The following is a 230,686-nucleotide window of genomic DNA, read 5'->3' as shown; positions in this document are numbered from 1 at the left end:
ATCTCAATGGGCAGCCGTTCCGTCTGTCTAGTCTGCGCGACTAGAGGCTTGGCTTTGGCTGTACTCAGCCCCCCCAGGCTATTAGCGCGAGTATGCAGGTTGTTCGCAAATCCTTCCTACACGCAAGCTGGAGCGAGATGGCTTTGGCGAGCGAGCTAAGCGGTGATGATGCGCTTGCGCGTATTTATTAGCGAGGGCGCCATGTACCATACAGCCTTCTGTACAGGCATTGACTGCAGGCGTAAGTGATTGTCATAACAAGATATTTCCAAGAGGACGCCGCTCGATACGCGATGGTGCTTATCGAAAGTTACACCGGCGCGTACAGTGGTCGATGGTGATGGCGCAGGAGAACTATGCAGTCACGAAAAGTGCATTGCGAGCAAGGGTTCGATCACGTTCTGCTTCATGCCCCAGCGACGGTAGGTGCGGACGAAAGAGCCTGAGTCTTGATCTTGAAGAAAGTGTAATGAGAATGCTAAGGAACGATATGCAATCGAATCGCGTGTGGATCGCAGTGTTTTTGGTTACGACTTTTCTCGTTTCTCCGCCGGTCAAGGCCCAGAAGAGTGCAACGCCAAACGGCCCCGCCTGGCAGCGAGCCAATGACCTTGTGAAGAAATTGACGCTCGACGAGAAACTTCAGTTCATTCTTTCGAAGTATCCGTCCAATGCCGATCCAGGCGGTGGGGGCGGCTACATCGAGGGCGTAAGCAGGCTACATATTCCCGATGTCAATATCGCGGATTCGGCTACGGGTTCAGGCAGCGCCACTCAGTCCAGTTCGACCTTTCCCGCGACGATTGCGCTAGCTGCCAGTTGGGACAGACAGTTGTCGTATGACTACGGAAAAGAGATTGCAATTCAACTGCGCGCTCAGGGATTCGCAATGGGGCTTGGTGGAGGTACCAATCTCGCAAGAGAGTCACGAGGAGGCAGATCATTCGAATACTTAGGAGAAGATCCGCTCCTGGCGGGGGAATTGCTGGCGCAACGCACCAAGGGGACGCAGGGCCAGAATGTGATGGCTTCGATCAAGCACTTTGCGGGGAACGAACAGGAAACCAATCGCATGGGTGGAAACAGCCTGATCGACGAGCGCACCCTGCGAGAGCTCTATCTATTGCCCTTTGAGATCGCAGTTGAAGAGGGCCAGCCAGCAAGTGTGATGTGCAGCTATAACCGGTTGAACGGGGAGTATGCGTGCGAGAATTCGGTGCTTCTGACCGACATCCTGAAGACGCAGTGGCACTTTTTGGGACAGATACAGTCGGATTGGGGTGCGACTCACACTACGGCAAAAGCGATCAATGCCGGCCTCGATGAGGAAGAAGGAAGCGACGCAGGCCCCTCTTATTTCGCGCGCGTCCCAGTTCTATTTGCCTTGGCCAACCATGACGTCACTCAAGATCGGATCGACGATATGGTGCGTCGCAAACTCTACGCGATGATTGCCTCCGGAGTTATGGACGACCCACCTCGAGGCGGCGAAAAAATCGATTTCGATGCGGCGCGGAAGCTCGCGCAGTCCGCAGAGGAACAATCGATCGTGTTGCTCAAGAACGACCGCCAGCAGCTTCCTCTGCCACCATCAAGGCTGAAGCGTATTGCAGTCATAGGTTCTCACGCAGACGTAGCTGTGATGTCGGGAGGTGGATCTGGGGACACGATGCATCCGGTGACGGGTTCGTTCCAAGGGTGCGAAGGCCTGGAATTCGTCGACCACAATGGTTGCGGGTGGTGGCGAAATCCATGGTTGAAGATTCCCGTTCCCCTTACAAAGGCGATTCAAGAATTGTCGCCGCAGAGCGAAGTCAAGTTTTCTGGAGTCCGAGACGAGCAAGCCCCGTTTCGAGCCTATAGTCCGGGCGAAATCGCCGACGCGGTCGCACTGGCGCGCGAGTCGGATGTTGCAATTGTCGTAGTTGCACAGCCCGCAGGAGAAGATTTCGGAGACTTGAAGACTCTCAGCTTGCAGAATCCATCGAACCAAAACGAACTCGTAGATGCAGTCGCAACCGCGAATCCGCATACGATCGTGGTGATCGAGAGTGGTAATCCGATTCTGATGCCCTGGAAGGATAAGGTCGCGGCGATCATCGAGGCATGGTATCCCGGCGAAGCGGGAGGCAAAGCACTCGCCAATGTCTTGTTTGGCAAGGTGGATCCCTCCGGCAAGCTACCGTTTACGTTTCCTCTGCGGAACGAAGATACGCCAACCTGGGGCGACACGGGCGTCCTTTCCAAGGACCCTGTCTACTCCGAAAAACTGAATATGGGCTATCGATGGTACGACGCCAAGAAAATTGCACCGCTCTTTGAGTTTGGCTATGGATTGTCCTATACCCACTTCACATATTCGGACCTCTCTGTAAAGCGCGATACAGATCGCACTCTTCATGTGTCGTTCTCGGTCAAGAACGATGGGACCGTTGCAGGTGCCGAAGTCCCGCAGGTTTATCTGGGAATTGATTACGCGGGGGAACCTCCTCTGCGATTGGGCGACTGGAGCAAGATCCAATTAAATCCAGGCGAGGCCCAAAAGGTGAACATCGTAATTTCACCCAGGACGCAGAGTATCTGGGACACGTCGGCAAACGATTGGCGCGTTATTCCCGATGCCGTTGTCTACGTTGGCGCCTCATCTCGAGACATACGCCTGAAGGAGCGGTGATCTGCGTCGGAGGGAGTGCAATAATTTTTGTGAGCATCCGAAACGTCATTTCTTAGGAGCACCCGAAAGGCGAAGCTTCGCACGGATCGGTTCATCAAAGAACTTCACCGCAAGCCACGCGAAGAAAAGTACGAACGGAGCAAGTAGCAGGGCAACTTCTCGTTGGGCCGCCCGAGCTGGATGCGTCGTTTCTACCCAATTGGCGTAGATATACATGAATGGGTAGTGTGTCATGTAAAGCGGATAAGACAGCCTGCCACTGGCCTTGCAGAGGCCGATTAACCCTACGCCTGCGTCCGAATGCGCGCCCGCCATGATGATTGCGGGAAACACCAGGAGGACGCACAGTGCGTCGTACAAGCCATTGCACGAAAAGGAACCAACAGTCGGAAGAATAGGCATCATGAAAGCCGCCAGGAGAACAAGGGTGAGAGGCAAAAATCCCAGCCTGATCCGTGGTAAGCGGTCGTGCACTCGATACAGCCAGAGCCCAGTCACAAATGGATAGATCAGTCTGACCGGGGCCATCCAGAAGTTGCTGTAGCCCCACCCTGCATCGAGCGAGCCTCTCTGAATTGCCTGCCACAAGAGAACTGCGCCACCAAGTACCGCAATGATCGCGAGTGTGTTGGTGCGGAGGCGGCGAAGCACCAACGCGTATCCAATGTTTGCGAGGTACTCCTGCGTCAAAGACCACGATGGACTATTCAGAGTGTGAGTTTCGCCAATCCTGTTCTGGACAGTTGGCGACGGCACCAGGAGCACCGATGCCAGGTAAGCCAACAGCAACGTGACAAGGGGAGTCTGTTGCAGATGTTTCCCGTAGGGATCGAGCAGATAGCTTGCCAATCCCATTGTGGCTCCCAGAATGACAAGTGGATGAAGGCGTATAAGTCTCAATTTGAAGAACTGAAGCGTGGTCATCCGCGACCATCGATCGTCGTACGCGTATCCAATGACAAATCCAGAGAGACCAAAGAAGAAATCGACCGCCAGATAAGCATGGTGCAAGAGGTTCTTTGCGTTGTTGAATCCAAGCGGAATACCGATGATGTGAAATGCGACGACAAGAAATGCGGCGCTTCCCCGCAAGCCATCCAGAACCTCGAAATGTACTTTGCCGCTATTAGTGCGATCAGGTCGGACTATGTGATTCGTCCTATCTACCGTTGATACATTGCTCATCCAAAATTTCTCCTGACACCCGGCGCCCGTCGATGTGGGTCGGCCGCTGCCTCGTGCAGCATCGCTGCTGGGGCCGCTGTTCCGGTTCTGCACCGAGCCTGAGTCTTACTGAGTGGTTGTGAATTCCGCGTGGAGGCTTGCCGTTGAATCATCTCCGGCCCACACGTCAAACTCGGTTGGCTCCACGACCCAGCCTTTCGACTGGGGATTCCAATAATGGAGTTGATCCGTTCCCAAAGGAAATTTGAGGGTTTTGGTTTCCCCTGGCCGAAGCGCAATGCGCTCAAAGCCTTTGAGTTCGCGGACGGGGCGAGAGGCCGAACCGAAGCGCTGATGAATATAGATCTCCGCGACGGCATCACCCGGCACAGACGCAGTGTTTGTGACGTCCACACTGACTTCATTCGTGTCACTGACACTCATGGTGTTTTTGCTGAGTCTCAGGTTGTCGAATTTGAATGTGGAATAGCTAAGACCATAGCCAAAGGGATAGAGGGGCTTTGAAGCGATGTCCCAGTAGCGGGATTTGAAACCAGGATGGTCCTCGGGATCGTGCGTCAGATTGTGGTTGTAATAAAGTGGTTCCGCGCCCGCCTCGCGCGGCCAGCTCACCGGTAGCTTTCCACCTGGGTTCACATCTCCAAAGAGCACATCCGCAACGGCATTGCCGCCCTCGGTTCCCGGATACCAGGCCTCGAGGATCGCAGGGACGTGCTCGGATGCCCAGCTGATGTCGAGCGGACGTCCATTTTCAAGGACGAGCACAACGGGTTTGCCCGTGGCAACCACGGCTTCCAGCATCTGTTCCTGAATACCCGGCAGGTTGAGCGTAGCTCGTGATGCCGCTTCACCGCTCATATTGGCCATCTCGCCTAAGACAGCCACGACCACATCGGCATTTTCAGCTGCAGCCTTAGCCTTCGCTATCCACTCGGCTGTTTCTTGCGGAGTAGGTGGTGGAGTCAGTTTCGTGCCGGTAACCTGGTCCAACATGCCGGGGTACACCTTGGATAGTTGAGCGCCTGTGACAAGGGTGACTTGGGCATCGGCGGCAAGCTTGTTCTTGATTCCGTTAAGGACCGTAACTGGATGGCTCTTGGAACCATGCCCGAATAGGCCTTCCACTGTCCATCCACCCTCAACATCTTGGGTAGCGTCGGCCAACGGGCCAATTACAGCGACCTTCTTTAGTTCCCTGGACAGTGGAAGTACACGCCTCTCGTTGCGAAGCAATACCATAGACCGCCCCGCCAGCTTGCGTTCCAGGGCCAGACCTTCCGGCCTATTCAGAACGGTGTCGACCTTAGACTCATCGACGTAGGGCTGGTCGAAGAGCCCAAGATCATATTTGGCTTCCAGAATCGGCAGTACCATCTGGTCGATGTAGGCCTCGCTGACCTTGCCCTCTTTCACCACTTTCAGGAGATTGTGTGTATACGTCAGACTCGCCATATCCATGTTCAGGCCAGCACTAATGGCCTTGTAGGCCGCATCCTCCTCGTCCCGCGCGTAACCATGTGTCACAAGACTCTTTACAGCAAAAGCGTCAGAGAGCACGATGCCCTGGAAACCCCAGTCCTTGCGCAGCACGTCAGTCAGGAGCCAATGGTTTCCGCTTGCGGGAACGTCGTTCAAGTCCATGTACGCACTCATAAAGCCACCTGCTCCTGCCTCGACCGCTGCATGAAAGGGCTTCAGGTAAACATTCTGCAGCAGCTCTTCTGGAACATACGACGAGTCATAGTCACGTCCGCCATCCGCCGCACCATACCCTGCAAAATGCTTCACACATACCAACACACTGCTCGGTCCGATTCTTGTCCCTTGAAATCCACGGACCTGAGCCTGCGCCATGGCAGAGCCGAGAACTGGATCTTCTCCGGCACCTTCCACGATGCGTCCCCATCTAGCGTCCCGTGCTATGTCAACCATTGGCGTAAATGTCCATTCAATGCCCGCAGCACGTGCATCCTGGGCAGCGAGATGCTGTGCCTGCTCCTCGACCGATGGGTCCCAGGAAGATGCCATCGCCAGCGGCACCGGAAATACTGTGCGGTATCCGTGGATCACGTCGAAGCCAAAGAGAATTGGAATATGCAGGCGGGATTTTTCGACAGCGATGTGCTGCAGACGGTTAATCTCCTTGACATCCATCTGCCAGAGGATCGAGCCTACGCCACCTTTCTCGATGAGATCGTCTGGCTTCTCTGTTGCAATTCCGGGCATCACTAGTCCAGATGATTCATTGAGTTGGCCTAGCTTCTCATCCAGCGTCATCCGTTTTAAGAGAGTCTCGGCCTTCTGTTTTGCCTCGATGCTGAACGGGCTGGTTTGCGCTTTCGCTACAAGGCAGCGGGCGGTAAAGAAGAGTGCAATAGCTGCGAGAGTAATGAGAAGACGGCTGGAATCGCGCTTACGAATCTGCATGTTTCTCCTAGCGCGCCCTCACCACGCCGTGGCTCTCGTCGAAAAAAGAGCTGCTGACTAGAAGAGAGTGCGAGCAATCGCAGAATCATACAGTTGACTCGGAACTGAGAAGCCTCAACGGGTATCGAGTGCTTAAGTAGCTTTGAATCTATAAGATGAGGATGTTGGAGCGGCGCTGATTGAGGATGTATTATACGAGTCTCCTGGCAGCATCCCTGGCTGAGCCGCCCTATCTCGCTCTACGCGGCATCCCGATCAAGATGAATGTGTGATCTGTCGTGTAAAAATCCTGCAGATATCCGAAAGTGCCCACCTTGAGGTCAATGATGACCAGACATCGCAAACGGCGATGGACGAAAACGAGGTCAATACGGAAGAAAACCACCTGTCTTTCGTGCTCCACAGACGCTCCTCGCTCGTCGTGGACGCTTGTGGAGCATGAAAGCTGTTTGTTGCTGTTTCTTAGAGGTCTACCGATGCACTCTGCTTCTCAGCGTTGCCTTGCAGTTGTGGTTTACTTCCGTTCTTTCACGGCGGTAATACGGTTCGAATGTCGTCGGGGACGCCATTTTCTTTCAACAACTTAGTGTCTTTTAGCTCATGACAATGACCTGGGCCGCATCCTTGCAACAATCATTCGTTGTGCCTCTCGCTTGGCAGGCATCTGGGCTTGGCTACGGTTGTGTTGCAGAAGCATGAGGCGGTCAGCCGATACCATGCGGTGGCAGTCGATCAGGGCGTCGACTTGCTTTCAAAGATGCGGAATCCAAAAGGCTCAAGGCTTAAAGCGGGGAGTGCCGCAGGTTCGTTGGGAGGAGTTGGGGCGTTAACCTCTTTCCATGAGCTGCCGCCAGCTTCGACTGTGCCGCGAAACGGGGTGTTCGAAAAATTGATCACCACGAGTATGTCTTCGCCGGCAGAGTGCCGTTCGTAGCTGAGAACATGCTGCTCGTCCGAATTGTGAACCCACCGAAGCTCGCCTTCACGCAGGACCTGGTGTTGTTCTCGGAAAGGGATTATGAATTCATAAAACCGTTTAACTTCGGGGCTCAACTCTCCAGATGGCCAGTATATTTTGAGAGATTCGAATAGGGCAGGGCCTGACGACGGAGTAACATCCGCAGCTTCCATGCCGTTGTAGAGCAAGGGAACGCCATTGAGCGTAAACATCAACGCTGAAGCGGCCAACGCTCCAGCGGATCCGTAGCGCACTAACGCGCGCTGCTCGTCGTGATCATCAGAGATCATCATGTGAAGAGAGTCTTTAGGAAATATTGCGCGTTGCTGGTCGATCGTCGCACGCAACTCAGTTGCCGGCACTCCGTGCTCGATCACCTCGTCCAGTTTGAACAGCAGGGGCCATGCGTAGTCGATATCGAAGGCCTTCTGCATCAACTCCGGCTTCGACGCCTCGGCCAGCATGAGAATGTCAGGACGAATGCGGTCCAGTTCAGCTCGTGCCTCCTCCCAGAAGTCTGTTGGAACCATACCCGCTGCGTCGCAGCGATATCCATCTATGCCGAAGTCTTTCACCCAGTAGTCAAGCACATCCATCATGTATCGGCGCAGGGCCGGATTTGTGTAGTCGAGAGCGGCTACGTCTGTCCAGCCATTTGGTGAGACAAGCTTTCCATTCTTCTCGTGCTGGTAAAAATCCGGATGTTTCATCATGACGCTGTCGAATGCGGTGTGATCCGCGACCATATCCATGATTACCTTCATGCCACGCCGATGGGCTTCGTTTACCAACCGATGAAGGTCCTCCTTCGTGCCGTAATAAGGAGCAATCGCATAATAGTCGCGGACCGCGTACGGACTTCCGTTCGTTCCGAGTTTTCGCTCTTGTCCGACAGGATGAATCGGCATGAGCCAGACAATGGTCACGCCAAGAGCCTTCAGACGATCAAGTCCTGCTGTGACGCCCTCCAGATTTCCTTCGGGGGAAAAGGATCGAGGAAACACCTCATAAATCAAGCCGGAACGCAGCCACGCAGGAGTGGAACGAGCCTGGATAGGGTTGGGCGCGTCCTGCGCCATACCGAGAAAAGAACTGGCCAATGCTACGGCGGCAACCATCCTTGGAAACGCACGAAAGTATGCTCTCATCTCAGCAGAAATTCCTTTCAGGTTGTTTTGTGTCGAGAGCACAAAGCAAGCCGGTTCCTCTATGAGCGAATCGAAGAACCGGCCTTGTCATGCAGGCTAGAAGACCAGACGCGCCGCGATCTGGATCTGCCGGACCTCGCCATGGAGGCCCGTGATCTTGCCGAAGAGCGATGGGCTGCCCTGACTGTTGTTGGGGTTTGCGAAACTCGGCGTATTGAACAGATTGAAAGCGTCGCCATGCAGTTCGAGCTGCTTTCCTTCCGCAATATGGATGTTCTTTTGCAGGCCCAGATTGAGTGTCCGGAACCCCGGTCCATATACCTGGTTCCGCCCTAATGTGCCGATCCGCGAGAAGACATAGTTTCCGGTTCCATCGGTTGCTTGAACCGTTGGAATATTGCTGGAGAACGACGATGGGTCGAACCAGTAGCCGCTGATACTCTTCGGATATTTGATCGGTTTGATCAGGTCAGGCCGATTGCCAGGTGATGCACTGCCTGCTGCACTGAGATCCACGGGTTGACCGGTTGAGAGCAGGACAATGTTGTTTATCTGCCATCCACCAATCAAAAGGTCGAGCGGCTTTGAGGCCCTCCCGCTAAATCTTTGGCCTTGGCCGAAGGGAAGGTTATACACAAAGGATGAACTGAAGATGTGCCGCTCGTCGTATGTAGAGTTCCCGTAATTGGACGGCCGGTTGTAGTAAAGCATCAATGTCGTTGGCGTGCCACCATACGCACTCACCGAGTCATCCAGCGCATGGGACCAGGCATACGAGGCCGTCGCTGTGAAGGTGGTGCTGTGGTGCTCTGCATGGAGTTGAAGCCCGTTGTAGTTAGACTCCCCGTTATATTGATTCAGCGTGATCGAACCAAAGTTCGGGAATGGCTTTGTCGTTTGGCCAATGGTGTAGTTGTTGTAGGGATAGTAGGTTGAAAGCCGATCTGCGTGTGCTCCAACATATGCAACCCGAACGACATTTCGTGATCCAATCTGCTGCTCCAGCTCGAGGTTCCACTCCTGCTGCCGGCTATGCTCGTTGTTTTGGTCGACGGCCAATCCGCTCATGCCATAGGGTGGAGAAGATGGATTGAACCCTGGAAACCCCGGTTGGGGCAGTTGTTTACTCGCGGCCGTTCCACTTGAATATCCAGGGCATGTGTAGGGCGTTCCCTGCGTGGCTGTCTGGCCAGTAAAGGTCAGGCAATAACCACTAAACGAGAAATAGGTCCCGTCTCCTCCGTAAGGAATCTGCTGTCCGAGTTGGTTGCTGATGCCTCCGTAATCGGGGAAGTAGAAGATCCCGTAACCGCCATGCAAGGAGCTTTTCCCGTCTCCGCGAAGATCGTAAGCGAACCCGACGCGTGGAGCGAAGTCTCCGTAATCCTGGTTGACGATGCTTCTTGGCACACCGTTTTGTCCTGCGAGAAGGATCGTGCCAGTGGATACATCGAACGCGGCCTGCTTGTCGTGCATCTCCACGGGCCACTGCAGGAGATCCCAGCGAAGACCGAGATTCAAAGTGAGCCGCGGGGTTACGCGCCAGTCATCGTTCGCAAAAAGCGCGTTCTCCTGGCTGATTTCGGCGAAATATCCTGTCTGAGTGCCAATGCCATAGTTGTCCACCCCTCCGACCAGCAGTTCGGAGATCTCATAGCCTGTGAAATCCGACCCGTTGCCGCCGATGAAGAAGCATCCGAGACCGCAGATTGGGCGGAAGAAGGACACCTGACGGCGCAACCATGTACCGCCTATATTGAGCGAATGTTTGCCTCGATTGAGAGTGACGGTATCGGTCACCTCATACGTGTTTTGTGGAACGGCGAACAGACCGTAATCCCCCGTGTATTCGATTTCGGTCCCGTTACCCCCGATAAGCGGTCCGCCGCTGTCGGAGACGCCGAGGTCGGTGTTCTTGATGCCAAGCTGGCCTCCGGTATCGACGCCGAAATTTCCTGGCTCGTATCCATAATTGTCGCGGTTGTACGCAATACGCGCGTCGTTTACGAAGGTCGGCGAGAACGTGTGCGTATATCCCAGGACATAGCCTCGGGCATGAGTGTAGTTCTTGCTGCCGTTGGCCGAGAGAAGGGGGTATCCCGCCTGCTGTGGGAGCTCCGATTGATTGTCCGAGGTGGAGTTATCGTAGGAGAAGCGGAAGAAATAAAGATCCTGGGGAGTCCGGTTCCAATCGAGACGCGTGTCAAAGGTGTTGTAGTTGGAGGTCGAGCTGTTGTTCACGAGGAAGTTGTTCAGAATACGATCGGTACGGGTTGGTGATGGAAACGCGTTTAGATAGTTCACCGCGGCGGGATTCAAGCGGCCCGCAGGAAGGATGTTGCCGGAGAACGGTGCGCACGTCTGTGGATCGTAGATTTGCCCCTTGCTGGTTTGGGCAATATTGCTGTTCATCGAACCGGAGTTGGGCACGCAAATGGGGAAGTAGGTGTAGTCTCCGGTCGCAAGGCCGGTGGTGAGCAGCTCGGAGAAATTACCCTGCCGCATCAGGGCAGTGGGTACAGTGTCGTAATGCGTGCCATCCGGAGATCCGATGCGAGTGCCCTGGTAGTCGCCGAATAGAAACAGCTTGTTCTTGATGATTGGCCCTCCCGCGGAGCCGCCGAACTGTTCGTGACGGTAGGGAAGGGCTGGTGTCGCGGTCGCGTCCAGGAACTGATAGTTGGGGTTGGCTGCCCACTTTCCGCTCCGATAGAACTCGAAGGCGGAGCCGTGGATCTGATTGGTGCCGGACTTGATCGAGCTGACTTCCACCGCGCCGCCAGCACGCCCAAATTGCGCCGGGGCGATACTTGTCGCGACCTTGAATTCTTCGGTGGCATCCACGGGCGGGAAGAACATAATGATGTTCTGCAGGCCGTCGTTGTTGTCTGCGCCGTCCATGATGAAGTTGTTCGCCTGTGCGCGCGTTCCGTTGACTGAAATCGCTCCGCCGCCCGAATCGCTGAACCGGTTGACCGTGTCCTGGCCATTTTCCGTGTAAGCGCCCTGGGTCACACCTGGTGTGAGGAGTGCAAGATTCAAAGAGTTGCGACCGTTGAGCGGTAACTGCTCGATTTGCTTCGACTCCATGGTTTCTCCGAGCGTCGCATTCGTGGTATTCACAAGGGCTGCGGCGCTCGTCACGGTGACGCTGCTTGTGATTGCCCCTGGCGCAAGCTTGAAGAGAAGGGTCTGCACCTGAGTCACGGTGATCGTGATCGCCTGGGTCTGGGATTCGAATCCTGCAGCCGCGATCTTTGCCGAGTAGTCACCACGGGGCACAGCAGGAAGATTCAGCTCTCCTGCACTGTTTGCTTTTGTGGTGAGAACAAGACCATTTGCGATATTGGTGAGAGTGAGGGTCGCCTGTGGCACCACGGCTCCTGTTTGATCGGTAACGGTGCCTACCACTCCTCCTGATTCTGACTGCCCGCGAGCCTGGAGAACAAACGCACTGGCGAAAATCAGCATAATCGCCCAGGTCTTCGCGGTCCGCAGGGTGGTTCTGAGAATTGAACCCTCTTCTGATTGTGTACTCATCTTTTTGGCCTCTCTGCCTCCGGCTTGTTGCTTTTTGCAGGCGCGTAATACCCACTACCGGGAGGACGATTGAGACGCTCGACCCCTGGGGTGGTTTGAAGCAATGGATTTCGCCCTCTTTGTGTCTTGATTTTTTATTGATGCCTAAGCCTCCTAGATTGAGGGTATTAACAATTACGTTTATACTGGCGCGTGATTGAGCGTTCCCAGTTTGCTCGCTGAAAAAGGATTCACTGTGGCGGTTCTCCAGGAGACAAATCGTATTGCCTTTGGGCGCTTCGAGGCGGATCTGCAATCGGGAGAACTGTGGAAGGGCAGCCTGCGGATCCATTTGCCGGCACAACCCTTTAAGGTCCTTTGCACTTTGCTCGAGAAGCCCGGCGAAGTGGTATCCAAGGAAGAGCTTCAGGACAGACTGTGGGGCAAGGATACAAACGTCGATTTCGAACGTGCCATTGCCGGAGCGATCAACAAAATTCGGGATGCACTGGGTGATTCGGCAGAAAGCCCAAGGTACATAGAGACGCTCCCGAAGCGGGGATATCGGTTTGTCGCAACAGTCACGACCCTCACGGGCCCCGCGCGCAGCCTTCTACCCACAACCAACATGGGTGACCGTCTGTCAGAGACGGATGAGGACTCCGCAGTAGTTACTCGTCCCGTTGAAGAATCCGCTATGCCTCAGCGGACCGGCTTGCCTTTGATTCCCGAAACCCGGTCTTCGAGATATCGCGTAGTCGCGCTATTTGCGGTCATTTTGGGGCAATTCATTCTTCTTATATGGCTCCTGGCACGCCAATCCGCACCGGCAAGTCCGGAGATCGATCAGATCACAGATGACAGTCCTATCTCGGAGGGGCCTCCAAATCAGGAGAATTTACCGAGTCTGGCCACGGACGGCGCCTCTATCTTTGCCACGGCGCGCGTCAACGGCAAACCACAACTGGCGGCTATTCCTATCGGTACCGGCGATCTCCGTCCTGTGCCGCTCCCCCAGGAACTGGCACCAGTGTCGATTGCCGATGTCTCAAGAGATGGCAGTAAGTTACTGCTTCTGAGCCGTCTCACTTCGGCGACTGAACAGCCTTTGTGGATAGCCCCCACTGCAGGCGGAAGTGCCTTTCGAGTGGGAAACATTCTGGCCCATGCTGCCACGTGGATGCCGGACGGTGCGAGTATTCTTTACGCCTCTGGGAATGATCTTTCTCTGGTTCGCATGTCAGACGGCGAGTCGATCCGTCTCAGCACTCTGCCTGGAAGAGCGTTCTGGCCCCGCTGGTCGCCGGATGGAAAGCTGCTACGGTTCACGATGATGGATCCGATGACGCACACCAGTTCTCTTTGGGAGATGGCGAGCGGCTCCAGCAGCGCACATGCTCTGCCAGGATTCGGCAGCGATCACAGCCCTATGTGCTGCGGAGTCTGGACCCCCGATGGTAAGAGCTATGTGTTTCAGGCTTATCGGGAGCATGGGAGCGATCTGTGGGAGCTCAGCCATTCTTTCGGACGCTCGCGGCTCGAACGTCTGACGCAAGGGCCTATTCATTATTTCTCCCCCATTGCTGCGCGCTCAGGACGCCGGATCTTCTTTTTAGGATCGGATGTATCGAATGAATTGCAGCGATTTGATCAAAAACAACATGCTTTCCTTCCGGAACGATCCTTCCTGCGGGGTGCGACGCGAGTCGAATACTCACCTGATGGCTCGTCGATTGTATGGACTGATTCTGACGGAGGACTCTGGAGAGCCCATGCCTGGGACGGTTCTGATCGACTGCAGCTGGCGCCGCCCGAGTACGAGGTGTTTGCAGCGCACTGGTCTCCTGATGGGACCAGGCTCGCACTGATGGCGAGAAGACGAGGGCATCCGTGGTCCATTTATCTCGAAAGCGCGACCGGCAGCCAGCTTACGCCACTGCTCAACGAAAATCACAATGCTGCGGATCCAACTTGGTCTCCTGACGGGAAGCAGATCGTATTTGGTCGGGAACCTGACCTGATGGGGAAAGAGGCTGGGCCACGCGAAATCTATCTGCTCGACGTACAGAGCGGGAAGATAGAAGTGCTCCCAGGGTCCGAGGGGTTGTTCAGTCCAAGATGGTCCCCGGACGGGCAATGGATCGCAGCCTTATCCCTCGATCAGAGGAAAGTGATGCTTTACAACTGGCATACTCGCACCTGGAGTCTGTTGGCTGAGACCAGTGCCGCCGATCCAGTTTGGAGCCGGGACAGCAAGGCACTTTATGTCCATGCATTCCTGGCCGACGAACAGCCGATTCTTCGCATCAGCATGCCGACAGGGGAAGCGCAGGTGATCGCCGATCTCTCCGACACCCGGCTGAAGGATGCAGAGAACTACTTCTTCTCCGGTCTGACCCCGAACAACGAACCGCTCATCCTGCCGAGGGTGGGCACCAGTAATCTCTATAGCCTCGACCTGGATCACTGACGGAATTGCAAAGCATGTGGGCTGCGTCAGCGGACATAATGTCCCATTCTTTGAATGGGTGGGGTGTATCGGGTGCGAATGACATAAATGCGCTCTCGTGGGTACGGGGTAATCAGAGAAATCTAGAGATGGGTCTCCCATGATTTCTAGATTTGTGGGATGGCATTGCGTTGATTCTATTCAGTCAGAAGCGCTACAGTTCTTTGGCTATCCGGGGCTCGGCATCGCCGAGCCCCGGCTCTTATTCAAGAACTATTGGAGAACCTCGATTCCATTTACCTCGGGGTTGTCGGCAGAGCCCGCGGTGAAGGCAATGACAATTTGGCCTGCACTGCTTGCAGCCGCATCGAACTGCTCTGTGATGGCCTGATTTGCTGCTCCACTCGTCGCGTAAATATCGAAGTTGTTGAGCTCAGCGGTGCCATTGATTGCTACATTGAACGCGCGCTCTCCCGCACCGCTGAAGGTCAGCTCTGCAAAGTGCAGACGCACTGCGTACGTCGCGCCTGCGGAAAGGCCGGGAATCGTATACGTGAACGACGAGGCCCAGCGACACGTTTGATAGACGGCTGCCGGCGCAGGTGTGGAAGTGTTGGTGGTCGTGATCGTAGCACTGCTACTGCACTCGTTGCCGGTGTTGAAGTCCTCATCCGCGACAAAGGGCGATATCGCGGTGCCGCTGCCCGCATCAATTTCGAGCACATCCGATAAGGATTGGCCGAGAGTGCCTGATCCCAGGATTTCAATGCCTGCGACTTCGGGATTGTCTGCCGAACCCTGCGTAAAGCTGATGGTGATCTGCCCCAGAGCATCGGCGGTTGCTGTGAACTGCTCGACGACCGCCTTATATTGGGCGCCCGCGATTGCATAGATATCGAAGTTGTTCAGGACGGTGGTTCCGTTGATCGCGACGTTGAAGATGCGCTCTCCGGATGCTGCGAAAGTGAGCTCTGCGAAATGCAGGCGTACCGTATAGCTTGACCCAGGGGTGAGTCCGGGCACGATGTAGGTAAATGCGGGAGCCCACCGCACAGACTGATAGACGGCCTGCGGCGCGGCGTTCGTTATTCCGGCAGTGCTGACTGCTGTTGTCGTGGAGGACACATTGCCGTTATTGAAGTCCGTATCAGCAATGAATGGCGAAACCGCCGCGCCGCCCGCGTTGATTTGCACCAATGCATTGCTGGCTACTGTCGGGGTAGCCGATGCCTCTGCTGATTGCGCGCTTGTTGTGACTGAATTAGTTGATGACACCTTGTAGTAATAGGTGGTTCCGTTGGTCAGTCCGCTGTCGGTATAGCTCGTGGAAGAGACGCTTGTTGCAATGGGTGTTGTGCTTTCACCGCCCGATGAGGTTCCGCGATAAACGTTGTAGGTGATCGGCGTCGTGCCTGTGCTGGCGGACCAGGAGAGTGCTACAGAGGTGTTGCCGGCTGCTGCCGTCAAGCCCGCAGGAACACTGGGTGCCGTACTGGTTGATTGGGGTTTGGCTGATGCCTCTGCGGATTGTGCACTAGTGGCAACCGAATTGGTTGACGACACCTTGTAGTAATAGGTGGTTCCGTTGGTCAGTCCGCTGTCGGTATAGCTGGTGGAAGAGATGCTTGTTGCAATGGGCGTTGTGCTTTCACCGCCCGATGAGGTTCCGCGATAGACGTTGTAGGTGATCGGCGCCGTGCCTGTGCTGGCCGACCACGTAAGAGCCACGGAGGCATTGCCCGAAGATGCGCTCAGTCCGGCTGGAACCGAGGGCGCGGTCCTGGTGACGCTACCCGCGCTCAGGACTTCGATGCCTGCAATGTCGGGATTATCGGCAGTCCCTTGCGTGAAGCTGATGACGATGTTGCCGGAACTGGTTGCGGTTGTGTTGAACTGTTCAACGAGGGCAACGTTCTCACCGCCGGACGCAGCGAAGACGTCGAAATTGTTCAGCACGGTAGTGCCGTTGATGGCGACGTTGAAGACGCGCTCTCCAGCCCCCGAAAAACTCAATTCTGCGAAGTGCAGCCTCACTGTATAGCTTGCGCCTGCGCTAAGGCCGGGGACTGTGTAGGTAAAGGATGGCGCCCACCGGACGGATTGGTATACCGCTTCGGGAGCAGGGTTGATTACATCGGCAGTGCTTACCGTCGATGACGTTGTGAATTCGGTCCCCGTGCTGAAGTACTCGTCGGCAGCAAAGGTGCCTGTTGCTCCGCCACCCGCATCGATCTGCACAACTGCGCTCTCAGCAGTCGCGGATGCCTCTGCGGATGTGCCGCTGGAACCAATGGAATTGGTTGCGGAGATCTTGTAGTAGTAGGTCGATCCGGGGCTGACGCTCGTATCTGCATACGTGGTCGCATTCACGCCCGTCGTGATAGGCGTTGTGCTTTCGCCGCCCGATGCCGTGCCGCGATACACGTTATAGGTGATCGGGGCCGTACCAGTACTCGCAGTCCACGAGAGCGCAATGACACCGCTTCCCGCCGGAGCTGCGCTCAATCCCGTGGGGGCTGTTGGCGCACTTGTGCCGGTGCCGGAGAGAGGGACGGTGAGCGGGGAACTGGTCTCGCTGTTGGTGATGGACAATACGCCGGACACCACCCCAACGGATGGCGCAGTAAAGGTCACGGAGATCGTGCATGAAGCGCCGGCTGCCAATGTGCTGCCGCAGTTGTTCGTTTCAGAGAAGCTGTTGCTCGCCACGATGCTGACGGACGTAGCCGCAGCTCCAATCGGATTGCTCAGAGTTACGGTCAGTGCGGTTGAAGTTGTTCCTACTGGGATGTTGCCGAAGGAGAGGCTGGTGGGAGTGACTGTGGGGGTGGAGGCGATGGAGTTTCCTCCGGTGCTGCCGACGAGCATGATAGCTGCTGGACTGTTTGGTGCACTGCTGGGGATGGTAAGCGTGCCTGTTGTAATTCCTGATGCAGATGCACCGAAAGTGACATCGACAAGGCAGTAACCCGGCTCGCTTGATCCACCATTCACAGCGCCCTGCAGCGAGCTGCCGCACGGATTGCTGGCATCGGCAGAGACCGTAAAGCCGCTCGACGCCGTGATAGCACCAAGCGTTGTCGTCTGGTAGGACGCGTTGTAGACAGCAATCTTCTGGGTAACAGTAGCGCCCTGCGTCGTCTGGAATGTGGCTACATCCGGATACACCCACAGCGGATTCGCCGCAGGGATATTGCAGTTTTCAGAAGACGAAGACCATCCTGTGTCGCTTTCCGTAGTGAGATTGAAGCTCCAGGAGCAGCCAAGGTTAAGATAGCCTCCATCCGTTACTCCGCTTGCCGAGGTACTGGAGATGGAGGCAGCACCATCACCTTGCGTGTGAACGACGTATGTTCCGACATTCGTGATGGTGTCGTTGCTGATGTTGACGCCAGTCGTGGAATTGGGTCCCAGGAACATATAGGCCGAATAAGGGCTATCTTCAATCGTGTTGTTGCTGATGTTTTCCGTCGCGGCGATGTTGCCGTCCTCCGGGTAGAACCAGATCGCTCCCCATCCGAAGAAAAAGCCGGGATCAAACATGCCGCACTGTTGAAGCGTATTGCCCTGGATGGTCAGTGTGCCGCTATTGGCGATTGCGCTAAACCGCAATCCGTCATTAATACAACTGCCTGCCTGGACTGGATCCATCAGCAGGTTATTCGTGATCATGTCACCGCTTCCGGAGCCATACACAGCGATGGCATTTGCCAGGCCGGGGGAGATGACCGTGTTCTGATTTACGGTAATTCCTGTGTCGGCGTAGGGCTGTGCAAACAGGGCGATGCTGTCGTCCTGAGAGTTGCGGATGTAGCTGTTCTCGATTGTTGAGTTGGTGATCGCGCCATCCTGAGCCCAGAAATTGATACCGTCAGCCTTCAAATCCATGATCCGCAGACCGTTCAGGGTAAGCCCGGTGGTTGGTCCGAGCACGAACATGCCGGACTTTTCGTTTTGGATCCAGACATCGGAGATCATTGAGTTGCTGAAGCCGCCGTTGAACCCAGTATCCGCACTAGTGCTGTTATCTCGTATTGTTGCGTTATCAAAGAGGGCGAGATTGGAAATATTCACATTAGTGCTGGTCGGATTTTCGTTACCTGTAAACCCGACGTCGCTTCCTGTGAGCATTGTGTACCACTCGCCGGCACCCTCGACGGTCACATTGTTGACCGAAAGAGGAGAGGAAACTTTGTAGGTTCCCGTTGGCAAATAGATGATTTGTCCAGAGGAAGACCCAGCGTTTATAGCGCTCTGCAGCGCAGACGTTACGTCGTTGCCACCAGTGTCGTCTGCGTTATACGGAGCCTGCGTGACGTTAATGGAGTTGGCCGGCTGAGCAATGGCCGACGGCACGGTTTCGAAGTCTGCGGTGTTGATGATGTACCACGGAGCATTGTCGCCTGAATCAACCTGAAGCTTGACCACTGTTCCTTTGGGCAGAGTAGACGAGAACATGTAGCGTACATCGTTGTAGAAATCGTGCGGCGCCTGTGTACGATCGGTTCCGATAGTCGGTGTCTTGCTGTATGGGTAGGCGCCATACAGCCAGCTATAGGCCGAAGTCAACGACAACGAAGTTGTGAATTGATTGTTGACATAAAGACTGAGAGGCTCCGTGAGCCCGTTTCCTGCCGGGGCATCTGGAATTGCGTAGTGTACTGTGATTGCGTTGGCTGGCGAGGTCAGCGTGAACGACACATATTGCGCCTGCCCTACCATGATGACAGCTTGACGCCCTTCTGCCTCCATGGCTAGTTGGCCAAAGTAGAGGCCCGGTCCGAGAACCTTTCCATTGGTCTGGACTCCGGAACTGGTCGCGGCATTGAAATCGACCAGGGGTATTGGAGAGCCGGCTGTTTGCGCCATCATCAAGGTCGATGGGCTTGCAATGCACATGGCTGTCAGCAAAGCGAATCCGAGCCGTGTCGAAAGATATCTCGTGCGCTGAACGGCATCGACGCGTTCCTTGTCTCTTGCGCGAAGGTACTGAATGATTCTGACGATCATCTTGGACAGGTTCATCTCGCCTCTCAAACTTCAACTGTTATGGATCGATTAACGAATGGGGCATCTACGCCTAGGCCTCGCAACACAGTTGTTGCTGAACCTGGCTGTCCACGGTTCTGGCACTTGCACATCAGGCCGGGGAGACGATAGTCGGATGTTCCGATCTGCCTCGCAGACGTTCCGGTACAACCTCGCTCTACGGTCGGCGAGAACCCTCTCGCGAGGACGAGGTTTTAGGCAATTGATTTTTCCTTATTTGAGGATGGTTTTTTCCTTGCCGTATAAGCACTGTCGAATGAGGCGGTTGGTCGCCATTCTATTTCCGGTTCACCGCTATGAGATTCCGCAATCAAGGGAGTTTCAGCCCGCTCGCTGTTGTACTTACTCAGAGCTACATCGTGTTTCAGCAGGAAGGCGCCCACCTCCACCCCGCAGATACCGCTTTTAGCTCAGATTTGATTGACCCGCTGGCTTGATTCAGGAGCTGAGTCCGAGGGGCGCCAGCGTGAGGAAAGGGTCAAGACGCTTGGCCGCGTCCAACCGGAACGGCTGTTGTGGGTGTAGTGGTCGGTCATGTGCGGGTCTGAGTGACCGAGTAGCTTTGCAGGGGGAGATCTACACTGTTCATTCTGAGAACGCCGCTGTAGTGTTGGCGAAGATCAGGTAGAGAAAATCTGACACTCCGGCATCTCTGCAGGCGCGAATGAAGGCGACCGCCAGATGGGCTGTATCACGTTAGGGAAGAGCAGGCACCTATGCTTGTGAGCACCAGCGCCCCTAGACGTGAGCGCCGTCAGCGCCAGATCGTTGATATAGGGGGCGAGAGAGCCCTGCGAAGATCCCACCTCTTCGCAAATTTTTATTCAGCGCCGCACAGTCTGCTTTACGACACCCGCAACAGCACCGCCGAAATTGCCGGCACATAGCACGTGACCCACGAAGAAGAGATATTCTCCGGAGCATACGGCAAGCCAGAAGTTGGCCCTGGAATAAACGACCCATCCACCGTCACGGAGTAGCCCTGGATCGTCTGTCCGGAAGTCGCGCTCAGCGAACTTCCTTGCAGTTCAATCAAATCCGCTGCGTTCACCTGTTGGTTGCAGTCGATCGTGATCTTCAGGCTCTGAAACACTTCTTTATTTACCATCACGATATTCAAGCCACCGGTTGCCGTCCGCACCGCATAGATCGTCGCGTTGAAATTTGCCACCGAAAACTTCGTCGGCAGCAGTTCTCCTTGTCCCGCCAGCGAAAAGAACAGCAGTCCGTAGTACTCCGGCTGCGCCTGCACAATTACAGAGTTGTCGTTTTCAATCGGCGTGTAGTAGGCATCGTCGCCGCCCTGCATGTTTACGCCGCTGCCTCCGCCATACGCAATGTGAAACAGGTGGTCGATTGCCCAGAGCGCCGAGGCATACGCATTGCTTACACCGGGAGACCCGCCGTACAGGTATGAGTTCGTCTCCGCAAAGCGAAACGGAATCTTCACTCCTGCCACCGACGACTTCAGTGCCACACAGTCTGCCACAATCGTGTTATCCGCCGACACCAGATTCGCCACCGTCGCATTCACCGAGTGGCCATTTCCGCGATAGTAATGCTGCGTCAATACTGCGATCTGCCCGCCATTCGGTCCCATCACAAATGGAGCCGTCCACGTCGTTATATTTCCCGCTGTAGCTGGGCCTGTGATCACTGCAGCCGGAACTGCCTCAACAATCGCCGAGCGGAACTGCTCCCACAGCGTTTCAAACGCAGTCAGATTCCAACCTGTCGGAAAGTAGCTGAGCCCATACTCATCCGGCTCATTGCCAATCTCGAAACCAAGCAGCACGTTCCCCAGCACTGACTGGACATACGCTGCCTCAGCGGCAGCTAACGCCGGCGTCGACGTAGCTAGATTGAGCGCGTACAGCAGCTTCCAGTTCGTCAGCGCCATAAACTGGGCAAGGTTCTCTATATCAGCAGGAGCGACCTGGCCGGCCGTATTGCCTTCGCCATTTGCGTTCCACACCGTCGTGTCGACGGAGTTGCCCCCAATGCGCAGCACTCCATTTCCCAGCCGGTTAAATAGCCCGGCAAGCTGCAAGTTACTTCCTGTGAACAGCAGCTCTGTCACGAAGTCGCCTTTCTCGTAGGAAAGGCCCATGAAGTAGTTCGGCAGTACACTCGTTGCCGTAGTCGAGATCTGGGCAGTCGCCACCGTCTGCACAGCCGTCGGCACCGGTTGCGGCCTGATCGGCACTGACTGGGGAGTCGTTTCGGCTTCGGCTGTCACCGTGGAGGCGCTCTCAAGCAGCGTGATCGCGGGAAGTAGAGGAAGCGCCATCGTGGCGCCCAGCCCGCCCAAAAGCGTCCTGCGTGACGTTGTTGGAAGGCTGCGGATGGGGGCCAGTCTGCGTACCACATCGAATATGAAATTGGTCTCAGACTTCGACAAGGTCACTCTCCCTCAGGCCAAAAATGCACATATTTCTCCTCAACCTATCTGAAAACATGCCTGGGCGCCAGAGGCGGAAAGGCATAGTAATTCACTATCGTGTGTTGCTTGTCGCATTATCTGGCACGCTTCTGAACTAATTGTTTGGAGCGTCGGCTACGAATCGGAGTGAAGCTGTGTGGCTTTTGTTAGGGAAGTCTGCGTCCCGCGGGTTAGACAACAATATGGATGTTTCTTAGAGCGTTTTTGGCGCATAGAGGGCATCAGATGCTATCGCTTGCCACGAAGAAAACCTTTACCGCTAGCAGACTTCAACTATATCGATTCAATGATTTTTGCTGTGTAACACACGCCAGGATCATTGAATTGGTATAGAAAATTGCATTCCATTCATCCTATGAGGATTTTTGCGAACGGCATATAGGACTTTAGTGCTAAGACTTCTAGATCGTTTTCGGCATTGGTTGATGAACATGCTGAAAGTGCGTTAGCTGTGAGTAATCATTGTTACTCCTTGACATAAGCCAGGACCCCACTGACTGATATAGGAAGTCCGGTTCCAGTATTTCTCTTCATTGTCGGGAATATTCGTTGAACCTAATATCGTGCTCGAAAGCCCAATTCAAAGCCATGTGGGCATACGAATCTATGTCTACTCTTCGCCACATAAACAACAGCTACGAGAACGATGCGCCCAAAGCTAGTCAGTTCAATTCGAATCCTTTTACTTCTGGATGGTAGGAATCGATGGAGAGGTTTTTGGGGTGGGATGGCTATACAACCTAAGTCATTGTCGGAGCTGAATGTTTTGGCGCTGCAAGGGCTTAATGAAGGGCAGAACCATAAAGTTCTGTGAGCTTGAAATGAATAGATTGGAGGATAGATGGCTTTTCTGAAAATCCGCAAGGCTGTGATTCCGGCGGCAGGCATGGGTACTCGATTTCTTCCCGCCACTAAAGCAACTCCCAAAGAGATGCTGCCGCTGGTCGACAAGCCCCTGATCCAGTACGCCGTGGAAGAGGCGGTTGCCGCTGGGTGCACTGAGATCATTATCGTTACCGGACGCAATAAGGCGACGATGGAAGACCACTTCGACAAATCGCCGGAGCTGGAGGCCTCGCTGACGGCGCGCCACCGGCCGGCATTACTGGAGATCGCGCAGTCGGTGACAAAACTCGCCCGCATTGTCTACACGCGGCAGCCTGAGCCGCTGGGTCTGGGCCATGCCGTACTGCAGGCCAAGTACCTTGTCGGCGATGAGCCCTTTGCTGTAATCCTTCCCGATGACATCGTGGATTCCAGCGTTCCGTGCATGAAACAGATGGTGGAGGCCTTCCACGAAACTCAGTCCTCCATCCTGGGCTCAGAGGTTGTGGAGCGCGAAGCGATCAGTCACTACGGTTGCCTGGACTGCATAACTGACCTGAAGAATCCGCAGTTGCTCGATGTGAAGAATATGGTCGAAAAGCCGAAGCCCGAAGACGCCCCGAGCCTGAACGCGATCATCGGTCGCTACATTCTTACGCCGCGCATCTTCGAGATGATCGAGAAGACCAAGCCCGGTGCGGGCGGCGAATTGCAGCTTACCGACGCCATCAAGGCACTGCTGCAGTATGAGAAGGTCTACGGCTTCAGCTACGAGGGCAAGCGTCACGATGCGGGCGACAAACTCGGGTTCCTGAAGGCAACCGTCGAGTTCGCGCTAAAGCACAATGAACTCGGACCGAAGTTCCGTGAATGGCTGATGACGCAGCAGTTTTCGGAGTCTGACCAGACACTGTTCGCGCTGCCACGAGGGCATGAGAAGAATGTTGAGATGGCAACTGTTTAATGTTTAGGAGCATTCCCATCAATGGCTAGATGTGTGAGGTTCTAAGTCGTACATACCATTTGGTTTAGGTGGAAAGCCCTGATTTTATGGGTTCATGTTTGGTGCATGTGCGGACTTTGTCCATATGAGAAGTACGGTTCAGGTGATTCTCTTCATTGTCGGATCGGTGGGCCTGACCTAGGCTGTTGTCCAGAGTCCTTGCCATTATGCATAGATATGACACTCTATCCGAACTTCCCAGTGTAAGTGGCAGCAGTAGGCGGGCCGAAGTACAGGGAAACAATCACGAGAGTTCCGGTCCTGCTCAGTCTGTGCGGCAGGCGGGCAGCCGTGAAATTTCCTTTTTGGGATTAACCCTGAATCCCATGTCATCACCGGAACTGACGGCGGTGGTCGAGCAAGGCGTTTTAGAGCGCAGGAAGTGGATTATCACAAACCATAATCTGCATAGCGTGTATTTGTTTCATCGGAAGCCGAGACTGCGCGAGTTCTATAAGAACGCACATTGGACATTCATTGATGGAATGCCGCTCATCGCACTGGGAAAGCTTTACGGCTATGCTCTGGAGCGCGAACAGAGAGTGACGCTGGCGGACTGGATGCATCCTCTGATGGAGATGGCTGCTCGGAAGCGGTGGCGTGTGTTCAATCTTGGTTCGCCGGATGGCGTTGCAGAAAAGGGCGCTGCAGAGTTACGCAGAATGTACCCCGGATTGCAGATCGAAGTAAGCAACGGATACTTCGATGCTCGTCCGGGTAGTTCCGAGAATGAAGCAGTGGTGCAACGGATCAATGCCTACAAGCCCGATCTTTTGATGGTAGGGATGGGAATGCCTCGGCAGGAGTTCTGGACTCTGGAAAACTTTGCTCGCCTCGATACGCATGTGATTTTGGCTTCGAATGGCGCAGCTATCGATTACGTCGCCGGTGCGGTGCCGACGCCACCGCGCTGGGCGGGGCGGCTGGGATTGGAGTGGGCTTTCCGGCTGGTAAGTGAGCCACGCCGGCTCTTCGGTCGGTATCTGATAGAGCCTTGGTACGTTGTGATGCTGCTGGCGATGGATTTTGTACGCAAAGGGGGAAGGCTGAACGCCAGGGTGTCAGGAGAGGCGTAGGGAAGGATTCTAAAGGCGTGGCTCTGAGACCGCTCTGCGAAAGACTGATTGGCTCTGTCTCGGGTGGAAGGTCATGGATACGTTCAAACCAAGGAGAGGATGATTCTGCGATATGCGGCGAGCTCTACAGGAGACACCATGGGAATGAATCGCAGAGATTTTGTTAAAGTGCTGGGCGTGTCCGCGATGGCGGGGTGGGCTTCGTTGGAGGCCAGGGCGCAGGCTGCGGTGGCCCCTCTGAAGGAGCTGGCTGATCAGAAGAGATTGATGTTTGGCTCATGCCTCGCGCTGAAGTACTTCAATCAGTCGCCAGCCTATAAAGAGCTGTTTTTATCGCAGTGCGATATTGCAACGCCAGAGTTGCACATGAAGTGGGACTCGTTGAGCCACCAAGCAGGTGAATACGATTTTAGTAATGCCGATCAGTTTGTGGCGTTCTGTGCGGCTAATCGCATCAAGGTGCGTGGGCATACGCTGGTGTGGCATGATTCTCTGCCCGCATGGGTGAAACAGAAGATCTCACCGGAAACTGCCAAGACTATGATGCTGGATCATATTCATGCAGTCGCTGGACACTTCGCAGGAAAGCTTTATTCCTGGGACGTGGTGAATGAGGCGCTTGATCCGGGCAGTCAACGTCCGGATGGTCTGCGGGCCAGCCCCTGGCTGCAGGACATCGGCGTCGACTATATCGAACAGGCATTCCGCGCGACAGCCGCAGCCGACCCGAAGGCTCTTCTGGTTTGGAACGAAAACTATCTCGAAGTATCCAATGGTTTTGGCGATGCGAAACGGAAAGCAATGCTCAGTCAGCTTGACGGGCTGCTGGCACGGGGAGTTCCGATTCATGGGATTGGCCTAGAGGCTCATCTGCGAAGCGATCAGGCAAATGTGCTGGGAGACGCGAGTTACGAGGTGTTTCTTGGCGAGCTGGCGAAACGGGGAATGAAGATCTTCATCACGGAGCTGGACATTCAGGATACGAGTCTTCCCGTAGATGTCGGTGCACGCGACAAGGCAATTGCGGATCTCTATAGAAAATTTCTAACCGCCAGCTTACGGCAGCCTGCGGTTAGGGGGGTCATTACATGGGGACTTTCAGATTCCTTCACATGGATCTCCGGATACCGTCCACGCAAGGACGGCTTGCCTGTGCGTCCACTTCCTTTCGATGCAAATTGTCAGCCTAAGCCCGCGTACTACGCGATCGCTGAAGCGCTTGAGGCAGCGCCTCGACGTGCGTGATTTGTCCTGCGTTTGTGAACGTCCGAACGCGATTTAATTTTTGCAAGCCAAAGTCTGAAGGAGGTTGAGCCATGGTTCTTGTGTCGGCCGTAATCCCAACGCGTGGACGACCAGAGCTTTTGCTACGCGCGGTGCGCAGTGTGCTGGCGCAGACGCTGCGAGAGATTGAGGCGGTGGTTGTTATCGACGGACAGGACCTGGCCACGGAGCATGCGCTTGAGACGTTGGCACGAGAAGACGGTCGTGTACGTGTGATCGCGTTGCCAGTGAGTGTTGGCGGATCCGACGCGCGTAATCGCGGGGTGGCCGAGGCTTCGGGAAAATGGATTGCATTTCTCGATGATGACGATGAATGGCTGCCGGGTAAGCTCGAAGCACAGCTTGAGGCAGTTGCGGCATCGACGGCGCCGGTGGTAATCGGTACCTGCAAGATTATCGCTCGCACGCCGGGTAACGACTATGTGTGGCCTCGTCGTATGCCGGAGCCGGGGGAGCCGATTTGCGAGTATCTTTTGGCGCGCCGTACGCTTTCGCGCGGCGAAGGGTCGATCCAGACATCGACGTTCTTTGTGCGTCGCTCGCTCATGCTAGGTCAGCCTTTTAAGAGCGGTCAGTTGAAGCATCAGGATACGGAATGGCTGCTGCGTGTAGGGCGGTTGCCAGGGGCCGAAGCCGTATTTGTGAATGAGGTCATGGCTATTCACTATATCGAGGAGGAACGCGCCTCTGTGAGCAGCAAGGCGAATTGGAGGTACTCTCTGGCCTGGGTACGCAGCGACCGGCACCTCTTTACGCCCCGCGCGCTGACGGGGTTTGTCCTTCATCAAATAGCCCCAGAGGCTTCAGAGCAAGGAGAGTGGCGTGCCTTTCCTATGCTGCTTTTTGAAGTTTTGCGCCATGGCAAGGCTTCGCTCCGCGACTATGCGATTTTCTTAGCGATGTGGGTGCTGCCCCGTCGCCGTCGCCGCTACCTGCGGGACTGGATAGCACGACGGCCGGCGCTACGCCCCTTGGTGCACTCACGATGAAGATACTTCAACTAACGCGACAGTTTCTTCCTTCCGAGGGAGGAATAGAGAGCGTGGTGGAGGGGCTGAGCTGTGCCTTGCAGCAAAAGGGGCACACCGTGCGGGTGGCGACACTTCGATCATTGTTTGCAACTGGAACGAGTGCTCCTGCGAGATCCATCGAGGCAGGGTTGACGGTGCGGCGCATGCGTCACTGGGGGCCTAAACGTTATCCGGTGGCTCCAGCAGCGCTCGCGGAGATTCGCGGTTACGACCTGGTGCATATTCATGCCATCGACTTCTTCGTGGATTATCTGAGCTTGTTGCGTTTGCTGCACCGCATCCCCCTGGTGGTCAGTACGCACGGAGGCATCTTCCACACGCAATGGGCAAGCCGTTTCAAGCAGATGTACTTTAGCACCGTTACGCGCATGTCGCTGGGTGGTGTGGGCGCAGTGGTGTGCGTGAGCCAGCAGGATCGTGAAAAGTTTGAGGAGATCGTGCCGCGGCAGCGCATCCGCCTTATTGAGAACGGTGCCAACATAGATCGCTTTTGGAGCCTGAAGAAGAAGGTGGAACCTGGCGTGATATTGGGCATCTCGCGACTGGCCGAGAACAAGCGCGTTCACAAGGTGTTGGAGGCGATGGCTTCGTTGAAGGATCGATATCCGCAGATGCGATTGGAGTGGGTGGGAGCGGATTACTCTGGGCTGCGTACCTCGCTTGAGCACCGCGCTGTTGAGCTCGGGTTAGGTGGCCGCGTGCGCTTCCATGGCGCAACCAGCCGCGAAGAGTTGTACCGCTTATTGGAGCGGGCTCAGATGTTTGTGTCGGCTTCATCGTATGAAGGGTTTGGACTGTCGACGATAGAAGCAATGAGCGCAGCGACGGTGCCTGTGGTGACCGCGGTAGGTGCGCATCCAGATGTGATTGAAAGTGGAGTGAGCGGCTTTCTGACGGACGTCGATGCGACGGAGCTTGCGGCATCTATAGAGCGTGTGTTGATGATGTCCCCGGAAGACACCGCAGCTATGGGAGAGGCGGCGCGTGCGGCGACACGCCGGTTTTCGTGGAGCGAAATCGCACCACAGTATGAGCAGCTTTACCGCCAGGTGCTGAAGATCGGAGGAATTGCCGCATGATCGGTCTGAGAGAAGGAGTCGTTGTTTTCCGCATTCAGTTGCTGCCGCGGTCTGAGACGTTTATCGCGACACAAGCAGCGGCGATGCGTCGTTTTGAAGCGTACTTCGTCGGCTGGCGTAGAGTGGCTGGCCTGGAAGTGCCTGAGAGCAAGAGCTGGACGGCTGATGACGGTGGGCGGCTGGGAAGATTGAGAGAGCTGCGCTTCCGATACTTCGGTTCAACCAAAGATGAGATTGCGCAGCTGAAGGGGCAGTCGCCACGGCTTGTCTATGCCCATTTCGCCCTGGATGGCTATGCGGCTATGCGGCTTGCGAAGCAGCTTGGAGTACCGCTTGTGACTGCATTGCACGGCTATGACGTGACGATGAGCGATGAGGCGCTCGGTGCAACGCGGCTTGGGCGTGAGTATCTGAAGGGGCGCACGGGGCTGCAGAAAGAAGGTGCACTCTTCGTCGCATGTTCGGAGTACGTGCGTGGACGAGCGATTGAGCGCGGATATCCGGCGGACCGCACGATCGTTCACTTCATTGGAGTGGATGTGGAGCGGTTCGTGCCACCTTCGACGGGACAGCGAGAACCGGTTGTTTTGTTTGTAGGACGCCTGGTGGAGAAGAAAGGCTGCGACCGTCTCATTGAAGCGATGGTTGAGGTGCAACGTCGCTGCGCCGATGCCGAATTGGTGGTCATCGGAGATGGTCCGCTGCGCGCGGACTGTGAGGCACTGGTTGCTGCTCGGCATGTACGCTGCCGATTTTTGGGGGCGCAGCCAAGCACCGTGGTGCAGGAATGGATGGCCCGGGCGAAAGTTTTCTGCGCCCCGAGCATGGTCGCGGCTTCGGGTGATGCGGAGGGTTTTGGCATTGTGTTTATCGAGGCGCAGGCCATGGGACTTCCGGTTGTCAGTACACGAAGTGGGGGGATACCTGAGGCCGTGAAGGATGGGCAGACAGGACTGCTAGTTGCAGAGAGTGACCAACAGGCACTCGCAGAGGCGATCCTCACGCTGATAGGGAACGATGAACTCTGGCAACGTTTTAGTCTCGCCGGGCGGAGACGCGTTTTGGAACAATTCAACCTGGCACGGCAGACGCAGCGCCTGGAAGATGTTTTCGACGATGTGCTCTCGTCACGCAGGGTGCAGATCGAGCAGCGTGCGGTAAGTTCTGCTGTGGTTTGCGCTTCTATCGACAGGATGCATAACTCTACTTTTCAACGAAGGCAACAAGTTTCCCCATATGAGTTGCCAATAGATAGATCTAACGCAAGTGCGACGGAAGGAGCCTAGACTGTGAGTGTCTCAGCAGAAGTTCTAAGCGAAGTTGCACCAGTGAAGGCGCTGGTTTCGCGCCGTTTCTACCAGCCGGAGCTGGATGGCCTACGGTTTTTTGCGTTCCTGGGTGTCTTTGTGTGTCACACGCTACCGTTTGAGGCGTCTTTCTATCACGGCCTTCATCTGCCGATGCCGTGGCTATGGGGTGGGATCGTCAAGGCGGGTGCTGCGGGAGTTGATCTGTTCTTCGCTCTGAGCGCGTTTCTGATTACCTCACTTTTATTGAGGGAACGGGAGGAGACGGGTGATATTGCACTCAAGTCCTTTTATATACGGAGAATCCTGCGCATCTGGCCGCTGTATTTCCTTGTGATTGGAATAGGCATCGTGCTGTCGCACACGATGGTGAACCAGAAGCTGCAGTGGTATTACGTCGCAGGCTATCTTCTTTTCGTCGGCAACTGGGTGCACGCGGTCTTCGGACGCCCTGAGTCGATCGTTTTTCCCTTGTGGACGGTTTCGATTGAGGAGCAGTTTTATCTGATCTGGCCACTGCTTGTGAAGAAGCTTGAGCGTCGCGGCCTGATTATATCGGCGATAGTCATGTTTTTGCTTGCGACGGCATTTCGTATCGGTTTTGTGCTCGCGGGTGTTAGTGGAGGTTACATCTACTACGGAAGCACGGCACGGTGTGACTCGATGGCTCTGGGCATTCTGATAGCGCTGTTCGCTGATCAGCTGCCGAAGCTGACGGCTACCGCGCGACTGCTGTTAGTGAGCGGCGGTATTGTGGGATGGATCGTCTCGTCGGCATGGTTGACTGATCAGCCTGGTCCGATCAGTATGCGAGAGGTTCCGGGACGTCTGATCATCTCGCTTGCCGCAGGTGCAATGCTGTACGGTTGCCTCTATACCCGCAGTAAATTATTCACAGGCGCCTGGATCGTGCAGCTGGGGAAAGTTAGTTACGGCCTCTATCTACTTCATCTCGTAGGTCTGCTGCTTGCGAAGAGCATTCTTCATCCAGTTTCGGGTACGGCACTGCTTGCATCAAAAGCAGTCGGGTTTGTCCTGACACTTATTCTAGCGTTTGCATCCTATCGTTGGGTCGAATCGCCATTCTTACGATTGAAAGACCGTTTTGCCAGGGTTCTTAGCAGGCCAGTTTGAAAGTCTAGTACTCCACCTATATCTCGTATTACTGGTTGTGGTGATGAAACATAGCTATCTAACGATAGATTCTTGTAAATATTGGATAAAGATGAAGTTCATGAAAACAATCGAAGCCTTATCCCTCAACCTTGGCTCAAAGCTTCCTGCTACCAACCTCTAGATTCACCCTATAAGGAAGGCTCATTTGGATAAGATCGCGCTCCATTCCCCAGGTGTTGTTATTGCAGCGGGTTCATCGTCACCCGAACTCACGCTTCGCGAAATATGGATGATGCTGTGGCGCCGCCGCAGGATTATTTATGGCAGCGTAGGAGTGTGTTTTCTGCTCGCCATTCTTCTTCTCATGATCACAACTCGTCGCTATAAGTCCGTTGGAGAGATCCAGGTCCAAAAAGACTCCGGAACCTCGCTCGGTTTACAGACGGATACTACGGACACTCCCTCCGATGCTCTTGAAGAGAATATGATTCTTCAGACGCAAGCGAAGATCCTGGAGTCGGACTCGCTGGCGCTGCGTGTGATCAATGAACTCCACCTTGAACAAACGGAAGATTATAAGGAGAAGTGGAGTCCGATTAGTTGGGTGTTCGGGCTAATAAGTCCAAAAGGGAGGCCCGACCCCAAAGGCGCGTCGCTTGATGACTCTCCCCATCGCCGAGTACAGGTTCTGAAGATCTTTCATAAGAAGATGACGGTGAAGGTTGTTGACGGGACGCGTCTCATCGATGTGGAGTACCTAAGCCCCGATCCACAACTGGCAGCAGCAGTCGTGAACCATATGCTTCAAGGGCTCATTGAGACAGGATTTCAGACACGCTATGACGCGACAACGCAGGTGTCGTCATGGTTGAATGGGCAACTTGCGGATCTGCGAGCGCAAACTCAGGAATTGCAAGCGAAAGTCGTCAAGCTGCGGCAAGGATCCGGAGTCTATGCTCTGGGTGAAGTCGATCAACAGGGTAAAGATCAAGTTTATAGCCCGACGCTCGACAAGCTGCAGATAGCTACTCAGGCGGTGGCTCAGGCAGAGCAAAATCGCATTTTGAAAGGCGCAATTTACGATGTTGCCAAGACGGGTAATCCCGAGCTGATCTCGGGGTTGAGCGGAAATACGATTTTAGCGAGCTCATCCTCCGGCATCGGCAGTTCACTGACACTCATACAGAATCTGCGATTACAGGAAGCGACTCTTCAAGGACAGTTGCAAGAGATGTCCGCAAAGTTTGGACCTAACTATCCGAAAATTGCCGAGACTCGCGGCAATTTGGAAGCGGTACAAGGAGCGATTCGAGCAGAGGTGGATCGAGTTGCTGGACGCGCTCACAATGACTTTATCGTCGCGCAGCAGACAGAGGAGAATACGCGCAAAGATTACGACGCGGCTAAGGGGCAGGCTGAGACACTCAACAACAGGACTATTGAAGTCCAGATGGCGCGGCAGGAAGCCGACCAAACCCGCACGCTCTATGACGATCTTTTGCGACGGCTCAAAGAGTCGGGACTGCTGGCGGGCTTACGTTCAACGAACATAACTATCGTTGATGCGGGGCGGCCGACCGATAAGCCGGCAAAACCGGTTGCTCTGCTCTATTTGTTCGGATCAATCGTAGCAGGATTGTTTGTGGGTGCTGCTGTGGCGCTGCTGCGTGATGTGACTGACATTAAGATTCAGGATGTGCGGGAGATTACTCGGGAGTTGGGTGCCACACCGCTCTGTGTCCTGCCCTATCAGAATGAGCGTGCAGCTCTACCTTCAAATACGATAGCGAACTATCCACTTATATTGCTGCCAGTCCTTGACAGCCCACGCTCCATCTTTGTGGAGTCACTTCGCTCGCTCCGAACCTCTCTGATGCTCTCCCGGCACGGGGCGCCTCCACGGTCGGTCCTAGTGACAAGCCCTTTGGCAGGAGAGGGCAAAAGCTACATAAGCTGGAACCTTGCAATCCTCTTTGCACAGCAAGGGAAGCGAGTGTTGCTATGCGATGCAGATCTGCGCAAGGCGCGGTTGCATAAGGACCTGCTGCTGGACCCGAAGGCTGGGTTGAGCACAGTGTTGGCTGGACTTTCAAATGATCATGGCGCTTCTGCGATGATCCCGGTGTCCGCCGTTCCAGGACTCGATCTTATGCCGGCAGGACCTACGCCACCTTATCCTTCAGAACTGCTGTCATCAGATCAGATGGCGAATCTATTGAAGGTTTGGGAGTCACAGTATGATTTGGTCCTTCTTGATGCTCCCCCTGTACTACCGGTGACGGACTCGGTCGTTCTGAGTTCGTTCGTTGATTCGGTCCTGCTCATTGCCCGGCATCAAAAGACGCCTCTCTTGGCACTCGAGAAGAGTTATCAGATGCTGGAGGCGGTGCATTCGGAGAGCGATCGCAAGATTAATGTCCTGGTCAACGGGGTGCGTGAGCAGCCTGCTGCGGGACATGTGTTTTACGAATATATCGGAAGAAAGTCTGTGAGGGCATAGATGAAGAACCCCAAATTAATTGGCATTCTACTGGTCTTTATTTTCAGCATTGGGACAAGCATGCTGGCCCAAAAGGAAAGCCTGCTGATTGGCCACGGCGATATTCTCCACATTCAGGTCTACGATACGCCAGAGATGGAGCAGCGTGCTCGTGTGACAGATTCTGGCGATCTTCCGCTGAGCTTTCTCGGAAATGTAAAGGTTGCCGGCATGACTCCTGGCGACGCAGCCAATGAGATCGAGCATCGACTTATTGCTGCAGGCATTATGGTGCACCCTCAGGTAACAATACGCGTGGACGAATACGCTACCCAGAACGTTTCCGTAATGGGACAGGTATTGAAACCAGGGCCGTATGAGATTGACACGCGCCGGAAGGTGATTGATGTGCTCGCGCTGGCCGGGGGATTGACGGCTATTGCGGATCGTCATATCACGATTGAGCGGTATGGCGATCCAAACCAGAAGGTACAGTACTACTATTCCAACGTTGCCGGAACAGCGCTACAAGAAGATCCCATGGTTTACCCCGGTGATACGGTAATTGTGCCCGAAGCTGCAGTTGTATATGTGCTCGGCGACGTTTCAAAGCCTGGCGGTTACCCCATCAATACCAACGACTCGAAGATGACTGTACTACAAGCGATTGCGCTCGCAGGTTACGCGAACCATACGGCAGCGGTTGGTAGATCGAAGCTTGTTCGCAAAACTCCGACAGGCGTGGAACAGATCGACCTGCCGGTGGGCGCGATGGAGAAAGGCAAAACGAAAGATATAGCCCTATTGCCAGACGACGTGGTGTATGTGCCTTTCAGTGCTTTGCGCAACGTTATGGTGAATGGTTCATCGATTTTGGCTTCGGCCACGTCCGCGGCCATCTACATACACTAGACGTACCCAGTAGATTAGGAGTTTTTTTGGCAACCTCCCAAGTTCTGAGACTAGCTACGGTCGTCGACGATAGTGCAAAAAGAACCGTGCGCACCGCAGAAGGCGCGAGCAGTTTCTGGAGCCGTGCTTCGACTTGGGGGCTTTTACTACCGCTACTTTACTTTGCGCTTGATGGCGTCTCGCCGTTTACGAACAGCGGGGTCGCTATGCGAGCGGTTTCGACGGGTGGGTCACCTCTTTGGGACCGCCTTAACAATGTGCTGATCTTTGGCAGTTGTATGTTTTTCGTTATTCGGCAGCATCGGTCGGTTTGTCGGCTCGGACTTCAGATGAAGCTGGTGATCCTTTTTCCGATTCTTGTGTTCCTTCTCTCTCCTGTATCGCAACAATTCACGCGAACCCTCAGTTCTGGCATAGTGCTGCTGGGGGGCATTCTACTTGTCTTCTACATAATGTCTCGATACACGATTAATGAGGTCCTTGAACTATTTCTTGTTCTGGGAACAGGAACAATCGTGGCTAGTATTCTGTTTGCCCTAGCTCTACCGCAGTACGGCCGTGATTTGCTGGGTGGTCACTCCAGTGCATGGAAAGGTATCTTCAGCGCTAAAAATTATCTTGGCAACATGGGGCTATTTTTTCTAACAGTGGCGGTTTCATACCGCCCCCGTACCAAGTTTTTTAGATCACTACGTTTTTCGCAGATCTTCTTCTGCCTAGTAGCAATTGCTTTTTCGCATGCGGCAACAGGTTATATGTTGACTGCGGTTTATATTGCCTATGCGGTGACCCTGAAGACAGTGCGTGGTTTTAGGAAGAAGGACTATTTCGTCGCCTTCATTTTGCTGTTTGTGGCCTTTGCTGCAGTAATCGCGGTGATCCTATTACAACCCGATTTCCTGTTCAGGCTGCTCGGAAAAGACGCGACGCTGACCGGCCGCACTGAGATATGGGATGCGGTGGCAGGATCGATAGCTAAACGGCCGCTGGTTGGCTATGGATATCAGGCGTTTTGGCTTGGCTTCAAGGGAGAGTCCTATCGCATCATTCTCACGGTAACGTGGGCTTTGGCACAGGCGCAGAATGGATTTCTCGATGTGATGCTCGAAGTCGGTGTCGGAGGTTTGGTTATCGTGTTGCTACTCTTCGGCTTTGCATTTCGTGATGGGGTGCGTTGTCTCTTGCGCTCACGTGACAATGAACAGCTCCAGGCGGTGGAGTGGTACCTGGCGATCGTCATCCTTACTCTCATTTACAACATGGACGAGAGCTTTCTTTTCGAGCCGAGGCATCTTGGATCAATGATGTTCTTGATTGCTTGTGTGGGCTTGAAGCTGGAACGAATGCGCTTGCAATCGCCGGGCATAAGGCAGATTACGAAGCCGGTTTTGTCGGCGGTACATGCTGTCTAATTAGGCAAAATGTATGCTAATTCCCATGGCGTGGGCTTACGCGAGTTGTGTTGTGAGAGCAGCGACACGTTCGCGACGGCGTAACCAGAAGAGCACAGACCAGGTAAGAATAGCGAGACTTCCATCTGTCAGCAGACTGGAAATTGCCGCGCCCCACCACGAATAACGTGGAATCAGATACACGTTCAGGGCAATGTTGAATCCGGCTGCGAAGAGTTGGCAGCCCAGGCGAAACTTCTGCTGCCCCACACCGGCGATCGCGTCGCCAGCGCACAAGTGGAAGCTACGGAAGACCGGAATCAAACAGAGCCAGCGCAACGCGCTCACACTTGGTTTAAAGCCTTTGCCAATGAGAACTGGAATAACAGGTGCGAACAGAAATGCGCCAATAGCAGCTGCGAGGCCGAGTAGAACTGTACGCTTCAGGATTTTTACCGCGAGGGGTTGGACTGCGGCAACACCTTTGGCTCCTTCGCGAAAGAAACGAGGGAAGGCAGCTGCCTCAATCGACTGGATGGGCATCGTTGCTATGTTGATGACACGATATGCCATCGAGTAAATGCCATTTGCGACTGTCATGCCGTAGTGGCCGAGCATAACCTTGTCGAAGTCATTGTAGGCTGAGGTCGTTGAGCCTGAGATGGCAAAGATGAACCCTTCCACGCCGCGCGCCAAAAGGAGTCTTGGCTGGAAGCGTGGCCAGCCGAAGCGGCGCGTAACGATGGTAACTGCAGCGGATGATGCGCAAATAGAAACGACAAGCATGGCCACGGCCCATTGCATGGCTACAGCATGATGCATGACGAAAAGCATCGAGCAGACCAGGACGAGTCGAAATAAGTTGACTAGCATGTTGAGGGTGGCGGTGGGACGCATATGCTCGAAAGACTGAAACGCCTGGGCGGCACATGTCGTCAACTGTCCGCAGATGCAATCTGAGAAGGCGATGAGCGTTAGCAGTGAGGCACTCTCCGCGCCGATGAGCCAGTGTCCGGTGAAGTGCAATGCGAGCACGATGAGGGAGCCGTACACCACGGTCGACATCAGCACATTACCCCAGTATTCGGGAAATCGTTCATGGTCCTGGCTAACGTACCGGATCAGAATTAGGCCTGATCCCATGGTGCTGTATTGACTGACAACGGTGACAAGGGCAACGGCACCCGCCAGAACGCCATACTGCGTGGGATTGAGAAGACGCGCAAGAAAGATGAAGTATAACGCTTGGATAACGAAGGATAAACCCTGGCCTGCGAACATCCAGAAGGAGTTGCGGGCGAGAGTGCTTTGGCGAATTCGTTTGATTTGATGCTGGATCATGCAGAGAGGCTCCGATAGATGTCCTGAACCTGAGTGCGAGCTACGGACCAGGTGAAACGGTTGCGAAACACGGTGTAACCCTGTTGGCCCAGAGCGGACCGAAGCTTTGTATCTTCCGCCAGCTGGCGTAAGGCGCCGGCGAGCTGCTCCGCAGATCCACGCTCCACGAGGATGCCGCCGCCGTCTGCAAAGATCTCTGAGGCTCCGCCGCCACGCGTACTGATGACCGGCAAAGCGGATGCGAATGCCTCGACGTTGACGAGACCGAATGGCTCGTCCCATATCGAAGGGGAGCAGAATATGTCGGCTTCTCGAAATAGGTCGCCCAGCGCGGTTCCAGAGCGATAGGGAAGAAAGGTTACATTTGGCGGAGCATTTCTTTTGAGGTGATTAATATAGTCAGTCTCTCGGTTATCACCGAAGCTGGAAGATCCGACTATGTGTGCTTTGAGTGCAATGTTCTGTTGAGCGAGAAGCTTCATGGCTTCTGTCAGAATATGAACGCCTTTGTCTTGAACGAGGCGGCCAGCGAAGAGAACGGTAGGTATCTTTGGCTCTTCTTTGCGATGAGGAGAAGGATAGAAGATTGATTCGTCGGCTCCGTTGTAGAGCACGGACGAGACCCCGAGAGACGGGAACCTATTTCGTGCTTGCTCCAATAAGAACTCGCTTACGAAGACGAGTCTATCGACGCAGACCCGCCGCGTCAGAGTTTCAGGCCACTCGGCCAAGTGCGAGTTATGGAGATGGAGAACTACTCTGCCGCCGGCACGATGAACATGTGGGGTGAGTGCGATTGCGAAGTCCGGCCGATTGTGAATCCACACGATGTCACCGCTCTTCAGACGCTTCAGCATCGGGCGGAAGGTATGCTGGATTACGGCAGAATGGAGGCTCCAGGGAAGCCGTAAAAGGTGGCGTCGAATGCGACGATAGCGAGCCAGAGCTGGAAGAGTGAGGACGGTCTCCGTAGGAAACTTCCAGGTGGTGTCGGCGGAGGGGCAAACGACAACTGACGCTTTTTTATTGCGAAGGACATTCGCAGCCCAACGTGAGATCGCGCCTCCATGAAATTCTGAGAAGGGCTCGGCCTCGGTTAGGAGATGATAAGCGACTATCGACATTACGAGTTCAGAACCAGACGCTTATCCACGCAACCCTCAAAGTACTCCAACGACAGCTCAAGGCCCTGACGCAACTTCACCTTTGGCTGCCATCCAAGAAGAGCCTTTGCTTTGCGGATATCTGGCCTGCGGCGTGTTGGATCATCCTGTGGAAGTGGTTTGAAGACAATATTGCCGCTGACGCCGGTGACCTTCAGGATCTCTTCTGCGCACTCCAGAATGGTCCATTCGTCGGGATTGCCTATATTTACCGGGAGGTGCTCGTCTGAATCCGCCAGTGCGAGAATACCTTCAATCAAGTCCGAGACATAGCAGAAACTACGGGTCTGTGACCCATCGCCATATATAGTCAACGGTTCTCCGGCGAGAGCTTGTGACATCAGATTCGAAATCACCCTGCCGTCATTGATTTGCAGTCTTGGACCATACGTATTGAAGATTCGTACGAGATGCGTGTTTACGCTGTGGTAGCGGTGAAAAGCCATTACTGTCGCTTCGGAAAATCTCTTGGCCTCGTCATAGACGGAGCGAGGTCCAATCGGATTGACGTTGCCCCAGTAGGTTTCCGACTGAGGATGGACTTCAGGATCTCCATAGCACTCGGAAGTTGATGCGTGAAGATATCCTGCATTATGCCGTCTTGCAATCTCGAGCGTATTCAGCGTTCCTGCTGAACCTACCAGCAAGGTCTCAATTCCAAGCCGTGCGTAGTCTACAGGGCTTGCCGGCGAAGCGAAGTTGAATACAAAATCCACTGCACCAACGTCGAAAGGCTGACAGATGTCCTGCTGAACGAACTCAAACCTTGACTCTCTGGAAAGATGAGCCAGGTTGGTTTCGCTACCCGTGCTGAGGTTGTCCACACCGACTACACGATTGCCTTCGTTGAGCAGGGAATCGCACAAGTGAGAACCAAGAAAACCTGCTGCGCCAGTAACGAGGATTCTGCTGGAGTTCATATCCACCCCCTGGTGAGTGAGCTTGATGACGTGGATCTCAAAATGTCGAGATAATGCATTCTGACCGAGAAAGGACAGGAGCGTTCATTTGCAACTACTTCGGTACTTAGACGTTATGTCAGTTGGCCCCTGCGGCTGCGAACTCATGCACGTGGTGCTTTGTGGGGCGGCCTACACTGAAATACGTGATGCCATTTTCTATCATCAACTCGGGATCATAGAGATTACGACCATCTATAACGATGGGATAGCGCATCAGTCTGTTGAGACGCTGCAGGTCAAGACGGGCGAACTCCGACCAATCCGTGAGAATCAGCAAAGCATCCACATCTTTGGAGGCTGCGTATGCATCGGATACGTATTGCAGACTTGAACTGGAGGGCAGTACCTGTTCCGCGCGTTCCATCGCAGCAGGGTCGAACACCTTAATCGGGCAGCCTTCAGCAATCAACATCTGGACGATTTCTATTGCCGGTGATTCACGTATGTCATCCGTTCCACCTTTGAACGCGAGTCCGAGCACCCCGAGCTTTTTGCCTCGGAGGGTCCACAGCGCTGAACGCACCTTGTTTAGGAAACGTATCTTTTGGTCTTTATTGATGTTTTCTACCTCAGCCAACAGAGCAAAATCGACTCCAAGTTGCTCTGCTACGCATCGGAAGGCGGCGACGTCTTTGGGAAAACAGGATCCGCCGTAACCTATACCGGGACTTAGGAACCGGGGGCCGATCCGGCTATCCATTCCCATTCCTCTCGCGACCTGCTCGACATCGGCATTTGCCGCCTCACATAGGTTTGATACAGCATTGATGAACGATATCTTCAATGCGAGAAAGGCGTTTGAGGCATGCTTGATGATCTCTGCACTCTTCGTTGAAGTGAGCAGCAGTGGCGGTGGCTCATGAGAGGTGCAGAAGCCATCAATCGCAGAAGGCTGCTCATAGTAGCTGCCAGTCGTCAGTGGTTCGTAAATCTTCGATAGCACTGCAGCGGCGCGTTCACTGTCGGTTCCGACTACGATTCGATCAGGATGGAGGAAATCACGGACTGCTGTTCCTTCTCTCAGGAACTCTGGGTTTGAGACAACGTCGAACAGATGCTGCGCGACGCCATTGCGCTCCATCACTCTGCGTATCCACTCATTCGTGTATACGGGGACTGTACTTTTTTCGACGATGACCGTGTAGGTCGTCAGCGACCGCGCAATTTCGCTAGCTACCGCTTCAACATAGGAAAGATCGGCAACGCCCGAACCGCTTTGTGGCGTTCCGACTGCGATGAAGATTGCCTCGGCTCCGCGTGTGGCTTCGGCCAGATCGTTTGTAAAACGCACTTTAGAGTTTCTATAACGTTCGAGCAACGCAGGCAGATGTTCCTCATGGATCGGGCAATCTCCGCCCTGCAATGCGTCGACCTTTTGTTGGTCATTATCGACGCATACAACGCTATGTCCCATCTCCGCGAAGCAAACGGCCGCTACCAGGCCGACATATCCAGAACCAACCACAGCAATTCGAATAGTGTTGCTCATCGTGTATCACCCACCTCATATTTGTGTAATTCAGCAGTTTGCCATTGCCTGGAAAATTTCTAACCAGCCTTAATCATTCGAACCTTGTTTGACAGTGTTGCAGGTGCAGTACTTGCGGGCATGGGCAGTGTATTGCGCGGTGTGAGCGCATATAAAACTGCTTCCATCCGGTTGGATACACCGAGTTTGTCGTAGATACGGAAAAGATGGTTCTTTACAGTGTGTTCGCTCAGTCTTAAGACTGTAGCTAATTCAAAATTGCTCAGACCATCTGCCAATAAATGAAGGACTTGCTGTTCCCGCGCCGTGAGCAGTGGTCTTCCATGGCTGTCAGTGACATCCGTGGATTTAGGGCGGGAAACAGACGATACCAGATATGCCAGTTGCTCATTGTTTGCCCAGATTTGCCCTTGATGGACATGTCGGATGCTCGTGCAAAGCAGCTCAAAGCGTAGATTTGAGCTGCAAAGGATACCTTTTACCCCCGCACGGAATAAAGAAATGACCTCTCCATATCCAGGTTTTTGGGTAATCGCAATCACTTTTGCGTCTTTATAACGATCAGGTAAAGCGTCAAGAATGGCGACTGCGCTGCAAACATTCTCCACACGCGAAGATCCGAGCAGGATTACGTCGGCTGTGCCACTCTTTGAAACATCCAGAAGCTGCTGTACGTCATTAATAGGTTGGACAATCTGAATATCGGGAACCTGTTCAAATGCGTCATTCAGAAGATCGGAAAGAATTGTAGGTAAATTTGCCATCAAAAGTCTGATGCCAGCGTTTGATCCCTTGAAATCAGTGTATCCATCCATGACTACCTCCAGACTGAGGTTAGGGTGCAATTAGATCCCGTCATCGTGCGACGGGTATCGATTCAAATCCTGGTGGACTGCTTAAAGAGCCATTCCTCGGATCGTAGGTGTGCTAAATGGTTATGTCTAGGGTAAGAGCGTTGTACTACTTAATTACTATTGAACACAGATAGCTTGTGTGTTATTTCACAAATCCCAAGATGTAGGTGCTCATAAACACCTTAGATGCAAAATTCAACGGTCATGACGGTGCTCTTGCGCGATATCTTGATTCTTTGTTATAAGGCTGACGAGAGTATCGGCATGAGTGGGCAGATAAGTGATCTCCCCAGAAAACGCAGAGACCCCCAGGGCGAATTTTATTCGCCATTCCTGCAGATACTTCTGCACTCAATAACTAGAGCGACCTGTGTCCAGCAAAATCTGAATCAGGACTCGATAAAGCTGTCCGCAGCAAGACATCTGGGCAAGAACCCGTTTTACCGTTATGCGCTGCGACAAATTACTACGCAACAGCAAAGGCAGCAGATGCAAGCTACGAATACAGGATTGTGGGAGGGAGATTGATGTGCATCAAACAACAAGAACTGTGGCCGAGGTGCTGGGGTAATTGAATTTGAGCAATCATAGGGCGTTTATAAACGGATGTGGACGTAACGTCAAGCGATATGCTTCTAAATTCTCTTTAACTCCATAAACGTAAGCGGGTTCATTTTTGAAGAGTGAAAGATCTGTAATCTCGTTGAAATATATAGACCCTCGAAGGGTGTCCTTGTTCGACCCTTGCTTGGAATGACACTATTCCGATCCACCAGGAAAGCTCGAACATATTTGGGCGACGCTTTTGAAAATATTCAGGCCGCAACTGATCTTAAAAGCAAATTCGCAATCATTCGTAAAATTATGCTCAATTATTTCCGATTCACTCGGGGGGGCGAAACGGCTAATCCTGATCCAATAGAGGTACAGTCGATGCGGAGGGGGCACTATGGACCCGATAGACAGTTGCCGACGGGAGCCCCGATTTGCATCTTTATCGTTGGGGAATGAGATGTCTTCGTTGTCATTCAAGGTCGAGTCCTGGCAATTGACTGCCAGGACCTTGGTTATAACCAGCTTCGAGGCCTAGTAGTTAGACTCGGCTGAGTTATAAACCAGTAGTACCTCGCTCGGAATGATCTCTGCTGAATTAGTCTCGGCGACAGCATCGATACCACTCGACAATGGATTGTCCGTGTGGCTATGCTTAGGCAGGATCTAAGCCTTAAGATTATCACCAACATCGCTCCCAACGCTAGATCTCTCTCCGATTCACTTGTTGCTTGTCCGGGATCTAACGGATTAGGAGATGAAGGCCTCCATAGCCGCTGCTATTTACCTTTTTGAGTCCTTGCCTATCCAACTTGCAATCAAATAGGAGGCAAGTTTGGTGGTTGCGGATAGGGCACAAGCGGCCAGCGTGACCAAGTTTGACAGGCCACCTTGCGAGTTTAGAGCTTTGATGGGTGATGCAAGGGCGGTTGGCCCCAATAGCCTACGAGCCGCACACGCCAGTAGCCCCTGCCCGGTGAGCCTTTGGTCGGTCGTCCAAAGAACATAAAGATTTCCCAATTGCATCCAGCTTCCATGAGAAGGATGGTTTAGATACTTCCCTTCATTGTCAGGATTGAATGCGGGTCTTACGATGAAGTCCTGTCGTCAGTTTCGAAACTATATTGCTTTATACCTAAACTCAAGATCTCCAGAAGGCACGATGATTCGGGGCTATTCTCATGACACCTTCAAATAGGAAAACGGTTTTAGAGTTGGTTCAAATTGGTGATATAGGTCTGCTTTTCTTCTGTCTCGGGACCGCTTATATACTTACCTCTCACCGCCATTTCTTCGATCTCCTGAATTCTCTCGAAACTCGGCACCCCATTCAAGTATTTCTAGCTACGATCATGCTTGGATGCGGATGGCACGCAGCCCTTCGATCAAATCGTTTTTACCGCTCTCACAGGCTGGAAGGCTTCCTCAAAGGATCGCTGGATGCATGCTCTGCGAGCTTTCTATGTGCTTTGTTTAGCTTTGTGTGGCTATGGGTCGTTGCTTCAGTTGCTAAGCGAAATCTTGTAGATCTCTCGATTGTCAGCATGCTCTTTGGTGTTTTGAGTTTTACGGCTTTCATGCTTACTCGCACGCTTAGCAGAGTAACGATGCATGTGCTTCGCTCGCGCGGACACAACCTCCGGCATATATTAATCGTGGGAACTAATCGACGTGCCCATGGCTTTGCTCAGGATCTCTCTCTTCATCCTGAGTGGGGTTACCAGCTACAGGGGTTCGTTGACGATCAGTGGTGGTATGAGCAGACGTCAGAGTCGAAACCAAAGGCGTTGCTCGGTGGGTTCGACGCACTGCCCGCTCTCCTCAGAAAGCTTCCTGTCGATGAAGTCATCGTGGCGCTTCCCATCGCGTCTTTCTATCAACAAATAGCAGAGATCGTTGTGTTATGCGGTCATCACGGTATTGCCGTCCGCTCCATAGGAACATTTTTCGAGCGAACCGCAGTTCTGAGAGAAACTGTGGGCTCTATTACACTGCATGACGAGTCCTGGAATGAACGAGCATCCATGATAAAACGGTCGACAGATGTGCTTATTTCATTTGGCCTGCTCGTCGCACTTGCTCCAGTTTTATTGATGGTCGCGTTATTGATCAAGCTCACCTCTGACGGGCCGGTGTTGTTTACTCAGACTCGGATGGGATATGGCAAGCGGCCGTTCAAGATCTTGAAGTTTCGAACGATGGTTCAGAATGCTGAGAAGCTCATTTCGCAGGTCGCTCACCTCAACGAGACTCAAGGGCCGACCTTCAAGCTGAAAAATGATCCGCGTATCACATCTGTGGGCAAATTCCTGCGAAAGACAAGCCTTGATGAACTTCCCCAATTGATCAATGTGCTGGTGGGGGATATGAGTCTGGTTGGTCCGAGGCCTCTCCCGCTAAGAGACTACGAGGGGTTTTCCCAGGACTGGCACCGTAGACGGTTCAGCGTGAAGCCTGGGATAACCTGCCTCTGGCAGGTTATGGGGCGAAGCACGATTGGCTTCGATGAATGGATGGCTTTGGATATTCGGTACATCGAGCAGTGGTCGGTCTGGCTTGATATTAAAATATTGCTCCAGACAATCCCGGCAGTTTTTCGCGGCTCTGGTGCCGCGTAGAACTAAGGCTCTGATGCAAACATTGCAGGTGATCAGATGATGGGTGATTGGGCTGTTGTATGTGCGTGCCAACTTTTTAGTTCGCGCTTTGCCCGTGCTGGTCGCTGAACACTATGTGAAGCTTGTCTGTCTCTTCATGGGGAGCCGGCTCAAGACTTGCGCCTTTACCGAGGTCGATAAGGAAGATCATCTGAAGGCCTGGTCAAAAACAGGAGCCCTGACAGGGCCTGAACTGCTATCGACGCCTCCCATGATTTTGGGAGCGGATTGAACCCTTCATCCTACAAGACGAATGTTCCGACTCTTGTCATCTGGGAGAGAAGGGCAGCGTCTTGCGTGTTTCTCTTCTGGATGGTCTCAATCGGTACGTTCCGAGTCTATTTGAAAGGCTATCCATGAATGCTACTTCGCATTTGGTCGGATCCGGAGTCAGGGATTGAACCCGAGAGGAAGCTTCTGCGGGCGATGAGTCGAAGGAGGGATGCGATTCGGCGGAGCTTTCACGTGTCATTCTAGGGACATACGAACCCGGTGGAAGACTGAAGCAGAAGCCTGTGGTCGATCCTGGCTGGCCATAGTGGCTGGTTGCTGTTAATCTTGTAAGCCTAATTGAATGATATGTTTAGGGGGTGGCGCTGTTATTAAGCGACCGGAAGGGGCAGGGTGGGCTCTCGATCTGACACGGACGATCGGAGGCATTAGCTCATGACGATGGGATTTAGTGGCACAGGGATTCAAACATGGACTAGCGTCGACATTGCGGCGGTAGATATGGCTTTGACGTCAGTCCGTCTTTCATACTCCGGCGGTACAGATCAGATCTCGAAGGGGATTGCCCGATGTTTTATACGAGTGAGGCATTAGCGAAGCTCGTTCCTCACCTCGGCTCTCATTGACAAGTGTTGACCTCCGATCCCACATTACAATCAAGCCTACGCACGAGTGGGACTTTTTTCTTACGGAGTGGCGTCGAGAAAGGAGAGCTGATGGAGTCTGCAACACAATCTGCCCCTGAGCTGGTTTTGAGCACGAAAGATGAGCGGGACACGTCGGGTTTGCTTTCCTCCGAATCGGTGCTCAACATTCTGCGGTTAATTCTCGCGGGAGCTCCTTTGGCAGAAGTTCTCACAATCATTGCTCAACTGGTTGAGTCTCCGGGCGACGGGACATTGTGTACCATCTGGCTCCCGCACGAGGACGGAAAGCAGCTTTATTGTGCGACGGCACCCAGCCTCCCAGGATTTATTGCTAACGCAGGATCGATGACGATCGGTCCAATGGGTGGATCCTGTGGCACAGCCGTCTATCGCAAGGAACCGGTCTATGCCAATGATATCCTCACGGACCCCGTATGGGATCAGTATCGTCACCGGCTCTTACCTTTTGGAATTCGAGCGGTGTGGTCGCGACCGTTGTTTACGAGCGAAGGCCGCATCCTCGGAACGTTCGCCATTCATTATCGTGAACCGCGTAGCCCTGACGCCGGCGATCTGCAGCTGATCGAGAATGCCAGCCATATCGCGGGAATCGCAATCGAGCGCCATCTCAATGAGGAAAGCCTCCGACTTGAGCGCGATCGACTACACCTGCTTCTGGAAATCACGAACAGCATGACATCAAAGCTGGACCTCCGTCGTTTGGTGGAGACACTGTCCACTAATCTGCTAAGAGTCACGCGATGCGACTTTTGCGCTCTCCTCCTGCCGGATGCAGATAGTTCGCAACTGCGCGCCACCATTCTCTACAACCCTGCGGGTCGAGGCTCCATCGTCGACGGAACGAAGGTTCCACTGAAAGGATCGACCTGTGGCAAAGCCTTTCTCACAGGCAAGAATCAACATATCAACAGGCTTGAAGACCTCAGGGATGATCCCGAAACCTACGGTAGTAGCGAAGGTCGGCACTTCTTTGCGCGAGTGCAGGCAGAGGGCTTGAAATCCGGATGCGAACTCCCGCTTATCGGTCGAAAGGGAGTTGTCGGTGTCTTGGGTGCATTCAGTCGCTCGGAGAGGGCCTTCTCCGAAGATGAATTTGCCTTTCTGGAACAAGTTACCCATCAAGTAGCCATTGCTGTTGAGAATGCATTGGAGTTTGAAAAGGCAACCGAAGACCGCGTAAGCGAGACGAAACGCAGACTGTATCTCGAAGAGGAAATTCGGGCTGAGTTTGGCGCAATCGTGGGCGATAGTCCAGCGCTAAAGAGCGCCTTACACTTAGTGTCAGTGGTGGCGCCTACGAGTTCGAGCGTGATCATTCAAGGTGAGACGGGCACGGGGAAGGAACTGATTGCACGAGCCATTCACAATCTGAGCGATCGCAGGGATCGTGCCTTCATCAAATTGAATTGTGCCGCAATCCCGCTTGGTCTCCTCGAGAGTGAGTTGTTCGGACACGAAAAAGGAGCGTTTACCGGAGCGATCGCCCAGAAGACGGGGCGTTTCGAACTTGCGCACAAGGGGACACTCTTCCTCGATGAAGTCGGCGACATTCCACTGGAACTCCAGGCAAAATTGCTGCGAGTCCTGCAAGAACAGGAATTCGAGAGGCTAGGTAGCAATCGCACCCACAAGGTAGACGTCCGCCTCATCGCAGCCACCCATCGTGATTTGCCGGCAATGGTAAAACAGTCGACGTTTCGCGAAGACCTCTACTATCGGCTGAAGGTATTTCCGATCCATGTTCCCGCTCTGCGGCAACGCACGGAGGACATTCCGAAGCTCGCCAGGCATTTCACTGAGTTCTACGCGTGTCGCATGAATAAGAGAATCGACACAATCCCATCGGAGACCATGGATGCGCTTGTGCGATATCGCTGGCCGGGAAACGTGCGCGAACTGCAGAACTTCATTGAACGTGCAGTGATTCTTTCTCCTCACACCGTATTACGTGCGCCAACTTCTGAACTGGAACCCTTCAGCGATCACAAGAGCCCAAATATGACCATGACGGGACTTGAAGAAGTTGAGCGGGATCACATTCTCCGTGCGCTTGAGGCAAGCAATTGGGTTGTAGGCGGTCGAAGTGGTGCTGCGGAGCGACTAGGAATGAAGCGCACATCCCTGGTTTACAAAATGAGGAGGCTTCGGATTACCCGTCCAGCCTCCTCTAGCCAGGAGAGCCGGGTGCCTCAGGGCTGATTATCTCTTGCTGTCCACCGCGATAATTATTGCGACGACAATCCGTCAGTGGCGGATATCAGACACAAATCCGTCAGTGAAGAGCAACAGCACGTCGGGATGCCCTCAACTTTATGTTCTTGTAGATAGAGGAATCTATCGCCTTCACAATCACGCTTCGAAGGCACTCGCCAGATGGCAAGTAATTTGCTTCATTAGAGTCGCGCCTGAAGTCAGCACCGAGTGGCACGGTTCTGTCGAACCTATCGCTAAACTTGGTCTGACCTGAGAATCCGGCGAATGAAACAAAATCATGTCGATTCTCGACTTGAAATACAAAGCCGTGCGGTCGATGACCTGGTCCCTCGCAGCGAGTTTGTCCGCCGAAGATCAGATGGTCCAGTCATGTCCTGAAGCCAGTCCTGTGAAATGGCATCAGGCTCATACGACCTGGTTCTTCGAAACATTCGTGCTGAGGCCGTTTCTCGCGGATTACAAACCCTTTCGCGAAGAGTTTCATCGTCTCTTCAATAGCTATTACATCTCTCTCGGCGAGGAGATTCCCGAGAAGAAGCTGCGTGCCTTCTTTTCTCGCCCGTCACTGGATGAGGTTCTGGCCTTTCGCGCACACGTTGACCGGGAAATGGGAAGGCTCTTAGAGCGTTTTGTGGATGAGGAAGCGTCACGTCGCATCGTGTTGGGTTTAAACCATGAGCAACAACACCAGGAACTGGCCCTGACTGATATTAAGCATGCATTCTTCTCCAATCCGTTGCGTCCCGCGTATGAAGCGCCTTCGCTCGGGAGCCAATCCAGTCACACAATCCTGAAGCTCGGATGGCACAGTGTTTACGGTGGACTGATTGAAATCGGTCATCCGGTGAACGCAGAGAGCCCCATGAGTTTCTGCTTCGACAACGAGACTCCCCGCCACAGGGCCTACCTGGAACCGTTCCGAATCGCAAACCGCTTAGTTACCTGCCGCGAATATCTGGAGTTTATTTCCGATGACGGATATACGCGTCCCGAACTCTGGCTGTCGGATGGTTGGGAGACGGTGAAGCTGGCAGGTTGTGAGGCACCGCTGTATTGGGAGCGTGATTCTGGGGATGAGACGGGCTGGCGCGTCTTCACTTTGAGGGGATCGCACGGGCTCTCTGCGCTCCTCGACACCGCCGTTTGCCACATCAGTTTCTTTGAAGCCGATGCCTTCGCCCGCTGGCGCGGCTGCCGACTTCCAACAGAGGCAGAATGGGAATTCGTTGCCAGCCAGAAACCACAGATTGGGAATTTGCTGGATATGGGGAGGCTACATCCCGCACCAGCAACTGGAGAGGGTGTTGACCAACTTTTTGGGGATTGCTGGGAATGGACTGCCAGCCCTTACGCGGGCTATCCGGGATACAAGCCCCTTCCAGGGGCGTTAGGCGAATACAACGGAAAGTTTATGTCCGCTCAGATGGTTTTACGTGGGGGCTCCTGCGTCACGCCTCCGGACCATGTGCGCGCAACCTATCGGAACTTCTTTCCACCCGCGACGCGTTGGCAATTCACTGGAATACGCTTGGCGGTCTAAATGGACTTAGGTGGTATGGCAGATGCTTTATCGTGTCAAACCTCGCGACCAACTCCCGTCAGTGTTGGACAGCCGTCGCGCGTCCGTCAGTTAATGACTGAGATCTGTGCGGACCCGCGAATCGATCCTTCAAGCCAGGAAGGAGTTAGCTTGGCTGCTGGCCGTGAAGTGCGGGCAACGGTGTTTGGCACTGCAGTTGCTTTCAAATACACGGCATGCGTTCCGTCTCCCACAGAGCAAGCGCTATGAGCAGAAGAAATACCAATAAGTAGGCCGTGGTTAAACAGATTAATCAGAGTCAGAAGGAGCTTTATGAGTACTGTTTCCAAATTCGCTGTACCCGTGACATCCGTTCACAAAGTCAAAGCAGATGGAGTCGAAGTCTTCTACCGTACGGCGGGTGACCCGAATGCGCCGGTGGTGCTCCTGCTGCACGGATTCCCGACATCGTCGTTCATGTTTCGCGAGCTCATTCCACGCCTCGCGGATCAGTTCCGAGTGATCGCACCAGACTTGCCTGGTTTTGGATTCACGGAAGTACCGATGGAAGGAACATATACCTATTCGTTCGATGCGCTGGCGCGCACTTTGGAGGCGTTCACAGATGCTCTGAGTTTGAAGCGCTATGCGATTTACGTGTTCGACTACGGGGCTCCTACAGGCTTCCGTCTGGCGATGAGCCACCCTGAACGAATCTCGGCGATCGTTTCACAGAACGGCAATGCCTATGAAGAGGGGCTCGGCGACGCGTGGGCGCCGATCAGGAAATATTGGTCTGAACCGAGCGAAGCAAATAGAGATGTGATCCGCCAAAACATCTTGAATTTCGAAGGAACGCGTTGGCAGTATACGCACGGTGTAGCGAATCCGGAGAGCGTTGCGCCCGAGTCGTACACCTTGGATGCCGCTTTGCTGGAACGCCCGGGGAATAAGGAGATTCAGCTCGACTTGTTCCTGGACTACGCATCGAATGTGAAGCTTTATCCGAAGTTTCAGGACTACCTTCGCGAGTCGAAACCACCTTTGCTGGCCATCTGGGGCAAGAACGATCCATTCTTCATTCCCGCTGGCGCTGATGCTTTTCGTAAAGATCTACCAAATGCGCAGGTCCGGTTCCTGGATACAGGTCACTTTGCCATTGAGACGCATGTGGTGGAGATCGCTTCTGCCATGAAGGAGTTTCTCGAGAAGGAGATTTTGTGATGACCTCCTCTCCTCAAATGGGGACGGCCGTGCTGGTTCACGGAGCCTGGGCTGATGGATCTTGTTGGAATAACGTCATTCTCCCATTGAAAAGCAAGGGATTCATGGTGACGTGTGCGCCACTTCCTCTTACATCCTTTGAAGATGACGCTGCTGCTCTTCGACGCGTCGTTGAGAGGACTAATGGTCCTGTAATCCTCGTCGGGCACGCGTATGCGGGCTCTGTGATCGCCGCAGTCCAGGATGATCGAGTCAAGTCGCTGGTATACATCGCGGCGTTGGCGCCCGACGAAGGAGAGACGGTAGGAGATGTCTTTTACAAGACCGTCCCGCACCCCAACGCTCCCCAGGTCTCGCCCGATGTTCATGGCCTGATTTGGATGCCGGAAGACGGGTTCAGTCAGGCGGTCGCTCATAAGGCATCTTCGGATCAATTGGCCATCATGGCCGCGGTTCAGCGGCCAATCTCGGTGAACTGCATCCAGGAGAAGGTTGCGACTCCGTCGTGGAAGACAAAGCCGTCGTGGTTTCTTCTCGCCGAAGAAGACCGCATGATCAACCCTGCCACCCAGCAGTTCATGGCTGAGCGGATGAAAGCAAACGTTCGGTCGCATAAGGTGGACCACACTCCAATGCACACGGCTCCAGACCTCGTGGTTAGCATCATTCTGGAAGCCGCGCAAAGTACGTTGGCAAAGTAAACGCTTGAGCCGCGAGTGTCGCTGTCACCGAGGTGAAAGGCCTTCGCGGACCATCCCAGACGCAGTAGGCAACTCGAGAATGAAATTATGAAAACCAAATCTGTTGCTATCGTCACTGGCGCAAGCCAGGGAATCGGTGGTGCTACTGCTGTGCGGTTAGCACGCGACTTCTCCGCCGTTGTACTCGTAGCAAGAAATAAAGACGAATTGGAGAAGACTGCAGCGGCGGTCAACTCCGCAGGCGCGGAGTCACTGATCTATGCGCTCGACCTGCGGGATCCTCGGTCGCCTGAAATTATCGTCAAGGGCACCCTTGATCGCTTTGGCAGAATCGATGCACTGGTCAACATTGCCGGTGCGGTGCCGCAGATTGATCTGTTCGAGATGACAGATGCACAGTGGGACGACGGCATGGCACTCAAACTTCATGGTGCGCGCCGCCTCACTGTACAGGCCTGGGATGCACTGAAGGCTTCGAACGGATCTGTCGTCTTGATTTCCGGAAGTGCTGCTCTCGATCCGAAGCCAGGTTTCGCGGCCGTAGCGACCATCAACGCTGCCATCATTGCGCTGGCGAAGGCCTTTGCGGAGCAAGGCATTAAGGATGGGGTTCAGGTCAACAGCGTCGTTCCCGGCGCAGTCATGACCGGTCGTCGTCGCTCCTTCATGGACCATTGGGCTCCGGAGCACGGCCTGAGTGTGGAAGAGGCGATGAAGCAGTTTCCAGAGAAAGCCGGTATAGCTCGCTACGGCAAACCAGAAGAAATCGCCGACCTGATGGCCTATCTGGTGTCGCCCGCAGCGAAGTGGATGACGGGAACATCCGTGCGTATGGACGGCGGCGAAATCAAAGGCATTTGAGCACTCGAAAACGTGATGCGATTGGCGTCGCGAACCCTTACGCATTGATCAATAGGCAAGGAGATGACGTGGACAGTTATCGGGGCATGGATCGAGAGGTGCTCGACCGCGCCTACAACAACGTCGCCGCAGTGCCCGATGTCGCGGAAAAGATGGCCGATTTCGGCCGTCGCAGCACTACGATCTACGAGGCTGTCGGCGTCAAGCGAGACCTGGCCTATGGTGAGGCCGCGAGCCAACGAATAGACTGGATCCCCGGCCCCGACGCTGGGGCTCCGACCGTTGCCTTCCTTCACGGGGGCTATTGGCAGAGCCTGTCGAAGGAGAAGTTTGCTCATATCGCCACCGGCCCGCTCGCGCATGGCTTCAACGTGGCGCTTATCGAATATACGCTCGCGCCCGAGGCACGCTTTGGCGCTATCGTCAACGAGATTGGCCACGCGATCGAATTCCTGGCAACCCATTTCAAAGAATGGGGGGCCGATCCCGCGCGTCTCTGCCTTGCGGGCCATTCCGCTGGCGGCCATCTGGCAGCCTGGCATCGGACACATCCGGCGGTCTCGCTCGTGCTCTGCATCAGCGGACTGTACGATCTCGAGCCGATCCGGCTTTGCTATCTGAACGAGAAGCTCGATCTCACCCCGGCCGAGGTCGCGGCTTACAGCCCGGAAATGCACATCGGCGTTGGCGCGCGAACCCTGCTGACCGTGGGAGGCGCTGAACTGCCCGAATTGAGGCGTCAGACTGCAGATTACGCCTCTTGCCTACGGGCACGCGGCGAGTTGGTCGAGGAGATTTCAGCGCCTGGCTGCAACCACTTCACGATATTGGAGACCTTGGCACTCCCCGACGGCGCAGCGGTCGAGGCCGTCGTCCAAGCATTTTCTTAAGGCGGCCTCATCAGGATCAGAAGAGTTCATCACGACGAAGACCATTGGTTTTTAAGACTTCACGAAAGCGACGGAAGGCCAACAGTATGAACGCTCCAGGATCAGCCGCAGTTTCTTATGGACAAGCCAATAGCAGATTAACCAAATTGGCCGCTTGGATAGATGAGCGTAACCTTCCCTTCCTGGTTACCAGTATCGGCATGATCGTTATGCTCCTTTGGGCCGGAGCTTACAAGATGACCGTCCCAGGCGCTGATGGCATAACGCCCTTGGTAACTCACAGCCCGCTGATCGGCTGGCACTTCAAAGTGTTCGGACCGTATATCGGCTCCGATTTAATCGGACTTACTGAATGGATTGCCGCAATCTTGTTTTTGGCAGGCTACCTGAGGCCTAAAGTTGGTATCGTCGGCGGCCTCATCGCAACACTTATGTTCTTCATAACCAGCACGATGATCATGACTACTCCCGGCACAACGACTGTGGTTCACGGGATGAGATACATGAGCTTTCTGGGCCTGTTTCTGTTCAAGGATGTCATCTCCCTAGGGGCATCGTTATACCTGATCAGCTATTTCGGGAAAAAGGCTATTCAGTTAGAAAACACAGCAAATAGTTAAAGGAGTCGAGAACTCAGCAATTGTGAAGTGACAAAGGAATGAACCAGAGTGGTGCAGAAAACTTTTCTGCGACTTGTGAAAAATGAAGCGTCCTCAGCCGGTTCGTAGTTCATAGAGCGGGTTGAAGCTGACCGCAAAAGGAGACTGAAATGAGTATTGTGATTGCACCACCGTTCGTTGATCCAGAACTCGCAGCAAAGAAAGTGCAACTGGCCCAGGATCTGTGGAACACGCGCGACCCGGAGAAGGTGGCGTCCGCCTATACAGAGGACAGCCAATGGCGTAATCGTGCTGAGTTTATTCAGGGCAGGCCGGCCATCGTGGCGTTCCTTCGGCGAAAGTGGGACCGCGAGCTGGATTACAAGCTTAAGAAGGAGTTATGGGCATTTCACGACAATCACATAGCGGTCAAGTTCCGATACGAATGGCATGACGATAGCGGCAATTGGTTCCGAAGCTACGGGAATGAGCTTTGGGAATTTGCGCCCAGCGGGTTGATGCAGAGGCGAGAAGCGAGTATCAATGACATTCCGATACGTGCCGAGGATCGGCAGCTATAGCTCCCAGCTTCCAGCACGATAACTGTAAGGCCTGGCATAGGCTGCACAAGCTGTTACGCACCTCTCAACGTCGAGATGAAAATGATTGAGCGGAGGCAGTCTCAAGGGATCGCCTTCGACCGGGGCGCTCCCTTCTAAAGGCGTAGAGGGCTGCGAGGCCTAGCAAAGTCTGTGCAGAGGCGAAGACAGTTAGAGCAATATTAAAACCAAACGCAATCAGATGTTGAAAGCACAGTGCTCCTGCGCCCATCCCCAGGAAGTTCGCGAACGTTGCGAATCCAGTAATCTGACCTCTGTGCTTGGGGTCCAATGACGTCGTAATACTGGACATGAGTGGATGCGTCGCGTCGAATCCAACAGACAGCGCTGCGATAACAAGCGCGGCGACCAACCGTCGGCTGTGTGGGAGCAACAGGAAACCGCATCCTGCCGCCCAAAGAAATCCCAACGGGACAACGTATCTTCTTCCGTAGCGATCCCCCCATTTCCCAATCGTGGCCCCGAAGAAAATCCCTGGTAGACCGTATCCTGCGAGGGCTAAACCGATGCCGGCGTCATGCAGATGATAGCGGCGTGTCAGCAGAACTCCCAGCCAGGAAAAGATGCCCCCGTGGAAAGCTCCGTTGCAGAAAATGAAAGCCAAGGTCCGGCCACCCCGCGATTCGTCCAGAACAACGAGGTACTCGCGAATCACTCGGCCGAACGAACCGGGCTTTCTATGCACCCTGACAATTGAGCGAGCATCCAGAAAGACAAAGACGGCGCCCATGCAGCACACGCAGGCGAGCATTCGAAACTCGTTTCTCCAACCAAAGAGCGGATTCAGAATGGGCCCCAGCGTTGAGCCGAATCCAATACCCGCTGCGATCGCTCCAAACATCCTGCCCATGGGCCGTCCCTGAATCGCATAAGGATAGCGGTCACCAACAATTGCTAACGAGATGGTTACGATTCCGCCACACCCCACGCCCGATAGGATCCTCGCGACGATCAGTGTCCTCCACGATCCCGCAAATGAAACCATCAGCATCGTCGTCGTGGCAAAACATAGAAGTGCCACTAGGGTAGGAGCGCGTCCCCACAAGTCAGACAGCGCTCCGTATACCAGTGTCGAGATCCCATAAGAAATCAGGTAGCCTGCGATCAGCCAACCCAGTTGATAGGCCGGCACTGCAAATTCCTTCGAAAATGCAGGAATGAGCGGCGCGACCATGTAGTTGCTGTAGAAGACGGCAAACGCGAGAATTGCCATTACCCAAAGCTGAACCTTGACGTTTGTAGCAGAAGGTTCGGTCAGAAGTTCCATAGTATAGGTGCAAACCTTACTGGGCTGTCGATGTCCGTTGCTGCTGATTGAATAGCCGCAATCGGGAGAGGACGACGTGCTTGACCGATTCTTCCGCGATAGGCAGCAGCTTATAGGGAACGATTTCCCGTGGCTTTTGCGCGAAAGCCTGTTCCATGCCGCGCCGCCAAGCAACCCGCAACTCAGTGTTGATGTGAATGATATTGATTCCCGCGGCGATCGCTCCCCGGAGATCGCTGTCTTCTGTGCCGGAGCCGCCGTGCAAGGTCAGCAGGCTCTTGGTCGCACTCTTAATCTCCCGGATACGTACGAGGTCGAGCCGTTTTTTAACATCACCTTCTACCATGGCTTGTACCATTCCGTGACTGTTCCCGACTGCTGGAGCGAGAACATCAACTCCGGTACTTTCTACAAATTGTCTTGCTTCGTCCGGCGTGGAGAGATCCTTCGATCGGTCAGGAAGCGAATCATGAATCTCAGACCCTGTTCCGATGTTTCCAATCTCACCTTCGACGATGATCGTCGGGTTGATTGATTTCAGCGCTTCGATCGCTTGCCTGGTTTGCTTAACGTTCTCCTCAAACGGTAATGCGGATAAGTCATACACGACCGAATCGAATCCAGCTTTGGCCGCCGCTATCGCGCTCTCCAGGGAATGAGTATGGTCGGCATTCAGAAAGATAGGAAAGCCCTCTTCCTCGCGCAGGCTCTTGACCAGGGCTGCGATTTGAGCAACACCTAAAAACGCGCGCTCACCTTCCGATGCCCCGACGATTACGGGAACCTGTAATTCCTGAGCAGACGCGAACACAGCTTTTAGCAAGATCCAATCGGAGATATTGAAGTGACCGATGGCCGTACCGTTGGTCTGTGATTCTTCTAATAGAGTTTTGAGCTGGTACACTTTTTTCTCCTTTAGCTCTGTTCATAATTCCTTGGGGTAAACGCGTATGTAGTCTTGTTCCTCTCGAAGACGGTCGACTATCTGTGCATCAAAAGGCTGTCATTAGCGAGGGTGCAGACGAGAATAACGGACTGAGTCCTTCCACAAGAGTCGGGTGAGCCCAGATGGCATCGCGGAGTGCGGTATAAGGCAGACTGGCGATCCTGGCAGTCTGTACCGATGCCATGATCTCTCCTGCATCGACGGCAAAGGCGGTGAAGCCAAGGATAAGATCATCGTTTGCTCCTACGAGCGCTTTCAAGAATCCGCGTGTCTCGGAGAGAGTGTGGGCTCGCAGCACTCGTTCCATTGGGATTTTGAACAAGCGATAGTCGATTCTTCGCGCATTGGCTTCTCTCTCCGTCAGACCTATGCGTGCAAGTTCCGGGTCCGTAAAAAGGGTGTAGGGGATTTGCCTGCCTGTCGTAACATGATTGCCCCCTGCAAGGTTGTCGCGGACTACGCGGAAGTCGTCAACGCTGACATGCGTGAACTGAGGGGTCCCGGCCACCTCGCCAATGGCCCAAACGCCTGGTGCGGTCGTCTCGAGCCGTTCATTGACCTTAATATAGCCGCGATCATTCAGTTCAATACCTGCGAGCTCCAGTCCCAGGTTCTCCGTATTTGGCCGTCGACCCGCTGCGACAAGCAGATGAGTGCCCACGAGAGTCGTTTCTTTTCCTTTTTGCTCGACAACAACGCTCACTGAACCGCCTGATTTGCCAGAAATGCGTTTCACACTTGCATTCACGACTGTGTCGATGTCCTCGTCCTTGAACAAGGTGGCAAGACCGTTCGTCACGTCATCGTCTTCTAAATGCAACAAACGGTCATTTCGATCGATGACAGTGACCTTGCTGCCGAATCGACGCATCGCCTGCGATAGTTCCAGTCCAACGTAGCCGCCGCCGATCACAATAAGCTGCTCGGGAACCTGATCCAGTTCGAGTGCCTCGACGTGTGTCAGTGGCTGCGCATCAGGTAGACCGGGTATCGCTTCAGACGCAGCCCGCGTACCCGTGCTGATGATTACATTGGTCCCGCGAAGCCGACGAGTCGTCCCATTGACAAGAGCGACTTCCAGCGTTTTTGGTCCTACGAAGCGCCCTGATCCGAGAATGAATTCGGCGCCGGTCTGCTTGAAGTTATCGCGATATATATCGTTCAAGCCCGATACCATCGCACGCTTTCGGGCCCGCACTGCCAGCATGTCGATGTGGAAACCATCTGCGACGGCACCGAATTCTTCACCTCGACGAACGTACGACGCTACCCTCGCACTCTGAATAATGTTCTTGCTCGGGAGACAGGCAATGTTCGGGCATGAGCCACCTATGTACTTTCGCTCAATCACCGCGACGCGCTGTCCTTGACTGGCAAGTGTCCACGCGGCGAGGGTCGCTCCTGTGCCATCGCCGAGAATAACTAGGTCGTAGTCTTCCAAAACCGGAGATCGGTTTTCATGATCTGGTGGAAGTCTCTTGCTTTCATTTATGTCCATGTCTGCACGACCTTGCAATCGTTTCGCCATTGTTTAGGGATTCGGCTGGGAGACAGAGTCTACGATCTAAGCTCCTCTATCTCAGTCAGTTATGAAATAGATTCAACTACGCATGTTGGGTCTTGCGTGACGAACCTGAGACTACAGTCCGACACTGACGGAATTTGGACACTATCGCCGTCGCAAACACGCTCGTCTCTATGAAGTTCAAGGACGGACAAACAGATGATCCAGAAACGAGACTCTGCATTCCTGAAGATGTAAATACAGATCAATGTAGGCGGAAGAAGATGCGCTTTCCTTACTAAAGGAGGTGCAGGTCCTGGAATAGTGAACCCAAGACCTGCATCGTTTGGCTAAAGAGCTGCTATCCCGTTGAAGCCGACGGTCTTTGGTAGCCCATCAATGTCGCCGAGAGAGACAAGGGTGCCGTCGGAGTTGACACTGTAGATGCCGACGGAGCCTGTGCCGGAGTTCATTGTGTAGATAAACTTGCCATCGCTGCTGGCTGCGATATCAAGATTAGTCGTGCCCGCCGGGTTGGAGCTGAGAATCGTTCCGGCAATGGGAGTCAAGGAACCGTTGGCTGCGACGGAGAAGCCGGCGACCGTAGCTGTGGCAGAGTTATCGGCATAGACATACTTGCCATTCGGAGTGATGACGTTCCAGCAGTTACCATCGCCAAAGGTCTGAAGGCTCTGGCTGATGGCTGTCACGGTTCCATCGGCGTTGATGGTATAGGAGGAGATGCTGGAGACGTCCGTCCCGTTGGGTTGATTCTCAGAGACAATCAGCTGACCGTTTGGTGTGAAGATAGCAGCGAAGACGCCAGGAGTGATGCTGTGGTTAATGACGATCGACCCAAGTGTTCCATCGGGGTGGATGGGAAGGGTGTCGATGTTGTTGGGAACCTTCTCGATGACGGCGAGTGTCTTTCCATCGGGGCTAATGGAGATGGAAGAACCGCCGGAGTGCGTAGCAGTGAGATGCACGGTCGAGTTGGGGATTTCGTGAAGGAGTCCGAGATCATCAGCGCGGAAGGCTACGATTGCTCCGTTTCCACCCGCATTGAGGACGTAGACGATGCCATTGTGCTCGGCCACGGCAACTGGCTCGGAGCCGCCAGTAGGCTCCTGATCAACGAGGACAGGCAGGCTGCCCAGGAGATGAAAGCTGGAGATAGTGCCGCTACCTGAGTTGATAGCAAAGAGTAGATTGCGGTCGTGACTGAGGGTAAGCGAACCTTGCGATTGCAGTGGGTCAGTGGTGCCACCGCTTCCGCGGCCACCGGTGGCGAAGCGCTCTTTCAGCGTGAGCCTGCCGTCGAAGAGCCGTTGGTAGGCGAGGACTTCGTTCTTTACAGTGTCGTTCGTCATGACGAAAACTGTAGACGCAGAGCCGATAGAGCTATCGGCGGCATGCATGGTGGAAGTAAGTGCTCCTGCACTGAGCGCGATAGTCAACACGTTACGAACTGCTTTTAACATTGGCTGCTCCTTGATGGGTTAGTGGTGAGGGAACCGATTCGCGCACAAAGAGGAACTGCACGTTGTTCGAGGAGCAACGCTTAAGTAATATCCGCTTTGTGCGCACCCATTGGAGATGTCGAACGAAGAAAGGTTACAAGCTCAAGCAAGAAGGCCGAAGGTTCGAAAATATCTATTGGAAATGGACGACCAATCTGGGGCCGGGTTTTTCCGTGTCTCTCCAGTAGCTTTTGTTTGAACTCCAATTCGACTGCAATTCGAAGCATTCAACTTTTTTCTTGACAAAGTTTATGTCGGGCGGGTAGCGTCATGTTTCGGTAACGTACACGACACTTTGACCTACGTCTACGTGACGTATCTTACCCTCGCCTTCGGGCGCGAATTTTGGTGCTGCCCGCTATGCGATTGAGAGGCAGGAAGGTCTCACGATAATGAACGGAAACAGGCACGGAGTTGGGCGCGGATGGCCTCCATCCAAGTTCTTTGTTAGCGGTGTGAAGGTATTGGTAAGGCTGATGCTTCTCCTTGCAGTCACGCTTCCGGCCTCATTGAGAGCCCAAACGTTGACCGGGCGCGTTGTGGAAACCACTGGAGCTGGTCTACCGAAGGCGCGTGTGGTTGTCCATAATCAGGCGACGAATGTCGAGGTCGTTACCGCTACGACGAGCACTGGTGACTATACGGTGCCTTATCTGAAGCCAGGCGTCTACAGTGTGACTGCTTCATCCCCGGGCTTCGGCATCGAAGCGAGGACCGATATTACCGTTCAGGTGAGCCAGACGGTCACTATCAACTTTGTGATGAAGGTCGGCGCGGTCACGGAGACGGTCAATGTCAGTGGGGCACAGCTCGATCATGACAAAGCGGACATCGGCGAGGTCGTTGAAAACGAGCGCGTGACGGAGCTACCGCTGAACGGCGGAGACCTGGGACAACTGGCGCAACTCAGTGCTGGAACTTATTACTCTGGCAGTGTCCTGTATGTGCGGCCGTTTGATAACTCCGTGGCAGCCCTGTCAATCAATGGCAGTAGCTATGGAAACAACGAGCTACTGCTGGATGGCATATCCAATGAGGCCGCTCACGGTGATGCCTATAACGGGACGAACTCGCAACAGGGTTATATCCCGCCGGTGCAGGCCGTGCAGGAGTTCAAGGTCGTCACGAATCCCTTCGATGCCACGTATGGACGTCTGCAAGGCGGCGTGATCGACACGATTTTGAAGTCGGGCACGAATCAGCTGCATGGAAGTGTTTATGAGTTTGCGCGACGCGCGTACCTGGATGCGAATCTCTGGGCGAATGATTTTAACCATATTCCGAAGGCGTCACATACACGTGACCAGTATGGTGTCGAATTAGACGGTCCAGTCGTCATTCCCAAGATTTATAACGGGCGAGACAAAACGTTTTTCTTGGCGCAGGTCGAGAACTGGAGTGAGATCTTTCCGGGCGTAGCGCTTGACTCTGTTCCTGAACCGCAATGGCTGACCGGCGACTTTAGCGACTTGACGTACTTCGATGCTCCCACGCAAACGATCAAGCCTATTACGCTATTTGATCCGTTGACCACACGCATCGTAAATGGAACGCCAGTCCGCGATCCATTCCCGACGGTCAACGGAAAGATCAACCAGATTCCGATGAACCGCATAAGTCCATTCGCGCTTGCGATTCTGAAGTACTACCCAACTCCCAATGCAACGCCTACCCCGCAGTCCACGTCGTACACGCGAAACTATGTCGCTCCGAGCCCCACGACAGATACTTACCGGAACGCCTTGATCAAGGTCGATCAGGTCATTGGATCGAAGGACCGAGCGAGCCTGCGATATGGCTATTGGGAGCGGTCAGAGACGCAAGATCAGAGTGGCATTCCGGGCATCGGAGCGTACGGTGAGTATCCTCACGGCGAACGCGTCAACTCGTTTGGCCCGGAGTGGATTCATACGGTCACTCCCCAACTGATCTTCGATTTCAAGGCGTCCGTGATTGTGCGGGGGAACATTCTGAACGAAGGCCCGCTAGGTTTCGACATGAGTTCACTCGGATTTCCTGCCTCCGAGATCAGCCAATTCGGCGTGTACAACAACTTTCTGCCTTATACCAATCCGAGCGAATTTACTTCGATTGGAAACAGTGGCGGTCAGTTCACTGTAGGTAACTCCCTTGCCATGCTTCCGAGCGTGACCTGGACGAAGGGCCGGCATACGATTCATACAGGTCTCGACGTTCGTTTCCTGCAGACCGGATACCGTTATCAAACGGGAGGTCCAAGCTTCAGCGTGGATCGTACGTGGACGCAATCCAACTACCAGTCTGGAGACAACGCGAGCGGAAACAGCATCGCTTCCTTGCTGCTGGGCACGGCGACCTCGGGACAGGTGCTTATCCAGCCAACGCTGCTCTTCTCGCAGCATTACTGGGCGCCGTTTATTCAGGATGACTGGAAGCTGCTGCGGAACGTGACAGTGAATCTGGGCATTCGGTACGACCTGAACCAGCCGCCGACAGAGCGCCACAACCGATTCGATTACGACTTCAACCCGAATGTTACGAACCCGGTCTCTGCCGGGCTCAGCGTACCGGTAAAAGGAGGTCTGGAGTTTCCCGGTGTGAACGGAAATCCCCGCTCCTACAACGAGCTCGATACGGCGACGTTCCAGCCGCGTATCGGCGTCGCGTATTCGCCGATACCCAAGCTGGTTGTCCGGGCCGGCTTCGGTATGTTCTTTCAAAACCCGAACCCTGGTCCCAATGAGACCGGCTTCTCTGCGACCACGCAATATGACGCTTCGAATAATGGCGGCATTACACCAACACAGAACCTCGGTGTTCCGGGGAATGGCGCCAATCCCGCCGTTCCAACAGCTCCGTTCCCGATCGTCATCCAGCCAACCGGATCTTCGCTCGGATATCTGACAGGGCTTGGTCAGGGCCTGTTCTATCTCAATCCGAAGTTTGCGTCGCCGCGTACGTATCAGTACACGGCCGGTATCCAGCAACAGTTCCTTAAGGATGATGTCTTCCAATTGAACTATGTGGGCACGCGGACCGTGCATACTGGAACGAGCGACAACATCAATCGTCCATCTGTTGCTTCGTATGCGCAGTGCGATTCGGAACTGGGTGGCAACCCTGCCGTGTGCAACAGCAATACGGGTGCCTATGTACCCAATCCATTCGAGGGCGTCAACGGATTCCAGGGTTCGAACTATTACACCCAGCCCACCATCCAGGCTTTGAATCTGACGCGTCCTTTCCCGGCGTTTGGCGACATCACGGAGTACGACATCAATGGTGGCAAGACCTGGTATAACGCATTGCAACTTACCGCATCGCACCGAGTGAGTCAGTCGATCACAGTGCATGGCACATGGACGTGGGCCAAGACGATGGACGCAGGCGGATACACGGATACGATCTATCGTGTCCAAGCCCGCAACATCGACTCCCAGGATTTCACACACCGCATTACTTTCTCCGGTTTCTGGCGGTTGCCAGTCGGCCGAGGCAGGGCGCTTCTCGGCCACGTGAATCGTGGCGTGGATACCGTGCTGGGCGGATGGGAAGTGGCAACCATCGTTTCGTGGCAGACTGGTTTTCCTTGGCAGCTGAACGGAAGCACGGATTACAACGGTGGCGGTAGGATTCAGCGGAAGGTGACTGCTACCGCAATTACCGGCGTAAGCGATGCGTGTGTCGCCGACTGGGAGTTAAATAATGCCGGAGTTTACCAGTTGACCTCGAAAGGCACGAGCTCCACGTGCAATGGCAACTATAGCTTCGTCTCAATTCCAAGCTACGGCATTCATCCTAACGTGGTCTATACGGGAATCCGTGATCCGGGCACCGAAGACATGGATGCGAGCCTCTCCAAGAGCTTCGATATCTACGAACGGCTCCATGCACAGTTCAGGATCGACGCCTTCAACGCACTCAATCACCCCACGTTTTCGGGCGGATACGACTACACTCCCACGGACGGAACCTTTGGCCAGATCATTAAGAGCGGCGGCCAGAGCAACCAGCCACGCAATATCCAACTGACCTTCAAGGTTCTTTGGTAGGCAATATAAGTACGCTGCCGTGAATTGAGCATTGAGCCGCACCCGCCAGTTGATGGTGGGTGCGGTCACCAAACAATTTTCGGCTCAGCGAATCTCCGTGCTAGCCAAAGCAGCAAACGCTCCAAAACTTGCCCTGGTCTGAAGGAGATCGATATGGGTCACACACCGGAAACAGAGAACCAAGCGGGCCATAATATCTGGAAAGAATTCTTATCGTCTGTATTGGCTTCGCTCACCCTTCTTATCCTGATAGTTGTCTCAGGATGCAGCAGCTCCTCTGGAGTTTCCGGCACGACCACAATGACGATTACGGCTATGACGCCAGGCACCGTTTACACAACCGGCGGACAAGTCGTATTCACCGGTACGAACTTTACGCCAGAGACCACCGTCACGTTCGGCGGCATCGCGGCGCAGAAGATGTATTTTCAGAGCTCGGCGCTGGTGACGGCCATTACTCCTGTCGTTTCGGCGGCGGCGACTGTAGATGTTGTGATTGCCACGCCCAACAAGGGAGGTGTGACGATGGCGCACGCGCTGCAGTACACGCTTCTCCCTCCGCCGGCTCAGGCGGGCGGCTGCACCTCGTTGCCCTGCACGTACCAGGCGACGAGTGGTGCCAATACGCTGCTTGGTACGGCTGCGGTAGCTACGTGCGCCGGATGCCCCCAGGGTATGAAGGTTGGCAGTCTTGGATATGGCGGGTGGGTGATCATCAACAATGTCTACGCTCCCTCCGATGGCAATTACACGCTGACCATTACGGGATGTGAAGGAGCAGGCACGCAGACCTACAAGGTGGTTGTCGACGGAGGCGCCGCTATCAGTGTTCCGCTTTCGGGCAGCACCTGGACCGCTCCGGCACCGCCTGTGTCCGTCACGATTCCGTTGAAGGCAGGGAGCGCGAATACGGTGCAATTAGGAAATGATACCGACTGGTCCCCAGACGTTGTCTCTATCCAGATCGCCAATCCAAGTGGAAACAGCTCACTACCGTACATTCTGACATCCCTCTCGCCAACTCAGCTTCCGTTGGCGGGCGGACAGGTTGTACTTACAGGAGCCAACTTCGATTCGAGTGCGGCTGTCAGTTTCGGTGGAATTGCTGCGACAGCGACCACCCTGCAAGGGACGACACAGTTAACAGCGACAGCTCCCGCAGTCACTTCCGGAGGAGCCGTCGACGTTACGGTGAGCTCATCTGCTGGTGGCACCGCAACACTGGCGAAGGGCTTAACCTTTGTCCAGTGCCAGACCTTCCCGTGCACCTACCAGGCCGCGGATGGTGAGAATACCCTCGTAGGGAACGCGGCAGTTGCGACCTGCTCCGGCTGTGCGCAAGGTGTCAAAGTTGGTGGCCTTGGCATGGGCAGCGATGTGATCTTCAACAACGTGTACGTTCCTTCTGCTGGAAACTACACGCTAACCATCACCGGCTGTGAAGGAGGTGGTACCCAGAACTATCAGGTCATCGTGAATGGAGGCTCGCCGGTCTTAGTTCCTCTTACTGGTAACAGTTGGACGGCTCCAGCCGCTCCAGTCGCCATTACTGTCACGCTTGCCACGGGAGGGAACAACACGATCGAATTGGGCAACGCTACGGATTGGTCGCCCGATGTAGTTTCTATTGCTTTGAGCGCAGCAAATTCCACCACTATTCCAACTATTGCCTCGGTGACGCCGAGCCAGCTTCCGATCACTGGAGGGCAGATCACGGTTACGGGAACGAACTTCACGCCGGGTACTACGTTGATGGTCGGTGGTGTTGCCGCAAGCCTTGTCACGGTGCAGAGTGCGACGCAATTGACGGCCTCCGCTCCCGCCAGTAACAAGGTAGGAGCAGCGGACGTGACGGTGAACTCTCCTGGAGATGGAGATAGCACGCTACCCGGTGGTCTGACATATGTTGAGCCTCCGGCATGCACCAGCTCCACCTGCGTGTACCAGGCATGGGATCCGCGGAACACGCTGAATAAGGGCGCGGGGGTAGCAACGTGCGTCGGCTGTCCGAATGGCCTGAAGGTAGGCAGCATGGGCAATGGCAACGGTGTGACTTTCAACAATGTGTATGCGTCGGCTACAGGGAACTACATCGTGACGCTTGTGGGCTGCGAAGGCAGCGGCACGCAAACTTACCAGGTCTCTTCAAACGGAGGTGCGGCCACAAATATACCGCTCTACGGAAACAACTGGTATGTTGCGACTCCTCCAGTATCGACGGTGGTTTCGCTGAATGCAGGCAACACGAACACCATTACGGTCACCAACGCGACGACGTATTCTCCCGATATCGTATACATCGCAGTAAGCCCAGCAAACACTGGAGCCTCACCATCACAGACTGTAACGATGTCGAGCGGCCAGAATGAGATTCTGTACGATCTCGGCACGGGCCTTGCGACCTTCTCCAATGGCGGAGCGACCAAGATCACCAATTTCTATAGCCAGGCCTACAGTGGTCTAACGTTGTATCGAAGCACGTCGTCCTCGTACACCCGCACTGCTACAAGTGTGGCGAACAACGGGACAGACATCACACTGACGGCGAGCGATGGTTCGCCGACCATGATCCAACACTTTCTACTAAGTAACGATCACTTTACCGTACAGGCAGAGCTGGATGACGCGAGTGCAGGCAGCAGCGAGATGTCTCCAGTTGTTGTGGATGGCACTGGGGCCGTAGACCTGGGTGCCTATGCAGACCCTCGGTTCCTGGTTGTGCCTTTCGACAACAACGCCTACTACAACTACAACGCAGAGACTTCGAACGGCATCTCGGACACTAGTTATGAAGTTGGCGCGTTCTACGACAACACGAGCCGCAATGGCCTGGTCATCGGTTCGGTAACTCACGATACCTGGAGGACGGGAATTGAGTTTACCGGTGATGCCAACAGCAAGCTCGACTTCCTGTGGGCTTATGGCGGAGCGAACAGCACTGAGGACCAGTTGCCTCATGGAGCGGTGACCGGCACAAAGATCCTGTCTCCTGTGATTATGGTTGGCTACTACAGCGACTGGCGCAGCGGCATGGAAGATTTTGCGAATACGAACGCGCAATATGCTCCGATGCTGGCCTGGTCTGGTCCATCTCCGATGGGCTGGAATAGCTGGGGCAAGATTCAGAGCAACCTGAGCTACACAAACGCAACGGCCGTGGAAGACTATTTCCATACGCAGCTGCCGAACTATAACAATCAAGGAACGGTCTACATCAATCTGGACAACTACTGGACAAACCTGTCGGAGACTCAATTGCAGGACTTTGTCACCCACGCCCACAGCCAAGGTCAGAAGGCTGGGATCTATTGGACTCCCTTCATTATCTGGAACTGGACCGATCTGACCGGCCCGGTTGATGGCGCTCCGAACTATACGTTCGGCGACATCGTGATGAAAAACTCGGACGGAACACCAATGGGGGCCATTGACAGCGGATGGGGAGCTGATCCAACGCATCCTGGAACGCAGCAGAGGATCGATTACTACATCAACATGTTCAAGACGTTGGGATTCGACTATATTAAGCTCGACTTTCTGATTCATGGTGATCTGGAGGGCGGCTCGAACAACGGTTACTTCTACGACACTACGATCCAGACGGGTACCCAGGCCTATAGCCAGGCGATGAAGCGTATCTACAATGATGTTGGTACTTCAATGGTCATCGACGAGTCGATTGCTCCCGTCTTCCCCTATCAATACGCGCACACGCGCCGCATCGCGGGGGACACGTACGGATCGATAGAGGACACCAAGCGTGAGATGGCCTCCGATAGCTATGGTTGGTGGATGGCTGGGAGAATCTACGACTGGAACGATCCAGATGAGATGCTTTTGGAAGGAACTGAGACCCCCTCGGGGTCGACAACAGCTGTACCTTATACGGCAAATGAAAACAAGAGTCGTGTAACGTCGGGGGCTGTTGCCGGGTTCATGCTGAACGGCGATGACGTGACGGACTCCGGCGCACCTCCGCTCGTACAGACGTGGCTGACCAATACAAACATCAACAGCTTGCCAGCCCTCGGATTGAACTTCCGCCCGGTTGAAGGGAACACCGGGACTTCACCCGTAAACGTTCTTGTCGCTCAGAAAGGAACTACCTACTACATCGCAGTCTTCAACTATGACTACAGCAATCCTTTGAACACGACCATCGATCTCGGACGCGCCGGGCTAAATAGCACGACACAGTACAAGATGACGGATCTGTGGACAGGAACTACATCCTCAGTTACCGGTAGCGCAACGGTAGCACTTGGTGCCGCTGAAAGTACGATTCTCCAACTGCAGTAGAATTCTTCGGGAGGATTACTGCCGAATTGCGCAGCAATCCTCCGCTCCTTATCTACGGTGTACGCAATTTTATTAGGGCATTTGCATTGCGCATTTAGCTAGGACGTACACGTCGCGATTTTAAACAATATCCAGCTGAGGATGAAAATAGATGTTTCGAGGTCGAACACTTTGCAGCCTTATCGTACTTATGACCGCGTTCACGCTTCCATGCGTCGCGACGGAAGCACGACGCTTGGAGCGCATCCCGATCAATAGCGGATGGACGCTTCGGCAACTTCAGGACGATGGCATGGCTGAAAGCCAGAGTCCGACCCCGCCGAAAGAAAACGACAAATGGCTCCCTGCGGTGGTGCCGGGCGATGTGCATCTTGACCTGTTGCGAAATGGAAAGATTCCCGATCCATTCTATAGGGACAATGAGGCGAAGCTGCAGTGGATAGAGAAGGTCGGTTGGGAGTACCGCACGTCCGTCGAAGCGACCCCCGCGACGCTGGCCCGCGAGCATATCGAGTTGGTCTTTGAAGGCCTGGATACTGCTTGCACGGTCTATCTGAATGACAAGCGTATCGAGACACCGAACAACATGTTCAGGCCGTGGCGGATCGATGTAAAGCCGACGCTTCATCGAGGTGCGAACGATCTTCGGATTGTATTCCCGGCTCCTATGAAGGCAGCCGAGGCAGTGGCGGAAAGAGACCCATGGCACTCTCGCACGCATACGGATCCCAAGGGATATATACGCAAGGCGGTCTATGAGTTTGGATGGGATTGGGGGCCGCGATTCGCAACGAGTGGCGTCTATCGGCCTGCGTATCTCGAGGTGTGGGACGATGCTCGGATCGATGACGTATTTGCAGAGCAAGTAGATGTATCGGCTGCCTCTGCGCATGTTGATCTTCATGCGGACATCCTGGCTTCCAAGGTGGTGAAGGGGATCGTGAGCATTAGGTATGGTCTGAATGACAAGCCTTTTCATGTGGAGAGACTTGTTACGTTGTCGCCGGGTGTAAACAGGATTACATTTCCCATCGAGGTCGATCATCCCCAGCTCTGGTATCCATCAGGTTATGGAGCCCAGCCGATCTATCACTTTGATGTCAGCCTGAAGGAAAAAGCGACTGAACTAGAGCGGCGAGAGATAAAGACTGGATTGAGGTCTGTTGTACTTCGCCGAGATCTCGATCAGTGGGGGAGATCCTTTGAGTTTGTCGTCAACGGCATTCCCATCTATGCCAAGGGGGCGGACGTTATTCCCTTCGACAGCTTCCCAAACCGCGTGACGGATGCCAAGTATCGGCACATCCTGCAATCTGCAAAAGATGCCAACATGAACATGGTTCGGCTTTGGGGCGGTGGCTATTACGAGACAGATGAGTTCTACGATCTCTGCGACGAACTGGGATTGATGGTCTTTCATGACCTGATGTTCGGCAATAACTGGCAGCCCGGTACGTACGAATTCAAGCAAGACATTCAGCACGAAGCCGAATACCAGATGACGCGTCTACGAAATCATCCGAGCATCGTATTGTGGGACGGGAACAACGAGACTGAAGATCTGCGAGACTGGAATGGCAACGGGCAGCTGCCACCCGCAGTTCACGAACGAATATGGCAGGACTACCTGACCGAGTTTAGCGGCGTTCTTGCTACGACAGAGGCGCGTGTCGATCCAGAAGTTCCTTACTGGCCCAGTACGCCGAGTGCGGACTATGAAGAGCTGAGCGACGCGTATCAAAGTGGCGACAATCACGATTGGAGCGTTTGGCACGGCGGTGTTGACTTCAGCGAGTATGAGAAGCATCACTGGCGATTCACATCGGAGTACGGATTCCAATCGTTTCCTGAGCTGAAGACGGTCGAGAGTTTCACCGCGCCGGAAGATCGTACGAGCATTCTCTCCGATGTCATGAAGGCCCACCAGAAGAACGGATCAGGCAACAGCTTGATTCGTGAATACATGCACCGCTACTACGGGGAGCCCAAAGACTTCCCGTCGTTCCTCTATGCCAGCCAAGTATTGCAGGCGGAGGCTGTGAAAGTTGGAGCGGAGTTCTGGCGTCGTGAGCGGCCACGTTCGATGGGGTCGCTCTACTGGCAGCTCAACGATTGCTGGCCTGTCGCATCGTGGTCGAGCATCGATTACTACGGACGGTGGAAAGCGCTTCAATATTATGCCCGCCGATTCTATGCTCCCGTGCTGATATCTCCTCACCTGGAGAACGGTGTGCTATCGGCGTATGTTGTCTCCGACAAGACAACACCGCAGAAGGCCGAACTCAATCTGAGAATCATGCACTTTGATGGCTCTGTTGTGAAACAGGTGACGCAGTTGGTGGACCTGCTTCCGCTAAGTTCGACGGTTGTTACTCGGCTTCCAGTCTCTGAGTTGCAGGAGCAGAGTGGGAAGAAGCTTGATCCCGCTAGTGTGTTTGCTTCGGTCGAGCTCTCGATTGGAGGGAAAGTTGTCTCGTCCAACACTCTATACTTTGTTCCGACTAAACAGATCAAACTACCTGTTCCGAATATCCAGTCTCAACTGACAAAGAGTGGCGATGGATATGATCTCGTTCTGACCTCTCCTGTTCTAGCTAAGAGCGTGCTGGTCGCCTTTGGCAACCTCGAGACGGAGATCTCGGATAACTATGTAGATCTGCTGCCTAATCAGCCGGTAAAGATTCACATCAAGACGAGCGCTATGGAGGGGCAATTGAAGTCACAGGTTAAGCTCACTTCATTGGCCGACGCTTTTGGCCCTTCAACGAACGACGAAGATAAGATCGGCAAGAGATAGAAGGTTTCGCAGGTCGTCGGGATCGCCGCGAGGCAGCACGACGACCTGCTCTATCGCCCCATCACAGCACGAATCGAATTCTTGCGCCGCATGTCATTAGCTACGCGGAGGATGAAGAACGGGTGTGACGAACTCCTCGCGAGGCTACTGCGGAAGCTTTCGCGGTCTTGCGAGTGAAAGCAATACTCTGAAAAATTGCACGAGGAGCGTCGATCTTCTTGTAGACATCGCCGATTCCTTTACTGTAATACAAGGCCATGAATCCAAATATCGCAAGAAAGATCCTTATCGATACAGATACAGCATCGGACGATGCTGTTGCGCTTATCATGGCGCTACGTTCGCCGGATGTGAGCGTGCAAGCGATTACGGTTGTTGCTGGCAACGTTTCCGTCGAGCAGGGTACGCGGAATGCCCTGTATACAGTGGAACTTTGCGGGGCCAGCGTTCCCGTATTCTCCGGTGCAGCAGCACCCTTGATACGTCCGTTAGAGGATGCCTCATGGTTTCATGGACGGGATGGTCTAGGCGATCAAGGTTATCAACCAAAGACGAGGGTTCCTGAAGACGTGTTAGCGGTCGATGCTATCGTGCGCACTGTTGAAGCAAATCCGGGTATTGAGATCATTACTCTCGGACCGCTCACAAATCTGGCGTTGGCTCTTCGACGACGACCCGATCTGGCATCAAGCATAGGCCGGTGCGTGGTGATGGGTGGTGCGCCATGTTGCGAAGGTAACGTGACCCCATCCAGCGAATATAACTTCTGGGTGGACCCGGAGGCGGCGCGTATAGTGCTTCGTTCTCGACTCCCAATCGAGTTAGTTGGCTGGCAGCTTTCACGCGGTGCAGCGGTCGTGAGCGGCAGGGAGATAGAGGAAATTCTGGCGCTGAAGACAAGATTTGGGGAATTTGCGATTCGCTCGAATGAGACTGCCGCAAAGGCATATCTGACGCAAACAGGAGAAGAGGGGATTGCTCTCCCGGATCCCACGGCGATGGCCATTCTGCTCGATCCTTCTTTGTCGCTTGTTGCCTCAGCGCACTATATGGATGTACAGGTCGACAGTGGGATCACTCGAGGTATGAGTGTGATCGATAAGCTGGGCGTAGCAGAGGATGCAAGGAACCGTTCTGTCTGGAGTGATGTTCTCGAACATGGGCGCAAACACACGGTCATATGGGAGATGGATATTTCGGGATGGAAACAGGCACTGTTGCGAGCGTTGCGCTGAAAGTAGTGCTCAGTTCGAGACGTCCTGTCATCGGGAGAGAGTGTCTTTCAGTGCTTTCTGAAGCCTGGTATTTTCTTCCTGCGTCCTCACGGCCGCACGGAAGTGTCCCGGATCAAGTCCCTCATAGTTCGCGCAATTTCGCAGGACAATGTGATGATCAATGATCATCTGTTTCCAGAACTTGTCTGGATTGACGTCGGCTGGCAGGCAAAAGAGAAGGAAGTTTGCGCCAGAGGCGTAAACAGTTAAACCAAGCGACTTGAGAGCCCCTTCAAATGCAACTTTCCGATGCAGATTTTCATTTATCGTCCTGCCGACATATATATCGTCCGCTAAGGCTGCGCATACAGCACGAGAGGCAAGCGTCGTGATAGGCCATGGCGCAAGATTGTCATTAATCGATGAGGCAAGCACGGAATTGGCGACCGCATAAGCGACTCGCAATCCGGGAATTCCGTAGAACTTTGTAACCGAGCGGAAGACGATCAGGTTTGGGAAATCATCAGTTGTGGATGTGAGGGAGTGCTGAGGGGCGTAGTCAATAAAAGCTTCGTCGAGCAGGACGAATGTGTTCTTCTCGTATGCCTTGTTGACTATAGCTCTCATCAACTCGCTATCCTGGCAGACGCCGGATGGATTCTGAGGGTTCGCCAGCAGGATAGCGTCGTGCGTGCGTGCGAACATCTCGGCAGGGTCATAGTTGAATCCGGATTCTGCGTTTAGCACATGCGGCGTAACCTCGATCTCCGATCGTTCGAATGTTTTTCGATACTCGACGAAAGCTGGCACCGGCAGAAGGCAGTTGTGGATTTTGATGGCTTGCAACGTTGCTTCGAGCAACGGAACAAAGCCATTGGCCACAATGATGTTTTCCATTTCGACACCTATATGCATCGCAATAGCATGTCTCAAGTCTGTCTGCTGGAGATCTGGATATTCCGTAAGAGTGGAGAGATCATCAATCCCTGCACGTAATGCCGCGATTACGGCGGGGGAGGGGCCGTCAGGATTGATGTTTGCACTGAAATCCAGAAGCTGCGATTCGTCGATTGCGAACCTTTCGGCGATTTGACGAAGTTGGCCGCCGTGCATTGGGTAGGATTCGATTTCAGCCATATTATTTGTGCTTCCTGTTATGCACGAGGTTTACCAGCAGAACGCCAACGGTAAGGCCAATCAGTGATGCTACGGATACAAGGCGAATCGACTGAACTGCTTTTTCAATCGTCGGGGCAGGAAACTTCTGGCCCATTCGCTGTGCTGGGATAAGTTCTCCGGAGTACGTGTTGTCACCGCCAAGCGAAACATGGAGCGCTCCGGAAATAGCGCTCTCCGGCTGGCCTGCATTAGGACTCTTGTGCTTCGATCCATCTCGTCGCCACGTGAGCCACGCCGACGTTGGATCTACGTGGCTTAAGAATTGCGATGCGGCTACGATCGCGAGAGCGCAGAGTCTTGATGGAAGATAATTGGCTGCATCGTCGAGCCGCGCCGCGGCCTTACCAAAGTACATGTAATTGTGATCCGCATGACCGATCATCGAGTCCAGCGTGTTGACTGCCTTGTAAGCCATCGCAAGCGGAACTCCGCCAACAGCCATGTAGAACAGCGGCGCCATTACACCGTCTGAGGCACTTTCAGCTACGGTCTCGATGACAGCACGGCTGATTTCCTGGGCATCAAGATTCGCTGTGTCGCGGCCTACTATGCGTGAAAGGCGAATCCGAGCAAGAGGTAGATCCCCGGACCGAAGAGCGTCGGTGACGTTGGATGCTTCCTGCTCAAGATTGCGGGCGGCGAGACATGTCCAGGCTAGAGAGAGCTCCGTGGCGTCTCCGAGGAAAACGGAGTATTTTCGTGTGGCTTGAATGATAGCTGCGGTCAACCAATAAGAAGAGCTAACAACGGCGGCTGTGAGGAGCAAACCGGATACGAATTCTGCGGTATCACTTTGGTTGGGACTCCGAAGTGTGGATTCGGCGCGAGAGATTGCAGACCCGATGAGGCGAACAGGATGTGGAAACCACTCTGGGTCACCGGCGATCTCGTCGAAAAGATAGGCGGCAGGAAGAAGGGTGCCGCGATTCATCGTAGTGTCTCCTCGCTCTTAGGCAGGTGCTGATAAGTTAAGCCTACCCATGAGAAGATCTTCGACATGTCGAGTGACGACCGTACCGCGTTCGCTAGACGGTTCAAAGAGGCTTCCCGATTATGTTGCCAGTTGTCGAATTGACTGGCAGGAGCCAGACGATAAAAGGCACGGGCCGCGGCAAGAAACGTGTGGCGGAAGCTGTCGTCGTCGAAGAGGCCATGCAAGTATGTTCCAAAGGTGTGCCCGTCGAGTGCTGTGCAGCCGTCGAGGATGCTTTCCTGGTTGGGGCCTGTCTCGAGCGCTGCAAAGGGATTTGCGCCATCCAGATAGCGAGTTTCGCCGATGTGGATTTCATAGCCGCTTACCTGTGACGACGATATTGGTTGGCCGAAGAGAGACGGAACTAATAAGCGGCCGGAGGTAAGCCTTGTGACCTTTTGAGGCTGCATGGTCGTGTTAATGGAAAGTAACCCCAAGCCTGGAATGGTTTCTGTGTGTTCCATCCCTGAGGGGTCTACGATCTTCTCGCCAAGGATTTGCATGCCTCCGCAGATACCCACAACGAGACCACTAACGGCATGGCTAGCCACTGCGTTAGCGAGTCCAACGGAACGCAACCAGAGTAGATCGTCGGCGGTCTGTTTACTGCCCGGAATGATGATAACGTCTGCACCGTTCAGACTTTCAGGAGTGCGGCAGAGATGCAGGGAGACAGAAGGTTCAGCGCGCAATGCGTCGAAGTCAGTGAAGTTAGAAAAAGACGGAAGGGCCAGCACGGCGATACGCAAAGGCCTTGAAGGGGTGTCGACGGGATGCCATGAAGAGCTACTCTCCGTATCCGGGGAGGGAAGGCCGAGACTGTCCTCTTCATCAATCATTAGCTGATGCAGGTGTGGAACAACTCCCAGGCAGGGTTTGCCAAGTCGATCCTCAATGAGGCGAACACCGGGTTCAAGGAGCCGGATATCGCCGCGAAACTTGTTGATGAGGAATCCCTGAATACGATCCTGCTCGTGGAGGTCAAGCAATTCAACTGTGCCGAGCAGGGAGGCGAATACTCCTCCGCGATCAATGTCTCCGACTAAGAGGCACGCGGCATCGGCCAGCTCGGCCATGCGCATGTTTACGATGTCGTGCTCTTTGAGATTGATTTCAGCGGGCGAGCCGGCGCCTTCGAGGATGATGACTTCATTTTGTGCCGCGAGCGTTTCATAACTCTCACGGACGATAGGCAATAATTCTTCGACTCGGCGAAGGTGATAATCCGCCGCCGTCAGCTTGCCCCAAATCTTTCCACGGACAATTACCTGTGAAGTCATATCCCCGCTGGGTTTTAGCAGAATGGGATTCATGTGAACTGAGGGTGGAATGCCAGCCGCTTCGGCTTGAAGTGCCTGGGCCCGGCCAATCTCCAAACCCTCTGGGGTGACCGCCGAGTTGAGGGACATGTTTTGCGACTTGAAGGGCGCGACACGATAGCCATCTTGCGCAAAGATACGACAGAGCGCGGCAGTCAGCAACGACTTGCCGACGTGCGAACTTGTTCCAAGTACCATGATGGCACGGGCTCTCATGATTTCGAGCCTTCGCTGTAGGTGTCGTAGCTGACGGCTGTCTCAAGAGGAACCCGTTTTTCCCAGCCCGATCGTTCTAATTCGGGCTGCGATGCGAATTGATCGACATAGCCGACGCAAAGATAGGCGACAGGAAGGATATGGTCGGGGATCTCCAGGATTGCGCGTAGACGAATTGGATCGAGGATGCTTACCCAGCCAACGCCAACTTCTTCCGCGCGCGCTGCGAGCCAAAGGTTCTGCACGGCGCATACGGTAGAGTAAGCAGCGGTTTCGGGCATGGTCTGACGGCCCAGCTTATGGCCACGCTCGTTCTGTGTGTCGCAAACGATACATATGTTCTGTGGGGCTTCGAGGATGCCTTCCAGCTTGAGAGCGGCATACTGGTCTCCCTGTGCGCCCTCGTATATTGCTGCCGCTTTGGCGTTCGCCTCCTTGAATATGTCATGAACAGCTCTTCGCTTCGCTAAGTCGCGAATCACGATGAAGCGCGACGGTTGCATAAGCCCAACTGAGGGCGCGCTGTGGGCAGCAGCCAGAAGACGCTGCAGCAGTTCGTCCGGTAAAGGACGACTTAAGAATCCTCGACGGACATCTCTGCGTTCGGCTATGGCGCGATATACGGCGGCTCGTTCCAATTCGCTGAAGGCTTTGTTTGCAGGCATTACCAGGCTCTTGACCATTTGGGGCCACCCTTGGACTCGGGGCGTAACCGCGACTCAACGCCGGAGTTGAACTCGATAAGACGCCCGAAGAGCCAGATTACGTCGGAGAGACGATTGAGATAGGGAAGTACCGTTGGTTGGACGACGCCACCATTTTCTATGAACCGCACGGCGGCACGTTCCGCACGCCGGCAAACTGTTCGAGCCATTTCGTAGGCTGCGGATTCGGTGTGAGCGCCGGGCAGTGACCAATCGGAAAGAATGCCTTCTGTCGCTTCAATTTTATGGACCAGGTCAGTCAGCATGTCGATGTCTTCTGTAGCGACGATTGGAGGTTGCTTTTTGCTTTCTGGAGGAGTTGCGAGAGCCGAGCCCACGCGAAAGAGGGTGCGCTGGATCGTTTCGGTCCAGTCCGCGATCTCCTTGTTCTGGCAAATGCTGCGCGCGAAACCAAGAACGGTATTGAGTTCGTCGACTGAGCCGTAAGATTCGACGCGAAGATCAGCTTTAGATACGCGGATACCACCGGCCAAGCCGGTCTGCCCGCCGTCGCCACGTTTGGTTGCGATACTCATGATGGTTCTCCTATAGGTGTTGCCGGTCCGAGAGTTTCTTCTAATGTGATACGGAGCGTCTTGATTAGAGGCGGTCGTTCGTATTCGATAACAAGGTCGTCATTGAGAAAATCCGCAACGCGCGGTGGAGTTTCGGAAAAGAGAACTTCCTCTGGGAAGAACCAGGGTTGAGCGGCTCCAAGATCTTCCAGGTTTGACACTTGGATAACTACCGCCGGCACTTCAAATACTCCTGCACGCATAAGATCGTATGCGCGATGGTACCCGTCACGCAGGAACCATCGATCTTGAAAACAAGCCACCTCAAAAAACGGGCCGGAATTCTGGATGCTGAGGGGGGATGCAGCGTCGTTCGTTGTGCGGATATGCAGATTTGGGTTACTTGATCGTATTGTCACGGTTCGAGTCGAACGGTCGTGAATCAGTTCGCACTCGATCGGCTTCGCGGAACCGAAAGAGAGGGCTATCAGCGCAGGCCAGTCGTTTCCTGCAGGTATAGAAAGGGGGGGGGCTTCTGATCGGAATGTGAGCCTGCGCTGGAATGCGATCAGAAAGCGTAGATCAACGATGCCGAGTGACCACGACAGGCCGGACATTTCAGCTAGAAGGTCCGGCCTTCCGGCATGAACTGCGAGCATGTCACCCAGTGTAGTCTCTGGCGTCGCACTCAGAACGCTGGGTTGCTCAAACGTCGGACGCCCGGCGACGAGGAGCTTAGCTTCAGCAAGCTTCTCGTGCGCAAAAACCTGAGCGCGGTACTCGTAATCGTCGAGTCCCCAGCCGGCGAGTTCTCGAATCTTCACCATGCCAACGCTCATTGGATCCTCCTCTGAGGAGGAATGGTTCCTGTGCAATCGAATGATGAACAATAGGGCTTTGTCATCTCCCACGCTTGCTGTTCGTCATATGCAAGAAGAGTGCGAAGGACGACGCGCATAACTCCGCCGTGCGTGACGACAGCGATTCGCCTGGTGTTGGCGAGGGATAGAAGGTGGTTGACCTCGCGAAGGACGCGGGCCTCGAAGGACGCAAAGGGCTCGCCGTTTGGCGCTGGAAGGGCAGGGAATGCCTCTATCCACTGGCGAGCATACTCTGCATCCCGGCTTTCGATCTCTTTCCAGGTCAAGCCTTCCCAGTCGCCGAAATGAATTTCGCGTAAGCTGCCAGTTGTTGTTACTGAAACGGCGGAAGTTTGAGACAGGCTTGCTGCCGTTTCGACCGCACGGCGAAGATCGCTGCTGTAAATCTCGTCGAAGGTTTCAGGCATAAGGCTGGAAACGATATGGGCAACTTGTTTCTGGCCGCGGGCATTGATCGGAGGATCTGAATGCCCACAGAGTGTGCCGGCCATGTCAGTTTCGGCATGGCGTATGAATAGCAGGCCTGTCATAGGACCCACGCTCCACAAAGGTAAATGCCAAGCTCTCCTATCTGAATTGTCGCGCCAAAGCAGTCGCCGGTTATGCCACCGATACGCCGTTTGTAATAGAAGCCAGTGAGCCATGTGAGCGAGATGATGGCCAGAATCGGGGCTATCGCCCGAGCCTTGAGAAGGAGTGCTGCGACACCGAAACTGAAGGCTGTTCCAACGATCAGGGTGCCTGTTGAGGTGAGCCGAGCGATGCGTGCCCCCTGGCCATCAGTTTGAGTTCGAGCTGACGAAAGGAAGTAGCTCAACGGGAGAACCGTCCAACGAGCCAATACTGTAGTTGCGAGAAGGTAATACGGAACCTGTGACAACGGTATGGAAGCGATCAGCACAAGCCGACCTATAAGACTTAATGCCAAGGCAACGCCTCCGTACGTTCCGATACGGCTGTCGCGCATGATAAGAAGAACCTGCTCGCGACTGCTTCCGCCGCCAAAACCATCGGCAGTATCTGCTAAGCCGTCCTCATGCAGGCAGCCGGTGATCAGCGTGAGATATAGAAGAACGAAGAAGGCCGCGCCTAGTCTTGGCAGATGTGGAGCCAGTAAAAAATGTACGAACGCGGCCACTCCTCCAACGATGAGGCCAACTAGCGGAAAGAATTTTACCGAGCGAGCAAGGGAATCGGCTTCATAGGGCTGCGACGGCATAGGAATGCGTGTAAGAAATTGCACAGCCGCGAGAAATTCGGCAAATGTTCTGCGAATTTGGGCCATCGGGTTCATGAGGAAGCCTCACTTACACCGGCAGATGTGAAAGTTGCCATTTGGTTGTAGATAGCGATCGCGGCTTCGACAACGGGCATCGCCAAAACGGCTCCTGAGCCTTCGCCGAGGCGCATATTGAGTGTCAATACTGGCTTCAAATTGAGATGGTCGAGCAATAACTTATGACCAGGTTCTTCGGATTGATGTCCAGCGATGAGATAGCCCTGTGTGGCCGGCGCCAGGGAGACAGCGAGTGCCGCAGCGGCAGTTGAGATGAATCCGTCAATGATGATGATCAGCTTGTGGTTTGCGGCTGCGAGAACCATGCCAGCCATTGCAGCGATCTCAAAACCTCCAACGCAGCGGAGCACGTCAAGCGGTAATGGGTTGGGAGCGCCGCTGAAATGTTTAAGGCCGACTGCTTCCACAATAGACACCTTATGCGTGAAGGCTTCCGGGCTTACACCTGTTCCGCGACCTGTCGCTAGAGATGGCGATGCACCGGTGAGTGCACAGGTAATCGCGCTCGCGGAAGTGGTGTTGCCAATACCCATTTCCCCAATTGCGATTATCGTCTTCCCCGAGGCCACTGCGTTCGCAGCTATCTTTGCTCCAACTTCTATTGCTTGCGCAAGATGTTCATCCGACATTGCAGGCTCGTGCAACATGTTGCATGTGCCGTTGGCTACCTTGTGGTGGAGTAGCCCGGGGATGTCTTGAAAATCGGCATCGACTCCCACGTCGATCACGTGCAGTTCTGCCTGATGAAGGTTTGCAAGTACGTTGACCGCCGCGCCCTGTCGCAAAAAGTTGAGGACCATTTGATACGTTACTTCGCGAGGATAGGCGCTAACGCCCTCCGCGGTGATGCCGTGATCTGAAGCGAAGACGTAGACACCCTTATTCAGTGGCTCGGTGATCTCGCCTTGTCGAATGGCGACGATTTGAGCGGCAATATCCTCCAGGCGGCCAAGACTTCCTAGCGGCTTGGTAAGGGTGTCTAGATGCGCACGTGCTTTTTGCTGCCAGTGTTCGTTGGGAGGGGTGAGGTCCTGAATGATCTGATCGACTTGCTGTTTGCTTAAGGAATTCATAGAGCCTTTTGCGCGACGGAATGATGATATGAAAACGATAGATGATCGGGGTGGAATTGAAAGGCTTGTGAAAGGTTGTCGGAGGTTAGGATCTCTGCTGGCGACCCGTTTCGGCAGGCACGATTCGACTGGCAAGCAATGGTGTGACGGGCAAAGTGAGCCAAAGGAAGATCGAAATGAGTCGTTTCATAGCGTTAACAACTCCCTTGTCTTTTTAGAGCGCGCAAGCTCTACGAAACTCTTAGCGACATGGGGTGAAGCGCGAAAATGCAAGTGAATATAGCTGGCGAGAACACTTCCTGTCGTATAACCCTCAGCTTCTTCTCGCTCGGAGAGTGAGTACTCCACGCGATAGCAAGTCTTAGGTGCGGCTACGATCGTGATGCGCGAATAATGGAAGCTATGGCCTCGCAAGATCGTTCCGCGTGCACCAAGTAAACAGTTGCGCGTCAGTGTGACTGTTACATAACCAAATTGAACGAGCCTGCCGGTCATCTCCATGGAGAAGGGGAAAACTCCGGCCAACGCATGGGTAATACCATCGGCCGTAATGAGCTGTTGAGAGAGATAGATCATCCCACCGCATTCTGCATAAATGGGACGATCGGATGCAGCGAATGCTCGAATAGATTCAAGCATCGATTTGTTCGCGGAGAGCTTCTCGGCGTACAACTCCGGATAACCGCCACCTAGATAGATTGCATCAAGCTCCACAGGAAGCGATGTGTCTAGCAGAGGACTGAACGATACGATTTCAGCGCCTTGTTCGCGAAGAAGGTCGAGATTGTCTTCGTAGTAGAAACTGAAAGATTTATCTCTCGCAACGCCGATGCGGATTGATGCTTGCTGCTTTTTATGAGGCGGCAGCGAAATAGCTGTGAGATCGAGTCCACATTCCAGTGATAGAAGCTTTTCTAAATCAAGATGTCTCTCTGCGAGGGCCGCGAGCGTATCGAGCTCCTCCTCCGTGTTGTGCTCGCCATCGGACTCTTCGGTTGTGCGGAGCCCGAGGTGTCTTTCGGGAATAGCGATATTAGGTTCTTTAGGAATCCAGCCCATCACTGGTGTTTTACAGGACGAAAGGATCGCGGTTTCAAGCATCTTGAAGTGGCGTTCGCTGGCAACACGGTTAAGGATTACGCCCGCTATTTGAAGCGCTGTGTCGAACTGCTCGAAGCCGAGCACGATGGCCGCGATACTTCGGGCACTCTTGCTGGCATCGAGCACCAGGATGACAGGGAGCTGGAGCAGTTTGGCAAGCTCTGCGCTGCTTCCTGTTTCTGATGCGTCTTTCTTTCCATCGAACAGCCCCATCATACCTTCCACGATGATCGCGTCGGCTCCCTGTGAGGCTTGACGAAGCACATCACGGTTAGCCTTCTCTGGAAGCATCCACGTGTCGAGGTTTCGTGCGTTTCTGCCTGCAATTCGCGTGTGGTGGCCAGTATCCAGAAAATCTGGACCGCTCTTGAATGGTTGGACAGTCAGACCGCGTCGTCGCATGGCCGCTATGAGAATAAGCGTGGCGGTGGTTTTGCCCACTCCGCTAGATGTGCCAGCAACAAGGAAGCCCTTCATTGCCGGACCTCCGCAGGTATGGACCCCTTGAGCGAAAAGGGAAGGCCAGCGACCATCAGAAGAACGGTGTCGGAGATTGACGCGACGCGCTGGTTGATTTCGCCAACCAGATCACGAAAGCGCCGTCCTAGCTCGTATGCCGGGACAACACCGCTGCCGACTTCATTTGATACGAGTACCACCGAACACGGCGCCGTTTTGAGAGCAATGCAAAGTTGATCGATTTGCGCTTGCAGTCCTGCCGTGTCTTCGTCGTAGGCTTCAAGAAGGTTTGAAGCGAAAAGAGTCAGGCAGTCGATGAGAAGAATATCGTTGTTCCTACCCGCTTCACGGATGGTCTGGCCGAGCTGAATTGGTTCTTCGATAGTTACCCAATTCAGCGGCCTGTCGGAGCGATGCCGTTCAATTTTGGCGTGCATCTCCGGATCATCCCGACGTTCAGCAGTCGCAATAAACGTCACGCGTTCGGCTCGTTCGGCAATTTGCTGTGCCAGTCGGCTTTTTCCGCTGCGAACACCACCAAGCACCAGAGTCACGGACGCGGATTGAGAATGCGGCATGGATCGCTCCTAGCGCCCGGATTGAAACATCACCGAGTGCTGAGCGGGAATAGTAAGTAGGCAGCTGCCACAGTGTGTGGTCACGCTCTTCAACTCTCCCAGCGAAGTTGAACTAAGCCCAGTCATCATCTGGCCGGTCTCCTGACTTGCGCTTCAGTGAACTTGACGGCCTTCCCAGAACTTCCGTTCCAGTGACCCAAAGTGTCATGTTCTCAACGCTTACAGTTACGGGGTAGTGACGGACTTTCACCGTCTTCCCGAACACCAGATTATCGAGTTATACCGCTCATGGAGCCAGCGGGTCAATCATTGAGAAACATACCCTGTCCGGTTGAATAACGATTTTGCTGGCTAACGTTTCGCGCCGACTGGAGGTTTCAGTGAGGCTAAAACGACGGCATTACTCAACTCTGGGCTTTCCAGGCGCACATATTCAGCACATAAGACCTCCGCAAGCTGGCGCGAGCGTTCGAGGCGCTCGGTAGTATTCTCGGTGTCAATGACAAGGGCGGCCGTCCTGATCTGAGCTGCGATCTCCAATACTTCTTGCCAAGGATCACCCGGCCCAATCGGAACGTTGGCCCGTCCGTCTGTTAGGAGGATGAGGACAGTTGTTGGTGTGAGGTAGGTTCTGGCCAGGTCCAGTGCGTGTGCCAGCGGTGTCCTGCCGCCTGTGGGCAGATACTCCAGCACTGTTGTAGCTTCATTGAGCGAACGGGACGGCTCGAGCAGAACCTGGGCCGACGTTCCGCGAAAGACGATAATGACAATCTCGTCACCGTTCTTGAACGATCGAGTTAGTAGGTTGGAAGCAGCACCTTTAACGAGGCGCATACGTTCCTGTGGCGCATGAGAGCCACTTGAATCGATAACTAAGAGATACCGTGTTCCGATTGCCCGGGTCCTTATCCGCTCGTGAAGATCCGAAACTTTGGGTTGAATGTTCCCGGTCTCCATTACCGCGTGGTTCAAGGTTGCGCGAATGTCGACTTCTCCGGGGGCCTCAGTTCGACGAGCCCCAACCACTGGGCCCGGTTGGGGGGTGGGCGTACGCGCGCTGGCACCGCGTGAGGAAGGATCGTCAAAGCTTGGCCGAAGCGCGAATGTTTGTACTTCTTTTGGCGTGAAGATTCTCGTGAGAGCATCGCCAACGTTGGACTGGCCGCCTTCATCAGGAGTTTTGGTGGGCTTTTCAGGGGCGGGATGTTGCGCCGGAGGTTCAGTGCGCGGTGTCGGTGGGCGTCCATGGTTGGAGGACCGGTGCGCCAGCACAAGAGGCAGAACCGTCGATACGTGCTCGGTGGTCACCGTTTCATCCGCGGCCAAAGCGGCGTATGCGATCGACGCTCGCACTGCAGCGAGATCGGCACGGAGAGAACGTACTCCTGAGTCGCAGACCGAAGCTGTGATCTGTGCAAGGATGTCGTTCGAGCAAACAATCTTATGGACGCGATTACGTGCGTGAATAATCTGGTCACGCAGTTGTTGCTCCATCGGTGACCATTGGACCTGGAAGATGGATGGATCACGTTCAAATGCAATTCTCCGCTCGATGACGGTCTGCCTCATCGCCGGATCGAACGTTGCTGCTATATCAACCGCCAGAGCAAAGCGGTCGAGCAGTTGAGGTCGCAGAATGCCTTCTTCGGGATTCATGCTTCCAAGCAGGACAAATTCAGCCGCATGAGACGCGCTATGTCCTTCGCGCTCAATGACGTTGACACCACTTGAGGCCGTATCGAGTAAGGCGTCGCCCAAATGCGCCGGCAACAGATTGATCTCATCGACATAGAGAACGCCGCCATGTGCTTCAGACAGAAGGCCGGGCTTGAGCGCGGGGTCGCCCTTGAGTGCGCGCTCAAGATGTAGGCCTCCGAGAAGCCGGTCTTCTGTCGCTCCAATGGGCAGGTTTATGAAAGGAGAAGGATGCGGTAGAAGCGTTGCGAGACCGCGTGCAGCGGTCGTCTTGCCGGCGCCTTTGTCTCCACGCAGAAGTACACTGATGCGCCAATCCACAGCTGCAAGCAGCAGGGCGAGCTTCATTTCTTCTTGTCCAACGATGGCAGCGAACGGGTATATAGACCTCACGATACGGCCTCTCTTCTCCGCTCGCCTTGAGCTTCCAGCAAAGTTTCGCTTTCCAAGAGTACATTCCGCAGTGCATTGAGTGTTTCAGGTGCCGGGTTTTCCCAAAGCTCACGTCTGGCGGCTTCAAGCAGACGTTCGGCGATCGCATTCAATGCCCACGGGTTGGAGGCGCCGAGGAATTCTCGCATCTCTTGGGAGAGAGCGTAGTGCTCCGCGAGACCTTCATAGACGAAATCCGGCGCTATCTGTGCGGTAGCGTCAAACCCGAAGATGTAATCGACGGTCGCTGCGAGTTCGAGGCCACCTTTGTAGCCGTGTCGCTTGATGCTATCGATCCACTTTGGATTGACTACGCGCGAACGATACACCCGCAAGGCTTCTTCGCGCAGGTCACGAACCTGTGCCGTGTCTGGACGCGAACTGTCGCCGAAGTAAGCCTTGGGTTGAGCACCGGTGAGCGCCCGGATGGATGCGATCATACCGCCGTGAAATTGAAAGTAGTCGTCGGAGTCAAAGATGTCGTGCTCACGATTGTCCTGATTGTGCAGTGCGACTTGAATCGACTTCAGGCGTTTCGCAAAAACCGGTTGAGCCTCGATACCGTCCGTGCTTTTTCCATAGGCATAGCCCCCCCACGTAAGAAAGGCGCGTGCGAGATCGTCATCGCTGCTCCAGTTGCCACTCTCGATGAGTGGCAGAATGCCAGCCCCATAGGAACCCGGTTTCGATCCAAAAATACGATAGCGGGCCTGCGCCTCTGCCTCATGCTCTGGAAGATCTTTACGCGCTTCAAGGTCGTTTAGATAGTGCTTACGAGGAAAGTTCTGATCGAGCGGTTCATCAAGCTCGACCACAAGTGAGACAGCTTGATCGAACATATCAATGAGGTGTGGGAAGGCGTCGCGGAAGAAGCCGCTGATGCGCAGCGTTACGTCCACGCGCGGACGTCCGAGTTGTTCGAGCGGCGTGACTGTAACGCCTTCCAATCTTCGGGATTGTGGGTTCCAAACAGGCTGAACACCGAGCAGTGCGAATGCCTCAGCGATATCGTCGCCGTGGGTACGCATCTGTGAGGTTCCCCAGACGCTCAAGCCCATCATCTCGGGATATTCGCCCTCCTCCTTGAGGAATCGATCGATGGCCAGGCGTGCCAGTTGTTGTCCTACACGCCATGCTGCTTGTGAAGGCAAGGCACGTGGGTCGACAGCGTAGAAGTTGCGACCTGTCGGAAGGATATGGGCCATTCCGCGAGTCGGCGCGCCTGCTGGTCCTGCTGGAATGTATTTGCCTTCGAGAGCATCGAGGAGATGCTCAATCTCATCGCCGACCTGTTCAAGCTTTGGCACGAGTTCGGAGCAGGCGAAGACGAGTGCTTCCGACACCGGAGCAGATTCCACGCCGAGTACAGCACGTTGAACTTCACTGACAGTCTCGGGACGAAAGCCGAGTGTTTCGAGCATCGTGAATAAATCGAGAGAAGCGCGATCTAAAAGTTCGAGCACATCCGCTCGGGTGTAGCAGGTTTGGCCAAGTAATTCTCTTGACTCCAGCAGTCGCTCACCAGGTTTGTCAAGCAGCAGAGCCAGATCAAAACCGAAAGCGATGGCAAGGCTTTGTTGCAGACTCGGTGTGCCGATATTTGCGAGTCGTGTAAGTGAGCGAAGCATCTCGGGCAGACCAGGCATCTGTCCGAGAATATGCAGACCGTCTCTAATCTGTGCCATTCCTAATTCGCAGAGATACCCATCGAGGTCTTCGATGAGGTGTGCCACCTCGTTGCCTGTCATTGAGGCTAAGGTCGTTGGAACACCCTCGGGCGTCAATGCGTCATCCCACTCGTGCGTGTGGTCGCCGCGCTCTCGTGTCAACATCGTCTTGGTGTCGAGATCGGCCTTCAGGTTCGTGCGCTGTACCAGTTCCCATATCTGCTGCTGAAGATATGGCAGCTTCGCAGGGTCAAGTTTTTCGACGGCATAGTACTCGTTGACCAGCTGGTTCAACTCGGCCAGAGGACCGTAGGTTTCGGCGCTTGTCATCGGCGGGGTTAGATGGTCGACGACGACAGCATGGGCGCGCCGCTTCGATTGGCTCCCCTCCCCGGGATCGTTGATGATGAACGGATAGACCAAGGGAAGATCGCCCAGCAGCAGATCGGGGAAGCACTCACCAGAGAGGCCTATGCCTTTGCCGGGAAGCCATTCGAGCGTGCCGTGCTTGCCCATATGCACAATCGCGTCCGCGCCCCAGCCGCCCTCCGACTGCGGCGTACCCAGCCAGCGATAGAAGGCGGTGTAGTGGTGCGTCGGCGGCAGATCCGGCGTGTGATAGATGGCATCGGGGTCAATGCCGTATCCCCGTGGAGGCTGAAGCGCAATCAAAGCGTTTCCGAAATCCATCGCCGCGAACAGATAGTCGTGTTCATCTCCCCAAGGCTCTTCTAGATCAATGGAGACCACCTTGCCGCCAATCGTCGGCAGCAACTTCTTATCCGTCTTTTTGGCGGGCATTATGCTGAACCCGCGATCCTGCGGCTGTCCCCAGAAGTCCTGCATTCTGCGGGCTGGGCGTTCCGGGAATGACGCGAAAAGCTTTCGGTAGGCAGACCTCGCAAATCGCTTGGCTTGCGCTGGATTCAGGGGGTAATTATCGTCGTAGGTTCCACGCTGCAAAAGATCCTGCATCAACTCGTCGGATGTTTCAGGCAGTGCTGAGATGTTGTATCTGCGCCCACGCATTGCACGAAGGACCGTCAGCAGACTGGCTGGCGAATCAAGACCTACCGCTCCACCAACCTGCGAGGCCTTTGCCGCCGAGTTCGTCAATACAAAGGCAATGCGTCGTTCAATATTTGGTTTGCGGCGAAGAGTTGCAAGACGAGCAGCGATACCGGCCACACGTTCGATACGCTCTTCATGTGGGACATACAGGTTATCTGTGCCTGTGGCGCTACGCTCTTTGAAGGAGATTGGAATGGTGATGATGCGGCCGTCGAACTCGGGGATTGCTACGTTGACGGCCGTGTCGAGAGAACTAAGGCCGCGTCGTGATCCTTCCCACGCTCCCCTGGGCATGCCGCTAGCTATGGCTTGAAGAATGGGGATACCAAGCTGTTCCAGCGAATCCAGCGCATCGCCAGCAACTGTCACGGAGCCGGTGTTGACTTCTCCGAGTGCAAAGGACAGTGTCGAGATGAGTACGTCAGCTCGGCCCTCTATCAGCCGGAATGCGGCGGGACGCCCTTCATCTTTCGACTTAAGGCTCGATGTGAAGATGCATAAGGCATTCATACCTTTGCTTTGAAGCGTCTCGGCCAATTTGTCTATGAAGGCAGTATTTCCGCTCATCCGATGAGCGCGGTAGAAGAGTACAGCGGCTGTGGGTCTCGCTGAATCCGCTTGGCGTTGCCAATCCTCGAAGGTCGCAACGTCCATCTCAGGCAGATAAATTCCGTGTTCGGGCATCGAACTTGGTGCCGCATAACCATAGCCTGTGAGCATCAATCGGTCGGATAGAAATCGGAATAGTTCGGCAAAATTGGCTACGCCTCCCAGGTCGAGGTAGCCCGAAGCGGTCTGCATTACATCGGCGGGAACATTGATCGTTTCAGAGAACTCGGAAGCGTTGTCGCCGGTACCGCTAACCAGTACAAGCGATTGCCCACGCTCCAGGCAGGCCGTTTTTAGCCTGTCGAACCCCGGGATACAACTCAGCGGTCCGTGGCAACGAACTAAGATGACCTTCGCTCTACTCATCTCGCCCGTGATCAGCGCGTTCATCTGATCTTCGTTGCGTAGCGCGTTCAAGGAAAATGAGCCCACACGCAATTCAGGGGGTAGTAATTCAGACGCCTTAATGAGGGTGAGCATGTCCGTATCAGCGTGGGATAGGAGCAAGATCGCGCCATTCGGCTGCACCATCTCAAGTTGCGTGAGGCCGTCTGTTGGGCTGGGAACGCGGACGTCCCAGTCGTAATAGTTGAAGGCATACTCACTCAGCTCTGCCGGTGGCTGCATGAAGCGATCTGCCTTCAACATGGAGTCGATGTATTCGAAGATCTGGCGGACATGCCATTCGCTATTTACTGAGTGGAACCAAATGCTCTTGCCATCGAAGACCAGGCTGGCTACATTCGCCAGCGCGCAAGGGCCAATACATCCACCCTTTGTCAGGTGGACATCGTTCCGGATCTTACGCTTGAGCCACTCCTCTTGGTAAACATCTACGGGCACAGCAGCGTACCCGCGTTCTGTAATCCCGCAACAGCAACCGGTGTAGCAGTAGGTGAGGTGTGCTCGATGCTGAACGATATTGAATGCACGCCCGTCGGCACGAACGACTCGTTGACGATGTGATGTCGACATAGCTACATCTCCTCGGATGGTCTTCTTTGACGGGTCACCCAGACTAAATAAGGGCCACCGATGAGTGCTAGCAAAGCACCGACTGGAATTTCTGAAGGGGGCAGCACAACACTTCCAATTGCCCCGCAAAGGGCCAGCAGTACTACACCAAACAAGAACACGCTAGGCAGTAGGATGCGGTGGTCAGGATTGATCCTCGAACATACCAGGTGCGGGACAATCAGACCGACAAACCCGATTAGGCCAGTCAATGCGATGGACCCGGCGACTAGGATCGAGTCCGTAATATAGCCGGGTACTGTCGCGAACGCGCGTCGCGTCATTGGGTGAGACGTGGAAGGGAAGCGCGAATTTTCTTCGTTTGAGCCAGGAGCTATAAGCAAGGTTTCTGTTCTCCGCAGAAAGTTGCAGTTCGAACCTTTGGCAGGTCTCCTGGCTCAAAGATTTGCGTGTCAGCCGATATCCTTCCCCGATTGCTTCATCGAGTGGTGCTTCCGGCCGAACATCTTTGTTTACAGTGGCGGGACCGCGCCGGTTTTTCTCCGGACTTCCCTTTTAAGCCCACAGTGGGCACCTTGGGTCAGTTTCAAAGGTACCACGCAGCACGGTCAGGAAGTTTAGGAGTAGCGCATCTCTTCCATCGGACGCGATGAATGGCCCTGAATTTGAGAGAGACCCTCACTCCGTTCGGTGAGCCAGCCAAAAAACAGGCCTAAAGTGCTCCATAAAACGACTTGGGTCTCCCATGAAGCGATGCGGAACTTCCATAGAAGCGAAGCCGGAAAGCCCGCGGGTACCTCGTCGATACGAGGGAGGAAGTGAGACGTGACCCCGACAAGAATGAGAAACAATAAAGCCGAAAGCAGCGAAGCGTTCCACGAACCCAAGGATCTGCTCCAGTATCTACCCAACTGCACCGCAAGCATCATGGCTGTGAGAGAAATCGCGATGAGTAAAAAGTACGCGCCGGTGCGCACGCCAATGGTCTCAGGATTTCCGACGGATGGCGGATTTGCGGGGTATTTGAGAGAGGGAACTAAAACGATCGCGATAAAGCCCAAGATCGCCAACCACGCCGCTAACACTCTCGGCCTTGCGAGACTGAGGCGCCCTCGCGCGAAAGCGAATACCAATCCGAAGATGCCGCCTAATGCTGTGCTATAGACAAGGGCTCCCGTCAGCAGCCCAACGCTTTTCTGAATTTTGCGGCTGACCATCTCAGGTTCAGGTGCTTCGCCCTTTGCCTGATCCATGCTGGTCTCAAAAGCGATCGCCTTATCGACTGATGGCTCGCCAGCCCAGTGTGCAAACGCAAAGACGAAGAGGCCTGCTATTAAGCCAACCAGCATTCCGCGAAGCAACAGTGTGCGGGTCATGAGAGATGCACTAGTGGCAGGGAAACCCAAGAAGATGGCGTCCGTCATGAACAAATTCGTGGACCATGCGGCCCTGAAAGAGAGACGTTGCACCTTGCTCCGCACCAACGAAGTAGATCAGAAGGAGCATGAGCAGTCCGCCGAACAACGCCCAAGGCATCCATTCCCGCAATGGGATAACGGGGACCGCTACTGGTTGAGCAATCGAATCTGCGATGGATTGAGCCATGCTGGTAGTCTCCTGGGCTGATGGGATATTTGAGAGTTTCGAATTCCCGTCTGAACCTGAGCCTAGTGAAGCGAGATGGGAGTGTCAAGGTTGCGTGGCGGCGGTGATACTCTAGCGGCGATGGAATCTTCAGAACCACAATCTCTCCCTGCACGGCTCACTCTCATTAGCCACGCAGCGACTTTGGCCGTGAAGCGAGCCTCCTTTCCTCTGGATGAGCCGGTGATTGGCGAGGAGATGCAGAAGGTTGAGGCCATCGACTGGACTGCACCTCGTGCTCAACAAATCTATTGTGGGCCGGAAAAACGTGTGCAGCAGACGGCTGGAGCGCTAGGCCTCGATTGGACAGTCGCCAGCGAAATCGCAGACGTCAATTATGGAATCTGGAGCGGCAAAGGGATTGAGGAGGTTCATGCGCTCGATCCGATAGGTTTGGCCGCGTGGTTGACGGATGTCGAGGTGGCCCCTCATGGAGGGGAGTCATTCCGACAGGTCGTAGAGCGCATAGGGAATTGGATGGAGAGCCAGACAGGCGCTGGTCACACGCTCGCGGTGACACATCCAGCAGTCGTTCGTGCAGCAATCCTTTATGCAATGCAGGCACCGCCCAGTTCTTTTTGGCGCCTTGAGATTGCACCACTATCGATTACCGACCTGCGTTACAACGGAAGACTCTGGACGGTGCGTTCCACCGGATCTCCTTTATATAAAACTTGACTGGTTGGTCTGTCTTGCTGGGCACCGCATGGCTTAAGTTTCGGACCATCGTAAGGTGCGAAACGTGTCCCGGTGTAGAAGCGCAGTGGCTGGCTACTGCTCAAGTGAGACGTAGTTGATATTCCAACCGCCGTTATCTTCATTCAGCGTGAGAACCTGGCTACCTGTCGGCAGTGTCACGGTGGCCGTTACAGTTGTCCAAGTTTGCCAGCCGTTGGTCGCGGGTAGGCTGACTCCGCCGCTAAGGTTTGTTCCTGAAGAGTTGGAAATATGGAACGCATCGGATACCGCGCTGGGCGCAGCTACCCGGAAGCTGGCCGTGTAGGTTCCAGCAGACGCGACATCTACCGTGTAGTGGAACCACTGTCCACTGCCCGTCCACCCGAGATCATAACCACCTCCTGTGTCCGATGTGGTTTCCAGATCGACGCCGTCGGATCGATAGCCATTCCCAGTACCGTTGACAGAAGTGACGCTGTAACCAACTCCCTGTCCGCCCAGATCGTAGTTTTCGGCCTGGACCGTTCCAGGGACGGGAGCGGGCACCCCTCCATAAGGCAATGCGGCCAATGCAAATGCAGCGTAGTTGATGTTCCAACCGCCAGTATCTTCGCTCAGAGTTAAGACCTGTTGGCCTGCCGGAAGCGTCACATCGGCCGTTACGGTTGTCCACGTCTGCCAACCCCCGGTCGCGGGTATGTTGACACTCCCACTCAGGTTCGCTCCTGATGCGCTAGATATATGAAACGCATCGGTAACAGCGCTGGGAGCGGCGATGCGGAAACTGATTGTGTATGTTCCGGCAGACGCCACGTTGACGGTATAGCGGAACCATTGTCCGCCGCTCGTCCATCCGAGATCATAACCGCCTCCGGTATCCGACGTAGTTTCGAGATCGACGCCATCGGATCGGTAACTATTCGCTGTGCCGTTGATTGAGGTGACGTTATAGGCGACCGACTGCCCACCGGTGTCGTAATTATCCGCTTGCACCGTACCTGGAATATCAGCCGGAGTTCCACCATAGGGGGCTTCAGATGTTGATGCCAGCCAGCCATTGCCACTTAAGGTTACGGTAAAACCGCTGGAGTTATTGACGAAGGCTGATTCACCGGACAGAAGCCCGGTTACAGTGTTATCTGTGATCGTTGCAGAGCCCGTTGGGGCGGGATAATACGGAGGAGCTATGACGATGCCGTTACGCCAGGGAGAGGTAACGGTGTTGTTCTGCAAAAGTGTATTTGTCGAAGTTGAAAATCCAATGCCGTCATACAGCGAGTTGATCACCGTATTTCCGGTCACCGTCATGCTGTCGACAACGCCAACATTTTGACCGTCACCACCGTTGCCTATCTGTAGAGCCGGTTGCCCCTGGTCAAAGCCATTGCCACCCGATCTCACGATGACATTGCCTGACACTGTTGAAGTGTGAAGGTCGCTGCCGTTCACTCCAAATCGGCCGACTCCGAGGCCGATGTACCTGGCTGTGTCGCTAATGTAATTATTCTCCACATGATGACCGCTGCCCCCGTAGATGCCAATCCCTTTACCTCCCCACGGAGCGATCAATGTGTTGTTGGTTTCTGTAATGTTCGACATCGCAGTGTAGTAGATGTTGCCGTTTGCACTGGTGTTATAGTCGACCGAGTTAATCGCCATCGCATCGTCGCCTGTGCCACGAATGAAGTTATTGTTTGCGGTTAGGTTGTTTCCGACTGTTCCGGTCAAGGAGACGTTATTGAGGTTGCATCCGTCAGCCCAAATTGACGTGAGGCGGGAGTTTTCGACTGTTCCTCCTGTGCCAGATGCCCAGAAACCGGATTCCACGTGTTGGCTCCAGATACCATTCGCAAGCCAGTTAGTGCCGGTGGTATCCATCGCGCCGCCATCGCCGTCAGATGTAGCGCGACTGAGCGCATTCGAATCGAGATGAAAATTTTCCACGGTGCAAGAAGTAACAGAAAATATCGCCGCTAACCCAGCCGAATTCGGGAGGGGAACGTCTCGATAGATCGTGCTGTACCACATCCCGGCCCCTTCAATCGTAATTCCTTGTGCCTGAAGGCCTGTTGTGCCCTTCAGGTAAAAGGTTCCCTCTGGAATCCACAAGATTTTGCCCTGGGTTTGGGCCTGATTGATGCAGTTTTGGATGGCTGCGGTACTGTCTACGTCATTCGGATCAGCTGCGCCGTTGGTGGGATTGTTGTCGGCCACGGCTCCGCAGCTTGTAATGGAGATCGAATTAGCGGGCTGAGTCAATGGCGCTGGAGGGTTCTCAACATCGATGACATCAATATAGTAAAAGGCCGCAGTGTTCGACGCGTCTTGCTGAAGAGAGAAGGTGCTGCCTGGGGCGATCGGAGCGCCTGTTATAAAAGTGTGCGACTCATCAAAAAAAACATGCGGATCGCCGTCGGCGGGATTCTGATCGTTTCCCTGATAGTTGTTGTTGCCTTCATAGATCCATGTCTGTTTTGAGTTTAGATTCAGAGTCTGGCGAAACACGCCATTGACATACAGGTTCAACGTGGCCGTGATTCCTCCACCTGCAGGAGCGTCTGGTATGGATTCACGCACATTGATGAAAGTGATAGGTTGGCCGGTATTGTTGGTCCACTGTACATACTGTCCGGTGCCGGCGAGTTGGACATAGGCGTGGCCGGATGCTTCGAGTGTCGGGCTTGAGTATTGAGTTGTTGGCGGCGAAGTAAGAGATACGACGGTGGCTCCTCCACCTACTGTTCCGCCCTCGGCCTCATAACTGGTAAAAGGGGTTACCGCTCCAACAGAGTAAGCGAAGGCTGTAATAGGTAGAAGCATGATTCCGGTCATTGCAATTAAAAATCGAGATACTAGCGATTTCATCGTCTTTCCCCGTTTTCGTGATTTTCTCGAACAGTAGAACCTTGAAACCTTGCTGGAGACAGTCAGATCGTATGTTTTTTGAGAATTACAGCGTCAACTTGGTGGATAGAGGTGAAAATTGTATAGCCTATTATTTACCGCATAGTCTGCTCCCTTTAAGGAAAGGGCATGAGTACTCTATGTAGTTTTCGCGACTAGAGATATTGGTTGTTACAACCGCAGATGACGTTACGCCACGTTCATAGGGCTGACAACGTTAGAGCAGCGTTCTAACGGGGTAAGTATCTCATTGAGGAAATTGAAGTTGGATTAGTGCATAACGCAGCCTAACGGTAGATACCTTAGCGAAATCATTAGAGCGCTGTGAATGGTGCCAGAGAAGGAGACAAGCTGGCATGAGAGGGAACTCAGCCGTGAGCCGGGGAAGAAAGGTTTGATGCAAACACTGCTCGAGCGCGTGGACCGAGGGCGTTTAGAAAAGAGATATCTCTGTCGGAGAGCGTGGTTCGCGGAATCAGGCCCGTTCGTCAATGGGCAGACGAAGCTCCGCTGTGCAGCCTGATGTATCGGAGTTGTTGAAGAGTGTGACGGAGCCTTTGTGCGCGGTCGCGATTTGTTGGGCGAGGACTAGACCAATTCCACTGCCCTCGGGCTTGGTGGTGTAGAAGGGCACGAAGAGATTGGCGGGGTTCATCAGGCCAAGACCATTGTCGCGGATATGCAGGATCGCCTGGGTAGCAGTTGCGCTCCAGGTAATAACAACTTGAGGCACAGCAGGGTGTTCCGCGCTAAGCGCCGCTTCCACTGCATTGCGGAGAAGATTGATGAGCAATTGCTGGAGCTGATCGGGATCAGCCAGCACGCGGATCGGCGGTCCAGGTTGAAGTTCGACAGAAAGGCGAGTTTCAAGATGTACAACCTGTTCGAGCAGCAGGTCCAGCGAGAGCAGCTGAAGCTGCGGTGCAGGCAACCGGGTGAGCTGCTGATAGGCCTGCAGAAAGCGATTGAGCGCCGCGGCGCGCTCTTCGATGACGGCGAGTCCGCGGTGGAGATCTGCCTCGATCCCCGTCGTTGTCGTGGAAAGGTTGGGCAGGCGGGTGCGCAGGCTTCCAGCGATCGACTTGATGGGGGTGAGCGAGTTGTTGATCTCGTGGCTGAGTACGCGGATCAGGCGCTGCCAGGCAAGGCGTTCTTCTTCACGCAGTGCAGCGGCGATGTCCGTTAGTACAAGCAGCGTGTGTGGAACACCTTGTAATCGAAAGGTCGTGCGCCGCACCGACCAGCGGATGGAAGCCGGCGCTGTGCCGGACTCTGGATTCAGGTTCGAGTAAAGCCCTTTGTCTTCGGCGTGAAGCAGCGTGGTGAGGTCGAGGTCAGCTGCGGAACGCCCGAGAGCGTGCTCGCGCTTGAGATGAAGGGTTGCTTCGGCGGCGGGATTGAGCAGACGCAGATAGCCGGCATCATCGAAGGCAAGCACGGGAGACTGCATCGAGGTCATGACACGTTCCACTAGCGTGAGGGCGTCATGGGCGGCTGTGCGCTGGCCCTGAAGTGTACCCGCGAGGGCGTTGATCTCCAGCGCGAGGTCGCCCAGCGAGTCGCCGCGACGGGCCCCCCGGGCGCGGAAAGAAAAGTCGTCCTCGCGGAGTGCTGAGACCACGTTGGCGAGGGTCTGCAGCGGACGCGTGAGCTGCTCGAAGAAGTAGACGGCCACGATCGCCCAGGCAATCGTGAGGCCCAGTATCGTGACAAGGGCCATTGCGACGGAACCGCTTTGTTTATAGACCAGAAGCGCAGCGCAGAGGATGGTGGGCAGTGCCAACACCGCGAGCCAGATACGAATCCTTTGCTCATACTTGAGGCGGCGGTGCGTGGTGCCGAGAGCGAGCCGTTTGCGCCGCATTGGAGACGGCCTAGAGGCCATATTTTTCCATTCGCCTGTAAAGCGCGCCGCGGCTAAGGCCGAGTGCCTCGGCAGCCTGCGTGACGTTACCTTGGGCACGAGTAAGGGCTTTTTGGATCAGCACGGTTTCGACGGCTTCCAGGCTCATGTCTTCAAGGTTAGTCGTGGACAGATTCGTTGTGGAGACACGCTGCAGGTTGAGACCCAGGTCCGCGACACCGATGCTGCTGCCGCGCGCCATCAGAACGGCACGTTCCAGCGTGTGGTCGAGTTCGCGGACATTGCCGGGCCACGGATGCGAGAGCAGCAACTGCAGCGCCGCTGGGTCAAAGTCCTCGATCGGACGGCGGTAGCGCGTGGCGTAGCGGGAGAGGAAGTGCGCAGCCAGGGCGGGGATATCCTCGCGACGTTCGCGTAGTGGCGGCAGACGGATCTCGACGGTGTTCAGGCGGAAGAGCAGGTCCTCGCGGAAACGGCCGGCGTCGATCTCAGCACGCAGGTCAGCGTTGGTGGCTGATAGCATTCGCACGTCAACGGTGCGTGTGGTGGAGGAACCGACGCGCTCGAGCTCGCCGGTCTCCAGCACGCGCAGTAACTTGGCCTGCTGGCGAACGGGGATGTTGGCGATCTCGTCGAGAAAGAGCGTTCCTCCGCTGGCTAATTCGAAGCGGCCAATGCGGTCAGTACGAGCATCCGTGAAGGCTCCTTTGACGTGGCCGAAGATCTCACTCTCAAAGGTGCCCTCCGACAGCGCGCCGGTATTGACGGCGACGAGGTTGCGTTGTGCTCGTTGTGATAGCCGGTGCAGCGTCTGGGCTACGACCTCTTTGCCTGTCCCATGTTCGCCGGTGATGAGCACATTTGCGTCCGAAGGTCCGATGCGGCTCATGAGTTCGACAACCGGACGCATCGAAGGTGCGGTTGCGATAAAGTCAGGAGCGCCTTCTGCGCGGAGGATGCGGTTTTCGGCCTCGAGCCACCGGGTGCGTTTGAGGGCGCGATGCAGCTCGAGCTGGTTGCGCAGGATGTTGAGCAGCCGGAGGTTTTCCCAGGGTTTTTGGATGAAGTCGTTAGCACCGCGGCGCATCGCTTCGACGGCGAGGTCGACATTCGCATAGGCGGTCATCACGATGATAGGAATCTGTGCGTCGCGCTCGCGGAGTGCGGCGAGCAGGTCCAGGCCCTCAAGTCCAGAGGTGGTGTCTCGGGTGTAATTGAGGTCGAGCAGCACGCCGTCGAATTCATCGCGCGCGAAGGACTCCAGGACCATTCCGGGAGAACGCGCCGTCTTCAAGCTGAAGCCTTCGGGGTGGAGGAGGAACTCAAGGGCTTCGAGGATATGTGGTTGATCGTCACCGACCAGCAGCCGGCGCAGGTTGGTCGTGGGGCCGGGAACGGACAACGCGGGATGGGGTGCGATTGACATAAAAGAGCAGATGTTAGGGCCTTGGTGCGGTTGCAGCCTGTATACCGGTACGTGCCGATTCTACAGAAATGGAGTTGGTCTCGAGCGTTGTACCGATCGCACGGTCCAGTTCGATGCGCGCTTTCTGGTAAGCCGTGCGTGCGGCAACGAGCGCTGACTCGGCCGTAGCGACGTCGTGACGGGCTGAGAGCGTCTGCAGCGCGGAGCCTGCACCGAGTCCCTGTTCCTTGGCGGTGATATCGAACGTCTTCTGCGCGAGGTCTCGAGCCTTGGTGGCCGATTGCACTCGGGCCTGGCTCTGTTCGAGCGAATACTGCGCGTTGCGCACTTCGATGCGGATCTGCTTGCGCAGTTGCTGAAGGCGCAACTCGGCCTGGCGCGACTCAAGCTCGGCGCGATATTGATCCGACTTGGCTACACGGTTGCGCAGCGGCACATTGAGCGAGAGGCCGACGTAATAGTCTGGTGCCGAGTTGTTGAAGGCATTCGCGAGAGTACCGGAGTAGTTGCCCGCCGCAGTGGAGGGGGAGGAACTCGCCTCCGGATTGGTCGGGCCGCCGAGGCCGGTTCCTGCATAATAGGCAGTTACGGAGAGAGCGGGAAGCAGTTCATTGCGCACGGAGGCGAGCGAGAGAGCGCGGTTCTGCAGATCGATATTGGACTCAGAGAGTTCGATGCGGTTTTTCAGCGCCGCCTGGATGATGTCTTCGGTGGGGGCGGTGGCGGCTATGGTGGAGTCGATCGAGACTGTGCTCAGATCGGTTGGCTGCACCGGCATCTCCTCAAGGATGGGGTCGTCGAGATTCTTGGTGACGGCGTTCTTGATGAGCAACTCCTGGAACTTTAGCGCCGAGCGTGCGATTGTAAGATCCTGCTCGCGGTTAGCGACCTCGCCCTCATCCTTGAGCACATCGAGCGCGGGAATGGCCTGCAACTCCAGTTGTTTGCGCGCGGTGCTGAGTGTCTGGTTGGCATAGTCCAGCGAGTGGCTCTTAACCTGCTCGTCTTCGTAGGCGCTGACCAGGTCCCAGTACATGTTAGCGATCTGCGTAACCGTGCTGATGACCTGCAATTCGAAGGCCTGGTCGGAGATCTTCTGGTTATTGCGCGCGATGCGCAGATAACGAAGGTTGGGACCTAGACCGAAGCCCTGGAGCAGTTGCTGCTGGAACCGAACCTGATAATAGGTATCTATCTCCGGGTTGAGCAGGGTATTGGGGCTGTTGTTGGTGATGCGGTCGTTATTGAGTGTCGCCGAAAAGGTTGTCCCCGTGGCGAAAGCTTGTGTGTAGCCGAAGTCCCCAATGATGGTGTTGTCGTGCAGAACAGGAATGCCATAGATCTGTTTATTGGCAAGCGGTTCCGTGTAATGCTCGACGCTTGCGTTGGCAGTGATGGTGGGGTCGTAGGAGGAGACATTGGATCCGGAGCCCAGCGTTGATTGAACGAGGCCCGAAGCTCCCGTGCCTGCGCCACCCGCACCACCGGTAGTGCCGCCTGCGCCGGCTCCAGCCGAGCTTGAGCCGAAGCCACCGACGCCGGCGCCCGGTGTGTTTTGCACGATGCCGGTATTGACACCACGAAAGACGCCGCCGGCTTGGGTGCGCAACACATCGGCACTGGCAATGGGGATGTTGTAACGCGCGATGGCCAGATCGAGATTATTTTCAAGCGCCAGCTCAATCGCGTTCTGCAACGAGAGTTGAAGCACCCCATCATGGATCAACGAGTCGATGCGTGGTGAGTTAGCGAGGTTGGGTTCAGGCACTTTGCTGGCGCGATACGCCTTGATGGGGTTCCACGAGTGTGGAATATCGAGGCGCAATGCGGGTTCCGGAGCTGCAACGAGTGGACTCGATGAGATTGTTTGCGCGGGGGCAGCGGGCTGGGTCGCCGATTGGGATGCCGACTGAGCGTAGAGATCGGGAGGCAGAAGACCGGCAGGGGAGAGCAGTAGCAGCGCTACCGAGGAGAGGGCGAGGCGTGGGCTTGGCATCATGATCTAGGCGGCTGCTCCTGGGGCTCCTGGCGCTGAATTCAGATTGGGGTTCGCGGTGTCACGCGTCAGCCACCCGTCCCGCAGTTCGAGCGTGCGAGAGCCGAAGGCGGCGTTGGCCTCCGAGTGCGTGACCTGAACGATGGTGGTGCCTTGCTGATTGAGTGTGCGGAAGAGTTGCATGATCTCGGCGGCCTGCTCGGAGTGCAGGTTGCCGGTGGGTTCGTCGGCGAGCAATAGTGATGGTTTATGAATCACTGCTCGGGCAATGCCGACGAGTTGCTGCTGGCCGCCGGAGAGTTGCGAAGGATATAGGTCTTTCTTGCCGACGATGTTAAAGCGGTCTAACGTATCGGCCACCAATGCTTGTCGCTCAGGGCGAGGAATGTCCTTGTAGGAGAGCGGCAGGTCGATGTTCTCTGCGACCGTGAGATCGTCGATCAGATGGTAACTCTGGAAGACCATGCCTGTTCGACGGCGGGCGAGTTCGGCGCGCTGTTTGCGGTTGAGCGTCTGTACGGGCGTGCCCTCGAACAGGAACTCGCCGCGCCATTGGTCGTCGAGCATGGCGAGCACGTTGAGTAGTGACGATTTGCCCGCGCCGGACGGTCCCATGATGGTGACGAACTCACCCGCGGCGATGTGGAGATAAATGCGGCGGAGCACGAAGTTATCGGTGTGCCCGGTCTTGTAGTTGCGTTCTAGATTGTGAATATCGATCATAATTATTCCGTTTCCCCACTATTTGGCGCGAAGTTTTTGCGTGGGTTCAAAGGCGGCATAGTGTGCAGGCGGCCATGTTGCGAATGCTCCGACAAGGAATCGAAGCATCGATGCTGTGAGGAGGTAGCGGCGTCGTACAGGAAGTTATCTACCAGATGCGCCGTAAAAAGGCCGACACCAACGCCGATGGCGATGCCCGCAAGCAGCAGGATGGATGCCCCACGCAATGCAAGCGTGAAGAGGTCGCCACGTTGCGCGAATCCGGGAGCATAGCGCATCTGGCGGAGAGCAAAGCGAAGATCGTTGAGCGTGTTGTGCATGAATGCTCCTTTATTCGGCACGAAGGGCTTCAGTCGGTTCGAGTGTTGCAGCGCGGCGTGCGGGGATCAGACTCGCTGCGATAGCGGATACAAGCATGGCTGCCCCCGCAATGCTGATGGAAACGGTCTGAGCACCGAGCAGCGATGCTGTTGCCGTCGCTCTGGTCCCTACCGTGCTGGAGACCAGTGCCGCAATCACGCTGCGCAGCGCACAGCTGCCTATGCTGCCAAACACAAGGCCGATCGCGGTGAGCATGATCCCGTTCTTGAGCACCATCGAGAGAATCTGGTGCCGTTGCGCACCAAGAGCCATACGGACGCCGAGTTCGCGAGTGCGTGACGCGACTTGGTAGCTCAGCAGCCCGAAGAGTCCAATGAGCGTAAGCAACAATGCGAACCCGGCGAAGCCTCCGGCAAGCCAGGAGAAGAAGCGTGGCGCAGCGACGTTGTCGTCAATAAAGGTCTGCATGGGAACGAACTTTCTGACCGGGACCTCGGGGTCCACCGCAGTGACGGCGGCTGAGACTGCAGTGGTGATCTCCGGATCACGGAAGTTGCCACGTTCGACTGTGCGAAGCACAAACGAGGTGGCAAACCAACCGTTGATCGTCTTCATGCTTTCGTTGTCGACCTGTGTGTAGGGCACGTAGATGGTGGGTGCTATCGAATCGGTGAGCGAAGAGCTGTGAACATTGGCAATAAGACCGATGACGCGGCGTGGCTTATCACTGCCCGTGATGACGTACTCGCCGATAGGTGAGCGGCCCGGAAACCAGCGCTTGGCGGCGAATTCGTTGATCAGCGCTACGGGTTGCGAGGTTGCCGTGTCTGCGTCCGAGATGTCCCCACCCGCCAGTAGCGTGGTTCCAACTGTGCGGAAGTAGCCGGGCGTTATGAAACGGGACTCTGCGTAGGCTATTTGATCTGGATGGTTTGCAGGGCCACCTGAGTTGTTCAGTCCTCGGTCGATGGGAAGACCGTTAACGGTCGCCACCTGTGCGACACCGGGTATTTGTCGCAAGCGTTGCTCGACGACGGAGATGAACTGCTGCGTATGCGAGGTTGATGAGTAGGCATCACCCTTCAGGTTCACCTGCAACACATAAAGGTGGGGCGGCTGCACGCCGGACGGGATCGCCCGCATATGGAGAAACGTGTTGAGCAGTAGTGCTCCGGTGGAGAGCAGCATCGTTGCCAGCGTCACCTGGGCCACGATCAACGATTTGCTCAGTCGCTGCCGCGGAGCGCTCTCACCGGCTGTGCGTGCGTTCCCGAGGCTTGAACCGATAGTCTGGCGAAAGACACCGAGCGCGGGAAGCAGGCCAAAGAGAAGCGTAGACGTGCAGCCTGTGAGGATGGCAAAGGCCGCAACCGGGAGATCGACGGTTGTCTGGCGGAGTTGTGGCAGGCCGATCGGCGATGCACTGAGCAGGAGGGGAAGGGCGAGGTGCGCAAAGCCCAGCCCGAGCAGTGAACCCACGAATGCCAGCACAAGGCTTTCGGTGAGCAACAGACGCAACATCATGGCAGGACTGGCACCAAGTGCCGTGCGCAGCGCGATCTCTGGTTTGCGAGTAATAGAGCGTGCGGTCATCAGGCCCGCGAGATTCAGGCATGCCATCAGCAGCACCGCCAGCACGGCGGCTGAGAGTGCAATAAGGCTGGAGCGCGCATTGCTGACGACAATCTGCTGGAGTGGCCAGACGAACTCTTGCAGCTTTGGCGCGCCTGGACGGGTCCACTTCTGGTAATCGGGAAACTGGCGGAAGATGGTCGACGTGAGGCCACTCAGCTCGGCTGAAGCCTGTGCAACGGATGCGCCCGGTTTGAGTCGCGCGATCGTCTGAAAATTGGTGCCTTGATAGCCGGGATCTGTAGCCGATAGATGCAGCGGCTGCCACACATCGGTACCATCTACGGTGGAGAGTGTTGAGGGCATTACGCCGATCACTGTGAAGGGATCGCCATTGATATGGATCGCTTGGCCCACGATGTTTGGATCGGCGTTCAGTACACGCCGCCAGAGATCTTCGCTCAGTACGACGGTTGGGGCTGCACCGGGCAGGTCTTCTTCGCGAGTAAAGGTTCGGCCCAGTAGTGCGGGAACGCCCAGCGTTGGCAGATAACCCGAGGAGACATGCAGTGAGTAGATTGTCTGCGCCTTGCCGCTGCCGTTGGAGAAGTTCTGCCCCAGTGGACGGTCGCCGGCGATGCCTATGCTGGAAAAGCTTTGGGCATGCGCCAATAGAAAGTCGCCCGTCTCACCAGTCTGGTCGGAGGCGGGTGGCGTACCGGATTGTACGAGTCCAATGCCGACGAGTTCCTCAGAGTGCGGATACGGAAGGGGCGCAAGCAGGGTGCTGCGGACGAGAGAGTACATTGCCGTCGTTGCGCCAATGCCCAGGGCCAATGTCAGGATTGCCGTCACAGCAAAGCCAGGCGAGCGGCCAAGCTGGCGGAGCGTGTAGCGAAGATCCTGGAGAATCGAATTCATGGCATTGGCCTCGTTGCCTAGCTGATTACGCTGCTTGCGTTAGCTCTACGGAAGTGTCTAGTGCTATGCACGTGCATCCGGCGCAGTGGTGCTTGTCGAAGGATTATGTTCGGGGTCGGCAAGTAGTTGCAGCAATTCTCCTTCGGCGACAACCTTGCCGTCGAAGAGGTGGACCTGTCGCTGAGCATGGGCGGCGAAACGTGGGTCATGCGTCACCATGCAGATGGTTGCGCCCTCTTCGTGGAGCTCCTGCAATAGCTTCATCACGGCTTCGCCGTTCTTTGAGTCGAGATTGCCGGTAGGCTCATCGGCCAGCAGGATTGATGGAGATCCTGCCAACGCACGCGCAACAGCGACACGTTGCTGCTGGCCTCCGGAGAGCTGCGCCGGATAGTGCCGCGTGCGGTGCGCCATATGCACGCGCTCGAGTGAGCGCATCACGCGGTCCTTGCGCTCCGCAGCCGTCATCCCTGAGCGATAGGTCAGTGGCAGCTCGACGTTCTCGAAGACCGTCAGGTCGCCGATCAAATTGAAGCTCTGGAAGATGAAGCCGATCTCCTGGTTGCGGATACGCGAGCGGTCGGCGAAGTTAAGATTCGCAACCTCCTTGCCGTTGAGCGTGTACTGGCCGCCTGTCGGCGTGTCGAGCAGGCCGAGGATGGACAGAAGCGTCGATTTGCCGCAGCCCGAGGGGCCGGACATCGCGAGATACTCGCCACGCGCGATCGACAGATGCACACCCGAGAGCGCGTGCGTTTCGATTTCGTCGGTGTAGAAGACCTTGGTGAGCTGCTCAATGTGGATCAGGCTGTCTGTTGCGGTGGCGGCCATGCGGTTTTCCTTTCGAGTCTGATGAAATGCGGGTTACTGGTTCTGGAGCCGAACGTGGTCAACGGAGTCCCAGCGGGACATGTCGGAGAGAATAACGGTATCGCCTGGTTGAAGTCCTTCAAGCACCTGAATGTTGTTGACCGATGCGCGTCCGACCTTGACCGGCACTCGGGTCGCGGTTTTGCCGTCGGGAGAGATACGGAAGAGGCTGATCGTTGAGTTCTCGTTGCCGAAGGCCGGGCGGCCGACATACAGTACATCGGTCATACGGGCGAGATCGATGGTGCCGTCGACGGAGAGGTCCGGACGCGCCGCACCTTGCGGCAGCGTGCCCACGAGCTCCACATCCACAGTGACCGTTCCATTCTGGACTGCCGGATCGACGCGCATGACTTTGCCATCGATGATGCCGTTGTGGGTATCGATCTCCGCGGGTTGGCCAATCTGGATGTCTCGCGCCTGGGTCTCGGCAATCTTGAGCGCAGCCTTCAACTGGTCGGGTTGGACAACCTTTGCGAGTGTCGCTCCCACGTCAACATGCTCGCCAACCTGGTGTGGCAGGTCGACCAATACGCCGGCGATGCCGGCTCGCACGCTCAGCGCTTCCTGCTGCCGTTGCTTGAGCGCAAGTACCGCCTCAGCCTGCTGAACTTTGGTCTGCTGTACAGCGAGTTGGGTGGCAATTGCGTTCTGGTTGAGATCGAGCCGTTGATGTTCCAGGTCGTTGCGCACGTTGAGCTCATCGGCTTTGCCCTTCGACGCGCTATAGGTAAGGCCGCTGATTACGCCGAGGTCGTAGAGGCTCTTATCGGTCTGGGCCTGCAGCCCGGCCTGCTTCTGGTCGGCGCCTACGGTGGCGGCTCCAGCGCGCTGCGTCATCAGGTCGCTCTGAAGGAGCGCCTGCTTGTTTTTGTAATCAGCTTGAGCACCCTTCAACTCTAGCTGGGCGTCGAGGAGTTGCTGCTGCAATTCCGGGTCGACGAGATCCATCAGAATGGTGTCGGGTTCAACGTGAGCACCGGGCAGCACACGAATACGCATGACCGTGGCTTCGGTCTCGGCAGGGATCAGACGGATGCGGTCCTCGCGTGGGACAAGGGTGCCGGGCCCACGCACCTGGACCAGCAGCGGGCCACGCTTAACGGTGTCGGTCCAGACGGCGCTGTCGACCGTCGGGATTGCGGGCTTAAGATGCAAAATGAAGTAAACCGCCACCGCCAGGACGAGCACGAGGCCCGTGGCCAGAAATGCATTGCGGCGCAGCTTACGCTTTCGTAGATCAGGGCGTTGGATGTCCATCGTGCATGTACTAATGCACGTCAGATGCCAAGATGAGAATCTTCATGGGCTATATTTATCAATGGTTTAGCGGTTGTCGTGTGGTAATCCATGTTCGACAATGAACAAGCACTGTCCATTTATGGACAGTGCTTGTTCATTGCGATGCAAGAGAGAAGGCGCGTCGGAGTGGTTTCTCCGACGCGCCTCTGGTTATGGATGTGACCGGTACATTGGTGGACTATTGGGTGAGGGCAGCTCCCTTTGTCTTACCAGTGACGCCCTGGATGAACGGCAGACCGTTGGGCTCACCGTAACCGGTGACGTTATCCCAGCCGGGAGTCACCGTGAGGGACGAGTCGGTCCCAAAGGTGATTGCTACAGACTCAGTCGTGTTGAGAGCCCAGGTTGCGCTCACGAAGTTTGTCTGGGAATAGAGGAGACCACCCCAGAGTCCGCTCTGGGAGTAAAAAGTAGGGCCGTTTGAGTCATAGACCGTACCGGAGACGTTGGAGGTTTCGAGGCTGGAGGTAGGCAGGACATCCGTAATTTGACCGGACTTCAGCTTGGCGACGGCGGGGCCGGCGTGACCGAGCGGCTTGCCGTTGTATTGGTCGGCAATAGCCCAGATGGCGGTAAAGATAGGACTCGCCAGGCTGGTCCCGCCGATTCCGGCTTCAGCGTATTGCACACCGCTGGAGGTATAGATGATAGGGAATCCAGTGAAAGGATCGGCGAGTGCAGAGACATCCGGCACCTGGCGACCTGTTCCAGGAAGAGCACTTTGCCAGGAGGGTTTGGCGAAGTAGAGACTCTCTCCACCACCTGCGCCACCGTTGAAGAAGCTCTCACTCGTGGGAGGATCGACAGGGCCGCCGAGATTGATGTAGTCGACATCGTTACCCCATCCGGTAACAGTCTGTCCGGTGCCGGTGGTGTTGTTGAGGATGCTGGTGCCGCCAACAGCGGTGGCATAGGGCGAATTCGAAGGTACGCTGACGGACCCTGATGGGGTTCCGAGGCCGAGGTCGCCGCCGTCTCCACTGGAAAACTGGAAGGAGATGCCTGCTGCGGCGCCAAGCTCGAGAACCGAGTTGAAGGCATCTTCCTCGGCAGGGCCTGAGAGTATCTCGTCGTCATTTTCCCAGCTACTGGATACGGTGTTGGCGAGCTTGTTGGTAATGATGTATTGGAGCGATGCGATCTGGTCTTCATTATCCTGACCAGCCGAGGCCACGACGAGGATTTTGGCTCCCGGGGCAATCGCATGAGCGGATTGAATGTCGAGCGCGATCTCGGTTGTCCATCCCGTCAAATCAGCGGCACTGGGATTGAGCGGCTTACCCTCAGGGTAGATGACAGAGAAGTTCTTCGAGGTGAGTGCTGGCAGACCGAAGGCAGTTGCAGCTGCATTCGCATCCGTCTCAGCGGCTGCGTAACCATAGGCTTCCACCAGGGCAATGGTTTGACCGGTGCCGTCATAGCCTTCTTTGATGAGGGACGTTAGGCCATAGTGCGACTGCAGTTGTGCGGGAGTATAGGAAACCGTAAGGTTGCTGTTGCTGTCGTATACGTTGCCGTAGTAGACGGCCAGAGGGAGTGAGGCTCCTGTTGTGGTGAAGGTGGTGAGTGCAGGCGCAGAGAGCGGAATGTCTGTGATTTCGCTGAGGAGAGTTGAGCCTGCGTCGGCAGGGGTTACCGACTTTTTGAAGAGTGGTGTCTTGGTGCGGGGGTTCTGGGCGACGCTGAGCAGGGAATGGCTTTGATGGCGATCGAGGCCAGCTACGGAGTCAATCAGTTGTCCCGCCTGACCCTGTAGCTTCGCATCATGGATATGCGCTTGAAAGGTTTTGCCGTTGTAGCTGAAGTTGTGAAGCTCGGTTTGGAAGGCATCATCGACGTTACCGGCGGTTCCACTTACACGGATCGAGAAATTTTGTGGATCGGTGGATACGACCTGGAAGCCTTGTTTGGTCAACTCCTGCTTGACGGTCTCCAGTTCTGCGGAAGTCGGTGCATACTTTTCAAAGTCCTTCGCGGAAAACCACTGGTGGTAGCTGGCAGATGCGGGGTTGTAAAGATCCTCTACCGCCTTATCGAAGTCGGACTTATTGTGTGTTTTGAGCACAACAGTAAGGGTCTGCGATTGATTGCGATCCACGGGGCCGAGATCCGTTGCGATCCCAACGGCCTTGGATACATTCGGCGTGGCTTGAGCCAGGGCGTGATGAACGGCGAGCGGAGACAAAGAGAACAGCGATAAGGCTGCCCAGGATGTTTTAGCGGAGATCTTGCGGGATATCATGACTTCTCCTTGAAATAAGACTGACGAGAGTATCAGCATGTTTACGGCATAAGAGATGCAGGTAAGTGATCTCCTAAAAAAAGGCGCAGAGATTCACGGAGCAAATTTATTCGCTCTTCCTGCAAATGCGGGCAGCGTCTAGAAACACCTGTGTCCAGAAAGCTGGAAACAGGTGGGATCTATAAAGCTGTTAGCAGCAAGGCATCTGGGCGAGAAGCGGCTTGACCGTTATTAGGCCATGATCAAAATGGCGCATAACGGCAAAGACAGCAAAAAAGCAGATGCTGGCTATCAGTAAAGAATTGTGAGGGGAGGATTGGTATAGATCAACAACAAGAGCAGCGGCTGGGGAAGCGCTGAAGCGACTGGATGAGATCAAACATAGGTGAGTTTATAAACGTATCCGGAGAGGGCGTCAAGCGATAAACTCACAAATTTTATTTAACTCTGTAAATAGCAGGAAAATATTTGTCAGTAATTACTTCTAAAGGCGAATCTAGATGCATTCGTAAAGTTATGCTTTACTATTTTCGATTCTTCCGTAAAGCTAGACAAAATAGTCAGTCATGTTTGACTGGAAATTGCGGGAAATCTATCAGCCTATGGAGATTGCAATCATGAATTTCGTCCTACAAGCCAACGGGCCGAGTAATATTTCTCATCGAGGGTATGTGTGGATTCGGTTCCACTTGTGAAAGTACTTTCTCGGCAGCTCAAACCTGCGAGGGATGAGCTGCCGAGTAAGAGCGATTTAGTTGAATTCTGGCGCTGCCACGAAAGAATAGTTACGGTCTGTTCCTTGCGAATAGTTCGTGCGCAAGGATGAGATACACACTAGATGTCCAGGTGTATGCCGGATCTCGCAGCGCTTTACCAGTCAGTGCATCGTAGTTTTCCGCCATCCCTTCGGTCTGGGCCATGCGACAGAATTTCTCGCGAAGCGTATCCGCGAACTGGTGTTGTCCAACTTCATCAAGGCTTTCCGTCAAGATCATCGTCGTGGGAGCCCAAATGGGCCCTCGCCAATAGCCATCGGCCGTATAGTACCTACTTTTTATCGACTCCGATGCCAGTCCGTTCTGCGTCAGATATCGGTCTGGTTTCGAGAGGTTCGCTACTATTTGGGCTTGTATTTCTTTGGGAAGCCGGTTCCCCAGGATGAGAGGCATGGATAGTTGAAGACTCTCAGATTCAATCTGGCTTCCGTCTCTTTCGAGGAAGGCAACAAACCGATCACCCTTCCAGAACCGTTTGACCGTTGCGTCTAAGAGTTGGTCGGATCTTTTATGCCATTCGCTGGCTTCTGCGTTTTTCCCCAATAGATGGGCCACTTGGGCAAGTGTGTCCATCTGCACGATCAGATAGGCGTCGAGGTCGGGTGATTCTACGGGTGAACCCGAGAGCATGACGGTGGCGTTGTCCCATCCGGACTCATCGCCGTGTCTATACTCCGGAAATCCGTTGTGGTTAGTGTCTCGAAATTCAAAGTACCAATTCGTCCATCTCACAAGAGGCTCATAGACCTGAATCAGATATTCCCGGTCGGCGAACTGTGGATGTTGCCGGAGCATCCAGGCGAGTACCCACCCATGCACTGGCGGTTTTGAGTACTCCCATACAGCATTGTCCGAATCCCATTTGTCAGGAAAGGCCCCGTTGCTGTTCTGCATATCAATGGGGAGCATGAATTGGTCCCAGGCCAGCTCCGGATCGCCATAGGTCATCGCCATGGCGTTGAAGCACTGATCCCATGACCAGAGGGCGTTCATCCAATTCTTGGACATGAGCATGGAAGGCCTCTTCAGATTTCCATCCGGTTGAACCACGCTTTCCCAGTTCACATAGGCAGCTAGCTCAGCTCCTCTTCCAAACTGAGTTCCTACCTGGGGCATTTTGCGTAGCCAAGCGGCATACTGCCTGCCCTCGTTGGCACGGGCCTCGTCGAAGCTGCCCTCCATTCCATGAGACACCCACACGCTTGTGTAGGCATCGATCTCCGCCTCAAAGTGTTCTGAACCGGTGGCCGCTTCGAATGTGGCCCAAACATGCTCGCTACCCGTTCCGTTCCAGGGAGCATCCATCTGTAGCGCACCCTCGACAGGCAAAAGCCTATATTTCGTCGCGCTATTGTTGACTTCCCATATGGACGAACCCTGTTGGACGGCCCACGAACTATCCGCCGCTATCAGGCTCAGTCCAACACCTTTTCCCCTTACTCGAAGCCGATCGGGCCCCTGAAAGCAAATTTCGATGTTTCCTTTATCTGATACAAGAGTGAGCAATGTTGGTTCGGCGACAACGGTGAAGGGAACACTCTTTCCGTTATGAACCACCACTAATTGGAAGGACTGCTCGCCACCTTGATGGAGGTCGCGCAAAAAAATGCCTTCACGCTTGGGTGTTGAAGGAAATCCCTTCATGTCTGAAATGCTTATGTACGAACCAAATCTGCTGAATGGAGTTTTACTGATATCAAGCTTCAGGTCGCCTGTATAGGTATATGCAAGCTCAGTAGCCTGGGCCTTTGAACTTCTCGCGATGCCCAAAAGAAGGCAAGCCATTATGCAGAGGCAGAGGTGAAATTTATACAGACTAAAGGCTTTCCGTTTTGATGACCGAATGAACGGCGCGACGATTCCTGCAGAAGAAAATCTTTCCGATGTGAGCTTAAGATTCAAGATATTTCTCCAATGTTCAAATTCGGGGATTTTGTTCTGATGTAATCCTGCAATGGCGTATCGGAGACATCAAACATCGTTGTTACTTGGGGAAGAGATGATGCTGTGATCCACTCTTGAGGGGGTATTATTTTGCGTCATGTAAAAATAACACGTTGTACCCGGTGGGCGGAATTGATTGTAATCAGCAATCTTGTGTCCAGTGAGGATTGTTGTTATCCGGGAGATGGTCAGGCGTTATCAAAGTAGCGGCTGGGCAGTATCCCTGTGACGCGCTTAAACATGGCCGTGAAGCTCCAGGCTGTCTCATACCCCAGAGCATCGGCAATCTCTGTAAGGGGGCGGCCTTCGGCCAATAGGGGTAGCGCTGCGAAGGTGCGGACTTGTTCTCGCCATGTCTGGAAAGACACTTGAGCTTCCTGCCGAAAGAGCCGGCTTAGCGTGCGTGCCGAGCTGCCGATGCGTTTCGCCCACTCTTCGAGCGTTCGGGTGTCGCCAGGACTTTTCATCAGAGCGGCTTCGATCGATCGCAATCGCGTGTCCCGCAAAGGGGGAAGACTGACGGGATGCAGAGGAGTCCAGTCGATCTCTCCCAATAGCGCTGTGATGAGATTGCCGTCGTGCCCTTGCTCGTCATATTCGATTGGCATCTTTGTGGCGCGCAGTACCAACTCCCTGAGCAGTCCGGAGACCGCGAGCATGCGGGGTTCTCGAGGTGCTGCGGGTGGGCAGGCGTCCGCGCGGATGTAAAGAGTCCGCATCTTCATAGGGCCGATGCTGCCGGTCTGGTGAGGATAGTCAGCCGGAATCCAGACGGCTCGCTGCTGCGGAATAATCCAGCAGCCCCAGTCGGACAGGACCTTCATGGTGCCGGAGGCCGCATAAAGCAGCTGCGCTCTTTTATGGCTGTGCAGATAGCCGGCATAGTTCGCCGGATAGCTCTTTGCCATGGCGGCAACCGGGCGCGGAACGCTTTGCAGATAGATGTGATCCGTAGATTGTTCTGACATGGCCGATTAGAAGTAGGGTGTGGCGGCTTACGCGGAGCATGCCGAACCTTTAACCGTTATTCTAATCGAGGACTGAATTAGTCGTATATTTCAATTTTGACCCCTGCGACTGTCTTTTTGGCGAAGCGCCGCAGGGGCCTGAGATCGACAACCCGAGGGCTGGCGAATGTCTACCATCATAGACGCTCTCGCCACACCTTGGGCTGTATTGGAAAGGTGTGTCGATGTTCTACCGTCTGCGTTCGTGCGTTCTTGCTGTTTTTCCCCTTGTTTTTGGAATCGCAACTCCTCTGATTGCACAAACTGCTCAAGTGAGCGGTCTCGTATCTGATCCTGCCAGGGCTGTAATCCCTGGGGCTAGTGTCGAGATCGTCAATCAGCAGACGCAGGAGACCCTGCACGCGAAGACGAATGGGGCTGGTCTATATAACGCTCCGGCGGTTAGGCCGGGCCACTATACGGTGACGATCTCTGCTTCCGGATTTGAGACAGAGAGGGTGCAAAACCTTGTGGTGGAAGTCGCAGGCAAGGTCTCGCTCGACTACGTTCTGCATCCGGGTGCGGTCTCGCAGGCGGTTAACGTGGATGGCAGCGGCATCCATATCAACACCACGGACGCTACCGTCAGCACGGTGATCGACCGTCAGTTTGTCGAAAACATGCCGCTCAATGGGCGATCCTTTCAGTCGCTGCTGACGCTCGTCCCTGGGGTCAGCATTGTTCCATCGGCATTTGGAGAAGGCTCAAGCGGCGAGATTGTGGTCAATGGGCAGCGGACCGAGGCGAACTACTTCCTGATTGATGGCGTGAGCGCCAATACTGGAGCAGCCAACGGCTATGGTGGCGCAGTTGTCTGGGGTGGCGGGTTCTCCGGCGCGACGCCCGCTGAAACAGCACTCGGTACCACGCAGAGCCTTATCTCCGTGGATGCCCTTGAGGAGTTTCGTGCGACAACCTCGACGTACTCCGCGGAGTATGGACGCACGCCGGGCGGTCAGTTCTCGTTCAATACGCGCGCCGGTACAAACGTGTGGCATGGGTCAGCGTTCGACTATCTGCGCAACGGGGCGATGGATGCGAACGACTGGTTCAACAACTACTACGGCACTCCCCGGCAGGCGATGCATCAGAACGACTTTGGCGGAACCTTTGGTGGCCGCCTGTTTCTTCCCAAACTCTATGACGGCCGGGACAAGACCTTCGTTTTCTTCTCATACGAGGGGCTGCGTGTGCAGTCGCCGCAGGCTGCGCAGACGTATGCAGTGCCAACGGTGTCGGTTCGGCAGAATGCCGCTGCAGGATATAGCCAGGTGCTCAACGCCTTTCCTTTGCCGAGCGCCAACGGCACAGACTACGGCGATGGCCTTGCCAGCTTTATTGGCAGCTACTCGGATCCCGGCTCCATCAATAGCTCCAGCTTGCGCGTGGACCACGTCATCAATGATCGATTCAGCGTCTTTGGCAGAGCCTATTACTCGCCATCGTCTTTCGGCAGTCGATACTCCGATAACCCCTCGATCCTGACGCCTCTCGAAGGGAAGGTGAAGGGCATTACGCTGGGCGCGAACAATCTCTTCGGCTCACGATTCAGCAACCAGCTTCGTTTCAACCTCACTGCAAACAATCAGGCGCAGCAATACCAGTTCACGAACTTTGGAGGAGCCGTACCTCTCAATCTCGGTGGGCTTCCGGGGATGACGGACCTGAACTCCGACTGGTTTATCTTCACGCTGTTTTTTGAGACACGTGCTCACGTCGCCTATCAGCCGCAATCCACGAATCAACGCCAGATCAACGTTGTTGATACCTTCAACGCCTCTCTAGGCAGGCACAACCTCAAGTTTGGTGTGGACTATCGGCGTCTTGTCACGACTGAGACGCTGCCTTCTACTTATGAGTTCGGCTATGTATACGACCAGACGACTCTGGAGACCGAGGATGTGAGCTCTTCGGTCACCGAATACAAGGTGCCCATGAAGCCTGTGTATCAAAACCTCTCGCTCTTCGCGCAGGATGAGTGGAAGGTAAATCCGAAGCTGAACGTCTCACTCGGTTTGCGTTGGGACCTGAATCCTGCGCCACGCGATGCACGAGGCAACAACCCCTACGGCATCACAACGTCGGATCTGTCTACGATGCAGCTTGCCCCGCAGAATGCGTCTTTGTGGCAGACGCGCTACACCAACTTCGCTCCACGTGTCGGCCTGGCCTATCAGGCAAACCAGACGCCTGGATGCGAGACAGTCATTCGCCTCGGCGGAGGACTCTTTTACGACACCGGCAGCGCTACAGGGTCGTATGGATACAACGGTCCGGGCTTCTCCTCAGAGGGCGACTTCGAGGGTGCCTTTCCTCTAACGCAGGCGCAAGTGGATAGCGTTGGCGCGCCTTCGGTTGCGGCACCTTACTCAAACACGGTCATGGCCTCCGATCCACATCTCAAAACGCCGTACTCCATTCAGTGGAACGCCTCGTTGGAGCAGGCTCTGGGAGAACGGCAGACGTTCACTCTCAGCTATGTCGCCTCCGCAGGGCGGCAACTTACGCTGCAGAAGGTCTTCGAGCCACAGCTATTTGGCAATGCGGCGTTCAGTAATGGTTTTGGGATCTACCTGACGACGAACGGTGCGTCATCGGACTATAACGCGTTGCAGGCGCAGTTTCAGCGCAGGCTTTCGCATGGACTGCAGGCGCTGGTGTCCTACACCTGGTCGCATGCCCTGGACGATGTTTCGAGCAACTTCTATGTGTATGAGCAACTGCGCGCGGACTCGGACTACGACATCCGGCATAACCTGCAAGCGGCTCTTACGTATGACCTGCCTGGTCATGTGCAGAATCAATTTCTCGGAGCTGCATTGAACCACTGGTCCGCCGACCTGCGTCTATCGGCACGTTCTGCGCTGCCTCTGGATATCATAGGCAACTCCGGCATCGACGCGAAGACTGGCGCACAGATTAACTATCACCCGAATCGTATCCCTGGAGCTCCTCTCTATCTTCACGATGCGGCCGCACCGGGAGGGCGTGTCATCAACTGTGCGGCCTTCATGTTGAATTGCGATCCATCCAATCTGCCGGCAACGGAGGGAAACGCGGGAAGGAACTCAGCCCGCGGCTTTGATGCCGTGCAAGCCGATGCTGCGATTCGACGTGAATTTCCTATTCGAGAAGGGAGGGGGCTCAGTTTTCGTGCGGAAGCCTTCAACCTGTTCAATCACGCGATCTTCGGAAACATCTACAACCAACTCACCTCGCCGACTACCTTCGGCTATGCCTACAACATGGAGCGTTCGCAGCTAGGTGGATTGAACCCGCTCTATCAGACTGGTGGGCCGCGTTCGTTGCAGGTCGCGCTCAAGCTCCACTTCTAACTTCAGTGAGCGAGTTTCATGCGGTGTCTCTTAGTGAGGCGCCGCAGAAGGCCATAAACAACAGCTCCGAGGAATGCCTCAAGCATGAGGTGCGCGTGACCCTCTCCAAGGCTGCATTTGAAAGGTATGTTCGCAATGTTCTTTTGGTTGGCTCGATCCGTCCCCGCGTTTGTTTTGCTGTCTGCTTCATGGATGTTGGCAGAACACGCCGCACCTCCCGTACCGGGCGACGGATGCACCGTACAGTCTGATCGTCCAGCGCACACATTAACAGGCAGTGTCGTTGATGCCTCAGGCGCGAGAGTGCCCTCCGCAACCGTAAAGGTCACTTGTGGGGCTTACAGCAGAGCAGCGCAGACCGATGCAACCGGCACCTATGCCTTGCAACTTGTCCCTGGTGCGTATGTTCTTGAAGTTGTAGCAGAGGGCTTTGCCACGAGCCGGCAGCGTGTCGTGTTTGATTCCTCGGACGTACAACGAGACGTCACGCTTGCGGTTGGATCTTCGAACAGCACCGTGACTGTCAGCGCTTCCATCGGGTATGTGGCTGCCGAGAGTTCTGTAGGAACGAAGACGCAAACCCCGCTGCTGGAAACGCCTCAGGCCATCTCCGTCGTCACACAGGATCAGTTGACGGCACAAAATGTGGAGAGTGTTGGTGCGGCATTGCGCTATAGCGCCGGAATCAATGGCGAAGCGTATGGCGGCGCAGACCAGCGCATCGACTGGTATGTGGTGCGAGGCTTTACAGATACGGCTCCTCTGCTGGATGGGCTTTCGACATATACGTACTACACTCTGCTCTCTCCTAAACTCGAGACCTCGGCCGCCGAACGGGTCGAGATACTGCGTGGTCCCTCGTCCACTTCCTACGGAGCTACGTCACCCGGTGGAGTCATTAATGTCATCAGTAAACGTCCTCATGTTGAGCCGCTCTATTCCATTGGGCTGGAGTCCGGCAGCTTCGGGAGGATTGAAGGCTTCGGCGACTTTGGTGGGGCTGTGGGGGCGGCGAACAAGTTGCTCTATCGGGTAAACGGATTTGCGCGCGGTGGAGGAACGCAGGTAGATCATGTCAACGATCATGGATTCTATCTCGCACCTGCTCTGACGTGGCAGCCCACGGAGAAGACTTCGTTGACGCTGCTCACGCATCAATCGCTTACCGATAGCGGCTGGACATTGCAGTACCTGCCAGCGGTCGGTACGCTCTCGGACGCCTCCTTCGGCTACCTGTCGCGCAGCTTGTTTACCGGAGACCTCGGTTATGACCAGTACCGCCGGACGGAGCATGCGGAAGGCCTGATCCTGGATCATCTCTTCAGCGATAGTGTTCAAGCGCAGATCAATGCGCGCTTCAATCACTCCGGCCTCCTGTACAAGACTCTGATGGGGGCCGGCTTTGAAGCTGATGGGCACACGTTGGACCGGTATGTGTTTGGTGCGCAGGCTCAACTCAATAACTTTGTCAGTGATAGCCACCTTGAGTGGAGCATGCATCGAGGTTCGTTGCGGCAGACATTGCTTGGCGGCTTCAACTACCTGCAGTCGAATGACACCTGGCAGGAGAATGATGGTTCCGATTCAGTCCCATTGGATGTGCTCCAGCCGGACTATCGCCAGACCTTTGTGATTCCAGTTCCGGATTACAGTACCGCGGACGGCGTGAAGCAAACGAGTGTATATCTGCAGGATCAGTTGCGATGGAAACGCCTGGGCGTTACCTTGAACGGCCGTGAAGACTGGGCGCGCGTCTTCGAACAAGATCGTATCGAAGATACCTACACGTCCCAGTTACCGAGTCACTTCACCGGCCGCACGGGTGTCACCTATGACATCGCTGAAAGCCTTGTGCCTTACTTCAGCTACACCACATCGTTTCTGCCGAGTCATGGCCTCTCCTTCGATGGCGCAAGTTTCAAGCCGACCACGTCACAGCAGTTTGAAGCAGGTATGAAGTACAAGCCGACCAGGCTGAACGCTCTATTTACCATCGCCGCCTACAACCTCACTGAGCAGAATGTAACCACCATCGATCCGAACCACCCGAACTTCAGCGTTCAAACGGGAGAGATTCGAGTGCGTGGTCTTGAGCTCGAATCGAAGATCAGCCTGCCGGGTGGGATAGACGCAACGGCGTCTTACAGCTATCAGAGCCCTGAGGTCACGAAGAGTAATGACCTCGATCTGGGAAAAGCGCCGATCAATGTTCCACGCAACCTCGCCAACGGATGGCTTGATAAGACGGTGCATGGCGGACGTTGGAACAATGTCGGTTTCGGCGGAGGCGTTCGTTTCACAGGCTACAGGTGGGGAGATACGTATAACACGCTCGGTGTCCCGAAGAACACGCTCGTCGATCTCGCGGCGCATTACTCGCTGGAACACTGGAATATCTCGGGAAATGTTACCAATCTGGTTGGCACGAGATACATCGCAACTTGCGAGAACACCAGCCGCTGCGTCTATGGGCAAACCAGATCCATCTTCGCCAAGGTGAACTACCAATGGTAGACAGACCACACAGCATTCTCGGCAAGGTCGATTTCAAGGGTTAAGGAGATGAAGATGCTGACCGCTCAAAAAGTACGTACGTGGTACCGCATCCATAAATGGACGAGCCTCCTCTGCACGGCGTTCCTGCTGATGGCGTGTGTCACAGGCTTGCCGCTCGTCTTCTCGGATGAACTGGAGACGGTTCTTGCACCACACGTTGCACCCTCGCCGGCACTCGCCGGAGAGCCTGCTGCGAGTCTCGATCGAATGGTCGTTGAGGCACAGGCCAAATTTCCGTCGCTTCATCCCTTTGGGCTGTTCTGGGATGATGATGAACCGCGCATCTTCGTCAACATGAGCCCCTCCGCCGCTCCAAAGCCTGGCGAGATTCGACAGGTCATCTTCGATGCGCACACCGGGCGGCTGCTTGAAGTTCCAAAGGATAGCTTCGACCTGATCGAATTTCTCCTGCGCCTGCACAGCGAAATGTTTCTTGGTCTTCCCGGCGAGTTGGTGATGGGCGTGATGGCATTGTCTTTTATCGTTTCACTTATCTCGGGAGTTTTGGTCTACGGTCCGTTTATGCGGCGTCTGCGCTTCGGTACCTATCGTGGCGAAGCTGCGCCGAGAACACGCTGGTTCGATCTGCATAATCTGCTCGGAATCGTCACTCTCACCTGGGCGCTGGTAGTTGGTGCGACAGGAGTGATGAATGCTATATCGGAACCTCTCTTCGGGCTTTGGCGTGCCCAGACCCTGCCGCAGATTCTCGCTCCGTACCATGGCAAGCCCGTGCCGGCGCACTTCGGGTCGATTGATGCTGCGGTCGCGCAGGTCTCCGCTGCTTTGCCGCAGTCTGAACGCAATTCTGTGCTCTTTCCCAATGAGGTCTTGGGCAGTCCTCGGCATTACATCGTCTGGAGCAAAGGGAAGACCCCTGTAACCTCACGGCTCTTTACGCCAGCGCTGGTCGATGTAGAGACCGGCGCCTTGACTGTCTCCCATGGTTTGCCCTGGTATCTGCGCGCTCTGGAGGTCTCACGGCCTCTCCACTTCGGAGACTACGGCGGACTGCCGCTCAAGGTCATCTGGGCGCTCTTTGACCTGGCACTGATCGTTGTGCTGGTGAGTGGCGTATACCTTTGGCTCTCCCGCCGCAGAACCCCGGTCGAGAAAGAACTGGACCGGCTTGTGAGTCTGGAAGAACAGCAGGTAGGAGTTCTGGCGCGATGAGTCAGCCCTTTCCGTTTCGCAAAGTCTATGGACCGGCGATCGTCATCGCCGGTATCACGTTGGGGGGACTGCTTTCGGCGCTTTTTGGAGATGGCGTGTGGGATGAACTGTCTTGGGTTGCCCTGGCTTTACCGCTTGCCGTACTTGTATGGAGTTATAGCTTCGGCAGGAAGGTTTCGAATCGAACCCGGGGTGTGAGGTAGGGAAGGTCACTGATGGGCCTGCGCCGCTGGAAGCCCTGTCGGTGGCCCAAAGAGTAGGTGTCTGTGCTCTACGACCGTTCGTAAAACAGGGGGATTACGGACAAAACAGAGTTTCGTGCTGTCTGCGTGAAAGAAATGAGTCATGCGCGGAGGCAATAGGGGGCGCGGCGAAGAAATCTGTTGCTGAAGGTGCGTTGTTCTTTGCAGTCGTAACCCATCTCAAAGCTACTGGCAAAACTTCTTAACGACTATTGACAAAGACTCCTTGTCACCCGATACTTGTCTATATTCATGGTGATCCGGAGCCTCTCATGCGGGCCGATATAGCAGTTGCAGAGGACAATTCGGGTCAACGGATGGGAATCCTCGGAGCCAGCACCTCGAACATGCTCAACATGATCGGGGTGGGACCTTTTCTGAGCATCCCTCTTGCGCTGGTTGCAGTGCATGGGTCAAAGGTCTTGCTCCCCTGGATATTGGGTGCAGTGATCTCGTTGTGCGATGGTTTGGTATGGGCAGAGTTAGGGGCAGCTATGCCTTTCTCTGGTGGGCCGTATTTCTATCTGCGGCAGGCATTTGGTGCGGAGTCTTATGGCAAAGTGGCAAGTTTTCTAGTGCTTTGGTCCTCTGTACTTACTGCGCCTCTTTTGATTGCCTCCGGGGCAGTTGGTTTTTCGCAGTACTTTCATTATCTTTGGCCGGTCCTTAACGATGTCGGTCTTTGCGCACTGGCGATGGCCGTTTGTCTCATTAATGTCGTGCTGCTCTATCGCCGGATCACTACGATCGGCGCTATCTCAATTGGTCTTTGGATATTGGTCGTTGGAACGATCGTCTGGATCATCATAGCGGGCGCAACGCACATTCCAGCGGCCTTCAGGGGGCAGATGAGCGGTGGTTATCCTGTCCTGGACGGCTATTTCTGGAAGGGTGTGGGGGCCGCGACTCTGATCGCCGTCTATGACTATGCCGGTTACTATAACGTCTGTCTGATTGGCGGGGAACTGAAGCGTCCTGAACGCACGATCCCATACTCGATCATCGTTTCCATCCTCCTGGTGGCTGTTCTCTATATAGCGATGAACCTTGCCATTCTGGGGGTATTGCCCCTTCAGCAAAGCATGCACTCCAACGCGATCGTAGCGGATTTCATGCAGACTGTTTACAACGTCAAGTACGCGAGGGTGGCAGATGTGCTCATCCTGGTTGCGTCCTTCGCTTCGGTATTTGCGATTCTTCTCGGCTTCTCGCGCATTCCATTTGCTGCCGCAAAACAAGGAGAGTTCTTTAGCGTCTTCGCGAAGGTGCATCCGACCAAGGATTTCCCGCATGTTTCGCTGCTTATCCTTGGCATTCTTTCCGCATGTGCCTGCATGCTCAGTCTTAATACGCTCATTAGTTTAGTCATTGTCATTCAGACAATGGTCCAATTTCTCGCTCAGTGTGTTGCCGTGGTTCTATTGCGCAGGCGTCATATTGAAGAGGGCAAGCTTACATTTCGTATGCCGTTATATCCCTTGCCGGCGGTGATCGCTTTTATAGGATGGCTTCTTGTTCTTATCTCCAGCGGCGCAAGAAATATATTTCTCGCTTTTGCTGCAACGTTGGCAGGGATAGCAACTTTTCTTTATAAATCACGCCAGGAACAAAGCTGGCCTTTTGAAACCTTATGACTAAACGCTGGAATATCGCCGTAGTCGGCGAAGTATATGTCGACCACATATTTACTGATTTCGATCACGTCCCATTGCCGGGAGAAGAGGTCTTCGCGGAGCAGTATCGACGTGAGGCCGGAGGCGGCACTGTCAACACCGCTTGTGCGCTGGCTCGTCTTGGAAATCACTCATCCCTCTTTGGCGTCCTGGGCAAAGATGAAGAGGTGTGGCTTAGATCGAGGCTTCGTTCGTTTGGAGTGAATGCTGAGCATGTCCACTCCTCTGAGTTGCCGAATGCACTCACGGTAAGCATGTCGACAACCGTAGATCGCAGCTTCTTAAGCTATGCTGGAGCGAACCGAATTCTGGAAAAGTACGTGGCTTTGCCCGAGACGCTTGCTGCTCTTTCTCATGCCCAGCATGTCCATTTTGCGATGCCACTAGAAGCGAAGCTCGCAAAAGTATTGCTGCCTGCTCTGCGATCTGCCGGTTGCACTCTTTCGATCGATCCGGGGTGGCGTAAAGATTGGTTTCTGAGTTCTGGAAGCCTCGATGTATTGCGTATGGTCGATCTGTTTTTGCCGAACGAAAGTGAAGCGCAGCTATTGACGGGGCATACGGATCCAGAGCAGATGCTGCGTGCCTGTATTGAGTTAGGGTTGGAAAATACCATTGTTAAGCTGGGTTCCCGCGGGGCAGCCGCTTTTCAGCGCGATCGCCTATACACAATGGTGCCGCCGGATGTTCGGGTTGTAGATACAACCGGTGCTGGCGATGCTTTTGACGCTGGCTTCATCGACGCGTGGTTGTCCGGCGCCGATATCGAAGAGCAGTTATGGAGAGCTTGTATCTGCGGGTCGCTCTCTACCCGTGAGCGTGGCGCACTTACCGCTCTGCCATCCCGCGAAGAGATGCTGGATGTCGTACCGGAGAAATCTATCTTCTAATTCTTGGAGGGAGAATGTCGAACCTACCGATGGATCCTGCGTTCGCATCACTTGCCAAACATCCAAGAGAGATTCTTCGGGATGCCCGTGTTGTGCGCGAAGCGATGACTGCCGCGCGGCAGGGGGCGAAACCGTGGTTGTCAGATTTCGGTCTTGAGGTAGAAGACTTCTTTGTTCTGCCCGCTGATGGTGAGAAGATCCAGATCCCCGTGCGCATCTACCGCCCAAAGAATGCGGCAGGTGCGTTGCCTGCACTGCTTTACCTTCATGGGGGAGGATTTTTTTGCGGCGATCTCTTCTCCGAGGAGTTGCAATGCGCTCATTACGCTCTTCACGCACAGTGTGTCGTCGTATGTGTTGAGTACAGGCTCGCTCCCGAGGAACCATTTCCCGCTGCGCTCACGGACTGTTACCGAGTGCTTGAATTTCTTTGGGAGGAGAGCCGAACGCTGAATCTGGATCGCGGCTTTCTTGCTGTAGGAGGATCCAGTGCGGGGGCCAATCTCGCTGCGGCCATAGCGCTTCTCGCACGCGACCGGGGCGGTCCAAAGATCTGTTTTCAAATGCTCCTGATTCCTGCCCTGGACGACCGCCTCGAGACACCGTCTGCACGTGAGTTTACAGACGTTCCGGATTTTGCAAGACCAGAGGCTGAGACGATGTGGCGTTGGTATCTGGGCGAAAACATTCCCAATGTCTCGCCGTACGCGGCACCGGCGCGAGCTGAGGATCTATCGAATCTGCCTACGGCGTATATTCTCTGTGCCGGCCTTGATCCTTTGCGCGATGAGGGGCTCAACTATGCCCGCCGCCTGACGGAGGCTGAAGTGGCTGTTGAGCTTCATCTGGTACCATCCATTCCTCATGGCTTCGCCAGCATTCCATCCGCGGCGATCTCAGAGCGTTTGTTGAAGGAACAGATCGAGGTGCTGCGAGGCGTATTTCACCCAATGCGTAGTGGTTTGTGAGCCCGGTGGACGTTTTTGAGTAGCCTGCATGATGTTTGCTTAGAACTTTTGGTCATAACTGTTTCTCAATACAAGTCAAGGACCGTTGCAGAAAAATCCTTGCTGGCAAGTATCATTTGTAGCGTGTTCAATCGGTTGTTATTCACCATCGCTCTTTTCGTGGGGAGGTAAAGTGGCTTTAGGGGCAGCGATCGCTCCTATGGTGGAAGTGTAGAATTTCTAGAATCATCAAGGCGGCAGAATGAGTAAAAATCCGATATTGATAGGCAGTCCAGCACTGATGCGCCAAACCAATGCGCGCACAATTCTGATGTTGTTGAAGAATCTGGGCAATTGCTCGCGCGCGGACCTTGTTCGTGAAACGGGTATGAGCGCTCCCACTGTTGCGAATGTCATCTCTGATCTCAATGATCTCGGTTTGATTGAGTGGATCGGGGAGGGAACGTCGAGCGGTGGCCGCAGGCCGGATAATCTTCGCTTCAAGGCGGACTATGGATGCCTTGCCGGCGTCGATATTACGGTAGATGCCCTCCGCATATTGTTGACCGATCTGAACGGAGTTCTTCTCGAGGAGCAATACGAACCTCTGCCGAAGGATGCGCGCAATCCGAATGCGGTGATCGAGGTGTTGCGCGTTTCACTGAAGGCACTCATGCAGAGACATGGTTTGCCGTGGAAGAAATTGCTTGCCATGACGGTGGGCGTGGCAGGAATCACGAATGCTCGAGATGGAATTATCGTCTCCGTCGGTGATTTAAACACCTGGAGAGATGTTCCTTTGCTGGACATACTCAGGAAGCAATTTTCATGTGCTCTATTCGTGGAGAATGACACCAATCTTGCTGCGATTGGCGAGCACTTTCGTGGTGTTGCCCAATCCGAGGAAAGCTTTATCTTTATCCTGGTCACGGCTGGATCGGGTGTTGGTGCCGGCATCTTTGTGAATGGGCAGATTGTGCATGGATCGAGTTGGGCGGCTGGAGAGATCGGTTATCTTCACGTTCCCAATATCTCCAGCGTGCAGCCATCCTTGTATGAATTTGGCCAGCTCGAACAGGTGCTAGGTGGCCCTGGCATCCTAAAAAGCTGGAATGCTGTCAGCGGTAAATCCGGAGTGACGGAAAAGATCCACAAGGCAATTGGCGTGCTTGATCTTGCGTTGAACGGTAATTCAACCGCACAGAAGGTCGTTCATCAGCGTGCTCGACTTCTCAGGGATGTTGTTCTGAATCTCTCACTTACCTTGAATCCCAGCCTTTTTGTGTTTGGAGGAGATATTGGGGCCCACCCGGCGTTGCTGGAGCCGACGGTGGAAATGCTTCGCAAGAGCGAAATTGCTGTTGCGCGAGTGTTGCCAAGCAGCCTTGGAAGTTCAGCCGTCGTATGGGGTGCCGTCGCCGTCGCGATGCGAGATGCAGAAGAAAAGCTATATCGCTACCAGGCCCATCATGGATGAAACTGCACTTTCTGCACGTTTGTATTCGGATGTATTTTGTCTACTTCGCAACCAAGTTAGATAAAGACAATCCTTTGTCTGCATATCGTCGTCGATCCCGTATTCATGCAGTGCCTGATTGATTGTTCTTGTGGCCTGTCAGGGTTACGGTGCTATCGACGAAGTGAAGCCGGTGTTGAGTGCGATGTGTAGAATTTGGAAGCGCAGTGGTTCTCGGTTCGCAGCCTGGCAGGGCAGTCCTGTCTTACAGGCAGGATTCTGGAGAACGTGTTGATTTCCTCAGGCAAGCGCGTGGTCGAACCGTGCTGTTATGAGTGCTCCAGCGTGCTGTCAGCAGTCGTAACTTCTTGAGCGAGTGGAGGATCGGCGCATTTGTATTCACGGGCGGTCTTGTAAGCACAAAGACGAAAAGAGCCGGTTAGGCTATCGTGAAAATCCTGTTGACCGACCTTGATTCTAATGATACGTTCATAAGTATCTTTTTGCACCCAGGTTTTAATGTCTTGTTTCGGGTGGGTGTCGCAGGAAAAGTTTTTTGCGGCTAACTCACTTTCGGGCTGCGCATTTCGTTTTGTTCCATCGATACACCCATGGAGGTCTCGAATGTAACGAATGTCGAATCGCTTTCTGCCCGTGCTTTTGGTTGGCATTGTTCTGGGCACGTCAATTGTGCCATTGATCCACACTTCTACTTTCTTCTCTCACGGCCTTATCACGGGTTCGCTCGCAGGTTCTATCTCAGATTTGTCTGGCACGACCATAACCGAGTTCCCAAACTCTTAACCGCGGGCGGGCGGGGAACATGCCCCTCCGAATTCAAGGTGACCTGATGAAACGTGCTCTTCTTTCTCTCTTACTGCTCTCTGGTCTGATCGCGCTCATGATCCCCAGAACAGCATCGGCCCAGACCGCATGCGCCACTGCATGGAGTTCCACAGCTGTCTACACAGCTGGTATGACCGCAAGCCTGAGTGGCGAGAATTACGTCGCCAATTGGTGGACGCAAGGGCAAAGCCCGGCTACCAACAGCGGCGGGTCCGGCTCTGGCCAACCCTGGACCGCGACCGGAACTTGTTCAAGCTCAACCTGTTCGACCGTGCCAGCTGTACCGACTGGATTAGGGGCCTCTGGAACAACTAGCTCCGGCACAAACCTGGCTTGGACGGCAGTTACTGCTCCCACAGGTTGCACGGTTAGCTACAACGTGCTGCAAGGCGGCGCTTCGATTGCAACCCCGAGCACAAACTCCGATGTTGTAACCGGCCTTTCCCCCTCGACTACATATAGCTTCACCGTGGAAGCAACAGACGCTGCCGGCACCTCAGCCGCGAGTTCAGCGGCGAGTGTGACGACCTCGGCAAGTTCCTGTGCGGCGGCGCCCAGCGCTCCAACTGGATTGGCGGCCTCCGGCACAACAGCTACCACCACCAATTTGAGCTGGACGGCGGTTACGCCTCCTACTGGCTGCACTGTCAGCTATTCCATCTCCGGCGGCCCTTCGACCTTAACCTCGACCACTGCATCGGATACTGTGAGCGGCCTGACTGCTTCGACCGGCTATACCTTTACGGTCGTAGCCAAGGATAGCGCCGGTACATCGTCTGGAGCCACGGTAAACGTGACGACCTCCGCCGCTAGCAGCAGCGGCACCGCATTTGTTGGCGGATGGTTTGAAGAGTGGGGCACCTACTACGCCAATTCGAACGTTGCAGACCTGCAGAATAATGGCCAGGTCAACGCCCTTACGCATGTCATCTATGCCTTTGCCAAACCGGCTGCGAACGGCAGCACTGTGACTTGCGCGATCGCCGACTCCTATGCCGATTACCAGAAGGTAGTCCCCCAGGTACCTGGCGCCACTGCGGCCGTAGCCCCGTTGCAGGGTAACTTTGGTGCGCTCGTGCAACTCAAGCAGCTCCATCCCAACCTGAAAGTGTTAATCTCCATAGGCGGATGGAACCCACCCACCTACAATCAGCTCTTTGACCTCGCAGCCAGCACGACTGCTCAACGCCAGGCCTTTGTAAGCTCGTGCGTCAGCATGTTTATTCAGGGCAATGTCGCCTCGGGCGTTTCCACCGGTACTCTCTTCGATGGATTCGACATCGACTGGGAGTTCCCGAACGCAAACGACACGGCCAACTACACAGCGTTGATGACTGAGTTCCGCAACGAACTGACCACATTGACGGGAACCACTGGCAAGACCTATCAGTTGCTGGCCGATTTGGCTGCCGGTCCGTCAACACCGGGTGCGGCCGCGGATTCGGGCAACGACGGTGGTTATGACACGATCAATATCTCGGCTCTGTCCGGGGTGTTGGACTACATGAACGTCGATGGCTATAACTACGCCGGAGACTTTTCGAGTGCTACCAATGATGCGTCTCCCTTGTACGACGATCCTGCCAGCCCGCTCTATGGAACAGGATTTACGATTCAGTCGACAGTGCAGTACTATCTCGCGCACGGTGCAACACCAGCCAAATACACCATGGGATTCCCACTCTATGGTGCCGGCTGGGCGGGAGGTTTGACCTCAGCCAACAGCGGCATGTATCAGAACGCAACCGGGATTACAGATCCGACTGGCGCTCTGACTACGAATGGAACTGCTCCGGTTCCTAACCTCAACGGCGTAGGGAATTGCCCGACGGGTGACAACCAGGGAAGTCCGGCGGCAGGATGCGACTTCATCTTGACCGACGGCCTGGCAACCTACCAAACGGTCGAGAACCTGTTGAATAACGGATTCACTTCTACCTACGACTCCACCCGTTGCGTAGCCCGTATGTATGATGCAACCACCGACACGGCATTCAGCTATGACAATCCTACGTCGGTGCAATGCAAGGTGAACTACATCAAAGCCAATGGTTTGGGCGGTGGCTACGTTTGGGCGTTGAAAGACGACGACACCAGCGGATCCCTGACAAAGACCCTGGGAACAGACCTTAACCCGTAAGAACGTTATGCCGGACGGGAAGAATCATCCTGTCCGGCATCTTGGCAAACGAACTTCTAACGAGTTCGACCTTCAGATCGCAACAGATCGCGATCTGAAGGTCGAACAAAACCGCACACGAAGCCGAAGTCATTCGAAAACTACGCCCTTGCGCCGCAAGCAGCAACATTTATGGAGAGCCTCATGATCAAATCTAGTTCTATGTTTTGTACAGAAGTTGCATCCGTTCCGGATGTCTCTGCGAAGAGGGCGAGTTTCAGAAAAGGACGCTCCTGGCTGCTTCTGTTGACGACAATTTTGCTTTTGTTCTCTCCATTGGCGCACGCACAGGAGCTGGCAGGAACCTTTACAGGCACGGTAACGGACAGCACCGGGGCAGTGATTCAGAATGCCAGTATCACGATCGTTCAGAACGGAGTGAATGGAGAGCCTCGCGTAGTCCAATCCAATAGCTCCGGTAACTACACCGCCAGCAACCTTCCTGCTGGTACCTATACGATCACTGTTTCGGATCCGAACTTCCAGACATTCTCGGACCGCAACGTTGTTCTGAATGTGGCACAAACGCGCACCGTGAATGCGCAGTTGAAGCCAGGCTCTCAAAGCCAGACCGTAACGGTGGAAGATAACCCGGTATCTGTAGATACCGAAAGCAGCTCCCAGGCTGGAACCATCTCTGGGACGCAGGTGCGCGAACTCGAGTTGGTCAACCGCAACTTCCAACAGTTGGTTACGCTGCAGCCAGGCGTTGTGAACATGCTCGGTGACTCACCGGGTTTTGGCAGTCTTAATAGCTCATCTTCTATTTCGGTAAACGGTGCACGTACCACTGCCAATAACTGGTCGGTGGACGGTGCGGACATCAATGACAGTGGTGCGAACTCCTCGATAACCAACGTTCCCAGCGTGGATGCCATCCAGGAGTTTACGTTGGAGCGCAGCTCCTACGACGCGAGCTTCGGACGCAGCGGAGGCGGTCAGGTTCTGGTAGCCACCCGCTCCGGCACCAGCTCGTTCCACGGCTCAGTCTATGAATTTGTACGCACGGCGAACACTGACGCAAACTCCTACTTCAATAATCAGGCAGATATTGCGCGTCCTCCCGATCACTACAACAACTACGGCTTCACCCTTGGCGGCCCGCTCTATATTCCACACATTTACAACGAGAGCAAGAAGAAGACCTTCTTTTTCTGGTCGGAGGAATGGCGCAAGGTCACGACTCCTACGCCGAGCAACTTGGCGGCGCCCACAGCGGCTGAGCTTGCGGGCTCGTTTTATGCTGCAAGTGAACCGAATGCGCCCGCTGGCTGCATCATAGGATGGACCCCTAATCCGAATCCGAATGTACCGCCGGGCGGCGGCTCAGGCACTATCAATCCCTCTTGCTTCAGCGCAAACGCCAAAGTGTACTTGGCATCGATTTACACACCAAACGAGGCAAACTCCCCCAGCTTCAGTTCGGCCAACAACTTCACGTACGGTAACCAGATCCAGACTTACCCGGTACTGAATAACTTCCGCCAGGATCTGGTTCGAATCGACCACTACTTCAATGACAAGTGGCATTTCTTTGCACGCGGCATGGAGGACGAGGCTCCCAGTACTTCTCCTACAGGTCTATTCAATGGCCCCAATTTCCCGGGAGTCTTGAATGTCGGTATCAATGCCCCCGGCTACAATGTGGTCGGTAATCTGACATGGACGATCTCTCCAAAGATGGTGAACGAATTGGAGTTCGTCTACGCGCAGGGAACTATCCGCGGATCTCTCTCAGGCCCCGGAAACTCGCCCAGCGTCCTCGCTTCACTAACGAACCAGCAAGCCTATAAAGACCCCTATGGCCGTATTCCGAGCATATCCATTATAGATGGATCCGTTATCGGGGTAGCACAGGGCGCCGCTCCGTATGGGGAGCGCAACCTGGACCGAAACATCTTTGACAACTTCACTGTGACGTTGGGCAATCATACCGTGCGTGCAGGCGTTACAGCTCAGCAGATGTTGAAGACCGAAAACGCTGGTAACGGTGGTCCGAACTTCACCTTCAATACATGGGGAGATTTTCTGCTGGGCAATGTAAATCAGTACACGCAGGCGGATAAGGATGCGGTTCCAGATCTGCGGTTCTGGAATACGGAAGCCTATATCCAGGATGATTGGAAGGCAACCCAGAGGTTGACTGTGAACCTTGGCCTTCGCTGGACAAGGTTCCCCTCGCCTTCAGATGCAAAGAACCTGCTCACGAACTTTGACCCGTTGATCTACCAGGCGGCTCAGGCTCCGGCCCTCGACGGTAACGGAAATTTTGTTGCCGGGCAGGCCTATACCGCAGCGAATTACGCGAATGGATTGATCTTCCCCACGGGTGCCAACTGTGCGGCGGCGCAAGCCATCTCCGCGCAGGCCACCTGCTCTCCGTTTGGCAGTGTCGTGAACCCCACCAACAACTGGAACTTTGGGCCACGTGTCGGCTTTGCTTACAATCTCTACGGAGATGGTAAGACCGTTCTGCGTGGGGGTTTCGGAGAATTCTTCGATCGCACAGCTGATGGTGTCTGGGAACAAAATGCATTCTCCGACCCACCGTTGATACAGACAACGACGATCAACAGCACTTCGTTTGATAATCCCGTAGGCGCCGGTGCCGCTGCGCCCGCGCTCGCACCAAACTCAATAACGGCAACAGGGACCCCCACGTTCAAGGTCCCCTCGTATGCAGCCTACAATCTTTCGTTACAGCAACAGTTGGCCCCTACCACTGTGCTTGAGATTGCCTACGTTGGCACAATCTCCCGGCACATGCAGGGTGAAGTTGATAACAATATACCTACACTGGAGACGCGTGAGGCAAATCCGGATGTGCCTCTCAACAACATTCGCCCCTATCTCGGCTATTCGTACTTCAAGACCAGGGTACCGGGCTTTACGGCCAACTATAGCTCGCTGCAGGTATCGCTGAATCATCGGACGACGCGCGACCTGACGCTGGGCCTCTCCTATACCTGGTCCAAGAATATGACGGATTCGTGGAACGATCGCGGTACTGCTGCGCAGGGCGGTCAAAGTGGCTCTCCGGGCACTGCCACCACCTACGTCTATGACCCGAAGCTTGACTACGGCCCGTCCGGGCTGAACGAGCCGCAGATCTTCATCGCCAACTTCGTCTACAAGGATCCGTTCTTCCGTGAACAGCATGGCCTGACGGGTCATGTGCTCGGCGGCTGGGAACTTTCAGGCATTCTCTCCTTCAACTCAGGATTGTCTATAAACGCCTATCAAAAGGTTGACCCGTTTGCCTGCACGACACCGACTTCCAGCGATCCTGCAAGTCCTACCAACCACCTGTGCACGGTGGACAGTCCAGCGGGTACCTATCCCGGTGGTCTGGGGATGGCAACAAACCCGAACCCGGATATCTCTCCTCGTCCCGATCTGGTGGCACCCATTCATATGACCAAGACTCAGAACCAATGGTTCACGACCAGTTCCTTCGCGACGGCTCAAGGCCACTTTGGTGATGGCGGCATTGGAAACTTCTTAAGTCCAGGTCTGGAAAAGATCGATCTGGGTTTGATGAAGAACTTCAACTTCGGCCATGACATCAATCTTCAGATGCGTGCCGAGGCCTTCAACCTCTTCAACCACACAAACTTCTCGATCATAGACCTCGGTCTTGGAGACGCCCAATTTGGACAAGCCACTGCCGCTCGTGCTGCACGCGTTATGCAGTTTAGCGGAAAGCTCTACTTCTAACCCATAACCAAAGCCGTCAGGACGAAGGCCGAAGCGCGAGCTTCGGCCTTCGTCTATAACTGGATGTATCAATTCTTTACATGTAGCCCATGAGGCTCAGCGACAAAGAAGGTGCCATGTTCAAGTCTGTTGTGATGCGTACGAGTTGCTTCAGTTTCGTGCTTTGCTTCATGCTGTTTTCGCGCAACTCGTCGGCACAAGAGTCGGTACAGCTTCCCATCATGCCTCTTCCGGCTGCTGCAATCCCGGGAACCGGAAGTCTGCTGGTCAATCATGGACTGAAGGTTGTATTCGAAGGCTACACCGAGCCGCGTCTGGATCGCGCGCAAACACGTTTTCTCGATATCTTGTCTCGTGAAACAGGGATTCTCAAGGTACCCACCGAGCCTTCTAAGGCAGGGAAGTTTGTTATCAAAACGGCCGGCCCGAGTGCGCCTGTGCAGCAGCTGGGCGAGGATGAGTCCTACCACCTGGAGGTGACCGCAACCGGAGTGCTGCTCTCCGCCCCCAATCCTCTCGGCGTACTGCATGGATTGCAGACGTTTCTTCAACTGGTTCACATTACGCCAGAAGGCTACTCGGTTGCCGCTGTGACCATCGATGACAAGCCGCGCTTTCCCTGGCGCGGTCTGATGATCGATTCCGGTCGGCACTTTATGCCGCTCGATGTGATTCGAGAGAATCTCGATGGCATGGAGGCGGTGAAGATGAATGTCTTTCACTGGCACCTCTCCGAAGACCAGGGCTTCCGGATTGAGAGCAAGACCTTTCCTCTGCTGCAGGAAAAGGGTTCCGACGGTCTGTACTATACGCAGGATCAGGTCCGAGGCATTCTGGAGTACGCTCACGACCGCGGCATTCGCGTCATTCCGGAGTTCGACATGCCGGGTCACGCAACAGCGTGGTTTGTCGGATATCCGGATCTAGCGAGCGGCAGTGGACCGTACCAGATCGAACGTCACTGGGGAGTCTTTGATCCAGCAATGGATCCCACCCGTGAAAGCACCTACCAGTTTCTAGACAAGTTCATCGGCGAGATGACCGCCCTCTTCCCGGACGCCTACTTCCATATCGGTGGAGATGAGTGCAACGGTAAGGAGTGGGATGCGAATCCTCGTATCAAAGAGTTCATGCAAGGCCATCACATTAAGGATGACGCCGGCCTTCAGGCCTACTTCACCGGTAGGGTACAAAAGCTCGTTACCAATCATCACAAGATCACGGTGGGTTGGGACGAAGTATTACAGCCTGACACACCTCGCGATGTCGTGATTCAGTCGTGGCGTGGGCAGGACTCTTTGGCGGAGGCCGCGCGTCGGGGCTATCGCGGGATTTTGTCCGCAGGCTATTATGTCGATCTGAATCAATCGGCAGCCGACCATTACGCGGTGGATCCTCTGGTGAACGGCACGGCCACGCTATCTCCTGAGCAGGAAGCTCATATCCTGGGCGGCGAAGCGACGATGTGGACGGAATATGTCACCCCTGAGACTGCAAACGGTCGAATCTGGCCTCGGACCGCTGTCATCGCGGAACGCCTTTGGTCAGCGCAGAGTGTAAAAGATCCCAGTTCCATGTATCAGCGTCTCGACACGCTCTCTCAAAAGCTCGCGTATTACGGCTTGCCTTTCCAAAGCGTCAGCGAGCAGATGTTAAGGCGCCTGAGTGGCTATAACGATCCAGGGCCTCTGAAGGTTCTTGCCAGCGTGGTGCAGCCGCCGCGGGATTATGCTAGAGAAGATTTAAAGTCTTATGATGCCTTTTCCCCTTTGAATCGACTCGTAGATACCGTTCCACCCGAAAGCGAAAAGGCACGGGAGTTTGATGAGCTTGCCGCGCGAATCTCCGCAGGAAAAGCTGCCCCTGGGGATTGGGAGACAGCGCATCGGTGGTTGACGTTATGGCGAGACAACGATGCAGCTCTTCAGCCTTCGCTGGAAAAATCTGACTTGACCGCCGAGTTGGTGCCGGTGTCTCGCAATCTCACTCATGCCGCCACGATTGGTCTGCTGGCTCTCGATAGTCTGCAAAAGAATCAGGCGATAAGTGCAGAAAAGCAGAAGCAACAGCTATCCGAACTCAAGGAGCTTGAGAAGCCTGAGGCTATTCTCTTGGATAGGATTGTCCCCGGCGTCGAATTGCTGGTTCACGCGACAAAGACTCAATAGGGAAGACACGCGTCTATCGAAGGCCTCTCTTCTTTCTATAGAGCTTATTCAAGGATGACCGCGGGATAGAAATCGGTATAAAGTGTCTGGGCAGGCACACGTTCCGGCAAGACTAGAGCCGAATCCCTATTACTATCCCCCGGAGAGAGCTGAGCAGCGGCACTTTTCTTGGGGAAAAGTGCCCTTCAGATGATCGCCACTGGGTACATCTATAGGGATTCTGCTCTATCGTTCGATGCTCGATGGCTGCAACGCTCCGATTGGGTTAGTGAAACTCGATGTGCAGTCTCTACGAGCTCTCGAAGTTGGACCTCCGCCATGTGGCACGCATTCTGGCGTGTGTGGCGCTAATTGCGGGTTTTCTTGCAGCGCCGCGGTATGCATCGTCACAGATCGGATCTGGCGCTCCGGACGCTTCAGCGCGCGTTCAGGTACAGAGACAAGCTATGGCTGGGCAACAAAATCAGGTTGCAGTCGAACACTCTCCGCCTCAACCATTCCCCGGGCAAGCTCTCGATCAGGACTCAGCGGTGTTGGCAAAGGTACCGGCGGATCCTCTTTTTCTGCGGGATCCATTTCGCCCTGCGTTGGTTCCCGTCGACATGATGTTGAACGACTTCCGCAGGATAAGGCGGGTTAGTTTCGCTGCGACCTACACCATTGTGAATCAATATGCGACCGAGACGCCCGACGGCGTGCGGCACAACTGGGCAACAGCAAGGTTCGACCTTGCAGGTGGATGGAAAGCCTACGACCATGGCGGGAACGCTGGGACATTCAGCCTATTGGTGCGGTCTGGCGAGAATCTCGGCGTTAGCCAGAAGTTCAATCTAAGCGATCAGCTGGGCTCCGGATTGGTCTTGAACTGTCTGCCAGGCGGAGGGCCGCAGGAACCGATCACGCTCAACATCCTCTACTATCGCCAGGATTTTTATCAGAAGAAGATGGCGTTCTATATAGGTAAGATTCACCCCAATGAATTCATCAGTCTAAGTCTCTATAACAATGATGAGCGCACCCAGTTTCTAAACGCCGAAAATGACGGGAACCTTACGATTCCATCGGATGGAACCTATGCAGGCGGTGCCGCACTCGAGTATCAGGCGACGCCACACATTTACATCCATGCTGTCACGGTCGATACCGAAGGCGCCCAGCAGAGAAATCTCAAGACATTGGTCGACAAGAAGTACATGAATGCGATCGAGCTAGGTTGGAAAGAGGGTGCCCCGACTCAGCAGGAGCATCTCTTCCGGTTTCTGGTGTGGCGAGACGATACGGCTACGCTGGGAAGTGGAGCGGGTGCGGGATTCGGTTCCGATTACGAACTCAAAGATGGGTGGGCTCCATTTGGGCGTCTCGGGGTGGCAACAGATACAGGTTCTTCGATCAAGAGAGTCTTTGACGCAGGTATCGTGCACGTACGGCCATTTGGGCGCCGTGGAGACATGTTTGGAGCTTCGATCAACATCACGGACCCAAGCCATGGTGCCAGGCACCATGAGAGCCTCTTCGAGACGTTTTACCGAGTGAGGCTGACGCAGAGCATGGAGCTGGGACCCGATCTCGAAGTTTCGGTGCACCCTACAAATGCTGTCAAGGAGTACACAACGGCGTTGCTGGGTCTGAGGTCGAGAATCATCTTTTAGGCGTATGTCATCAAATTCGGCGGTTCAGGCTATGGATGAGGGACGCGGTTGAAAGTCCAGGTTTTGTTTTGAAGGGACTGGGACCTGACCCATGTTGATCGCCGTTTCACTATCTGTAGTCTCAGATCTTCCTGCTCAACTATGGACAACTCTCATATTCAGCGAGAGGGAATGCCTGATTACTCAATTGGGAAGCCGTAGGACTGCGTGTGCTGTGTAGCCCACAAGGTTTCATGTAACACAATGATTCTAAATAAGTGTTTACCGTAAACAGGTTTCATAGACGGTAAATTAACCTTGTTTCCGTTCGGTTCGGCAATTTACTACGAATAGGTTTTGATTGTGGATGCGCGGTCGTTTCCCAACGAGATTCAGTCAGGCCGTTCTGTTCTGCTTCATTCCTATTTCGTTCCATTTTGAGGTTGCGATGCACCGAAGTCCTTCACCACTGAATTTGGTCTATCTGTTTCAGGCCCGCAAAGCTTGGTTTCTTCTACTGCGCTCTGTCATTTTTCTGGTGGCAAGCCTGTCAGTAGCAAATGCACAAAGGATCACAGCCTCACTCGCGGGTACGGTCCGTGATTCGAGCGCTGCTGTCATCCCAAATGCGGTGGTGTCCGTTACGAACGCCGGAACCCAGGTGACGGTAAAGGCTCAGACAGACGGCGCGGGGCAGTTCGTTGTCTCCAATCTGCCTCCAGGACCCTATAGCGTCACCGTGGATGCCACGGGATTCAAACGGCTCGTGAGATCAGGTCTGGTACTGGATGTAGACCAAAACGCACAGGTGGATCTCGTCCTCAAGATAGGATCGATCTCTGAGACGGTCCAGGTGAACTCCGCTGAACCTCTATTGGAGACCCAGAGCTCGGACATCGGACAAGTCATCAGGAACCAGAGCATTGAAAACCTTCCGTTGAATCAGAGGAACGTGTATAGCCTGATTCTCCTCGTCCCGGGTGTCACAGGCTCCGTAAACTCTACCTTTATCGGTCTACAGTTCAATGTGAACGGCGCCCGGTCCGGCAGCACGGACGTTCTGCTGGATGGCGTTCCAGCCGCACCGCCGTCGGACGATTTCACTCTTCTTAGCATCTTTCCCTCTGTCGATGCCACCCAGGAGTTCAAGGTACAAACCAGCAACTTCTCGTCGCAGTTCGGCAATGCAGCCGGTGGAATTATGAACATCGTCTACAAATCCGGAACGAACAACCTGCATGGGAGCGTTTACGACTTCCTCCGCAACTCTTACCTGGATGCAAACACTTTCTTTTCCGACAGGGCTGGAGTCGCATTGCCAAGCTTAAAGCGGAACCAGTTCGGCTTCAGCCTCGGCGGTCCGGTGTATCTCCCAAAGCTCTACCATGGGCGCGATAAGACGTTCTTCTTTGTCGACTACGAAGGCCTCCGCCAGGACTCACCTAGCGGAACCTTGACGAGAGTGCCAACCCTTGCGCAGCGAGCGGGAATCTTTCCTCAAAATGTGACCATCTACGATCCGACGACCACTCAGAAAGTAGTCACCTCAGGTACTACCACCTACATTAGAACCCCCTTTCCAGGAAATGTAATCGATCCCTCGCGATTTGATCCCGTCGCTGTCAATATTCTGAAGTATTATCCGTTGCCCAACACGAGCGCGTTTGGACCTGTAAACAACTTCTATGCGATCGCCCCATCGCTCTCTACGATTAATCAGTACGACATCAAAGTGGATGAGGTAATCTCCGACCGTCAACGAGTGGCCTTCCGCTTCTCCAAGAGGAATCCGGTACAAGGCTACGGCCATCTTTTTCCAGCAGCGATTCAGGTAGCACAGAATGCATCGACCGGTTCACAGCCTGCGATCGGTGCCGGGTTGGACTACAGCTTTGCTGTAAATCCAACGTACATCTTTGAGCTCAGGGCAGGTGTAACTCACGTCAACTACAACACTGCTACTGCGGGCGACGGATTTGATCCCACAACCCTGGGTTTCCCCTCCTATCTGGCCGCCGCTGCACTTGCGAGTTCTTCCACGGCACTTACATTTCCTGGAATAAGTCCAGCTGGATATCTTGGGATCGGGTCTGGCGGCCAGGCGGGCAAGGGAAAAGCCGGATATTTGCAAGACTCGTTTCTTATCAACAACACGAAGACGCTGGGGCGCCACACGCTTAACTTTGGTGGGGAGTTTCGGATCTTGGCCAACAACATCAATGACGATGGTGAAGCGTCAGGCACCTTCAGCTTTGGCACGAACTTCACCCAAGGTCCTAACGCGCTCACAGCCTCAAGCGGCGCCGGCGATGGGTTTGCTTCATTTCTACTGGGGCTCGGATCAGGGTCGGTCGTGCATTACTTCAAGATCGTCAATACGCTCAGTCACTATGGAGCGGCCTACCTCCAGGACGACTGGAGAGCTACCAATAAGCTAACGCTCAACCTGGGCATCCGATATGACCTCTTTAGGCCAAGAACGGAGCGTCACAATCAGACGACGTACCTCGACCTCACTGTGCCTTCTCCCCTTGCAGCAACGACTGGACTCACAGGCTTGACGGGTGGCCTGGAATACGCTGGAGTCGACGGCAATCCACGAAACGTTACGGATCCCAACTACAAGAACTTTTCGCCGCGGGTGGGGCTCGCCTATCATCCCTTTACGCCGCTCGTGGTGCGCGCTGCATTTGGCATCTTTTTTGCCGATAGCCCCAATCAAGCCGCCGCGACTGTTCAGAATACAGGCTATCGCGCTACGACCACCTACTACGGCACTCTCGATGGCGTCACACCCAATAACTACCTCTCCAACCCTTTTCCTGGCGGCGTCTTTGTGCCGTCGACAGGAAATACTTTGGGCCTCCTCACCAGCACAGGGAGCTCTATTGTCGCTGGCCTGCGCCGCCAGCCCTCTCCATACTCCGAAAACTATCAGCTAGGCGTTGAATATCAGTTGCCGCAGAACTGGATGATCAGCGTTACTTATGTTGGAAGCCACGGTCTGCAACTGCCTTATAGCCCCAGCCGCAACCAGCTTCCAGACTCAGATCTCGCGTTAGGCAGTCAACTGTTGAACCCAGTTCCCAATAATCCCTTCCAGGGAAAGGTCCAGGTGTCTGGACCACTCTCCGGGGCGACGGTTCAACAACGTTATCTGCTCGCGCCGTTCCCGCAGTTCACGACCGTCAACGGTTATCAGGACAGTGGTGCAATCTCTCACTACGATTCGATCCAGATACGCATCGAAAAGCGCTTCAGCAAGGACCTTGCACTTCTTTTCTCCTATACGGGAAGTAAGTCTCTTGATGACTACTCCATTGATAATTCGAACTTCGGTTCCAATGGCACCTATCAAGATGCGAGCGTCCCTCTCATGCAAGACTCTTACTCGTTATCTACCTTTGATGTGCCTCGTATCTTAGTTGTCAGCGGTGTTTATAGCCTTCCATTCGGGCGAGGTGAGCGGTTTGGGGCCAACTGGAACCGCTGGATCGATGCGCTCCTCGGCGGGTACCAGTTCAATGGGATATTCACTACAAGTAAGGGGACACCACTCGCTTTCTCCGCTAACAATGTAGCCAATATCTTCAACCCCGGAGAGCGTCCTAACTGGAACGGTCAGAATGCATCGATTGGAGGAAGCGTAAAGAATAAGCTGACGAAGTATTTCAACACAGCTGACTTCTCACAACCAGCTACCTACACCTTCGGAAACATGTCACGCACATCGGGAACTCTACGCAATCCAGGAGCGATCAACCTGGATGCCTCCATCTTCAAGCAGTTTGCTGTGACCGGAAAGATCAAGCTGGAACTCCGGTGTGAGGCCTTCAATGTCTCCAATACTCCAGTTTTCTCTGGACCAGATGTAGGTGTGTCCGATACGACCTTTGGGGCCATTACCTCTCAAGCTAACACCCCGCGTGAGGTTCAGATCGCGGCCAAAATACTATTCTGACCTGACTACCCAAAAGAGTCCGCTCATCTCGCAAACAAGTGGGATGAGCGGGTTGCGGCCGGTCTTGCGATCGGTCGGATACAGGTTATTCCGTTTAATCAGGAAGCCTCCTGATGAGATTTCAAAGCAGAGCAGGATCAGGGGACTTCTAAACATGAGAGGCAATACACCTTTGATACGTCTGGGCCGGTCACTCTTCTTCGGGTTTGCATTGGCTTGGCTGGCATCGTTGTTCGTGCCGGCACAAATGAGTGGCCAGTCTTCTACAGAGAGTCCTCAGAGATCTCCGGAGTCTTCCTACTTGGCTACCGCTGATCCGCAAGCCATCGTGGTGTCATCCCATGCGCGCTTCACTGTTCTTACACCGCAGCTCATCCGCATGGAGTGGGCTGAGGATGGCCACTTTGAAGATCATTCCTCCCTGGTCTTTCTCAATCGCCGTCTCACAGTACCGGAGTTCAAGGTTACTCACAAGGGCAAGACCCTCATCCTTGAAACCAGTGCGCTCCTTCTGCGTTACACGCCGCACGACAATGGAAAGTTCAACTCCGCAGATCTGACGATCACGTTGACGAGTTTTCGTCCCGACGACAGTGCGCCTGTTGTCTGGCATCCTGGCCTTAGCGACACCGGTAACCTACAAGGCACCACTCGCACACTCGACGATGTGCGAGGCGACAAAACCAATGAGCCGATCGAGCCCGGACTGCTCTCCCGCAATGGCTGGACACTGATCGACGATTCCACTCGCCCGCTGTTCGATTCGGATGACTTCACCTTTGCGCAAGGCGAACAGAGCACGTGGCCCTGGGTCATCTCACGTCCCGCTGGCGACCGGCAGGACTGGTACTTCTTTGGTTATGGTCACAGTTACAAACAGGCTCTTGCCGATTATGTCCGTGTGGCTGGCCGCATTCCTCTGCCACCGCGTTTTGCCTTTGGGGCCTGGTGGTCGCGCTATTGGGGCTATAGCGATCAAGAGATAGATGAGCTCGCTCGCAGCTTTCGCGAGAACGATACTCCTCTCGACGTCTTCGTGATCGACATGGATTGGCACAAGACCTTAGGGCGGCACTTCGAGACGATGGACGCCTCAGGGCACAAGCAGGCTTGGGGCGGCTACTCGTGGAATTCGTTGCTCTTTCCCGATCCGCCTGCCTTCCTCAGCAAACTGCATCGCGATGGTCTAAAGGTCACACTCAATCTGCATCCAGCCTCCGGCATTCAACCCTGGGAAGACCAATACGCCACGATGGCCCGGGCTATGGGGCAGGACCCTGCGGAGAAGCAATATGTTCCGTTCGATATTGCCAGCAAGAAATTCGCGCAGAACTATCTCGACATTCTGCATCACCCGCTCGAAAAGCAGGGAATAGACTTCTGGTGGATTGACTGGCAGCAGGAAAAATCCACCAGAATAGCTGGAGTCAACCCGACCTGGTGGCTCAACTACGTTCATTTCACGGACCAGGAGCGTGAGGGGAAACGTCCGTTGCTCTTCCATCGTTGGGGTGGTCTAGGGAACCACCGATATCAGATAGGCTTCTCCGGAGACACAGTCTCCACCTGGGATTCGCTTGCCTTCCAGCCGTGGTTTACGTCCACCGCGGCCAATGTCGGCTATGCCTACTGGAGTCATGACATCGGTGGCCACACACCGGGTTCCGTTGGTCCCGAACTTTATACGCGTTGGGTTCAGTTCGGCGCCTTCAGCCCCATCCTTCGTACTCACACTACGAAGAACCCCGACGCCGAGCGCCGCGTCTGGGCCTATCCCGAGCCATACTCCAGCATCCTGCGTTCTACCTTCCAGCTTCGCTACGCTCTGGAGCCCTACCTCTACACCGAGGCACGCCGCACCTACGATACCGGCACCGCCTTCCTGCACCCGCTTTACTATGACTACCCCGAGGCCCCGGAGGCCTATAGCAACAAAGGCGAGTATGTGTTTGGAGACTCCATGATCGTTGCGCCGATCGTTCAGGCTGCCGATCCTGCAACCCAACTCGCGAAGCAGAGTGTCTGGATCCCCAAAGGCGATTGGGTGGAGTGGGCTTCCGGCAAACACCTCTCTGGTCCTGCGACGGTCGAACGCTCCTTTTCAATCAGTCAGGAACCCGTCTATCTTCGCGCGGGAGCGATTGTGCCTATGCAGCCGCCGATGCAGTATACCGGCCAGAAACCAGTCGACCCGCTTATCCTGAACATCTGGCCTTTAGTCGATGGACAGTCTTCTTCCTACACGCTGTATGAAGATGGAAGTGACTCCGAATCCTACAAGCAGGGTGTCTACGCGCTCACGCCTATCTCCGCAGCACAGCAGGGAGACACTCTTACGGTGGACATCGCTCCCGTACAGGGAAGCTATCCCGGCATACAGAGCAATCGCGGTTACGAACTGCGGCTGCCAGCCGACTGGCCACCTGAATCTGTCACGGTCGATGGAGAGCCGCTTGCCTTCCAACCCTCCGATGCGACGACTCCTGGATGGTCCTACGACGGCAACACGCTGTCCACCATTGTTCGTATCCCCATATACCCCACATCGAAAGCCACGCATATTGAAGTTCACCGCGTTGCAGGTTCTCAGGCAGCCCGCGCACAGTTGGACGGCTTTGCCGGAGCCGTAGTCCGGCTTCACTCTGCCTACGATATCCTCAACCAGGAATGGCCTTTTGCCTGGTCGCCCGATCCGCTGATCGATGCGTGGCAGACCGGCGACAGGCTCAGCTACCATCCCGATACAGCGCGTGATGAGTTGTCGCACTTTGCGCAGAAGTACACTGCTGCGCAGACTTCTGTGCAACAGTTGCTTGATTCTGTTGCAAACTTGTCCGACGATCAGCTAGTCGAGCGGCTCAGCAAGCGTCCCGGCGGCGGTAACGCCAAAGAGCGCGCTCAAAACTATAAGCCTTCCCTTGAGCGTGCTTTGGCCCAATTAAAAGACGGCAAACCAGAACGACTTTTCAGAAATTGATGACACCAGTTCGTGTGCCAATGACATCGAATTTGCTCGGCGCACCTTGCAGCGAATGGACCCGCAGAAAAATTTCAAGGTATTCCGATTTATCGGCTGCCTGGTGATTGATTGCCTGCAAAAGCGGAGGGGATAAATCTCCATCGAAGACCAGGTGAGCGGCGGCTTCGTTAGAGTCCATAATTGAGCCATTAAGGAGGAGAACATAACCCGTCTTCGTCAGATTTGGAACAAGAGCAATCGCAACGTAGCTTAGATAGTCTCCGTGGGGCTCCTGCTCGTTAGCGTAAGTTTTCTGTTCGCCCGGCTCGGGGGTTTTATTTAAAAAATGGAACTGATGTGTCTCCTTGTCCTCTTCGAGCGCAAAATTCAGTTGTGGTTCGAAGAGGGAGATCCAGGGGTTTCCCCTACGGCTTCCAATAAGGATGAAGTTGCCTTTTTCGAAGTCCCGAACGCTCATGTAACGCGCATACCGTAGTGTTGCCGAAGTTCCTAACTGCTGGGCTAGTTCCTGGCATTGCCAGGCGATCGTCAGGTCTCCCAGACTGGTGTAACGTCCGGCTGTAGCATTTTCCAGAGCAACTCTGCGTGCGTCGTCCGAAGAATGCGCCAGCAGGTTGGAAGGGTATTGTCCTCCGACATAATCGCTGATGGAGATATCGGTGTGCAGGGTGTTCTGCAGCAGAACCAGGCTTGAATCTGTAGTGACGATCGAAAGAGGAGCGCCTGAGGCAAAGATGCGCTGCTCAATCATGTTTCGAGGCAGCCCTCTCGCCGCGGCAATGAGAGGCGGTGTCGAAGCCAATCGATAGAAGCAAATCATGGCGACGATCCCCAGACTGAAAGCGGCCAGAAGCCAGTACGAGGGAACCTTTGGCAGAGATTGCAGCTTCCACCGCGCCTTTAGGAGGGATTGATCGGAAAGACCGGCTACAGAAGGCTCGTTTTCAAGAGCAGTTTGCGTACGGGGGAACACAGACGCCGGTTCCTGTTCGGCCCTCGCGGAAAAGGAAGTTTCTGCTGTGAACGTTGATCGTGATTCACTGGTGTTCAGCCGCGGAACAAAACGAGGGACATAGGCTCCCTTGGGGATCTCCAGGACATAGGGTTCTTCACGGCCTTCGGTGGCAAAATATTGCTCCAGTTTCTTTCGCAGGTGTCCAGCCTGGACCCGAACGATATTGTCATCATTTGGATTGAAGCCCTCCCTGCGCCCCAATACCTTGCAGGCAATCTCATGTTCGGGGATTGCCACCCCTTCGTCCAAAATTACCTGGTGCGCCACATAAGTCAGAATCTCCCGGAGTTGAGACGCCTTAACGAAGTGCGTACTTCTGATGATGCGTTGTACAAGAAGCCATCTCTCGTCGTGTTCCAACGGAAGGTTTGTCCCCTTATATCGGTCATGAGGGGTTTCCAGATTGTGCGGGGTAGGCATGTAATACCTTGATTCCAAAAACTTTTTACTGTAAATGGAGCTTGCTAATGACAACGCTGCCTTATTTTAGCTTTGGCTCGAAACTATATACGCCCTGAGAGAAGGTTGACAAGAAAGCCTGCGCCGTTGGAATCCCTACTCGGAGACATGCGGTTACTCTGAAAAACAACCAGCTTAAATTCATCGAACGCGCCCTAGACGGGCTCTGCTACAAGAACCCCGACCATGACTTTATCGCCTGAGGGGTAGAGCACGTGGCGCAGAGCAAATCCTGCCGGTTCCAGAAGTGTTTTCCATTCGCGTTCACTACGCTCTTTACCACCAGTAACGGCCAGCATGTTGAGGTCACTCATGAGCCGCCCTTCGAGTTGCGGGTCGGCGTGGGAGACGAGCGGAGGCAGGACAAACTCCATGATGAGCAGGTGTCCATCCTTCGGAATGATGGCCCGGCAATTTTTGAGGAGGTTGATGGCGCCCTCGTCTCGATATCCGTGGAGAACATGTTTCAGCATGTACGTGTCGGCGCCAGGCGGAATGGATTGGGTCAGGTCGGCAACAATGAGTTCGCAATGGGAGGAGAGAGGTTCTGCCGCGAAACGGGGCTGGGCTGCAAGGATGCTCGCTTCATGATCGACGAGCATCCCGTGCAGATGGGGATAGATCTGGAGCACCGCAGCAAGGAGGGCTCCACCTCCACCACCGAGATCGGCGACGATCCTGGATTGAGAAAAATCCCATGCCTGGGCAAGAGGCAGATACTCTTCAGCAGGAGCCGTGCCCATCACAGCCCGGAAGATGTCCGAGGCTTCGGGGTCCTGCGACCAGCGCGAAGGGATATCGGGATCGCGCACTCGGTCAGCCGGTTTACCGGTGCGGACACAGTCGGTAAGCAAAGACCAGCTATCGGCCAGCAGGTCTGCCCAAAAGACAACGGCAGGCCACGCGGACTGAGGCACATCCTTGCGAAGCGGTTCACCAAAAGCAGTCAGGCGGAAATGCGCAGGCTTCGTCTCTGTAGTAATGCCAATACTGGCGAGCGCTCGCAGCAGGCGGTACAACGCATTGGCATCAGCGTGGCAGGTGTTAGCGAGAGACTCAACACTGCGTTCTGCATCGCCGAGTGCGTCTGCAACTCCAAGGCGAGCGGCCGCGCAGAGGATCCGGCTACGAGAGTATGCCATTGCCATCTCTACGAGCCCTGTGTTGGGGACGACATTACCGATGCCCGGAGAAACCTCAGCCATGGCGTGCTCCTGTCGGACAAAATCATAGCTTAGAAAGGGAGCGAAGGCATTTTCAAAAATGCATGGAAAGACAAAGGAGGCGCTGACAACCTTCCTTGTGTCTTCAGAAGATGACAAAGTTCTGACAAGCCCCTGACATCAAGCTTTGATCGGCCTCCTAGTATCGCTGAGGATTCGATTGCAGCTCCTCCCCGCCTGCGATTCGCCTCCAGCCTTTGCTCCGGAACAGACGGAGCAAAGGTACCTATACCCGCGGGACTTACCGTATTAGGAGACCTCCAATGAAAAGCTTTTTGCGTATGGCCACTCAGGCATCGCTGGTTCTGTCTCTGGGAACTGCTGCTCTCGCGCAGCACTATACCCAGGTCAATCTCGTATCCAACACCTCTGGCGTCGCTCCCGTCACCGACCCAACCCTGATTAATCCCTGGGGCCTCTCTCGCAGTTCCAGCAGTCCCTGGTGGATCTCCGACAACGGCTCCGGCCTCAGCACGCTCTTCAACGGTGCCGGCGTCAAAAACTCTCTGATCGTTACCATTCCGAAAGCTGATCCCACGAACAAAACCTTTCCCGCAGGAACTCCTACAGGCACAATCGCCAATGGCAGCACGACCGATTTCATCCTGCCTGGAGGACCTGCAGCCGCATTCCTCTTCTCCACGCTGGATGGCGCTATCGTGGGATGGAACCCCACCGTCGGCATCACCCCAGGAAAAGCGGCTCCTTCAACGAACGCGGTCGTTGTCGTCAAGACGACGGATGGCTCCGCCTACACCGGCCTCACCAGCGCGCTTGTGAACGGCAACCGTTATCTGTATGCCGCCAACTTTAACAAAGGCCGTGTGGATGTCTATGACAATGCCTTCAATAAGGTCCACCTGCAAGAGCAGCCTATTGGTGGACTCCTCGGCAGCCTCCTCGGCTTCGAAGAACAGCCCTTCACCGATCTCCTGCTTCCGCCTCACTTCGTGCCCTTCAACGTGCAGGCCATCGGCAACGACATTGTCGTTACCTTCGTCCTCCACCAGGAAGGCTCACCCATCGAGACAGATGGTCCAGGGCTCGGCTACGTGGACATCTTCACTTCACAAGGCAAACTCCTGCAGCGCCTCGAGCACGGAGATCAGCTCAATGCACCTTGGGGCGTAGCGCTTGCACCCCTCGACTTCGGGCGTTTCAGCCACGATCTGTTGATCGGCCAGTTCGCTGGCGGAGGCACCACCGAGGGCAGTGGCACGATCGCTGCCTATGACCTGGCCACCGGTAAATTTGATGGCCTGTTGCAGAACGCGAGCGGCCAGCCCCTTGCCGTCAACGGCATCTGGGCCATCACTCCAGCGAATAGCGCAACTCCCAGCAGCTACGACCCCGCAGGCTCTCCCGCCGGCGAGTTGTACTTCACCGCCGGTCCTAATAAAGGTACAGGCGGTCTGTTGGGATACCTCAAGCCAGTCGCTGCAGAGCTGACCGAAGGCAACGACCAGTAAATCAACTAACCCGAACCATACGCAGGTGGAATGCAGGACGAATCAGTCACTGCATTCCACCTGCGCTCGTTCCCACCCCCCCGAAGTCTGTCATTTCGACCGACCAACGGGAGTGGAGAAACCCCTTGATGCAGAGCGTGATGCAAATGTTTGTGGCGCGCTTTGCGTCTAGAAACCCCTGTATTTCGCGGATGCCTACACTACCGAAGAAGCCAAAGGACTCGCTGTACAACCCCAAAGTATGTCATTTCTCCACTCCTGGCTGGTCGGTCGAAATGACAGGCTCTAGACTAAGGGTGACGTAGGTTGTGTAGAAAGGGTTCACTTATGGTCCGGTCACAAGGCAATCGTCTTCAGAAGGCTACACGTGAACCCAGATCGTCACGTCTTGCATGGCTTCTGATCTCCGCCTTCCTACTTATTCCCTCCGCACACGCGCAAGTGCTTGAAGTCCACAATGCTGCAGGTGTGCGCATGGCGGTAGATGCAGAAGATCGGAACCCGGCCCTGCAGGTCGTGGTTCCTGGTGACCCTGCGAGTGAACGCAGCTTCAAAATTCTGTTGCCTGAGCACGTAACGGTTCGCGCCCACGGGCAGAGTGACGCGAAGCATCTCTATATCTTCAAGCCTGGGCTCCAGGGCACGGCGCCGCAATGGAAGAGGGCGGGGAACGGGCTTGAGTATGCCGCCGATTTCGGGGAGATCCATTTCGTTGCCCGCGCGACACTGGCAGACGATGGAATCCTCTTTCATTACGAGTTCGTCAACCACTCTACGACTGACTACGACTTTGCGACGGCGATCACCGACCCTCGCTTTAGCGCCGTTTTTTACGATCCGCGACTGGAACGAACGTACGTTCACTACAAAGAGGGTTTTGATCTTCTAGCCTCCGAGACCCCGGAACGACTGACGATGCCTCTCAAGGATTGGTTTCCTGTTCGCTATCATGCGTCCTACACCGCGCCTGTTCCGGCAGAGCGGGTGCAGCATCGGGACGATGGCATCACCTACCGTTACAGCTCGCGTGTCGTGGATGTGCCGATGATCGTCACGGTCTCTACCGATCACGATTGGGTAGCCGCGAGCTTCTCACGGGAGCCTGACAATGTTTGGAGCAATCCAGAGCTTACCTGCCAGCACGTTGATCCGCATGTGCCCCTCCCACACAACGCACAAGCGTCGTACGAGATGAAGATTCTTATCTTCAAGGGCACACTCGACGATGCCCTGCATAAGGTGCTGGCGCAACGCGAAACCTTGAAATAGAGGTGTTTTGCTTTTGCCTCTGAGATAGGTCCGGACTTTAGACCGGACATTAAGGGACCGCCGCAGAATGGGCTTCAGCCCCTGGGACAAGCCTTCATCTCCTGTGGCATGGTGGCCCGCACACTCCATGCATTCTGACCAACGCTATCAATGCTGTGACGTCACACCATGATTTTCTTGTGCTGCTACGGTGACACGGGTGCTCTGCATAAACACGATCTTCCAGATGCCTGACTGTTTTTCAAGAAAAGCCGATTCCAGCCAGCTCTGATTCCTGGTGCCGGAAGCGTCGCTTATGCTGCCCTTATTGGTGTAAGCAATCCAGGCAGTATGGCCACTGATATGGACGTCTGGTTCGGTCACGTTCCACTCGTAGCGCTTGCCTGCTTCGTGTTGGGTCTTAATGAAGGTCATAATCGAATCTCCGTTGAAGCGGAGGCCTCCATCGAAGATGTAGAAGCCGGGCGCAATCACCGAATCGAACTTCGCGATATCGTCTGTGCGAGCTGCTGTGAATATCGTACTCACCGTATCTACAATCTTCGTCTGCTCGGCGGTGAGGGGCTTTTGCTGAGCTCTTATTGTAGAGACGTTCGAACAAAATAGAAGCGCGAAAATGATGGCGGTCCACGCGATGCGAATTTGAGATAACAACGAATGCCTCCTGGAGCGTATCGAAGAAACGACAGCCACGACAGAACGCCCGCCTTCTATTCGACAGATCTACCTTACCGCCACGCGCTGAGCAGGCGTCCCGACCTTCCGCGAAGATTCAACCGATCGGTACGATGAGCGAAGTAGCGGGCGTTAAGCTCTGTCGCACCCAAATCCTCGACAGTCTGGAAATCGGTTAGCTCGGTAGCAATCTCTTCCTTGGTAAAGAAGAGTTGGAAAGGCTCGCCTATACTTTGCACGCGGGCAGCGAGAGCGTCTCGAGCTTCCACTTCATCTGGCGGCAGTGCCTCACGCGGAAAAGCGTAATCCATAATGAAGCCGCTGCCCTCGGGAAACGTGGCAATGAAGTCGAGAGTGGAGCGAAAGGCTGGATAGGTAAGATAGAGCACAACTCCGAGCCACGCGAAGACAGTAGGAGCTTTGCAATCGAGGCCGCTATTTTCCAGTTGGCTGGCAAGGCTTTGACGCTCGAAATCGACGGAGACAAAGTGTAGGTTAGGGGACTCTTGCAATCCGCTCGACCCCAAAAGCTCGCGCTTCCAATGCTGGGTAGCCGGGTGATCGACCTCAAAGACGCGAACATCGGGGTGCGGGTTGCGGTGCGCAAAAGTATCCAGACCGGCGCCGAGAAGAACATATTGTCGGACCCCTAGATTTACGGCTTGGGCCAGCTTGTCTTCCGCGTATCGGTTACGCGCAACAACCCAGGCTCGCATTCCAAGAGAAGACCTCTCGTGAATGGACGCAGCGGCCTCTTCCAATGCAGGACGATAGTCCTCGCCTAGAATCCGAACAGCAATCGGATCTTCCAATACCAGCGGCGGGGAATCGTAGAGCTGGTGCGAAGCTCTGCGGATGGCGACTCCAAGAGCGGTTCGAGACGGTTTGGCTGCTTCCTGCATGCTCTCCATAGCTAAATCCTGAAGTTCTTGTCTAGGGTATCCCAGAGCCGCGACTCCTGATCGTGGCAAGAAAGAGCAATTCTTTCTCTAAAGTTTTCGCAACAACTCTGGATGGTGGTTTAGATAGCGTCGTGTCCACATCAACGTCTTGCCGGATAACAAGATGACCTGGTACTCACCGTGGGTCCAGCTGTGCAGTTCACGTATGAAGTCGATGCGGACCAGGCAGGAACGATTGACCCGCAGGAACTGCGAGCTATCTAGTTTTTCCGTAAGGGCTTCGATTGTTCCTCTCACGGTATACATTTGGTTGCCAACGTAGAGGTTCAGGTAGTTTCGTTCCGACTCCGCCCAGTCAATCTGATGGAGCGACAGCAGAAAACCCCGATCGTTCTGTTGCACCAGGAGCTTCGGCTGCGATTGCGTGCGGTTTTGAAGTTGGGCCAGGAGTCCTTGAAGGTGGGTGACAACATCGCTTCTCAGATCTTTCCGGACATGTTGTCTCGCCTCTTCCAGGACTTTGGAAAATCGTTCTTGATTGAAGGGCTTCAACAAGTAACCGAACGCATGAACCTCAAATGCTTGTATCGCATATTCATCGTGCGCCGTAACAAAGACGATTCTGGGAAGAGCGTTGGGGTCCAATGCTCGAATCACATCGAAACCATCCATCCCAGGCATCTGCACGTCCAGAAACAGCAAGTCAGGTTTGGTCTTCTGAATTCCAAGTACAGCCTCTGCGCCGTTGCTGGCTTCTCCTGCAACGCAAACATCCGGCTCCTGAGCAAGGAAGCGAAGGATCTTCTTCCGTGCGGGGGCCTCATCGTCTGTGACGAATACTCGTAGCGGAGGAGCAGCAGTCATATGACGGAAGACTCCGTCGTCAGCGGAACGCGAATCGTAACCGTGAGGCCCTCTGCATTCTCAAGGAACATCCTTTGGCTCTCTCCGTAAAGACCGGCGAGGCGTTGTTCGGTGTTCGAAAGCCCGATCCCTTTTCTCCAGCGTCCATCTTCAAGCCCGGGAATTCCCGGGCCGTTGTCACTCACTCGAAGAGCCATATCTTCCTGGTCTCGACTCGCAACGATGCATATATCAAGCTTGGAACTGTGTGCCCCCCGCGCATAGCGTATGGAGTTCTCGACCAGCGGCTGCAGGATGAGTTGGGGTACGAGTGCTTCGGAGAGCGTTGGATCTATCTCAATCTTTACCTTCAGCTCTTCTGCAAAACGTTCCTCCATAATCGCGATATACAGCTTCAATAGGGACAACTCATCTTTGAGCGGGATCTCCTGGGAGTGACTGAGCCGCAGAGTGCGGCGCAGCAGATCGCTAAGCTGCGCCAGCATGGTATCGGCACGGTCCACGTCTTCGTGCATCACCGATGAGATGGTGTTCAGCGTATTGAAGAGAAAGTGGGGCTGCAGCTGCAACTGAAGATTTTGCAATTGAGCCTCGGCCAGCCGCGCCTCCAGATCGGCGCTGGCCAACTGGCGGTTCCGCGCGTCACGATAGGAATCGAAGAAATAGATTGTGCTCAAGGCAACGGAAAACAGCAGCACATGTTGCGCGAACTCCATGGGATAGCGGTAGAACATATTGCCGTAGTCATACTTCCCCAGGCCGAATAGTGGCGCGAGCGCACTGCGGCTGAGGCTCATCAGGGTCGTATCGCAAATGGAGATAACGACGAACGTGAGCATCGTCAGGGGTACCATGCGCCACCAGTTATCTCTTCGAATGCGGGTTCTTCGCACCAGCCAGAGGAAGAGTGGGAATAGCAGCAGGCCGGTATAGGCGCCGGTCATTTCCTCAAACAGGCGTACTACGAAGGTATGCGTGTAACCTCGCGCAAGATTGTCGAGATAGCGGTATTCAAAGTTGAGGAACCCCAGCGCCGTAAATCCGAGGAAGACCAGAAGCCAGGATTGCTTGCGGCTTATCACGGCGTAGGAATCTTTTGCGGATTGAAGCTTCGTCTGTATCAATGAATACACAGTATCGCAACATCACCCTTTCTGGAACGGCTAAACGTATCTACTCCAAAGCAAACGCATCTCATTTCTCGGCATATTCGTGGCGAGCAGCCAAAATCCTTAACGCAGAGGGCGCAGGGGAAAAACGCAAAGGCCGCCACGACACCCTCTGCGACCTTTGCGAAACCTCCGCGTCCTCTGCGTTAAGGATTTTGCTGTTGCTTGTTCCTCGTATGTGCTAGGTGAATTTAAATGCGGTTGTCTCGGTATCTTCTCTGAATAGATTTCAAAAGAACGGGAATTTATCCCGTTCATCCCTCCTCAGTCCCGCTCGTCCCAACTCCTTTGCTCCACTGAAATACCATCACGTATCTCTTGATTCATGAAAACTCTGCTCTTCACGAGGACACATTGGCCGCTTGCACTTTGCATCGGCGCGCTTTGGCTCGCAGGCTCAAGCCACGCCCAAACCTCAAAAGAATCCGACTGGCCGCACTATGGAAACGATGAAGGCGGAATGCGCTACTCGGTTTTGAAGCAGATCGACCGCGACAACGTTTCGAAGCTCAAGGTCGCCTGGACATTCCATACCACCGACATCTCGGACGGCAGCGGAGATAGACATCGGAGCGGGTTGGAGACGACTCCGATTATGGTCGATGGAACGCTCTATCTCACCACGGGATTCAATCGCGTAATCGCCGTCGATCCTGAGACAGGGACGCAACGATGGGCCTACGATCCCCACATCGACCAGACCTGGGATTCAGGAGATGGCTTGATTAATCGCGGAGTCGCCACCTGGGTTGATCCTGAGCGATCGACGCATAAACTATGCCGCCGGCGCATCTTTGAGGCGACCATCGATGCACGCCTCATCGCTCTCGACGCCGTTACAGGAGCGCCTTGCTCTGACTTCGGTGAGAAGGGCCAGGTAAACCTTCGCAATGTCCCTGGGTTTCGAAGCGGCTGGTACCACATCACCTCCCCACCCGCAGTCATTGACGACATCGTCATCGTAGGCTCTGCGATCGACGACAACGGACGTGCCGAAATGCCAAGCGGCGTAGTGCGAGCCTTTGATGCTCGCACGGGTACGCTTCGCTGGAGTTGGGACCCGATTCCACCAAACCCTTCGGCATCGGCGGCCGGAGAGGCCAAAGGAAAATGGTTGACCGGCGCCGCGAACGCCTGGTCCATTATGTCCGTGGACCAGAAACGCGATCTGGTCTTTATTCCTACAGGCAGTGCCAGTCCGGATTACTATGGCGGCTTGCGGCCTGGCGATAATAAATGGGCCGATTCGGTTGTGGCGCTCCAGGCCAAGACAGGACAGATCGCGTGGGGATTTCAGTTGGTGCATCACGACCTCTGGGACTACGACACGGCCTCTCCGCCATTGCTCGCAACGCTGCCGCACGAAGGCAAGCAGGTTCCCGTCGTCATTCAGGGCAACAAGACAGGATTTTTGTACGTGCTCAATCGAGATACAGGGAAGCCCCTGTTCCCAGTAGTCGAGACGCCTGTGCCGCAAAGCGATGTGCCCGGGGAGGTCACTTCGCCGACACAGCCGATTCCCTCGGCTCCTCCACCGCTGGCGCCGCAGCACCTCTCCGCGGATGAGGCCTGGGGCCTTACGGCTGCGGACCGTGAGACGTGCCGTACGTGGATACAGGAACTGCGCAACGAAGGCATCTTTACTCCGCCGAGTCTGAAGGGAACACTGGCCATCCCGGGCAACATCGGCGGAATGACCTGGAGCGGATATGCCTTCGATCCGCAACGGAATCTGCTGATCTCCAACACGAATAATCTTCCAGCCAAGGTAAAGCTGATTCCGCGCGCTGAATTTGATTCGGCTCCAAGGGAGGAGAAGGGAGAATACACCGCTCAAACCGGAACTCCCTACGGAATGTTTCGAAGTTTCTTTCGTTCGCCGGAGAAGAATCTGCCGTGTGTTCCGCCGCCCTGGGGAATGCTCACAGCGGTAGATATGGCGAACGGAACGATCCGCTGGCAGATCCCACTCGGTCAATTCAACTCGACGTCGCTACCTGGGTCTCCCAGCTTGGGAGACTCGGCGTCGCCACCCGGGTCTCCGAGTTTGGGAGGACCTATCGTAACTGCGGGAGGCCTTGTCCTGGTCGCCGGTACGATTGATCCATTTCTGCGTGCCTTTGATACTCAGACCGGGAAGGAACTATGGAAGGCGAAGCTTCCCGCCAGCGGCCATGCCACGCCGATGACCTATCAATACAAGGGGAAGCAATACATTGTGATTGCCGCTGGAGGCCACGCTCATATTGACGAAGAACCTCAGTCCGATGCCATCGTAGCGTTCGCTTTGCCGTGAGGGTTAGAGCGTCTTCACAACCCCAAGGATCGCAGGTATCTGACTTGCACCCGCAACCTATTTTGATTTCAGCCCTAGGAACGTCTCAACGTCCTTTTTCCAATAAGGGCCGTTGTCACGATCGCTGTCTCCAAGGGCTTGCACATCGTCATTGGCGGCAGCCTGCAGGGCTGTTCGGGCATAGGTCACTTCCACAGCCGTATGAGATCGATCTAGGGGCGTAAGTTTTACATCGACGATCGTCACGAGGACATCAGGAATAAACGAAACGTATTGCATCCGTCCGCCCGGCACATTAAAGATCGTATTGATCCAAATGCTGTTATGAGGACCATGCTGGACCGTGAATACCGCTCCCTGTACGTCCTTCCCAGGTTGAGGGTAAAGAAATACAGGATTCCAGTGCTTGCCCGCCCAGCCTCGCTCCGCTTCGGGACCGAAGAGTGGCGCCACACGCTCCAGCGGGGCAGAGATGTCGAAGTGAAAACTGTTGCTGACATGCGTGAGTTCAGCAGGTGATACGTTCGGTTCAATCTTTTGCGGGGAAGTCATGGCAGAGACCAATAAGAGGGTGGCGAGAGTATGCAGTATCATTTGCGCTCCTTCAAATGATGGCTGTCGGACGCATGGAGCGTCATTCCGTAGAGAGTTTTGAGCTGTTCGATGTCCTTAAGCGTCTGCGGGGAGAACGCCGTCTTGCCTTCAAAGGCATGCAGCACGATACCTTCCATCAGATCTCCCAGGCTCATGTCCTTGAGTTCAGCAACAGCTTTCAGGACCTTCAACAGCCGCTTCTCGATCCTGACTCCGGTCTGAACCCTTTCGACTTCGACAGCCCCTTCCAGTTCTTCTGGTTGCTTCATATGTACCAATGTACCACAGTACCAAGATAGGGTCGACGAGTCGAAAGCTGGCTGGCACCAATTCCGCCACAAAATGCCACAAAAACTGATGCCTGCAGCCGTGGCTCGATCCAGGGATTCTTCTGGCGGTCACGGCTGCAAGATAAGATTGTTGCTGCATGCCAGACCTTGTGATCCAGACCGCTGAAGTCACGCTACACGGTTCAGTACTGGTCTTATTGCAGTTCGACGTCTGTGAAGAGATTCGTCTTGACCAATTGCGAGCACTGATCAGTGCTCGCACTGTTGAGCCTCCCAACCTGAAACATCCTGCTCCGGGATATGTCCGCTATCAACGCCCGCCCGTCGTCGAACCCGTGGAGACGTTGGTGCTGGAAAGCGGCGAACGGTTACAAGGTGAGATCAAGTACTACGACTACGGCGTACTGAGCGTCGTCTTCGAGCTTGCTTTTACTGGAGGATGGGACAAGCTGACGGGCTTGGCAAGCCGGTGGGTATGGGATGTAGACTTCGCGGCGCAGGCCACAGAGATCGTTCGCGGCAGACTGGCACGTGCCGCCCCTGCATTGATCAAGCCGTACAAGGAATGGCTGAGCGAAGACTACCTCATCTTCCATATCCGGGAGGTTAATAGTTCACCCTCCGTCACGGACCTGATCCAGAGGTACGGCTCCTGCATCGCGCAGGTGGTCCGCGGTGATATGGGGAAACTGGCCGAGAGTGAGTGCAATGAAGTACTGCAATCTCGCATCTCCTACTATGCCAATGATCTGGCTGTGATCGGATGGAATGCGGCATTTATCTACGACAGCACTTCGGGCGCGGAAACCGCTATCCAGTTGCTGGAGTATGCGAACTCGCAGCTGCTCGAGTTTCGCCACTACGACGATCTGCTGACGAAGGAACTGGAACGTGTGTATACCCTCCTCGATGAAGGAACAGGCATCTTTGCGCGATGGCGGTTGGCGCGGTCGGCAACTCGCCTGCATACGGTCCTGCTCGACGTGGCGGAGCTAACGGAGCACGCCGATAACGCCATTAAGTTCCTCAGCGATATGTTTTCAGCCCGGCTTTATAAACTGGCGGCATTAAAGGTAGGCGTGCCTGACTATAAGGACCTCGTGACCCAGAAAGTGCGTACTGCCGAGGAACTATATCGCTTCATGGTTGACCAGTTCAATCAGACCCGGGCATTCTTCCTGGAAGTGACGGTCGTCATCATTTTGATCATCGAGCTGGTGTATCTATTTCGCGGCAGACCGTTCTAGGCGTTTCTTGTAGGTATTGCCAGCGGCACGGACCTTGCTAGGGACTACTTGGAAGCCTGTTTAAAGATGGTGGGATATGGCAAGTGTTAAGCGCGATTTGTCTGGGGAGAAGATCCTTCAATCCAGTATTCGTTGTATCGCGAGAACGGCAGACGTGTGCGGGGAGGGTGTCGTGTGGCACCCTCCGCACGATGCTATTTATTGGACGGACGTCAACCGGAGACTCCTGCATCGCCTCCTGCTGAGTTCTAACCATCTTCAGACGTGGGAGTTCGATGAGCCGGTTGTAGCTCTTACTCTTACAACCAATCCAGAAGAGCTACTCGTTGTGCTTGGCGGTCATATCCTCTTGTGGAACCCTGAGAGCGACCGTCGCGACACTATTCTTTACAAGTTGCCGCAATGGCCGGCAACACGTTGTAACGATGCCCGTGTCGACCCGGCAGGAACTCTCTGGTTTGGAACAATGCAAAACAACGTTGCAGCCGATGGCAGCACGCGAGAGACAACAGAATGCATCGGTCAATTGCTCTCTCTCGATGGCAGCGGAGTTGTAAAGACGTGGCAAAGCGGAGTTGGCATCGCCAACACAATTGCCTGGTCGCCGACGGACGACTTGATGTATTTCGGCGACACATTGCGTAATGAAATCTCTGTGTATGACTATGACAAGTTAGCCCAGCAGATATCTCGTAGACGTGTCTTCAGCGAAGGGTTCGATCGTGGTTTGCCGGATGGCTCTGCGATGGACTCTGAAGGTTTCTTATGGAATTGCCGCTATGGAGGAGGTTGTATTGTGCGCTTCGCACCAGATGGGGCAGTCGATCTCGTCATTGACACGGCGGTTCCTAATCCGACTACCTGTACCTTTGGCGGGTCTGATTGGAAGACACTCTACTTCACCTCAGCAGGAGAAGGTACACAACTCGGCGGAGTGGAAGATGGTGGGATTTTCAGTATGCGAACGCATGTTGCGGGACTTCCGTCTGCTTCGTTTCGGCCATAGCTCAACCGAGAACCGCGTGAGTAGTTCGCTATCGACAGCATAGAATGTATCGGGAGTGAAAGAGGAGTTCGTCGCCGAGAAGGGTTAAATAGCCTAAGTCCCAAAAGCAGCTAGCAGCTGCTAGCTGCTGTCTTTAAAAAACTCGTAGCAAGAGTAAGATGATGACGATCAACAGGATTAAACTAACGCCACCGCCGCCATAGTAGCCTAACCCAGGCCCCATACGATAGCCGCCAAAACCGAAAACCAAAAGCAAGACGATGAGAATAATGAGCATAAATGTTCTCCTAACCCTGTAGGATGCTCATTGCCTGCCAAGCAGCCGTAACGCCTTAAAAGAAAGATAGAGTAGGCAAAGCACCAGCGCTGGGCAAAGCTAATAGGTCTTAGATGCATCTTTCAGTGCTACCGCTTCCCCGGAAGTCTATCTGTCTGTATGAATGTCGTCGCTCATCCATCTTCGAAGTGGATATATTCCAGAATCAAAAATGAGCTAATCCGTCAGACACGACCTGGGCCCTCAGAAGTAGGTATCGCGATGCGCAATTATTCGAAGAGGGTTGACTGATCGGGCGTATCATCGGGCGCATAAAAGTTATTGAGGCCGACACCAACTAGACGAAATCGTTGCCGTGAACCCATGTCTACCCTCTCTCTTAATGAAAGCGCGATGGTGGTGAGTTCTTCGCAGGATGAAGGTGGAGATTCAGGCGTATGGCTGCGGGTGAGAATGTTGAACTCACTGGTCTTCAGTTTGAGCACCACTGTTCGTGCAATGCGCGATTCTTTGCGGGAAGCAATCCATGTCTTCTCAGCGAGCCGCCGTATCATCGGCTCCGTCTCTGCCAGAGTAACGTCATATTCAAAGGTGTCTTCGGCCGATATAGATTGCGTGGGTCTATTGGGCACGACCGGGCTATGGTCGAGGCCTCGGGCGAGCCCGTGTAGACGTATGCCATATCGTCCAAAAGAGTTCTCCAGCGCTTCCAGTTCGTGTTCTCTGAGATCGCCGACAGTTCTTATTCCGAGTTGTTCCAGCTTCTTTTCGGTCACTTTGCCGACGCCGGGAATACGGCCGACCGGCAGTGGTGCGAGAAACCCTTCTACCTCTGTTGGCTGAATCACAAAGAGCCCGTTCGGTTTGCGCCAGTCTGAAGCTATCTTTGCCAGAAACTTATTGGGCGCCACGCCCGCTGAGGCTGTGAGCTGTAGCTCCTGCAGAATCTGTTCGCGGATTGTGACGGCGACACGGGTAGCGGTGGGAAGCCCCGCCTTGTTCTCCGTGACATCGAGGTAGGCCTCGTCCAGGGAGAGCGGCTCGATCAGGTCAGTGTGCCGCTGGAAAATCTCACGCACTGCATGTGAGACAGCTCTGTATCGCGTGAAATCTGGCGGAACAAAGATGGCGTCAGGGCATAGGCGTTCGGCATGAATGGCCGCCATAGCCGAGCGCACGCCAAATCGTCTTGCTTCATAGGAAGCCGCGCAGACAACAGAACGCTTGCCCTTCCAGGCGACGACGACAGGTCTGCCGCGCAGCTTTGGATCATCTCGCTGCTCGACGGACGCATAGAACGCGTCCATATCGATATGCACAATTTTGCGAAGGCTCATCCCGCAACCATGGTATTCCCGTCCTATAAGTCGCGTCACGGAGGTGCCAACTTATATGGACAGAGAAGAAGTCTTCAAGAGGGCGAGTTGAACGTGCCTCCAGGGGCTGGCTCTTCCGCCGGAGTTGGCTTCTCTGCGAAACTGGCGAAGAAGGAGTTGATCAGATTGCCAGCGGACATCTGTGTTGGCGCTACCTCTGCGTCAACCGACCTGGCCCACTCCATCATGAGCGTCATCGGAAACCACTGACGTACATGCGATCCATCCGTATTTGCCGCGGACATCTCCGGCGGAAAGTCGATGAGTTTGACAAAGAGCGAGATGGGCGGCCAGATGACACTGGGCTTCGAAGTGTAAGGCGACTTGCAGAGTTCAGCGGAGCTCGTGACAAGATAGTCGCGGCACCGCAGGGGACGAATGGGATGGATGCTGCAGGACTCGTCTTCGAGGAATGGGCAGGGGATATGGAGATCGAAGTAGTCCGAGCCGAGTTGCCGAAGCGTGTCCTGGTCTCCATGGCGATACGCGTGTAACCGCTGCAGCAGGCCACTCTCTTCCATGCGAGCCACTGCAGCGTCGAAGCGGGCCATCAACTCCATGCGCCGTTCCTCGGGGAGATCGATCATCCACTCAACGAGCAGACGCGCTTCCGAGTAGGTGATCGGAACCATCTGACGGCAGCAGGCGCCGCAATGGGGAGCGCAGGTAATGGTCTTGCCATCGCTGGTGGCTTCCTGAATCCCGATATCGGTCATGGCATCGCTGAGTTGGTGGAGGATTGGCAGCAGATCCACAACGCGAGCCGGGCCAGTGGGGAGATCCCCCTTCGCGGCGATTCGATATTGGCCGACCCCGAGCGAGATTTCAAAGGGAGCCGTGGACTCGGCGGATGTTGCCGGGTCTTCTTTGGAGCGCGCGTCGTCCTGTGCGGACATAAAGGCCTCCCGTCAATAGATTGGTGACAGTCCAGACAGTATGTCGCATATCTCACACAACTGAAAAGAAATTTCTAGCAATGTATGTTCACGAGGCTATTCTCGGTGTCTATACTGATTCGAAAGAATCTAAGAGTTCCCGCCGGACTGAATAGATAGCAGGTTGGATAAGACCGGTGAAGGAGATGCGCGTGGCAATGACGGTATTGGCAGCGGCGCAAACAGACATCGGCTGCGTACGCGGGAACAACGAAGATAGCTTTGGTGGCGACGCGGAGCACCAGATATATGTGGTGTGCGACGGCATGGGTGGCGTTGCGGGTGGCGAAGTCGCCAGCGCTATTGCAGTCGAGGAGTTCCTGAAAGCCTTTGGCGTGGCCGTAACCACCGGAGACGCGGACGCGGAGACGTCGAAGAGCGCACTGTTTCACGCCGCGATAGCTGCGAACAGGGCGGTGTATGACCGCGCGCTCCTGGAGCCGCATCACCGCGGGATGGGGGCTACGCTGGTCGCCGCGCATGTGATCGGTGAACGGCTGATGGTTGTCAACGTTGGAGATAGCCGGGCCTATCTGTTCCGCGAGGGAGAACCCACGCAGTTGACGCTGGACCATACGTTTCTTTCCGAGCAGGTGCGGCGAGGTCTCATGACGCAGGCAATGGCGGACGAGTCTCCGATGCAGTCAGTGATTACACGCGCAATAGGGATTGAAGAGAGTGTCGAGCCGGATCTGTTTGGTGTGGATCTGGAACAGGGTGACCTGGTGTTGCTAGCGTCGGATGGCCTGACACGCTATGTGACCGACGAGGAGATTGCCCAGATGGTAAGCAGTTCCGAGCTTGCAGGGCCGCAGGAGCTTGTCGTGCGTTGCGAGAAGCTGATTGAGCTGGCCAAGGAGCGTGGCGGTGCTGACAACATCACATGCATCCTGCTGCAGTCCGCGGCAGCGTAAAGTCGACATGAAACACCCTTACTTCGCGCTGGCTACATCGGCGACACAGCGCATGCCGGCAAGATAGTTATGGTCAAAGACGATGGGCTGCTGCATGGTGACATCGAATTTGACGACCAGCGGCGTGCCATCGGGTAGATGAATCGGCGTGCCAGAGACCTCGAGCGGGAACTCCAGGTGCCCTGAACTGGGTGTCCAGGTAGACTTCGCTTTATTCATAAGCTGGAAGATCGCCCATGGTCCATTGAACTGCAGCAGAGGCAGGTTCTTCGCGCCAAGATAGCTGGCAGTGAGCGTGGCGCTCTGTGAGGAGCCTACGGTCCAGGTGAAAGTCTTGGCTTCGTTGGGGTTTGATATCTGTTGGCTGTCGACGGCGATGGTCGCGTTGGTAATGCCCTGACTCGGCAATTCGCGAATGGTGAAGGTAAATGTAGGCTGCTGCGCGTTGTTGGCGAACATCGCGTGTGAGAGGCCCGCAGCATGATTGAAGAACGAGAGGAAGCCTCCCGTGACGCGAACTGGTGCGTTGGGTGCGGGCGCGTACTGCAGGCCTTGTTGCACGATGAGCGTTTTAAGGTTGGAGTCGTAGAACTGCCAAAGCGCGCCACTGCCGGGCTGTAGCAGAGCTTTTACTTCGTCAGGAGACGCAGGTGTGGTGCTGGCAGAGTTGAACGGGAACTCCGCCGTCATGTGATTGAAGCCGCTGCAGAAGCTCTTGCCGCCGCCGTTGGCCTGTGCGGGAGCCATGCCTCGCACCAGTGCTTCGGTGGAAGCGATGGGATCCTGCATGAGTTTCAGAACGATGCCTTCGACGTGTGCAGTCTGATCGATATGGAAAGCTTGTGAGGTCTGCTGAGCTGCTGAGTGGGCCGTGGTGGCGGCGCTGATGATGGGGCCGGCGGCGGCGGGATCTGTTGCCCCACCGGGGTTCTGCGCTACCTGTGATATCGACCCTTGCAGGGCAATCAGCGCGTTGACGTAGGCCGTGTTGCCTGGGCCTATGTACTGGTTCGTCGCCGATGGCGGCACGAGGGCTTGTGTGGGCTGGAAGGCGTCTGCGATCGTTGGCCACGAGACAGCCGTGTTGCGCGAGACGGTCCAGAAGAGAGCGAGGAGGGGCGAGGTCGCACCCTCAATAGTGTTAAGCTTCGCAGCGGCGTCTGGCAGGCTACGATAGTGAACCACGGCAGCGGTTTTGAGGAAGGTACGCCATTGATCGAGGTAGTCGGCGCTGTAGCGCTGCGTCAGGTTTGTAGTGAGGTTGGCATAGTCGAGGGACTGGCCGGCCTGATCACCGAGCACCCATACCTCGCCGTTGAAGTAGCGGTCAGGGTGCAGGATGGCGTCCTGCATGAAGGTGAAGCCCGGCTTGGTAAAGGCAGCGGGAACGATATGCGGCGCGACGACGGTTTCGGCAGAGCCGGGGAAGTCGCGATTGAAGTCGATTGCGGGGTTGGTCTTACCAGCGGCTGCCAACATGTTCTGGTAGATGCGCTCAATTCCGCCGAACTTCGAGAGATAGATGCGAGCGTGGGTTACGACGCCCATATCCGGTGAGATCGTGTAAGGGTTCTTTTCTTTGAGATAGGCCGAGTAGAAGTCGAGTTGGCGGCGAAGAAGTATCTGGTTCTCCAAACTCAGCGTGCGCTGGTTCAGGTAGTACTGCTGCAGTACCGGTGAGAGGAAGTCGACGGTGCTCTTGTCGTGGTTCGAGGTAGTCGTCAGGTAGGCGCGCAGCGGATCGTAGGTGGCCTGGTAGTCCGCTCCAGGTGCGGGAGTGTCGGGAACTTGGCCGAGTGCCGTGATGATGCGAGTCTGGGTTTGCGAAAGGATAAGTTGGCGGAAGTGCTGGAAGTAGGTTTGCAGGCCGGCATCAAGAAGATCATCGCCTTCGTAGAGGCCCATGCGATAACTCATGGGAGCGCCGTCTTTCCGATAGCCTTGCAGCTGTACCAGTACACTGCGTAGATTGTCCATCTGCTGTAGATCGGTTCCGGCGGCGAGTTCGGTGGTGGGAGAACTGAGCGTTGGGAGGTTCTGCTGGGACTTCTTGATCGCGCCTGCGAGCGACTGGTTGTTCGCATAGGAGACGATCAGCATTACGAAATAAGCAAAGAGCAGGAAGCAGACCGTGGCCAGCGCGAGGCGGCGCATCAGATTTACCTGCTTACTGGCTGTGCTCGATTCCAGCGCGCTGCGGTCCTGCAGGATAAGGTTCGGGAAGAGATACGCGAGAAATGCCCACTGCGCGACCTTGCGCGAAGTGACAGAGGGGTTCTGCTGGACCTGCGCGGCCTGTGCGGCGCGCGCGGAGAAGAACTGTGTGGCACCGGCATTGAGGGGCGAGGCGGAGGGCTGTACCGCTGCTGCGCTGACGGATTCCTGGATCACATTGGCCCGCACGCCGGTAAAGAAGAAGCCGCGAATATAAGGGCTGGCGCTAAGCTGGCTCGGGCGTGCGAGTTCGACGAGATACTCCACCAGTTGCTGCTTTAGTTTGCGTAGTTCGCGCGTGAACTCATAGATGGCGGCGCGCTGTGCCGCTTCCTGTTCGCGCGAGAGCAGGTCGTAGCGAAACTCGGAGAGCGAGTAAGTGAGCTCGTCGAAGTTCTGTCCGATGATCTGCGAGGCGCGCTCGCCATAGAGTCCGGCGTTGGCGGCGAGGAAGGGAAGCGTCGCGCCGAGCAGTTGCGTGGACTCCTGCTGATTGAGGTTCTTTACGTATTCGGCGAACTTCGGTACTCGATCCAGTTTGGTGAAGAGCACATAGACCGGAAGCGAGATGCCCATCGTCTGAGACATCTCGCGCAGGCGGTCGTTGAGCTGCCGTGCAGAAGCCTGAAGTTCTTCGGGCGACGCCCCGGCGAGGAAGCGCTCGCAGTTGACGCATACGACGATAGCGCGCGCAGGCAGGCGGGAAGAAGCAGCCGCTCGAATGCGATTCGGCAAGGTGTGCCGGATGATGGTCTGCCAGAGGCCGCGCTGTTTCCACGCAGGCGCGCCTATCTCCATCACAGAGGCCGGCCCACTGAACCACACGTTGACGAACTGAGTCGCTGCGACTTCCGCCTTCTCACGGTAGATCTGGCCAGAAAGCAGCTCAGAGTCGAGTCCCGAGTTGAGCACAATGCTGGTTTTGGCGGAGTTCGCCTCGCCGAGGACATAAATAATGGGCAGCGCACTGAGCTGCTTGACGCCGGCTTTGGGTGACTGTGCCAGGCGATGGTCGGCTTCATTCAGGAGCGTTTGAAGAGCGGTGCGTTCGTTGGCAAGAGCAGGATCTGAGGCAGCGGAGAAGGAAGGGTCCTTACTCATAAACCAGAGTGCGAGTATCGCGGCGATGATGCCGACTAACGCAAGAAGGCCTATGAAGAGAGCCATTGTGCTGCCGGAGAGCTTCAACAGAACTGCGGCGACATAAATAAGGATGAGATAGACGACGAGCCCAAGGATGATGAAGATCTTCTTGCTCACGGCGGACTCCAGGCGCTAGCGCGCGTAGCTGACATTAGTAGCTTGAATGCCCGAGAGGGTCGCACCCTCGGTGATCTTGAGACCAGCGAAGCCAAGCACGGTCAGAAGTAAAAGGCCGAGCGTGCCGAAGATCAGCGGCATCATCCACGGGTCTTTGCGCGAGACGGTCCGGATCTCGACCGGACGGCTCTTCATCCAGACGCCGCTGTTGCCACGGATGCGGTGAATCTTATCGGCGATAGCCGATTGAATCGCATGCAGCTCTCCGGCGTCGCCGAGAGCATAGCGTCCGCGAAATCCAAGCAGGAGGCAGAGGCCGTGCAACTCAAGTACATCGGCGACCTCCGGCGAGTCTTGCCGTGAGAGCAGATCGCGGATGTTGCGGAAGGCGGTCTCACCCGCAAGATGGCCGCCGAAGAGCTCTTCCTGCAGTGGCCGGCGCGACCAGTCGGAGAAAGCCGGATTGCCGGAGTTTAGAACGCTCTCGTCCAAAAAACCAACTACAGCGAAGACGGCCATCTGTGCAACCTCGCTTGAGTAGCCGATGTTGCGGGCCGATTGCAGCGCGTTCTGTATGGCCTGGCGAATGTGCGTGCGGAAGAGTTGTGCGTCGGAGACCTGCTGCTGTTGATAGCGAGTACGCAGGACGGCTGTAAAGACCTCCTGAAAGACGAGCGCCAGCGAGTTGGTCCGTGCTGTCGCTTGTACGGCCTGTATGGGTGGTTGAGACGTAGCCATTAGGCGTTCTCCAGAATGACAGTTAGTTCGAAGTGCGGATCGCGAATCTCGCCGGGGATATAAATGCCGACCTTGCGTGTTTGTAGAATGTGTTCCCAGCAGGGTCCTGAGGTGCTGACGCTGAAATACTGCATGTCAGCCTGTGCACGCATCGCCGAAGGGGGAACGGGAACATGCGTAAGCACAAGACCCGGCACAGCACGTTTGACGAGTTCCGGAACAAAGCGCGCCGAACATACCTTGACCAGTTGCGGCACGTAGCGAAGCAAATCAGCTTCGCCGATATCAGAACGAATGCCGAAGATCCAGCGGGCACGGCGGATGCAGCGCTCATCCGTTACAGGTGCCTCCTGAATATAAGGTTCGGCACTGGGCACAAAGTTCAGTTTTACCGAGTTGGAAGGAACGACGATCTCAAGATGTCGCCGGATGTGTGCGTCGAGCTGGCGGAAGCCCTGGCCGGGATTCATGTGATCGTAAGCAGGCAGTGTTGAAGGATCGGAGTCGACCGCAAAGGTGCAGAGCGCTCCGGCCAGCTTTGAAAGTTCCATGAACAACTCTTCAGGATGTCCGCGCTTCGTCGCATAAAGATGCTGTAACGTTGGCATCGCTGAGTGGAGCGAGTGCAGAAACCAGTAGTTCGCGACTTCCAGCGCCGAGATGCCGACCTGAAACTGTCCGGGCTTTAGATCTCCCCGCGCGATCGTCCGGCTTTTTTCGGTAAGTGTCTCCATCAGGCGCTTGATCAGCACCATCAACGCGTCGCTGGCGTGAATGCGCAGGCACGCAGGGATAAATTCCGGGTCGTACATCAGACCGCCGTTGCCGTCGCGCAGTACTCGTGCAATGGGCAGGGATGTGAGGTCGGGAGTGAGTTGGTCCTTTGTGAGTATCTGCAGGTTCTTTGCGCCGAGAGTAATCTCGCGGTCTTCGATCCCGCTTGTCTCATCGCGCAGGGTGCGCTCCATGCTTCCGTAGCGAACGGAGCCGCGATCGGCCGATGGATCAAAGTCGAGTCCGTTGTCTTTCCGGCGGGGGATGGCGAGAAAGATCGGTAACTCTGCATCCGTGGGTGGGAAGGCCGCGAGGATGTTGACGGCTGGCGGCGCGTCGTCGCATTCAGGTACATCGAAGGTCAGGCCGTCGGGCATCATGCCGGAGGCATGTAACAGGACAGCACTCCCATTGCGAATGGCTTCGGTATCGAGTTGCAGGTTTAGAAATCCCCAGGGGTTGTGCCACAGACTTACCGTAAGAAAATTCAACAAGTCTTCAAAGTAGCGGCTCTGGGTTTGAAAGTGATGCGGCCCTAGATACATGCCCTCGGACCAGACGACTCGTGAAAGAAATTTCATAAATGAGTTCCTGAACTCTGGCGGAGCTTATGCAACCGATGCAATTGCATTCAGTTACACGTGACGCATGAAACATGGCGACCCGTGCTTGATGAGGTTCAATTAAGTTACTGAATGGTGCATGGATATTAGGTTTTTATGGCCTTTACTGTCAAGTGCGGCAAGTGTAATCTTGCTGCAACTGTCCGCTGTCTAACTACAATCGCAGATCCCGATGCCTTCTTGGCCTGCGGACAGAAGTGCATGTTCTGCGAAGTCAGAGTCCTAAAGAGGTTCTCCGATGTCCTCGAGCAATCCAAACGATCCCAACGATCCGGGAAACGCATCTCATCCTGCTCCTTCCAGTGCCACAGGTATGTTTTCTGCACCCGAAGCGCCGCCGCAGCCAGGCGAACCAGCTGTCGACGATTTCTTTGCGCAGTTCCGTGAGCCAACGCCGCCACCCGTAGCCGTGCAAGCCCCTCCTCCGGCGCAAGTTCCGGCGGCTGCCCCGGTCCATCCACCGGCATTCGTCGCACCCCAAACGCCATCAGGCGGAAGTATCCCGGCATTTGTGAATACGCCACTGGCACCGCAGGCCTTTGAAACTCAGAAGCCAGCGGTGCGATCCCAGACGCCGCAGTTGCGGGAGGTGTTCATCAAGTCCTCTACAGGCAAGGTGCGAACGAGTCCGCCTCCAGAGCCAGTCGTGGCGCAGCCTCCTCCCGCGCCAGCGTCGGTACAGATGCCTGGAGACTTTACACGGATATTTAGAGCCTCTGAAATTCCGAGTTCGGCTACACCTTCCGCACCGCCTTCAATGCCACCTGCAGTTGCAGCCGCGAGTCCTGAGATAAAGCCTGGCGATGCAGTGCAGGATAAGGCGAGCTTCAGTCAGCTTCTGCGAGCGATCACAGATCAGAAGCCTGCACCTCCGGCCCCAGCAGCACAGGCTACTATGCCGCCTCCAGTGAAGGTCGAGAGCATCACACAGATTCTTGAGCGCTTGGATCGACCCAGGAGCGCGGCATCACCCACTCCTCCTGTACAACCTGTGGCCACACCTCATGATGCGTCTGTACCTCCCGTCGCGTCTTCACCTGTGGCACCTGAGATAAAGAAGGAGGATGCTGGAAGCTTCACCCAGTTCATGTCGGGGATCACTCCCGCGCAGCAGACTTCTGTTGAATCGACACCCTTGGTTCAGACACCGCCGCCACAAGCTTCTACGGCTGCAGCCGGGGCTCCGGGGAGCTTTACGCAGATCATGGCCTCTCTGGGTTCGGCGCGCGCTCCTGCCAAGCCTGCGGAATCGCTACAGCCACAGGTAACTACGAATGCGCAGCCTTCGAACCCGGGCAGCATGACGCAGTTGCTGCAATCGCTGGATAAGCCTCGCACAGCAGGAGCCGCTACGGAGGCATTGCAGTCTTCACAACCACCTTCTGCGGCCCCTTCCAGTGCGCCTCAAAGTGTCTCCGGCGGCTTCACTCAGTTCTTTCAGAATCCGATGGCAACGCCTCAACGCGAGGCCGTTCAAAGCCCGTTCGACACTGCCAAGCCGAGTCAGTCAGAGTCCTCGATGAAGGGCGGCTCGTTCACGCAATTGATGCAGGCATTGGATCAACCCAAGGCAGGCACACCGCCGAGCGATCCCGCGCTGCGTGGGCTAATGTCACAGGACTCACCTTCAGCGCCTGCATTCTCGACATCGAGTCAAGGTGATTCGCCCTTTAGCGACCAGGGTTTGAGCGCTGCCAATGCAGGACTCGCCGGGCCAGGGGGCTTTACCCGGTTGATGCAGACTTTGGATGGCCCTTCAACAACTCCTCCACCGTCACCTGTTGTTAAAGGCGGAAGCTCTGGCATACCGGGCAGCGCTACAAACATCTTTGCCGTGCCTTCTAACCCTGTGCCCCAGTCTGCTGCTCCGTCAGGGCCCAGCGAGTTCACGCAGATACTCAGCGGCTCGGCTCTGCGGGATGCGCGCGCACAGGCTCCGGCAATACCACCCGGACCACCACCTGCGCCCATCGTTCCCGTCGCAATGCAGATGCCGGGTTTCTCTATGCCGCAAATGCAAATGCCACAAGCGCCGCAACCCACACCTATGGCGATGCCGCAGATGCAGATGCCCGGAATGCCGATGCCACAGCTGCAACCACCTCAGGTCTCCGCACCTCCTGCTGCTCCTCAGAAATCGAAGCTTCAAAAATATCTTCCGTTGATCCTCATCGGAAATGTTCTGCTGATTATTGTGATCGTGGTGATAGTGTTCTTCGTGTTGCACGGACACAAATAGGGGAGAGGGTTCGAATCTCGTTGCGACCTCCGCGAAACCTCTGCGCCCTCTGCGTTAAAGATTTTGTTCGTAACTAGGATCAAGCCAATCTATAGTTAGGGTGTTTTAACCGTATCCCCGACCTTGGCCACGCCGGAACCCGAGAACTTGCCGGTAGCGGAGGTCGAGTCGACGCTCTCAATGGTCACCGTTCCAATCACCGTCTCCAGGGTGCGCAGCGGTTTGCCGGTGGCTGGATCTTTAATGACACGACCTACGTGCGCTACATTGAGCGTGTCTCCAACTCTGACACCTTGCGATGCGCCCACATTGAGGATTAGTTCTGCACCCGAGGCATCGGCAACAAGACCGTTGACTGGCACTGGAGCAGGTGCTGCGGCGACCGGGAGTTTTGCGGCGTCAGCATCAAGCGCTGCGCCAAGTTGATCGACGGAAGCCTTCACGGCTTCACCAATAATGGTCTGGCCAAAGTTCGAGCTGCCCATGTCGAGGTGTCCGCCACCACCACTCCAGCCGGAGCCGCCGCCACCGAGAAGATCCGTGCCGTTACGCTGCGAGGTGCCTGTGCCTGTGGAGGAAGCGAGGATCTCCCCAGTGTTGACGTCGATCATGCGTGCCGTGATGGCAACTGTGGCCTTTGCTTTGTGGATGCCGACGCCGCCAAGGCCGTACCTGCCGAACGTGCCGCCTCCTCCACCCGTATTGATATTGTGGTCGTCACGGCCAAACTGCGTGATGTCACCGATGATGATGGTGTCCACGCCGAGGAGTTTGCCGATCTGCGCAGCTGTGGTTGTATCTGCGCGGTTTGAGTTGGAGAAGTTCTGTTCGGCGATGATCTTGCTCATGGCCGAGCGCTCGATGACACGATAGGTGCCGTCATTCACCAGCTTGTCGATGAGCAAGTCGGTGATGCCTTTGCCTATGTCCTGATTGGTCCCGAAGATAGCCTGCACACTCGTCATGACGGTGCCATAGTTGAAATCGAGAACGGCGACGCGGCGCTTCTGTTGGGCTAAAAGAGGGGACGTCGCGAGAAGAAGGGCAACGATAAAACTATTGATTTTACGCATGGTAGTAGAGCTCCTTACGATGGCTGGAACACGTGAAAGTTACAGATGAAATCAGCAATACATCAATGTCCGAGGAATTTTTCGATCGTGCTAAGTTCGACCTCGGCTTTGTCCATGTCGCGCGACGCTGCTGTGGCGTTACCTGTTCGCACCTCGTCGTTGGCCGCGTGCAGATAGGCATTGAGTCGCGATTCGGCGGAATCGATGTCGCCACGGAGCCCGAGGCCCATCTGCTCCTGCTGACTGCGAATCTCCTGCACGCCATGGCGTGCCGCACTGGCTCGCGCATTCAACTGGATGAGCTGGTCCTTTACCTGTTCCAACTCCGCGCTATTGTCAGGAGGTGGTGGAGCGCTTCCGGCAGGGCTGCTATTAGCTGGGCCCTGTTGTCCGTTATGCAGTGGACGATTATGCGGCGCACCCGTGCCGCTGGCGACGCTATTGTTGCCTGAAGACGCCATCGGTGTAGAAGGCGTCGGCGTGGGTGAGCTGGGTGGAGTCGCTGGAGGAGTGCTATCAGCAGTGGGCACCGGTGTTGCAGGAGCCGAATCCGGCGTAGTACTTGCCGGGGCTGTTTGGGGAGGATTGCTGGTGTCGGTCAGCGTAGGAGTGCTTGAAGAGGCGGCGTGCGTGTGCATGTAGTGCGGCACGGCGAAGCCTATGGCAACGAGTGCGAGCACCACGGCGATCGCTCCAGTGGCGATCCAAAGCGGCTTGTTACCACCGGAACGAGGCGGTGGCGGAGCCGAGGCGTAAGAAGGCGGAGCGCCTTGTATCGGCTGAGGAGTTGGTACAGGCTGATAGCCAGGCGCTGGCGTAGCGGATGGTATGGGGATTGGTGCAGCAACGTTGTTGGCGGCTTCTCCTGAGAGAGGCAGAGCAAAATTCTTGAGCGCGTTGCGGAAGGCGTCTGCAGACTGGAAACGTTGAGCCGGGTCTTTGGCAAGCGCGGTAAGAATAATGTCGTTGAGCGCTGTCGGCAGCGAGGGGTTAACCTCAATAGGCGGTCGCGGCTGCTCATTGAGCTGCTTGTTCAAAATAGTAAATGTTGTGTCTGCTTCAAACGGGCGGTGGCCGGCGAGCAACTCATAGAGCACGATGCCGATGGAGTAGATGTCGGAGCGTGCGTCGACCGTGGTGCCGCGCACCTGTTCCGGTGACATGTAGTACAACGAACCCATCGTAGTGCCGGGACGCGTCAGGTTGTTGTCGACCGCCGATTTGGCGATGCCGAAGTCCATCAGCTTGGCGATGCCGTGCGACGTGACCATGATGTTGGCCGGCTTGATATCCCGATGGACGACACCACGGGCATGCGCATAGCTGAGCGCCGAGAGTGTCTGCGAGATGTATTGCACCACTTCGCCGCCTGGCATCGCCCCTTGCTGGCCGCGATGCTCCAGCGTAAAGCCCTCGACGAACTCCATCATCATGACAAGTTGGTTGTCGGCCTGGAAGGCCGTGTGGAGCTGCGCGATGTTGGGATGATCGAAGCTCGCGAGTGTGCGAATCTCAGAGATGAAGCGAACAGCGAGATCGGGTTCGGCAGCGAGATCGGGGAGGAGAACCTTCATAGCTTCGATGCGGTCGGAGATAACATTTCGCACGCGATAAACGTGGCCCATCCCTCCAGCACCCAGCATCTGCAGAATTTCGTAATCGCCTACGCGTTGACCAGTTTCAAAGGACATATCGGACTCCTCTTGGAGCATCTTGCTGTCTGCTGTAAACAGCACTTGTTGTTAGCCGATTGAATGTGCACCGGAAGATTTCGCTAAAAGTAAATTGAGGGGGATATCTTTCCGAGACGATTAAGGAAAAACACGACAGCATTCTCATGGAGAGGCCTCTTTGGGAGGAAGTTCGGCGGCTTCAGGAAGAATGTGCAGCCCGGCGATGACTTGATTCATGGCGGAGCGTGCTGCAGCAATCTCCTGTGGCGTTGCGGTAAGCGTGACGATGCCGATCCAGCGGGTGGCGAGCGCGTATGTCTGAATCTGGAAGACATCTCCTCCGCCTGTGGCCGGATGTTTCAGTATGAGCAGTTGGGCATGATCCGCGCCGGGCACCTGTGCGTCGGCTGGACCGGCGATCTGCATCATCGGATAGGTCTGCGCGAGCATCTTATTTTGTGCCTGCACATAGGGATCAAGCTTGTCGCCGGCCGGCAGAACATCTTCGCTAAAAAGAAGGCTGCTTGGCACGAGCGTGTTCGTCGTGCTGCGGAGACCATAACCAGCTACGAATCCCCAACCCACAGGAACGACTGTGAGTAGCCAGCGCCCAATAGGCGCGGTGCCAGGAGCGGGTTGTGGAAGTTCGCTCATGCGGTTCCTGCAGCTGTGATGACCTGGTAGGCAGCCATCACGACATACGTGAGTTGTTCGCGGATGTAGTTACCGGTGTGATTGATGTTGAGGTCGTAGCCGTCGAGATCCCGGGAGAGACTCTGTGCCGTGTGAGCAGTAGCGAGCAGTGGAGCCGTGTCGCCATCGGCGTAGGTCTGCCTCGCAGCTTGTACGTTGATCAGTTGATTTCGAAGTTCTGGAAGCGCGCGTTGCTCGAGAGATCGAAGGGCGGCTCCGGCAGTGAAGCCCGGATGCTGTGGCGCCGACTGCACGGCGACCTCGAGCGCGCTGACGAAGTCGGCATAGGTTGTAGCGAACCGTTCGACGAGCGACTGGGGAATCGCCGGTGCATTCATTGCGCTAGACATGAGGTACCCCCTTGAGAGCGTTCGTGGCTGACTGCGCGGCAGTGCTGGAGGCGCCTGCAGCGCTCTTTGCGGCGTTTGCGGCTTGTTGAGCTTGTGAGGAGACAGCGCCGGCCTGCGCCCAGATCTGCGTTGCGCCTTGCTTGGCGTTGTTGGCTGCCTGCCCCATCCAGGCCTTCACTCCATCTGCCTTATCGACGACGGCACTAACCACCTGTTTGTCTGCATCCAGCGCGGAGGTTGCAGACTGTTTGACCTGATTGGCTAGCTCCGGAGGAACCGCCGGCATGAAGTAACTGCTGGGCGCTCCGGCGGCGTTCTGCAAGGCAGACAAGGGAGTGCCCAGCGGAAGCGTGACCGGCTGCACAGACGAGAAGTTGATGGTGTCTGCCGCGGGAAGATCGGGCCATCCGGGCTGCTGGAGTGTGATTGGAGGCAAGTTGCCGACAGCCGCTGCGACCTTCGTTGTGCCGTCCTGCTGAAGTGTGGCTGTGAGGTTTGAGGTTGCATTCGATGCGGCAGACGCTGTCGTCGTAGATACACCTGACATCTGCATGCCGGTAGAAGCTGCGACGATTCCACCCATGCCGACCATTCCGACGAGAACCGTAGGTTCGCCCATGACCGCGATATCCGGGGGTCCGACGCAGATAAGCATGTCGGTGACGCGCGATTGGGGCATGTTGCCGACGAGCACAGTAAACGAGCCGAGTACGAAAGGTCCTCCAACGTGAGGAACAATGCCTGTGACTGTCGGGCAAATGTGGAGGTCGCCGATGCGCGAGGCCGGCATGTACCCGATGAGCACCGTAGGGAATCCAAGCACGACGATGCCGCCGTGTGCGGTTGGATCGGTGATGCGGCATGCTGGCATTCCCATTGCTCTTTCTCCTTTCCTTCACAAACTCGTTGCTAGTCTTAGGCTCCTTCAGCGTCCACCGGCTTGTCGGGAGCCGTGGGACTGGTGGGTGAGGCGGGGGTGCCCTGCAGCTGCGCGCCTCCGCTGTTTATTTTGACCAGCAGGCCTTGAATGGTGACGCCGCTGGGATCGATGGAGATAAAGCCACCGGCACCGGTGAGGCAGAGGGCCATACTGCTCTCAATAACGACCTTCATGCCGCCCTTGATGTGAACCTCTTGTCCGGAGTCCACGACATAGACCTGACCGACCGTGTTGTATTGGTTTTGTCCGGTCTGTAGCGAGTAGTTGCCAGTGATCTGTTCGTTGAAGTCCGCTCCTACAGAGCGGTTAGAAGCTGCGCCGATCTGCTCTTTGTGTGCGCCGCCGATGGTCTCGTTCTTGTTGCCGTCGACCGCGATCAACTGGTCGGCTTTCACGTGGATATTCTCGTTTTTCCCGACATAGATGTTGGAGTTGTTCTCGATGCTCTGGTCCATGTCCTTTTCGGCATGGAGGTAAATCTGTTCACTGCCCATCTTGTCTTCAAAGCGCAGTTCATTAGCATTGCTGGCCGATCCACCTTTGCTGGAGCGCGTGAGGATTCCGGAGCGCGTTCCGTTGTCGGGCAGAGCATAGGGAGGCATGTTGACGCCGTTGTAGACCGAGCCGACGACAATGGGGTGATCGGGATCACCGTCGAGGAAAGAGATGATGACCTCATCGCTCATGCGCGGCCAGAAGTGAGTGCCCCAGCCTTTGCCTGCCCACTGCTGCGCGACCCGCAGCCAGGCGCCGCTGTTCTCATCGTCCTTGCCTACGCGATCCCAGAAAAACTGAACCTTGATGCGGCCAAACTTGTCGAGATAGATCTCGTCGCCGGAGGTGCCGACGACTATGCCTGTTTGGGGGCCTGGGATGTTGGGTTTTTCAGTATTCTGCTGCGATTTGTAGGTAATGTCACTTTTGATGGCTGCAAAGATGTTTCGATAATCGCCCAAAGGGTTTTCTTTTTCACTGCGATAGGAGGGGGACTGGAAGGCTGTGTGGGTGACTTGGGTGAGAAGGTACTTGCGGTTCCAGGCGGTGTTGGTGTGCTTTGTTACATCGAAGGTATAGCCCGGGGTGAGCGAAGAGCTGTTTGAGCTGCCGTGAAATACGTCGCTCGTGACATCTTCGGCGACGGCTGACACCTGAATCTGTGCGGTGTCGAGCTTACTTAAAGAATTCGCTTCTGCATCGTTGATGTTGGCTCCGGCACCCGGATAGTCATAGCGTTCATTGGTCGTTACTTTTCCGAAATCGCTGGTGCTGGTGGCAGGCTCTGTCTTCATCGAGGCAAAGTTGCGGAAGTTATAGTCCCAGCGAGTATGTTTGCCGGCGACCATGGTCGACTCTTCGCGCAGGTCGTGCAGAACGTTGTCGACGAGGTCCTGCGCGGCGACCATGCTTGGAACATATTGCAGGCTCGCGTTCAGTGGGCATGCAGCGTAGGAGTTGCGGCCGTCGGCCAGGACCAGTTGGTGATCGTCCGCCGTGTGAACGAAGAAGTAGAAGATTCCGTTCTGCTCCATCAGGCGCGAGACAAACTGGAAGTCTGTTTCGCGATACTGTGTGCAGTAGTCCAGCGAGGGATAGCTGCCTTGTGCATCGACGCGAATGCTCAGACCGTACGGCTGGAAGACGGCCTTGAGAATGTCGATAACGCTTTTGCTCTGGAAGATGCGGCAGTTGGTGTTCAGTGTGAGCAGCCATAGCGCTGGAACGATGCGCGCACGATAGACGTCGAACTGGCTATCGCTGTCGCCGCGTGAGAGGCTCGCCACCAGACCGTTGACGTATCGCTGTCCGCTGGCGCCGAGGACCTGGAGTCCAACCGTAACCTTTTGCCCGACGATCGACTTGGGATCAACCTTAGCTCCAGTCTCCGCGAGAAGCTCGAGTTGGAAGTCGAACAGCTGCGAGAGGCCCTCTGTGCCCTGGAAGGATTCAGGCAGAAGAACGTCTTCTCCCACAGGGGAGGTGAAGGTGATCGTCCGTTTTGACAGCGAATACGTAGCCATGCTGGATCCATCTGGCGGAGTTATGCCGCCGGGGTGCCTTCCGTTGTGTAGTCGAAGCGTCCACCTTCGCCGATGCTAATGGCGATGCGGCTGATAGGATCACCTTCCGCCATGTGCTGTAGCACCTGGCGTGAGACCTCCGGCAGAAGTGTGTTGGAGAGAATGTTGTCGACGTTGCGCGCGCCGCTTTCTACCTCGGTGCAACGGGCGGCGACCTCGCTGATGAGCGTCTCGTCGAAGTCGAGTTTGATACGGTGCGTCTCGGCGATGCGGCGAACGATCTTGCCGAGTTTGAGGCGAACGATCTGCTTGAGGTTCTCGTCGCGTACCGGGAAGTAGGGAATGACCATCATGCGGCCTAGGAATGCGGGCTTGAAGATCTTGTTGAGCTCCGGCTTGATCGCCAGCGCGATTCCAGCCATGTCGGGCATGGTCTCGGGATCGGCGGTGAGCTTCATCAGCGTGTCGGTTGCCGCGTTTGATGTGAGCAGGATGATCGTATTGCGGAAGTCAATCTCTCGGCCTTCGCCGTCTTCCATGCGGCCCTTGTCGAAGACCTGGAAGAAGAGTTCGAGGACGTCGGGATGCGCCTTCTCGATCTCATCGAGCAGCACAACGGAGTAGGGCCTGCGGCGCACGGCTTCGGTAAGGACCCCGCCTTCGCCGTAGCCCACATAGCCCGGAGGCGAACCCTTGAGCGTCGAGACGGTGTGGGCCTCCTGGAACTCCGACATATTGATGACAATCATGTTGCGCTCGCCGCCGTAGAGCAGGTCGGAGAGCGCAATGGCCGTCTCGGTTTTGCCGACACCCGACGGTCCGACGAGCAGGAAGACACCGACGGGCTTGACGGGATCATCCATGTTGGCGCGGGAGGTGATGATGCGCGTGGCGATGGCGGAGAGCGCCTCGTCCTGGCCGATGACGCGCTTCTTCATCTGCTGGTCGAGTTCGAGCACCGAGGTGATCTCGTTTTTCACCATCTTGCCGAGTGGGATACCCGTCCATGCGGATATGACCTCGCCGACGATGTGTGCATCGACGCACACGCGCATCAGAGGATTCTCTCCCTGCAATGCAGAGAGTTCTGACTCGAGTTGTGCGAGGTTCTCGCGTGTAGCGGGTACGGTCGGCTTGGCATCGACTTCTGCCTTTGCTTCCGCCTCGGGCTTCTTGCCATCGGCAGTCCCTTCAAGCTCGGCGCGGATAGAACGAATTTGTTCGACGAGCGCTTTTTCCTTCTCCCACTGAATACGCAGCGTCTCGAGAGAGACTTTGGTAGAGAGGAGGTGTTCTTCGATCTGAACAAGGCGCTCGGTGTGATTTGCCCCGACCGTCGACTCACGTTCGAGGATGCGCTTCTGGACTTCGAGGTCGTCGATGCGGCGCATCGCGTCTTCAATCGCTGGCGGCGTCGCATTCTGGCCGAGCGAGAGGCGTGCGCAGGCAGTGTCGAGCACGCTGACGGCCTTGTCAGGAAGCTGTCGGCCGGGGATGTAGCGATGCGAGAGTTTGGTAGTAGCAAGAACTGCTTCATCCAGGATGCGAAGGTTATGGTGCTTCTCCAGCGAGGCGACGATGCCACGCAGCATGGTGTTGCAGCGCTCCTCGGAAGGCTCTTCAACCTTGACGACCTGGAAGCGACGCGCAAGAGCAGGGTCCTTCTCGAAGTATTTCTTATACTCGGACCACGTTGTCGCGGCGATGGTGCGCAGTTCTCCACGAGCGAGCGCGGGCTTCAATAGATTGGCGGCATCATTCTGCCCAGCCTGTCCACCGGCCCCGATCATGGTGTGGGCTTCGTCGATGAAGAGGATGATGGGCTCAGGCGAAGACTTCACCTCTTCGATGAGTCCCTTGAGCCGGTTCTCAAACTCACCTTTGACGCTGGCGCCTGCCTGTAACAATGCCAGATCGAGCGTGTGGACATGTACGCCACGCAAGGGTGGAGGAACGTCGCCGGAGACGACGCGGTTGGCGAAGCCTTCGACTACGGCGGTCTTGCCAACCCCAGCTTCGCCGGTAAGGATGGGATTGTTCTGGCGGCGACGCATGAGGATATCGATGACCTGCCGGATCTCGGCATCGCGCCCGAGCACGGGGTCGATCTTGCCGGCCTTGGCATTGCCGGTGAGATTGACGGTGAACTGGTCGAGGTTCGGCGTCTTGGTGGCGCGAGGAGCACCGTCCGGTCCAGGAGCTGAACTACCGGGAGCGAACGAGGCTCCGGGCGCGGCAACGGTGCGCTGTTCCGAGGAGTTGTCGACGATGGTGTAGAAGTCTTTGCGCAGGCTTTCAATGTTGATCTTCTGTATCTCTTTGCTGATATCGCGTACAAGCCGCGCGAGTTCATCATTGGCAAAGAGTGCGAGCAGGCAGAAGCCTGTGCGCACCTGTCCGGAGTCATAGTCGATCGTCGCGATCGTCCAGGCTTCGCTAAGCATCTTGACGAGTTGAGGGCTAAAGGCTGGAGAGCGCGCGTTGCCTGTCTTCAGGCGATCGAGGGAACGTTGTAACTCTTGGGTGAGGCGCGATTTGTCGACGCCGTATTGTTTGAGGATGATGGAGACATCGTTGTTCGCAACATCCATCACCTTTGTGAGGAAGTGTTCCACCTCAATGTCGTAATGAGTGCGAGAGACGGCGAGACCGGCAGAGGCTTCAAGAGCGCTGCGGGTCGCGTCGTCGAGTTTCGCAATAAGAGACTTCAGATTCAGTGCCATCGGTGTTTCCTCCGGAGGAAACGTACGTCGCGTGTTCGAGTTAATGAATCAGAAAAGTGGCCTCATCCGGGTCACGGCCCAGCGGTCGATTTTTTATCCAACTGACAAAGCCAAGACGTGGTCCAAGAGCGCTGCGGTCGCCCAGAACTACCGGAGGCGTCTCCTCTCGTTCCAGCACGAGCTGGACCAGAAAATCGAGAGAGCGATTCGAATAAAACCGAAGCCACGCGGTGAGTTCTTTATGCGCGGAGGCACCTGGAAGAAACTGCGTGTAGCGATCGAAGGGTAGGGGGCCGAGGCGGAGTTTGACCGTGCCGTTCTGGTCCCAGACCTCGTCGCCGATGATCGTTCCGAGGCCAAGCCGTTCACTGCGGCGTGTGGTGCCGAGCAGGAAGGTCTGATCCGGCTTTTGCAGCGCGCGCCAGACGCCGTGGAACTGTTCAATCTGTACGGAGACGCGGAAGTAATCTTCCAGAATCTGTCGCAAGCCTGTGGCAGAACGTTTGCGCTGGCCAAGCAGGCCGGCGTAGTAGAGACAAGCCTCGTCAGGAATATCCATGCGACGCTGCAGTCCAGCAGTGCCGAGGCCAACCATATCCATAACGCGCGGCGTAAGCGCATCCTCGGCGCCACGTTCCAGTGCAATGTAGAAGCGATACTTCTGCCAGCCGCGATAGAAGAGCGAGATGAGCCGGTGGTTGAAGAGATCGAAGAAGTCCGACGGGCCGCGATCTTTGGCTCGGATGCGGTTCAGCAACAACTCGGTATAAGGAGTCGGCAGCACGGAGATCGCTGCGTTTAGTCCCATGAACTGGACGACCATATGACGATGCCCCTCAGCATCTACCGTGATGGAGTGCAACTCGCTGGGTGGAAAGTTGAGTGTGGGAAGCGCAGAGAACTGAACGATCTCGGCGGACGGCGTAACGAATAGACCCACAGGACGACGCTTTGGGTCGATGCGCTCCATCAGGCGCACGGCCTGGAAGAAGCGCACGCGATAGGGCTCTCGCTGCAGCATCGCGGCGATGCCCGCATAGCGCGCGTCTACCTCCCAGGGCAGGCTCTGCTTTTTAAGCAGAAGCGTCTTGGGCCCCGGAACTGGGAGCGGAGTTTCGACGATCTCATCATTACCGGGGTCTACAGAAGCACCATGTTCCCCGCTCGTGGTGGCCATTGTCCGAGAGGCTCCTTTCGTAGATTGGAAGTTGCCGAGAGTTGGCAGAAGCTGTTCATCTGCGCGTAGGAGCCGAGAAAGCGTTCCAGCACCGCCGCAAAGAGAAAGGCACCACCACCGGCGAACTGCTGCTCATCGAGGTGAATGTCCACCTTCGTTCCTCGCGCCGGAGACAATCCGTATTGCGAACTAACGAGCGCGAAGTGGTGCCCGGACTGCAGATCGAGGATGCCGCCAACCTGATTCTCGAGATAGCTGGAGTCGGTGAAGTTGTGCAGGCGAAGGATCTCCTGCAGGGCTTCGCGACCGTCCTCAGTCAGCGATAAATAATTAAGGGATAGATGTGAGACCAGCCGCCAGAGCTGCCCTTTTGCATCGGGCGCATCGTAGCTTGCAGTTGGGCGTCGAAGTGCCGTAATCATTTTGACGGCAGGGAAGCCTTCAGCCACGAAGTCCCCGTCGGGTGCGCCGAACGGCAGGCGAGATGGCAGGTCGTGATTGGTGCACATGCAGCGCACTGTAAGCACATCGGCGTCGGGCTCTGTGACGCGGCTGTCGACATCGACGAGCGCAATGTACATGGTGGAGGGCTCGCGTTCGCCGAGTTTGTTCGGGCGGCGCATCGCGTTCCAGTAGACGGTGCCGTTGTCCACTCGCGTCTCGCTGCGATAGAGATAGACGGGGTCGATGCGTGTCGTCTCACGCGTACTCGGGTTGGTGGCGACGACGTCTTCGATGCTGTAGATCTCCATGCTCTTTTCATGGCGCGTATCGGGAATCACGGGATACTCGTGCTTCGTTTGTGAGACGAGAATAGGCTCAGCCGACTGCGCGTAGAGATTGATGATGGGTGTGCAGCCGGTGCGAAAGGTTCGCGCGTTCACGCCCAACTCGAGCATTTGCTGGCGTTCAGGCCGTTCAAAGCGAGAGAAGAGAAAGACGAGTTCGAGCTCGTCGGTAAACCCGGCAAACTGCAGCTCTTCAAGACCGCGCAGGTCAAAGAAGAGAAACTTCTCCTGAAAGGTGAAGTACTCCTGCAGCAGGCGATACCCAGAGAACGAACGCCGGGTATAGGGAAGCAGGCTCTCTTCATCTTCAAAGCCGACGGCCTGTAAATCGTCAGGCGAGATGCGGATGGTCTTCTGCGCGTCCTTAGGATGACGCACCAGAATCTCGAGGCAGTTTGTGGACATCAGCTCGTAGAGCGTGTGAACGACATTCGTTTCGCCTGAGAGGTAGAAGCGGAGATGATCGATAGGCAGTGCGGCGAAGCTGACGTCGGTGAGGCATTTGAGCTTGAGCCGAAGCGCGGCGGCTGCACCCTGAACATACAGAGGTGGCTGCAAGCGCTCGGGCTGACGCCACTCACCCTCGACGATATTGAAGGGCCAGAGATCGACATCGTAGCCGGTACGGAAACGGCAGGGCATACCATCGACGGTCTTGCGTGTGACCATCGGTGTTCCTGCCGGTATGGTGAGCTTGGTTGTCTTCTTGCCCTGCTCTGGGTCCAGCGCACACTCCACGACGGTCATCGGCGGAATCGGCCGCAGGTACGAGGGGTAAAGGATGTTGAGCAGGGACGAGGTGATCTCCGGAAAGTCATCGTCGATGCGGAGATGAATACGCGCGGCGAGGAAGGCAAAGCCTTCGAGCAGCCGCTCGACGTGCGGGTCTTCACAGCGGTCAGGTTCGAGGAGCAGCCGCCCGGCCACGCGCGGGTACTTGGCGGCAAACTGCGCCCCCATCTGGCGCATGTACGCCAGCTCCCGTTCGTAGTATTCAAGCAGCTCTTCGCGCATTTACTTGACCTCGTACTCTCCCTTACTGAGTTCCAACACGGTGTCGAAGTTGATCTCCTCGGGTGCGGGATCGACCATCATCATGCCTTCAATGCGGAAGCGCAGACTGCGATTGACGACCTCAGAGCTCTCCAGATAGACACGAACATCGGTGATGCGCGGCTCGTAGTTGCGCAGGCACTGTTGCACCGCGGAGATGAGTGTGCGCTGGTCGGAGGCGGAGTTCAGACCCATGGAGCTGATGTCCGGAAGACCGTAGTTGATGACCGAAGCAGCAGCGAGCGGATAGTCGGCGATAGCGTCGATGGGTGGGCGGCGTGAGTTCAGGAGCCACTCGACATCGCGTTTGAGCGCATCGCGAAAGATGCGCAAAGACTGCGCACGCGAGGCCGTCCAGTCGTCCGTCTCCGAGGTGATGAGACGTTCCATGAGCGACTGCGTGACGACGGATTCGTTTTTCGTCTTTGCCATTACAACTACCTCGTACGAAGATGAAAAATAACGGCTAGGCGTTAACCAAGAGATCCAAAGGCAGCGGTTGGGTCGATGCGACAGAGAACCGTGAAGATCTTTTCGCGGTCGATGTCGGTATGCTGTTTTTCATCGAGAACTTTTAAAAGAAGTGAAAGAGGCTGCGCCAGCATATCGCCGGACTCCCATGTCTCCAGGTTGCGCGTAGAGATCTCATCCGCCAGATTTTTGAGCAGGGGGTAGGCCACAACGTCCTGTCCTGCGGTGAGGCAGAGTTGGGCGACCTGCACGCGGCGAAGAAAGCGAAGACGACCGGATGGCTGTTGCGCTGAGTCGCGCATGAGCAGGTCGATGGCCTGACGCGCCTTTCCGTGACGTACCATCTCCATCGCGGCGTCATACACGCTGGGAGTGGCTTCTGCCGCTGAAGAAGTGCTGGCCTCTTCTTCGTAGTGATGCGTTTCAAGAGAAGACTCTGCCGCAGATTCCGGAAGCAGAACCTCGTTTTCAATCCACGCGCGTGTTTCGGGATTGGCTGTAGGGGTGTCGTCGTCCAGGCTCCACTGCAGCATGTTGGGAAAGTCACGCAGAACGGCGCGCAGAGAGCTTACTACCGCCAGAGCAATTGCGGAATAACCGTACGAGGATGCCGCACGCCAGATATAGCGATGGACATCGAGCCAGACCCGACCACAGGGTCCAGCCAGCGCGGCAAGTGATTCAGTAAGTAACTCTTCCCACGACTCTTCATTGGCAAGCCGCTTCAGATTTTGGCGAACCTCGGTCGGCGGTGCAACCATGAAGTCATAAGAGGGTGATTCGGCGAGTCGAAGCTCTCCCCAGCGCACAGCCGTAGCCAACAAGTAGGGAATGGGCGAACCCGGTGTCTCCGTGCGCAGGTAGCGTGCGCTGGCAGCGATGACGGCGTAGGCATCGTCTACGCTCTGCGGTTCGGCAAAGCCCGCGCCGGAGCGCGCTTTCTTTTTAGCGGGCGCGGAGGATGATTGTGCTTCGAGTTCCGAGTCTTGAGTTTCGAGTTCCGAGTCCTCTGTGGCTTCGACAATCTCCTCGCTCTCGGAAGCTTCATCGGGTTCTGTCTCGCGTTTGCGATTCAACAGAGAGGTAACAACCTGCTTCACCTCTTCGATCGAGGTGCGCAGCTTTGCCATGTTCGGGCTGTCGTTGCCGTAGCGTTCGTCCTGAAACTCTTCGAGAGAGGTAAGTTTCTCCTGCGCCTCTGAGAGCGTCGTCTCCAGGCCCGCATAGAAATTCTTGGGTGTGCCGTTAAAAGCGCTGTCGAACTCTTCGGCTGTGAGTTTGCCATCACTGATTGCGGCAGAACGCATCTCACGCTTCTGCTCGCTGGCCTCACCATCGGCCTCATAGCCGACGGCACGCGACTCTTTGTACTGAAAGTAATTCAGCCCAGACTTCGTCAGTCCCAATTCGCGCAGGAGAGCGGCGAATCGATTGCCCAGCCACTCCACAGGAACGGCGCGAATGCTGACGTCACCCTCATCGGGCTCGGGGTAGATCGTGTCCCAGAAGGTCTCCTGCAGATCGCGCAGCAGTGCGAGGCTGGCGGTGAGCAGGGCAAAGCCTTCGCGCTTGAGATGCGCTTCGCTGAGCCAGGCGGCGAGTTGCAGATCTTTGCTACGAGTTGCGAGCACCTCGCCGGCGAGCTTGATGACGAGTGCGGTATCAGCTTTCTTGGCCGTGCGGCCCCAATCTCCTGTGGGAATAGAACTATCGTCTTCGGTGCGGGCTTCTTTGATCTGATCGTAGACTTTGTCGTATCGAAGCGACGCGCCGGAGGGATTTTCCCCGGGGATGGGCACAAGCAGATCGTCACGCAGGGGCAAGTGGAGCCTCCTCCGGTGTGGAAACCTCGACTACCGGCCAGGTCAGATCACGAATTTCCAGCAGCGACACATCGTCGCTATCGACGGCGAAGATCTTCTGGCCTAGTGGAAGCTGGCCGTACTCCGTGTCGTTCAGCCATTGAGTGCTTTGCCCGAGCGCAACCGTCTCGTCATCGGACAGGTAAGAGAGTGGCGCCAGTACGGGCAGCAGAACTTCACCGAGATCCTGTAGACGGAAGTCTGGTGTGGTGCGAACCTTCGCGGGCGTCCAGAGAAGGTCGCGCAGGCGTGTAGGCTTCTGAACTTCAACCTGCTCGATGCCGGTGAAGGGAATCCATGTATAGCTGCCTGCAATAAATACTTCGAGGTTCGCTCCGATACGCGGATCAGCATCGGCAAAAGCATCGAAGGGCGTGCCGTTCAGCGTACCGGGAAGCGCTGGCTTTGTGGAACGGTCGAGAGGGAAGCTTTTGGCTGTAAACATGTCGCGGCGCGTTCGCTCTGCATGCAGGGCAGAGCGATAGAGAAGCGTGCCGGCAGCGGCCTCTTTGCTGGAGTCGGCCAGGAAGTTGAGGTGCTTTTCGGCGCGATCGTACTCACCCGCGAAGCAGAGGAGTTCGAAGAGAAAAGTACGGCGCTTAGTGTCGAGCGGAGATTTCTTCAGCTCGTCACCAAGCGCTGTAATGGCCTGCCGCAGATGGCCGGCTCGGTAGAGAGAAAGCGCATCCATGGCTGCTCCAAGTTAGACCTTGACGTTGCTCTTGAAGTCCCAGCCGCCTGTTGCCGCGACGGAGACGTTGCCCTTGGCATCCTGTGCCTTGTACGACCACTCAAATTTGGCGAAGGAGAGACCAAACGTGACGACGGGAATGCTGCCTTCACCGGCGCCGATGTCGAACTTCGAGATAGCGACCTCGGTCAACTTCCACGTGGCGTAGTCGACCTGCTTTCCGTCTCCACCCGATTTGCGCGCCGTCAGAACGGCTGAAGCAATGTGAGTACCGCTGCAAAGGGCGGTGACCAGCTTCGGGGTATCCTTGGCCAGCTTTGAGACACAGTCCAGGCTTTGCGGTACGACCTTGCCTTTGCCAAGTCCTGCGCCTGCGGTATTCGATGCAGCCAGGTGCCCGCTCCAGGAAAAACTATCCAGCTCGATTTCGTTCTTGTGCGCCTGGTCTACGGACTCGCCCTCAATGCCATCGAGTTTGAGGAAATAATCTGCTGTTGCCATGAAAGTTCTCCTGGTTTCCGGTTGGGGAGGCTACCGGCTACGCCCTCTCGAGTGCGCAGCCGGCGGCTTCGAGCCGTGGTTTATTTCCGCGCCGACTCCGGCAGATCTGCTACCAGACGAAGAGAGACCGAGAGCTCGTCCAGCTGGAAGTGTGGTTTCATGAAGGCGACGGCACGGTAGGCGCCGGGTTTGCCGGCGACCTCCATAACCTGAATAGAAGCCTCGCGCAGTGGCAGCCGTGCCTTGACCGACTGCGATGCATTGTCGTCGGTGCAGACATAGTTGGAGATCCACTGGTTGAGGAATTTTTCGCAGTCCCCGCGGGTCATAAAGCTGCCGATCTTGTCGCGCATCATGGCTTTCAGGTAGTGCGCAAAACGCGACATCGCGAGGATGTAAGGAAGTTGAGCGGAGAGACGGGCGTTAGCGTTTGCCGCATCCTTGTCGAAGAGCTTGGGCTTGTTGGCCGTTTGGATGCTGAAGAACGCAGCATAGTCGGTACCCTTGCAGTGCACGAGTGGAACCAGCCCCTGATCGGCAAGCTCTTTCTCGCGGCGGTCCGTGATCGTCACTTCCGTTGGGCACTTCAGAGCTACATCGCCTTCGTCGGTCTTGAAGGTATGGGTAGGAAGCCCCTCGACGAGACCTCCGCCTTCTACTCCGCGAATCGCCGCGCACCAGCCGTACTTGGCGAAGGAGTTGGTGAGTCGCGCCGCCAGACCATAGGCTGCGTTGCTCCACAGATACTTAGAGTGGTCGGTGCCGTCGACACCCTCTTCGAAGTCGAACTCCTCAATCTGTTTGGTGTCTCGCCCGTAAGGCTGGCGCATGAGGATGTGTGGAAGGGTAAGAGCTACGTAGCGCGAGTCGTCGGAGGCGCGGAACGACTTCCACTTGGCATACTCGGCCGTGTCGAAGATCTTGCCGATATCGCGCGGGCTGCCAAGCTGCGAGTAGTCATCCATATTAAGTAGCGAAGGGGCTGCTGCGGAGAGGAACGGAGCATGCGCCGCGGAGGCCACATTGCCGATCTTTTCCAGCAACTCCAGATCTTCCGGGCCCTTGCCGAACTCGTAGTCGCCGACGATAGCCGCGAACGGTGCGCCGCCGAAGACCCCGAACTCTTCTTCGTAGACCTTCTTGAACAGGGCACTCTGGTCGAATTCGGGTGCGCGCTGCAGGTCCTTGAGCAGGTCCTTCTTGGAGGTGTTGAGTACCTTGATCTTGAGCATGGCGTTGGTTTCGCTCTGGTCCATCAGGTACTTAATGCCGCGCCACGTTCCTTCGAGCTTCTGGAAGGAGGGGTGGTGGATGACCTCGTTGAGCTGCAGTGAGATCAGCTTGTCGATCTGCGCGATGCGCGCCGAAAGCGTGGCATCGGCGTCGCGGCTGAGCGTCATCTGGCCTTGCAGCACCTGGTTGACGAACTCCTTGACCATGTCGCGGCCGCGGTCGAGAGAGGCTGCATCGCGAAAACGGCCTTCGGAGACGATCTGATCCAGCAAAGTAGCTTCGCTGGTAGTTGTTTCGGCTTGCTGGGCAGCCGCTACTGGATTTAAGGTTCCGCTCATTTAGCACCTCCCGCATCCGCGCCCAGTTCCTCACGCAGCTTGTTGCGCGTCTCGGTGTTGGACATGGATTCGAACAGCAGTTCGTCGAGCTTGTCGTTTCCCTGCAGGCTGCCGCGCAGGTCGGAGAGCTTGCCGCGCAGCTCCAGCAGATCGTTGAGCGGTTTTACCTGTTTGGCGACGTTTGCGGGGGAGAAGTCGTCCATGCTCTCGAAGTTCAGGTTGACTTTCACCTGCCCGGCGTTGGGGTCGTCGCTGAGCTTGTTATCCACGGCATAGGCCAGGTGCGGCTTCATGCCTTTAAGGACCGTGTCGAAGTTGTCGGGGTTGATCTCGACGAACTTACGGTCCTTGAGCGCCGCCAGCGGCTGCTCGGGTTGGCCGGAAAGGTCTCCAAGAACGCCCATGACAAAGGGCAGTTCCTTCATCTCGATGGCGTCACCAACTTCCACATCGTAGGTAATGTGAACGCGCGGTGAGCGAACCCGATCGAGTTTATGTTGCGTGCTTTCATTTGCCATGACGACCCTCTTTTTGAATAGTGCGAACAGTGACGTGACCGTTACAGACGGAGAACGCAAACCTTATTTTTTGATCTTCGAGGCGCAGTTGGTCCCTCCCCCCTCGGATGAGCTGGATGAAGATCCCAGTGCAGATCGCAGAGTCGCAATGCACTGCTTCGAAAATCTATAGATAACCTGCGACGAACCTTACTCAGGGGGTAGGTCAAAGTCAACGAGCTAGGGACGAAAAAATATAAAAATACATTAATTCGCCAACTGCTTTGTTATGCGCAATATGGCTGAATATATTTAGCTTTGCAGTAGGGGCTAAGTGGGGTTATAGTCTCATGGCAATGGTTCCCGCCAAAAACTAAGGAGCTGTCCATGCGACAGTTACAGCCTGTTATCTGGTCAAAAGGTACTTTCCTTTCGCCGCAGCACTTGCAGGCACAGGAAAGATTCATCGAGGAGATGGTCCGGTTCCATCTCGAATCGGTCGCTTCGTATTACTGGGGCTTCTCGTCGCTACAGATCGACCCGAAGGCACTGGCCAGCGGAGCTCTGTCGATTAGCAGCGCCGTGGGCATCTTCCCGGACGCACTGCCGCTGGATATTCCAGGATCGGACCATGCGCCGGGGGCTCGCTCGCTCGAAGAGTGTTTTCAGGACGGACGTTCCGCGTGCACGTTCTATCTTTCCATTCCTCAGCATCGGCTCGGCGGCATGAATGTCTCGTTGCAGCGCGGTGGGGTAAGCACTCGCTTTGTCTCGCAGGTACGCATGTTGCGGGATGAGAACACCGGCATCGGCGAGAAGTCCGTGCAGTTGGCAGGGAAGAACCTGCAGTTGCTCTCCGAGCTGGATAACCTCGAAGGGGCCACCCTCCTGCCGATAGCCAGGGTGGAAAAGACCGAGGCCGGCACCTATCGCCTCGCACCCGCGTATGTGCCGCCGGTCATCAATATCCGTGACAACGATTTTCTGAACGGCATTCTACGCAGCACGATAGAGCTGCTGGTGGCGCGCAGCAGCCAGCTTGCGGGAACTCGGCGGCAGAAAAATCAGTCACTGGCGGACTTTGGTGCGTCCGACATCGCGAACTTCTGGCTGTTGTACACCATCAACACGCACCTGCCCGTGCTGCGCCACTTGTTCGAGAAATCTCTGGTCCATCCAGAGGATATGTATACGTCGTTACTGGAGCTGGCCGGTGCACTGACGGCGTTTTCGACGAAGATAGAGCCGCGCGATCTGCCGCGTTATGACCACGAAGCGCTCGGCGAGTGCTTTGCGACGCTCGACCTGCAGATACGGCAACTGCTGGATACTGTAGTTCCGAGTAACTTTATCTCTCTGCCCTTGAAGATCCTGCGGCCGAATATCTACGCAACGTCGATCGACAAAGACAGCTACTTCGAGAACTCCCGTTTCTATCTCGCGATAGCCGCCGACATTCGCAAGGAAGAGATCATCTCGCGAGCGCCGCTCCTGTTGAAGGCTTGCTCCGCGACGCACATCGAGCAGCTGATCAATCAGGCATTGCCGGGATTGAAGCTGACACACGTGCCCTCTCCACCGCGAGCTCTGCCTGTAAAACTGAACTACCAGTATTTCAGCATCGACCGCACAGGCGGCGTGTGGGAGGCGGTTACGCGTGCGCGCAACTTTGCGGTGTACTCGCCGGAAGAGTTTATGAATCCTGTCTTCGAGCTGATCATTCTGTTGCCGAACGCGGTCTAGTGAAGAGTTCAAAGGCGCAAAGCGAAGGGCGAGTCGAATTCGACTCGCCCTTCGCTTTGCTGGAAATAACTGGGATTAGACCTGCTGGCTCATCTTGAGGGCCAGGTCGCCGATGACAGGCAGCTTGAAGTACTCGCCCTTGCTGGCTTTGAAGATGCACAGAATCCATACGATCAGAAAGAACAGGCCGATGAGGGGCCAGATCAAAATGACTACGCAGCCAAGGACTGGAATATGGGAAAGAATATGGAGGATGATGGCGGCCAAAATGTCGACGACGATCCAGGCACCCGCGAAGAACAAGCACTGCAGCGAGTGGAAGCGTACGAGGGCCATGCGCTTGTACGGGTCCATGACGAGGAAGATGATCGCCGGAATGATGGTGATGTAGGCGATGGCTGCTGCCGCGGTCGGAGACAGCCCGTCACCCTGCGGGGGACCACCCTGAGGTGGAGGGTATCCACCACCGCCTTGTGGAGGGTATCCACCGCCTTGCGGCGGCGGAGGAGGATAGTTCGGGTCGTTCGGCGGTGGGTAGCCAGAACCCGACGATGCATAGACATTAGAGGCCGGAGCGCTTCCTGCGCTGAAATCACTACTGGGTACATGTTCCCATTCGCCACCCTGATTCGTTGGGTTCTGCATAGTATTCTCCTCGCCTACTGAAGTAGCTGCAAAAGTTGGTAGCTTAAGACGCGCTAATTGTAAACCCCTAATAGGGTGGAAGGTAGTGGGTTAGTTGGAAGGTGCAGTTTGTTTTCTGACGCTTCGATGTCAGGAAGCAGCGGAGCACTGAGCTTCCTGTCGCGGAATCAGCGGAAGTGGAGTGTGTTCTCGACTACTCTCTTGCCTGGTTGGAACAAAAATATAGGCAGCAACGTAATTGATATCAGGTGGATGTAGTCCAAAGTCCCGCGCTCGCGATACCCTTAACAAGACTTCTGGAGTGAATAAAAAGACGTGCGAATTGGAATTGATCTGGGTGGGACGAAGATAGAGGCAATAGCGCTAGACGCAAAAGGGCAGGAACTGCGTCGCATTCGAGTGGCAACACCGCGTGGAGACTATGACGCAACGATCGCAACGATTGCCGGACTCGTTCGCGATATGGAGCAGGCAACCAAGCGGGTTGGCAGTGTCGGCGTAGGGATTCCGGGAACGGTCATTGCGTCGACCGGCCTCGTGAAGAATGCCAACTCGACGTGGATCAATGGTCGTCCGTTTGAGCACGATCTGAGCCTTGCGCTCGACCGTGAAGTCCGTTGCGCGAATGATGCGAATTGTTTTGCCGTCAGCGAGGCCACCGACGGCGCGGCCCGTGGCGTGCGCATTGTCTTTGGCGTCATCGTCGGTACCGGCTGCGGCGGTGGCGTTGCGATTGACGGGCGTGTCCATGCGGGAAGAAACGGCATTGCCGGAGAGTGGGGACACATGCCGTTGCCCTGGGCGCAGGGTGACGAGGTGCCCGGTCCGCAGTGCTACTGCGGTCGAACGGGATGCCTGGAGACCTGGATCTCGGGCACAGGCTTTGAGCAGGATTTTGCCCGCAGCAGCGGCCGAGAGCTTCGCGGCAAGGAGATTCTTGCTGCGGCCGAGGCCGGAGATGCAGTAGCTTTGGCTGCGTTTGAACGCCTCGAGGATCGCATGGCACGCGGACTCGCGATGGTGATCGACGTCCTCGATCCGGATGTGATCGTGCTGGGCGGCGGCCTCTCCAATATTGAGAGCCTCTACGCAGGTGTCTCGCAGCGGCTGCGCGATTACCCCTTCGGTGGAGGCGTCGATACGCCCATCGTCCAGGCTATCCACGGGGACTCCAGCGGAGTACGAGGCGCAGCCTGGCTCTGGCAGCCGGAGACTCGCTGAGAATTACTTTGTGCGACAGTTTTCCATCAAGCTGCATCCGATAGAGACATGACACACAATGTGCAGTCCGCAACCTATCTTAAGGGAACATTGATCCAGGAACTGCTCGCGCTTCTCGAGGGTGGCAATGCTCATGCCACCTTTGAGGCTGCCGTGAAAGACTTTCCCGCGAAGCTTCGCGGGGAGGTTCCGGAGGGATTGCCGTACTCCGCATGGCAGATCGTCGAGCATCTGCGCATCACGCAGCGTGACATTCTCGAGTTCACCGACAATAAAGAAGGTGGCTATCGGGAGATAAAGTGGCCGGATGACTATTGGCCGAAGGAGTCCGCTCCGCCCAGTGAGGCTGCGTGGGAACATTCGATCCGCGAGATTCATGCCGACCGCAAGCTCTTTGAAAAACTCCTCAAAGAAACCGATGACAAGTCGCTGACAGAACCCTTTTCCTGGGGAGACGGCCAGACGCTGCTGCGCGAGGCCTTGTTGATCGCAGACCACAACTCGTACCATACGGGCGAGCTGATCGTGCTGCGACGACTGCTTGGGGCCTGGAAGAAATAAGGGCTGATGAGTCAGCGCCAGCTTACCGCAAGGTGCCAGCGAAGACCACGCTCCGCCGTCTTGCGCAGGACAATCTCATACTCCCGTAGTTCTTCCAGCACCGAAGCCCCTTCGGTGCCGAGCTGTTGAGGATCGCCTTCGAGCGATTGGATCAGTGCCATAACCGTAGGTAACCCATCTTCGCCGCGATACCACTGCGGCGGCGGCAGACGTTTCAGCAGGTCAGGATTGCCCGCGCCCTCTTCGATCAGCAGGGCCATAGAACTTTCGTCCGCCGAGAAGAATTCGATCAGGGGACGCACACTAAGCTCAAGTGCCAGGCGCTCAACGGCGCTTTCATGCCGCGCCAGTGCACGTCCGTTTACGAAGATGTTGAAGCCGGGATCCTCACCCTCGACCACGATGTACATCGATGCTGCCATGTTCCGAAGTTTACCCTCGCAGGCTCGAATCTTCGAGCTTTTTAGCTCGACATAATCTTTGGTGGTTCAGCGCTGTTTTTCTCGCTTCTGGACAATAGAAGAGACACGGCCGCGCCTGCCAGCAAAACACCGCAGGCCACGCTGCGCGCTGTGGTTATGGAATGCAGCAGGAGAAGCCCCTGCAACAGAATCGCCAGTGGTACCAGCACGTATCGTGCGGTGTACTGTGAGGCCGTCAGTCTTTGCAAGGCCAGGATGGTGAGCAGCGCGAGAACGAAGTCGATGGCTACCGCAGCAGGTGCCAAAGCAGGAATCGCGTGTTGCCGCAGGGATTGTGCCGCCGCCGCTATTCCAAAGACAAATCCTGCGCTGGCAAAAGCCGCGGCGGAACTCCAGGTGACGCTCGCGGGAGCGACAGAACGACGGAAGAGGACGCACCCGACGCCCGTCAACAGAGGTGCCATCAGCAAAACTACATCATTCAGTGGGCTTGAAAAGGATGGTTCTGGTAGCACCAGCAGCAGGCCAACCAGAGCCGCGAGGCCCGGCCAAAGACTTGCCGTCGAAAAGTCCTGCTCCGTGGAGCCGAAGGCTGCCTCGGCAACAGCGGTCACGACCGGAGTAAGTGCCAGTGCAAGAACCAGACTTGCGGGAGAAAGCGAAGGTACTTGGAGAAGGATTCCGAGGACTGGGCCAACAAGAACCAGAACCCCTCCCAGCGCGGCTGAAAAGAAGGACGTCTCTGACGGACGCCTGCTCCGATTCTTAAGTGCCAGACCAAGGCTTAAGCCTGCAGCAAGTGCACAGGCGACTGTTTCAGTGGCAACGGTTGAACCAGCCTGTGGCCAGGTGTCGGTGATCAGCCATTCGCTGGAAGCGGCGAGGCAAAGCAGAGCAAATGGCCACCACCGATGCCACAAGCTCGTTGGGTGTCTCTCTGCCATAAGACCTCTTCTACTTCGTCCCACAAACTATAGAAGCCGCGCACAAGGCGCGGCTTCTATAGTTTGTGCATTCGTTACTCTTGCGGACTAGCTATTGGCACTGCCGCCCTGCGGAGCGCCGCCACCCTGACCGGGCCGGCGTCCACCGCGACGGCGGCGACGCTTCTGGCCTGCTCCTGCGGGACGATTGCCTGCCGCAGCGCCGTTCTGTGGCGCTGGTGCCGGAGCGTCGCCGTTTTCTTCGTCGCCGTTCTCCTCGCCACCCTCATCCTCATCGCCTTCGAAGTCATCATCCTCATCGTCGTCGTCGAAATCTTCGCCGCCTTCGATGGTGATGGTGTCCTCGTGCTTGGGAGCCTCGGGACGCGAACCACGCTCAGGGCGTGGCGCACGCTCACGCCGCGGCTCGTCACCGCCCGTGGGCTGTTCATTTTCAGGATCGGGCAGGCCGAGCTTGGCGCGCTGCTCCTTGAGCACGGCCTTGCGCGAGAGCTTGATGCGGTTGCCGTCGATCGAAAGCACCTTCACCAGCACCTGGTCGCCGTCGCGAAGTTCGTCCTTCACGTCCTTCACGCGATGCTCTGCGATCTCGGAGACGTGCAGCAGACCATCGGTTCCGGGGAAGATCTCGACGAAAGCGCCGAACTCCGCCAAACGAACGACCTTGCCGAGGTACGTCTTGCCGACTTCGGGAACAGCGGTGATGTCGCTGATCATCTGGATCGCTTTAGCGAGTCCCTCGGCATCCGACGAAGCCACATTGACGCGGCCCGTATCGTCCACATCGATCTTGACGCCGGTCGCATCCACGATACCGCGGATAACCTTGCCGCCAGGTCCGATGAGGTCGCGGATCTTGTCGGTCGGGATCTGGATGGTGTGGATGCGCGGTGCAAAGGCGCTCTTTTCTTCGTTGCCCTTCGAGATGACGGCGTCCATCGTGTCCAGCAGGAACAACCGTCCGCGGCGAGCCTGTTCGAGAGCCTCACGCATGATCTGGGTGGTGATGCCCATGATCTTGATATCCATTTGCAAGGCGGTGATGCCATTGCGCGTGCCGGCGACCTTGAAGTCCATGTCGCCATAGTGGTCTTCGGCTCCCGCGATGTCGGTCAGGATGGCGTACTTGTCGCCCTCCTTCACCAGGCCCATCGCAACGCCTGCCACAGAACCCTTGAGCGGAATACCCGCCTGCATCAGCGAGAGGGAAGCGCCGCACACCGTTGCCATGGACGACGAACCGTTCGACTCGAGGATGTCCGAGACGACGCGCAGCGTGTAGGGCGACTCGTCTTCGCCAGGAAGCACCGCTTCGATAGCGCGCCATGCAAGAGCGCCGTGGCCGATCTCGCGACGGCCCACACCGGTCATACGTCCAACTTCACCTACCGAGAACGGCGGAAAGTTATAGTGCAACATGAACTTCCGCTTCTGCTCGCCTTCGTAGCTCTCCATGCGCTGTGCGTCGTCGGTGGTACCGAGCGTCGCAGAGACCAGTGCCTGGGTTTCGCCGCGAGTGAACAATGCGGAACCATGTACGCGAGGAAGGACACCGGTCTCGATGGAGATCGCGCGGATCTCGTCAAAGGAGCGGTGATCGGGGCGGATGCGGTCGTTCAGCACCTGCTCCCGGAAGATAGTCTCGCGGAGTCCCTCGAAGTACTTGCCGAGTTTCTTCGCTGCATCCGGCTCACCCTCAGGAAGCTCCTTCTTCAGCTCGTCCTTGATCTCCTTGACCTTGGCGTAGCTCTCGAACTTCGGATACTTCTTGGTGTTCAGAGCATCTGCAAGGCGCTCGCCGACCTTGGCTTTGAGGCCGGCCGCGTAAGCGGTGTCGCTGTCGAGCGCGGTCACAGTGCGCTTGGTCTTGCCGGCGCGGCTGACCAGGTCTTCGATACCGGCGACAATCTTCTTGATCTCTTCGTGAGCAAACTCAATCGCTCCGACGACGACCTCTTCGGGAATCTCCTTCGCACCCGACTCAACCATCACGATGCCGTCTTTGGTGCCGACGACCATGATGTTCAGCTTGCTGGTGAGACGCTCGGTGTAGGTCGGGTTTACGACATACTGCTCGTCGATATAGCCGATACGTACCGCGCCCACGGGACCGTGGAAGGGAATATCAGAGAGTGCCAGCGCGCAGCTCGCGCCGTTGATGCCGAGTACGTCCGGATCGTTTTCCTTGTCGGCCGAGTACACGAAGGCGACAACTTGCGTCTCGTTCCGGAAGGCCTCCGGAAACAACGGGCGGATGGGGCGATCGATCTGACGGCTGGTCAGGATCTCCTTCTCGGAAGGCCGGCCCTCGCGCTTGATGAAGCCGCCGGGGATGCGTCCACCCGCATAGGTAAACTCCCTGTATTCAACGGTAAGCGGGAAAAAGTCAATCCCTTCCTTTGGGTCGGGGGAGGCGACTGCCGTTGCCAGAACGGCGTTGTCGCCGCTGGTCGTGAAAGCGGCGCCGGAGGCCTGTTTAGCGATCCGTCCCGTCTCAAACTTAATGTGCTTGCCACCGGCAAGCTCAACTGTAACGTCCTGTTTCATGTACGTTCCTCTTCTTCTCTTCTTTTGTCTCTAAGCTTTATAAAGGTCCGCCAGCTCGCTCTGAGAGCGGGGCTAAGACGAAAGCCCCGCCGAAGTAGCTTCGGGCGGGGCTCCTTGGTACGGATGATAAAAATTTGGTGGGTTGAGGGTGCAGAAAACCGGCAGCATAAGCGGCAAGCGTTGGGTAACGCTGCTAAGGGCAGCGGGAACGGGAACGCTCGAAGGGGCTCCCATCCAATCCATGGCGCTTGGCGAACTCAATACTCTCCTACACTCCTGAAGAGTGCGCAGCACAGTTGTGCTGCGCAGCCCTCGATGGGATACGTGCAAGCTACTTGCGGATACCCAGCTTGCCGATAACGTCGCGATAGCGATCCGGATCCGTCTTCTTCAGGTAATCCAGAAGGCGGCGGCGCTTGCTCACAAGCATCAGCAGACCGCGGCGGGAACCATGATCCTTCTTGTGGGTTTTGAAGTGCTCGGTCAGCTCACCGATACGCTCGCTGAGGATCGCAATCTGCACTTCCGGACTTCCAGTGTCCGAATCATGCGTGCGGAATTTAGTGATGATGTCAGTCTTCTTTGCGGGTGCCAACACGGCTGTAACGTACTCCTGATTCTCTGTGCTCTAGTCCACTTCTCTCAGTGTCCAATTAAGAATAGCACGCTAATTAAAGGCAGAGTGTAGAGAATAGAGCGGAGAGGATAGAGATTGCGAAATTGGGGCTCTCTCTTGTGCCCAAACCAGATGTATTCGCTTGGTTTACCTTCTTTCGGTCGCCTTTAAAGGAATAGAGACGGCTGCCTTTTGGCCTCGCCGTCTCTATCCTCTACGCTCTATCTTCTGCTTTACCCAAGGTGCTTCTTCAGGAACGCCAAGGAGCGCTCGTCGGCCAGTTTTGCCGCCTCTGCGTTATAGCTGGGGCGATCTGGGTTGGCGAACGCGTGGCCGACACCCTCATAGAGGAAGATCTCTACTTCAGGATGTGCGTTCCGTACGGCATTGACCTGGTCGCTGCCGATGTGGTCATCATCTGCACCAAAGTGCAATGCGACAGGGCAGACAGGCTCTTCTGCAGCCACCTTACCGATCCCGCCCGCGTAGTATCCGACGCCCGCATCCGGCTGTATCTGGAGGGCTTTGGCGCGAGTTGTGCTCAGCCAGGTCAACAAGCCTCCGTAGCAGTACCCAAGGACGCCAACTTTTTTCCCGGCAGCCTTTACATGCTTGAAAGCCGCAGCGACATCCAGGAGTTGCACCGCAGGATCGAGCTTTCCATAGAGTTCGAAGGCCCTCTTCATGTCGTCCTCTCCGTAGGTCAGCTCGAGACCACGTTCGAAACGATCGAAGATCGCCGGTGCGATCGCCAGAAATCCCTCCTTCGCATAGCTGTCTGCAACGTGTTGGATCGACGGGTTCACTCCGAAGATCTCCTGTATCACCACCAGCGCGCCGATTGGTTCCCCTACAGGCTTTGCCACATAGGCCGAAAGTTCATGTCCGTCGGCTGCTTTTAAATTGACCCACTCGCTCATTATGTTGCTCTCCTTCATTGCCATCAGACGAAGGATACCCGTGAAAAGCTGCACTGTTTTCCTCAAGGTTCCTGGAGAGAGCGATGATTTATTGCAGGGTTCATTTTGGCGAGAAAAAGTGCCTTTTGATAACAAATCGTATTCCCCCACTTGCAATTCGCTTTTTATTCGCTAGAATGTCCGCATGGCGATTACGCGGCGGCAAAAAGAAGTCATCGACTTTCTTTCGAGCTTTACCACCAGGAACGGCTACTCTCCTTCGTATGAGGAGATCGCTTCAGGCCTCGGCCTGAATTCGTTGGCCACGGTGCATAAACACGTCACCAACCTGCAGAACAAAGGCTTGCTCCAGCGTGCCCACAATCGAAGCCGGTCTATTGATGTTCTGCCCCAGCGCTCGGCGAAGAAGGGCTTCGACCGCCTTCCTCTGCTGGGCCGCATCGCGGCGGGCAAGCCGGTCGAGGCCATTGAGACTGCCGAATCGATCTCGCTGGGCGATATTATCGGCAACCGCGAGGTCTATGCCCTGGAGGTTCGCGGGGATTCCATGCGCGATGAACATATCGTCTCTGGAGACTATGTGCTCGTCGAGAGGACCCGTACCGCACGCGAGGGAGAGATCATCGTCGCTCTGATCGACGGCGCCGACGCCACGCTCAAGCGTTTCTACCGGGAGGGCAACCTCATCCGGTTGCAGCCCTCCAATACGGAGATGGCCCCGATCTACGCTCCGGCCTCGAATGTGAGTATTCAGGGCAAGGTGTTAGGCGTCCTACGGAAGTACGCCTAGAGCATTTTCACCGATCATATTGTGTAATATGGTTTTTCGCCCCCCCACCATACCTTGTCATCTCGACCGAAGGCGGCGTTTTTTAGCCGCCGTAGCGGAGAGACCTGCAGGTTGCTCGCGCGGGCACCTTTGCCTGCCCAGACAACCTGCAGATCTTGATGCAAAGCGCGCCACAAACATTCGCATCGCGCTCTGCAACCTACAGGTCTCTCCACTCCGCATGACGATAAAACCATCCTGCTCCGGTCGAGATGACAGTTCTGGGGTGGTTCGCTCCTAAGACCCACTATTTATGAAAATGTCCTAGACCTCTTTCCGCAACTCGCGGAACCAATGTATACATCTCTGCGTATCCTGTCTCATCGAGCACTCGAAAGCTTGGGGGATACGTTGAACTCGTCACGCAAATCTCGCAGAAGACTTTGGATCGTACTTGGCGTCATTGCCATTGTTCTGGTCACCGGCGGCGTTGTAGCCGCCAAGACGCTGGGCAGCTCCTCGCCGCTGGATCCTTCGCAGCTCGGCAAGGCTGAGCTGGGGGATGTTGCTCGTTCGGTCGTAGCCACCGGCAAGGTGCAGCCTATTACCGAGGTCGAGGTCAAATCCAAGGCCAGCGGCATCGTCACGAAGCTCGATACGGACATCAACCAGACCGTCCGCACCGGCCAGGTGCTGGCGCAGCTTGACCAGCAGGAGATCCTCGACCAGGTCGCCGCGCAGAAGGCAGGGTTGGACGGCGCAGAGGCCAATGCGCGCTCTGCCAGTGCTGCGGTCGAATATGACAAGGTTGCGGCTGAGGCTCCGGACCTTCCCATGCTCGAACACACGTATAAGCGCTCTCTCGCCATGCAGAAGGATGGCGTCGTCTCGCAACAGGCCCTCGACACTGCCGAGCAGCAATATCGCGCCGCTGCGAATACGCGCGACCGCGCCGTCTCTCAGATCATCGTCGACAGCGCCAAGCAACGCCAGGCCCAGGCCCAGGTTGCCGCGGCTGAGGCCTCGCTCAAGCAGCTCGAAGAGCAACTCAGCTACACCACTATCACCTCTCCCATCGACGGTGTCGTGCTCTCCCGCGATGTGCAGATGGGCGATGCAGTCAGCTCCATCCTGGTATTGGGCAGCACCGCCACGCTGGTCATGACGCTCGGCGACATCCATGAGGTCTACGTCAAGGGCAAGGTGGACGAGTCTGACATCGGCAAGGTGTACCTGGGCCAGGCCGCGCGGATCAAGGTCCAGAGCTTCCGCGACAAGACATTCCAGGGCAAAGTAACGAAGATCGCTCCACTCGGCGTCGAGAAGGACAATGTCACGACCTTCGAGGTGCAGATCTCTATCGAGAACCCCGGTGGCGAGCTGAAGGCGAATATGACCGCCAACGCGGAAATCGTGCTCGAGGAACACAAAAATGTACTCACTGTCCCCGAACAAGCCGTCCTCTACGACAAGGATCGCAATGCAACTGTATGGGTACCCGATGCGCACGGCAAAGACGGGCACCGTATCGTTCCGATCAAAGTAGGCCTTTCCAACGGAAGCCGCATCGAAATTACTTCCGGCCTGAAATCGGGCGATGCGGTTGTCCTGCAACAAACGTCTTAATTTGTCTCAACCTTGGTTTAGTAATTTTTACCTCAATCCTGTTCTAGTAATTTATTGCTGAACACTTTTGATTCATCTTCGATTCTTCAAGGAGCCGCCATCATGAAACTTCAACTTCTCGCCGCCTCAACGCTCCTGGCAGTCGCCACTGCGGCCTATGCGGATAACACCTTCGAACGCACGCTCAGTGTCTCGTCCCAGGCCGATGTCTATGTCTCCACTGGAGCAGGAGACATCAGGATCACCCCATCCAGTGATAACCAGGTACATATAAAGGGCCACGTTCACGCCAGTTGGAGCTCCTTCGGCGACGTCAAGTCACGCGAGCAGCGCATCATCGACAATCCGCCGATCGTGCAGAATGGAAATCAGATTCGCATCGGCGAGACGACCGACCGCAGCCTGCTCAACAACATCTCGATCGACTATGATCTATCCGTTCCCGCCGCGGTCGCGCTCAATCTGCATAGCGGGTCAGGTGACATCGAAGTCGCCGATGTCGGCCGCTATCTTTCGGCGGCAACCGGCTCCGGGGATGTGCGCGCTCACGGTATTCATGGTCCGGCGGAACTTCAAACCGGCTCCGGAGACATTGAACTGCAGCAGGATGCTGCCGGCGATGTGAAGGCTAAGACCGGTTCGGGGAGCGTTCGTATCCACGAATTCAACGGTGCGCTCACTCTCCGTACCGGTTCTGGCGATATTGAAGCCAATGGGCGGCTTGCGAGTTCTTCCACCGTGACCAGCGGTTCGGGCTCAGTGCGTCTGCATCTGAACCCGGATTCGCACTTCAACCTGCAGGCCGCGACCGGCTCTGGTGATATCCATGTCAACTTCCCGGGAGCTCCAAAGCAGGATGATAACTCCCGGCACCATCTCACCGCGTCCATCAATGGCGGCGGCGATCCCCTGGAGATTCATACTGGCTCCGGCGATATCGAGGTCACACCTCGCTAGAGCAGTTCCCGTATAGGTGCAGAGCGAGCCACAGGTCTATGCGCTGTTTTTTCCCAAGAAAAACAGCACTCGCAGGGGTTGTCCACTCTACATGAATACGGTAACTGCTCTACCCTAAACTAGCTTCATGCCTGTTCCACGCTTGCTGGTCTTCGATCTCGACGGTACCCTGATCAACTCTTCTCTTGACCTTTGCAACTCGGTCAATGCAATGCTCGAGCATCTTGGCAAGCCGCCGCTGCCGAATGCAGTCATTGCAAGCTATATCGGTGATGGCGCGGCGATGCTGGTTCGCCGCGCTCTGGGCGATCCCGGAGACCTCGACGCCAGTATTCATGACGAGAGTGTTCTGCGCGAGGCGCTTGATTTCTTTATTCGCTACTATCGCGTGCATAAGCTCGATAACACCCTCGTCTATGAGGGGGTGCTCGCATCGCTAGAGCACATTCGCAGTCGCTATCCGCACATTCTTATGGCGGTGCTGACCAACAAACCGGTCGGCCCTTCCCTCGACATCTGCACGCAGTTAGGGCTTGCCCCGTTCTTCTTCCAGAACTACGGCGGCGACTCTTTTCCCACCAAGAAGCCCGACCCGCAGGGACTGTTGACCCTCATCGCTGAAGCCAACGCGATTTTCGCGGAACGTTCCGAACGTCCGCTACAGGCAGATGAGGTGGTCATGATCGGAGACACGGATGTCGATGTGCTCACGGGCCGCGGTTGCGGGGCTCGTACCCTCGGATGCGCTTTCGGCTTGTCCCCTCATGCTCTGGCGGGCGCACAGCCTGACGCCCTTGTCGACCACGCGTCGGAATGGCCTGCAGCACTCGGGTTGTAGAGGGGGCTGGAAAAGGAGTGTTTCGTTTACGGCACGGGTTTACCCGTGCCGTAAATGCTTCCATTGCGACTCGGCTTTAGCCGCAGAGGTAACGCGCTTCAGCGCGCTGCGACTTTTTCAGCAACTTCTAAAGCATTTTTCATTAACCGCGTGACAAACACCACTACAGAACCACCACAAAATTGTCATCTCGACCGAAGCATGATGGCTTTATCGTCATGCGAAGTGGAGAGACCTGCAGGTTGTCCGCGCAGGCGATCATGCCTGCATGGGCAAGCTGCAGGTCTCTCCGCTACGGCGGCAAAAGCGCCGCCTCCGGTCGAGATGACAACGTATGGGAAGGGAAGAAAAGAACCGCATCTCACTATGGGCGAAATTGCCCTAATTTTCCGAAGGCATCTCAACATGATCGATGACGAGCACCTGTACTGGCCCTTTTGTAGACTCCAGCTTTAGTCCAAGCTGTTCCTGCATAGCAGTGAAGATCGAAGGGCCAGAGCTGTTCTCTGTCCCATTGTCCGCCGGAGCTCCGCTGGCATCTGGCGTCCATTTGAGCGTGACGTCGTATCTTCCGGCGATTCCAGTTTTATCGATAACGACGCGGCCCAGTTCCGTGGCCAACTCCTGTGTCAATGCCTGGGCGATCTCCGCCAGAGTCATACCCTCGGCAGTGAGCTGGCCGGTGCTCGATGACGTACCACTGCCAGGTTTCGTCGATACCTGAAGCTTGGGACCATTTTTTGCGACCACTAGAGCATAGACCGGAAGCTCTAGTGTCTCCCAATGAACGGCCAGTTTGAAACGGTCAGCCAGAAGCTGCTGAAACATCGCCTGCCTTTGAAGCTTGCGCTGCTCGGGGCTAAGCGTTCGCATCTGATCGACGAACGAACTATCTACCTTCGCCTCAATATCGAATCGTTCCGAGTCGAGCCACTTCGGACCGCCCAAAATCCGAGGTTCCGGTACTCCGTAGGCGCTACGGTGCATGAGGTTTTTCAACGCAATATTCGTTGCAGAGTAGCGCCCGTCGTCAAAATCGGAATGGGAGCCTGAACTGCCGGACTTGTTTATCTTGACCGTGGCCGCTTCGAAGACTGGGGGAGCCGCAGCGACAGAAGCGGCAACAAGTGGCAGTGGAGGAGTCAGCGGTGGCGCAGAAGTCTGGGCGAGTGACGTGATAGTCAGCGATGAGGCTGCGAGCAGCAACAGCGTTTTGAGGAAAGGCAGTTTTCGGTCAGCCGACTTGATCATGATTGGAAGAAGTCCTGTCTTCGCGGCTATCTCTGTTCTGACTACTCCGAAAACGATCACACACTCAGAACTGGAAGTAAAGGAACGAACTCGTCTGGTCGAGATTAGCGAGGATGGCGAAGAAGAGCACCGCCATCACGATGCCCCAGCCAAGATTCGGCGACCAGCGCAGACGCGACAGAAGGATGCTGGGCGCCGCAGCGGCCGATGTTTCTTCTCCGAGAATCTCTTGGGTGTTGGGCATGAACCAGACGACAGGGAAGAGGGCAAGGCCAAGAGCGCCGTCCAGAAAAGAACTCATATGTCCATGACCGTTGCGGCCGCAGAGGTCGCGCAACATGGCAAAGGCAGCATGCAGGGAATCCGCGCGGAAGAAGATAATCGCGAAGGAAACCTGCAGGTAGACGCTGATGCGGAGCGCCATGCGCAAAAGGCCGGTTGGAGGCTCTTCCACAGCACCCTTCTGCCGCTGCTTGAAGTGCCGCCATGCCTGGTTGGCCGTCAGGTAGATCCCGTGCAACAGACCGAAGATGAGGAACTGCAGGCCCGCGCCATGCCAGAGGCCGGTAAGCAGCATGGTAATGATCGTCGGATACGCAACCATCGCGGAGAAGCCACCTACAGTCGCCAGAGATTTGCGTGAGATCTTCTTTCCGGCTGCGAGGCGTCGGCGCTGCACACCCAGCAGGATCGGGTTGTAGAGATAGAGTGTGACGTAACGGGTGAGTGTCATGTGCCAGCGCTGCCAGTATTCGGTCACGCTGGTGGCCTTGTAGGGGGAGTCGAAGTTGAGCGGGAAGCGTATCGAAAAGATGCGCGCCAGGCCGAGCGCCATATCCGAGTAGCCCGAAAAATCAAAGTAGAGCTGCATCGTGTAGAGGATGAGGCCGACCCATGCGGAGGCTGCGGTCTGCGAACCCGCATGAGCGAACGCGATGTCAGCCTGCGCGGAGAGCTTGTCCGCGATCAGTACTTTCTTTCCCAGCCCAAATAAAAACCAGGTAGTTCCCAACGCGACATCCGCGGGTACCAGCCGGAAGCGCCGCCCGGCTGCGAACTGCGGCATCATCTCTTTGTGGTGGAGGATCGGGCCGATGATGAGGTGAGGGAAGAAGGTGACGAACAGGACATAGCTAAGAAGGTCCTGACGCTCCGCCTGTCCTTGCGCGAGATCGACCAGATACGAGATCTGCGTAAACGTGAAAAAGGAGATGCCGAGCGGCAGCAGTATCGGGTGCGCTGCGGGTGCAGGCAGGTGCAGGCTGTGAATCAGCAGCAGCGTCTTATACAGGTATTTGAAATAGAAGAGCGCCAGCAGGTTGAGCGTCACGCCCAGAGCCAGAATCTGTCGTCGGCGCGAGCCTCCTTCCTGGCTGGAGGAGATGGCGATCGAAACCAGGTAGTTGACGACGATAGAACCAAGCAGAAAGAAGACGAAGACCGGCTTGTAGACCGCATAGAAGACGATGGAGCAGAGAGCTAGCCAGGCAATCACCGGCCGTCGTCCGAGACGCCCGAGCAGATGGAAGCCCACCATGGTGATGGGAAGAAAGCAGAAGATGAATTTGAAAGAGTTGAAAAGCATCGTTTGACGTAGCGTGAAGGAATGATGCGGGTATCAAAGCAGGGGCTTGTCGCCCTACTCAAAAACTAGAGCGATATCGAAGTAGCTGTACCAAGGGTGTTTTGTTTTTTGTATCACCCCAAAACCGTCATCCTGAGCGAAGTGCGGGGTCCCCGGCGAATGTTCTTTGTTCGCTGGGTGCAAGTAGCTCGCGCACTTTGCGAGCTACGCAGTCGAAGGACCCCGAAGAGCTCTATTTGCCGATACAGACCGAACCATTTCAACCTCCAGAGCTCTTGCTGCACTAACGCCGCAAAGAGACCGCACGAAACGCCGCAACGTTGTAACGTGGCCCGAAGTCTCGATCGTCGATGTACGGATTTTTCTGGGCGACCTCATTCACCTGGCGCGCTACTAAGGTGCTGACGATCTGTGATCCGAAGGCCGTGTAGTGACGTCCGTCATTGAAGAGCCCGATGGGCAACGACTGCAGGGAGTTGCTGGTGACACCCTGCAACTCCGACGAGTAGGCTTTGAGATTGTCGTCGCAGGAGGGGATGGGGGCCACGTCGACCAGGACAATGGCACTGCGATCCGAGTAGCTCTTGCGATAGTTATCCGCAATCGCGCGGGGGAAGGCCCCGCTTGAGCCGTCGGTGAGCTTGGCGGCCGCTTCGCAATGGGTGCGGGCGGGTGATGGCGGGGTGAAGAAGCCGTTGCGCACCCGAATCTGATCTTCTTCTGCGCGAAGACGCGTTGTATGGAACCAAACGTCTTTGATTGCGTAATACGCTGTGAAGCCTGCGGCATAGCCGGCAAACGCAATGGCTTCATGGGGGTGAGTCACAAGGACACGACGGCTTTCTTCCGGCGATCCATGGCGCAGCAGTTCCAGCAGACCCTCCGCATAGATGGTCTGTTTCCAGACACGGTTTTCCTGCTGGAAGTCGTCCGGCGAAAGCTGCACGATCAGCATCTTGGGGTGAACGTTCTGTTGCAGATAGTGGTCGAGCGTGAGATTGCCGGTGACGGCCAGTACGGCGTTGGTCACAGAGATGTTGCAGGTCTTGAAACCGGTCTGGCGGTCCACCACCTCGGGATCGATGCCTGTCATCGCAGTGGAGTCTCCATAGACCAGCACGTCGCAGTTGCGGTCCTGAATATCAAAGATGGCATCGTTCGACTGGACCCAGACACTGGCTCCATGATGAAGAAAAAAGTTCGATTTGCCGAGGCAGATAAACGCCGGAATCGACAGCAGGGGTAGCAGAACGACCAGCAGGCAGTACGCAACAGCTGGTTCGGCGGCTCTATGCCCTGCCCGTTGATCGACGGCAGCCTGAGGCAAGTGGGTCGCGGCTTCGTGAAGCTCGAGTGCCAGATTCATGTAATCCAAGGGTTGGTGGGTTTGATTCTACCTGTAAGTCCGCTTGCGGGATAGAACTCGTGCGCCCGAACTTCACAGATTAAACGTCATCAAGTTACAGCAGAGGAATATGGTTTCTCATCGAAAACCTATAAGCCCATCCTGCTATGTCTTTGACGCGTACCCTTCAAATAAGATTACATGGCCATCGTATGTGTTTTATTTGCAATAACTTATGGTGGGTATCTCGTTTGCGCGCACCACAGAAAACCCGGCGGAAGCCGGGTTTTCTGTGGAAAAATGGAATACTGTATATGACTCCCTGTATATGAAGGGACCGGTCAGCGCAGAAAGACGCTCAGTTCCGCCGCTGCTCCGCGAAGGTGTGAGAGGAAGCGTGTCTGCATCTCGAGCATCGGCATGCGAGGTGCATGGCCGCTCAGATTGACGGTAGCAACGACGCGTCCATTGGGCGCCTGTACCGGCACCGCCAGGGACCGCAGACCGATCTCCAGCTCCTGATCCACCAGCGCATATCCGTTGCGTCGAACATTCCGCAAGGCCAGCCGCAGCTTGTCGGCCGAGGTGATGGTTCGCGGTGTGAACTGTGTGAACGTCGCACGCGAGAGATAGAGTTCGAGCTGATCCTGGGGAAGATACGCCAGCAGAACGCGGCCCATGCTGGTACAGAATGCCGGCAGTCGCGATCCGATGTGCAGGTCGACCGACATAACCCGGGTGACGCTGGTCCGTGCGATGTAGACGATGTCGTCGCCATCGAGCGTGGCCACAGAGAAGGACTCATGCAGTAGGGATGACATGCGCTCCAGGATGGGCTGCGCGGCGTTGGCGAGGGTGCTGGAGGCCGTGTAGGTGTTGGCCAGGGTCAGCATCTTCGGACGCAGCGAATAGCGCTGCGTCTCATCGGAGCCGGCAAATCCCAGCTTGACCAGCGTGTACAGACATCGTCTTACGGCTGCGCGCGAAAGACCAGTACGCACGCTGAGCTGCGAGATCGTCATCTGCGGTGTCTGTGGCGTGAAGGCCTGGATCACAACCAGGCCGCGCGCCAGCGAGGCCATGAAGTTTGGATCTCCTGTATAAATCTCAAGCGCAGTGGCAGGAGAGACCTTGACCTTAGGAGTGGGGAGCGTGGCGGGGTCTGCTGCTGCTGGCACGACCGCGGAAAGAGTGGGGTTCATGGAAACCTCCGGAAACGGTCGCATACCAAATGGTGCGATTGCCGTCCTGTATCTACGATAAACGCACGATGTGGAAAAGCGCAAGATGACCCGCCAGTCATTTTTTCAAAAAGAACAGATAAATAATAGATATTTACGTAAATTCTAGATTTCTGTACGGCTTTGTCCCAGCTTCCGCGAATTTATGTCGAACGCACCCCATCCAAAAAAGAAGGGCATGGTCTCAACCATGCCCTTCGATACTGATTTCAAAAAGCGAGAGTTATTTCTTGCTTCTATACCGGCGAATCAGATTCGTCGTTGAGGTATCGTGCGCAAGCGCAGGCTCTGTCGCACTCTCAAGCTCGCCAATGATCTTCTGTGCCAGCACCTTGCCGAGCTCCACGCCCCATTGATCGAACGAGTCGATGCTCCAGATCGTTCCCTGGGTAAAGACGGAGTGTTCGTACAGTGCGATCAGCTTGCCCAGCGCCTCAGGAGTGAGTACGTCGGCGAGGATCGTGTTCGACGGACGGTTGCCCTCGAACACCTTGTGTGGCACCAGGGCTTCGGCGACACCTTCAGCCTTCACCTCTTCGGCGGTCTTGCCGAAGGCCAGCGCCTCTGCCTGCGCGAAGACATTCGCCATCAGCATGTCGTGGTGCCTGCCGAGCGGGTTGAGTGTCTTGTAGAAGCCGATGAAGTCGCAGGGAATCAGCCGTGTGCCCTGGTGAATAAGCTGATAGAAGGAGTGCTGCCCGTTGGTTCCAGGCTCGCCCCAGTAGATCGGGCCGGTCTCGGTTCCGACGTGTTCGCCCGAGAGCGTAACGTGCTTGCCGTTCGACTCCATCGTGAGCTGCTGCAGGTACGCAGGGAAGCGCTTGAGGTACTGCTCGTAAGGCAGGATCGCTACCGTCTGCGCGTCGAAGAAGTCCGTGTACCAGACCGTCAGGAGGCCGAGAAGCACCGGGAGGTTTTTCTCGAAGGGTGTCGTGCGGAAGTGAACGTCCATCGCATGGAAGCCGCTGAGCATGGCACGGAAGTTGTCCGGGCCGATGGCGATCATCGTGGAAAGGCCGATAGCGGAGTCCATCGAGTAGCGCCCGCCGACCCAATCCCAGAAGCCGAACATGTTCTCGGTGTCGATGCCGAACTTCGCAACCTCTTTCGCATTGGTGGAGATAGCGACAAAGTGCTTGGCGATGGCCGACTCGTCCTTCAGCGCGGCGAGTGTCCAGTCGCGCGCGGAGTGCGCGTTGGTCATCGTCTCCAGCGTGGTGAAGGTCTTGGAGGCGACGAGGAAGAGCGTCTCGTCGGCATTGAGATCCCGCACGGCCTCGGCGAAGTCGGTTCCGTCGACGTTGGAGACGAAGCGGAAGGTGAGATCGCGCTGCGAGTAATGCTTCAGCGCCTCATAGGCCATGACTGGGCCGAGATCCGAGCCGCCGATGCCGATGTTCACGACGTTCTTAATACGCTTGCCGGTATAGCCTTTCCATTCGCCTGAGCGGACGCGATCGGAGAATCCGGACATCTTGTCGAGCACCTTGTGAACTTCGGGCACCACATCTTCGCCGTCGACCTTGATGGACTCGGACTTCGGCGCGCGCAGGGCAACGTGTAGCACGGCGCGGTTCTCGGTGATGTTGATCTTCTCGCCGGTAAACATCGCCTCGATGTGCTGCTTCAATCCGGACTGCTCGGCGAGCTGTGTGAGCAGGCTGAGGGTCTCAGCGGTAATGCGGTTCTTCGAATAGTCGAGGAAGAGGCCTTCGGCTTCGGCGGTAAAGCGTGTGCCGCGTGCGGGATCATCCTTGAAGAGCTGGCGAAGCTGGAGGGTCTTCACGGTTTCGGCATGCTGCTGTAGGGCTTTCCAGGCTGGTCGCTGGGCCAGCGGAACGATCTGTTCACTCATATAAATCTCTCCTGACGCTATTAGAACATTCGGGTATGTCATCTTTATGACAGCCCCGAGGCAACCGGTACTCACTTCTATCATCACACTCCTATGGGTGTTGGCGATTCATTCACAGGCAGATGGACGTACCGGTCCGCCCTGTCGAAAATGAGTACACCGGGGCCGCGTAGTTGGGTGAAGACGATCGAGTGCGAGGGCGATGCGGTGAGTGTGCGGGAGGAGATCGACTTCGGTGGCGGCAACGAGGCAACGGTTGAGATTGAGGCTAAATTCAACGGCAAATCGTATCCCGTGAGTGGATCGCCGGTAGCGGATACCATGGCCTATACGCGCCTTGACAGCCATACGATCTCGGGAACTGCCTGCAAACAGGGAATTATCGCGATTCGGGAGATGCTGGTGGCGGCAGAAGAAGGGGACTCGATGCGCATGACGTACACGGTGTTTCGGGGGAAGAAGAAAGTGGCCAGGGGGATTGCGGTGTTTGAGAGGACGGGTATTCGCTAGTGATGAAGCTCGTGTTGTTGCCCGGCATGGATGGGACCGGAGAGCTGTTCCGGGAGTTTGTAGCGGCGTTGCCGGAGGGGACTGAGACCGTGGTGGCGCACTATCCGGGTGATCGCCGGTTACGGTACGCGGGATTGATGGAGTTCGTGCGAGGGGCCGTTTCTGTGATTGCGGCGGCTTCGACAGAAGAGCCTTTTTGTCTGGTGGCCGAGTCTTTTTCCACTCCACTCGCAATTCAGTTCGCGGCAACGAATCCACCGAACCTGAAGGGGTTGGTTCTTTGCGCGGGATTTTGCACCAGCCCTCTGCAGGGGTGGCGTCGAACGCTCGCCTTCGGGTTGGCACAGTTCATCTTCTGGCTGCCGCTGCCTGGCTTTTTAGTGGAAATGTTTCTGACAGGGCCAAATGCTCCGCGTACGTTGGTGGCTGCGGTGAAGGCGGCGGCTTCATGGGTGGAGCCGGAGGTGATGGCCGGGCGTGTTCGCGATGTGCTGATGTGTGACGTGCGGGCAGCGTTGGCGAAGGTCTCTGTGCCCATCCTGTATCTGCAGGCTGCCCAGGATCAACTAGTGAGCCCGGACTGTTTGGCGGAGGCACAGCGTATCAAACCTGAAGAGACGGTGGTGGTCGATGGGCCGCACCTGCTGATGCAGCGGGAGCCGAAGTTGTGTGCAGATGTGGTGGTGAGATTTGTGCAGGGAGATCGAATGAAGGCTGCCCAGGGTTTGCCGGTCGCGTAAACCCTGGCCCTGCCAGCTAACTGTCTTTGCGATACAAAAGATTGCGCATCGCCTGCCGGCGAGCCTCGTTTGCTTCGGCGATGGTCTTGCGTTCGGTGGCGTCCATACGGTGTTTGCCGGTGGAGTCGGAAGATTCAGGGGCACTGCACTCTGGGCAGCGGTTGGCGTAACCGGGTTTATCCGGCTTGAGCTCGAACTCTTCGGAGCAGATGACGCAGACTTTAATCGGAAAACCCATACAATCCCATGATACGACGGTCACCCCGAAGGCGAAAATCCTCACCTAATCCGATGGATTGTGGCGCCAGGCGGTGTCTTTTGATTACGACGTGTGCGGGTGCCGATTGAGATTACAACGCAGCCAATACGTCCATTGGGTCGGGTCTGACGCGGTGGTCGGCGTGGGCCTCGCTGAAGAGGATTTGGCCGCTCCGTGAGATCACAAATGTCGCGGGGAGCGGCAACCGCCAGCTTTGGTCTCCGTTGACGAAGGGAATGTTCACCAAAATGCTGCGGTAGTGGCGCTGCATCACTTCGGGAACGGTATAGGTAATGCCGAACTTATCGGCGAGCTGAGCCCCTGCATCGGACAGGATAGGGAAGGTCAGGCCGTGCTGTTGAACGGTGAAATCGTTCTGGCGGGGCAGCTGTGGCGAGACAGCGATCAGCAGCGCACCACGTTCGCGAACGGTAGGGTAGAGCTTCTGCCAGGCTTCCAGCTCGGTCATGCAGTAGGGGCACCAGCGGCCGCGAAAGAAGTTGACGATGACTGGACCGACGGCGAGCAGGTCGGACGAGCGGATGATCTTACCGTTGATGGCGTCGGGCAGTGCAAACTCAGGCGCCTGCGCCCCGACAGGCAGGATGCGGGACTCGATGCCGGTGGCGAGGAGCTCCTGCACAGCATTGTCAGTAACGGCGAGGCGCTCAGGCTGGACCAGATCCCGGGTTTGCGCGGTGATGGTGTCGAGCTGATCTTGAAGGCGGGATGTAACGGGGGACGGCATCTGCTTCCAGTGTAGATGGTACCCCGCCAACCCACTCCTACGTTCTTCCAACAGTGGCTGTGCATGTCTGGGTCGACGGGGGTAGAGCAGTTCCCGTATAGGTGTATGGCGAGCCACAGGCCTATACGCTGTTTTTCCCCAAGAAAAACAGCACTCGCAGGGGTTTTCCACTCCACATCAATACGGGAACTGCTCTAGAGGCTACAAATGGAAGACGTGGTCTGCCCCAAAGACGAGGCCGAGTGTGAGAAGCGCGATGACGACCTCTCCGATGGCTCCGACCAGGAACGGACGGATGCCTTGCTTGCTAAGGTCGCGAAAGCTGGTGCGCAGACCGACGCCGGCGAAGGTGAGCAGAAAAGCCCAGCGCGACAGGTTCCCGACCGCTAGCAGCTGTGGCTTGGAGAAGAATCCGACCGTGGCAAGCAGCGAGATCAACAGGAAGCCGAGAACAAACTTGGGGAACTTCGACCAGAGGAAAGCGGCCTTGTTCTGGACTTGCGCCGCCTGGCCCTTGGAGGCCCAGTAGATGGCATAGCCAAGGACAACGAAGCCGATAAGGGCGTTGCGGCAGGTCTTGGTGAGAACGGCGATCTTGCCGGCGGCGTCGGAGTAAAGAGCACCGGCCGCAGCGGTCTCGGCGGTGTTGTCTACGGCAAGGCCGGTCCAGACGCCGTAAGCGTGGTCGGAGAGGTGCAGCGCGTGGCCGACGAGGGGGAAGATAAAGAGCGAGATCGCTCCGAGCGCAAGGATAGCGGCGATAGCGTACGACGAGTCTTCTTCGTCGGCCTCGATGGCGCCCTGCGTGGCAATGATGGCGGAGACTCCGCAGACAGAGCTGCCGACCGCGAGCAGCGTGACGAGCTTGGGAGAGAGTTTGAATCCCTTGCCCAGGAAGGTCATGAAGGTAAGGGCGAGGGCGATCTCGATGAAGACGAGCGCCAGAGAGATGCCGCCGAGCTTGGCGATATCGCCGAGGATAAATCGTGCTCCAAGCAGAACGATGCCGGTCTTGAGCCAGAACTCGTAGGTGGCGACGCCGCGGCGGAAGAGCGCAGGTACTCCAACGGTGTTGGAGATGAGCAGACCGATCAAGATGGCCCAGAGGACGTACTCGATGTTGGGCAGCACCAGGTGGTGGGTCTTGCCGTAGCGGGCGATGAACTGCTCGATGAACTTGCCGCCGTAACCCACGACGACGAGCAGCAGCAGGCCGGGGATGAGGCCGAGCGGGTTCGTGGAGGATGCAGGCGCCGTCTGGACTACGGCCGGGTCCGCGATCTGGGGAACGGTTTGAGTGGGTGTGGACATGAGGGTCTCCGGTGCCTACCAGGGCACGACTTTGAGAACGCCGAAGCGAATGAGGAGAGCGAGGCCGAGCGAAAGCAGAACGGCCCAGGTGTCTGGCGAGAGGCGGCGTGAGTTGGCCGGCATAAAGGGCTCCTTAACGGGCGGTGTATGCGTAGAACTGGGCCCACAGCGGTTCTTGATTTGGATTTTGTAGAGGGTGGTGCGGGGGCACTTAGCGCAGACAGCTATGGCCTGTACAACAACACGTGTACGCAGGCGTGGGCAGAGCAGCGAAAGATTGGAAAAGGGTGCTCATGCGATGGTTATTTGTAACACAGGATGAGGCTTGGCGAAGATGAAAGGACTGTTACATGTGCCAGGTCGCTCGTGCAGTTGCCGAGGCTGACCTAAAATGACCGGATGATCGAACATGGCATGAACCGAAGAGGGTTTCTCGCAAAGAGCGCGATGGTGGCGCTGTCGTTGCAGGGGCACAGGCTGTTTGCGCAGGTTGCGGCAGAGTCGTGTGTGGTGAGGGCACCCACGGGTGCTCTGCGCGGCGAGAGCGTGAATGGAGTACGGGTATTTCGCGGCGTCCCGTTTGCCGAGCCGCCGATAGGTCCACTGCGTTTTAGGTCTCCGGTGAAAAATGCTCCCTGGAAGGGCGAGCGTGATGCGACGCGCTTTGCGTCCGCGGCGATGCAGCCGGACGATCCTGCGATCAGCAAGAGCGAGGACTGCCTGTACCTGAATGTGTGGACTCCGGAAAGCGCAGCCGCGAAGCCCGGTGCAGGGATGCCGGTTTACGTTTGGATCCACGGTGGAGGCTTTACCGGCGGGTCCTCCTTCGCGCCGATCTTCGATGGCACTCCATTTGCCCGCGAGGGAATCGTCTGCATCACAGTCGCCTATCGGCTGGGGGTGCTGGGATTTCTGGATATGGAGCCGCTGCTGGGCTCGGAGTACGCAGGCTCGGGGAACAATGCGCTGCGCGACCTGATCCTCGCACTCCAGTGGGTGCAGGAGAACGTTGCCGCGTTTGGCGGCGACCCTGCGCGGGTGACGTTGGGCGGGGAGTCGGCGGGCGCAAAGCTTACCGACATCCTGATGGGCGTCCCGGAGGCGCAGGGGCTCTTTCAGCAGATGATCTCGGAGAGCGGCGGCGCGGAGCGTGTGTCCTCCGCGGCCAATGCAGCTGCGGTGGCGAAGGGATTCGGCGAGGTGTGGGGCGAGCGCGGAGCCTCTGGCTTGAAGACGGCTCCAGCGACGGATCTGATTGCGGCACAGACGCGTTTTATCGATAGCTGGCCGCAGCACTTTCCCTTGCGTGCCGAGGTCGAAGGCAAGGTATTGCCGAAGCTTCCTGTTGAGACGATTGCCAGAGGATCGACACGCGGAAAGCGGCTGCTGATTGGAACCAATCGCGAGGAGAGCGCGCTGTTCGTGGGGCCGCATCCGCAGCATGATGCGACCGGTGCCGACCTGGGGAATGTGCCAGTCGCACGGTTTCAGGCGGTGTATGCGAAGTACAAAGCGCTATACCCCGAGATGAGCGACGAACGGCTACGCATTCGTGCGCTGACGGCGGAGGAGTACTGGGTGCCGTCAGTGCGCGTGGCGGATGCGCATGTACGCGGTGGTGGGAGCGCTTGGATGTACCGGCTGGACTTTGCGCCGAGTAGCGGCAGGTTCAAGAGCTACGCGTACCACTCGGAGGAACTGGGGCTGGTATGGGACAAGCCGAACCGGAACATCGACAACGCGGCTGCGGAGGCGGCGCTGGCCACGCAGTTGCACCAGGCGTGGATAGCGTTTATCCGTGGGGAGAATCCTGGTGCACCGGGGCTGCCGTCATGGCCGCAGTATCTCAATGGGGCTCACGAGACGATGATTCTGGATGTGCAGAGCCGCGTTGAGGAAAAACCTCAAGAGGCGGAGTTGCGACTGTGGGACGGGGTACTGTGATGCAATGTGCCCAATCAGCTAACGATTTCGGTTAGGATTTTGAAAGTGGGAAGGAGAGTTTTTAAATGAGTTCGCATGAATCGGAGTCCTGGCTCGAACGGTGGTGGCCACTGTTCCTGATCCTTTTTGGGGTAACTTGTGTATTGTTCCTGGCGTGTTTCAAACCGACGCCCTAAAGAGAAGCTGATCGAAGGAGCGCTTCGAGCGATTATCACCGCCCGAAGCGCTGCCCACCCTGCATCTGGCTCATGAGGCGTTGCTGCATTTTGCCGCCTCCGCTGCCCATAGTCTTGAACATCTTGCTCATCTGAGCGTGCTGGCGGAGGAGGTTGTTGACCTCTGAAACCTGAACGCCTGCGCCCAGCGCGATGCGCTTACGGCGGCTGCCGTTGATGATCGCCGAGTTCTGGCGCTCTTTGTTAGTCATCGAGTTGATGATCGACTCCACGCGCGTGAACTGGCTCTCATCGACATTCTCTGCGGCCTTCTGCATGCCCGCGAAGGGGCCGACCGAGGGCAGCATCTTCAGGATCGATTGCATGCTACCCAGCTTCTTGATCTGGCGAAGCTGTTCGCGGAAGTCTTCGAGCGAGAAGCCATCGCCGGAGAGAGCCTTCTTGGCGAAGGCTTCGGCCTTGGTCTTATCGAGTTTCTCTTCGGCGCGCTCGAGCAACGTGGCAATATCGCCCATGCCGAGGATGCGGCCGACGATGCGGTCGGGATGGAAGGGCTCGAAGGCGTCGGGTTTCTCACCCGTGCCGATGAACTTGACGGGTTGCCCTGTGATCTGGCGAATGGACAGCGCAGCGCCGCCGCGGGAGTCGCCATCCATCTTCGTGAGGATAGAGCCGGTGATGGAAAGCTTATCGTTGAAGGCCTTGGCGGAGTTTACGGCGTCCTGGCCGGTCATGGCGTCGGCGACGAAGAGGATCTCGGAAGGATTGAGCTGCTTCTTCAGCAGAGCCATCTCCTCCATAAGCGCCTCATCGATGCCAAGGCGCCCGGCCGTATCGACGATAAGGATGTCGCAGCCGTAGTTGGCGGCTTCGCGCCTTGCCTCACGGGCCAGACGCTCAACGAGCGGTGTACCTGCAGCTTCGCCTTTGGTGTCGCCCTCGTAGAGCTGCGCGTTGATGGACTGCGCCACAACCTTCAACTGCTCGCGCGCAGCGGGGCGGTAAACGTCCACGGAGACGAGCATCGGGCGGTGACCGCCCTTCTTGAGCCACTGGGCGAGTTTGCCGGAGGTGGTTGTCTTACCGGAACCCTGCAGGCCGGCCATGAGGATGACGGTCGGCGGCTGTGAGGCGAACTTGAAGCGCGCGGTATCGCGGCCGAGGACCTCGATGAGCTCGTCGCGGACGATCTTGACGATCTGTTCGGCGGGCGAGAGTGCGGTCGCAACCTGCGAGCCGAGTGCTTTGACGCGGATATGCTCGATGAGATCTTTGGCGACGTTGAGGTTGACGTCGGACTCCAGCAGCGCAAGACGGATCTCGCGCAGGGCGTCGTTGATGTTCTCGTCGGTGAGGGTGCCCTGGCCGCGCAGGGTCTTGAACGAGCGTTGCAGCTTCTCGGAAAGGTTCTCAAACATAGATCTTAAGTTTACCAGTGAGGAACCGGACATCCGGCTATAGCTCGTTTTTCGTCGTCATCCTTGGCCTACGGCTCAGGATGACGACGAAAAACAGACAACAGCAAAGGCAAACTTGCAAGGGCCACCCTGGGTACTTGGCAAGCGTGGTTCCGGGGGCTGGCGCGGAAGCTCTTCGGGGAGCAAGAATCAAACATATGCCTTTGCCGCCCACAACGATCAGCTCTGCTACGCTGCTGCGCGAGTACCTGACGCATCTCCGCGTGGAGCGAGGGCTGCGTCCACTAAGCTGTGAGGCGTATCAGCGCGATCTGGAGATGTTTGCCGAGTTCCTGGAAGGGGCGAACACAACGCTGCTGACAGCGCGGCAGGAGAGCATCAGCGGCTTTATGCAGCATCTGCGCGAACACGGCATCGAGTCACGGTCCGTTGCGCGCAAACTGAGCTGCTTGCGGGGGTTCTACCGCTGGCTGTTGATGGACAAGCGCATCCCGCACGATCCGACGTTGAACATCGAGTCGCCGTCGAGCTGGAAGGTGCTGCCCAAGAGTCTTGCGGAGAGCGAAGTGAATGAGATGCTGGACCGCACCGGAGCTGCGGCGCACAGCGATGCTGCGGATGGAGCGTCCCTTCGCGATCACGCCATTCTCGAGTTGCTGTATGCGGGCGGGCTGCGTGTAGGAGAGATCGTCTCGCTGCGTCAGGAAGATCTCCGGCTCGAAACGGCGAGCGTTCAGGTGCGCGGTAAGGGAGATAAGGAGCGCATCGTTCCGATAGGGCGCTCGGCGATCCAGGCGCTGGAGCAATACGTGCAGCGCGGACGTCCGGAGTTGATGCGCTCGAAGTCAGGCATACAGCGGACACTCTTTCTTTCCGTGCGCGGCAACCCGCTAACCACCCAAAAGGTATGGCAGATGGTACGCAGTGTGAACTCGCATGCGAGCCCGCATAAGCTGCGCCATAGCTGCGCGACCCACATGGTGGAACATGGCGCTGACCTGCGCACCGTGCAGACCCTGCTGGGCCACGCAGACATTGCGACAACGCAGGTGTATACGCACCTGGCGATTGATCGCCTGAAGCAGGTACATCGCCTGCATCATCCACGGGCGAAGGTACGTCTGGAAGCAACTCCACAGGAGATGGCATCGTGAGCGCGAAGATCCCCTCGGGGCTGGATTCCGCTTCCTTTAAAACGCTTGCGGAGAGGTTCCTTGCGATGATGCGCGATGAGCGAGGTGCGTCCGAGCACACGCTGCGAGCGTACTCGCGCGAGGTGCGTGCCTTCGCTGATTTTCTTGGGGAGCTGCTTGGGGAAGACGCCGCCATTCGCAGTGTGGAGCACACCCACATTCGAGCGTATCTTGCGGTGCTCTACGACAAGGGACTGACAAAAGCCAGCGCCGCCCGAGCGCTCGCAGTGGTACGGAGCTGGTTCAAGTGGCTGGCCAAATCAGGGTTGGTCGAAGCGAATCCCGCGTCGCTGGTGAGCACCCCAAAGCTGCCAAAGCATCTTCCACGTGTTCCGGGAGTGGAAGAGCTGAACCGTGTGCTGAACTCGATGAGCGCGGGCGCGAAGACGGAGGATGGGCAGGAAGCCGCCAGTTGGCCCGAACGCGATCGCGTCATCTTCGAACTGCTCTACGGCTGTGGCATTCGCAACTCGGAGCTTGTGGGCCTGGACCTTGACAGCATCCATTGGCACGACGATGCGATTCGCGTCTTCGGCAAAGGGAAGAAAGAACGGCTGGTTCCCCTGGGAGATGAGGCTGCGGTGGCGATCCGCGCGTATCTGCCGCAGCGCCAGGCGAAGCTTGAAGCAGCAGGGAAGGCGAAGCTCGTACATGACGGCGCTCTGCTGATGAACCTGCGCATGCGTGGTACGTGCAGGCTCACGACACGCAGTGTCGGGCGTATTGTCAAGAGCATTGCGCTGAGCCGGGGGCTTGCTGCCGATGTGCATCCGCACACGCTGCGCCACGCCTTTGGAACACACATGCTGGAAGAGGGCGCAGATCTGAGAGCGATCCAGGAGATGCTCGGGCACGAACGGCTCTCCACGACGCAGCGCTATACGCAGCTCACAGTAGGACAGGTGCAGCGTGTGTACGACGATACGCACCCGCGAGCGCGCTAGCGGATACGTATCGTCGTCGCAGAGAAAGCTACTCTGCCAGAACTGCCTTGGTCAGATTGCGCGGATGATCCACGTCGATCCCGTTATTGATCGCCATGAAGTAGGCGAATAGCTGCAGCGGAATCACCTCATACAACGGCAACAAGGCTTCTCGCGCGGACTCGACGAAGACGACATTCGTCGCCAGCCCGGCCACGACATCATCACCCTGGTTAGCAACGGCCAGTATGTTTGCGCCTTGCTCACGCATATCGCGCATCAGCTGCACAATCTTTTCGTAACGCTGCACCGACTCCGTGTCGTTGGGGTCTACCGTCGCGATCATGACCAGCGGCGTTGCGTCGCTCACGAGCGCATTCGGGCCATGCTTCAACTCACCGCTCGGATAGCCTTCGGCATGCAGGTACGCTGACTCCTTCAGCTTCAACGCGCCCTCACGTGCGATCGGATAATGAACGCCACGCCCCAGAAATAGGAAGTTCTTCGCCGTCTTGTAGCGCTCCGCAACCTCTCGAACGGAATCTTCCCATCCCTGCAGCTGCGCCTTCACTCGCGCAGGTAGCGCGCGCAACTCTTCGAGCCGTGCAGCCAACTCCTCCGCAGATATCGCACCGCGTGCCTCTGCTGCCAAAATCGACAGCAGATAAAGATTCAGCAGTTGTCCCGTAAAGCTCTTGGTCGCCGGAATCGCCCGCTCGCGCCCGGCCGCAGTCGGAAACGATACAATCGCTTCCTTCGCCATCGTCGAGCTCGCTACGTTCGTAATCGCCAGCGTTGCATGTCCTGCCAGCGTCGCCTTGCGCAGCGCGGCCAATGTATCGGCTGTCTCGCCCGACTGAGATACCACCATCACTGCAGCTTCGCTCAGTGCCTTCTCCGCGCGGTAGGTGTATTCGCTGGCATACTCCACATCGACGTGGATGCCGCTCAAGTCTTCGAACATCAGCTCAGCCGCCAACCCGGCATGTCGGCTGGATCCGCTCGCAGCGATCACAATCTTCCCGCGAGCCTCTTTCAGCCACGCCAATATCGGGGCACTTAGGTCCGCGCGAAATCCTTGCGCATCCACGTAGCTATTCAGTGTGGCTGCCAGCGTCTCCGGCTGTTCGTGTATCTCGCGCAGCATCCAGTGCGCATAAGGCGCGGGGTTCGGTGTGTCTGACATCGTTTCAATCCCTCACAATCACGTTCGTTTCAGCATCCCAAAAAGATTCAAGCCCTGGTATGATGCTTTTCTAAGATGGTTTCGTTTTATTTCGTTTTCGGGTCTAATCATTATCATAAATGAGGGTATACAGGTGCGCCTAGAGGTATCGTCCAAAGTGTTGTCCTATCGTGAGAGATCTATGACTCGTTTCTTTCTTCCGATTGTTTGCGGTGCCGCGCTCTCTCTACCCTGTATTCTCCCTTCGATCGCACAGGCCCAGCAGGCAAGCCCGGTTGCTGGGAACGGTTTGTCATCGCAGCATAGCTTTGTTGCGGCGAATGGGCAGTTCACTCTTGATGGCAAGCCCTTTCAGATCATCACCGGCGAGATACATTATCCCCGCGTCCCGCGCGAATATTGGCGGGCGCGTTTGAAGATGGCGAAAGCCATGGGCCTCAATACAATCACGACGTATGTCTTCTGGAACGAGCATGAGCAGGTCCCGGGCCAGTTTGACTTTACCGGGCAGCGCGATGTCGCCGAGTTCATCCGCGAGGCTCAGCAGGAAGGTCTCTATGTGATTCTTCGCCCAGGGCCGTATTCCTGCGCGGAGTGGGAGTTCGGAGGCTACCCGGCGTGGCTGCTCAAGGACCGCACCACGGTCGTTCGTAGCCGGGACCCTAAGTTCATGGTTCCCGCAAAGCGTTGGCTGGCTCGCCTGGGGCAGGAGCTTGCGCCGTTACAGATAGGTAATGGCGGACCCATCATCGCCGTCCAGGTCGAGAACGAATATGGCTCCTTTGGCGACGACCACGCCTACATGGAAGACATCCATCAGGCGCTGCTGAGCAGCGGCTTTACGAAGGCAATGCTCTACACCGCGGATGGTCCGGAGCAGACACCCAAGGGATCGCTGCCGGAGCTGCCCGCGGTAATCAACTTTGGCCCCGGCGAGGCAGAGAAAGGATTCGCCAAGATCAAGGAGCTCCGTCCTCAGGGGCCGTTTATGGCGGGAGAGTATTGGGATGGATGGTTCGATCACTGGGGTGGGCCTCACCAGGTTACGAATTCCACGCAGCAGGCGAACGAAGTTGCGTGGATGCTGAAGAATGGCTACTCCCTCAATATCTACATGTTCCACGGTGGAACCAGTTTTGGGTGGATGAACGGCGCAAACTATGACAACGGCAAGTACGAGCCCGATGTAACGAGCTATGACTACGACGCTGCGCTGAATGAAAGCGGCCGGACCACGCCGAAGTACTATCTGTTTCGCGATGCCATCGCAAAAGTTACCGGGGTGACACCGCCTCCTGTGCCCAGCGTGCCGCCCACGATCGCTCTTCCTGCAATCGACCTTACATCTTCTGTTTCGCTCTGGCGGTCTCTGCCGGCGCCGGTTCACTCCACGGATGTTTTAACCATGGAGGACGTTGGTCAGGCCTATGGCTACATTCTTTATCGAACGACGGTTCAGGGGCCTGTCTCCGGTGATCTTCTTCTCGATGGTCTGCATGACTATGCGCGTATCTATGCCAATGGGAAGTATGTAGGAACGTTGGATCGGCGCTTGAAAGAGAATCACCTCGCGGTTGATTTGACCGACACCAAGACCCAGCTCGATATCCTGGTAGAGAACAGTGGCCGCATCAACTTCAGCCATGAGTTACGCGGAGAACGAAAGGGAGTTACAGGCGGCGTAACCCTGGCTGGAAAGGCTCTTCAGAACTGGGATATCTATTCGCTTCCTTTCGAAGCTCCCCAAAAGCTGTCGTTTGGAGCCCCCGACTGTGCGGGGCCATGCTTGTATCGGGGCAGTTTCAAGGTCGATAAGATTGGAGATACCTTTCTCGATACCAGCTCATTTACGAAGGGTGCCGTATGGGTGAATGGGCATGCTTTGGGCCGCATCTGGAGTATTGGGCCGCAAAAGACGCTGTATCTGCCAGCGCCGTTCCTCAAGAAGGGCAAGAACGAAGTCGTTGTTCTCGATTTGGATAGCGCGCCTGGCCGCAAACTTGTGGGTAAAACGGAGCCTTACTACTCAAGCGCAACCAAGCCTGAATAGTAAAGCTGATTTGTTTTCGTATCACTTGCGATGCAAGGTTATGATGGATACGCCTATGCGAAAGCCTAAAACGTCAACATCAGATACATCAAACAGGGAAGGTCTGCTGATTGGGGAACGCAGACAGCGCATGCTTGAGCTCATTCAACGTGATGGTCGAGTGCTGGTCTCCGAGCTTTCGGATATCTTCGGGATATCTCGTATCACTATCCGCAAGGATCTCGACTATCTGGAGTCGAAGGGACTTTTGCAGCGCAGTCACGGCGGAGCTCTTCCACGCAGCAGTGTGCTGATCGACCCTCCCCTCAAGGCGAAAGAGCAGCATCAACTTAAGGAAAAACAGCGGATTGCTGCCGCTGCCGTAAAGCTGATTCAGGAAGGGCAATGCGTTCTTCTGGACTCCGGCACGACGACCACGGCGATTGCTCGCGCTCTCTCCGGATTTACCAACCTGACCATCATTACCAATGCCGTCAACATCGCCACCGAACTAGCTGAAACCGACTTCGACGTAATCCTTACCGGCGGGACTTTACGTAAGAGCTCTTTTTCCCTGGCCGGACCGATTGCGGAAGATATGATTCGCGAGATCCACGCGGATATCTTGTTTCTCGGTGTGGACGGGTTCGATGCCAAGGCAGGCCTGACGACCCCCAATGTATTGGAGGCTCGTATCAATCGGGCGATGGTTCACACGGCGGAAAAAGTGGTGATGGTCTGTGACTCCACCAAGTTCGGACGGCGGAGCCTTTCGCTCATCGTTCCAGCAGATGCGATTCATACGGTGATTACCGATTCGAACCTTCCTGCGGATCAGGAAGAGGCCATCAGAGGGCTTGGAATAGAACTCATCCTGGTCTAGCACCGCTGTAAATAACTGGAGCCTGCGCCGCTATTTCTGCCGCGCAGGCTCCCTCTGTTTAAGCTTGTCGTGGCGCTTCAAAATGGGCTTCGATCTCTTCCAGCGTCTTGCCCTTTGTCTCCGGGAGAAAGAAGAGAATCGTCAGCAGATAGATCACCGTAAACCCGGTGAACAGGAAGAACATCGAGGAATACCCATGCTTGCTGACGACCGGGAGGAAGATTCCCGCAAGCGTCGTTGCAACCGTCTGGTTGATGACGAGGGCGAAGCTCATGCCGTTGGAGCGAATGCGCGTCGGCATCAACTCCGACAGCGCGATCCACACGCACACCCCAGGACCAAGCGCGTAGAACGACACAAACCCATACAGACAGAGAGCTACAAGCCAACCATGTCTCGCGTCTGGAACGTACCCGATATAGGCTCGGTCAATCTTCAGCGGCGCAGTGCGAGCGGCATCCAGATCGGCGAAGGGATTTTTGAAAAATGATTCCACCTTGTTCGTCGGTACAGCGCTTTCGCGCGTGATCTGAATGGGAGCTACTCCGGAATCGTCCGAGCGCACAAAGTCGGTTGCTGCTGTGAAATCACCATAGGAGTAGATGACGGTCAGGGATGCCCGATTGCTTTGGATCTGATCTCCGGAGTATCCGCTGGCTGCAAGAAGCTTTTGCGCTTCGCCCTCATTGAAGGGCAGCGTCAGAGTCTGATCGGTGCTCACCTTGGACTGAATCGAGTTGCGACAATCTACATTCAGCTTTTCGGTCTGTAGAAATAACACGCCGACGCAGATCAGCGACACAGTAATTCCCGAGGTGCCGAGGATGAATAGAAACTTGCGGCCTTTCTTATCCACCAGTGTCACGCCGATCATCGTCATCAGGAAATTCATCATGGTGAAGATGACATAGCCCCAGTGCGCAAGGAAGTCGGAGAGACCGCTTTGCATCAGGATGGTGGTGTTATATCCAATGATCGAATTGATTCCTGTCGCCGTGTTGCAGAACAGGATCACGCAGGTTAGCAGAAATGGGAATACATACTTTCGGCGCAGCAGAGAATCCTTGATCTCTTTTCCTGTAGAGGGCTGCACCTTGACGGCAAGCGCGATTTGTTCCATCTCCTGCAGTTCGGTCGCTGCCTGTTGGGGGCTGCGTGAGCGAAGCAGGGAAGCCAGCGCACGGTCTTTTTCCCCACGTTTGAAGAGCCAGCGCGGAGATTCGCCGAGGAACAGGCTGCCAATCACAAAGAGAACTCCTGGTGGTAAGGAGACCCAGAAGATCTGACGCCACGCGTGGTCTTTGAATGTGAATAGAGTCGCCGCGTTGGCAGTCGTGGGTATCGCTTTGAGACGATAGCTGAAGTACATGCCAATAAGTGCCGCCGCAAAGATACCGAATGTGAGCAGCCACTGAAAAGTGCCTGTACCCTTGCCACGTTTCGATGCTGGCAGGCACTCGGCCAGGTAGAGCGGAATAACGATGCCGATCAACCCGCCGCTGATGCCTTGCAGCAGGCGTCCGAAGAACAATGGCCCGTAGCCATGCGAGAGGGCAATGACTGGAATACTCACCACAAAGGTGAGCCCGCTCAAGGCCATAAGGGGTTTGCGGCCCATCCAGTCGGCAAGCAGGCCCGCAAATAACGTGGAGATCACGGTTCCAAGCAGCACTGCTGCAACGATGATGGAAAGCTGTCCGGCGTTCAGATGCGAAGTGGCTTCGAGATAAGGCAGCGCTCCGCCAATGATGCCAACATCCACTCCATAGAGCAGACCTCCGAGTCCAGCGACGGTCAGCAACAGACGGTTGTATGTTTTATTTCCGTCGTCGATAGGGTGCGATGTTGAATCAGGAGCGGCGGGAGCAACATAGGGCATGAAACACTTACCTCCACATACACAGCAAATAGGACCGTCGAAATATCGTACCGTTTCAGCGATTGGTGTTCACTGCCCTGTGATTTGAGGCAGCGATCTGTTGTATCAGGCTCTTTACACAATACGTCTCAGTGCTGGGCCGAAGAAAGGAAATGACCCATAGTTACCTGAATTATTGTCAGTCTGTGTTAAATCGGAATGTTAGCATATGTTTCGTAACATAGAGAAACACCACGGGTTCTCTATGTGAGGGGCATGTGCAGCTGTGAGCTGTATGCGATTCCTGTGGGACTCTGCGACTAGACTAACGTGACATTCCGCCCGATCTCGGATTGCTCGTCAGCACATGCCGAATCCTTAGACGGTGTTTCCGAGCTCAACGATCCACCAGGATTTCAACGCGCTGTCCAGCACATCGCACGCGCAGGATGAAGGCAACGCAGAATCACTGCTTTGCAGTTCCGTATGAGCGGAGCGCCTTCATGAGATTAAAATCCAATCAATTCAGATGAAGCTATCGTCACTTCGGATGCAAAGTAATTGGCAAGGCATAGATACTTCTTGTGATGACTTCTGACCGAATGCATCTGATCGCCGATTACCGCGTCTTTACAGTGCATTTCCTCTGTCGAGAATTGTCAATGTTTGCACCGTTAGGGGGTGCTGTCGCGTCTGTTCCAAGAGGACGTTTTAAATGATGCGCATCAGGCAGTACCTCTGTATTTTTGTTTTTTGTCTCTCTGCTGTTTCTGTTTCAGGTCAATTAATTTCAGCACCTGAGCCGCAGCCCGCAAGTATTGATGGTTTTGCGACCGACTCTGATGGCGATGCTATCCCCGGAGCCACGGTTAGTGTTGACAGCACCTCTCCCAGCGAGCACCACAAGGCTGTGGCGGACCAGACCGGATATTTCACGCTCAACGGTCTTCATCCCTCTGTTTCCTATTACATCACGGTCAGCGCAAAGGGGTTTGCCGGCTGGACGTCGCCTGCTGTCGTTTTGACGCCGGGCCAGAATGAAGAGATCACGGGCATCAAGCTCACCGTATCAAGTGTGCAGTCCGTGAATGCGGCTCTTCCTGAGGAGATCGCTCTTGAAGAGGTCAAGGCAGAGGAGCAGCAGCGCGTGCTGGGAGTCATTCCCAACTTTTATGTCACCTACGACGCACACCCTGTGCCGCTCACGACGAAGCTGAAGTACCAGCTCGCCTTCAAGACTTCCACGGATGCTGTCGTCTTCGCCACCGCCGGCTTTCTGGCCGGCATCAACCAGGCCGCCGATACTCCCGCCTATGTTGAAGGAGCGAAGGGGTATGGCCAGCGCTTCGGTGCTGCCTATGCTGATGCAGCCTCCGACATTATGATCGGCGGAGCTATTCTGCCGTCGCTGTTGCATCAGGACCCGCGTTACTTCTATCAAGGCACGGGAACCAGGAGGTCGCGTGTCATCCATGCACTCTCCAGTCCGTTCATTACCAGGGGTGATAACGGTAGCCAGGAGTTCAACTACTCCAGCATTGGCGGCGATCTGGCTTCAGCCGCACTGACAAATGTGTACTACCCACCTTCAGATCGCGGTGCGGGCCTGATCTTTAGCAGCGTGGCGCTCTCAACGGGTGGCCGTATGATCAATGCGCTCGCCCAGGAGTTCATCCTCAGTAAGTTCACAAGCAGAGGGAAGAATCCTAACTAGCCTTCGAGCATGTCATCGGATTCTCGCTTGATTCGAGAATCCGATGACACGCTCGAAGCCTGCGTATACGAATCCGCAATCACTTCTTTGCGGCTACGCTCTTCGTCGACGGCAGTTGACTCACATCCCAACCTCCGCCAAGAGCTTCGATGAGTTGAACGTTGCTCGTCATCTGCTGGATACGTAGCGTAGCTTCAGTCAACTGGTTGCTGAGCAGGCTGGTCTCTGCCGTGGCGACATCCAGATAGGGATCTACGCCTGTCTTATAGCGAATATTTGCCAGGTCGAGATAATGTTGCGCTGCGGCAATGGCTTCGTTCTGTTGCTGGATCTGCTGACCAAGAATCCGCTCCGTCGCGATGTAGTCCTCCGTCTGCTGGAAGGCTGTAAGGACCGTCTGCCGATAGGCCGCGACATCCGCGTTGTATTGGGCCGTGTACTGTGCCACTGTGGCACGCCGCAAGCCTGCATCGAACAGTGTCTCCGTAGCGGAGGGTCCTATCGAGAAGAAGCGACTGGGCCAGCTCAACCAGCTTCCGACGCTGGAGCTTTCGAAGCCTCCACTAGCGCTGATGCTGAAGCTCGGATAGAACGCCGCTGTCTCCACCCCGATAAGAGCGTTCGCCTCAGACATGGTGCGCTCAGCTGCGGCGATGTCGGGGCGACGCTGTAGCAGATCGGAAGGCAAGCCAATCGGAACCGCCGGAAGGTTCGTGGTGAGCGGCCGATGGGGCAGGGAGAACGAGGACGCCGGCTCTCCAATGAGGAGAGCGATCGCATGTTCATACTGTGCGCGGGCGATGTTGAGGTTTGTCGCAGTCGCTTCGGCGGTCTTGAGGGTGGTTTCGGCCTGGGCCACAGATTGTTCGCTATCGATTCCCGTAGTTCCGAGAGTGCGAGTGAGCTCAAGGCTGCGGCGATAGGCTTCGATAGTTTTCTCGTAGAGATCTATCTGCGAGTCCTGTCCCCGCAACTCAAAGTAGTCCACGGCAAGATTGGCCTGTTCTGTGAGTCGTTCATTGGCCAGGTCGGCAGCACTTGCCTGCGCCGCGTTCGCATATTCGCGGACGGTATTGCGGATGCGACCCCACACGTCGGGCTCCCACGAGACGTCAAACGGAAGATCGAATTCATTGCTGTTGAGATTCGTGCTTCCTAGTGACGCACCACCCAGTTCATTGGCCGAGGTACGGGACCGTGTATAAGCAGGAGTCGTCGTAACCGTGGGGGAGTAGCTGGCGCGGGCCTGTCGAACCTGTGCGCGTGCCGCCATGAAGTTCTGGTACGACTGGGCAATGTTCTGATTGGAGTTGTTGAGTTTGTCTTCGAGCGCGTTAAGCTCAGGCTCCTGATAGATCTCCCACCAGTTGCTGCGCAGCGCGGCGTCCTGTGGATTGACCGGCTTCCACAGGGTTCCATCTGCGGACTGCTGTGGCGCACTCTCTTTGAAGGCAGGAGGAGCCTGCATGGTAGGCCGCACATACTTTGGACCGACGGTACATCCTTGCAGACACAGCAGCGATGTCATCAGGCTTGCTGTCGCTGCAAGGCGCAATCGAACGGGTTTATTGGGGTTGAATAAGTCCATAGCTATTTCCTTCTCTAGGATGTTGCGGTTCCTGGCGTGGCGGCGAATGTGCGGCCACGGCGATGTTTAAACCATTGGCTGATGCGATCGAAGTAGAGGTAGATCACGGGCGTGGTGTAGAGCGTGAGGATCTGGCTAAACACCAACCCTCCGGCAATCGTGATGCCCAGCGGACGCCGCAGCTCCGATCCTGTGCCTTGCCCGAGGGCCAGCGGAAGCGCCCCGAAGAGTGCGGCGAGGGTTGTCATCAGGATCGGGCGGAAGCGCAGCATGCAGGCCTCGAAGATCGAGTCCTCGGTATTCTTACCTTCTTCACGCTCTGCCTGAAGCGCGAAATCGATCATCATGATGGCGTTCTTCTTGACGATGCCAATCAGCAAGAAGATCCCGATGAGCGAGATGACATCGAACTCACTCTTGAAGACGATCAGCGCGAAGAAGGCTCCAACGCTTGCGGAGGGTAGCGTCGTAAGAATTGTGATCGGATGAATCAGACTCTCGTAGAGGACTCCGAGCACGATGTAGATGGCAAGCAGTGCCGTAACGATGAGAAGTGGTTCGGACGAGAGCGACTTCCGAAAGGCTTCTGCTGTACCTGCGAACTGGGAGCGAACAGTAGGCGGAATACCCAGCTTCTGTTGCAGCTGCTGAATCGCGACTGTTGCCTGATCGAGAGAGACTCCCGGCGTAAGGTTGAACGCAATCGTGACCGAAGGAAACAGCGCGGAGTGATTGACCGCAAGCGGCGACGTGGAAGCCGTTGCTTTGGTTACGGCGTTCAGGGGAACGGATCCCGAGCCTGAAGAGTGCAGGAACGTGTCACGAAGCGTCGTTGGGCTGCGATAGTACTGTGGCGCCGCCTCCATGACCACGTAGTACTGGTTGAGTGACGTATAGATCGTGGAAACCTGTGACTCGCCGAACTCATAGTAGAGCGAGTTGTCGATCAGTTGAGGTGTTACACCGAGGCGTGCTGCGGTGGGGCGATCATAGTTCAGCAGCATCTGTAGGCCGTCGTTCTGCTGATCGGTTGTCACGTCCTTCAATTGCGGCAGGTTTCGCATCGCCTGAAAGAGCTTTGGTCCCCAGGTGCTGAGGTCGTCGACCGTATCGGCGGACAGTTGGTATTGATAGGCAGCATTGCTTTGCCGGCCCCCCACGCTGAGATCCTGTGCGGCTTGCAGAAATGTAGAAGCTCCCGTCAGCCCGGCCAACTGAGGCCGTAGCCGATCGACCACGCCGGCAGCGCTGATCTTGCGTTCACCCAGAGGCTTCAGCGCCATAAAGATGAAGCCCGTATTGCTCGCTCCGCCCCCGCCTCCTGTGAAGCCAGCGACGGAGGACACAGCGGGGTCGGCCTTGATGATGCGCTGAGCATCAAGGATAGAATCCCGCATCGCTGGAAAAGACGCATCCTGAGGGCCTTGTATGCCTCCGAAGATGGTTCCGGTGTCCTGGAGAGGGAAAAATCCTTTCTGAACCTTTCCGATGAGGACTACGTTCAGCGCAAGCGTGAGAACGAGACTCAGGATGATGAGGATTGGGTGGCGCAGAGTCCAGGTAAGACTGCGCCGGTATCCGGCTTGCAGGAAGTCGAAGCTGCGCTCGCTGAGACGATAGAAAAATCCATGCTCTTCGTTCTTGGTCGACTTCAGCAGGTACGCGCACATCATCGGAGTTACGGTGAGCGAGATGACCATCGAGATCGCGATCGAGGTGGCAAGCGTGAAAGCGAATTCGTGAAAGAGCCGCCCCAGGATTCCGCCCATAAAGAGAATGGGTGTGAACACTGCAATCAGCGACATGCTCATGGAGAGCACGGTGAAGGAGACCTCCTGCGCTCCCTTCAAGGCAGCTTTCTTTGGTGGGAGACCCTCCTCGATGTAGCGTGTGATGTTCTCCATCACAACGATGGCGTCATCGACGACGAAGCCCGTTGAGATGGTGAGCGCCATCAGTGAGAGGTTGTCGAGGCTATAGCCACAGAAATACATCACCGCAAAGGTCGCGATGAGGGAGGTCGTCACGGCCACCCCAGGAATCAACGTGGCGCGGGGGCTGCGCAGGAAGACAAACACGACGGCGACGACTAGGACGATGGAAAGAATCAGCGTTCGTTCCACGTCGTTCACTGAGGCGCGAATCGTCGTCGTCAGATCGTCAATGACATCCAGTTGATCGGATTGAGGAATCGAAGCGCGAACAGAAGGGAGTTCTTTCTTTACGCGATCGACTGTTTCGATCACATTCGCGCCCGGCAGCCGGTAGACCAGGATCACGACGCAGGGTTTTCCATTGACGAAGCCGGCGGCGCGAACGGTTTGAACGGAGTCGGTGACGGTGGCTACATCTTCCAACCGTACTACCTTGCCATTGCTGGTACTGATGACGATCGGCGCGTAGTCCTTCGCTTTTTGGATCTGATCATTTGCCGTGATGTCCGCTGTCGTCAGATCGTCGCCGATCTGTCCTTTGGGACGATTGGAGTTCTGTCCCGACATCACGTTGGCAACGTCCTGCGTGCCTAGCCCGTAGCTATTGAGCTGCTGCGGGTTCAGATCGATACGCACGGCGGGCAGAGAACTGCCGACCACCTGCACCTGACCGATCCCATCCAACTGAGAGATCTTCTGTTGGATGATCGAGGAGGCGGTGTCGTACAGCGCTCCTCGATCGTGCACATCGGAGGTCAGGGTCAAGACCATGACAGGAGCAATGGCAGGATTCACCTTCCTGTAGGTGGGATTGGCAGGCAGGTTAGAGGGCAGGTAGGTCCGAGCCGCATTGATCGCGGCTTCCACATCGCGCGCGGCTCCATCGACATTACGATCGAGGTCGAACTGCAGAATGATCGATGAAGCCCCCAGCGTGCTGGAGGAAGTCATCTGGGTTACACCGGCAATATGGCCGAACTGCCGTTCGAGCGGCGTGGCGACGGAGGACGCCATGATCTCTGGACTGGCGCCGGGCAGCGTCGCAGCGACAGTGATCGTGGGAAAGTCGATCTGCGGCAGTGACGAGACCGGCAAAGCCTTGAAGGCAATCATGCCCGCAATGGCGAAGCCGATCGCCATCAGAGTGGTTGCAACCGGACGCTTGATAAAGGGAGCAGGAATGTTCATGACTGCTCCGCCAGTTCCGTGCCGTCAGGCTCTGTCTGTCTCATCGCACGAAAACGCTGCGCAACACGATCGAAGAAGATATAGATCACGGGCGTGGTGTAGAGCGTGAGGACCTGGCTCACGAGTAGTCCACCCACCATCGCCAGGCCGAGCGGACGGCGCAGCTCGGAGCCGATGCCGGAGCCAAAGGCGAGCGGGATCCCGGCAAAGAGCGCGCACAGCGTCGTCATCATGATCGGACGGAAGCGGAGCTGCGACGCTTCGAAGATCGCCTCCGTCGTTGACTTGCCTTCAGTGCGTTCGGCCTGCAACGCAAAGTCGACGATCATGATGCCGTTTTTCTTAACGATGCCAATTAGCAGAATGATGCCGATGATGGCGATGATGTCGAGGTCCTGATGAAAGAGGCGAAGCGTAAGCAGCGCTCCAACACCCGCGGACGGAAGCGTGGAGAGAATCGTCAGAGGATGGATGAAGCTCTCATAAAGGATTCCCAGCACAATGTAGACAGCGACAAGCGCGCCCAGAATGAGGATCGCCTCATTGGAACCAATCGCCTTGAACGCCGCAGCCGTTCCTTGAAAGCTGCCCTGAACGCTCGCTGGCATCTTGAGCTTATCTTGTGCCTTTTCCACGGCGTCGGCGGCCTGTCCAAGAGAGTATCCGGGAGCAACGTCAAAGGAGATCGTGACGACAGGGAACTGACCTTGATGCGAGATGGTGAGCGGCGAGGGCGTGATATCGAAATGACTGATAGCAGAAAGGGGAACAGGAGTCTGCGCAGGATTCGAGGAGCTGCCGCCGCTGGAACTCGCCGTTGAGCTGGTCGAGGACGAAGAGGAAGAAGAAGAGGACAGCGCGGATGTGGGTGTGGTCGAGGCAAGGCTACTGGTCGCCGTTGAAGACGAAGAGAGCGCGCCTGTCGAGTTGGTAGATAAGGTAGAGCTGTTTCCCGTGTTGTTAGAAAGAGTGCTGGTGGGCGTTGAAGAAGCTAACCCACTGGAAGACGAAGGCGTCAGCGTAGAGATCACGCCGCTCGAGGCCGAAGAGGTACGGCTCGAAGTGCTTTGAGCGCTGCTGGAAGAGCTGGTCGAGCTTTGAATGTAAACATCGTTCAGCTTCGACGGATTCTTTTGAAACTCCGGAAGAGCTTCCAGGATGACGTGATACTGGTTCGACTGGGTATACAGCGTACTGATCTGCCGTTGCCCGAAGGCGTCGTAGAGCGTGGAGTCGATCTGGTCGGGTGTGATGTTGAGTCGCGACGCCGTTGCGCGGTCGATCGTAAGGTGCGCGCTGATCCCGTTGTTCTGTTGATCGGTTGTTACATTCACAATCTGCGGAAGCTTGCGTAACGCGGCTACTGTCTTTTCCGTCCAGGCATTCAACTCTGAGACGTCGGGGTCTTCGAGCGTGTACTGGTATTGCGTACGGCTCACGCGATCGTCGACTGTGAGGTCCTGCACCGGCAGAAGAAAGAGCTCGATGCCTGGCACCTGCTTCAGACTCTTCTGGAGACGAGCAATCACGTCACTGGCATTCATGTGGCGCTGTTCCATCGGCTTCAGGTTGATCTGAACACGGCCGCTATTGAGCGTTGTATTCGTTCCATCGGCGCCAATGAACGAGGAGATGCTCTCCACCGCTGGATCCTGGAGGATCACGTCATTGAGCTGCTGCTGCTTCTTGAACATGGCCGCATAGGAGATGGACTGCGGCGCTTGCGAGACACCCTGGATGATTCCCGTGTCCTGCTGGGGAAAGAATCCCTTCGGAATCTCGATGTACTGAAAAACCGTGAGGACCACTAAGCACGCAGCCACGATGAGCGTGATCGTCTCGTGCCGTAAAACCCATCGCAGACTGCGGCTGTAGCTCGCGATAATGCGCTCAAAGATCTCTTCGGTCCAGTGATAGAAACGGCTTTGCTGTGCGGGCGGCGTGTGGCGAAGGAGCCGCGAACTCATCATCGGTGTCAGTGTCAGTGAGACGACAGCCGAAATAAGAATGGTCACACTCAATGTAACGGCGAACTCTCGGAAGAGTCTGCCTACGATGTCCCCCATAAAGAGCAGAGGAATGAGCACCGCGATAAGCGAGATCGTCAGGGAGATGATCGTAAAGCCAATCTCTCCGGCTCCCTTGAGCGCAGCCTCCATCGGCGCCATGCCCTCTTCGAGGTAGCGCGAGATATTCTCGATCATCACGATCGCATCGTCGACGACGAAGCCCGTTGCGATGGTGAAAGCCATCATCGTCAGGTTGTTGATGCTGTACCCGAGCGAGTGCATGACAGCAAGTGTGCCGATAAGCGACAGAGGCACGGCAACACTGGGGATGACGGTCGCATAGAAGTTGCGAAGGAAGAGGAAGATCACCATGATGACGAGCCCTATGGTGAGCATCAACTCAAACTCGACATCTTTGACCGAGGCGCGGATAGTCGTTGTGCGGTCCGTCAGAACCTTGAGCTTTACGGATACAGGAAGCGATGCCTGCAGCTTGGGGAGAAGTTCTTTGATCTCGTCCACAACGGCGATGGTGTTGGCACCAGGTTGCCGCTGAACATTCACGATCACGGCCGGCGTGTGATCCATCCACCCGGCGAGTTTGCCATTCTCAACGCCGTCGGTGATCTTGGCGACATCGGTCAGCATGACCGGCGCCCCATCCTTATAGGCGACTACCACGTCCCGGTAGCCTGCGCCGGAGATCAACTGGTCATTCGCATTGATCTGAAAGTTTTGTACTGGGCCGTCGAAGCTGCCCTTCGCGGTATTGACGCTCGTGTTCGACAGTGCCGTCCGTAGATCTTCAAGATTAATGCCATAAGAGGCGAGCGCAACAGGGTTCGCCTGGATGCGGACAGCGGGCTTCTGGCCACCGCTGATCGTCACGAGTCCGACTCCGCTCAATTGCGAGATCTTCGGGGCGAGCCGTGTGTCGACGAGGTCCTCTACTTTAGAGAGCGGCATCGTGTCCGAGGTCAGCGCAAGCGTGAGCACAGGAGCATCGGCAGGGTTCGATTTGCTATAGACAGGCGGCACCGGAAGGTCCGATGGCAGGTATCCCTGCGCAACGTTGATAGCCGCCTGGACCTCCTGCTCCGCGACATCGATATTCAGGCTCAATGAGAACTGAAGCACGATGATGGAGCTGCCATCGGAGCTGGTGGAGGTCATCTGGGTCAGCCCCGGAACCTGTCCGAACTGCCTCTCCAGCGGAGCGGTGACCGCCGAAGACATCACATCGGGGCTCGCACCGGGATAGAAGGTCTGCACCTGGATCGTCGGATAGTCCGCCTGTGGCAGTGCTGAAACAGGCAACGACGTATAGGCGGCAAGACCAACTACCAGGATCGCGGCCATCAGCAGCGCTGTTGCGATCGGCCGCTCGATAAAGATGCGGGAGGGGTTCATTGAGTCCTCCCGGCGCGCTCCTGTGGCTCTTGATGAGCAATATTGGCCTGCCCGAAGGCTTGTTGGCTCTGGACCTTTACCTTTGCTCCTTGCTGCAGTTTGTCGAACCCGGTAACCGGTACGATCTCGCCGGAATTAAGTCCATCCACCGCGGAGACATCGCCATCCGTTGTAAGCTCCGTCACGTTTTGCGTCTTCACGGTGTCGCCGTTGACGACATACACAAACGCCTGCGTCCCGTTGCGCTGGATAGCCGCGGATGGCACCAGGACCGCATCCGTCAGTGTCTTCACCAGCAACCTGGCATTGACGAACTGATTTGGAAAGAGGTTGAGTTCTTTGTTGTCGAACTGTCCACGGAACCGCACGGTTCCAGTCGAGGTGTCGACTTGATTGTCGAGTGTGAGCAGCTTTCCAGTTGCCAGCTTCACCTGTTGGCTGCGGTCAAAGGCGTCGACGGGCAAGCCGCTGCGATGCAGGATTTGATCGTGGACCTGGCTAAGGTTG

The 230,686-nt window shown here is 55.7% G+C and carries 157 protein-coding genes and 2 riboswitches (1 of these 159 cut by a window edge); of the genes, 63 read left to right on the top strand and 94 right to left on the bottom strand.

Annotated features, from left to right (window positions below; all coding sequences use genetic code 11):
- Window positions 1–490 precede the first annotated feature (490 nt).
- Window positions 491–2,674, top strand: coding sequence for a glycoside hydrolase family 3 protein (locus GSQ91_RS20900; RefSeq protein ID WP_158823680.1), 2,184 nt, complete (start codon window positions 491–493; stop codon window positions 2,672–2,674).
- Between the two features lie 45 nt (window positions 2,675–2,719).
- Here GSQ91_RS20900 and GSQ91_RS20895 read toward each other — a convergent pair whose 3' ends face one another.
- From GSQ91_RS20895 to GSQ91_RS20875, 4 genes are all read right to left on the bottom strand, one after another.
- Window positions 2,720–3,859 (bottom strand): acyltransferase, encoded by a 1,140-nt coding sequence (locus GSQ91_RS20895; RefSeq protein ID WP_158823679.1) that lies wholly within the window; start codon window positions 3,857–3,859, stop codon window positions 2,720–2,722.
- Between the two features lie 105 nt (window positions 3,860–3,964).
- Window positions 3,965–6,286 carry a beta-glucosidase BglX gene (gene bglX, locus GSQ91_RS20890; protein WP_158823678.1) on the bottom strand — a complete coding sequence of 774 codons (2,322 nt, stop codon included), beginning with the start codon at window positions 6,284–6,286 and terminating at the stop codon, window positions 3,965–3,967.
- Between the two features lie 732 nt (window positions 6,287–7,018).
- On the bottom strand, window positions 7,019–8,392 hold the full coding sequence (locus GSQ91_RS20880) for an alpha-amylase family glycosyl hydrolase (protein WP_158823677.1): 1,374 nt from the start codon (window positions 8,390–8,392) through the stop codon (window positions 7,019–7,021).
- Between the two features lie 96 nt (window positions 8,393–8,488).
- A complete protein-coding gene (locus GSQ91_RS20875; RefSeq protein ID WP_254064779.1) occupies window positions 8,489–11,932 on the bottom strand; it encodes a TonB-dependent receptor domain-containing protein in 3,444 nt (1,147 codons plus the stop codon).
- A 235-nt stretch (window positions 11,933–12,167) separates the two neighbouring features.
- Here GSQ91_RS20875 and GSQ91_RS20870 point away from each other — a divergent pair, with 235 nt between their 5' ends.
- The gene (locus tag GSQ91_RS20870) at window positions 12,168–14,381 is read left to right on the top strand and encodes a winged helix-turn-helix domain-containing protein (RefSeq protein WP_254064777.1); all 2,214 of its coding nucleotides are present in this window, start codon (window positions 12,168–12,170) and stop codon (window positions 14,379–14,381) included.
- A gap of 252 nt (window positions 14,382–14,633) precedes the next feature.
- On the opposite strand, the gene GSQ91_RS20865 is transcribed toward GSQ91_RS20870, so the two are convergent.
- Window positions 14,634–19,385: a malectin domain-containing carbohydrate-binding protein gene (locus GSQ91_RS20865; protein ID WP_158823675.1), complete on the bottom strand. Its 4,752-nt coding sequence runs from the start codon at window positions 19,383–19,385 to the stop codon at window positions 14,634–14,636.
- Between the two features lie 868 nt (window positions 19,386–20,253).
- Complete coding sequence (locus tag GSQ91_RS20860; RefSeq protein WP_158823674.1) at window positions 20,254–21,810, bottom strand: hypothetical protein; 1,557 nt, start codon at window positions 21,808–21,810, stop codon at window positions 20,254–20,256.
- 883 nt (window positions 21,811–22,693) lie between these two features.
- Between GSQ91_RS20860 and galU the strand changes: the two genes are divergently transcribed.
- The 10 genes from galU to GSQ91_RS20810 all read left to right on the top strand — a co-directional run bounded on the left by galU (window position 22,694) and on the right by GSQ91_RS20810 (window position 35,376).
- Window positions 22,694–23,641 (top strand): UTP--glucose-1-phosphate uridylyltransferase GalU, encoded by a 948-nt coding sequence (gene galU, locus GSQ91_RS20855; protein WP_158823673.1) that lies wholly within the window; start codon window positions 22,694–22,696, stop codon window positions 23,639–23,641.
- 365 nt (window positions 23,642–24,006) lie between these two features.
- Window positions 24,007–24,756 carry a WecB/TagA/CpsF family glycosyltransferase gene (locus tag GSQ91_RS20850; RefSeq protein WP_254064775.1) on the top strand — a complete coding sequence of 250 codons (750 nt, stop codon included), beginning with the start codon at window positions 24,007–24,009 and terminating at the stop codon, window positions 24,754–24,756.
- A gap of 144 nt (window positions 24,757–24,900) precedes the next feature.
- Window positions 24,901–26,001 (top strand): endo-1,4-beta-xylanase, encoded by a 1,101-nt coding sequence (locus tag GSQ91_RS20845; RefSeq protein WP_158823671.1) that lies wholly within the window; start codon window positions 24,901–24,903, stop codon window positions 25,999–26,001.
- Window positions 26,002–26,072: 71 nt separating this feature from the next.
- Window positions 26,073–27,029 carry a glycosyltransferase family 2 protein gene (locus tag GSQ91_RS20840; protein ID WP_158823670.1) on the top strand — a complete coding sequence of 319 codons (957 nt, stop codon included), beginning with the start codon at window positions 26,073–26,075 and terminating at the stop codon, window positions 27,027–27,029.
- Complete coding sequence (locus tag GSQ91_RS20835) at window positions 27,026–28,150, top strand: glycosyltransferase family 4 protein (protein WP_158823669.1); 1,125 nt, start codon at window positions 27,026–27,028, stop codon at window positions 28,148–28,150. Before GSQ91_RS20840 ends, GSQ91_RS20835 begins: the two co-directional genes overlap by 4 nt.
- Window positions 28,147–29,436: a glycosyltransferase gene (locus GSQ91_RS20830; protein WP_158823668.1), complete on the top strand. Its 1,290-nt coding sequence runs from the start codon at window positions 28,147–28,149 to the stop codon at window positions 29,434–29,436. Before GSQ91_RS20835 ends, GSQ91_RS20830 begins: the two co-directional genes overlap by 4 nt.
- A 3-nt stretch (window positions 29,437–29,439) precedes the next feature.
- A complete protein-coding gene (locus GSQ91_RS20825) occupies window positions 29,440–30,591 on the top strand; it encodes an acyltransferase (protein WP_158823667.1) in 1,152 nt (383 codons plus the stop codon).
- A 187-nt stretch (window positions 30,592–30,778) separates the two neighbouring features.
- Entirely contained in the window at window positions 30,779–33,073 is a 2,295-nt protein-coding gene (locus tag GSQ91_RS20820; protein WP_158823666.1) for a polysaccharide biosynthesis tyrosine autokinase, read from the top strand.
- Window positions 33,074–33,964, top strand: a complete 891-nt coding sequence (locus tag GSQ91_RS20815) for a polysaccharide biosynthesis/export family protein (protein WP_158823665.1) — start codon at window positions 33,074–33,076, stop codon at window positions 33,962–33,964.
- A gap of 26 nt (window positions 33,965–33,990) precedes the next feature.
- Window positions 33,991–35,376 (top strand): O-antigen ligase, encoded by a 1,386-nt coding sequence (locus GSQ91_RS20810; protein WP_158823664.1) that lies wholly within the window; start codon window positions 33,991–33,993, stop codon window positions 35,374–35,376.
- Window positions 35,377–35,412: 36 nt separating this feature from the next.
- On the opposite strand, the gene GSQ91_RS20805 is transcribed toward GSQ91_RS20810, so the two are convergent.
- The 5 genes from GSQ91_RS20805 to GSQ91_RS20785 all read right to left on the bottom strand — a co-directional run bounded on the left by GSQ91_RS20805 (window position 35,413) and on the right by GSQ91_RS20785 (window position 41,125).
- Window positions 35,413–36,696: a flippase gene (locus tag GSQ91_RS20805; RefSeq protein WP_158823663.1), complete on the bottom strand. Its 1,284-nt coding sequence runs from the start codon at window positions 36,694–36,696 to the stop codon at window positions 35,413–35,415.
- The gene (locus tag GSQ91_RS20800) at window positions 36,693–37,820 is read right to left on the bottom strand and encodes a glycosyltransferase family 4 protein (RefSeq protein ID WP_158823662.1); all 1,128 of its coding nucleotides are present in this window, start codon (window positions 37,818–37,820) and stop codon (window positions 36,693–36,695) included. Before GSQ91_RS20800 ends, GSQ91_RS20805 begins: the two co-directional genes overlap by 4 nt.
- Complete coding sequence (locus GSQ91_RS20795) at window positions 37,820–38,779, bottom strand: UDP-glucuronic acid decarboxylase family protein (RefSeq protein WP_158823661.1); 960 nt, start codon at window positions 38,777–38,779, stop codon at window positions 37,820–37,822. The genes GSQ91_RS20800 and GSQ91_RS20795 overlap by 1 nt, the downstream gene beginning before the upstream one ends.
- Window positions 38,780–38,897: 118 nt before the next feature.
- Complete coding sequence (locus GSQ91_RS20790) at window positions 38,898–40,310, bottom strand: UDP-glucose/GDP-mannose dehydrogenase family protein (protein ID WP_158823660.1); 1,413 nt, start codon at window positions 40,308–40,310, stop codon at window positions 38,898–38,900.
- A 59-nt stretch (window positions 40,311–40,369) separates the two neighbouring features.
- Complete coding sequence (locus GSQ91_RS20785) at window positions 40,370–41,125, bottom strand: response regulator transcription factor (RefSeq protein WP_158823659.1); 756 nt, start codon at window positions 41,123–41,125, stop codon at window positions 40,370–40,372.
- Between the two features lie 1,772 nt (window positions 41,126–42,897).
- Here GSQ91_RS20785 and GSQ91_RS20780 point away from each other — a divergent pair.
- From GSQ91_RS20780 to GSQ91_RS20735, 10 genes are all read left to right on the top strand, one after another.
- The gene (locus tag GSQ91_RS20780; RefSeq protein ID WP_158823658.1) at window positions 42,898–44,334 is read left to right on the top strand and encodes a sugar transferase; all 1,437 of its coding nucleotides are present in this window, start codon (window positions 42,898–42,900) and stop codon (window positions 44,332–44,334) included.
- Window positions 44,335–44,377: 43 nt separating this feature from the next.
- Entirely contained in the window at window positions 44,378–44,605 is a 228-nt protein-coding gene (locus GSQ91_RS20775; RefSeq protein ID WP_158823657.1) for a hypothetical protein, read from the top strand.
- 715 nt (window positions 44,606–45,320) lie between these two features.
- Window positions 45,321–47,471: a sigma 54-interacting transcriptional regulator gene (locus GSQ91_RS26100; RefSeq protein ID WP_158823656.1), complete on the top strand. Its 2,151-nt coding sequence runs from the start codon at window positions 45,321–45,323 to the stop codon at window positions 47,469–47,471.
- A gap of 292 nt (window positions 47,472–47,763) precedes the next feature.
- Window positions 47,764–49,026, top strand: a complete 1,263-nt coding sequence (gene egtB / locus GSQ91_RS20765) for an ergothioneine biosynthesis protein EgtB (protein ID WP_158823655.1) — start codon at window positions 47,764–47,766, stop codon at window positions 49,024–49,026.
- Window positions 49,027–49,338: 312 nt separating this feature from the next.
- Entirely contained in the window at window positions 49,339–50,229 is an 891-nt protein-coding gene (locus tag GSQ91_RS20760) for an alpha/beta fold hydrolase (protein WP_158823654.1), read from the top strand.
- Window positions 50,229–50,930 carry an alpha/beta fold hydrolase gene (locus tag GSQ91_RS20755; RefSeq protein WP_254064773.1) on the top strand — a complete coding sequence of 234 codons (702 nt, stop codon included), beginning with the start codon at window positions 50,229–50,231 and terminating at the stop codon, window positions 50,928–50,930. Before GSQ91_RS20760 ends, GSQ91_RS20755 begins: the two co-directional genes overlap by 1 nt.
- Window positions 50,931–51,017: 87 nt before the next feature.
- Window positions 51,018–51,791 carry an SDR family oxidoreductase gene (locus GSQ91_RS20750; protein WP_158823653.1) on the top strand — a complete coding sequence of 258 codons (774 nt, stop codon included), beginning with the start codon at window positions 51,018–51,020 and terminating at the stop codon, window positions 51,789–51,791.
- A 68-nt stretch (window positions 51,792–51,859) separates the two neighbouring features.
- The gene (locus GSQ91_RS20745) at window positions 51,860–52,681 is read left to right on the top strand and encodes an alpha/beta hydrolase (RefSeq protein WP_158823652.1); all 822 of its coding nucleotides are present in this window, start codon (window positions 51,860–51,862) and stop codon (window positions 52,679–52,681) included.
- 86 nt (window positions 52,682–52,767) lie between these two features.
- A complete protein-coding gene (locus GSQ91_RS20740) occupies window positions 52,768–53,301 on the top strand; it encodes a DUF417 family protein (RefSeq protein ID WP_158823651.1) in 534 nt (177 codons plus the stop codon).
- Window positions 53,302–53,450: 149 nt separating this feature from the next.
- Complete coding sequence (locus GSQ91_RS20735) at window positions 53,451–53,861, top strand: nuclear transport factor 2 family protein (RefSeq protein WP_158823650.1); 411 nt, start codon at window positions 53,451–53,453, stop codon at window positions 53,859–53,861.
- Between the two features lie 64 nt (window positions 53,862–53,925).
- Here the strand turns inward: GSQ91_RS20735 and GSQ91_RS20730 are convergent, their stop codons facing one another.
- The 4 genes from GSQ91_RS20730 to GSQ91_RS20715 all read right to left on the bottom strand — a co-directional run bounded on the left by GSQ91_RS20730 (window position 53,926) and on the right by GSQ91_RS20715 (window position 59,098).
- The gene (locus GSQ91_RS20730) at window positions 53,926–55,167 is read right to left on the bottom strand and encodes an MFS transporter (RefSeq protein ID WP_158823649.1); all 1,242 of its coding nucleotides are present in this window, start codon (window positions 55,165–55,167) and stop codon (window positions 53,926–53,928) included.
- A gap of 16 nt (window positions 55,168–55,183) precedes the next feature.
- Window positions 55,184–56,071: a class II fructose-bisphosphate aldolase gene (locus tag GSQ91_RS20725; RefSeq protein WP_158823648.1), complete on the bottom strand. Its 888-nt coding sequence runs from the start codon at window positions 56,069–56,071 to the stop codon at window positions 55,184–55,186.
- Window positions 56,072–56,159: 88 nt separating this feature from the next.
- Window positions 56,160–57,611 (bottom strand): NAD(P)/FAD-dependent oxidoreductase, encoded by a 1,452-nt coding sequence (locus tag GSQ91_RS20720; protein WP_158823647.1) that lies wholly within the window; start codon window positions 57,609–57,611, stop codon window positions 56,160–56,162.
- A 356-nt stretch (window positions 57,612–57,967) separates the two neighbouring features.
- Window positions 57,968–59,098 (bottom strand): beta-propeller fold lactonase family protein, encoded by a 1,131-nt coding sequence (locus tag GSQ91_RS20715; RefSeq protein WP_254064771.1) that lies wholly within the window; start codon window positions 59,096–59,098, stop codon window positions 57,968–57,970.
- Window positions 59,099–59,529: 431 nt separating this feature from the next.
- Here GSQ91_RS20715 and GSQ91_RS20710 point away from each other — a divergent pair, with 431 nt between their 5' ends.
- The 4 genes from GSQ91_RS20710 (at window position 59,530) to GSQ91_RS20695 (ending at window position 71,499) form a co-directional block, all read left to right on the top strand.
- Window positions 59,530–63,168, top strand: coding sequence for a carboxypeptidase-like regulatory domain-containing protein (locus tag GSQ91_RS20710; protein WP_158823646.1), 3,639 nt, complete (start codon window positions 59,530–59,532; stop codon window positions 63,166–63,168).
- A 153-nt stretch (window positions 63,169–63,321) separates the two neighbouring features.
- On the top strand, window positions 63,322–67,467 hold the full coding sequence (locus GSQ91_RS20705; protein ID WP_158823645.1) for a CBM35 domain-containing protein: 4,146 nt from the start codon (window positions 63,322–63,324) through the stop codon (window positions 67,465–67,467).
- A 151-nt stretch (window positions 67,468–67,618) separates the two neighbouring features.
- Window positions 67,619–70,264: a glycoside hydrolase family 2 protein gene (locus GSQ91_RS20700; RefSeq protein WP_158823644.1), complete on the top strand. Its 2,646-nt coding sequence runs from the start codon at window positions 67,619–67,621 to the stop codon at window positions 70,262–70,264.
- 257 nt (window positions 70,265–70,521) lie between these two features.
- Entirely contained in the window at window positions 70,522–71,499 is a 978-nt protein-coding gene (locus GSQ91_RS20695; protein WP_158823643.1) for a nucleoside hydrolase, read from the top strand.
- Window positions 71,500–71,526: 27 nt separating this feature from the next.
- On the opposite strand, the gene GSQ91_RS20690 is transcribed toward GSQ91_RS20695, so the two are convergent.
- From GSQ91_RS20690 to GSQ91_RS20615, 16 genes are all read right to left on the bottom strand, one after another.
- Entirely contained in the window at window positions 71,527–72,615 is a 1,089-nt protein-coding gene (locus GSQ91_RS20690) for a histidinol-phosphate transaminase (RefSeq protein WP_158823642.1), read from the bottom strand.
- A 1-nt stretch (window position 72,616) separates the two neighbouring features.
- Window positions 72,617–73,588 carry an adenosylcobinamide-phosphate synthase CbiB gene (gene cbiB / locus GSQ91_RS20685; protein WP_158823641.1) on the bottom strand — a complete coding sequence of 324 codons (972 nt, stop codon included), beginning with the start codon at window positions 73,586–73,588 and terminating at the stop codon, window positions 72,617–72,619.
- Window positions 73,585–75,147, bottom strand: a complete 1,563-nt coding sequence (locus GSQ91_RS20680; RefSeq protein WP_254064769.1) for a cobyric acid synthase — start codon at window positions 75,145–75,147, stop codon at window positions 73,585–73,587. Before GSQ91_RS20680 ends, cbiB begins: the two co-directional genes overlap by 4 nt.
- 14 nt (window positions 75,148–75,161) lie before the next feature.
- A complete protein-coding gene (gene bluB / locus GSQ91_RS20675; protein WP_254064767.1) occupies window positions 75,162–75,830 on the bottom strand; it encodes a 5,6-dimethylbenzimidazole synthase in 669 nt (222 codons plus the stop codon).
- Entirely contained in the window at window positions 75,830–76,405 is a 576-nt protein-coding gene (locus GSQ91_RS20670; RefSeq protein ID WP_158823638.1) for a cob(I)yrinic acid a,c-diamide adenosyltransferase, read from the bottom strand. The genes bluB and GSQ91_RS20670 overlap by 1 nt, the downstream gene beginning before the upstream one ends.
- Window positions 76,402–77,223 carry a hypothetical protein gene (locus tag GSQ91_RS20665; protein ID WP_158823637.1) on the bottom strand — a complete coding sequence of 274 codons (822 nt, stop codon included), beginning with the start codon at window positions 77,221–77,223 and terminating at the stop codon, window positions 76,402–76,404. Before GSQ91_RS20665 ends, GSQ91_RS20670 begins: the two co-directional genes overlap by 4 nt.
- Window positions 77,220–77,795 (bottom strand): histidine phosphatase family protein, encoded by a 576-nt coding sequence (locus tag GSQ91_RS20660; protein ID WP_158823636.1) that lies wholly within the window; start codon window positions 77,793–77,795, stop codon window positions 77,220–77,222. Before GSQ91_RS20660 ends, GSQ91_RS20665 begins: the two co-directional genes overlap by 4 nt.
- Window positions 77,792–78,559, bottom strand: a complete 768-nt coding sequence (gene cobS / locus GSQ91_RS20655) for an adenosylcobinamide-GDP ribazoletransferase (RefSeq protein ID WP_158823635.1) — start codon at window positions 78,557–78,559, stop codon at window positions 77,792–77,794. Before cobS ends, GSQ91_RS20660 begins: the two co-directional genes overlap by 4 nt.
- On the bottom strand, window positions 78,556–79,635 hold the full coding sequence (cobT, locus tag GSQ91_RS20650) for a nicotinate-nucleotide--dimethylbenzimidazole phosphoribosyltransferase (protein ID WP_158823634.1): 1,080 nt from the start codon (window positions 79,633–79,635) through the stop codon (window positions 78,556–78,558). The genes cobS and cobT overlap by 4 nt, the downstream gene beginning before the upstream one ends.
- Before the next feature lie 186 nt (window positions 79,636–79,821).
- Window positions 79,822–81,213 carry a cobyrinate a,c-diamide synthase gene (locus GSQ91_RS20645; RefSeq protein ID WP_158823633.1) on the bottom strand — a complete coding sequence of 464 codons (1,392 nt, stop codon included), beginning with the start codon at window positions 81,211–81,213 and terminating at the stop codon, window positions 79,822–79,824.
- Window positions 81,210–81,773, bottom strand: a complete 564-nt coding sequence (gene cobU, locus GSQ91_RS20640) for a bifunctional adenosylcobinamide kinase/adenosylcobinamide-phosphate guanylyltransferase (RefSeq protein ID WP_158823632.1) — start codon at window positions 81,771–81,773, stop codon at window positions 81,210–81,212. Before cobU ends, GSQ91_RS20645 begins: the two co-directional genes overlap by 4 nt.
- A 113-nt stretch (window positions 81,774–81,886) precedes the next feature.
- Window positions 81,887–82,087: riboswitch (cobalamin riboswitch) on the bottom strand.
- Window positions 82,088–82,124: 37 nt separating this feature from the next.
- A complete protein-coding gene (locus GSQ91_RS20635) occupies window positions 82,125–83,861 on the bottom strand; it encodes an ATP-binding protein (protein ID WP_256370397.1) in 1,737 nt (578 codons plus the stop codon).
- A complete protein-coding gene (gene cobN, locus GSQ91_RS20630; protein ID WP_158823631.1) occupies window positions 83,858–88,222 on the bottom strand; it encodes a cobaltochelatase subunit CobN in 4,365 nt (1,454 codons plus the stop codon). The genes GSQ91_RS20635 and cobN overlap by 4 nt, the downstream gene beginning before the upstream one ends.
- Window positions 88,223–88,224: 2 nt before the next feature.
- Window positions 88,225–88,545, bottom strand: coding sequence for an iron chelate uptake ABC transporter family permease subunit (locus GSQ91_RS26300; protein WP_371417137.1), 321 nt, complete (start codon window positions 88,543–88,545; stop codon window positions 88,225–88,227).
- An 81-nt stretch (window positions 88,546–88,626) separates the two neighbouring features.
- A riboswitch (cobalamin riboswitch) is annotated at window positions 88,627–88,815 on the bottom strand.
- Between the two features lie 24 nt (window positions 88,816–88,839).
- Window positions 88,840–89,598 (bottom strand): CbtA family protein, encoded by a 759-nt coding sequence (locus tag GSQ91_RS20620; RefSeq protein WP_158823629.1) that lies wholly within the window; start codon window positions 89,596–89,598, stop codon window positions 88,840–88,842.
- 10 nt (window positions 89,599–89,608) lie between these two features.
- Complete coding sequence (locus GSQ91_RS20615; RefSeq protein ID WP_158823628.1) at window positions 89,609–89,827, bottom strand: CbtB-domain containing protein; 219 nt, start codon at window positions 89,825–89,827, stop codon at window positions 89,609–89,611.
- A gap of 81 nt (window positions 89,828–89,908) precedes the next feature.
- Here GSQ91_RS20615 and GSQ91_RS20610 point away from each other — a divergent pair, with 81 nt between their 5' ends.
- Window positions 89,909–90,544 (top strand): histidine phosphatase family protein, encoded by a 636-nt coding sequence (locus tag GSQ91_RS20610; protein WP_254064764.1) that lies wholly within the window; start codon window positions 89,909–89,911, stop codon window positions 90,542–90,544.
- A gap of 93 nt (window positions 90,545–90,637) precedes the next feature.
- Here the strand turns inward: GSQ91_RS20610 and GSQ91_RS20605 are convergent, their stop codons facing one another.
- The 12 genes from GSQ91_RS20605 to GSQ91_RS20550 all read right to left on the bottom strand — a co-directional run bounded on the left by GSQ91_RS20605 (window position 90,638) and on the right by GSQ91_RS20550 (window position 110,373).
- Complete coding sequence (locus GSQ91_RS20605; RefSeq protein WP_174240713.1) at window positions 90,638–93,364, bottom strand: carbohydrate-binding protein; 2,727 nt, start codon at window positions 93,362–93,364, stop codon at window positions 90,638–90,640.
- 559 nt (window positions 93,365–93,923) lie between these two features.
- Complete coding sequence (locus tag GSQ91_RS20600) at window positions 93,924–95,333, bottom strand: PAS domain-containing sensor histidine kinase (RefSeq protein ID WP_254064763.1); 1,410 nt, start codon at window positions 95,331–95,333, stop codon at window positions 93,924–93,926.
- A complete protein-coding gene (locus GSQ91_RS20595; protein ID WP_158823626.1) occupies window positions 95,323–96,738 on the bottom strand; it encodes a sigma-54 dependent transcriptional regulator in 1,416 nt (471 codons plus the stop codon). The genes GSQ91_RS20600 and GSQ91_RS20595 overlap by 11 nt, the downstream gene beginning before the upstream one ends.
- A 13-nt stretch (window positions 96,739–96,751) precedes the next feature.
- Window positions 96,752–98,737, bottom strand: a complete 1,986-nt coding sequence (locus GSQ91_RS20590) for a TolC family protein (protein WP_254064761.1) — start codon at window positions 98,735–98,737, stop codon at window positions 96,752–96,754.
- Window positions 98,738–98,740: 3 nt separating this feature from the next.
- Window positions 98,741–99,457, bottom strand: coding sequence for an ABC transporter ATP-binding protein (locus tag GSQ91_RS20585; protein ID WP_158823625.1), 717 nt, complete (start codon window positions 99,455–99,457; stop codon window positions 98,741–98,743).
- Between the two features lie 2 nt (window positions 99,458–99,459).
- On the bottom strand, window positions 99,460–99,777 hold the full coding sequence (locus tag GSQ91_RS20580) for a hypothetical protein (protein WP_158823624.1): 318 nt from the start codon (window positions 99,775–99,777) through the stop codon (window positions 99,460–99,462).
- A gap of 10 nt (window positions 99,778–99,787) precedes the next feature.
- On the bottom strand, window positions 99,788–102,271 hold the full coding sequence (locus GSQ91_RS20575) for an ABC transporter permease (RefSeq protein ID WP_158823623.1): 2,484 nt from the start codon (window positions 102,269–102,271) through the stop codon (window positions 99,788–99,790).
- Window positions 102,272–102,334: 63 nt separating this feature from the next.
- On the bottom strand, window positions 102,335–103,102 hold the full coding sequence (locus GSQ91_RS20570; protein WP_158823622.1) for an ABC transporter ATP-binding protein: 768 nt from the start codon (window positions 103,100–103,102) through the stop codon (window positions 102,335–102,337).
- Window positions 103,103–103,135: 33 nt separating this feature from the next.
- Complete coding sequence (locus tag GSQ91_RS20565) at window positions 103,136–104,401, bottom strand: efflux RND transporter periplasmic adaptor subunit (protein WP_158823621.1); 1,266 nt, start codon at window positions 104,399–104,401, stop codon at window positions 103,136–103,138.
- 220 nt (window positions 104,402–104,621) lie between these two features.
- The gene (locus GSQ91_RS20560; RefSeq protein ID WP_158823620.1) at window positions 104,622–106,685 is read right to left on the bottom strand and encodes a protease pro-enzyme activation domain-containing protein; all 2,064 of its coding nucleotides are present in this window, start codon (window positions 106,683–106,685) and stop codon (window positions 104,622–104,624) included.
- A gap of 785 nt (window positions 106,686–107,470) precedes the next feature.
- Entirely contained in the window at window positions 107,471–109,105 is a 1,635-nt protein-coding gene (locus GSQ91_RS20555) for an amylo-alpha-1,6-glucosidase (RefSeq protein WP_216845347.1), read from the bottom strand.
- Window positions 109,106–109,593: 488 nt separating this feature from the next.
- Entirely contained in the window at window positions 109,594–110,373 is a 780-nt protein-coding gene (locus GSQ91_RS20550) for a helix-turn-helix transcriptional regulator (RefSeq protein ID WP_158823618.1), read from the bottom strand.
- Between the two features lie 311 nt (window positions 110,374–110,684).
- On the opposite strand from GSQ91_RS20550, the gene GSQ91_RS20545 reads away from it, so the two are divergent.
- From GSQ91_RS20545 to GSQ91_RS20510, 8 genes are all read left to right on the top strand, one after another.
- A complete protein-coding gene (locus GSQ91_RS20545) occupies window positions 110,685–113,747 on the top strand; it encodes a TonB-dependent receptor (RefSeq protein WP_254064759.1) in 3,063 nt (1,020 codons plus the stop codon).
- 126 nt (window positions 113,748–113,873) lie between these two features.
- Window positions 113,874–116,261: a TonB-dependent siderophore receptor gene (locus GSQ91_RS20540; protein WP_371417134.1), complete on the top strand. Its 2,388-nt coding sequence runs from the start codon at window positions 113,874–113,876 to the stop codon at window positions 116,259–116,261.
- Between the two features lie 54 nt (window positions 116,262–116,315).
- Window positions 116,316–117,476, top strand: a complete 1,161-nt coding sequence (locus GSQ91_RS20535; protein ID WP_158823615.1) for a PepSY domain-containing protein — start codon at window positions 116,316–116,318, stop codon at window positions 117,474–117,476.
- A complete protein-coding gene (locus GSQ91_RS20530) occupies window positions 117,473–117,679 on the top strand; it encodes a hypothetical protein (RefSeq protein ID WP_158823614.1) in 207 nt (68 codons plus the stop codon). The genes GSQ91_RS20535 and GSQ91_RS20530 overlap by 4 nt, the downstream gene beginning before the upstream one ends.
- Before the next feature lie 311 nt (window positions 117,680–117,990).
- Window positions 117,991–119,352, top strand: coding sequence for an APC family permease (locus GSQ91_RS20525; RefSeq protein WP_158823613.1), 1,362 nt, complete (start codon window positions 117,991–117,993; stop codon window positions 119,350–119,352).
- A complete protein-coding gene (locus GSQ91_RS20520) occupies window positions 119,349–120,281 on the top strand; it encodes a carbohydrate kinase family protein (protein ID WP_158823612.1) in 933 nt (310 codons plus the stop codon). The genes GSQ91_RS20525 and GSQ91_RS20520 overlap by 4 nt, the downstream gene beginning before the upstream one ends.
- A 14-nt stretch (window positions 120,282–120,295) precedes the next feature.
- Entirely contained in the window at window positions 120,296–121,249 is a 954-nt protein-coding gene (locus tag GSQ91_RS20515) for an alpha/beta hydrolase (RefSeq protein WP_158823611.1), read from the top strand.
- A 241-nt stretch (window positions 121,250–121,490) separates the two neighbouring features.
- Entirely contained in the window at window positions 121,491–122,705 is a 1,215-nt protein-coding gene (locus tag GSQ91_RS20510) for an ROK family transcriptional regulator (RefSeq protein WP_158823610.1), read from the top strand.
- A 308-nt stretch (window positions 122,706–123,013) separates the two neighbouring features.
- Here the strand turns inward: GSQ91_RS20510 and GSQ91_RS20505 are convergent, their stop codons facing one another.
- Window positions 123,014–123,391 carry a hypothetical protein gene (locus tag GSQ91_RS20505; RefSeq protein WP_158823609.1) on the bottom strand — a complete coding sequence of 126 codons (378 nt, stop codon included), beginning with the start codon at window positions 123,389–123,391 and terminating at the stop codon, window positions 123,014–123,016.
- Window positions 123,392–123,534: 143 nt separating this feature from the next.
- Here GSQ91_RS20505 and GSQ91_RS20500 point away from each other — a divergent pair, with 143 nt between their 5' ends.
- The 6 genes from GSQ91_RS20500 (at window position 123,535) to GSQ91_RS20475 (ending at window position 140,160) form a co-directional block, all read left to right on the top strand.
- The gene (locus GSQ91_RS20500; RefSeq protein WP_158823608.1) at window positions 123,535–125,670 is read left to right on the top strand and encodes a glycosyl hydrolase family 18 protein; all 2,136 of its coding nucleotides are present in this window, start codon (window positions 123,535–123,537) and stop codon (window positions 125,668–125,670) included.
- A gap of 285 nt (window positions 125,671–125,955) precedes the next feature.
- Entirely contained in the window at window positions 125,956–129,426 is a 3,471-nt protein-coding gene (locus tag GSQ91_RS20495; protein ID WP_254064757.1) for a carboxypeptidase-like regulatory domain-containing protein, read from the top strand.
- A 116-nt stretch (window positions 129,427–129,542) separates the two neighbouring features.
- Window positions 129,543–131,594 carry a beta-N-acetylhexosaminidase gene (locus GSQ91_RS20490; protein WP_158823606.1) on the top strand — a complete coding sequence of 684 codons (2,052 nt, stop codon included), beginning with the start codon at window positions 129,543–129,545 and terminating at the stop codon, window positions 131,592–131,594.
- 446 nt (window positions 131,595–132,040) lie between these two features.
- Window positions 132,041–133,243 (top strand): carbohydrate porin, encoded by a 1,203-nt coding sequence (locus GSQ91_RS20485; protein WP_254064756.1) that lies wholly within the window; start codon window positions 132,041–132,043, stop codon window positions 133,241–133,243.
- Window positions 133,244–133,670: 427 nt separating this feature from the next.
- A complete protein-coding gene (locus GSQ91_RS20480; protein WP_158823604.1) occupies window positions 133,671–137,183 on the top strand; it encodes a TonB-dependent receptor in 3,513 nt (1,170 codons plus the stop codon).
- 301 nt (window positions 137,184–137,484) lie between these two features.
- A complete protein-coding gene (locus GSQ91_RS20475; protein ID WP_254064755.1) occupies window positions 137,485–140,160 on the top strand; it encodes a glycoside hydrolase family 31 protein in 2,676 nt (891 codons plus the stop codon).
- Here GSQ91_RS20475 and GSQ91_RS20470 read toward each other — a convergent pair.
- Together GSQ91_RS20470 and GSQ91_RS20465 are read right to left on the bottom strand one after the other, a co-directional pair.
- On the bottom strand, window positions 140,150–141,415 hold the full coding sequence (locus tag GSQ91_RS20470) for a hypothetical protein (RefSeq protein WP_158823603.1): 1,266 nt from the start codon (window positions 141,413–141,415) through the stop codon (window positions 140,150–140,152). The genes GSQ91_RS20475 and GSQ91_RS20470 overlap by 11 nt on opposite strands.
- A gap of 377 nt (window positions 141,416–141,792) precedes the next feature.
- Window positions 141,793–142,842: a methyltransferase gene (locus GSQ91_RS20465; RefSeq protein ID WP_158823602.1), complete on the bottom strand. Its 1,050-nt coding sequence runs from the start codon at window positions 142,840–142,842 to the stop codon at window positions 141,793–141,795.
- A gap of 281 nt (window positions 142,843–143,123) precedes the next feature.
- Here GSQ91_RS20465 and GSQ91_RS20460 point away from each other — a divergent pair, with 281 nt between their 5' ends.
- On the top strand, window positions 143,124–144,329 hold the full coding sequence (locus GSQ91_RS20460; protein WP_158823601.1) for a TIGR03118 family protein: 1,206 nt from the start codon (window positions 143,124–143,126) through the stop codon (window positions 144,327–144,329).
- Window positions 144,330–144,803: 474 nt separating this feature from the next.
- A complete protein-coding gene (locus GSQ91_RS20455; protein ID WP_158823600.1) occupies window positions 144,804–145,598 on the top strand; it encodes a hypothetical protein in 795 nt (264 codons plus the stop codon).
- A gap of 147 nt (window positions 145,599–145,745) precedes the next feature.
- Here GSQ91_RS20455 and GSQ91_RS20450 read toward each other — a convergent pair whose 3' ends face one another.
- The 4 genes from GSQ91_RS20450 to GSQ91_RS20435 all read right to left on the bottom strand — a co-directional run bounded on the left by GSQ91_RS20450 (window position 145,746) and on the right by GSQ91_RS20435 (window position 149,121).
- On the bottom strand, window positions 145,746–146,126 hold the full coding sequence (locus GSQ91_RS20450) for a nuclear transport factor 2 family protein (protein ID WP_158823599.1): 381 nt from the start codon (window positions 146,124–146,126) through the stop codon (window positions 145,746–145,748).
- A 200-nt stretch (window positions 146,127–146,326) separates the two neighbouring features.
- Window positions 146,327–147,184, bottom strand: a complete 858-nt coding sequence (locus GSQ91_RS20445; RefSeq protein ID WP_254064754.1) for a class I SAM-dependent methyltransferase — start codon at window positions 147,182–147,184, stop codon at window positions 146,327–146,329.
- Between the two features lie 78 nt (window positions 147,185–147,262).
- Window positions 147,263–148,039 (bottom strand): LytTR family DNA-binding domain-containing protein, encoded by a 777-nt coding sequence (locus GSQ91_RS20440; protein WP_158823598.1) that lies wholly within the window; start codon window positions 148,037–148,039, stop codon window positions 147,263–147,265.
- Window positions 148,036–149,121 (bottom strand): sensor histidine kinase, encoded by a 1,086-nt coding sequence (locus GSQ91_RS20435; RefSeq protein WP_158823597.1) that lies wholly within the window; start codon window positions 149,119–149,121, stop codon window positions 148,036–148,038. Before GSQ91_RS20435 ends, GSQ91_RS20440 begins: the two co-directional genes overlap by 4 nt.
- Window positions 149,122–149,533: 412 nt before the next feature.
- Here GSQ91_RS20435 and GSQ91_RS20430 point away from each other — a divergent pair, with 412 nt between their 5' ends.
- Window positions 149,534–151,504, top strand: a complete 1,971-nt coding sequence (locus GSQ91_RS20430) for a pyrroloquinoline quinone-dependent dehydrogenase (RefSeq protein WP_158823596.1) — start codon at window positions 149,534–149,536, stop codon at window positions 151,502–151,504.
- Window positions 151,505–151,561: 57 nt separating this feature from the next.
- Here the strand turns inward: GSQ91_RS20430 and GSQ91_RS20425 are convergent, their stop codons facing one another.
- A complete protein-coding gene (locus GSQ91_RS20425; RefSeq protein WP_158823595.1) occupies window positions 151,562–152,098 on the bottom strand; it encodes a hypothetical protein in 537 nt (178 codons plus the stop codon).
- The gene (locus GSQ91_RS20420; protein WP_158823594.1) at window positions 152,095–152,367 is read right to left on the bottom strand and encodes a hypothetical protein; all 273 of its coding nucleotides are present in this window, start codon (window positions 152,365–152,367) and stop codon (window positions 152,095–152,097) included. The genes GSQ91_RS20425 and GSQ91_RS20420 overlap by 4 nt, the downstream gene beginning before the upstream one ends.
- A gap of 158 nt (window positions 152,368–152,525) precedes the next feature.
- Here GSQ91_RS20420 and GSQ91_RS20415 point away from each other — a divergent pair, with 158 nt between their 5' ends.
- Window positions 152,526–153,635 carry a hypothetical protein gene (locus GSQ91_RS20415; RefSeq protein ID WP_158823593.1) on the top strand — a complete coding sequence of 370 codons (1,110 nt, stop codon included), beginning with the start codon at window positions 152,526–152,528 and terminating at the stop codon, window positions 153,633–153,635.
- Window positions 153,636–153,711: 76 nt separating this feature from the next.
- On the top strand, window positions 153,712–154,641 hold the full coding sequence (locus GSQ91_RS20410; protein WP_158823592.1) for an SMP-30/gluconolactonase/LRE family protein: 930 nt from the start codon (window positions 153,712–153,714) through the stop codon (window positions 154,639–154,641).
- A 133-nt stretch (window positions 154,642–154,774) separates the two neighbouring features.
- Here the strand turns inward: GSQ91_RS20410 and GSQ91_RS20405 are convergent, their stop codons facing one another.
- The 3 genes from GSQ91_RS20405 to GSQ91_RS20395 all read right to left on the bottom strand — a co-directional run bounded on the left by GSQ91_RS20405 (window position 154,775) and on the right by GSQ91_RS20395 (window position 157,190).
- On the bottom strand, window positions 154,775–154,918 hold the full coding sequence (locus GSQ91_RS20405) for a DUF3309 family protein (protein ID WP_158823591.1): 144 nt from the start codon (window positions 154,916–154,918) through the stop codon (window positions 154,775–154,777).
- Window positions 154,919–155,187: 269 nt separating this feature from the next.
- Entirely contained in the window at window positions 155,188–156,255 is a 1,068-nt protein-coding gene (gene dinB, locus GSQ91_RS20400; protein ID WP_158823590.1) for a DNA polymerase IV, read from the bottom strand.
- 74 nt (window positions 156,256–156,329) lie between these two features.
- Window positions 156,330–157,190, bottom strand: a complete 861-nt coding sequence (locus GSQ91_RS20395) for a YkgJ family cysteine cluster protein (protein WP_158823589.1) — start codon at window positions 157,188–157,190, stop codon at window positions 156,330–156,332.
- Window positions 157,191–157,387: 197 nt separating this feature from the next.
- Between GSQ91_RS20395 and GSQ91_RS20390 the strand changes: the two genes are divergently transcribed.
- On the top strand, window positions 157,388–158,143 hold the full coding sequence (locus GSQ91_RS20390) for a Stp1/IreP family PP2C-type Ser/Thr phosphatase (protein ID WP_158823822.1): 756 nt from the start codon (window positions 157,388–157,390) through the stop codon (window positions 158,141–158,143).
- 18 nt (window positions 158,144–158,161) lie between these two features.
- Here GSQ91_RS20390 and GSQ91_RS20385 read toward each other — a convergent pair whose 3' ends face one another.
- Genes GSQ91_RS20385 through tssK (GSQ91_RS20375) form a run of 3 tightly spaced genes read right to left on the bottom strand, consistent with a single transcriptional unit; the run spans window position 158,162 to window position 163,710 of the window.
- Window positions 158,162–161,617 carry an ImcF-related family protein gene (locus GSQ91_RS20385; protein ID WP_158823588.1) on the bottom strand — a complete coding sequence of 1,152 codons (3,456 nt, stop codon included), beginning with the start codon at window positions 161,615–161,617 and terminating at the stop codon, window positions 158,162–158,164.
- A 15-nt stretch (window positions 161,618–161,632) separates the two neighbouring features.
- Window positions 161,633–162,355, bottom strand: coding sequence for a DotU family type IV/VI secretion system protein (locus tag GSQ91_RS20380; RefSeq protein WP_158823587.1), 723 nt, complete (start codon window positions 162,353–162,355; stop codon window positions 161,633–161,635).
- The gene (gene tssK / locus GSQ91_RS20375) at window positions 162,355–163,710 is read right to left on the bottom strand and encodes a type VI secretion system baseplate subunit TssK (RefSeq protein WP_158823586.1); all 1,356 of its coding nucleotides are present in this window, start codon (window positions 163,708–163,710) and stop codon (window positions 162,355–162,357) included. The genes GSQ91_RS20380 and tssK (GSQ91_RS20375) overlap by 1 nt, the downstream gene beginning before the upstream one ends.
- Window positions 163,711–163,990: 280 nt before the next feature.
- Between tssK (GSQ91_RS20375) and GSQ91_RS20370 the strand changes: the two genes are divergently transcribed.
- Window positions 163,991–165,991: a hypothetical protein gene (locus GSQ91_RS20370; RefSeq protein ID WP_158823585.1), complete on the top strand. Its 2,001-nt coding sequence runs from the start codon at window positions 163,991–163,993 to the stop codon at window positions 165,989–165,991.
- 95 nt (window positions 165,992–166,086) lie between these two features.
- Here GSQ91_RS20370 and GSQ91_RS20365 read toward each other — a convergent pair whose 3' ends face one another.
- The 15 genes from GSQ91_RS20365 to tssB form a co-directional block, all read right to left on the bottom strand.
- Window positions 166,087–167,064: a CsgG/HfaB family protein gene (locus tag GSQ91_RS20365; RefSeq protein WP_158823584.1), complete on the bottom strand. Its 978-nt coding sequence runs from the start codon at window positions 167,062–167,064 to the stop codon at window positions 166,087–166,089.
- A 62-nt stretch (window positions 167,065–167,126) separates the two neighbouring features.
- Window positions 167,127–168,755 (bottom strand): serine/threonine-protein kinase, encoded by a 1,629-nt coding sequence (locus tag GSQ91_RS20360; protein WP_158823583.1) that lies wholly within the window; start codon window positions 168,753–168,755, stop codon window positions 167,127–167,129.
- 144 nt (window positions 168,756–168,899) lie between these two features.
- The gene (locus tag GSQ91_RS20355) at window positions 168,900–169,391 is read right to left on the bottom strand and encodes a DcrB-related protein (protein WP_158823582.1); all 492 of its coding nucleotides are present in this window, start codon (window positions 169,389–169,391) and stop codon (window positions 168,900–168,902) included.
- Window positions 169,388–169,780 (bottom strand): hypothetical protein, encoded by a 393-nt coding sequence (locus tag GSQ91_RS20350; protein WP_158823581.1) that lies wholly within the window; start codon window positions 169,778–169,780, stop codon window positions 169,388–169,390. Before GSQ91_RS20350 ends, GSQ91_RS20355 begins: the two co-directional genes overlap by 4 nt.
- Window positions 169,773–170,657: a PAAR domain-containing protein gene (locus GSQ91_RS20345; protein WP_158823580.1), complete on the bottom strand. Its 885-nt coding sequence runs from the start codon at window positions 170,655–170,657 to the stop codon at window positions 169,773–169,775. The genes GSQ91_RS20350 and GSQ91_RS20345 overlap by 8 nt, the downstream gene beginning before the upstream one ends.
- Before the next feature lie 38 nt (window positions 170,658–170,695).
- A complete protein-coding gene (locus GSQ91_RS20340; RefSeq protein WP_158823579.1) occupies window positions 170,696–172,738 on the bottom strand; it encodes a type VI secretion system Vgr family protein in 2,043 nt (680 codons plus the stop codon).
- Window positions 172,739–172,758: 20 nt separating this feature from the next.
- Entirely contained in the window at window positions 172,759–175,461 is a 2,703-nt protein-coding gene (gene tssH / locus GSQ91_RS20335; protein WP_158823578.1) for a type VI secretion system ATPase TssH, read from the bottom strand.
- Between the two features lie 40 nt (window positions 175,462–175,501).
- Entirely contained in the window at window positions 175,502–176,638 is a 1,137-nt protein-coding gene (tssG, locus tag GSQ91_RS20330) for a type VI secretion system baseplate subunit TssG (RefSeq protein ID WP_158823577.1), read from the bottom strand.
- Window positions 176,602–178,440: a type VI secretion system baseplate subunit TssF gene (gene tssF / locus GSQ91_RS20325; RefSeq protein WP_158823576.1), complete on the bottom strand. Its 1,839-nt coding sequence runs from the start codon at window positions 178,438–178,440 to the stop codon at window positions 176,602–176,604. Before tssF ends, tssG begins: the two co-directional genes overlap by 37 nt.
- Window positions 178,441–178,911 carry a type VI secretion system baseplate subunit TssE gene (tssE, locus tag GSQ91_RS20320; RefSeq protein WP_158823575.1) on the bottom strand — a complete coding sequence of 157 codons (471 nt, stop codon included), beginning with the start codon at window positions 178,909–178,911 and terminating at the stop codon, window positions 178,441–178,443.
- A 41-nt stretch (window positions 178,912–178,952) separates the two neighbouring features.
- Window positions 178,953–180,773: a type VI secretion system protein TssA gene (tssA, locus tag GSQ91_RS20315; RefSeq protein ID WP_158823574.1), complete on the bottom strand. Its 1,821-nt coding sequence runs from the start codon at window positions 180,771–180,773 to the stop codon at window positions 178,953–178,955.
- Window positions 180,760–181,503 (bottom strand): type VI secretion system accessory protein TagJ, encoded by a 744-nt coding sequence (locus GSQ91_RS20310; protein WP_158823573.1) that lies wholly within the window; start codon window positions 181,501–181,503, stop codon window positions 180,760–180,762. Before GSQ91_RS20310 ends, tssA begins: the two co-directional genes overlap by 14 nt.
- Before the next feature lie 12 nt (window positions 181,504–181,515).
- Window positions 181,516–182,004 carry a type VI secretion system tube protein Hcp gene (locus GSQ91_RS20305; protein WP_158823572.1) on the bottom strand — a complete coding sequence of 163 codons (489 nt, stop codon included), beginning with the start codon at window positions 182,002–182,004 and terminating at the stop codon, window positions 181,516–181,518.
- 80 nt (window positions 182,005–182,084) lie between these two features.
- Entirely contained in the window at window positions 182,085–183,575 is a 1,491-nt protein-coding gene (tssC, locus tag GSQ91_RS20300) for a type VI secretion system contractile sheath large subunit (protein ID WP_158823571.1), read from the bottom strand.
- The gene (gene tssB / locus GSQ91_RS20295) at window positions 183,572–184,093 is read right to left on the bottom strand and encodes a type VI secretion system contractile sheath small subunit (protein ID WP_158823570.1); all 522 of its coding nucleotides are present in this window, start codon (window positions 184,091–184,093) and stop codon (window positions 183,572–183,574) included. The genes tssC and tssB overlap by 4 nt, the downstream gene beginning before the upstream one ends.
- 366 nt (window positions 184,094–184,459) lie before the next feature.
- Between tssB and tssK (GSQ91_RS20290) the strand changes: the two genes are divergently transcribed.
- A complete protein-coding gene (gene tssK, locus GSQ91_RS20290) occupies window positions 184,460–185,815 on the top strand; it encodes a type VI secretion system baseplate subunit TssK (RefSeq protein ID WP_158823569.1) in 1,356 nt (451 codons plus the stop codon).
- A 75-nt stretch (window positions 185,816–185,890) separates the two neighbouring features.
- Here tssK (GSQ91_RS20290) and GSQ91_RS20285 read toward each other — a convergent pair whose 3' ends face one another.
- Window positions 185,891–186,460: a DUF4870 domain-containing protein gene (locus GSQ91_RS20285; RefSeq protein ID WP_158823568.1), complete on the bottom strand. Its 570-nt coding sequence runs from the start codon at window positions 186,458–186,460 to the stop codon at window positions 185,891–185,893.
- Between the two features lie 315 nt (window positions 186,461–186,775).
- Here GSQ91_RS20285 and mak point away from each other — a divergent pair, with 315 nt between their 5' ends.
- The gene (mak, locus tag GSQ91_RS20280) at window positions 186,776–187,681 is read left to right on the top strand and encodes a fructokinase (RefSeq protein ID WP_158823567.1); all 906 of its coding nucleotides are present in this window, start codon (window positions 186,776–186,778) and stop codon (window positions 187,679–187,681) included.
- Between the two features lie 48 nt (window positions 187,682–187,729).
- On the top strand, window positions 187,730–188,242 hold the full coding sequence (locus tag GSQ91_RS20275) for a DinB family protein (RefSeq protein ID WP_158823566.1): 513 nt from the start codon (window positions 187,730–187,732) through the stop codon (window positions 188,240–188,242).
- A gap of 11 nt (window positions 188,243–188,253) precedes the next feature.
- Here the strand turns inward: GSQ91_RS20275 and GSQ91_RS20270 are convergent, their stop codons facing one another.
- The 5 genes from GSQ91_RS20270 to GSQ91_RS20250 all read right to left on the bottom strand — a co-directional run bounded on the left by GSQ91_RS20270 (window position 188,254) and on the right by GSQ91_RS20250 (window position 193,691).
- Window positions 188,254–188,664, bottom strand: coding sequence for a hypothetical protein (locus tag GSQ91_RS20270; protein WP_174240711.1), 411 nt, complete (start codon window positions 188,662–188,664; stop codon window positions 188,254–188,256).
- A gap of 41 nt (window positions 188,665–188,705) precedes the next feature.
- The gene (locus GSQ91_RS20265) at window positions 188,706–189,608 is read right to left on the bottom strand and encodes a hypothetical protein (RefSeq protein WP_158823565.1); all 903 of its coding nucleotides are present in this window, start codon (window positions 189,606–189,608) and stop codon (window positions 188,706–188,708) included.
- A gap of 87 nt (window positions 189,609–189,695) precedes the next feature.
- Window positions 189,696–192,155, bottom strand: a complete 2,460-nt coding sequence (gene pnp / locus GSQ91_RS20260; RefSeq protein WP_158823564.1) for a polyribonucleotide nucleotidyltransferase — start codon at window positions 192,153–192,155, stop codon at window positions 189,696–189,698.
- Window positions 192,156–192,486: 331 nt separating this feature from the next.
- Entirely contained in the window at window positions 192,487–192,753 is a 267-nt protein-coding gene (rpsO, locus tag GSQ91_RS20255) for a 30S ribosomal protein S15 (RefSeq protein WP_014266235.1), read from the bottom strand.
- A gap of 251 nt (window positions 192,754–193,004) precedes the next feature.
- A complete protein-coding gene (locus GSQ91_RS20250) occupies window positions 193,005–193,691 on the bottom strand; it encodes a dienelactone hydrolase family protein (RefSeq protein ID WP_158823563.1) in 687 nt (228 codons plus the stop codon).
- 184 nt (window positions 193,692–193,875) lie between these two features.
- Here GSQ91_RS20250 and lexA point away from each other — a divergent pair, with 184 nt between their 5' ends.
- The 4 genes from lexA to GSQ91_RS20230 all read left to right on the top strand — a co-directional run bounded on the left by lexA (window position 193,876) and on the right by GSQ91_RS20230 (window position 197,881).
- Window positions 193,876–194,481 (top strand): transcriptional repressor LexA, encoded by a 606-nt coding sequence (lexA, locus tag GSQ91_RS20245; RefSeq protein WP_014266233.1) that lies wholly within the window; start codon window positions 193,876–193,878, stop codon window positions 194,479–194,481.
- Window positions 194,482–194,871: 390 nt separating this feature from the next.
- Window positions 194,872–196,086, top strand: coding sequence for an efflux RND transporter periplasmic adaptor subunit (locus tag GSQ91_RS20240; RefSeq protein WP_158823562.1), 1,215 nt, complete (start codon window positions 194,872–194,874; stop codon window positions 196,084–196,086).
- Window positions 196,087–196,188: 102 nt separating this feature from the next.
- Window positions 196,189–197,043: a DUF4097 family beta strand repeat-containing protein gene (locus GSQ91_RS20235; RefSeq protein WP_158823561.1), complete on the top strand. Its 855-nt coding sequence runs from the start codon at window positions 196,189–196,191 to the stop codon at window positions 197,041–197,043.
- Between the two features lie 127 nt (window positions 197,044–197,170).
- Window positions 197,171–197,881, top strand: a complete 711-nt coding sequence (locus tag GSQ91_RS20230; RefSeq protein WP_158823560.1) for an HAD family hydrolase — start codon at window positions 197,171–197,173, stop codon at window positions 197,879–197,881.
- A 381-nt stretch (window positions 197,882–198,262) separates the two neighbouring features.
- Here GSQ91_RS20230 and GSQ91_RS20225 read toward each other — a convergent pair whose 3' ends face one another.
- The 5 genes from GSQ91_RS20225 to pgi all read right to left on the bottom strand — a co-directional run bounded on the left by GSQ91_RS20225 (window position 198,263) and on the right by pgi (window position 205,158).
- Window positions 198,263–199,132 (bottom strand): TIGR03435 family protein, encoded by an 870-nt coding sequence (locus GSQ91_RS20225; protein ID WP_158823559.1) that lies wholly within the window; start codon window positions 199,130–199,132, stop codon window positions 198,263–198,265.
- Window positions 199,133–199,196: 64 nt separating this feature from the next.
- A complete protein-coding gene (locus GSQ91_RS20220) occupies window positions 199,197–200,717 on the bottom strand; it encodes an MBOAT family protein (protein ID WP_158823558.1) in 1,521 nt (506 codons plus the stop codon).
- 283 nt (window positions 200,718–201,000) lie between these two features.
- The gene (locus GSQ91_RS20215) at window positions 201,001–202,083 is read right to left on the bottom strand and encodes a hypothetical protein (protein WP_158823557.1); all 1,083 of its coding nucleotides are present in this window, start codon (window positions 202,081–202,083) and stop codon (window positions 201,001–201,003) included.
- Between the two features lie 320 nt (window positions 202,084–202,403).
- Entirely contained in the window at window positions 202,404–203,264 is an 861-nt protein-coding gene (locus tag GSQ91_RS20210; RefSeq protein ID WP_158823556.1) for an IclR family transcriptional regulator C-terminal domain-containing protein, read from the bottom strand.
- A gap of 262 nt (window positions 203,265–203,526) precedes the next feature.
- On the bottom strand, window positions 203,527–205,158 hold the full coding sequence (gene pgi / locus GSQ91_RS20205; protein ID WP_158823555.1) for a glucose-6-phosphate isomerase: 1,632 nt from the start codon (window positions 205,156–205,158) through the stop codon (window positions 203,527–203,529).
- Between the two features lie 150 nt (window positions 205,159–205,308).
- Between pgi and GSQ91_RS20200 the strand changes: the two genes are divergently transcribed.
- Together GSQ91_RS20200 and GSQ91_RS20195 are read left to right on the top strand one after the other, a co-directional pair.
- Window positions 205,309–205,668, top strand: a complete 360-nt coding sequence (locus tag GSQ91_RS20200; protein ID WP_216845343.1) for a hypothetical protein — start codon at window positions 205,309–205,311, stop codon at window positions 205,666–205,668.
- 2 nt (window positions 205,669–205,670) lie between these two features.
- Window positions 205,671–206,408 carry an alpha/beta fold hydrolase gene (locus GSQ91_RS20195; protein WP_254064804.1) on the top strand — a complete coding sequence of 246 codons (738 nt, stop codon included), beginning with the start codon at window positions 205,671–205,673 and terminating at the stop codon, window positions 206,406–206,408.
- Window positions 206,409–206,424: 16 nt separating this feature from the next.
- On the opposite strand, the gene GSQ91_RS20190 is transcribed toward GSQ91_RS20195, so the two are convergent.
- The 3 genes from GSQ91_RS20190 to GSQ91_RS20180 form a co-directional block, all read right to left on the bottom strand.
- Window positions 206,425–206,646: a hypothetical protein gene (locus tag GSQ91_RS20190; protein ID WP_158823552.1), complete on the bottom strand. Its 222-nt coding sequence runs from the start codon at window positions 206,644–206,646 to the stop codon at window positions 206,425–206,427.
- Between the two features lie 112 nt (window positions 206,647–206,758).
- Window positions 206,759–207,415 carry a peroxiredoxin-like family protein gene (locus tag GSQ91_RS20185; protein WP_158823551.1) on the bottom strand — a complete coding sequence of 219 codons (657 nt, stop codon included), beginning with the start codon at window positions 207,413–207,415 and terminating at the stop codon, window positions 206,759–206,761.
- Between the two features lie 201 nt (window positions 207,416–207,616).
- Window positions 207,617–208,726, bottom strand: a complete 1,110-nt coding sequence (locus GSQ91_RS20180) for a YeiH family protein (RefSeq protein ID WP_158823550.1) — start codon at window positions 208,724–208,726, stop codon at window positions 207,617–207,619.
- 414 nt (window positions 208,727–209,140) lie between these two features.
- On the opposite strand from GSQ91_RS20180, the gene GSQ91_RS20175 reads away from it, so the two are divergent.
- Window positions 209,141–210,670 carry a carboxylesterase/lipase family protein gene (locus GSQ91_RS20175; protein ID WP_158823549.1) on the top strand — a complete coding sequence of 510 codons (1,530 nt, stop codon included), beginning with the start codon at window positions 209,141–209,143 and terminating at the stop codon, window positions 210,668–210,670.
- Between the two features lie 211 nt (window positions 210,671–210,881).
- On the opposite strand, the gene ffh is transcribed toward GSQ91_RS20175, so the two are convergent.
- Window positions 210,882–212,264, bottom strand: a complete 1,383-nt coding sequence (gene ffh / locus GSQ91_RS20170) for a signal recognition particle protein (RefSeq protein WP_158823548.1) — start codon at window positions 212,262–212,264, stop codon at window positions 210,882–210,884.
- Window positions 212,265–212,461: 197 nt separating this feature from the next.
- Here ffh and GSQ91_RS20165 point away from each other — a divergent pair, with 197 nt between their 5' ends.
- Together GSQ91_RS20165 and GSQ91_RS20160 are read left to right on the top strand one after the other, a co-directional pair.
- Window positions 212,462–213,418: a site-specific tyrosine recombinase gene (locus GSQ91_RS20165; protein WP_158823547.1), complete on the top strand. Its 957-nt coding sequence runs from the start codon at window positions 212,462–212,464 to the stop codon at window positions 213,416–213,418.
- Window positions 213,415–214,401, top strand: a complete 987-nt coding sequence (locus tag GSQ91_RS20160; protein ID WP_256370395.1) for a tyrosine-type recombinase/integrase — start codon at window positions 213,415–213,417, stop codon at window positions 214,399–214,401. Before GSQ91_RS20165 ends, GSQ91_RS20160 begins: the two co-directional genes overlap by 4 nt.
- A gap of 28 nt (window positions 214,402–214,429) precedes the next feature.
- Here GSQ91_RS20160 and GSQ91_RS20155 read toward each other — a convergent pair whose 3' ends face one another.
- Entirely contained in the window at window positions 214,430–215,566 is a 1,137-nt protein-coding gene (locus GSQ91_RS20155) for an SIS domain-containing protein (RefSeq protein WP_158823546.1), read from the bottom strand.
- A gap of 181 nt (window positions 215,567–215,747) precedes the next feature.
- Here GSQ91_RS20155 and GSQ91_RS20150 point away from each other — a divergent pair, with 181 nt between their 5' ends.
- On the top strand, window positions 215,748–217,616 hold the full coding sequence (locus tag GSQ91_RS20150) for a beta-galactosidase family protein (RefSeq protein WP_158823545.1): 1,869 nt from the start codon (window positions 215,748–215,750) through the stop codon (window positions 217,614–217,616).
- 40 nt (window positions 217,617–217,656) lie between these two features.
- On the top strand, window positions 217,657–218,478 hold the full coding sequence (gene agaR, locus GSQ91_RS20145; protein WP_371417133.1) for a transcriptional repressor AgaR: 822 nt from the start codon (window positions 217,657–217,659) through the stop codon (window positions 218,476–218,478).
- 58 nt (window positions 218,479–218,536) lie between these two features.
- Here agaR and GSQ91_RS20140 read toward each other — a convergent pair whose 3' ends face one another.
- On the bottom strand, window positions 218,537–220,357 hold the full coding sequence (locus GSQ91_RS20140) for an MFS transporter (RefSeq protein ID WP_158823543.1): 1,821 nt from the start codon (window positions 220,355–220,357) through the stop codon (window positions 218,537–218,539).
- A 694-nt stretch (window positions 220,358–221,051) separates the two neighbouring features.
- Here GSQ91_RS20140 and GSQ91_RS20135 point away from each other — a divergent pair.
- On the top strand, window positions 221,052–222,050 hold the full coding sequence (locus tag GSQ91_RS20135; protein ID WP_254064752.1) for a carboxypeptidase-like regulatory domain-containing protein: 999 nt from the start codon (window positions 221,052–221,054) through the stop codon (window positions 222,048–222,050).
- Between the two features lie 79 nt (window positions 222,051–222,129).
- Here GSQ91_RS20135 and GSQ91_RS20130 read toward each other — a convergent pair whose 3' ends face one another.
- The 4 genes in view from GSQ91_RS20130 to GSQ91_RS20115 are tightly spaced (at most 14 nt apart) and all read right to left on the bottom strand, a layout consistent with a single transcriptional unit that may run on beyond the window.
- On the bottom strand, window positions 222,130–223,638 hold the full coding sequence (locus GSQ91_RS20130; RefSeq protein WP_158823542.1) for an efflux transporter outer membrane subunit: 1,509 nt from the start codon (window positions 223,636–223,638) through the stop codon (window positions 222,130–222,132).
- 14 nt (window positions 223,639–223,652) lie between these two features.
- Complete coding sequence (locus GSQ91_RS20125; protein WP_158823541.1) at window positions 223,653–226,760, bottom strand: efflux RND transporter permease subunit; 3,108 nt, start codon at window positions 226,758–226,760, stop codon at window positions 223,653–223,655.
- On the bottom strand, window positions 226,757–230,179 hold the full coding sequence (locus GSQ91_RS20120; RefSeq protein WP_158823540.1) for an efflux RND transporter permease subunit: 3,423 nt from the start codon (window positions 230,177–230,179) through the stop codon (window positions 226,757–226,759). Before GSQ91_RS20120 ends, GSQ91_RS20125 begins: the two co-directional genes overlap by 4 nt.
- Window positions 230,176–230,686: the 3' end of an efflux RND transporter periplasmic adaptor subunit gene (locus GSQ91_RS20115; RefSeq protein ID WP_158823539.1), read on the bottom strand. It continues 743 nt past the right edge of the window; 511 of the gene's 1,254 nt are visible here — the last part of the coding sequence; the start codon falls outside the window, past its right edge; its stop codon occupies window positions 230,176–230,178. The genes GSQ91_RS20120 and GSQ91_RS20115 overlap by 4 nt, the downstream gene beginning before the upstream one ends.

Origin of the sequence: Granulicella sp. S156 (assembly GCF_009766105.1) — a bacterium.
GTDB lineage: Bacteria > Acidobacteriota > Terriglobia > Terriglobales > Acidobacteriaceae > Granulicella.
Note: the sequence above shows the minus strand (reverse complement) of the source record. Positions and strands in the feature narration are given on the sequence as shown.

What these genes read in the sequence shown, in the direction of transcription:
- GSQ91_RS20285 (WP_158823568.1), bottom strand. Translation starts at nt 186,460, where the DNA reads ATGCAGAACCCAACGAATCAGGGTGGCGAATGGGAACATGTACCCAGT.
- GSQ91_RS20485 (WP_254064756.1), top strand. Translation starts at nt 132,041, where the DNA reads ATGGCTGGGCAACAAAATCAGGTTGCAGTCGAACACTCTCCGCCTCAA.
- GSQ91_RS20710 (WP_158823646.1), top strand. Translation starts at nt 59,530, where the DNA reads ATGAACGGAAACAGGCACGGAGTTGGGCGCGGATGGCCTCCATCCAAG.
- tssF (WP_158823576.1), bottom strand. Translation starts at nt 178,440, where the DNA reads ATGCGCGAAGAGCTGCTTGAATACTACGAACGGGAGCTGGCGTACATG.
- GSQ91_RS20180 (WP_158823550.1), bottom strand. Translation starts at nt 208,726, where the DNA reads ATGTCCACACCCACTCAAACCGTTCCCCAGATCGCGGACCCGGCCGTA.
- GSQ91_RS20130 (WP_158823542.1), bottom strand. Translation starts at nt 223,638, where the DNA reads ATGGACTTATTCAACCCCAATAAACCCGTTCGATTGCGCCTTGCAGCG.
- GSQ91_RS20900 (WP_158823680.1), top strand. Translation starts at nt 491, where the DNA reads ATGCAATCGAATCGCGTGTGGATCGCAGTGTTTTTGGTTACGACTTTT.
- tssH (WP_158823578.1), bottom strand. Translation starts at nt 175,461, where the DNA reads ATGGCACTGAATCTGAAGTCTCTTATTGCGAAACTCGACGACGCGACC.
- cobT (WP_158823634.1), bottom strand. Translation starts at nt 79,635, where the DNA reads ATGAATTCCTTAAGCAAACAGCAAGTCGATCAGATCATTCAGGACCTC.
- GSQ91_RS20895 (WP_158823679.1), bottom strand. Translation starts at nt 3,859, where the DNA reads ATGAGCAATGTATCAACGGTAGATAGGACGAATCACATAGTCCGACCT.
- GSQ91_RS20365 (WP_158823584.1), bottom strand. Translation starts at nt 167,064, where the DNA reads ATGCGTAAAATCAATAGTTTTATCGTTGCCCTTCTTCTCGCGACGTCC.
- GSQ91_RS20195 (WP_254064804.1), top strand. Translation starts at nt 205,671, where the DNA reads ATGAAGCTCGTGTTGTTGCCCGGCATGGATGGGACCGGAGAGCTGTTC.
- GSQ91_RS20700 (WP_158823644.1), top strand. Translation starts at nt 67,619, where the DNA reads ATGTTTCGAGGTCGAACACTTTGCAGCCTTATCGTACTTATGACCGCG.
- GSQ91_RS20345 (WP_158823580.1), bottom strand. Translation starts at nt 170,657, where the DNA reads ATGGGAATGCCAGCATGCCGCATCACCGATCCAACCGCACACGGCGGC.
- GSQ91_RS20550 (WP_158823618.1), bottom strand. Translation starts at nt 110,373, where the DNA reads ATGTCAGAACAATCTACGGATCACATCTATCTGCAAAGCGTTCCGCGC.
- GSQ91_RS20680 (WP_254064769.1), bottom strand. Translation starts at nt 75,147, where the DNA reads ATGGTACTTGGAACAAGTTCGCACGTCGGCAAGTCGTTGCTGACTGCC.
- tssB (WP_158823570.1), bottom strand. Translation starts at nt 184,093, where the DNA reads ATGGCAAATGAAAGCACGCAACATAAACTCGATCGGGTTCGCTCACCG.
- GSQ91_RS20805 (WP_158823663.1), bottom strand. Translation starts at nt 36,696, where the DNA reads ATGATCCAGCATCAAATCAAACGAATTCGCCAAAGCACTCTCGCCCGC.
- GSQ91_RS20380 (WP_158823587.1), bottom strand. Translation starts at nt 162,355, where the DNA reads ATGGCTACGTCTCAACCACCCATACAGGCCGTACAAGCGACAGCACGG.
- GSQ91_RS20815 (WP_158823665.1), top strand. Translation starts at nt 33,074, where the DNA reads ATGAAGAACCCCAAATTAATTGGCATTCTACTGGTCTTTATTTTCAGC.
- cobU (WP_158823632.1), bottom strand. Translation starts at nt 81,773, where the DNA reads ATGCCGCATTCTCAATCCGCGTCCGTGACTCTGGTGCTTGGTGGTGTT.
- GSQ91_RS20420 (WP_158823594.1), bottom strand. Translation starts at nt 152,367, where the DNA reads ATGAAGCAACCAGAAGAACTGGAAGGGGCTGTCGAAGTCGAAAGGGTT.
- GSQ91_RS20540 (WP_371417134.1), top strand. Translation starts at nt 113,874, where the DNA reads ATGTTCGCAATGTTCTTTTGGTTGGCTCGATCCGTCCCCGCGTTTGTT.
- pnp (WP_158823564.1), bottom strand. Translation starts at nt 192,155, where the DNA reads ATGAAACAGGACGTTACAGTTGAGCTTGCCGGTGGCAAGCACATTAAG.
- lexA (WP_014266233.1), top strand. Translation starts at nt 193,876, where the DNA reads ATGGCGATTACGCGGCGGCAAAAAGAAGTCATCGACTTTCTTTCGAGC.
- GSQ91_RS20135 (WP_254064752.1), top strand. Translation starts at nt 221,052, where the DNA reads ATGATGCGCATCAGGCAGTACCTCTGTATTTTTGTTTTTTGTCTCTCT.
- GSQ91_RS20830 (WP_158823668.1), top strand. Translation starts at nt 28,147, where the DNA reads ATGATCGGTCTGAGAGAAGGAGTCGTTGTTTTCCGCATTCAGTTGCTG.
- GSQ91_RS20785 (WP_158823659.1), bottom strand. Translation starts at nt 41,125, where the DNA reads ATGGATGGATACACTGATTTCAAGGGATCAAACGCTGGCATCAGACTT.
- GSQ91_RS20360 (WP_158823583.1), bottom strand. Translation starts at nt 168,755, where the DNA reads ATGTCCTTTGAAACTGGTCAACGCGTAGGCGATTACGAAATTCTGCAG.
- cobS (WP_158823635.1), bottom strand. Translation starts at nt 78,559, where the DNA reads ATGAACCCGATGGCCCAAATTCGCAGAACATTTGCCGAATTTCTCGCG.
- GSQ91_RS20555 (WP_216845347.1), bottom strand. Translation starts at nt 109,105, where the DNA reads ATGAAGGGATTTCCTTCAACACCCAAGCGTGAAGGCATTTTTTTGCGC.
- GSQ91_RS20790 (WP_158823660.1), bottom strand. Translation starts at nt 40,310, where the DNA reads ATGAGCAACACTATTCGAATTGCTGTGGTTGGTTCTGGATATGTCGGC.
- GSQ91_RS20220 (WP_158823558.1), bottom strand. Translation starts at nt 200,717, where the DNA reads ATGCTTTTCAACTCTTTCAAATTCATCTTCTGCTTTCTTCCCATCACC.
- GSQ91_RS20730 (WP_158823649.1), bottom strand. Translation starts at nt 55,167, where the DNA reads ATGGAACTTCTGACCGAACCTTCTGCTACAAACGTCAAGGTTCAGCTT.
- GSQ91_RS20735 (WP_158823650.1), top strand. Translation starts at nt 53,451, where the DNA reads ATGAGTATTGTGATTGCACCACCGTTCGTTGATCCAGAACTCGCAGCA.
- GSQ91_RS20235 (WP_158823561.1), top strand. Translation starts at nt 196,189, where the DNA reads ATGAAACTTCAACTTCTCGCCGCCTCAACGCTCCTGGCAGTCGCCACT.
- GSQ91_RS20535 (WP_158823615.1), top strand. Translation starts at nt 116,316, where the DNA reads ATGCTGACCGCTCAAAAAGTACGTACGTGGTACCGCATCCATAAATGG.
- GSQ91_RS20440 (WP_158823598.1), bottom strand. Translation starts at nt 148,039, where the DNA reads ATGACTGCTGCTCCTCCGCTACGAGTATTCGTCACAGACGATGAGGCC.
- GSQ91_RS20500 (WP_158823608.1), top strand. Translation starts at nt 123,535, where the DNA reads ATGAAACGTGCTCTTCTTTCTCTCTTACTGCTCTCTGGTCTGATCGCG.
- GSQ91_RS20430 (WP_158823596.1), top strand. Translation starts at nt 149,534, where the DNA reads ATGAAAACTCTGCTCTTCACGAGGACACATTGGCCGCTTGCACTTTGC.
- GSQ91_RS20490 (WP_158823606.1), top strand. Translation starts at nt 129,543, where the DNA reads ATGTTCAAGTCTGTTGTGATGCGTACGAGTTGCTTCAGTTTCGTGCTT.
- GSQ91_RS20405 (WP_158823591.1), bottom strand. Translation starts at nt 154,918, where the DNA reads ATGCTCATTATTCTCATCGTCTTGCTTTTGGTTTTCGGTTTTGGCGGC.
- bluB (WP_254064767.1), bottom strand. Translation starts at nt 75,830, where the DNA reads ATGCCTGCAAACAAAGCCTTCAGCGAATTGGAACGAGCCGCCGTATAT.
- GSQ91_RS20560 (WP_158823620.1), bottom strand. Translation starts at nt 106,685, where the DNA reads ATGATATCCCGCAAGATCTCCGCTAAAACATCCTGGGCAGCCTTATCG.
- GSQ91_RS20565 (WP_158823621.1), bottom strand. Translation starts at nt 104,401, where the DNA reads ATGGACATCCAACGCCCTGATCTACGAAAGCGTAAGCTGCGCCGCAAT.
- GSQ91_RS20715 (WP_254064771.1), bottom strand. Translation starts at nt 59,098, where the DNA reads ATGTTAAAAGCAGTTCGTAACGTGTTGACTATCGCGCTCAGTGCAGGA.
- GSQ91_RS20740 (WP_158823651.1), top strand. Translation starts at nt 52,768, where the DNA reads ATGAACGCTCCAGGATCAGCCGCAGTTTCTTATGGACAAGCCAATAGC.
- GSQ91_RS20575 (WP_158823623.1), bottom strand. Translation starts at nt 102,271, where the DNA reads ATGAATTCGATTCTCCAGGATCTTCGCTACACGCTCCGCCAGCTTGGC.
- GSQ91_RS20215 (WP_158823557.1), bottom strand. Translation starts at nt 202,083, where the DNA reads ATGAATCTGGCACTCGAGCTTCACGAAGCCGCGACCCACTTGCCTCAG.
- GSQ91_RS20515 (WP_158823611.1), top strand. Translation starts at nt 120,296, where the DNA reads ATGTCGAACCTACCGATGGATCCTGCGTTCGCATCACTTGCCAAACAT.
- GSQ91_RS20350 (WP_158823581.1), bottom strand. Translation starts at nt 169,780, where the DNA reads ATGTCTAGCGCAATGAATGCACCGGCGATTCCCCAGTCGCTCGTCGAA.
- GSQ91_RS20755 (WP_254064773.1), top strand. Translation starts at nt 50,229, where the DNA reads ATGACCTCCTCTCCTCAAATGGGGACGGCCGTGCTGGTTCACGGAGCC.
- GSQ91_RS20200 (WP_216845343.1), top strand. Translation starts at nt 205,309, where the DNA reads ATGAGTACACCGGGGCCGCGTAGTTGGGTGAAGACGATCGAGTGCGAG.
- GSQ91_RS20845 (WP_158823671.1), top strand. Translation starts at nt 24,901, where the DNA reads ATGAATCGCAGAGATTTTGTTAAAGTGCTGGGCGTGTCCGCGATGGCG.
- GSQ91_RS20390 (WP_158823822.1), top strand. Translation starts at nt 157,388, where the DNA reads ATGACGGTATTGGCAGCGGCGCAAACAGACATCGGCTGCGTACGCGGG.
- GSQ91_RS20880 (WP_158823677.1), bottom strand. Translation starts at nt 8,392, where the DNA reads ATGAGAGCATACTTTCGTGCGTTTCCAAGGATGGTTGCCGCCGTAGCA.
- GSQ91_RS20310 (WP_158823573.1), bottom strand. Translation starts at nt 181,503, where the DNA reads ATGGATGCGCTTTCTCTCTACCGAGCCGGCCATCTGCGGCAGGCCATT.
- GSQ91_RS20525 (WP_158823613.1), top strand. Translation starts at nt 117,991, where the DNA reads ATGCGGGCCGATATAGCAGTTGCAGAGGACAATTCGGGTCAACGGATG.
- GSQ91_RS20455 (WP_158823600.1), top strand. Translation starts at nt 144,804, where the DNA reads ATGGCGGTAGATGCAGAAGATCGGAACCCGGCCCTGCAGGTCGTGGTT.
- GSQ91_RS20690 (WP_158823642.1), bottom strand. Translation starts at nt 72,615, where the DNA reads ATGGCTGAAATCGAATCCTACCCAATGCACGGCGGCCAACTTCGTCAA.
- GSQ91_RS20185 (WP_158823551.1), bottom strand. Translation starts at nt 207,415, where the DNA reads ATGCCGTCCCCCGTTACATCCCGCCTTCAAGATCAGCTCGACACCATC.
- GSQ91_RS20665 (WP_158823637.1), bottom strand. Translation starts at nt 77,223, where the DNA reads ATGAGCGTTGGCATGGTGAAGATTCGAGAACTCGCCGGCTGGGGACTC.
- GSQ91_RS20570 (WP_158823622.1), bottom strand. Translation starts at nt 103,102, where the DNA reads ATGGCCGCCACCGCAACAGACAGCCTGATCCACATTGAGCAGCTCACC.
- tssK (WP_158823586.1), bottom strand. Translation starts at nt 163,710, where the DNA reads ATGAAATTTCTTTCACGAGTCGTCTGGTCCGAGGGCATGTATCTAGGG.
- GSQ91_RS20875 (WP_254064779.1), bottom strand. Translation starts at nt 11,932, where the DNA reads ATGAGTACACAATCAGAAGAGGGTTCAATTCTCAGAACCACCCTGCGG.
- GSQ91_RS20125 (WP_158823541.1), bottom strand. Translation starts at nt 226,760, where the DNA reads ATGAACATTCCTGCTCCCTTTATCAAGCGTCCGGTTGCAACCACTCTG.
- GSQ91_RS20460 (WP_158823601.1), top strand. Translation starts at nt 143,124, where the DNA reads ATGAAAAGCTTTTTGCGTATGGCCACTCAGGCATCGCTGGTTCTGTCT.
- GSQ91_RS20340 (WP_158823579.1), bottom strand. Translation starts at nt 172,738, where the DNA reads ATGGCTACGTATTCGCTGTCAAAACGGACGATCACCTTCACCTCCCCT.
- galU (WP_158823673.1), top strand. Translation starts at nt 22,694, where the DNA reads ATGGCTTTTCTGAAAATCCGCAAGGCTGTGATTCCGGCGGCAGGCATG.
- GSQ91_RS20620 (WP_158823629.1), bottom strand. Translation starts at nt 89,598, where the DNA reads ATGACCCGCACACTGTTGCTTCGCGGAATGCTGGTTGGCTTAATAGCA.
- GSQ91_RS20580 (WP_158823624.1), bottom strand. Translation starts at nt 99,777, where the DNA reads ATGCACAACACGCTCAACGATCTTCGCTTTGCTCTCCGCCAGATGCGC.
- GSQ91_RS20750 (WP_158823653.1), top strand. Translation starts at nt 51,018, where the DNA reads ATGAAAACCAAATCTGTTGCTATCGTCACTGGCGCAAGCCAGGGAATC.
- GSQ91_RS20510 (WP_158823610.1), top strand. Translation starts at nt 121,491, where the DNA reads ATGAGTAAAAATCCGATATTGATAGGCAGTCCAGCACTGATGCGCCAA.
- GSQ91_RS20585 (WP_158823625.1), bottom strand. Translation starts at nt 99,457, where the DNA reads ATGATCGATATTCACAATCTAGAACGCAACTACAAGACCGGGCACACC.
- GSQ91_RS20210 (WP_158823556.1), bottom strand. Translation starts at nt 203,264, where the DNA reads ATGAACCCCACTCTTTCCGCGGTCGTGCCAGCAGCAGCAGACCCCGCC.
- tssK (WP_158823569.1), top strand. Translation starts at nt 184,460, where the DNA reads ATGCGACAGTTACAGCCTGTTATCTGGTCAAAAGGTACTTTCCTTTCG.
- GSQ91_RS20595 (WP_158823626.1), bottom strand. Translation starts at nt 96,738, where the DNA reads ATGTCAATCGCACCCCATCCCGCGTTGTCCGTTCCCGGCCCCACGACC.
- GSQ91_RS20395 (WP_158823589.1), bottom strand. Translation starts at nt 157,190, where the DNA reads ATGTCCGCACAGGACGACGCGCGCTCCAAAGAAGACCCGGCAACATCC.
- GSQ91_RS20835 (WP_158823669.1), top strand. Translation starts at nt 27,026, where the DNA reads ATGAAGATACTTCAACTAACGCGACAGTTTCTTCCTTCCGAGGGAGGA.
- GSQ91_RS26100 (WP_158823656.1), top strand. Translation starts at nt 45,321, where the DNA reads ATGGAGTCTGCAACACAATCTGCCCCTGAGCTGGTTTTGAGCACGAAA.
- GSQ91_RS20355 (WP_158823582.1), bottom strand. Translation starts at nt 169,391, where the DNA reads ATGAGCGAACTTCCACAACCCGCTCCTGGCACCGCGCCTATTGGGCGC.
- GSQ91_RS20165 (WP_158823547.1), top strand. Translation starts at nt 212,462, where the DNA reads ATGCCTTTGCCGCCCACAACGATCAGCTCTGCTACGCTGCTGCGCGAG.
- GSQ91_RS20150 (WP_158823545.1), top strand. Translation starts at nt 215,748, where the DNA reads ATGACTCGTTTCTTTCTTCCGATTGTTTGCGGTGCCGCGCTCTCTCTA.
- egtB (WP_158823655.1), top strand. Translation starts at nt 47,764, where the DNA reads ATGTCGATTCTCGACTTGAAATACAAAGCCGTGCGGTCGATGACCTGG.
- GSQ91_RS20760 (WP_158823654.1), top strand. Translation starts at nt 49,339, where the DNA reads ATGAGTACTGTTTCCAAATTCGCTGTACCCGTGACATCCGTTCACAAA.
- GSQ91_RS20480 (WP_158823604.1), top strand. Translation starts at nt 133,671, where the DNA reads ATGCACCGAAGTCCTTCACCACTGAATTTGGTCTATCTGTTTCAGGCC.
- GSQ91_RS20600 (WP_254064763.1), bottom strand. Translation starts at nt 95,333, where the DNA reads ATGGCCTCTAGGCCGTCTCCAATGCGGCGCAAACGGCTCGCTCTCGGC.
- GSQ91_RS20175 (WP_158823549.1), top strand. Translation starts at nt 209,141, where the DNA reads ATGAACCGAAGAGGGTTTCTCGCAAAGAGCGCGATGGTGGCGCTGTCG.
- GSQ91_RS20270 (WP_174240711.1), bottom strand. Translation starts at nt 188,664, where the DNA reads ATGGCAGCATCGATGTACATCGTGGTCGAGGGTGAGGATCCCGGCTTC.
- GSQ91_RS20230 (WP_158823560.1), top strand. Translation starts at nt 197,171, where the DNA reads ATGCCTGTTCCACGCTTGCTGGTCTTCGATCTCGACGGTACCCTGATC.
- GSQ91_RS20605 (WP_174240713.1), bottom strand. Translation starts at nt 93,364, where the DNA reads ATGCTTCTACCTATTACAGCCTTCGCTTACTCTGTTGGAGCGGTAACC.
- GSQ91_RS20415 (WP_158823593.1), top strand. Translation starts at nt 152,526, where the DNA reads ATGCCAGACCTTGTGATCCAGACCGCTGAAGTCACGCTACACGGTTCA.
- GSQ91_RS20265 (WP_158823565.1), bottom strand. Translation starts at nt 189,608, where the DNA reads ATGGCAGAGAGACACCCAACGAGCTTGTGGCATCGGTGGTGGCCATTT.
- GSQ91_RS20530 (WP_158823614.1), top strand. Translation starts at nt 117,473, where the DNA reads ATGAGTCAGCCCTTTCCGTTTCGCAAAGTCTATGGACCGGCGATCGTC.
- GSQ91_RS20225 (WP_158823559.1), bottom strand. Translation starts at nt 199,132, where the DNA reads ATGATCAAGTCGGCTGACCGAAAACTGCCTTTCCTCAAAACGCTGTTG.
- GSQ91_RS20645 (WP_158823633.1), bottom strand. Translation starts at nt 81,213, where the DNA reads ATGAAGGGCTTCCTTGTTGCTGGCACATCTAGCGGAGTGGGCAAAACC.
- bglX (WP_158823678.1), bottom strand. Translation starts at nt 6,286, where the DNA reads ATGCAGATTCGTAAGCGCGATTCCAGCCGTCTTCTCATTACTCTCGCA.
- GSQ91_RS20840 (WP_158823670.1), top strand. Translation starts at nt 26,073, where the DNA reads ATGGTTCTTGTGTCGGCCGTAATCCCAACGCGTGGACGACCAGAGCTT.
- GSQ91_RS20305 (WP_158823572.1), bottom strand. Translation starts at nt 182,004, where the DNA reads ATGGCAACAGCAGATTATTTCCTCAAACTCGATGGCATTGAGGGCGAG.
- GSQ91_RS20190 (WP_158823552.1), bottom strand. Translation starts at nt 206,646, where the DNA reads ATGGGTTTTCCGATTAAAGTCTGCGTCATCTGCTCCGAAGAGTTCGAG.
- GSQ91_RS20670 (WP_158823638.1), bottom strand. Translation starts at nt 76,405, where the DNA reads ATGAGTATCGCAACCAAACGTGGCGACGGCGGGCAGACCGGCTTGGCC.
- GSQ91_RS20370 (WP_158823585.1), top strand. Translation starts at nt 163,991, where the DNA reads ATGTCCTCGAGCAATCCAAACGATCCCAACGATCCGGGAAACGCATCT.
- GSQ91_RS20720 (WP_158823647.1), bottom strand. Translation starts at nt 57,611, where the DNA reads ATGGACATAAATGAAAGCAAGAGACTTCCACCAGATCATGAAAACCGA.
- GSQ91_RS20590 (WP_254064761.1), bottom strand. Translation starts at nt 98,737, where the DNA reads ATGATGCCAAGCCCACGCCTCGCCCTCTCCTCGGTAGCGCTGCTACTG.
- GSQ91_RS20850 (WP_254064775.1), top strand. Translation starts at nt 24,007, where the DNA reads ATGTCATCACCGGAACTGACGGCGGTGGTCGAGCAAGGCGTTTTAGAG.
- GSQ91_RS20615 (WP_158823628.1), bottom strand. Translation starts at nt 89,827, where the DNA reads ATGGCTCAATCCATCGCAGATTCGATTGCTCAACCAGTAGCGGTCCCC.
- ffh (WP_158823548.1), bottom strand. Translation starts at nt 212,264, where the DNA reads ATGTTTGAGAACCTTTCCGAGAAGCTGCAACGCTCGTTCAAGACCCTG.
- GSQ91_RS20140 (WP_158823543.1), bottom strand. Translation starts at nt 220,357, where the DNA reads ATGCCCTATGTTGCTCCCGCCGCTCCTGATTCAACATCGCACCCTATC.
- dinB (WP_158823590.1), bottom strand. Translation starts at nt 156,255, where the DNA reads ATGAGCCTTCGCAAAATTGTGCATATCGATATGGACGCGTTCTATGCG.
- GSQ91_RS20425 (WP_158823595.1), bottom strand. Translation starts at nt 152,098, where the DNA reads ATGATACTGCATACTCTCGCCACCCTCTTATTGGTCTCTGCCATGACT.
- tssC (WP_158823571.1), bottom strand. Translation starts at nt 183,575, where the DNA reads ATGAGCGGAACCTTAAATCCAGTAGCGGCTGCCCAGCAAGCCGAAACA.
- GSQ91_RS20520 (WP_158823612.1), top strand. Translation starts at nt 119,349, where the DNA reads ATGACTAAACGCTGGAATATCGCCGTAGTCGGCGAAGTATATGTCGAC.
- GSQ91_RS20410 (WP_158823592.1), top strand. Translation starts at nt 153,712, where the DNA reads ATGGCAAGTGTTAAGCGCGATTTGTCTGGGGAGAAGATCCTTCAATCC.
- GSQ91_RS20250 (WP_158823563.1), bottom strand. Translation starts at nt 193,691, where the DNA reads ATGAGCGAGTGGGTCAATTTAAAAGCAGCCGACGGACATGAACTTTCG.
- cbiB (WP_158823641.1), bottom strand. Translation starts at nt 73,588, where the DNA reads ATGAATCGCGGCACCCTTCTTCCTGCCGCCTATCTTTTCGACGAGATC.
- GSQ91_RS20695 (WP_158823643.1), top strand. Translation starts at nt 70,522, where the DNA reads ATGAATCCAAATATCGCAAGAAAGATCCTTATCGATACAGATACAGCA.
- GSQ91_RS20445 (WP_254064754.1), bottom strand. Translation starts at nt 147,184, where the DNA reads ATGGAGAGCATGCAGGAAGCAGCCAAACCGTCTCGAACCGCTCTTGGA.
- GSQ91_RS20795 (WP_158823661.1), bottom strand. Translation starts at nt 38,779, where the DNA reads ATGAACTCCAGCAGAATCCTCGTTACTGGCGCAGCAGGTTTTCTTGGT.
- GSQ91_RS20465 (WP_158823602.1), bottom strand. Translation starts at nt 142,842, where the DNA reads ATGGCTGAGGTTTCTCCGGGCATCGGTAATGTCGTCCCCAACACAGGG.
- GSQ91_RS20120 (WP_158823540.1), bottom strand. Translation starts at nt 230,179, where the DNA reads ATGAACCCCTCCCGCATCTTTATCGAGCGGCCGATCGCAACAGCGCTG.
- GSQ91_RS20705 (WP_158823645.1), top strand. Translation starts at nt 63,322, where the DNA reads ATGGGTCACACACCGGAAACAGAGAACCAAGCGGGCCATAATATCTGG.
- GSQ91_RS20865 (WP_158823675.1), bottom strand. Translation starts at nt 19,385, where the DNA reads ATGAACCTGTCCAAGATGATCGTCAGAATCATTCAGTACCTTCGCGCA.
- tssG (WP_158823577.1), bottom strand. Translation starts at nt 176,638, where the DNA reads ATGGCCACCACGAGCGGGGAACATGGTGCTTCTGTAGACCCCGGTAAT.
- GSQ91_RS20155 (WP_158823546.1), bottom strand. Translation starts at nt 215,566, where the DNA reads ATGTCAGACACACCGAACCCCGCGCCTTATGCGCACTGGATGCTGCGC.
- cobN (WP_158823631.1), bottom strand. Translation starts at nt 88,222, where the DNA reads ATGTCGACATCACATCGTCAACGAGTCGTTCGTGCCGACGGGCGTGCA.
- GSQ91_RS26300 (WP_371417137.1), bottom strand. Translation starts at nt 88,545, where the DNA reads ATGACGCGACGCGCGTTCGCGACAGTACCCGGCTATATTACGGACTCG.
- pgi (WP_158823555.1), bottom strand. Translation starts at nt 205,158, where the DNA reads ATGAGTGAACAGATCGTTCCGCTGGCCCAGCGACCAGCCTGGAAAGCC.
- GSQ91_RS20660 (WP_158823636.1), bottom strand. Translation starts at nt 77,795, where the DNA reads ATGACAGGCCTGCTATTCATACGCCATGCCGAAACTGACATGGCCGGC.
- GSQ91_RS20275 (WP_158823566.1), top strand. Translation starts at nt 187,730, where the DNA reads ATGACACACAATGTGCAGTCCGCAACCTATCTTAAGGGAACATTGATC.
- GSQ91_RS20780 (WP_158823658.1), top strand. Translation starts at nt 42,898, where the DNA reads ATGACACCTTCAAATAGGAAAACGGTTTTAGAGTTGGTTCAAATTGGT.
- GSQ91_RS20800 (WP_158823662.1), bottom strand. Translation starts at nt 37,820, where the DNA reads ATGTCGATAGTCGCTTATCATCTCCTAACCGAGGCCGAGCCCTTCTCA.
- agaR (WP_371417133.1), top strand. Translation starts at nt 217,657, where the DNA reads ATGATGGATACGCCTATGCGAAAGCCTAAAACGTCAACATCAGATACA.
- tssE (WP_158823575.1), bottom strand. Translation starts at nt 178,911, where the DNA reads ATGGCAAAGACGAAAAACGAATCCGTCGTCACGCAGTCGCTCATGGAA.